The sequence below is a fragment of the Demequina aurantiaca genome, assembly GCF_050598105.1.
Lineage (GTDB): Bacteria > Actinomycetota > Actinomycetes > Actinomycetales > Demequinaceae > Demequina > Demequina aurantiaca_A.
Genome location: NZ_CP192436.1, coordinates 686208 through 914443, shown reverse-complemented (window position 1 = coordinate 914443; position 228236 = coordinate 686208). Strand labels below are relative to the sequence as shown.

The window sequence follows — 228236 nt, the reverse complement described above, 5'->3', positions numbered from 1 at the left end:
GGGGGCGTCAACGGTTGGACCGTAGCGGTGGGCCTTGGCAGCTCCACCGTCGGCAACGCCTGGAACTCCACCCTGGCGACTGGCGCGACGGGCGTGGCCAACGCCTCGGACGTGGGATGGAACGGCACGCTGGCAAGCGGCCAATTCGCGGATTGGGGCTTCCAGGGCTCCGGCGCCACACCTACCGCAGGCCCAATCGCCTGCAACGGTGCCCTCACCACGGACCCCACCCCGGACCCGAGCGTGACTCCCGACCCGACTCCCACTCCCGACCCGACCGTGACACCGGACCCGACCCCGACGCCGACGCCAGACCCGACCGAGACCCCGGATCCGGTGGAGCCCAGCGAGAGCAATGACGACTGGCTGCACATTGACGGCAACACGATCGTCGATGCGGACGAAAACCCCGTCTGGCTCACCGGAGCGAACTGGTTCGGGTTCAACACCACCGAGCGGGTTCCTCACGGCCTGTGGTCGGTCAATCTGTACGACACCATCGACCAGATCAGTGCCCACGGGTTCAACGTCCTGCGTGTCCCCATTTCCACCGAACTGCTGATGGAATGGAAGAACGGCCAGGCCGCGGTGCCCTCGGGCGTCAACACCTACGCCAACCCGGAACTGCAGGGCCTCACCACCCTGGGAGTGTTCGACGCGTTCCTCGACGCTTCAAAGGACGCCGGCGTGAAGGTCATCCTCGACGTCCACTCGGCAAAGGCGGACAACTCGGGTCACATCGCACCGATGTGGTACGCGGGCGACATCACCACCGAGGACTTCTACGAGGCGTGGGAGTGGACGGCCGAGCGCTACAAGAATGACGACACCATCATCGGCTACGACCTCGAGAACGAGCCGCACGGCTCGTTCAAGGACACTCCCCGCGCCAAGTGGGACGACTCCACGGACTCCGACAACTGGAAGCACGTAGCGGAGACGGCCGGGAACAAGATTCTCGCCATCAACCCGAATGCCTTGATCCTCGTCGAGGGGATCGAGACCTACCCCAAGGACGGCGAGTCCTGGGATTCGACCAACAAGGACGACTATTACACCAACTGGTGGGGCGGAAACCTGCGCGGCGTGGCCGACCACGACCTGGAACTGGGATCCAACCAGGATCAGCTTGTCTACTCGCCGCACGACTATGGACCGCTGGTCTTCGAGCAGGAATGGTTCGCGGGCGAGTTCTCGCAGGCTAGCCTCACGCAGGACGTGTGGGGACCCAACTGGCTCTACCTCCACGACAACGACCAGTACCCGCTGCTCATTGGCGAGTGGGGCGGCCGCGTGGGCCAGGATCAGCGCCAGGACGACTGGCTGGTCTACCTCCGCAACCTCATCGCGGAGAAGAAGATCAGCCACACCTTCTGGACCATCAACCCGAACTCGGGTGACACCGGCGGCCTGTTGCTCGACGACTGGACCACCTGGGACCAGGAGAAGCTCACGCTCCTCGACCCGGCCCTGTGGCAGGACAACGCGGGCGAGTTCGTCGGACTCGACCACGTGGTTCCGCTCATCGGCGGCACCAACGTGACCGAATACTACGAGAACGGCAACGCCGCTCCCGTGAGTTAATCCCGAACACCAAGGCCCGCGTCTCGCACTGAGGCGCGGGCCTTGGTGCGTTCGCGAGTCGTCGTCGGTCGCTAGGGACCGACCGTCGGCGCGGTCACGAAGATGTCGAAGAGTTCCGGGTGATGCGCGTGGACCAGCACCCCGAACACCACGGCGTCGAATAGCAGGTGAACCGTCACTACGTACGGCAGCGACTTGGTCCACGAGAAGATCCAGCCCTGCACCAAAGCAAACGGAATGGTGAGAAGCGGACCCCACTCGCGGTAGCCCAGTTCCCAAAGGAACGAGACGAACACGATCGACTGCAGCACGTTCGCCACCCACATCGGGAAATGGGCGCGCAGGAGCGCGAACACCACGCAGATGAAGAACAGCTCGTCCCACAGTCCCACCGCGTTAACGCCCACGAACAGCCGAGCGATGTCGGTGGAGCCCTCCAGGTCGGGCCAGTTTTGATATGCCCCGGAACCGATGAAGTAGATGGGCAACACCAGGTACCCGAAGGCCACCACTATCCCTAGGTAGAGCCACTGCGCACGGGACCACCGCTTCCCCGTACCGACCGGGAAGACGATGGTGCGGTTGCCAAAGACGAAGCGCGACAGCGCCCAGGGCACCAGCACTGCCAGGGAGAGCACCAGCGTGAATCGGAACATGCCCGCATCCGACAGGTCCGCGCGCAGCGAGATCGTCGAGATGATCACCTGGGCCAGCGCGATGATCCCCAGGTCGCGACCCAGGCGCCTGTCCACCGCGAGGGCGAGCGCGACGCCCAGCACCAGCGGGATGTACCCCAAGGGCCGCGCGTGTATGGCGAACAGCAGCACGGCCGATCCACACACGAGGGCGGCGGCGAGCAGACGAGCCGCGGTCAGCGCATCGGCCCCCAGCGGGGGCACAGGCGGCGTGGGAGGCGGCGGCGACGAGACCTGGGCAGCAGGGACTGCGGCGGCCACATCATCGGCGGGCGGGGACTGGGGTGCGTCGACCATGCCCCGAGCATGCCAGGAGCCGCCGCTCCTTGGGGGGACGGCGGCTCCTGGAGCACTCAGATTCGAGCGAAAATGCTAGCTGACTGGGCGTGCCGCGACGATCTCCTGCTTGGGTTCGGTCTTCGCGGGGAGCGTCTTGGGGCGCCACGCGGCACGGGTCTTCTCGAACTCCGTGATATCCGCCTCGTGCTGAAGCGTCAGGCCGATGTCGTCGAGGCCCTCCATGAGGCGCCAGCGGACGTAGCCGTCGATCTCGAAGGGCACCGTGATGTCGCCACAGGCGACGGTCTGGTCCTCGAGCGAGACGGTGAGCTCCTTGCCCGGCTCGGCGTCAAGCGCCTTCCAGAGCAGCTCGATGTCGCTCTGCTCGACGATGGCCGCGAGCAGGCCCTGCTTGCCCGAGTTGCCGCGGAAGATGTCCGCGAAGCGGCTCGCGATGACGACCTTGAAGCCGTAGTCCTTGAGCGCCCAGACGGCGTGCTCACGCGAGGAGCCCGTACCGAAGTCGGGGCCCGCCACGAGGACGGAGCCGGCCTTGTATGCGGGCTGGTTCAGGACGAAGGTGTCGTCCCCGCGCCAGGCGGCGAAGAGCGCGTCCTCGAAACCCGTGCGCGTGACGCGCTTGAGGTAGACGGCCGGGATGATCTGGTCCGTGTCGACGTTGGAACGACGCAGCGGGACGCCGATGCCGGTGTGAGTGGTGAACTTTTCCATGAGTATCTCCCTTACGCCAGCGCTGCGGCGGGCTCGAGGTCGGCGGGGCTGGATAGCGTTCCGCGCACCGCGGTGGCGGCGGCGACGAGCGGCGACACGAGGTGCGTGCGTCCGCCCTTACCCTGGCGACCCTCAAAGTTACGGTTCGAGGTGGATGCGCTGCGCTCCTGCGGGGCGAGCTGGTCGGGGTTCATTCCCAGGCACATGGAGCAACCTGCGTTGCGCCACTCGGCACCGAAGTCAAGAAACACCTTGTCGAGACCCTCGGCCTCCGCCTGCAGGCGGACGCGGGCGGAACCGGGAACCACCAGGAAGCGCGTGTTCGGCGCCTTCTCGCGGCCCGCGATGATGTCCGCCGCGGCGCGGAGGTCCTCGATGCGACCGTTGGTGCACGAACCCAAGAAGACCGTGTCGATGGCGACCTCGCGGAACGGGGTGCCCGGCGTCAGGCCCATGTACTTCAGGGCGTTGGCCGCGGCCTCGCGCTGATCGGCATCGGCGAAGTCCTCAGGGTCGGGCACTGACGCGCTGAGCGGCGCACCCTGGCCGGGGTTGGTGCCCCAGGTGATGAACGGCTCCAGGTCAGCGGCGTTGAGGTTGACCACCGCGTCGAAGGTGGCGTCGTCGTCCGTGACGAGCTGCTTCCAGTCCGCGACGGCGGCGTCCCAGTCGGCACCCTCGGGTGCGTGGGGGCGTCCCTTGACGTACTCGAAGGTGGTCTCGTCCGGGGCGATGAGTCCTGCGCGAGCGCCGGCCTCGATCGACATGTTGCACACCGTCATGCGCGCCTCCTGCGAGAGCGCACGGATCGCGTCGCCGCGGTACTCGAGCACGTAGCCCTGTCCCCCGCCGGTGCCGATCTTGGTGATGACAGCCAGGATGATGTCCTTGGCGGTGGTGCCCTCGGGCAGTACGCCGTCGACGTTGATCGCCATCGTCTTGAACGGTGCGAGCGGAAGCGTCTGGGTCGCGAGCACGTGCTCGACCTCGGAGGTGCCAATGCCGAACGCGAGCGCGCCGAACGCGCCGTGCGTCGACGTGTGCGAGTCGCCGCACACCACGGTCATGCCGGGCATCGTGAGTCCGAGCTGCGGGCCCACGACGTGGACGACACCCTGGTCGGCGTCACCGAGCGAGTGGATGCGGACGCCGAACTCCTCGGCGTTGTCGCGCAGCGTCTGGATCTGGATGCGGCTGGTCTCGTCCGCGATCGGCAGGTCGATGTCCAGCGTGGGCGTGTTGTGGTCCTCGGTCGCGATCGTGAGATCGGGACGGCGAACGGTGCGGCCAGCGATACGCAGGCCCTCGAACGCCTGGGCGCTCGTGACCTCGTGGCACATGTGCAGGTCGATGTAGATGATGTCCGGGGCGCCGTCGGTGCCCTTGCGCACCAGGTGGCTCTCCCACAGCTTTTCAGCCAGAGTGGTTCCCATTGTTCCTCCAATGTCGGCACCCAGCGGGGGTGTCAGATCCGTGTAGCGATGTTCATCCTTGACCTAGACATCTCACGATGCGAGACGCTAGTATCGCTGTATGGACAATCATAGCGGAGTTGGCGTCATTGACAAGGCGTCCGCGATACTCGGCGCGCTCGAGCAGGGCCCGTCGACCCTTGCAGAACTCGTCACCACCACGCACCTCGCGCGGCCCACGGTTCACCGGCTCGCGCTCGCCCTAGAGCACCACCACCTGGTAGGGCGCGACTCCAACGGGGCCTTCGTGCTGGGACGCCGCTTCGCTCAACTCGCGGCCTCCGTTGGCGAAGACCGACTGGTCAGCGCCGCGCAACCAGTGTTGACGGTGCTGCGGGATCGCACCGGCGAGTCCGCTCAGCTCTATCGCCCGCACGGCGACCAGCGCATCTGCATCGCGGCGGCGGACCGCCCCGTGGGACTGCGCGACTCGATCCCGGTGGGCACCACCATGACCATGACGGCCGGATCCGCGGCGCAGGTGCTACTGGCGTGGGAGGAACCCACGCGCATGCACCGCGGCCTTGCTGGCGCCCGCTTCACCGCCGCCGAGCTCGAACACGTGCGTGCGTACGGGTACGCCGAGTCCGCCGGGGAGCGCGAGAGCGGTGTCAGCTCGGTCTCCGCCCCTGTCTGGGGCACCGCCGGCACCGTCATCGCGGCAGTCTCCATCTCCGGGCCCATCGAGCGCCTCACCGCTCACCCCGCCGGCGAGCACGCGGAGTCCGTCATGGACGCCGCGCGCCAGCTCAGCGACGTCCTGCGCCGCACGGAGTCCTAGCCTCGGCCTTACCCCGCCACGCCCCACCTCACCCCACCTCACCCCGCCTCGCCTCGACCCGAGCGCCCTATGGGTCCGATTCCGCACGTATCCGCGCCTCGCTGAGCCCTATGGGTCCGATCTGCACCTCCCGCGCAAGGCGCTAAGGCGACTGCATCGCGCCCCGCAACCGAGCACGCGCCCTCGACAGCCGCTTGCGCGCCGCGCGGGAGCCACTCCCACCGGAGCACACTCGCGCCCACATTACCTACAAGTCCGGACCACCGACGATCGTGACACGACCTGCGGGTGACCAGCTCGCGACCGCCACGGCGCGGAAACCGAGTCGCAACATTGACAGTGTCAAATAGGCACATGAACACCAACGACTACCTGCGCCTGCTGCCCAAGACGGAATTGCACTGCCACTTCGCGTCGACAATGTCGGCCGCGCAGCTCATCGCGTTCGCGGACCGCGAGGGAGTCGTACTTCCGACCACCGACCCCGCGCTCCTGTTCAACTTCACGGACCTCGCCGACTTCCTCGAGGCCTTCCGCGCCGCCCACCAGGTCTTGACCACGGCCGATGACTTTGCCCAGGTGGCATACGACGGGGTGCGCGCGGCAGTTGCCGCCGGATCGGTGCGCTACCGCGAGTACGCGATCAACCCGCAGTACTTTGCTCCCCGCGGCATCGGCTATCGCGAAATCCTCGACCCCATCATCGACGGCCTGCGCGCCGCCCAGACCGACCTGGGCGTCGGCTTCAGGATCGTCGTCGCCATCAACCGCCACGACTCCCCCGCCGATGCCGTCCAACTTGTGGAGACCATGGTCGCCAACCCTCTGCCCGAGGTGGTCGCGCTGGGCCAGGATGACCTCACGCCCGAACTCACCGAGGACCCCGCCCGCTTCGCCGACGCCTACGCGCTCGCGCGGCGCCACGGGCTGCGCACCACCGCCCACGCGGGTGAGCGTCACCTGGACTCGGCCGAGAACGTGCGTGTCGCGCTCGACGTGCTGAAGGTGGACCGCGTGGACCACGGCTACATGATCGTCGAGGACCCGGAACTCACGGAGCGTGCCCGCGAGAGCCAGATCCCCTTCGCCGCAACCCCGCTGTCGACCACCATCTGCTCCGGGTGGACACTCGACCACAACCACCGCATCGCGCAGATGGTGCGCGCGGGCCTCAACGTCTCCTTCTCCACCGACGACGCTCTCTTCTTCCGCACCGACATGGCGCGCGAGTTCCAGGAGGCGATCCCCGCCTTCGGGTTGGACCTCGACGACGCGAAGAACATCGCGCTGGCCGGAATCGACGGCGCGTTCTGCGACGACGACGAGAAGCGGTCGATGCGCGCGCAGTTCACGGCGCAGATCGCCGCCTTGGACGCCGCGCTGGCGGACACCCCCACCAGCCGGTAGTCGCTACTGAGCCCCGCCTCGCAGCGGTCCACCTGTGCGATATTCGCGCATCCCCAGGTTCTTGGCGACCCGCGAATGCCACGTGAACGTTGCCATAGCGCATCGAATCGTTTCGTGCTATTTTTCGATTCGTGGGCAATGATGCCCATGTGCTGAGGGGCTCTACTCCATCAGAAGAGGAATCCTAGTGTTCACAAAGAAGTCAACACGCATCGCAGTAGCCGCGCTTGGCGCGGCTGCCATTCTGGTCACTACCGGCGCAACCGCCGCCACCGCGGACGTCATCAACGGCGACTTTGAGGGCGCAAACACCGACGCCTGGTTCAGCTACGGCTTCGCCCCCGGCTCGACGTCATTTGAGAACGGCCAGTTCTGCGGGACCGTTCCCGCCGGCACCACCAACCCTTGGGACGTCGGCTTCGGCCAGAACGACCTTGACCTGCCTGCGGGCGACTACGTCTTCAGCTTCGACGTGTCCGGCGAGGGCCCCGTTCGCGCGATCGTCGCCCAGAACGGCGGCTCCTACGCCACCTACTCGGAGTCCAGCCCAGCCCCGTCTCCCGACCTGACTCACTACGACAACGGCTTCACGCTGGACGCCGACGCCGTGGACCCGCAGGTCGCCTTCCAACTCGGCGGCAGCGCCACCGCCTGGACGTTCTGCGTGGACAACGTCTCGGTAAACGCGCCAGGCACCGAATTTCTCACCAACGGAGACTTTGCCGACGGCAAGGACCCTTGGGTGTCCTACGGCTTCGGCACCGAGTCAACCGCCGACGCCCAGTACTGCGCGGAGGTTCCCGCAGGCACGTCGAACCCCTGGGACGTGGGTCTCGCCTACAACGACCTCACCCTGCCCGCAGGCGACTACGTGCTGAGCTTCGAGGCGTCGGGAGCAGGCCCGGTGCGCGCCATCGTCGGCCTCAACGGCGCCCCGTACACAGTCCTCGCAGAGGTCAACGCCCTGCCCGGCGACGGGGACGGCTACGAGGTCGGCTTCACCCTCGACGAGGAAATGAGCAATCTGCAGGTCGCCTTCCAGGTGGGCGGCAGCGCCAACGCCTGGACCTTCTGCGTCGACAACGTCTCACTCCTCGGGGGCGCTGAACTACCGGTCTACGAGCCCGAGACCGGACCCCGTGTCCGCGTCAACCAGGTGGGATACCTCACCAACGCGCCTCAGCGAGCCACGCTCGTGACCGATTCCACCGAACCTGTCTCCTGGCAACTACAGGGCACGGCCGATGCCGTGGTGAAGTCCGGGGACACCTCGCCTGAGGGCGTGGACGCCTCCTCGGGGCTCAACGTCCATACGATCGATTTCTCTGGAGTCACGACGCCGGGCACGTACACGCTCGTGGCCGATGGCGAAACGAGCTATCCGTTCGAGATTGGCACCGAAGCGTACGACCAGCTCCGCGTGGACTCGCTCGACTACTTCTACATCGCACGCTCCGGAATCGCGATCGACGGCGACATCGCTGGAGCAGAGTACGCCCGGGCCGCCGGACACGTGAGCGAGGCCGGTGGAAGCGACACCAACCAGGGCGACAACAACGTGGCCTGCCAGCCAGCAGCCGACTCCGAGGCCATCTACGGAGAGCCGTGGACCTGCGACTACACCCTCGATGTGGTGGGCGGCTGGTACGACGCCGGCGACCACGGCAAGTATGTAGTCAACGGTGGAATCGCCACCGCGCAACTGCTGTCCACTTTCGAGCGCACCAAAAACGCGCCCTCCGCCGATGCCGCGGCACTCGGGGACAGCACCCTCGCCATTCCCGAGACGGACAACGGCATCCCCGACGTCCTCGACGAGGCCAAATGGGAACTCGACTTCATGATGTCCATGATGGTCCCCTCGGGCGAGGAGTACGCAGGCATGGTGCACCACAAGGTCCATGACTACGGGTGGACGGGACTTCCGCTTCTGCCCGTCAACGATGCGAAGACGCGCTACCTGCACCGACCGTCGACGGCCGCGACACTGAACCTGGCTGCGACAGCAGCGCAGGGTGCACGCCTGTTCGCTCCGTATGACGCCGCGTACTCGCAGGAGCTCCTCGCGTCGGCACGAACCGCGTGGGCGGCAGCACTCGCCAACCCCGCGATTTACGCCCCGGCGGCCGACGGCAATAACGGCGGCGGCCCCTACAACGACGACGATGTGTCGGACGAGTTCTACTGGGCGGCGGCTGAGCTCTACCTCACCACCGCAGAGGCGACATTCAAGAACTACGTGCTCGCCTCGCCCGTTCACACCGAGGACGTCTTCGACGTGGCAGGGTTCAACTGGGGCTCCGTGGGAGCGCTGGGACGAATGGACTTGGCGACCGTGCCGAACACGCTTCCTGGGCATGCGTCAGTCGTCGCCTCGGTTCTCGAGGGGGCCGACGCGATTCGCGCGGTCCAGCAGTCGCAGTCGTTCGGCCAGGCACTCGCCGCGGACGACTTCGACTGGGGTTCTAATAGCCAGGTACTCAACAACATCGTGGTGCTCGGCACCGCGTTCGACCTGAGCGGGGACGCCAAGTATCGCGACGCCGCGCTCGAGAGCACCGACTACTTGCTGGGGCGCAACGCCCTCAACCTGTCCTACGTGACGGACTACGGAGACATCACCGCCAAGAACCAGCACTCGCGCTGGTTCGCGGCGCAACTCAACCCGGACCTCCCTCACCCACCGTCGGGTTCCGTCGCGGGTGGGCCCAACCCGGTCACGGGCACCTGGGATCCCACCGCACAGGGGCTGTTCACGAACGGCTGCGCACCCCAGTTCTGCTACGTGGACGACATCCAGTCGTGGTCGACCAACGAGATCACCATCAACTGGAACTCCGCGCTGAGCTGGGTCGCGTCCTTCCTGGACGATCAATCAGGGGCAAACGCGATTCTTGTACCCAGCTGCGAGATCCAGTTCATCACTCACGGCTCATGGCCGGGGGCGAACAACAACCAGGTATGGATCAAGAACACGGGGTCGTCGAAGATTGACGGCTGGGACCTCACCTGGGCGTACCCGGGCGACAACACCGTCACGACACAGGCCTGGAGCGCGAACTACTCGCAAGAGGGGGCCACGGTCACCGCGTCGAACCTGTCGTGGAACGCGAAGATCAAGCCGGGAGCACGAACCACGATCGGGTTCCTCGCCGCGACGCACGTGATCGCGGATGCTAGCCCGTCCCAGTTCTGGCTCAACGGCAAGCCCTGTTCCACCAAGTAGGTCAACACAGGTAGGCGTGGCCGCGGGGGCGGTGCGATGCTGAGTCGCATCGCCCTCGCTGTCACGTTTGGGCATCAGATTCGCGCATCGGGAGCGACTCGCCCCGGTCACGCGAAACGTTTCGTGTAGTGTTCCAACACGCGCGATGATGCGCGCCCGGGGCAACCCGGTGACACCGCTCCTGGAGACGATGATGCCGACGATGACGTTGCGACACCACCTTGTAGGCCCGCGGGCCCCGCGCTTGAGAGCCCCCGCCCTAGCCCTCGCGGCCTCCCTCGCCATTGCCGCGGCGCTTGTCGCCACTCCTGCAGCATCGGCCGCCGATGCGCCCGAGGTCACCAACGGCGCGTTCGACGACGGCGATGACTCGTGGTGGGCCACCGAAGACCTCGTCGACTCGGTAGACACCTCCTCCGGCGCCATGTGCGTCGACGTCCCCGGCGGCACGGTCAATCCCTGGGACGCGATCGTCGGGCAGGACTCGTTCAACCTGCCGCTCGACGACTACGTGTTGTCCTTCGACGTCAGCGCAGCCACCGCGGACGGCGAACCCGTTGCCGTGCGCGCGCTCATGCAGGATCCGATTAACTACGCGACGGTCCTGGACAAGACCGTCCAGGTGGGGCCCGACTCCTCGCATTTCGATCTGGGATTCGCGCTGAGCCAGGACTACGAAGACCGCCAGATGGCCTTCCAGATTGGCGGGGCCACCGCGCCGTGGACGTTCTGCATCGACAACGTCGTACTCGAGGCCGGCAAGGTGCTCCCGGCGTACGGCGCAGAGACCGGCCCACGAGTGCGCGTCAACCAGGTGGGCTACCTCCCGGACGCCCCCAAGCGTGCCACCCTGGTCACCGACCAGAGCGCACCCGTCGAGTGGACGCTCTTAGACGGCAGCGCCACTGTCGCGTCAGGAGAGAGTGTCCCCGCGCCCTCGGACCCGTCTTCACTGCTTACCGTCCACACCATCGACTTCTCGGACGTCACCGCCCCCGGCACCTACACGCTGACTGCCGACGGCGAAACGTCCTACGAGTTCGTCATCGGCACGGAAGCCTACGAACAGCTCCGCACGGACTCGCTCGCCTACTTCTACCTGGCGCGCTCCGGCACCGACATCGACGCCGCGTTGGTGGGCGAGGATTACGCGCGGGACGCGGGGCACGTCAGCACCGCCGGCGGCACCGACACCAACCAGGGCGACCTCGCGGTGGCCTGCCAGCCCGCGGGCGACACCACCGGCGGGGATAACCCTCAGCCCATCTACGACGAGCCGTGGACCTGCGACTACACGCTCGACGTGGTGGGCGGCTGGTACGACGCCGGCGACCACGGCAAGTACGTGGTCAACGGCGGGATCGCCACCGCCCAGCTGCTGTCGACCTACGAGCGCTCGCTCACCGCCGCATCGGCCGTGCAGGGAGCGCTGGACGACGGCACCCTCGCGATTCCCGAGTCCTCCAACGGCATCCCCGACGTGCTCGACGAGGCCAAGTGGGAGCTCGACTTCATGAGCTCGATGATGGTGCCTCAGGGCGAGGGATACGCCGGGATGGTCCACCACAAGGTGCACGACTACGGGTGGACGGGGCTGCCGCTGCTGCCCGCCCAGGACCCCGAGGTGCGCTACCTCCACCGGCCCTCCACGGCGGCGACGCTCAACCTCGCGGCCACGGCCGCCCAGGGCGCGCGCCTGTTCGAGAAGTACGACCCCGCGTATGCGGAGCAACTCCTCGAATCCTCCCGCACGGCCTGGGCCGCTGCGCTGGCGAATCCCGAGGTCTACGCGCCGGCCGCCGACGGGTCCAACGGCGGTGGACCCTACGACGATCAGAACGTCTCGGACGAATTCTATTGGGCGGCGGCCGAGCTCTTCCTCACGACCGGCGAGGAGGAGTTCCTGAACTATGTCCTCGAGTCGCCGCTGCACGAGCGCAACGTCTTCCCCACGGGTGGCTTCAGCTGGGACTCCATGGCGGCCATCGCCCGCATGGACCTTGCCACCGTGCCGAGCGATTTGCCAGGGCACGATGCCGTGGTCGCCTCGGTACTTGCCGGAGCCGACGGCATCCTGGCCGAGCAGTCGCGGCAGCCCTTTGGTCAGCCGCTCGCGGCCAACCAGTTCGTGTGGGGCTCCAACAGCCAGATCCTCAACAACATCGTGGTTCTGGGCACGGCCTACGACCTCAGCGGGGACGAGAAGTACCGCGATGGCGCCCTGGAAAGCCTCGACTACGTGTTGGGGCGCAACGCGCTGAACATGTCCTACGTCACCGGCTACGGCACGCAGTACGCCCAGAATCAGCACTCGCGATGGTTCGCCAACCAGCTCAACCGAGAGCTGCCTCACCCGCCTGCGGGATCGGTGGCGGGCGGCCCGAATGCCAAGACCGAAACGTGGGATCCGGTAGCCAACGAGCTCTTCGCCGCCGGTTGCGCGCCCCAGTTTTGCTACGTCGACGACATCCAGTCGTGGGCCACCAACGAGATCACGGTGAACTGGAACTCGGCGCTCAGCTGGGTCGCCTCGTTCGCCGCGGATCAGGGCAGCGCTGAAGGCGGCGCACAGGCCGCGGGCTCCTCGGACACGTCGGACAATTCGTGGTTCGTGCTGCTGTTGGCGCTTGCCGTGAACGGAGCCGGCGTGGCCTACGTGCTCTACCTCAGCCGCGACGACAAGGATCCCGAGCACTAGCGCGACGTTTTTGAGGCGATCGCCGACCTTCATGGCTCGAACTTGCTCGGCTGACGCGCATTGAGCGTCCCGTCGGCACTGATGGATCTTCATCGACCCTAGCGAAATAGCAGGATCGAGCACACCCGCTTCCTTGCCTAGACTGTGGAAATGTCTAGCATCGTGGTCTTCGACGGCGAGTGTGCGCTGTGCAATGGGTTCGTATCGTGGCTGATCCGCCACGACCGCGAGGGCCGCTATCTTCTCGCCGGTTCCGCAGGCGAGGTAGGTCGCGAGGTCATCCGGCGCGCGGGCCTGCCCTCAGACGTGGGCGCCTCCACGATTGTGCTGTGGGAGCACGCGACCCCGGCAGGCGAGGCGACTGGCAGCCACGGCGATTACGCAGCGCGGACGCGCTCTGACGCGGTGCTGACTATCCTGGGCGGGCTCGGACTGCCGTGGAAGGCGGCCCGCGCGGCCCGCATCGTCCCGCGATCCTGGCGGGACCGCGTCTACGGCGCGATCGCAGCCCGCCGGGCACGCGTCGAGGCGGAGGATCCCTCCTGCGGGGTGCCGCCGGCGGAACTGGTCGAGCTCTGGCGGTCACGGCTAGCCACCCTCGAGGACATCGGAAAATAAAAAACTCCCCACCGCTATTGCGATGAGGAGAATTTTGGTAGCCCCGACGGGATTCGAACCCGCGCTACCGCCGTGAGAGGGCGGCGTGCTAGGCCGCTACACAACGGGGCCCTAGCGACATTCTCCGCCAAACTGGCGGGGAACGCGATTACAAAGATTACAGCATGTACATCCCCCTGCGCCAATCCGACTCACTTGCGTGACATTCGGCTGACATAGGCACAAAAAAGGTCTGCTTTCGCAGACCTACCTTGTTGGCTGGGGTACCAGGACTCGAACCTAGACTAAATGAACCAGAATCACTCGTGCTGCCAATTACACCATACCCCAAAGGCCTTACCCGAAGGCCGGGCCGAGGCACTACTTTAGCCTGTTCCTGGCCCCATCCAAAACCGAGGCCGCTGGGCGTGTCGCGGCCGGTCCCATTTTGGCCGGAATCTCGCTTAAAGACGCGATCCTCACGACGCTCACATCGTCGTGTGTCGCCACGGACTCCCCTGCCTCAAAACGATCAAGCCAGTAGCCACGCAGGCCCGCGCGGGTCGCGGCAACCGCGTCGATGTCGAGCTCGTCCCCGATGTACGCCGTCGCCTCCGGGGCAAACCCCAAGCGCTCCGCGGCGAGCAAGAACACGCGAGCATCCGGCTTGCCGAACCCCAAGGTGTCCACACCAACGAGCATCGGCACGCGCGCCAGTCCCACCGCCGCCAGCTTTTCCTCCTGATACTCGGTTCGCGCGTTGCTGAGAGCGCCGTAGGCGACGCCTGCGGCCTCCAGCGCGTCAAGGCACGCGTGCGCGTCGTCGTGGGCCCGCCAGCCGTCGCGGAAGGCCTGCTCAAAGACCAGGTCCCACGCCTCGTAGTCGTCCTGACCCATCTCGGGCCCGCCGAACGCCGCATGGAGGTCATTCGCGCGCCGCATGCGCTGCTCGCGGTGATCCATCTCGCCGCGCGTGTGAGCGCGGTAGGAGCCTTGCCTATCCGACCGCCAGAAGGACAGCACCTCGTCCACATCCGCACCAGTGCGCAGGTACTCGCTCGCCACGGCAGACAGTGCGTGGCGGAAGGCTCCCTTGGTGTCGACCAGCGTGTCGTCGACGTCGAAGAGCACGCCGCTCACTGCCTGCGGGTTGCTGGACGGACTCATACTGCCTCGACTCTGCTCGTGTGAACGGCGGCGGAAGCGCGCCGGACACCAAGTCTGTCATCACCCAAAGTCATGCAGGTAAATCGCCTAGTCACCGAGGGTGTGCCCAGCGCGAGCCACCAGGTCGGCGGGCAGCACGGCGATTGACACCGACCGAAAACATCACTACCGTCTCCGTTTATGAGAATGATAATCATTAGCAATACGGCCATAGCCGCGTCCATCCTCTTCCTCAGCGCCTGCGGGTCGACGGAAGCAGAAACCAACACCGTGTCCGCAACCGCGTCCGCATCGGCATCGGAGACCCCCGCAGTCTCTACCGCCCAGGCCGAGGCGCAGACCCGCGTCTCGGTGACCTACGAGTCCGGAGTCGAGGTCTTCTCTCTCCTGGATAACCAATTCACGTCGCTCGCAGAATTCCCCACCGAGGCAGAGGTGCGGGCGGTGGCTGGCCCCGACGCTCGCCACCTCTACCTGGTGGATGGCGCGAACTCGCTGACTACAGTGCTCGACACCGGAAGCTACGCCCAGGGTCACGGCGACCACTCCCATTTCTACACGCGCGAGCCCGAAATGCGCCCTGACGTCATCGAAGGCGACGTGCCCGTTCACGTGATCGGCCATGACGGACGAGTGGCGATCTTCAACGACGGGGACGGCACCGTGGACGTCTTCGACGAGATCGGCCTGACCTCAGGCGGCCTGCGCGTCGCCGAGGCAGCCGCTGAGTTGCCGCACCACGGGGTCGCCGTGCCGATCGAATCGGGGCTGCTGCTGACCGAATCCAGTGACGGGGAACTCCCCAGCAGCATCCGCCAGACAGACCTCGACGGCGAAACGGTGAAGACCTACCAGGACGCGTGCGTCGGGCTGCACGGCGAGGCCAGTGTGGACTCGCTCGTGGTCTTCGGCTGCCAGGACTCCATCACCGTCATCGATCCGCAGCAGCAGACCGCGACGTCAATCCCCAACCCGACGGACGCCGGCGAGGGACGCATCGGCGCCTTCTACGCGGGCGGCCACACCCTGGTGGGCGGCTGGAACGCGTCGGCCTTCACCGTGATCCACCTGGACGAGCAGGAGATCTCCGTGGTCGACACCGACGCACCCGTGGCGGCCATCACGCGCGGCGACGAGGGCGAGATCATCGTCCTGTCCACCGATGGCGTGGTCACCGTCCACGACGACCACGGCAACGTAGTGGGGTCGACTGCCGCCATCGACGCGTTCACGCTGCCGGAGGGACACGGCACCCAAAGGCCCGCGCTCGCCGTGGCTGGCGAGACGCTGATCGTCTCAGATCACGCAGGAATGCAGCTCGTCACCATCGACCTCCACGACTACGCGGTCACCTCGCAGCACCCGCTGGAGGAGGCGCCTGTCGGCATCGTCGTGACGGGGCTTGCCCCCGTAGCCGAGACTCACGACGATCACGCGGACGAAGAGGGAGAACACCAAGACGACGAGGATGAAGACTCAGACTCCCACGAGGGGCACGACCACTAACAACCACCTGTCCAACCGTCGCGCCCCGGGGAAACTTTGCCGGGCGTGACCCCTAACAAACGAAAGTGGCCCCCCGAGTCTGAAACTCGGGGGGCCGCTTTCTTGCGTGGAGCTAGGACTAGAGCGACGCGCGCAGGGCACGCAGCCGGGTCAGCGACTGGTCCTTGCCCAGAATCTCCATGGACTCGAACAGCGGCGGCGACACCAGGCGTCCGGTGATCGCGACGCGCAGAGGCCCGTAGGCCAGGCGCGGCTTCACACCCATGTCGTCCACCAGCGCCGCGGTCAGCACAGTCTGCTGCGACTCGGGGCTGAAATCCTCAAGCGCGTCGAGCTCAGCGATCGCACGGTCGAGCACCTCGGCGGCATTCTCCGGAAGCTTGGCGCGGGCCGCGTCCTCGACCACCACGGCATCGTCCGCGATGAAGAAGAAGCCGAGCATGCCCGGACCCTCGCCCAGCAGCCTCATCCTGGTCTGGACCAGCGGGGCGGCGACGGCGAGGGTGGCCTCCTCGTGAGGAGAGAGCGCGTGCGCGTCGGGCGACGACACCATACCGGCGGCGTGCAGGTACGGCACCAACCTCTCGACAAAGTCCCCTAGAGGGAGCAGGCGCATGTGCTCGGCGTTGATCGCCTCGGCCTTCTTCAGGTCAAAGCGCGACGGGTTGGGGTTCACGTCCGCGATGTCGAACGCCTCGATCAGCTCGGTGACCGTAAAGACGTCGCGGTCCGCGCTAATGCCCCAGCCCAGCAGGGACAGGTAGTTCAGCAGGCCCTCGGGCAGGAAGCCTCGCTCGCGGTGCAGGAACAGATTGGACTCGGGAGCGCGCTTGGACAGCTTCTTGTTGCCCTCTCCCGTGACCATGGGCATGTGGGCGAAGTCGGGGACCAGGTCCGCGATTCCCAGCTCCACCATGGCGCGGTACAGCACAATCTGGCGCGGGGTGGAGCTCAGCAGGTCCTCTCCGCGCAGCACGTGGGTGATCTTCATGAGCGCGTCGTCCACCGGGTTGACCAGCGTGTACAGCGGGTCGCCGCTGCCGCGCACAATCACATAGTCGGGGATCGAGCCGGCGGGGAACGTCACCTCGCCGCGGATCAGGTCCGTGAACGTGATGTCCTCGTCGGGCATACGCATGCGGATGACCGGCAGGCGCCCCTCGGCGCGGTAGGCGGCCTTCTGCTCCTCGGTGAGGTCGCGGTCAAAGCCGTCGTAGCCCAGCGCCTTGTGGGTTCCGGCCGCCTCGTGACGGGCGTCAACCTCCTCGGCGGTCGAGAACGCCTCGTAGGCGTAGCCACCCTCGAGCAGGCGGCGCGCCACGTCCATGTGGAGGTCGCTGCGCTCGCTCTGGCGGTAGGGGCCGTACTCGCCGCCCACCTCGGGGCCCTCGTCCCAGTTCAGACCCAACCAGCGCATCGCGTCGAGCAACTGCTCGTAGCTCTCCTGCGAGTCGCGCGAGGCGTCCGTGTCCTCGATGCGGAACACAAAGTCGCCGCCCGTGTGACGCGCATACGCCCAGTTAAACAGCGCTGTGCGGATCAGGCCGACGTGCGGGACGCCGGTAGGAGACGGGCAGAATCGGACTCGAACGTTGCTCATGGGGCCTTCCTAGGGAACTTCAACTCAACGGGGGTTGGCCGCGCATCGGCGGCCGGCGGTGCTAGCCGCGACGAATGACCGGGTTGCGAAGCACACCCAGGTCCTGAATCTCGATCTCGACCACGTCGCCGTGGTTCATGGTGGTGACGCCGGAAGGCGTGCCAGTCAGGATGACGTCGCCCGGCAGCAGGGTCACGACCTGGCTGATCATCGCGACCGCGCCGGCGACGTCGAGGATCATGTCGCTGGAGTTGCCGCTCTGGCACACCTTGCCGTTCAGGCGAGAGGAGATTTCCACGTCGTCGTGAGCCAGGTCGGTCTCGATCCACGGGCCCAGGGGCAGCGACGTGTCGAAGGCCTTGGCGCGGAACCACTGGTCCTCCATGCGCTGCATGTCGCGCGCGGTAACGTCGTTCGCGCACGTGTAGCCGTAGATGTACTGCTCCGCGTTCTCCGCGGAGACCTCTTTGGCCACGCGCCCAATGACGATCGCGAGTTCGGCCTCCATCTGCACGTCCTCGCTGTACGACGGCAGCACGATGGGGTCGTCCGGCCCAATCACGGCGGTGTTGGGCTTCAGGAACAGGATCGGCACGTCGGACGCGGGTCCGCGCGCAGGAATCTCCTTGGCGTGCGCCATGTAGTTCTTGCCCAGGCACACCACCTTGGAGCGGGGAATGACGGGCGCCAGCAGGCGGATGTCGTCGGTGAGCGGGATCCGCTCCCCCGTCACGGTTCCTGGCGTGTACATGGGATCGCCGGTGAGGACCACCAATTCTTCGGAGCCCGGATCACCGTCCACCATGGCGTAGCGGGGTTCGTTTCCAGTCGTAAATCTCGCGATGCGCATGCCCAACAGCCTAACCGGTCGTGCGTAGAGCGGCGTGGCGCGACCGGCGCGCCTACGATGTCGTCATGCCGCTCACCTCGCGCCCGGCCAGAATCGATGGCCTCGACGTCGCGCGAGCCCTCGCGATCTTTGGAATGTTCGCCGCGCACATCGGCAACGACTCCGCCGAGGACGGCTGGCCGTGGCTTTCGGTCGCGCACGGCCGACCGTCTGCGCTTTTCGCGGTCCTGGCCGGCATCTCGATCACGCTGATGCTCACGCGCCGAGCCGGCGTCACCGGGGACCTGGCCCCGGCATCGGCCGTCGCCCACACCCGGGTGCGCGTCGCCGTGCGCGCCCTGATCCTGATTCCGATGGGCTACGTGCTCTCGTGGCTCGAGACGCCAGTCGTCGTGATTCTCGCGAACCTGGGCGTGATGTTCCTGCTGTCCCTCGTGGCGTTCCGCTGGCGCGCCCGGTGGCTGTGGGTGGGGGCGGCGGCGTGCGTGGCGTTGGGCCAGTTCGCGGTCCGCTCAATCACGCCCGCGGTCCAGGAGTGGGGGGTGTACGGCACGCCGCCGCTCGAGAAACTGTGGAGCGAGCACTACCCCGCGATCACCTGGATGGGCTACCTCCTTGCCGGCATGGCGATCGGCCGACTCGCGCTGACGCTGCGGCGCACCCAAGCCCTGCTCGGAGCGGCCGGCCTGGTGGGGCTCGCGCTCGTGGCCGGGGTCGAGGCGCTCGCTGGCGGGGCCGACGCGACGTCGCAATCCGCCTGGCTGGCGACTGTCGCGCACACGTACTCCCCGCTGGAGATGGCGGGCAATCTCGCCTCCGCGAGCCTCGTGATCGGCTTGTGCCTGTGGCTGGGGCAGGTAGCCAGGCCAGTGATGTGGCCGCTCATGGCCGCCGGCTCGATGGCCCTCACGCTGTACGTCGCGCACATCATCCTGATCGCTGTAGTCGGCGACGAGATCGTGTGGGAGTCCACGAACGTCGCCTACCTCGCAGTTTGCCTGAGCGCGATCGCCTTCGCGAGCCTGTGGCGTTGGCTCGTCGACCAGGGGCCGCTCGAAAAGGTGCTGTCCGTGGCATCCATGGCGGCGGCCGATGCCGTGGTTGGCGAAGACTCGCGCCCTTCAGTTTCGCGCGGCGCCGGCTCGTGATGCTCGGGCTTCCGTAGCCTGTCCCCATGCCCTTCCTCGCAGGCCTTGGCCTCGGACTCTCACTTATCGTCGCCATCGGCGCGCAGAACGTCTTCGTGCTGCGACAGGGACTGCGCAAGGAGCACGTCGGCTGGGTAGTGGCGATCTGCGCGATCTCCGACGCGCTGCTCATAGTGCTCGGCGTCTCCGGCATGGGCGCGGCTGTCGTGGGCCTGCCGTGGCTCGCGACGGGCGCTCGCTGGGCCGGAGCAGCATTCCTGCTCGGCTACGCGATCCTGGCGGCGCGGCGCGCGTGGCAGAAGGTCCCCGAGACCTTTGACGTCGCCGATGCGCAGCCGGGCGGGCACACGCGCGGGTCGTCGGCCGCCAGCACCACCTTGCGCACCGCGGTCCTCACCTGCCTCGCGCTGACGTGGCTCAACCCCCACGTCTACCTGGACACGGTGTTCCTGCTCGGCACCGTGGCCGCCTCTTACGGAGACACCAAGTGGGTCTTCGCGGCGGGCGCGGTCGTGGGCTCCTTGGTTTGGTTCGTCTCGCTCGGGTACGGCGCCAGGCTCCTCAACCGCTGGCTCAACCGCCCGCAGGCGTGGCGCGTGCTGGACGGCGTGATCGCGGTCATCATGGCCGCCCTGGCCATCATGCTCGCCGCGAGCGCCTAGCGCGCGGCACCCGGCACGATGGTCGCAACCGCGCGCCGTTCCGGGCAGCGAAGCTGGGCGACAATAGATCCATGCCCTCCCCCGCTCAGTCCGCGACCCCCGGGATGCCCGCCGCGCCAGTGGCGCCACGTGTCCTGACGCGAGCGCAGTGGGAGCAGATGCAGGCCGAGTTTCACACCAGGGTCGACGCGGCCACCGCGGGTCACCGTGAGCGCCGCCGCGCGGGTCAGACCCACGCGGTCGAGGACTTCCTCTACGAATACAACTCAGCCACCCCCGGCCAGCTGCGCCGGTGGCACCCCGGCCCCGGCATCGTCCTCCAGGACGCCGATGCCCACGCCGGGTGGAAGTGGTACCGCTCGGCGGACGCCGATCCGGCCGCATCGGCCACCGTTTTCGACGCGACGTCGTTCATGGCCAAGCGCGGGCGCACCGTCGACTTCGTAGAGACGCTCATGCAGCGCACCGCCGAGCGGCCGCTGCACGTGGGGTGCTTTGGGCTGCACGAGTGGGCGATGGTCTACAAGTCGGGCGACCCCGATCGGCGTCACACGCTGCCCCTGCGGCTGGGCGCCGAGGCCACCGACGCAGTGGTCGAGGCGCACCCCATCGCGTGCACTCACTTCGACGCCTTTCGGTTCTTCACCCCGGAGGCCAGGCCGCTGAACGCAACGGAGCTAACGCGCGAGACCCAGGTCGCCTCGGAGCAACCCGGCTGCCTGCACGCGACCATGGACCTGTTCAAGTGGTGCCTCAAGCTCTCCCCCGCGATTGCGAGCGGGCTGCAGCAGGATTGCTTTGACCTGGCGATAGAGGTGCGCCGCGTGGACATGCGGGCTTCGCCTTATGACGTGAGTTCGTACGGGCTCGACGCGATTGCCGTTGAGACGCCGGAGGGCAAGCGCCTCTACGCCGCGATGCAGCGCGACTTCGCGGCGCGCGGAGCGGAGCTACGACTGCGGATCGTCGACGCCTGCCGGGCCGTTCGCGCGGCGGCCTAGGCGGACTTAGCCGCTCGCTGAGCGAGGCGGCGGACCTTGTGTGAAACTTACCTCTATGCAGGCCAGAAAAGCACTAGTTGCCACAACCACCGTGATCGCGATGTTCACCCTGGCGTCGTGCGCCTCGCTCGGGGCGACTGCGTCCAGCGGAACGTCGTCCACCGTCGCTCAGAGCGCCATGGAAGTAGCCGGGGCCCCCACGCAAGCGGCCGACGCAACGAGTGAGAACGCCGCCACCTGTCAGCCGGCGAGCGTCATCCCCGGCCAGCCGATCTCCGCCACCGTGGGCGGGATGGAGGGGCCGTTTAACGGCACGCCGACCAACGAGGATGGGTCCTCGCTGCCCTGCGATGAGTGGGATCAGCAGATCCTCGACCACCCGGACAGCGCACTCATCAACACGACCGACAACACGTTCGTGGAGGGCTACGACCGCACGCACACCGGCGCGCTCGACCAGTACCGCGATCTGGGCGACGGTTTTGTTGTTCCCAATCCCGACCCGCACTGGCCAGCGGGCGTGCTCGTCTTGATTGACGCCCGCACTGGCGAACTCTTGGAGACCATGGACCTACCGCAAGACCTCGGCCCCGCCGAGGACACGTTCGTTGAGGACGAGGGCTAGCCCGACTGGCTAAAGACCCGCGCGGGTGATGTCGACGCCCTTGTTCGCGAGCGCGTCAGCCCGTTCGTTGCCGGGATCCCCGGCGTGACCCTTGACCCAGACCCACGTGATCTCGTGGCGGGCCACCTCGGCGTCTAGCTCCTGCCACAGCTCCTTGTTCTTCACTGGCTGCTTGGCGCCGGTCTTCCACCCGTTGCGCTTCCAGCCCTTCATCCACTTGGTGACGCCGTTCATGACGTACTGCGAGTCGATGTGCAAAGTGATGTCGCACGGCTTCTTCAGCAGGCGCAGACCCTCGATCACTGCCTGGAGCTCCATCTTGTTGTTGGTGGTGTGAGCCTCGCCACCGCAGATTTCCTTCTCCTTGCCACCGGAGCGCATCCACGTTCCCCAGCCGCCGATTCCGGGGTTGCCCTTGCAGGCACCGTCTGTCCACATGTCCACCTGGGGGCGCGTCTCGTTGCTCACGCCGTTTACCCTATGGCACCCGGATCGATCAGCCGGCAAATGAACGGTCCGGCCAATATCGCTCCAACATCAACCGCCACGTGAACGCAGGGAGAAATCGGGCTGCCCGAGGAGGTTCGCTCGCCAGCAACCGTCCTCATAGCAACCGTCCTGCCTCCTCCAACCTGCCCAGCACCAGTCCAGCCCAGCACCTGTGCGTTCACGTGGTGGTTACAAAATGGCCGAATCCCCGGGAACCGTTCATGTCAGGGTTGATCCGCGGCGATGACAGCAACCAGGTCACCGTGCCGATCGAGTGTCCCCGGGTTGGGGGTCCCGCGCTCTCAGTGCCAGACTTCACAGGTGAGCAAACAAGGAAAGTCCCCGCACGCCGAACACGCGAGCACCCCCGCGGTGGCCGCGCTACTCAAGGCGAACATCGAGCACACGTTGCATGCGTACGCGCACGACCTAGACTCGGAGCTCAGCTATGGACTCGAGGCCGCGCAGGCCATCGGAATCGAACCGGCCAAGGTGTTCAAGACACTGTGCGTCGTCGCGGACGGAGCCCTCGCCATGGGCGTCGTCCCAGTGGACGCGATGCTCGACCTGAAGTCGATCGCACACGCTCTAGGCGCCAAGAAGGCGCAAATGGCGGATCCCGCTGACGCCGAACGCGCCACAGGTTATGTGGTGGGCGGGATCTCCCCGATCGGCGGCCGGAAGCGCTTGCCGCTCGTGCTGGACTCGTCGGCAATCGCTTTCGAGGCAATCTACGTCTCGGGCGGGCGCCGCGGCTTCGACATCGGCATGGCACCGGCCGACTTGGTTGCGATCACGAGCGGGAGCGTCGCCTCAATCGCGAAGCGCGGCTAACGTTCCCCCATCGACCCGTCGTCCCGCCACAGCGGCGCGGCCACTATCACCAAGCGCAACTAGAGCCAACGACGCGGCTCGAGCAGCGCCAACGGAACCAGCCCCGGTAGTCCGCAGGCACGCCTTCCCAATACCCTGTTGGGGACATCTCACGTTCTCACCAATCACGAGGAGCACTACCTTGGCACGCGAACTCGCACAGTCCCCCGCCGATTGGGACTATGTCGCCGCCATCGCGGATGCGAAGGCACGGATCCACATCGCGGAGGCGCAGGCCGGGCGAGCAGGCTCAGGAGTGAAACTCCTGGTAGCCACCAAGTCGTGGGACGCGGATGCCGCATCGGCCGCCGCGGCAGCAGGCGCCGTGCTCGTGGGCGAGAGCCGCATGCAGGAACTGGCGCTCAAGGGTGAGGCGCTTCGCGCAGCGGGTGCCCACGTCCACGTCATCGGCGAACTGCAGCGCAACAAGGCCGCAATCGCTGTCGAGTTTGCCGAGTGCGTGCAGACCGTCGACTCGCTGAAGTTGGCGGAGCGCCTGTCTCGACTCTGCGTAGAGGCCGGGCGCGAGCTCGATGTGATGATTCAGGTCAACGTCTCGGGCGAGGAGTCCAAGTCCGGAGTCGCCCCCGAGGAGGCGCTGGACCTCGCGAGCGCCGTCCAGTCGCTGGACGCGCTCACCGTGATCGGCTTCATGACAATCGGCCTGAACTCCCCAGACGAGCAGTCCGTCCGCGCGGGCTACCGCCAACTACGGGAACTGCGCGACGAAGCGCTCATCCTGTCCGAGCGAGGCCAGCGAAACCTGCGCGAGGCCTGGAACCTGTCCATGGGGATGTCCGGCGACCTGGAGTGGGCCATCGACGAAGGCGCGACGATGGTGCGCATCGGCACCGCGGTGATGGGCGAGCGCTAGCCCGACCAGGCGCCGCCACCCGCGGACACTTTCACCGCTCAACCCACGTGGAGCCGCGCGAGAGCGGAGGGCTCCGACGCTGCGGTTGACAGACGTCCACCTGTCAAGCAGACTTGTCATGTAAAGGTCGCTTGTCACTCCGGATTACTCGGAAGCCGCGGGCACCACGGGCCACCAGCGTCCGTGCGCACCGCCAGGCGACCCGTACCTAGGAGGACATCATGTTCGCTCGACTCAGTAGGGACCCCGTCAGCCTCGCGATACTCCGCGTGGTGATCCTGATGCTCGTCGTCATCGTGGCCGGCTTCGTCGCGGCCGCACTCGGCGTGGACGGCATCGACATGTCAACGACCGCGGGCGCGCTCGTGGGCGGCATCGCGGCGGTATCTATCACCCTCGCCGCCCGCAACGCGCAGCTCAAGCGTCACGAGGACACCGCCAACGGCGACGACCACCGGGACGCACACCCCGGCGACGCGCGCTAGCTCTGGTCGCCAGCATGAACAACGACATCCCCGCCCGCCGGGCCCTCCGCACCCTCTCGCAAGGAGCGCTCGCGGAGGCGCTCGGCGTCTCACGCCAGACGGTCAACTCAATCGAGAAGGGCCGCTACGACCCCTCCTTGCCGCTCGCGTTCGCCATCGCCGCCTACTTTGACTCGACCATCGAGGAGATCTTCCATGTCGACTAACAATTCGCGCAAAACGACCAAGGGCCAGTCGATCCTGGTCCGAGTATTCGCATTAATTTGCGGCGCGGCCGCAGCGACCGCGCTGGCACTCATCGCACACTCGGCGGGATATAACTCGATCGCCAAGGGAGCACTCCAAGGAGCCTCCGTGACGCTGCTGGTGATAGCTGTCCTCTGGTTCGGCGGCTCCCGTTTTGGGCTCGCCGCACGCATCGCCTCCGGGGAGTCCGACGAGCGCGAACGTCTCAACACGACCAGGGCGGTCGCCGATGCCGGGTACGGCATGGGAGTCGCGTGCATCAGCGGTTTGATTGCCGGGATGTACGGCATGCCCGCGCCCCTGGTTGCCGGCTCAATACTGTGGGTGGGGCTCCTTACCGGCGCGACGAGCCTGGTGATCCGCACCCGGCGCACATAGTCGAACCGGCATTGCAGGACCCAAAGAGGCTTGTTACCTGGAAGTTCGGCATGCCGAAGACAGGTGAGCCTTGCTAGCGGTCGCGCACATCTCGCGGCTAATCTTGCAGCATGAGCACGAGCATTAGCGACGAAAGTCACCTTCCAGGTCCCAACGAGGCTGCGATCTCCGCGCGGATGAACGCGCTCCGCGCGGGTGTCCTCGGTGCGAATGACGGAATCGTCTCGATGGCCGCACTGCTGGTAGGAGTCGCCGCGGCGTCGCCAACCAACGGCGCGCTCCTTGTCGCGGGAGTCGCGGGTCTCAGCGCCGGAGCCCTCTCGATGGGCATCGGAGAATATGTCTCAGTCTCGAGCCAGCGCGACGCTGAGCAGGCGCAGATTGCCCGTGAGAGGAAGTGGCAGGACACGCGCCCCGAGTGGGAACTGGAACAGCTTGTCGAGCTCAACATGAAGACGGGCATGTCCAGAGCCGTGGCGCAGGAGGCCGCGTCGGAGCAGATGAAGCACGACGCCCTCGCGATACATGCGCTCATGCACTTAGGGATCAACCCGAACGAGTACACCAATCCGTGGGCCGCGGGAATCGCGTCCTTCCTCGCCTTCACGGTGGGCGGGCTCATCCCCACCCTGACAATCCTGCTCGTACCGGAGTCCTTGGCCATCCCGGCGACCTTCCTCGCCGTCATCGCCGCGCTAGCGATCACCGGACTCGTTTCCGCCCGCGTCGCTCACTCATCGAAGGTCCGGGCGCTGGTGCGCAACGTCATCGGCGGCTCGCTGGCGATGGCAGTGACCTACGGAATCGGCGCGCTGCTCGGCACGCACGTGCTCTAACGAGGCTCGTCGCCCTCGACCGCCATCTCGATGGCGGCCTCCTCCACGGCGGGCACCGCCTTGCGACCGGCCGATGCCACGGCCCCCACTCCCGCGACCGTCACCAGCGCGATTCCGACGGAGATGGCCCAGGTCAGTCGTTGGTCTAGGAGGACCAGGCCCGCGAGCGCGGCGATGGCCGGAGCGAGGGCAAGCAAAATAGCGAAGGTCTCCGCTTTCATCCGGCGCAGGGCGGACAGTTCAATCCCATAGGGGATCGCGGAGGAGAGCACTGCCACCGCGAAGCCAAGGGCCAGCACTTCCGGCTTGAGCAGCGCCGACCCGGCCAACGCCCCGGCCACCGGGAGCGTCACCACGGATCCCACCACCATGGCCAACGCGAGCCCGACCACTCCGGGCATTGACGCGCCGGCTGCCCGCGCCGTGACGATGTACGCGGCCCACATCACGGCGGCTCCCACCGCGAAGGCCAGACCCACCGGATCCAGGCTGCTCGACCCTCCGTGCAACAGCCCCGACCCGCCCAGCACTGCGACGCCCGTGGCCGCGAGCGCCGCCCACAGGGCTCCGCGCCAGCTGCGGCTTGCCACCACGCTGAGCACCAGGGGCCCGGTGACCTCGATCGTGACCGCCACTCCCAGCGGGATGCGCTCGAGCGCGAGGTAGAAGAAGACGTTCATCGCCGCGAGGGAAAGCCCAAACGCAAACACATGGCGCCACGAGATGGCGGCGCCTCGGCGCAGGCTCACAAAGGCCAAGGGCATCAGCACCACTGCCGAGAACACGAGCCGAAGGGCCACCACGCCCCACGGACCGACGTCGGGAATGAGGCCCACCGCAACCGCGGCCCCCGCCTCTTGGCAGATCAGCCCGATGATCACGAAGAGCGGCATCGCGGCCACGCGAGAGTCGTTGCCCATCACCGTCGCCTGTCCACGATGAGCGTGTCGCCAACGTGGGCCTCTACCGCTCCGGCCGTCAGCGCGGCCACCTCTGCCCGGGCGGCCTCGACCGAGTCGGGCGCCACCCGCAGCCCCAGTGTCACGACTGCGCCGTAGGTGGGCTCGTCGAGCACCGCGTCGTGGCGGGCACACCAGGCGTGCAGGGACGACAGCACCCGCCCGGCATCCGCCTGATCCACGTCCATGCTCAAGGAGGTGAGGGGCACGCGGTCCACCCACGCCGCTTCGTCGAGGGCCGCCGACACCGCGGAGCCGTACGCCCGCACCAGCCCGCCCGCGCCCAGCTTCACGCCGCCGAACCATCTGCTGACGACCGCCACCACGTCGGTGACGTGGCGCTGGCGGAGCACACCCAGCATCGGCACTCCTGCCGTTCCCGCGGGCTCCCCGTCGTCGCTCGAACGCTGGCGGTCGGCCTCGACTCCCACCACCAGCGCGGTGCAATGGTGACGCGCGTCCCAATGCCGCTTCCGGATCGCGGCGACCACGTCATCGGCCGCCTCGACGGAGGTCACGGGTATCACGTTGGTAAGAAAAACCGACTTCTTGATCACCAGGCGATGCTCCACCGACGCCGCGATGGTGGCGGGAAGCGCGCGGGTGATCATTGGCCAAGGCTAGCCGTGGCGCGGCACGTAGTTACACGCCGCCAGCGCCTGTTAGACAATAGGACCGATGACTGACGCCGACACGCCCCTCCTGGACCGCCTGCCCGACCCCGTACCGGGCGTGGCGCCCGACCCCGACGCCCTCTACGAGGCGTTCTCGGGCTGGGCCGACGACCAGCACCTTCCCCTGTATGCACACCAGGACGAGGCGCTCATGGAGATCGTGTCCGGCTCGCACGTGATTCTCGCCACCCCCACCGGCTCCGGCAAGTCCCTGGTCGCGGCGGGCGCGCACTTCGCGGCCCTGGCGGCGCATCGGGCTGGCACCGGCGGACGCACGTTCTACACCGCGCCGCTCAAGGCGCTCGTGAGTGAGAAGTTCTTCGACCTCATCAAGCTGTTCGGCACGCAGAACGTCGGCCTGATGACGGGTGACTCTGCGGTCAATCCCGACGCACCCATCATCTGCTGCACCGCGGAGATCCTCGCGAACCTGACGCTGCGCGACGGCTCCGCGACCGACGCCGCGGTGGTCGTCATGGACGAGTTCCACTTCTACGCAGACCCGCAGCGCGGGTGGGCGTGGCAGGTGCCGCTGCTCGAGCTGCCGGACACGCAGTTCATCCTCATGTCCGCCACCCTGGGCGACACCGACTGGCTGGTCGAGGAGCTCGAGCGCGACAGCGAGCGCGCCGTCGCCACGGTGACCACGCTGGTGCGCCCCGTGCCGCTGAGCTTCGACTACTGCGTGGAGCCGCTGCCCGAGGTGGTCGAGCGCCTGGTGGAGACCGGCCACGCGCCCGTGTACATCGTGCACTTCACCCAGAAGGACGCCGTCGACCGGGCTCAGGCCCTCCTGAGTCAGCAGGTCACGAGCAAGGAGGAGCGCAAAGTAATCGCCGATGCGCTGGACGGCGTGCGCTTCAGCACCGGCTTTGGCAAGACGCTGAGTAAGTTCCTGCGCGCGGGAATCGGCGTCCACCACGCGGGCATGCTGCCCAAGTACCGCCGCATCGTCGAGCGACTGACCCAGCAGGGCGTGCTCAAGGTGGTGTGCGGCACCGACACCCTGGGTGTGGGCATCAACGTCCCCATCCGCACCGTGCTGCTGACCTCGCTGGTGAAGTACGACGGCGAGCGCATGCGCCACCTCAGCGCGCGGGAGTTCCACCAGATCGCGGGCCGCGCGGGCCGCGCCGGGTTCGACACCGAGGGCGACGTCCTGGTGATGGCGCCCGAGCACGTGATCGAGAACCGCAAGATGCTCGCGAAGGCCGGGGACGACCCCAAGAAGATCAAGAAGATCGTGCGCAAGGGCGCGCCGGCGGGCTCCGTCAACTGGACCGATGCGACGTTCGAGCGGCTGCGCGACGCACCCCCCGAGGCCCTCACCAGTCACTTCTCGGTGAACCACGCCATGGTGCTCAACGTGCTGGCCCGCGGCACCGCCAACCCCGACGTGGGACGCGCGGCGCAGGACCCGGTGCTCGCCATGCGCAACCTGCTCGAGGCCGTTCACGAGACCCCCGCCCAGCGGTCGGCGCACATCCGCCAGGCGCTGAGGATCTACCGGTCGCTGCGGATCGCCGGAGTGGTCGAGCACATCAGGGTTCCGGACCCCTCCCACCCCCGGGGTGAACGGCCGTCCGTGCGCCTCACGGTGGACGTCCCGCGCAACTTTGCCCTCAACCAGCCGCTGTCGCCCTTCGCGCTGGCCGCGATGGACCTGGTCAACGTCGAGTCGCCGGACCACGCGATCGACGTGGTGTCCGTCATCGAGGCCACGCTGTCCGACCCCCGCCAGATCCTGATGGCGCAGCAGCACCAGGCCCGCGGCGAGGCCATCGGCGCGATGAAGTCCGACGGCATCGAGTACGAGGAGCGCATGGAGCTGCTCGAGGAGGTCACGTGGCCCAAGCCGCTCGCGGACCTACTCGAACCCGCCTTCATCGCGTACCGCCGCACCAATCCCTGGATCTTGGGCGCCGAGCTGTCGCCCAAGTCAGTGGTCCGCGACATGCTCGAGAAGGCCATGTCCTTCTCCGACCTGATCTCCGTCTACGGCCTGGAACGCACCGAGGGCATCGCGCTGCGGTATCTGGCGGAGGCCTACCGGGCCATGCGGCAGACCGTCCCCGAGGATCACCGCACGGAGGACGTGACGGGAATCACCGAGTGGCTCGGGACCATCGTCCGCTCCACCGACTCGTCGCTGCTGGACGAGTGGGAGCACCTCAACAACCCCGACGCGGTCATTTCCGACGATGCCGACCCCGCGTCTGCCGCGTTGTCCCCAGGCATGACCGGTCCCGCCCGCCCGATGTCGGGCAACCCGACCATGCTGCGGCGCCTCGTGCGCAATGCGCTGTTCCGTCGCATCGAGCTCGCCTCGCGCGAGCAGTACGCCGCGTTGGGCGCCCTCGACGGGGCGGCCGGATGGAACGGAAACGTTTGGCGCGAAGCGCTCGATCCGCTGTTCGAGGCGCAGGGCAACGAGGCCATCGGCATCGGTCCCAACGCCAGGTCCGCCTCGCTGGTGACGTTCGTCGAGCCCGGCGGGGATCACGAACACCCCCACGCGCGGGCGGCGCTCGTCGCGACGCCCGATGGCAATTTGCCTGAGGGAAGCTGGCTGGTGCGTCAGGTGCTCGACGACCTCGACGGCGACCACGACTGGGCGATCGTCGCCATCGTGAACCTCGACGCCTCGGACGAGGCTGGCTCCCCCGTCATCGAACTGCTGAGCGTGGGCGCGCAGTAGTAGGGACGGCTAGGGAACCAGCGCGAGCCACTCCGGGGTGCCGAACTTCTCCTCGGTAAGCCGCTCGGCCTCCACCAACTCGGCATCGGTGACGGCGCTCTGCACGGTCGCATACCGGGACGCGAAGTGCGCGAGGAACGCATCGATGATCGCCTCGCGCGTCATGCCGGTCTGGCTGCGCAGCGGGTCCACGCGCTTGTTCGCGGACTTGGTGCCCTTGTCCGACATCTTCTCGCGGCCGATGCGCAGCACCTCGAGCATCGCGTTCGCGTCGATGTCGTAGGCCATCGTGACGTGGTGCAACACCGCCCCGGCGGCGTAGCGCTTCTGCGCGGCGCCGGCGATCTTGCCCGAGGGCGACGCGATGTCGTTCAGCGGCACGTAGGTGGCCTCGATGCCCACCTCGCGCAGGGCGCCCAGCACCCAGTCGTCCAGGAACGCGTAAGACTGCTCGAAGGTGAGGCCCTCGACCAGCGAGGACGGGACCGAGATCGAATAGGTGATGGTGTTGCCGGGCTGGATGAACATGGCCCCGCCACCGGAGACGCGGCGGACGACGGTGACGTCGTGCTTCGCGGCGCCCTCGAGGTCAATCTCGTTGCGCACGGACTGGAAGGATCCGATGACGACCGCGTTACGCTCCCACTCCCAGATGCGCAGCGTGGGCGGGCGCGTACCCGCGGCGACGCCCTGCGACAGCACCTCGTCGAGCGCCATCTGCAGGTTGGGCTCCCGCGGCTCGTCGTGAATGACGTCGAACTTGTGGTCGCCCCAACTGGTGGCGTGGCCGAGCGCGCGCCGTACTGCGATCGCGACGGACTCCGCGCTGAAGCCGACCATGACGGCATCGGCGCCCATCGCGTTAGTCACCGCCATGGTGAGCGCGCCCACCGAGGTGGCCGCCGGCAGCCCATCGAGCGCCCCGCGAATCTCGAGGATCGCCTCCGCAGGCTCGAGGAAGAAGTCCCCGGACACCACGACGTTCGCCAGCGCGGCGTCTTCGCCCTCGCCTTCGACGTCGACATCTACGACGACAAGCTTGCCGCCCGGGACCTTGTATTCACCATGCATGCCTCCATTTTGCCCTGCTGAGCGCGGGGCAACTTCCACTCGCACGGCCGATGCGGTGGATGCGGTGGCGAAGCTGGCAGCGACGCCCGCGACGCGGGCGCCCCGCCGACTACTTGGGCTCGACTCCCGATTTCACGAGCCCGTAGAACATCGCGTCGGTGAGCGCCTCCCAGGAGGCTTCGATGATGTTGGGTCCCACGCCCACGGTGCGCCACGTGGTGCCCGTCTCCGTGTGAACCGTCGTGATGAGGACGCGGGTGACAGCGTCGGTGCCGTGAGACGCGTCCATGATCCGCACCTTGAAGTCGCTGAGTTCGAAGTTCTCGATCTGCGGGTAGACGCTCATCAGGGCCTGGCGTAGCGCGTGGTCGAGTGCGTTGACGGGACCGTTGCCCTCGCCGGTGAACACCAGGCGCTCTCCGCCGGCGACGAGCTTGACGATCGCCTCCGCGTCGGCCTGGTTGACGTCGTCGGGCGAGGTCTCGACCATGACACGCCAGGACTCCGTCGCCCAGTAGGCGGGGGTCTGTCCCAACTCGTCGCGCAGGAGCAACTCGAACGACGCATCGGCCGCGTCAAAGGTGTAACCCGCGGCCTCGGCGTGCTTGACGCGATCCGTGACTCGGGTGAGGAGCTCCTTCTGACCCGACAGGTCGAAGCCCAGTTCCTTGCCCTTGAGCTCGATCGACGCGCGGCCGGCCATCTCCGACACCAGCATGCGCATGTCGTTTCCGACGAGCGCGGGATCCATGTGCTGGTAAAGATCGGGGTCCACCTTGATGGCGGACGCGTGCAGTCCCGCCTTGTGGGCAAAGGCCGATGCGCCGACGTAGGGCTGACGCGCGAAGGGCGCGATGTTGGTGATCTCCGAGATCGCGTGGGACAGGCGGCTGGACTCGCGCAGGCCGTCGCCCTTGAGCGCGGCGATGCCCTTCTTGAGTTCCAGGTTGGCGGTCACGGCGACGATGTCGGCGTTGCCGGTGCGCTCGCCGTAGCCGTTGATGCAGCCCTGGACGTGGGTGGCACCGGCGGCCACAGCGGCCATCGAGTTCGCCACCGCGCAGCCGGAGTCGTTGTGGGCGTGCATGCCCAACTGGACGTCGGTGTGCGTGCCCACCTCGCGGACGATGCGCTGAACATCCTCGGGCAGCATGCCGCCGTTTGTGTCGCACAGCACCAGGGTCGAGGCGCCGGCGTTGGCCGCCACGAGCAGCGCCTTGAGCGAGTAGTCGGCGTCAAAGTTGTAGCCGTCAAAGAAGTGTTCGGCGTCGAGGATCACGCGACGGCCCTCGGCCACCAGGAACGCCACTGTCTCCTCGATCATCGCGAGGTTCTCGTCGCCGCTGACTCGCAGCGCGCGCTCCGCGTGGCGAAGGTCCGACTTGGCGACCAGGGTGATGATGGGCGCCTCGGAGTCGAGCAGCGCACGCACCTGCGGGTCCGCCGCGGCGCTCGTCCCCGCGCGGCGGGTCATGCCGAACGCTGCGAACTGCGCGTTGGTGAAGCGCAGCTCCTTGTGGACCAGCTGGAAGAATTCGGTGTCCTTGGGGACCGCGCCTGGCCAGCCGCCCTCGATGATGCCTACGCCGAGTTCGTCGAGCAGCGGCGCGATGGCCAGCTTGTCCGCGACAGAGAGGTTCATGCCCTCCTGCTGGGCGCCGTCACGCAACGTGGTGTCGTAGACCTCGACGGCCTTCGGCGCGGCTACGGCCGGCGCGACGTTGGTACCTGCGTTGGTGTCCGTCATGGGACTCTCCTCGGTTCGTGCCATCCCGGCGGGGCGACCTCCATCATCCAACAAAAAAGCCCCCCAGGGTACGGGAGGCTGCGCGTCGGCGATGGTGGCTGACGCGCTACAGAATGATGATGAAGGTGCTCATTGGTTTCATTGTGGCACATCAGGGCCGATGCGAAGGGTCGCCGCGTCGGATCGCGGGGCGCGAGCGAGCCCCAGCGGTCGCTGGTTGCGCGCGCGAGACCACGTCGACCAGGGACGGCACAAGAAATACCCCCGCACTTCTTGCCGCACATGCGTATGACCTAGTGACACCATGAATGGACGCTGACGAAGGGACGGGCGCGTGAGCATTTGGGCCGACACGTTGGACACGCTGGTACGCGAACGCGGCTCAGCACTGTTCGGCTACGCCTACGTCCTCACAGGCAACCGCCACGCGGCCGATGACCTAGTTCAAGATGCGCTCATACGCACCTTCCGTAAGGGTCGCGGCGACATGCCGCTCAATGCGGCCCACGCGTATGTGAAGCGCGCCATGCTGACCGCGTTCATCGACGGCGGCCGGCGCGCGAAAGCACGTCCCTCGACCGTGCCTCACGAGGTAGCGGCGGCCGATGCGGGTGCAGGGACACGACGATCCCGCGCAGCTGGCCTCGCGCAGATCGAGCCAGACCAATTCGCCGCGACCGATGCCCGGTTGGACCTCTACAGAGCGATCATCACGCTGCCCCCACGCCAACGCGCCTGCCTCGTCATGCGTTATGTCGATGGACTCAACGCCGCGTCTATCGCGAGGGAACTCGGCCTGGCGCCAGGCACCGTCCGCAAGTACCTCAGCGAGGCCGTCGTGACTCTCAGGGCACGCGCACCCGAATGGGCACATGACCACGATGACGTGGTCGACGGCGGTGCGGATATGACCGAGGTTGAGCAGACGGGAGCACAGCGATGACCTACATCAATGAACCGGCGAGCATCGGATCAGCGCTCGACGGGGCCCTCGAGCAGGGCGCCGCGCAGTACCAAGCTTCCGACCTGAACCAGCTCGGCGCCCAACAGTCCGAGCCCGGCGGGGCGCCAGCAACCATCAAGCGACGTGTTCGCCATGCGCGAGCCCGGCGCGCCATCGGTCAGGGGGTGGCAGGCGTCGTCGCTATCGGAGTGATCGGTTGGGGCATCACCACATTGGATTCCTCAGACTTCTCCCCCACTCCAGCCGCGCCGAGTGAAAGCGCAGGCGAATCGGCGTCCGACCCCAGTGCCGAGGCGTCCTCCACAGTGGAGTCAGAGCTGCCGCCACTAACCGCGGCGGACCTGATCGCGACGGCCCGTCCCCGCAGCATCGATGAGCCGAACCGTAATCTCGCGGAACCGGCACTGATCTGCGAGTGGCCGGACGGAGACAACCCACGAACGTTGCCCGAGCCGGAGCTCCCCGGCGACAGGATTGTGGCGTCGGAGTGCGAAACCGTGTGGGTTGGCGACTCTCGATTCGTTAACGAGGCTTCATACTTCTCCGCCGCCCTGGAAGACGACGGAACAACAGTGACGGTCTACTGGGAGCTGATGAACTCGGCGGACCAACCGTTGACCGTGGACCGCGCCTCGATAGCGGTGCTGCTGGAGGAGGGGCCTAGCGATGCCGCTCCAACACCAGGTAAGTCGGTTCCGGAGGTATCGGGGCTCACCGCCACCTCCGATACCTTCTGGGTCGACGACAGCCATCGGCTGACGGTGTCGGGAAGCGAGGTCGATCTCGTCACCATCGCGCCTCATCGCTCGATCGAAGGCAGCACCGCCTTCACCGCCACGCTTGACGACGGCGAGGACTCGCTCGTCGATCGCATTGTTCGCGACAACATCTTTTTCACGCCCACCGCGACAGTTCGAGTAGCGCCGTTCGTATCGGACACCCGTGACCTATTGCTGCAATTTGGGCTCAGCAACTCCTCCATGACCGTCGGTAGAAGCGCCATGGAACCGTAGTCACCGACCGTTGAGCTCGGCCCGTTTTTCGCGCCACTCGGGGAGGTAGCGATCCATCACGGCGTAGAAACGCTTGGAGTGATTCGCCTCGTAAAGATGAGCGAGCTCGTGGACGATCACGTACTCGAGGAGCTCGGGGTCGCGTCTGCCAAGTTCCAAACTGAGGGTGATGTGGCGCTTCACCGAGTTGCAGGTTCCCCAGCGTGAGGTCATGCGCCGCAGAGTGAACGTGGGCACCTCGAGTTCCATACGGTCCGCCCAGTAGGCCAAAAGCGGTGGCACCGACCCACGCATTTCCGCACGCAAGCGCTCAGCCTTCGGACCAGCGGAGAGCGGTGCGGGCAAGTCCTGCGCCAGTTTCTGCTGCTGCCGGATCCAATCCACCCTGCTCACCACGAAGGCGTGAATATCTCGTTGCTTCGCGTACGTGGGCGCGCTGACATGCACGGTGCCGAGCGGCGCCTTGACCCTCATGCGAAGGTGCTTCATGCGCTTGCGCGTGACTGTGTACTCGGGGAACGGAAGTTGCTGCAACAGGGGCGTGCCAGAGCCGTCAGGATCAAAACGCGGGGTGTCTACCGCGTTGGCGTCTGACGGTTCAGGACTCATAGTGCGTCCAGGATAAGTCCCTTAGTCGCGAGGCTCCGCGTTTTCCACAGGCGTCTCGTCGACACCCTCAACATCCGCCACAACCGCGCCTGTCTCCTCTGCGTCCAAAACGACGTCGCCGTCGGCCTTCTCCTCATCGCCTCCATCTACCACAGGGTCAACATCCGCTCCCGGGTCCGAGTCGAGAGCCAGCTCCGGCTCTTCGGGTTCGGGGAGTTCTTCGGTGTCGTAGAGGTAGATTTCGTCGGCCCAGGTGGGGTCGTCGTTGTTGGTGGTGGGGGTGGTGGTGTTTTGGAGGGTGTTGGCTTCTTTGTCGCGTCCGAGTTTGTGCAGGATGGTGATTTTGGCTTCGTTGATGCGGTTTTGGGATTCGGGGTTTTTGGTGGTGAGGCGGTTCAGGGTCAGGAGGGCTGCTTCGAGGTTTCCCATGTCGGTGCGGGCGCCCGCGATGACGATCTGTAGTTCGATGGTGGTGTCGGGGTCGAGTGTTTTCGCTTCTGGCTCTTGGGCTAGTGCGATGGCGCGTTCTGGGCGTCCGAGTCCGCGTTCGCAGTCGGCCATGAGGGGGAGGTGTTCGGAGGAGCCGTTCAGGCGTCGGACGGTGCGGAACTCGCGCAAAGCGTCGGCGTAGTGGCCGGAGGCGTAGGCGGTCAGTGCTGCGGCTTCGCGCACGATGTCGACGCGTCCTCCGCGGGCGACGGCTACTTGGGCGTGTTGGTAGGCGCGTTCGGGGTCGATGTCGATGAGGCGGCCGGCCATGATGAGGTGGCGGGCGACGTCTTCGGCGTTGTCTTTAGACAAGGTGCGCAGGCGTGCGCGGGCGGGCTTGTCCAACAGGTCGAACGTGACCTCGTCGGGGATCTCGGGGGCAACAATGGGGGTTTTGCGCACCAGGCCTTCATTGCGTGCCGGGCGGTCCTCCTCCACGTTGGAAGCTCCACCCTTACCCAAATAGCCGCTGCGGGGTGCTGCGCCACGAGCGTTCGCAGGGTTGCCCTGATAACCCGACTTCGCGGGACCGCCGGCTGCACCGCGAGCGTTCGCGGGGTTGCCTTGGTAACCCGACTTTGCCGGGCGATCAGCTGAACTGCCACGAGCGTTTTCGGGACGTCCTTGATAACCACCGGTGCTACCGGCGCCGCCACGAGAGTTCTCCGGTCGACCCTGGTATCCACCCGCGCTGCCGGAGCCGCCCCGGGCGTTCGCGGGGTTGCCCTGGTAACCGGACTTCGCGGGGCGATCGGTTGCGCCCCGGGCGTTTTCGGGTCGGCCTTGGTAGCCGCCTTGTGTGCCACGAGAGTCGTTGCGAGAATCGTTGGTGCGCTCGTTCGAGGGCCGGCCCTGGTAGCCGCTGCCGCCGGTGTTGCCGGCGCCGCCGCGAGAGTTCTCGGGCTTGCCCTGGTAACCGCCGGTCGCCCCACGAGAGGTGTTTCCTCGATCGTTAGCGCCGGTGTTGCGTGACATGTCACGTCTGTTATTGGGGTGGCCTTTGTAGCCCCCTGCGCTAGAGGTGCGGGGGGCAGAGTTATCCGAAGTGGGAGAACTGTTCAGTGGACGCGTTGTCGAGCTGTCATTGCTGCTGGATCGCTTGTCGCGACCACCGCTGTCACCACCAGTGGTGCCACCACGAGTGGTGTTGCTCTGGTTGCCACCGTCGCCTCCGCTGTTGTTGCGGGTGGGTCGGGTGTAGCTGGTGGTTTTGGGGGTGCGATCCGGCGCGGCGGTATCGGAGCGTGGCGTGGTGCCAGCGTTGTCGGAGTCCTTGTGGGGCTTTCCGTTGGCTGGGGGTCGAGTTTCCTCGGGTGCCATGATGCTCCGTCCGTGAAGTTTTCTCAATATGAGGCCTAGGGCGACACTGTCTTTTAGCGTAGCCGTGCCTCATGGACAGCCTCGCTCCCCCCGTTTTTGGTGGGGGAATGACGAAAGGCCGCCCAGCGTTGGGCGGCCTTTCGTGTAAAGGATGTCCCGCAACGACCTACTCTCCCACACCGTCACCAGTGCAGTACCATCGGCGCAGGGAGGCTTAGCTTCCGGGTTCGGAATGGAGCCGGGCGTTTCCCTCCCGCTATGGTTGCGGAAACTCTATGGAGATATCAATCTAGTTTCCTAGATTTTCGGTTTCCCGACCGTATCTCGGGAACCGCACAGTGGACGCGTAGCATAATTAAATGAAGTTAAGTTATTGGCCTATTAGTACCGGTCAGCTTCAAGGGTCTTTAGTCCCCTCTTCCACATCCGGCCTATCAACCCAGTGGTCTGCTGGGGGCCTTCAGGACCGAAGTCCATGGAAATCTCATCTTGAGACCGGCTTCCCGCTTAGATGCTTTCAGCGGTTATCCGTTCCAAACGTAGCCAACCAGCCGTGCTCCTGGCGGAACAACTGGCACACCAGAGGTTTGTCCATCCCGGTCCTCTCGTACTAGGGACAGATTCTCTCAAATTTCCTGCGCGCGCAGCGGATAGGGACCGAACTGTCTCACGACGTTCTAAACCCAGCTCGCGTACCGCTTTAATGGGCGAACAGCCCAACCCTTGGGACCAACTCCAGCCCCAGGATGCGACGAGCCGACATCGAGGTGCCAAACCATGCCGTCGATATGGACTCTTGGGCAGGATCAGCCTGTTATCCCCGGGGTACCTTTTATCCGTTGAGCGCTGGCGCTTCCACATGCCACCAGCGGGTCACTAGTTCCGACTTTCGTCCCTGCTCGACCTGTCAGTCTCACAGTCAAGCTCCCTTGTACACTTGCACTCGCCACCTGATTGCCAACCAGGCTGAGGGAACCTTTGAGCGCCTCCGTTACTTTTTGGGAGGCAACCGCCCCAGTTAAACTACCCACCAGGCACTGTCCCTGATCCGGATTACGGACCGAGGTTAGATATCTAGAATGATCAGAGTGGTATTTCAACAATGACTCCACTAATACTGGCGTATCAGCTTCAAAGTCTCCCACCTATCCTACACAAACCACACCAAATACCAATACCAAGCTATAGTAAAGGTCCCGGGGTCTTTCCGTCCTGCTGCGCGTAACGAGCATCTTTACTCGTAATGCAATTTCGCCGAGTTCGCGGTTGAGACAGCAGAGAAGTCGTTACGCCATTCGTGCAGGTCGGAACTTACCCGACAAGGAATTTCGCTACCTTAGGATGGTTATAGTTACCACCGCCGTTTACTGGGGCTTAAATTCTGAGCTTCGCCTTGCGGCTAACCCTTCCTCTTAACCTTCCAGCACCGGGCAGGCGTCAGTCCGTATACATCGTCTTGCGACTTCGCACGGACCTGTGTTTTTAGTAAACAGTCGCTTCTCTCTGGTCTCTGCGGCCTTCGAACGCTCAGGAAGCAAGTTCCTTCACGCCTCAGGCCCCCCTTCTCCCGAAGTTACGGGGGCATTTTGCCGAGTTCCTTAACCACGATTATCTCGATCGCCTTAGTATTCTCTACCTGATCACCTGAGTCGGTTTGGGGTACGGGCGGCTAGAACCTCGCGCCGAGGTTTTTCTTGGCAGCATAGGATCACCGATTTCCAGCTATTGCTGTCATCATCAGGTCTCAGGCTATGTGAGTCGCGGATTTGCCTACGACTCGCCCTACACCCTTAAACGTGGTCTACCATCGCCACGCTCGGCTACCTTCCTGCGTCACCTCTGTTAATACGCTTGCTTACTACAGACTCGGGTTACGCGTTCCACAGACATTCCCCCGAAGGGTTCAGCTGCTTCAGGCGCTTAGCATTATCTGATTCTGCATGGGCGGTTCTTCGCCGGTACGGGAATATCAACCCGTTGTCCATCGACTACGCCTGTCGGCCTCGCCTTAGGTCCCGACTTACCCAGGGCGGATTAACCTGGCCCTGGAACCCTTGATCATTCGGCGGACGGGTTTCTCACCCGTCTTTCGCTACTCATGCCTGCATTCTCACTCGTGTAGCGTCCACCGCTGGGTCACCCCGCGACTTCACTCGCTACACGACGCTCCCCTACCCATCCATACGCTTGGACCCCTAAGGGCCATGCTGATGTATAAATGACACAACTTCGGTGGTGTACTTGAGCCCCGCTACATTGTCGGCGCGGAATCACTTGACCAGTGAGCTATTACGCACTCTTTCAAGGGTGGCTGCTTCTAAGCCAACCTCCTGGTTGTCTGGGCAACTCCACATCCTTTCCCACTTAGTACACGCTTTGGGACCTTAGTTGGTGCTCTGGGCTGTTTCCCTCTCGACTATGAAGCTTATCCCCCACAGTCTCACTGCTGCGCTCTCACTTACCGGCATTCGGAGTTTGGCTGACGTCAGTAACCTGGTGAGGCCCATTAGCCATCCAGTAGCTCTACCTCCGGTAAGAAACACGCAACGCTGCACCTAAATGCATTTCGGGGAGAACCAGCTATAACGAAGTTTGATTGGCCTTTCACCCCTATCCACAGCTCATCCCCTCCATTTTCAACTGAAGTGGGTTCGGTCCTCCACGCGGTCTTACCCGCGCTTCAACCTGGCCATGGATAGATCACTTCGCTTCGGGTCTAGAGCATGCGACTCAAACGCCCTATTCGGACTCGCTTTCGCTACGGCTTCCCCACACGGGTTAACCTTGCCACATACCACTAACTCGCAGGCTCATTCTTCAAAAGGCACGCTGTCACCCCTGCTAGGGAGGCTCCAACGGATTGTAAGCACACGGTTTCAGGTACTATTTCACTCCCCTCTCGGGGTACTTTTCACCTTTCCCTCACGGTACTGATTCACTATCGGTCTGTAGGTAGTATTTAGGCTTACGAAGTGGTCTTCGCGGATTCACACGGGATTTCTCGGGCCCCGTGCTACTTGGGATGACTCTCAGGAGTCTACGAAATTTCGTCTACGGGGGTTACACCCTCTATGCCGGGCCTTTCAATGCCCTTCGACTATCACGCAGATTTTTGACTCCTTGGTAGATCGGCAGATCCACCTGAAAGGTCCCACAACACCGCTAACGCAACGCCTGCCGGCTATCACACGCTAACGGTTTGGCCTTTTCCGCTTTCGCTCGCCACTACTCACGGAATATCTCTTCCTGTCGGTACTGAGATGTTTCACTTCCCGACGTTCCCTCTACTCGCCCTATGTGTTCAGGCGAGAGTCACTGGACATGACTCCAGCGGGGTTTCCCCATTCGGACATCCTCGGATCAAAGCTTGTTTGCCAGCTCCCCGAGGCTTTTCGCAGGCTACAACGTCCTTCTTCGGCTCCTACAGCCAAGGCATTCACCATGTGCTCTTAAAAACTTAACTTACATTCGAATTTGCATTCAAATTTAAAGATGCTCGCGTCCACTGTGCAGTTCTCAAGGTACGGGCGGTCCTACCTTCATTCGACGCCTACCTCACGCAGCAATAATGCAGCTTCGAGGTGGTTCATCCGAATCCGATAGTCCGTCCAGCCTGTCTTTCGACTGGCCTGAGTTTCGTAGCTTTCGCCCGATCCCTCAGGACCCAACAGTGTGCCATGCAGTCACTACCCAGAGCCTCAACCGTTCCAACCCGAAGGTGTACTAAGCGAAACTCTCTCGAGCAGCTGCCATAGTCGATGTTCCATCCATGAGCACTCGCCGCTCTACATTGAGAACGAAACGAGTTCCTGGACACCCGAGGGTGCCAAGTGCTCCTTAGAAAGGAGGTGATCCAGCCGCACCTTCCGGTACGGCTACCTTGTTACGACTTAGTCCCAATCGCCAATCCCACCTTAGACAACTCCCTCCCTTACGGGTTAGGCCGTTGGCTTCGGGTGTTACCGACTTTCGTGACTTGACGGGCGGTGTGTACAAGGCCCGGGAACGTATTCACCGCAGCGTTGCTGATCTGCGATTACTAGCGACTCCAACTTCATGAGGTCGAGTTGCAGACCTCAATCCGAACTGAGACCGGCTTTTTGGGATTCGCTCCACCTTACGGTATCGCAGCCCTTTGTACCGGCCATTGTAGCATGCGTGAAGCCCAAGACATAAGGGGCATGATGATTTGACGTCATCCCCACCTTCCTCCGAGTTGACCCCGGCAGTCTCCTATGAGTCCCCACCATAACGTGCTGGCAACATAGAACGAGGGTTGCGCTCGTTGCGGGACTTAACCCAACATCTCACGACACGAGCTGACGACAACCATGCACCACCTGTATACAGCCCCGAAGGACTCCCTATCTCTAGGGATAAACCGTATATGTCAAGCCTTGGTAAGGTTCTTCGCGTTGCATCGAATTAATCCGCATGCTCCGCCGCTTGTGCGGGCCCCCGTCAATTCCTTTGAGTTTTAGCCTTGCGGCCGTACTCCCCAGGCGGGGCACTTAATGCGTTAGCTGCGACGCGGAACTCATGGAAAGAGCCCCACATCTAGTGCCCACCGTTTACGGCATGGACTACCAGGGTATCTAATCCTGTTCGCTCCCCATGCTTTCGCTCCTCAGCGTCAGTTATGGCCCAGAGACCTGCCTTCGCCATTGGTGTTCCTCCTGATATCTGCGCATTCCACCGCTACACCAGGAATTCCAGTCTCCCCTACCATACTCTAGTCTGCCCGTACCCACTGCAGATCCGAGGTTGAGCCTCGGACTTTCACAGCAGACGCGACAAACCGCCTACGAGCTCTTTACGCCCAATAATTCCGGACAACGCTTGCGCCCTACGTATTACCGCGGCTGCTGGCACGTAGTTAGCCGGCGCTTCTTCTGTAGGTACCGTCACTTTCGCTTCTTCCCTACTGAAAGGGGTTTACAACCCGAAGGCCTTCATCCCCCACGCGGCGTCGCTGCATCAGGCTTTCGCCCATTGTGCAATATTCCCCACTGCTGCCTCCCGTAGGAGTCTGGACCGTGTCTCAGTTCCAGTGTGGCCGGTCGCCCTCTCAGGCCGGCTACCCGTCGTCGCCTTGGTGAGCCATTACCTCACCAACAAGCTGATAGGCCGCGAGTCCATCCCAGACCGAAAAACTTTCCAGACAATGACCATGCGGTCTCGTCTCGTATCCGGTATTAGACCTCGTTTCCAAGGCTTATCCCAGAGTCTGGGGCAGGTTACTCACGTGTTACTCACCCGTTCGCCACTGATCAAGAGGAGCAAGCTCCTCTGTCACCGTTCGACTTGCATGTGTTAAGCACGCCGCCAGCGTTCGTCCTGAGCCAGGATCAAACTCTCCGTTAATGTTTAATAGCAACCCGCCGAAGCGGTTCACAGACAAACGAAGTGGTTCCGAAGAACCGTTTAATCTCTAGCAAATTACAAATGTCACTGACATTCATTTCTTTACCAAAGGTATTCAGCATCACACCCACCAGAACCGAAGGTCCTAATCAATGCAACACCAAACAATTTGGCATCGACTTATGTGGCACACTGTTGAGTTCTCAAGTTTCGGACGCGCACCTCCACACACTCTTCCGAGTCTGTTTTGGGGCAACCCTTCTATCTTACACCCTTTATTCCTCGCTGTCAACTTACCGATTCGGCATGTTCACAACTTGGGGGCTTCACTACCTTACATCACTCCGGGCACGTTAGCGACCGGCGTTTTGTTTCGGAGGAGTCTCTACCTTACATCAGATTGGGCACCTAAAGTGACCAATTTTCTGTTCTGGAGGGAGTCTCTGCCTCGCTTCGCTTTGACCACTTTCGTGACCAACGCTTGCTTGGCAAGAGCCATAACAATACATGAATCCGGAGCGGCTGTTGACCACCTTCGGCGCCCCCTTTGAGAACCTCCTGGGCGCCGCGTTCCCACTAGGTTAACGGCACTTCGCCACCCCACTCCGGCACTACCCGGGAACAAGGTCGCGCGCCCACCACGACCCGGGAGGGAGCCGTCGTGGGCGCGCGAAGTTAGTTGCTTCTCGGGCTAGCGAACGGCCTCGGCTACTCGCATGACCAGCTCGTCGGCGTTGGACCGCACCACATACGCGGGACGGTCACGCTCGACACGCCAGCTGTCGGCCAAGGAACCGACGTCGACGCCATCGAACCCGAACTCGTCCAGCAGCGCGATGACGCGCGCCTTACCCTCGGCATCGTCCCCTGCGACGGGCAGGGCGCGGCGGTCCTCGGAACCTGCGGGAGTGCCATCGGACGGGATGTCCTTGGCTGGGATGTTGTTGAACGCCTTCACCACGGTGGACTCGGGGAGGTGCTCCTGGAGCATCAGCGCCGTCGTGGTCTCGCCGTTGTCGAGAGCGGGAATCTGTCCGTCACGCTCGAAGTAGTAGTTGTTCGCGTCGATGACCAGCTTGCCCTTGAGTGGCTCCACCGGTACCTCGCGGTAGTTCTTAAGCGGGACGGCGACCAATACAAAGTCGCCGGCCTCCGCAGCACCCTCCGCCGTAGCCGGGGTGGCCTTCGCGCCCAACTCGTCGATCAGGTCTCCGAGCGTCTCCGGCCCGCGTGAGTTGCTGATCACCACGTCGTAGCCCTTAGCGATCGCCGCCTTCGCGACGTTCGAGCCAATGTTGCCTGCACCAATAATTCCTATAGTTGTCATGCCACCGTCAACCATCGGGGCGGCCCGCCCATTCCGGCGCCGGAGCTCATTCCGCCGCAAGCACAACACGTCACTTCCAGCGGCCGATGCTGCCGTTGGCTACGGAGCCCGGCTAAGGCGTCCGACTACTTCTGCCCCGCCGCCATGGACTGAGCTACCCAAGCCAGGGCGTCCTCAGCTGCCTCCAACACGGTGATGTGGCCCGCATCTTCGCGCAGCCACAACTGCGACCCCGGTACGTGCGCCCCCAGCCACCGCGCATTTGCGACGGGAACCAGCCGATCGTCGACGCCGTGCACGATCAGCGTCGGCACGCGGATGTCCGCGACGTCGAATCCCCAGTCGCTCGCCGCCGCGAGCTCGTCATCCACGAAGGGGCCATCGCCGTTCGCGTTGCCGAGTGTCACCACGTGGTTGAACCAATTCCACTTGCCGCCCAGCGCAGCCTGGTCCGAGGCAGTGAAGAACGCGTCCATGTCGAACTCGGCCAACTCGTCGCCGGTGACGAGCGCCGCCCGCCCGGCCGTCGCCTCCTGCCTGACCACAGCATCGTCCGACCGTAAACCCTCAACAATCCTCAGCTTCTCCGCGCGCTTTGGGCCCTCGTCCGTCGACGGAGCGAGGCCGGCGATCGACACCACGGCGCCCACGCGATCGGGCAGCAGCGCGGCGCAAGCCAATGCGTGCGCTCCCCCACCCGAATGCCCCATGACGGCGAAGCGTCCGAAGCCAAGCGCATCGGCCACCGCCTCTACGTCCCGCGCGGCGGACGCAATGTCGCGCCCCAAAAACTCTGCTGACCCGCCGTACCCTGGCCGGTCATACCCCAACCAGCCGATGCCGTGGCCGGCCGCGGCGTCATACAGCGGCACGGGTGGCTCGCCCACATTTGGCGACCCGTGCAGCCAAATCAGGGGGATGGGAGAGGCGACCCCGGCATCGTCCGCCGCCTGTGCGTCCGCAACGTAATACTGGAGCGCGCGACCACTGGGGCCCTCGGTGGAGTGCGTCGTGAACATGCCTCGAGCGTATCCACGTGGCCCGACGTTCGCGCGGTTGCCAGAGGTCGCGCCTCCGACATCGCCCGGCAGCTCTTTCGCCAGGCGGGCTTAGCCGACGCGCCGCATCCATCCGTGCGTGTCCTCGGCGCGGCCGTAGTAGATGTCCGTGAGTGTCTGGCGGATGCCCATGGTGACTGGCCCTGCTGAGCCGTCGCCCACGACCACGTCGAAGTCTGGGGACTTGAGGCTGCCCAACGGCGTGACGACCGCGGCCGTGCCGCACGCGAACACCTCGGCGACCTCGCCCGTCTCGATTCCCGCTCGCAGCTCCTCGAGCGTCACGTCGCGCTCCACAACCTCGCGGCCGGACTCCTGAAGCAGCGTGATGACCGATGACCGGGTCACGCCCTCGAGGATGGTGCCGGTCAGGCGCGGGGTGAGCACGGATCCGTCGCGGCGCACGGCGAACACGTTCATGCCGCCGAGCTCCTCTATGTATTTGTCCTCGCGCGCGTCCAGGAACAGCACCTGCTGGCAGCCGTTGTCCTGCGCCTGCTGCTGCGGCAGGAGGCTCGCGGCGTAGTTGCCGGCGCTCTTGGCGGTGCCGGTGCCGCCGGGGCCCGCGCGGTGATATCCCTGCGCCACCCAGATGGAGACGGGCTTCACGCCGTCGGGGAAGTACGCGCCCACGGGGCAGGCCATCACCAGGAACTCGACCTCGTGCGAGGCACGCACGTTCAGCGTCGGCTCGGTGCCTATAAGAAGGGGGCGCAGGTACAGGCTCGACTCCGGCGCGGTGGGCACCCACGCGCGGTCCGCGTTCACAAGGGCGTCGATCGCGGCGAGGAAGTCCTCTTCAGGGACCGCCGGCAAGGCCATACGGGCGGCCGATGCTGCCAAACGGGCGGCGTTCGCCTGCGGGCGGAACAGCCACAGCGAGCCGTCGGCGTGGGTGTAGACCTTGAGCCCCTCGAACGCCTGCTGCCCGTAATGCAGAATGGTGGCGCCCGGGTGGAGAGCCAGGTCCCGCATGGGCTCGATGCGCCGGTCGTGCCAGCCGTCCGCCTGCGTCCATGTGATGCGCGCGAGGTGGTCGGTGAAGACCTGGCCGAACGCGGGCGCTGCCATGGCGGCGGCGCGCTCCTCGTCCGTGGCTGCGGCGGGGTTGAGGCTGACCTCGAAGGAGCGGGGGGATGTGGCGCTGTCCATTGCTTCAGCCTAGTGGCACGTGTTCGCGAACTTTCAGCGCCCCTTGCTTTTAAACAGCAACAGAGACGACAGGGTGGAAGTAGTCATAGACGCCCTGCTCAATCGGCTCGGTGAAGTGCAAGTCCATCCGAACAACACTCACGAGCTTGCCGCTATCGTCAAGCATCTGAGTCTGTTCAGCATCGCGCGAAACTGCTTCGCCCAAATAGAAGTGGCCGCTGCCTTCAGCGTCGTCCTTCTTAGCAAAGACGTGGATTGCCACCTTGTTTTCCGCAATCATTGCTTCCTGGGCGCCCCGCAGCGTTCGTTTCGACTTGGTGAACCATCGCATCGTCGACCGGTCCAGCAACGCATCCTCGTAGGCGGTGCTCGCGGACACGTCCTCTGACTTATCGTGGGTCACGAAGATTGGACAGGTCATCGTCGCCGCATCCACCTTGTATCCGTAGACGATCGACGCCATATTGCTTTCCCACCCCAGCAACCGGCAGGCATCCTTCCTCGAGTACTGTCTGCCTGGCGTGAACGGGCGGTGGGAGTCGTACCGTTGATCCACCAACGTCAACCCGGTATCAAGCAAATCCTCCACGGCGGTTGCAAACGCCCTGTTCTCGCGCATCCATCGGGCGAACTCTGGCGCAAGCGCGAATCCTTCGCCCGAGGCAACGATCACCCCGTCTCCGTACCGCTTCTGCTCCTGCTTGGTATAGAAGTCCATCTGGAAAGATCGCGCCGCGCTCATCACCGCCGCCGCCGGAGCATTGGCCCCGCCCAAACCCAGTTTCGCCTCTAGTTGCTGGCTTGAGGACTCACCCACGTTGATGAGCTCGCGAAGTAGCTTCAGCTCCAGCGGCCGCTTTGCCGACAGCACCTCGTTTGAGAGCAGACTCAACGCCCTCAATTGGGCTTCGCTTAGCCCGTGATCGACCTTAAACAGCTTTGAGATGAGCGCGGGATAACTACCGACCTTGGTTGCAAGGATCAGCGGATCGACCGACTCGAACCGAAGGAAATCGCTTAACGAAGGTAGCGTGCCGAGTCGATTCCTCAGCATCTCAATCGCAGATTTGAGGTGCGCGAGGCTATCAAGCTTGTTCACCGCAATCGAGCTCAGAACTCTTGCCTGCGCAACGCGATCGAATCGCACGCTCGATAGTCCTGGAAGTACGCCGACCTCCTCGGCATCGATGAGGCTCTTCCGCAGCGATTCCTTGTTCAGCGACTCGTCACCGAAAAGCGCCACAGGAATCAAGTAGTTGTTCGCGTAGTTGCCGATGAAATCGATGACGACCAAATACTCCTTGCCGTCATGCTTACGGAGCCCGCGGCCCAACTGCTGCACGAAGACGATGCTCGACTGGGTTTGACGGAGCATCACCACTTGATTGATGGACGGAATATCGACGCCCTCGTTGAATACGTCCACCGTCAGTACGTAGTCGAGCTCGCCGGCTTCAAGTCGGGACACGACACGTTCGCGCTCGTCAATCGAGTCGTCCCCGGTAAGCGCGACAGTCCGTAGCAACCGACCCCGGAGGGTCGAGCCATTGAGCGCCCTCGAGAGAGCATGCGCCTCTAGTTTGCGGCTACAGAAGATCAGTCCCCGCGGTTCGACCCCGGCCTGCGTGTAGGTGTCGAGCGCTGACAATATGTGGTTGACGCGCACCCGCGAAGCAAGTTCCCCGAGGTCCGTTTCAACGTTCGTGGTCGTGCCATCGTCGAATTCGACATCCGCGACGCCGTAGTAGTGGAAGGGCGCGAGCATGCCGCTTTCAAGGGCTTTGCTCAACCTGATTTCGTACGGAACGTTGAAGTCGAAGAGTTCAAAGACATTGAATCCGTCCGGTCGCTCAGGCGTAGCGGTCATTCCAAGAAGGAACGCGGGCTCGAAATGCCCGAGCACACGTTCGTATGACGGGGCTCCAGCTCGGTGAACCTCGTCGATAAGCACGTAGTCGAAAGCGTCCGGCTCGAGCCTCGCCAGTACATCGGGGCGCGACAGAGTTTGTACCGTCGCGAACACGTAGCGCGTGTGGCGAGACTTTGAGCCACCGGTGAGTTTTCCGAACTCAGAAGCAGGAGCACCTAGAACTCGCTTGAACTCAGCAATGGCCTTATCGAGGATCTGCTCGCGATGGACGATGAAGAGCATCCGTTTGGGGTTTACTGCACGCACATCCAGCGCAGACAGGATGGTCTTCCCCGTGCCCGTAGCGGAGATAACGATGGCCTTGCGATCGCCATCGTTTCGCATAGTCGCGATAGCGTGCAACGCCTCCTGCTGCATGAGATTTGGCGTGATCCTCGTCGGTCGGTCGTTTTCCGGCGAGTCACCATCGAATCGGCCTGGAATTGCGTCGTGTTGCTCAGGCGCAGGCCAGTTGGATCCACTCGCGCGGACGGTTCCAGGCTCAACTCGATCTTGCTCTAGTTCGTGAGTGGATGGTTCTTGCCCGTTCCTGTTCAAAGGCACATGCGCTTCTAGGGGAACCGAATCGCGCCCCAACAGAATCGGGTCCACCAGTCGGGATGGCATCGAAGGTCGGTGCATGCGGGCTACATAATTGAGCGCATAGGCATCAATCCACTGCTGACTAAGTGGCGCCGAGTTTCGGCGTTGGTCCGCGGCCAACTCCAGTAGCTGGTCGGCGAGGTCACTTCCTCTCGCAGCCGAAACTTTGAGATTCCATTCGTGATTCTTGACCAGGGCGCTCTCGGTCAGGTTCGAGCTACCTAGGATCGCGGTGACTGTGTCCTCGTACTCGAAAATGTATCCCTTGGGATGGAACGCAGTCTGAGAATGTAAACGCGAGTCGATGCCGAGATTCGTAAGCGCATGAATCTCAGAAAATGCTTCAGGTGAATTGAATCCCAAATAGTCCGACGTGACGATGGTGCCCTTGCCGGCAAAATCCACGAACTCCTGCTTGAGCAACGCAATCGCCCGCGGCGAGACGAATGCAACCGAAAACGAGAATGAGTCACATCGCTTGAGCTCTTCACGAAGAGTCCTAAGCATTGAGCCCGAGCCGGTGTTGAGTACAACCTCGGGGTTGAATTTGCGCTTAGATTTCGCCCTGCTATCGAGAAATCCGAAACGCACGTCGCCCTCGATGAGCCCAGAGAAGTAGTCCTCAACTGACAACAGGAACTCCCTCAGTCACGATACGCGCGACGGCGGGGAGATCCGCCGGCGCCCAGTCGAGAGCAGGGAGATCAGCGGGCGGTAGCCAACGCACGTCTGCATGCTCGGTGAACCGCGGCGCACCAGATACTAGTTCGCAGAAAAAAGTGGTCAGGATGACGGTGCCGAAGTCGTAATCGTAGGAAGTTGTCTCAAGCTCGGAGCCTACGGAGACAACGCACTGGAGCTCCTCGGTGATCTCGCGGACGAGTGCGTCGCGAGCAGTTTCACCAGGCTCGACCTTTCCGCCGGGAAACTCCCACAAGCCCGCCAAGGAGCTCTCTGCACCTCGCTGCGCGCACAGAACCTTGCCGTCTCGCACGATTACTGCTCCAACGACCTCAATAAGCTTCGCCACGTGCCCTCCTCAGCATCACCCGCAGCTTATCGAGAGACTCTGACGTATCGCGGCGGCGCGCGTAGTCCCTACTATTCGGCTTCCCACAGTTCGATCGGGTTTCCCTCGGGGTCGTGCACCCGGGCAAACTTCCCGATGCCGTCCATGGCCCTCTGGTGAGTTGCTTCGTGCCCGGCCGCGGCCAGCTGCGCGATCATCGCGTCTAGGTCACGGACGCGGAAGTTCACCATGTACTGGCGGTCCGCCGGGAAGTAGTCGCTGTCCTGAGGGAACGGGCTAAAGATCGTTGGCCCCTCCTGGCTGATCCAGGGTGCGTCCGACGGCCCGTTGGGCACCAGTGATACCCCGAGTTGCTCGAGGTACCACTTCGCCAACGCCTCGGGGTCGTTCGCTCGAAAGAAGAATCCGCCGATGCCGAGTACTTTTTCCATGGTCCGTCGCCTCTCGCTATGGGGCAATTGGGTTAGCGGTGTGCACCCGTTCGCTCCCAACCGTTGAATAGCCGTCCTCAACATCGTAAGCGCGCCTGCGGTTGGCTGCTCGGGCCCGATACGTGTGTCAGACCCCGGTGCGAGAGTCAGATCACGTTGCTCATGGCGAGCACTTGAGACTGAGGAGTCCTGATGACTGACCCGAACTACACCGCGCTGCTGCTGATTGTGGATCGCTCCGGTTCCATGATGCAGATCCGCGACGACATGGTTGGCGGGCTACAGAAGCTCGTCGACGACCAGGCGTCTACCCCCGGCAAGCTCACCGTGGACATCGTGACGTTCGACGACAAGATCGAGCACACTCACTCGTTCGCGGACCCAACGGAAGTCATCGTCGAGCTCGAGCCACGCGGGATGACCGCACTCTGGGACGCGATCGGCATCGCAGTGAACAACTTCGGCGCGGCACTCGCTTCGCTCGACGAACTGCACCGGCCGGACATGGTCCAGGTGGTCATCGTCACTGACGGCATGGAGAACTCCAGCCAGGAGTACACCGGCGCACAGGTCAACAAGGCCATCACGCACCAGCGGGACACCTACAAGTGGGACTTCGTCTTCCTCGGCGCGAACCAGGACGCCGTCGCGACGGCGCAAGAGTTGGGCATCGACGGCGACGCCGCTATGACCTACAGCGTCGACATCGAGGCCGTCGGAGCGATGCACGACGCTACGAGCCGCTATATTCACTCGGTGCGTGCTGGCGCCCGCGAGGGCTTCTCCCCCGACGAGCGTGCGGCGTCGATGAACTAGCCCGCGGTCGGTCGCTAAGCCGGAGGGGTCGACTGCGGTTTCGCCTTCGTGTAAATCGCTTCCACCACGTCGGCGAAGTGCGCGAGCACCACGTCGCGACGCACCTTCAGCGATGCGGTCACTTCTTCTTTTGCCTCGGAGAAGCTGCGGGAAACGATGCGGTATTCCTTGATGCCCTCGGCCTTGGACACCTGCTCGTTAGCGGCGGCGATGACCTTGCCCACCAGTTCGCGCACGCGCTCGTTGACCGAGGCTTCGGCCACGTTCATCTGCGGCAGGTTCTCCGCGGTCAGCCATGCGGACAGCAGCGTCTCATCGAGCGCGACTAGGGCTGACACAAAGTTGCGTCCCTCGCCCACCACGATCGCGTCCTGGATAGCCGGGTGCGCGCGCATGAAGTCCTCGAGCACCGCCGGCTGGATGTTCTTGCCGGACGACAACACCAGGATTTCCTTCTTGCGGCCCACAATGCGCAGGCAGCCGTCTTCGACAACGCCCAGGTCGCCCGTCGCGAACCAGCCGTCGACGATCGCCTCGGCCGTGGCATCGGGCGCATTCCAGTAGCCGGTGAAGAGGTTGGTGCCCCGGGCGTAGATCTCGCCGTCGTCGCTGAGCCTCACGGCGCAGCCGGCGATGGGCTTGCCAACGGTTCCCATGGTGCTTCCCAGCACCGGGGTGCCCGTCGCTGCGGCCGTCGTTTCCGTCAGCCCATAGCCCTGCATCACCGTGACGCCGAGGCCTCGGAAGAAGTGCCCCACCTCGGGCAGCATGCGCGCTCCCCCGGAGAGCACAAAGCCCAGCTGGCCGCCCAGCAAGTGACGGATCTTGGCCAGGACGAGCTTGTCGGCGATCGCGTAGCGAAGCTTGAGCGCGGCACCGGGTCCGCCAGTCTCCTGCGCCCTGGAGGCGTCGCGCGCCACACCCGCAGACCAGCGGAAGATCTTCTTCTTCATGCCGGTCATCGAGGTGTCGGCGCGGTTCAGGATGGTCTCCAGCACGCGCGGGACCAGCGGCATCCAGGTGGGCTTGAAGGAGGCCATGTCTGCAGCCAACGTCTTGTGCGACGGCGCGTAGCCGATGACGGCCCCGGAGCTCAGGGCCAGGATCATGGCGAATCGCGCGAACACGTGCGCGAGGGGCAGGAACAGCAGCACGCGGGTGTCGCCCTGCACGAACGGACCGAAGTCGGGGTCCAGCTCGACATTCGCGGAGTGCTCCACGATGTTGCGGTGCGTGAGCATCGCACCCTTGGGGCGGCCGGTGGTTCCGGACGTGTAGATGATGGTCGCGAGGTCGTCGAGGACTGCGTTCTCGGTGCGCGCGTCGAGGTCAGCGTCCGAGACGCTACTTCCGAGCGCGGCCAGCCGATCCATGCCGGTCTCATCAAGTGAGAAGGTGCTGGGTGCGGCGTCGAGCGCGGAAAACATCGCCCGCTGCTCTGGGGACTCCGCCGCTACAATCTTGACCCCGGCGTCCTGGACGATCCAAGCCACCTGCGACGCTGACGACGACGGATAGATCGGCACGCTCACGCCACCTGCGGCGAAGATGGCAAAGTCCATAACCGACCACTCGAGGCGGGTGTCGCCGACGATCCCGACGCGGTCTCCCACCTTGAGACCCGAGGCGACGAGCCCCTTGGCCACCGCACGCACGCGGTCGCGGAAATCGGTGAGCAACACCGGAATCCAGGCATCGTTCTCGCCCTTTACCTCGGCGAAAACGCGCTCAGGGAAACTGGCTGCGCGTGCGTCGAGCATCGCGGTCAGGTGCATGCGGTTGTCGACTACTGCTAGGCCGGGCGACGACATCTCAAATTGGGTCATGCCAGATTCTAACCTACGGAACCGTAAGTTAATAGGTGACGTTGGTCCGTGTTTTCCTAGATTTTGCTGTGAATCCGGATCGACACGGGTGTGACGTTCTGCAGATTGTCGGAGACGGGGCATCGGGATTCGGCGATCTTCGCGATCTCCTCGAGCTCGGCAGCGTCCGCGTCGCCCTCGACCACGATGTCCACCTCGATCGACTCGTAGCCCGCACGCTCGTCCATGTTGGTACCCGCGAACTTGGCGGGATCCAGCTCGCCCTTCGCTGTGGCCGTGAAGGAGGTGAGGGTGACCCCACGTTCCTTGGCTACCAGGTGCACCATCACGTTGAGGCAGCCGAGCAGCGCGCCCAGCACGTACTCCACTGGGTTGGGGCCGGAGTTGCCGCCGCCCAGGCTTTGGGGCTCATCCACGAGCCATTCGAACTCGCGCGCCTTGACCGTCAGGCCGGTGTCCGTTGTAGAAACTGCTGTCGCTTGGAAGGTTGCCATGATCTCGCTCCATCACTATCCACGCGGGATGGAGGCGACTCCGCCGGAACCGCTCCCGCGTGACCGACTAAGCAGAGGAGGACTACCTTCAGCCTACGAAGCCGTCCGCGACAGGACGGGGACCTAGGTCCCTCGCCGATGACCCAAAACGAGCGGCGGTGTGAGGGCTAGCCGCCGACTGCGTCACCGATCACTTCGCCGACCATCAGCCAGGCGCCGCCTGCAGCACAAGCGAGGGTCACGAGCCAGAACACGCCCACCCAGATCGCACCGGGAAACGGGGTCACCCGGGCCAGCGCATCGGCATCCGAACCCCGGCCGGCGGCCGACCGGCGCGAACCCTGCAACTCGAAGACGGCGCGCACCGCGCCAAGCAGCAACAGCCACGCCACCGCGTAGGCGACGCCGATGCGCCAGGGATCGGGGGCGGCCCACGCCAGCCATCCCATCCCGCCGGCGGCCAGCACCATCACCAGGAATCCGTACACGTTGCGGATCTGGAACAGCACCACCAGCAGCACGATTACCACAATCCACAGCAGCGCGAACGCGTACCCTGCGCTGAGCAACGCCGCCGCACCTAAGCCCAGTACGGCGGGAGCTGGATATCCCGCGAACGCGGTGAGCGCCAGCGGGAAACGCTTGGTCGACCCCGAATGAGTGGTCAGCCCGGAGGTGTCCGAGTGGAGGCGGATTCCGCGCACCTCGCGCCCCAGCAGCGCCGCGACCCCGGCGTGCCCCGCCTCGTGCGCGATAGTGACCACGTGGCGCACCACGTGCCACAACTGCGGGATCAGCAGGCAGACCATGACGGCAGCAAGCGACCACAGCGCGGTGGAGGCCGAGGCGTCGACCTGGGTCGTTACGTCGCCCCACCAAGAATCAATCACACGGTACTGTCCCACAAAAGTCGACCCAGGTAGATCCAGAACTTGGATCGAGGAGGTGCGCCCCCGGGGCTCGCGGTCCGCCTAGAGGGGGTGCGTGAGCCGGCGGACGAACTGCCTGGTGCGCTCCTCGCGGGGCTCGCGCAGCACCTGGGCCGGCGGTCCCACCTCGAGCACCCGGCCCGCGTCGACGAACGCCACCTTCTGGGCGACCTCGCGCGCGAACTGCAGCTCGTGGGTGACCACCACCATGGTCCAGCCCTCAGCGGCCAGGTCCCGCATCAGCACCAGCACCTCGCCCACTAGTTCCGGGTCCAATGAGGAGGTGGGCTCGTCGAACAGCAGCAACGTGGGCTTAAGCGCCAGGGCGCGGATAATCCCTACGCGTTGCTGCTGACCACCTGACAGCTCGTGCGGGTAGGCATCGCGCTTGTCGGACAAGCCCACGCGCTCCAGCAGGGCGATCGCCTCCGCCTCTGCCTCGGCTCGCGGGCGCTTCTGAACCACCACGGGGCCCTCGATCACATTCTGCAGGACGGTCCGATGCGGAAACAGGTTGTAATGCTGGAAGACCATCGCGGAGCGGTCGCGCAGCGCGTTCGCGGCCTTCGCGCTTGGCCGCGGCACGGCACCGAAATCCACGGTGGCGTCGCCAAGGGTGACCACCCCAGCATCGGGCCTCTCTAAACCGTTGAGGCACCTCAGCAGGGTGGTCTTGCCGGACCCGGAGGCGCCGATGACGGCCACCACCTCGCCGCGTTCCACGGTCAGGTCAACGGAGCGGAGCACCTCGTTGGTACCAAAGGACTTCGTCACCCCGCTCACGGACAGCAGCGGTGCGAGGGCCCCTGCGGACTCGTGCGAATTAGGCAACGGCGACATGGCGGTCCAACTTCCTCTCGATAGTGTTCTGCGCGCTGGACAGCGCGAGGCAGATCACCCAGTACACGATGCCAGCCTCGACGTACATCAGCATGAACTCCTGCGTGAAGGCCGCAATCTCTTGCGCCTTGCGGAACATCTCCGAGACCAGGATCAGCGACGTCAGCGACGTGTCCTTAACTAGCGAGATGAAGGTGTTGGACAGCGGCGGCACCGCCACCCGCGCGGCCTGGGGCAGGATGACTCGGCGCAGCGCAGTGCGCCGCGACATCCCCACCATGTACGCGGCTTCCCACTGACCCTTGTGCACCGACAGGATCGCCGCGCGCACCACCTCAGCACCGTAACCGCCCACATTGAGCGACAGCGCAATGATGGCGCTGGGCCACGGGTTGATGGTGACGCCCAGCGACGGCAGCCCGTAGAAGATCACGAACAGCTGCACCAGCAGCGGGGTGCCGCGGATCACTGAGATATAGAATCTCGCGATGCCTGACACCAGTCGGTTGCCCGACAGCCGCATGAGTGCGGCACCGATCGCCAGCACCATGCCCACCGCGAAGGAGACCAACGCGAGTGGAATGGTGGCGAGGACCGCTGCGGCCGTGAGCGGCCCCAGCGAGTCCCAAAATAACGACCAGTCGATGTTCATTAGACGGCGGGTTCCTTGGTGACGTCATCCCCAAAGAACTCGGCGGAGATGTCTGCAAGCGAGCCGTCGGCGGCGAGCGTGGCGAGTGCGTCGGAGACAGCCTCAGCCAGCGCTTCGTCCCCACCAGCGAACGCGAACGCACTCACGGAGCCGTCCTCGGTGGTAGCCACCACCTTGAGGTCGTCGGCGCCAAACGTCTGCTGATAGTCAAGCCACGTGAGGCTGTCGTTGATGGTCGCTTCCACGCGTCCCTGCCGGAGCAGCTCCACGGACTGCGCCCACCCCTCGACGGCCTCAATATTGGCGCCAGCGTCGCGAGCCTGCTGGCCGAATGCCGAGGTCAGGGACTGCGCTAGAGTCCGACCCTCAATGTCATCGAAGGAAGTGATGTCGGTGTTGTCCTGAGTCACCACCAACACGCCGTTGGAGTAGGTGTACGGCGTAGAGAAGGTATAGACATCTTCGCGCTCGGGCGTGATGCCTACCTGGTTCGCCACGGCGTCGATGCGATCCGACTCGAGGCCGGTGAGCAGCGCGTCCCACTGCGTTTCCTCGAACTCCACCTCGACGCCCAGTTCCTGTGCGACGGCCCGCGCCACCTCGACATCGAACCCAGTGAGTTCACCGGTGCCGTCCTCGTGGAACGTGAAGGGGCGGTAGGTCCCTTCGGTGCCCACCACCCACACGCCAGCGTTCTCGACGTCCGACCAGGAGGTGTCCGCCGCAGCGTCCGCTCCCCCTGTCGCGTCGACATCCTGGGCCGTGGAGGAGCACGCCGTCAGCGCGAGGGCGGAGGCGGCGAAAACGGCGGGAAGTGCAGAGCGGAACTTCATCAGAAAGACCTTTCATAAACAACGTGGAGTCATAAGAACAGTAGATGGGTTTACGCCGCGGAGTCGTAAACACCGCGGAGCCGCAGCGCAACCCAGGAATAGAGCGCGGCGGTAGGAGTTGGTCATGCGGTTACGGCTCAAGGGCGCGGGCCGGACGCGGGCGCGGGCATGACAAGCAGCGCCGATCCTAGGAGGGTGCGGGGCTAGGTCGTAGTTGACTCGTGCGTCAGCAGTAAGACCCAGCTCCGCACAGACAGCACATGCCAGCCGCGCGGGGCGCGAGCACGAACAATGCGGTGTTGGCGGATGAGCTCATGATTCCCTCAACCGCTCCCGAGCGGAAGTTATTCCCTCGCGCGGGCAAGCGTGCACGAGAGAGCCAACGGCCGAGCGGAGACGGCTAGGCGACGCGGCGCATCCAGCCGTACGGGTCAGCCGCGCGGCCGTATTGAATGTCGGTGAGCGACTTGCGGATGGCGAGCGTGACCTCTCCGGCCACTCCCCCGTTGATGGTGAGATCGAAGTCGGGCGAGGCCAGGCGCCCCACCGGGGTCACAGCGGCGGCGGTGCCACACGCGAACACCTCCAGGATGTCGCCGGACTCGACTCCGGAGCGGACCTCGTCCAGCGTGATGTCCTTCTCCAGCACCTTGCGGCCGGTGTCCTCAAGCTGACGGATCACCGAGGAGCGCGTGATGCCCTCGAGGATGTTGCCCGTCAGGCGCGGCGTCTCCACCGAGCCGTCCGCGCGCACCACGAATACGTTCATGCCGCCGAGTTCGTCGAGGTACTTGTCCTCCTTGGCGTCCAGGAACAGCACCTGCTGGCAGCCGTTGTCCGCCGCCTGCATCTGCGGCAACAGCGACGATGCGTAGTTACCTCCGCACTTGGCGTCACCCGTGCCGCCGGGTCCGGCGCGGTGATATCCCTGCGCCACCCAGATGGACACCGGGATGATGCCGCCCGGGAAGTATGCGCCTACGGGAGAGGCGATGAGGAGGTAGTCGACGATCTGCGCGGGTCGCACGCCGAGGAACGCCTCGGAGGCAAACATGAAGGGGCGCAGGTACAGCGAGGACTCGTCGCCGCTGGGCACCCATTCAACGTCGGTGCGCACCAGCGCCTCGATCGAGCCGATGAAGTCGTCAATCTGCAGCTGAGGCAGCGCGAGGCGCTGCGCGGACTTGTTGAAGCGCGCGGCGTTGGCCTCCGGGCGGAACAGCCACACCGAGCCGTCGGCCCAGCGGTAGGCCTTCAGCCCCTCGAAGATCTCCTGGCCGTAGTGCAGCACAGCGGCGGCAGGGTCCAGCGACAGCGGGCCGTAGGCCTCCACGCGGCGGTCCAGCCAGCCGGTTCCCGAGCGCCACTGCGCGCGCGCCATGTGATCGGTGAACTGCGTGCCAAAGTTCAGGTTGGCGAGCGCGGCTTCCCGCTCCGCTACGGGTAGCGGAGCGGGATTCGCGCGTACCTCGAAGGCCTCGACTGCGGAGGGAGCGGATGCCGAGGGCACCTGATCACCAAATCCAAGAGCTGGGACGCCAGTGCTCATGTCGGGCCTTTCGATTGAAGTGGCGGGGCCGCAGTCGCGACCCCGCCGTACATCAGTACTGCTGTAAAGCGACTACCCGCGGATGCGGGCGGCGAGGGCGTCTCCGACCTCGCTGGTGGAACGTACCGAGCCATCCTTGGCCGCAGCATCGGCCGCCACTGCTCCCTCGACGCGCGCAGCGAGCTCCGCGTAGCCAAGGAAGTCCAGCAGCATCGCCACGGACAGGACCGTCGCGGACGGATCCGCGATGCCCTTTCCAGCGATGTCCGGCGCCGAGCCGTGAACGGGCTCGAACATCGACGGCGCCGTCTTGTCGGCGTTGATGTTTCCCGATGCCGCGAGGCCGATGCCACCGGAGATGGCAGCCGCCTGGTCGGTCAGGATGTCGCCGAACAGGTTGTCCGTGACAATCACGTCGAACTTGGCCGGGTTGGTGGTCATCACGATGGTCGCGGCGTCAATGTGCAGGTAGTCCCAGGTAACGTCCGGGAACTCCACTGCCACAGCCTCGACGGTGCGACGCCACAGGTGACCGGCGTGAACCAGCACGTTGTGCTTGTGCACCAGGGTTAGCTGCTTGCGGTCGCGGCCCTGAGCCACGCCGAACGCGTAGCGCACCACGCGCTCCACGCCGTGACGGGTGTTGATGGAGACCTCGGTCGCGATCTCGTGAGGCGTGTCGACGCGCAGCGCGCCGCCGTTGCCCACGTACGGTCCCTCAGTGCCCTCGCGCACCACCACAAAGTCGACCTCGGTCACGTCGCGCAGCGGCGACACCTCGCCCGGGTACAGGCGCGAGGGACGCAGGTTCACGTACTGGTCAAGCGCGAAGCGCAGCGGCAGCAAGACGCCGCGCTCGAGCGTGCCGGACGGAACCGACGGGTCGCCGATCGCACCCAGCAGAATGACGTCGTGGCCACGTATGGCCTCGAGGTCAGTCTCCGTGAGCGTGTCGCCCGTCGCGTGCCAACGCTTGGCACCCAGGTCGAACTCGGTCGTCTCGAACGAGATGTCGGTTCCCTCGGTCGCGGCGGTGAGGCACTTGAGCCCCTCCGCTACGACCTCGGGGCCGATGCCGTCGCCGGCAACTACTGCGAGGCGGTACGTGGAGGTCGCGGTCTCACTCATTAACGTGCCGTCTGGCCGTCGACGTAGTCGGCGTCAGCAGCGTCAACGCCGGACCATGCGAACAGCTTGCGCAGCTCGCGGCCGGTGTCCTCGATCGAGTGGGTCTCGCCCTTCTTGCGAAGCTCCTGGAACTCGGGGCCACCCTTGTCCTGGTCGTCGATGAAGCGCTTAGCGAAGGCACCGTTCTGAATGTCAGCGAGCACGGCCTGCATGTTCTCCTTGACCTCGGGGGTGATGACGCGGGGACCGGACACGTAGTCGCCGTACTCGGCGGTGTCGGACACGGACCAGCGCTGCTTGGTGATGCCACCCTCGTGCATGAGGTCGACGATGAGCTTGAGCTCGTGAAGCACCTCGAAGTAGGCGATCTCCGGCTGGTAGCCAGCCTCGGTCAGGACCTCGAAGCCGTACTGCACCAGCTGCGAGGTTCCGCCACAAAGCACGGCCTGCTCGCCGAACAGGTCGGTCTCGGTCTCTTCGGTGAACGTGGTCTTGATGACTCCGGCGCGCGTGCCACCGATGGCCTTCGCGTACGACTTGGCGATGTCCCAGGCCTGGCCCGAAGCATCGGCCTCAACGGCGATGATGTCCGGGATGCCGCGGCCCGCGACGAACTCGCGACGAACGGTGTGTCCGGGAGCCTTGGGGGCGATCAGGATGACGTCGATGCCCGCGGGAGCCTCGATGTAGCCGAAGCGGATGTTGAAGCCGTGCGCGAACGCGATGGTCTTGCCCTCGGCGAGGTTGGGCTTGATCTCGTCGTTGTAGATGGTGCGCTGGAACTGGTCCGGCGCGAGGATCATGATGAGGTCTGCCCAAGCGGTCGCATCGGCGACCGAGGACACGGTGAAGCCGTCGTTCTCGGCCTTGATGGTCGAGCGCGAGCCGTCGCGCAGCGCAACGCGCACCTCGACGCCAGAGTCGCGGAGGTTCTGCGCGTGAGCGTGACCCTGCGAGCCGTAACCCACGATGGCAACCTTCTTGCCCTGGACGATTGAGAGGTCTGCGTCCTCTTCGTAGAACAATTCAGCCATGGTTTTCTCCTTCTCGTGTTAAACGAATTCCGTTGAATAGAACTTGCGTAAAAATTTCAGGCGGCCGATGCGGCGATCGGCTTGAGGCGTGACCGCGTCAGGACGCCCGCGGGGCGCCACCGACGGTCAGGAGACCGTGTTGTACAGGCCGTGATTGCGGTCGAGAGCACGCTCCGTGATGGAGCGCGAGCCGCGACCGATCGCGACCGTGCCCGACTGCACGATCTCGCGAATGTCGTGAGGTGAGAGCGCCGCGAGCAGCGCCTCCAGCTTCTCGGGCGTGCCGACGGCCTCCACCACCAGTGCGTCCGTGGAGACATCCACCACCTTGGCGCGGAACAACTCGACCACCTGCAGGATCTCGGTGCGCTGACGCGAGTCTGCGCGCACCTTCACCAACAGCAGCTCGCGCAGCACCGAGCGGTCGCGCTCGAGCTCCACGATCTTGAGCACGTGGATCAGCTTGTTGAGCTGCTTGGTGACCTGCTCGAGCGGGTGCTCGTCCACGTCAACCACCACAGTGATGCGGGAGATCTCGGGGTGCTCGGTGGGGCCCACAGCCAACGAGTGGATGTTGAAGGCGCGGCGCGAGAACAGCCCAGCGACGCGCGCGAGCACGCCTGGCTTGTTCTCAACGAGTACGGAGAGAGTGTGCTTGTCCGTCATGCTCTAGTCCTCACGGTCCCACTTGGGGGCGATGCCCTTGGCGTACTGAATCTCGTCATTGCTGGTTCCCACTGCGACCATCGGCCACACCATCGCGTCGCGCGACACGGTGAAGTCCACGACCACTGGCTGGTCGTTGATCTCCATCGCGCGCTTGATGGTCGCGTCCACGTCCGCGTCGGACTCGCAGCGCAAGCCAACGCAACCCATCGCATCGGCCAGCTTCACAAAGTCGGGGATGCGCTTGGTGCCGTGACCGGTGTTGAGGTCGGTGTTGGAGTAGCGCTGGTTGTAGAACAGGGTCTGCCACTGGCGCACCATGCCCAGCGAAGAGTTGTTGATGATCGCGACCTTGATCGGGATCTCGTTGAGCGCGCACGTGACGAGCTCCTGGTTGGTCATCTGGAAGCAGCCGTCGCCGTCGATGGACCACACCGTGCGGTCCGGAGCCCCCACCTTGGCGCCCATCGCCGCGGGAACCGAGAAGCCCATCGTGCCGAGGCCACCGGAGTTGATCCACGAGTTGGGGCGCTCGTACTTGATGAACTGGCTGGCCCACATCTGGTGCTGGCCGACGCCCGCCACGAAGATTGACTCGGGACCGGAGATCTCGCCCAGGCGCTGAATGACGTGCTGGGGTGAACCCAGGCCGTCGTCGGGTGTCGCGTAGCCCAGCGGGAAGGTGGTGCGCCACTCATCGAGCTGCTTCCACCACCCCTCGAGGTCGGGAAGGCCGTGCTTGATGTGCTCCTCGGCCAGGGCCGGGATCAGGTCCGCGAAGACTTCCTTGAGGTCGCCCACGATCGGCACATCCGCGTGGCGGTTCTTGCCGATCTCCGCGGGGTCGATGTCCGCGTGGACGATGGTCGCCAGCGGGGCAAACGAGTCGAGGTTGCCGGTCACCCGGTCGTCGAACCGCGTGCCGAGCGCGACCACCAGGTCGGCGTGCTGAAGCGCCGCCACGGCGGGCACGGTGCCGTGCATGCCGGGCATCCCGAGGTTCTGCGGGTGGCTGTCGGGCAGCGCGCCGCGGGCCATCAGGGTGGTCACCACGGCCGCGCCGGACAGATCCGCAAGTTTGCGCAGACCCTCGGCCGCTCCCGAGCGGATCACACCGCCGCCCACGTACAGCACTGGCTTACGGGCAGTCGCGAGCAGGCGCGCGGCCTCCTGCACGGTCTTGGAGTGCGGCTTGGCACCGGAGTTGAAACCGGGCAGTTCGATCTTTCCCGGCCAGTTGAACTCCGTCATGGCCTGCATCGCGGACTTGGTGACGTCCACGAGCACGGGGCCCGGGCGTCCGTGGGTCGCGATGTAGAACGCCTCGGCAATGGCACGGGGAATCTCGGCAGGGTCCGTCACCAGCATGTTGTGCTTGGTGATGGGCTGCGTGATGCCCACAATGTCCGCCTCCTGGAAGGCGTCAGTGCCGATGTTCGCGGCGGCGACCTGGCCGGTGATGGCGACCATGGGGATCGAGTCCATGTTCGCATCGGCGATCGGGGTCACGAGGTTGGTCGCTCCGGGGCCCGACGTCGCGATGCAGACGCCGGGGCGGCCGGTCGCGTGGGCGTAGCCCTGCGCGGCGTGGCCGGCACCCTGCTCGTGGCGCACCAGGATGTGGCGGAGCTGGGTGGAGTCCATCAGCGGGTCATACGCGGGGAGGATCGCGCCGCCCGGCAGACCGAAGATGTCGGTGACGCCTGCGTACTCGAGCGAACGAATGAGCGACTGCGCGCCATTCATTGCCTCGCCGCCCTGCGCCGAGGCGCTGGTGGCTGGTCGTGCCGAAGTCGCAGTCGCGCTCGGCGCGGACGGCTTGGGGGCCGGGGCCTGTGCCATCTTCTCTCCCATTGAGTCTGATGTGGTGAGGCGGTTCTCTCAATCCGCCTCGCATGGAAAAACCCCTGGGCCTGGAGTGGCTGTCGGGGTATGCGCGCGGACGATGCCGGGTCGAGGACTAGATGTCCGCGCGCCCAATAACTAGTACGAGAGTCGTCTGCATAGAGAAGACTGTACGCCTGCCCACGGCGAATGTCACGCCATAACTCACTAATCTCACATCGTGGCTCACCATCTTAAATAGTGAGACATGACGGGCACTAGGCGTAGTCGTTCGCGAGAAGGTAGTCGAACTGATTGATCTCGAAGGTCTGGGTGGCGGACATCCGCGAGGCGAGCGACTGCACGTCCTCGATCGAGGCCTGCCGCTGCGCCTCATCCGCCATCTCGACACCGCCCACGTGGTGCGCGCGCATCAGGGTCAGGAACTGGCGCCCCTTCTCTAGGCCCGTCGCCGCAGCCAGCTCGGCCATCTGTTCATCGGTCGCCAGCCCCGGCATCTGCTCGGCGGGGACCGCGTGACCCATCCAGGCCATGACCGTCTCCGGCGGCGCGGTCGAGTGCCCCCAAGAGGCCAGCCACGCGTGCATCATGCCGCGTTCGTAGGACTGGGTCTGGAGGATCTCGGCCGCTGACGCCTGGACAGCCCCACCCGTGTCCGCCCCGAGCACGCGCTGGCACATCGCCAGCGCCTGCTCGTGATGAAAGGCCATGTCACGGCTGAAGCCGATGTCGACGGCGTTGGGAAGCGGGGCGGCCTCGCTGTCACCGGCGCAGGCCGCCAGGCTCGCGGCCGCGACAACCGACCCCGCGCCAAACAGCAGCGCGCGGCGGCCGTATTGGCGCGAGGAGTGGTCAGTCACGGTCACGGCCCACCCGGGCCGCCAGCGTCGCCACCCGCCGCGATGGCATCGTCCGACACCTCTCCGTAGTAGCAGCCGATGAAGTATGGGAAGGTCTCGGTGGTGTAGTACCGGTACTGGCCGTCCTCGTCCACGCGACCGTTGCACTGGTCGAGGTCGCCCAAGCCCTCGACGTAGGTGTGCGCCGCCCAGGTGTCCGTGGCGAAGGCGGTCTCGTCGGTGAGCTCCCAGCTGCTCTCGAGCTGGGTCATCGACGAGCAGTCGTCGTCCTCGCACACCAGGCCCGACATGATCGGGTACCCGTCCGCGGCCCATCCCACCAGGATCGGCTCCCCCGAGTTCACCTCGTCGGCGCTATACAGGCAGTCCACGTCCTCGGCCCAGCCAAACAGGTGCGCGTGGAAGTCCACGGGGCCGTTGTGGCTTCCGCACTCGGAGATCGCGCCCTCCAGTGACAGCACGTCGCCGCCGGTGCCCTCCGTGGGGCCGTACATGGCGACACCGTCGATCGCGACAGCCACGGCACCCAGCAACGGGACGTCGTCGGGGCTGGGGTCCGCCGCCGGCACGGGGGTCGCGGGGAGCACGTAGGTCGCCTCGACGGCGTTCGGGGAACCCGGGGTGGTCGCGACGTATACGTAGTCGGGAATCGAGTTGCTCGTCACGACGATGCTGTCGCCGTCGCAGACCGCGCTCAGCTCCGGGTCGTCGAGGTCTGCGTTCGCGGACTCCACGTCGCGGAACGTCGCGGCCGTGGCCTCGCAGTCGCCCGTGGTCGGGCCGTACGAGGCGCTCGACGCGACGGCCGAGGCGCTGGGGCTCAACTCATCGGCCGTGGCGGCGGGGGTCGAGGATTCCACGACGGCCGTCGCGGTCGAGCTCGCCTCGTCGTCGCCGGCGGCGCTACAGGCGCTCAGCATGAGGGCCAACGCGGCGACGGCGGCGAGGCCGACGGGCGTCGCCCGTCGCGTCAGGGGGACTTGGTTCTTGCGCATTGTTTGCCTGCCTTAGAGCGGTTCTGAGTCGGCGGGTGTCGCCGGCCTCTTACGCACAAGGCTAGATAGCGTGGCGGCCGGATGCGGCAAAATCGGCTTGATTCCCAGAAAACTCCCAGGCGCACGGCGCCCCAGCGAATCCGGCATCTCACACCCCGAATTCGCGGGGTGACCGGCCCGAACGGTGGCGCTACTGCGCCGGAGCGCGCGGGCTGGGCGTCGCGAAACCGGGCCCGCCGTCCACGCTCGTCACGACACCCGCAAGGAAACCCGCCGCCACGATCAGGACGATCAGCCCAAAGGGAACCGCCCAGAACAACCAGCGCGGAATCCCGGTGATTGGCGTGTACCGGCCACTCTCCTTCTCCGCGTGGTCGTCCCAGGACTCGTAGGGACTAGGCGTCGAAGCGTCAGTACCCAACCACTGCCCCGGTGGACGCCGAGCCCACGAGCTTCGCGTACTTCGCGAGCACGCCGCGGGTGTACTTGGGAGCGGGGGGCTCGAAGCCAACGGCGCGCGCCGCGAGTTCCGCCTCATCCACGTGCAGGTCGAGCGACTTGTTCGCGACGTCGAGCGTGATCTTGTCGCCGTCCTTGACGAACGCGATGGGGCCGGCGTCGACCGCCTCGGGGGCCACGTGACCGACGCACAGGCCGGTCGTGCCGCCGGAGAAGCGGCCGTCGGTGAGCAGCAGTACGTCCTTGCCCAGGCCAGCGCCCTTGATGGCGGCGGTGATGGCGAGCATCTCGCGCATACCCGGGCCGCCCTTGGGGCCCTCGTAGCGAATGACGACCACGTCGCCGGCGACAATCTCGCCGGCCGTCAGTGCGTCCAGCGCCTTGCGCTCGCCCTCGAAGACCCGCGCGGTTCCCTCGAACACGTCGGTGTCGAAACCGGCCGACTTCACGACGGCTCCGTCGGGAGCCAACGAGCCGTGCAGGATGGTGATGCCGCCCGACTTGTGGATGGGGTTGTTCAGCGCGCGGACCACACGGCCGTCGATCTTGTTGGGCTTGAGGTCTTCCATGTTCTCGGCCAAGGTCTTGCCGGTCACGGTCATCACGTCGCCGTTCATCATGCCGGCCTCGAGCAGCGTGTTCATGACGGCGGGCACGCCGCCCACGCGGTCAACGTCGTTCATGACGAACTGGCCGAAGGGCTTGAGGTCGCCCAGGTGCGGGACCTGGTCCGCGATGCGCGAGAAGTCGGCCAGCGTGAGGTCGACGTCGGCCTCCTTGGCGATCGCGAGCAGGTGCAGCACGGCGTTGGTGGATCCGCCGAACGCCATCACTACGGCGATCGCGTTCTCAAAGGCAGGCTTGGTCATGATGTCGCGCGCGGTGATGCCCTGGCGCAGCATGTTGACCACGGCCTCGCCGGACTTGTGCGCGTACATGTCGCGGCGACGGTCGGGGCTGGGCGGCGAGGCGGAGCCGGGAATCGACATTCCGAGCGCCTCTCCAACGGACGCCATGGTGTTGGCGGTAAACATTCCGCCACACGCGCCCTCGCCGGGGCAGATCGCCTTCTCAATCGCCAGGCGGTCAGCCTCAGACATGAGTCCCGCGGCGCACGCGCCCACGGCCTCGAACGCGTCGATGATGGTGACGTCCTTGGAGGTACCATCCTCCAGCGTGACGTGGCCTGGCATGATCGAGCCCGCGTAGAGGAACACCGAGGCCAGGTCCAGGCGCGCGGCGGCCATCAGCATGCCGGGAAGCGACTTGTCGCAGCCGGCGAGCAGCACGGAGCCGTCCAGTCGCTCGGCCTGCATGACCACCTCAACGGAGTCGGCGATGATGTCGCGCGACACCAGCGAGTAGTGCATTCCCTCGTGGCCCATGGAGATGCCGTCTGACACGGAGATGGTGCCGAACTCGAGCGGGTAGCCGCCCCCGGCGTGCACGCCCTCCTTGGACGCCTGCGCGAGGCGCTGCAGCGAGAGGTTGCAGGGGGTGATCTCGTTCCACGAGCTCGCGATGCCGATCTGCGGCTTGGCGAAGTCGTCGTCGCCCATTCCTACTGCGCGGAGCATGCCGCGCGATGCGGTGGCCTCGATGCCATCGGTGACCGTGCGTGAGCGGGGCTTAATGTCGAATTCAGTCATGCAAGCGAGTTTAGGACTTCCGCGCGGGGCGCGGGCGCGGAACTCGCAGGCGGGCGGCCGATGCCGTGGCCCGCCACGCGGGAAACTCGCGGAGGGCGCGGGGTTGACATTGACGCGGCGTCAACTTCTAGGCTGTCCTCATGAGCACCACACACGACATCTCCGCCCTGTCGCGGATGAGCGGGGTCACGAGCCGGACCCTGCGCCACTACGACGCGATCGGCCTGCTCCGGCCCGCCCGCACCGGGCAGGACGGGCGCCGCCACTACGGCCAGCCGGAGATCCTGCGCCTGCAACACATTCTGGTGTTGCGCGAACTGGGAACCCCGTTGCCCACCATCCAGAGCATCGTCGACACGGACGACGACGCGACCACGATCTCCCTGCTGCGCGAGCATCGGCGCGCGCTCGAGAGCGAGCGAGACCGGTTCGCGACCCTGGCCGCCACCGTCGAGCGCACCATCACCTCACTAGAGCAGGGAGCAGCCATGACCTCCGACCAGATCCTCGAGGGTTTCAACCACCATAAGTACGCCCCCGAGGCCCGCGAGCGCTGGGGTGCCCCCGTGGTGGACCGCGCGTACACGCAGTGGCGCGACCTGGGCGCGGACGCGCAGAGCGATCACCTCGCCGAGCACGAATCCATCTCGATGGAGATCGCGCGGTTGGCGGCGTCCGGCGCCGACCCCACCGACGCATCGGCCCAAGACACAGTCGCGCGGCACTTCGCGTGGGTCAGCCGGCTGTGGACCCCCAACGCCGAGTCCTACGCTGGCCTGGCGCAGATGTACGTGGACGACGAGCGCTTCCGCGCCAGCTACGACAAGTACGGCGCGGGCACGGCGCAGTTCCTGCGCGACGCGATGGAGCACTACGCCCACGGTTTGTGAGGGGCCGCCGGCGAGTTGAGAAAAGCTTGGGCGATTCGGGAATAGTTGATACGTCACCCAGCGTTACACGTGGCAGCGGCTGAGAAAGTCGCCGCTCCCCCCTAAACGTTAGGAAGACACATCATGACCCGCATCGGATACATCATCGGCTCGCTAGCCGCAGGCTCCATCAACCGCCAGGTCGGCCAGGCCATCGCGTCCCTCGCCCCCGAGGGTGTCGAGTTCGTGGAACTGAACTACTCGGAGCTCCCGCAGTACTCCTACGACCTCGACGCGGACTACCCCGTCGCGGCCCGCGAGTGGAAGCAGGCCATCGAGGACGTCGACGGCGTCGTCATCCTCACCCCCGAGTACCTGCGCTCGATCCCCGGCGCACTTAAGAACGCGATCGACTTCGCGTCACGCCCGTGGGGCACCAACTCGTTCAACGGCAAGCCCGTCGCCATTGCCGGCGCATCCGTAGGCGCCATCGGCACCGCGGCCGCGCAGCAGCACCTGCGCGCGATCCTCGGACACCTCAACGCACCCACGCTGGGTCAGCCCGAGGTCTTCCTCAAGTTCAGCCCGGACGACTTTGGCGCCAACGGCGAGGTCAACAACCCCGCGACCCTCGCTCTGCTCGAGGGCTTCGTGGCCGCCACGGTCGCCCACGTCGAGCTGCACACGCACGAGAGCGTCAACGCCTAACTCAACGTCCCCAGCAGGCGCATTCAGACGGTTCACCGCCGCACTTGTCCGTCTGAGTGTGATTGACGGCCGTTCGGGCGGGCAAGTGATCCACTTGCCCGCCTGAACTCACCCGGCTTTACGTCGAGCGAGGGAACAGACGCGCCCGCTCCGCGGTTGAACTACGCATGACAGCCGATGCCGACTCCCCCACCCCGCGGGCAACACCCCACTCCCAGGTAGCCGGGAGAATGGCCCCATGACAGAGGTCTGGTGGGTGCGCCGCGACGCGCGGCTAAGCGACAACCCCGCGCTGCTGCGAGCGCAGGCGAGTGGGCCGGCCGCCGCGGTCTTCGCGTGGGTGCCCGCGCTGCACTTCTGGTCGGGACGCCGCGTCGCGCACCTGGCCCGCGTGCTGTGGAGCCTCGACCAGGACACCGGCGGGCGCCTGGGAATCAAGAGGGCACCCGCGGCCGATGCGGTCCTCGCCGCCGCGCGCGAGCACGACGCCCCCGTGGTCTGGGCCGCGCGGGAGTTCTCGCCCGCCGGCATCGTCGAGCAGGAGTCGGTCCGCGAGGCCCTCGAGTCCGACGGGCGCGCGCTGCGACTCGAAGGCTCGCCCTACGCGGTTGAGCCGGGGACGATCACCAAGGCGGACGGCACCGAATACAAGGTCTTTACCCCGTTTCGCAACGCCTGGCGCCAGCACGGCTGGGACGCTGCAGCCGAGACGGCCGACGCCACTGCATTCGTGCCGACCGCATCGGACGTTGGCCTCGACCTGTACGCGGCGCACGGGGATACGACCGACCCCGTCACCCCGCGGCGCGAGTTCCGCGAGGACCGCGTGCTCGCTGACGCCGGTGCCTTCATCGACTCCGCGCTGGGGGACTACGACGCCACCCGCGACCTCCCCGCCGCGGACGGCACCTCCAACCTTTCCGTGCCGCTCGCCTTTGGGCAGATCCACCCGCGCACGGTGCTGGGCTGGGCCGCGCATGACCCCAGCGCATCGGCGCGCGTCTTTGAGTCGGAGATAGCCTGGCGCGATTTTCACGCGGACGTGCTGTGGAACTACCCGTCCGCGCGGCGCGAGTCCATCAAGCCGGTGCTCTCCCAGGACGCGTGGAATACCGGCAAGGAGGCCGATGCGGCCTTCGTCGCCTGGCGGGAGGGGCTGACCGGATACCCGCTGGTCGACGCCGGGATGCGCGAACTCGCCGCGACGGGAACCATGCACAACCGGGTGCGGATGGTGGTCGCCAGCTTCCTGATCAAAGACCTCCACCTGCCGTGGCAGCGTGGCGCGGACTACTTCCGGCGCACGCTGCTGGACTACGACCACGCCCAGAACCAACTCAACTGGCAATGGGTGGCCGGCACGGGGCGCGATGCCTCGCCGTTCTTTCGGGTCTTCAACCCCACCACACAGCTTCAGAAGTTCGACGCGGAGCGCGAATACGTGCGCCGATGGCTGCCGGACCTCGACACGCCCGCCTATCCCGCCCCCATCGTCGACCACGCCGTCGAGCGGGCGGTCACCCTCGACACGCTGAGGCTGTCGCGCCCCTAAGTCGGGAAATTCCACAGCCGTGAGCGTATGGTGTGACGTATGTCACACAACCCGGTCGACGTTTGGATGGCTGGCTACGACAATCCCTTGAAGGAAGTCGTCCAGCGGATCCGTCACATCATCCTCGCTACCGACGACCGCATCAGCGAGTGCGTGAAGTGGCAGGCCCCCACCTTTGTGTACGAGGGCAACCTCGCGAGCTTCTACCCAAAATCCATGAATCACGCGACGCTGATGTTCCACCAGGGCGCCCTGATTCCGGGCGACTATCCGCATCTGCAGGGACAGGGAACTGAGGCACGCGCCATGAAATTCGTATCAATCGCAGAGGCCGAGGAGCGTCGGGACGAGCTCGAGTCGATCATCCATGCGTGGATCGAGCTGCGCGAGGAGTCTCTCGCCAGCCACTAGGACGACCTTGATAACCGGTGATTCGCTTGCGCCGCGTCAAAACCATAGACTCTCGTGCCGGCAATAGTCCAGCGTGTCCAAAAAGGCACTCTTGCCGGTAGGTGGGTGCCCCCAGTACGCTCGGCCCATGACGAAAATAGGGCCTTAGGAGGCACGATGACACGCGCCGCTCACAACCGTGGGGCAATTCTCGATGCTGCTGCGCTCGAGATCCTTGACCACGGCTATGCCGAGGCCTCGCTATCCGCGATCGCGCTCCGACTGGGGCTCTCAAAGGGTGCGCTGAGCTACCACTTCCCGACCAAACATCTACTCGCGACCCACCTCATCCAAAGCCTAAAGGACGCGATTGACCAGGCCTACTCCCGTGCACGCACCCAATACCCAGAGTCGGCGGCGGTTGGCCTTGTCGCGTTCTTCGTCCACCTTGGCGCAACGGTAAGCGAGCACGATGTAGTGCGCGCGGGATCAGCGCTATACCTCGACCGAGCAATCCCGCCCCAAGAAGTCATTCAACTAGCGCATACGTGGAATTCCCACGTCACCGCACTATTGACCGGCGCTCACGATCAAGGCGACTTGGAACCGTACACAGATCCACTTACTGCTTCCGAGTACTTACTTGCCGCGACTGTCGGGGGGATCATCACAAGCGAACGATCCCCCCGCGGGGGAGACCGCTCCCCCTTGCACCTCACGAGACTTTCACTCGCCGCGATCGGAATGAAGCGGGCGGATGATATTGCTGAGCGAGTACTAGCGGACCTCGGCCCGCAGTCGCCGGTGCGTCTCGGCTCCCGCGCCTAGAGTGCTGCTCGGCTTTGGCCGCTCCTGCGGCGGATAGCGCTCGCCCCCACGGTCACAACTGCTCCCGCGACGAGCATTCCCGCTGCGAGCGCGGCGAGGGTCAGCCCTCCGCCGAGACCCGTCTGAGACAGCTCGGCGCCGCTCTCATCGTAGGACTCACCTGTGGTACTCGTCACTGCAGCCGCGCTGTCGCTGTCGCTAAGTGCATCCGAGTCGGCACTACTGGTGTCGCTGTCGTCAACTGCGTCGGCATCATCAGTACCCGCGGTGCCCTCGTCATCGCTACCGGAGTCGCTACCGCTACCGGAGTCGCTACCGCTACCGGAGTCGCTACCGCTACCGGAGTCGCTACCGCTACCGGAGTCGCTACCGCTACCGGAGTCGTCGCCGCTGCCAGTGTCGCTACCGCCACCGTCGCCCTCTTCCGAGTCTTCTTCCGCCGCGAATGCGAGCGAGCCAGCGAAACCATACGCGTGAATCTCACCGCCTGCAGTGATCAAGTTCCCGGCGACGATCTGACCCTCAACCGGGCTGCCCGCGTTAAGAGTCAGCGTGTTGTCCTGGGGGGCAAGAATGCTTCCGGAGACCTTGGTGCCAGTCAGCGTGTAAGAGATCCCGTCCCCTTCGGAGTGAATGTTGTACAACACGTACGGTGCCACAGGGTTAGGCGCGTCTGCACTAGTGTTGCTCGCGATTTCAAACGAGGGCAACGATACCGACACGCCGTCAGAGACCAGCACGTTTACGATGAGTGTGGTGTCGGACCCAAGCGGAGCCGAATCATCGCTGAAGACTATTTTGAAGTTGTTATCGGCCGTCGGATCAAGCGTGAGCACATTGGCTTTGCCGGCGACCAGAGTGATCTCGCGCTTGTCGACGGACGCCCCGCCTACCAAGCTGACGGGGTTCGCGTTAAGGAAGTCCTTGTCCCTCAACGCTGTATTAAGTTCAATGGCATCGGCTTCAACCGCCTCGAAATAGGTCGCAATGTCGCTGACCGATGCAACCTCGTCCGCAGGCTGTGCGACGTCGTCCGTGACGAAGATTGCGGGCGTAATGTCCGGGCCCTTGCCAGCCTCAGTGATCTGAATGGCGCTAGTTCCGCGCGGATAGATTTGAATATTGGAAACGTCAGACAGCTTAACGAAGCCCTTCTGCGCCTCCTCCACCCAATTTCTCGACGAGACGTCGATCAGGCCGCCACTGGCTGCGGTCTCAAGAGAGCCCGCCAATAGCCGAGTGGGAACTCCATCGATTACCGGAATCGAGTACCCGCTTGGCGTCAAACCGGTGGTGTGGACAATGGGGTACGAGCCCACGGACCGCACCGAACCGAAGACCGCCAGGCTGCCCTCAAGTTCCGCGTTCCCAAGAACCGTGTCGCCGTAGCTCAACACCGTGAATCCGCCAGTGAGAGCCGCCAAGGGGTTTACCCATTCCTCGTCCGCCGCGGAAGACGTGGAAGCTACACCTGCTGTCATCACCAAGGCGAGCACGGAAGCGCCTACTGCACCTCGTAGACCCCCTCGGAAGCCGGCGCGCGGAAACAGATTTGAATCAAGCATTTTAATGGTGGCCCTTCTGAGCAAGTGAGTTACGCACAAAAACGACCCAGCGGATTGCCTTATCCGGGTCGTTCGTGTGGATTACCTCACACCCTAGACGACCGTCGAGGATCTGGCTAGCCCCCTTACCCGAGGCTCAACGAAAGTCGGAAGGGTCGCGGCACAAGGCCGCAATGCGCTCCCGCCTGTTAGGGCTGACCGCCGACCATCACGACGTTGACGGATTCCTCGCCCGCGACGAGTGCCTTCACTTGCGCACGCACCAGGTTCGCGTAGCGACGGTCGGTGAGCTGGTTGAAGCCCGCAATGTGGGGCGCGATGATCACTCCCGGCGCGGTCCACAGCGGGTGCCCCTCCGGAAGCGGCTCGGGATCGGTGACGTCGAGTCCCGCCCGTAGGCGCCCGGACTCGAGCTCCGCCACCAACGCGTCGGTGTCGACGCACGCGCCGCGACCCACGTTGATCAGCAGCGCGTCGTCGGGCATCGCTGCCAGGAACTTCGCATCGACAAGCTTGTCCGTGGCCGCGTTGTGCGGAGTCACCACGAAGACGACCTCCGCGCCGGGCAGCACGGAATGGATGTCCGCGATCGCGTGCACCACGGTGCCGTCGTCCGCCGTGCGCGCCGTAGTCGCCACTCCCTCGACCTCCGCCTCCATGGCGCGCAGGCGCGAACCGATCGCCGCGCCGATGCTGCCATAGCCCACGACGAGCGTCTTGCGGTCGGCGAGCGACGGGCTGAGGACGTACGGCTCCCACTTTCCGCGGCGCTGCGCGTCGAATACGTGCGGCAGGCCCCGCTGGCTCGCGAGCGCCAGCGTGATGGCGAACTCGGCGGTGCGGGTGTCGTGCACTCCCCTGGCGTTCGCGAGGGCGATGCCCTCCGGCACGAAGGGCGCCGCGTGCTCGTACCCCGCGGAGGGGATCTGAATCACGGCGAGATTGGGGCAAGCGCCGATCCGTTCGTAGACGGCGCGACCGCCCGACAGGTGTGGGATGCACACGATGTTGATGCGCTCCCGCTCGTCCTCGGGCGCGTCGCCCTGTTGCGGGTCCCACACGACGAGGCGGGCGTCGTCGCCCAGGTCGCCAATCGCATCGGCTACGGCGGAATCGGGAACGGAGACGGTGATCATCTAGCAAGTTTTGCATACCCGGCGCCCCGCCGAACCCCCGCTGCCCGGGTGACCTAAGCATCGGCCGATGCGTGGGACCGGCTCGTTCTGGCGTCACCTATGCGCGTGTCAGCATAGAGACGTACAGTGTGAGCCATGCACGCAAATACGAACCCCTTCAATCCGGGCGCCGGAAATCCGCCATTCGCGCTGGTGGGCCGCGACGAGGAACTCGCGGCGTGCACGGCGGCCGTCGAGCGCCTCTCCCTGGGCAGGGGCGCGCGGGGAATCGTCGCGTACGGGCTACGGGGCACCGGCAAGACCGTCTTGCTGGGCCAGTTCACGTCCATTGCAGCGCAGCACGGGTGGATGGCGCTGCGCGTCGAGTCCGACCCCAGCGCGTCCAGCTCGTTCATCGAGCGCCTCGCGGACCGGCTGTCCATCCAGCTGCGGATCCTGGTCAAGCCCAGCATGTCCGAGCGGGCCCGCGCCGCGCTGGGCGCGTTCACGTCGTTTCGCCTAGCGGTGGGCCTCGAGGAGGTGTCGTTCGGGCTGGAAATCGACCCCCAGTACCGGCGCCCCTACACGGGCAAGGTGACGCTCGACCTGCCAGACCTGCTGGTGACTATCGCGCAGGCGCAGGCGGAACACAAGGCCGGCATCATGGTCGCCGTCGACGAGATGCAGGACCTCACCGGCGAGGAGCTGAACGCGCTGCTGCGCGCGGTCCAGGACGCGAATCTCGAGAACCTGCCGCTGCTGGTGTGCGGCGCCGGCCTGCCGTCGCTGCCGCGGATCCTCGGCACCGCGCGGTCCTACGCGGAGCGCATGTTCGACTACCGCAGCCTGGGCCCGCTGGACGCCGCCGCCACGCGACGCGCGCTCGTCGAACCCGTTGAGAGCCTCGGGGAGGCCTGGACCGCCGAGGCACTCGACGTGCTGGAGCCCATCGCCGCCGGCTACCCGTACTTCATCCAGGTCTTCGGCAAGGCCGCGTGGGACGTGGCCGCCTTCTCCCCCATCGATGAGGCCGACGCGAAGGTGGCCAAGTCAATAGGCTTCGAGGAGCTGGACCAGGGCTTCTTCCTGGCCCGATGGGACCGCGCCACCTCGGCGGAGCAGCGCTACCTGACCGCGATGGCAACCGACGGCGATGGCCCGTCGGCCGCGCGCGAGGTGGCCGAGCGGCTGGGCCGGACGCAAGAGGCGCTCAGCGCGATTCGCGGCCGGCTGGTGGCTAAGGGAATCGTGTTCTCCCCCAAGCGCGGGCAGATCGCGTTCACTGTGCCCGGCATGGCGACGTTCATTCGCCGCGCGGAGGAGCTGGGCCGGTAGGGCCTCACTCTCAATCCGCGCGGCGAACGTGCGTTGCTCAGGCCTTGGCGTCGGCCTGCGGGTCAATCTTGACCCGCGTGATGCGCTCGTCCTTCAGGCTCACCGCGTGGACGCCGCCCACGATGTCTACGGAGGCCTGCGTGTCTCGCGTCTCACAGTCGCCAACCCACAGGTCGACGGCCCCGGGCTCCACGATGCGCACCAACTCGCGGTCGGAGAACGCCAGCCGTGTGGTGGGCACGGTGAAGGTCACGTCCACGCTGGCACCGGCGGCCACGTCGACCCTCGCGTATCCGAGCAGCTGAGCCACGGGGCGCGTCACCGACCCGACCACGTCGTGGCCGTACAGCTGAACAACGTCGGTGCCATCACGGTCTCCGGTGTTGGAGACCCGCACCGTGGCGACGATCGACTCCGAGGACTGGACTTCTGCATCGGCGACGCGCAGGTCGCTGTGGGCGAACTCCGAATAGGACAGTCCGAACCCGAAAGGACGCGCCGGGGCGGTGTCCAGGTTGCTGGTGCTGTTCTGGCCTCCCAGCGGTGGGTGCAAGTACGAGTAAGGCTGCGCCCCCACCGAGCGGGGCAGGCTGACGGGCAGCCGTCCCGATGGATTGACTCGTCCGGAGAGTACTCCCGCGATCGCGGCCGCCCCCTCCTCGCCCGGGAAGAATGCCTGTACTGCGGCCGCGCATCGGTCAAGCGCCCAGTCCACCGCATAGGGCCTACCCGTGACCAGCACGAGCACCACGGGGGTCCCGGTCTCGAGGATCGCCTCGACCAGTTGACGTTGCACCCCGGGCAACTCGAGCGAGTCGCGATCGCACCCCTCGCCCACGGTTCCCCGGCCGAACAATCCGGCCTGGTCGCCCACCACCACAACGGCGACATCGGCCGCCTCTGCGGCTTCAACCGCGGCGGCAAACCCCGAGGTATCGGCGTCATCCACGGCGCACCCGGCGGCGTAGGTAACCGTGGCGTCCGTCAAGAATTCGCCGCGTACCGCGTCCAAGACCGTGGGGACATCGATCCCCTGGTCGGTGTCTGGGTGCTGCGACAGCACGTGGTTGATGAACGAGTAGCAGCCGAACAGTGCCGGCGCGCGGTCGGCGTTGGGGCCCACTACCGCAATGGATCTGCCGGCCGGGAGCGGCAAGCTACCGTCGTTCGCCAGCAACACCACCGACTCCTCCGCGAGCCGCGCGGCGATGGCACGGTGCTCCGGTGGGTCCAGGTCGATTTCCACGGGCGCGTCATCCTGGAACATGGCATCCAGCAGGCCGATGCTCGCCTTCTGGAGCAAGACCCGCTCGACCGCGCGGTCGATGATCGACATGTCCATCTTCCCGCCGTTGATCTCGTCGAGCATCGGTTGGCGCAGCGCGCGGCCGGTGGGAAGTTCGACATCGATTCCTGCGGTGAGGGCCTGGCGCCCCGCGTCCGCAAGGTCGCTCGCGACCCCGTGCAGATCGCGCAGGAACTGGAACGCGAAGTAGTCGGCTACTACGGTGCCCTCGAACCCCCACTTATCGCGTAAGAGGTCGGTCAGGAGCTTGGGGTCGGTCGCCACCGGCACTCCGTCGATTTCCGCGTAGGAATTCATGACTGAGCGAGCGCCCGCGTCGAGGAGCGCCATCTCGAACGGGATCAGCAGCACATCGGCAATCTCGCGCGGACCGGCGTGCACGGGGGCGAGGTTGCGCCCGGCGCGCGAGTTGGAGTAGCCCACAAAGTGCTTGAGGGTAGCGATGATTCCGGCGTCCTCCAGCCCCTTCACATACGCGGAGCCTATGCTGCCCACCAAGTAGGGATCCTCGCCGATGCACTCCTCGACTCGGCCCCAGCGTGCATCGCGAATGACGTCCAGCACTGGGGCGAGGCCCTGGTGGACACCCAGCTTGGCCATCGATTCACCGATGGCCGTAGACATCTGGCCCACCAGTTCGGGGTCGAAGGAAGATCCCCAGGCGAGCGGCGTGGGGAACGTGGTGGCCTTCCAAGCAGCGAGGCCGGTGAGGCACTCCTCATGCGACAGCGCGGGGATGCCGAGCCGGGTGTTGTTTTTCAGCCAACGCTGGCTCTCGAGGAGAGCCTTTGCGCCCGCGGCCGGCTCCACCGGGTGGGTGCCGAACACGCGGGTGAGTTGACCCAGCCCGTCCTTGGCGAACTCGTCAAATGGCGGCACATGCCCAAGCATCTCGTCCATCATGGGCGCCACCATCTCGCCGCTCTCGCCCGAAGCCCCCAGCCACATGCCGTACAGCTGGGCGAGCTTCTCTTCGACCGTCATCTGGGCGATCAGCGCCGCGACGCGGTCCCTGTCGGCTGGGGAGTAGAGGCCGCCTAGGCGGTTGGCCGCGACGCTGGGTAGGGCATCGACGTCAGTCATGAGAAATCCTTTGTGTCGTATCTCGAAATTTTAGAAGGCAAGGTTGGCTACTTGCTGAAACCGGCGGTGAGGCCGGACAGCAGCTGTTTGCGGCCAAAGAGGTAGAGCACCACTAGGGGTATCAGCGACAACGTGACTGCGGCCGTGAGCCCGGGAATGTTCACTCCGAATTGGGTCTGGAAGTCCCACAGGCCGAGGGTCAGCACGCGTACGTCCTCGCTCTGAGTAAGCACCAGCGGGAACAGGAACCCGTTCCAGGCTCCGAGCGCGAGGTAGATCGTCACGGTGCTGATGGCGGGGCGCGAGAGCGGGATGACAAGCTGCCGGAAGGCGACCCATGGCGTAGCACCGTCGAGTTCCATGGACTCGTAGAGCTCCCCTGGGATGTCGCGCAGACTGCCCACCAGAACCAAAATCGCGAGGGGCAACCCGAATGCCGCGGCGGGCAGAATGATGGCCCACAACGTGTCATAAAGGTGCAGTTCGTTGATGATCAGGTAAAGCGGAATAATCACGGCCTGCGCCGGGATGGCGAGCCCCAGCAGCATGAAGTAGAAGAACCTGCGAAGCAGCTTGCTCCTAGAGCGCACGATCGCGTAGCTCGCGAACAGCGCGAACACCACCGAAAGGCTGACGGCGCCCACCGTCACGATGATGTTGTTGACGAAGTAGCGCATGAACTGCGAATTGAGCACGTCGAAATAGTTCTGAAAGGTGATGGGCCAAGGCAACGCGAGCGGCCCATCGACGATGTACCCGCCCTGCTGCCTTAACGACGTGGTGACGAGGAAGTACAGCGGGAAGGCGACGACGATCGTCCACACTGCGACGAGCGATCCCGTCAGCCACGCGGGCCGGTTGCGCTTCTTGTTCGCTCGCGCCTTGGCGGGATGCGGAGCGTCCGGGCCCTGCCCGTGCGAACCATGCCCAACTGGGTGACTCGTTGACGTTTCGGTGGTCATTATGCCCCGTCCCTCTGGCTTTCCATTTTTGCAAAACCGGTAAATCGTGTCAGCACTACCGACACGGTGGTACCGAGGACCAGCAGGATCACTGCAAGCACCGACGCGTACCCAAAGTCGAAGGCGCGGAAGCCCTGTTTATACATGTGCAGCGGGAGCGTCGTGGTCGAAGTACCCGGCCCGCCATCGGTGAGGATCAGCACGAGGTCGAAGAACGTGAGCGACCCTACGATCATCAGCACGGAGGACGTGACGATGGTGTGCTTGAGCTGCGGGATGGTGATCGCCCTGAACTGTTGGAAGTAGTTGGCGCCGTCCAGTTGCGCGGCCTCGTAGAGCGAAGCCGGTATCTGCCTGGTCGCACCTTGGTAGAGCAACGCGTGGAAGGGCACAAACTGCCACGAGGCGACAAAGACGACCACCCAGAAGGCCAGGGTGGGATCCCCGATGAAGTTTCCATCCGGGACGCCAATCCACGGTCCGACGATTGCTGCCATTCCAAAGTTGGGGTCAAGGAGCATGCCCCAGAGAACGCCGATGCCTGCCGATGAGATCAGGAGTGGGATGAAGAGCACCGCTCCCACAGTGGCGCGCGAGCGGCCGGGCCGTGCGAGCCACACTCCGAGTGGAAGCGCGATGAGCGTCTGAATCAGCCAGCCAAAGACCGTCAGGGCGAGCGTTATCTTGATCGACTCCATCAGAATCGGATCGCTACCAAGCTTTACCCAGTTATCTAGTCCGATCCAGGTGGGGGCGGAGAGCGCATCCCACGAGGTGAACGACAGCCACACCACCACGATCATCGGGAGGATCGCGAAGAACGCGAAAAAGAGGAACGCCGGGGCGGCCCAGACAAAGCTGGGCCGTCCCTGTCCCGTTGCCGGGCTGGTCATTAGATCGCGTCCATAGCCTGACCGAACTCCTCAGGAGTCATCTGCCCCAAGAAGACCTTCGAAAGGTTCTGAAGCAGCGCCTCGGAGGTGGCCGGGTCGAGCGCCTGGTCCCAGGACTGCGTGAACGTCGGTGCGTCGCCCACAAGCTCGTACGTGAACTTGTTGAACGGGTCGGTGAGCTTTGACTCGATTCCGGCTACCGCGGGAACCTGGCCAATCTCGAGGAGCGCGTCGACGTACGCGTCACTGGTGAGCGTGTCGAGCATGAACTCCTTGACCACGGCCTGGTTGGGAGAGCTCTCCGTCACGGAGTAGTAGTTCGACGGGTTGCCCACAATGTTGTTGGGATCGCCGGCGCCGCCTTCTACTGCCACGAAGGGACCCCACTCGAGGTTGCCCGAGTCAGCGAAGTCCTCGAAACCGTTGCCCTTGAGCGCTCCAATGTGCCAAGTGCCCATGAGGTCGTAGCCGACCTTGCCTGCCGCCATCAACGCGATGGTTCCCTGGTCGTCGTAACCAACGGACGCGAAGTTGGTGCCGAACGCGCCTGCGTCGACCAGGTCCTGGATCATGCTGAGCGCCTCGATCACTGCAGGATCGGTCCATGCGCCAGGGTCGCCGTCGACGATTGCCTGGAACTTTTCCGGTCCCCCAACGCGGTCGAGCAGGTACTCGAGCCACATCAGCTCGGTCCAGGACTGGTTGCCGGCGAGCGCGATCGGCTGCACTCCGGAGTCCTTGAGCTGGGTGATCTGAGTGAGGAGTTCGTCCCACGTGGTCGCCATCGAGTCGATGCCGGCGTCGGACAGTACTTCCTTGTTGGCATACATGACTACGGGCAGCACGCCCTGCATCGGCAGCGCATAAACCTTGCCGTCAATGGTGCCTACGTCGAGCACGGACGGGAGGAACTTGTTCTTGAAATCGGGGTTCTCGTCGAGCCACGAGGTCAGGTCCGCGACGTGCCCGGCATCCGAGTACTGGCTAATGTTGCCGCCGGCCCAGTTATAAAAGAGATCGGGCTGGTTCTTGGAGCCGATGCCGGTGCGCAGCTTCTCCTTGTACGGGTCATTGGCGAACGTCTCGAAACTCACGGTCGAACCCGTGGCATCGTTGAACGACGTGATCGCCTCCTCGGTGATTCCGTTGACGGAGGCATCCTCGATCGCCCAGACCAGCGCGGGCCCTGATACGGCACCGCCAGTAGCGGCGTTAGAGGACGATGCGTCCGGAGCTCCCGTTGCGGCGGGGTCAGTCGAATCGCTCGAGCTGCAGGCAGTCAGCGTGAGTGCGAGAGCGGTGAAGGCGGCGGCGCCACCGAGCACTGTTCTGCGGGTGCGGATGTGCATTATTTTTCTCCTCATTGAGAGTTAACTTTCCGACAGTTGCGTTCACCACCGGTCCGACTTTCCCAACCGGTGGTGTGAGGCTCAACCTAGATAGCGGGCTAGACAGTGGTCAACATCTCGGGCACTATTAGCTCAATACGCTAAGAAAGTTGCCATAACAGAAAGGTAACTTTCCAACTACAAGAGTCCCCAGTGACGAGTGAGAAATGGCCATCGACCGACGCACCACCATTGCCGAAATTGCCGAAATTGCAGGCGTTTCCGTGCCGACCGTCTCGAAGGTGCTCAACGGTCGCGCCGGAATTTCACCCGAGACTCGGGAGCACATCCAGCAACTCCTGACGGAGCACGGCTACCGCCGCCGCGGCACCACCAAGCGCCAGCAGGTGGGCCTCATTGACTTCGTAATCCGGGACCTGGACAGCATTTGGGCGATGCCCTTGCTGCAGGGCGCGGAGGACGAGGCCGCCAAGGCAGGCATCAATTTGGTCGTCACGTCGACTCATGGTCGCCGTGTTGGAAACCGACACTGGATGCGCCAGCTCGCGAGTCGGCGTAGCGACGGCGTCGTGCTGGTCGTGTCGGAGTTGCAGCCCGGGGCGGAGGATGAGCTTCGCAAGCTCAACACCCCGGTGGTGCTGGTAGACCCGGTAGGCACCGCGTCGGACATTCCCAGTATCGCCACCACCAACTGGGCGGGTGGGCTGGCCGCCACCGAGCATCTATTGAGCCTGGGGCACACCCGGATCGGCGTTGTCACGGGACCCCAGAAGGTGGCGTGCGCGCGCGACCGCCTCGACGGCTATCGAGCGGCCCTCACGCGCGCCGGGATCGCCGTCGACCACTCACTCGAGCGCTACGGCACCTTTCTTGCGGCGTCCGGCGAGGCTGCCGCCGCGGAACTACTCGCGTTGCCCGACCGCCCCACGGCGATCTTCGCAGGCTCTGACCAGCAGGCGGCCGGCGTCTACGCCGAGGCGCGCAGGCGCCACCTTTCCATCCCGCGCGACCTATCCGTCGTCGGGTTCGACGACGTGATCATCTGTGAGTGGCTCCAACCAACCTTGACCACGATCCGCCAGCCGATGGAACTCATGGCCCGCGAGGCGATCCGGACGGTCCTCGCCCTAGCGCGCGAGGGCACTGCCCCGCAGCCGCGAGTCGAGCTCGCGACGTCGCTCGTGATGCGCGAGTCGACGGCGCCACCCGCGTTCCGCTAGCTGCAACCACGGACCGCTACGGGAAGACCGCGCGTCAGCGAAGCGCCGTCAGATCCCGTGTGACCGCCCGCAATGCAGTGACTATTCGGAGACGCCCGCGCGCTGCAGGATGATCTCGCGGACTCGGCCTGCGTCGGCCTGCCCACGGGTGATCTTCATGACCGCTCCCACGATCGCGCCAGCGGCCTGAATCTTGCCGTCCTGGAGCTTCGCCAGCACGTCGGGCTGAGCCGCCAGCGCCTCGTCCACGGCGGCCTCGAGAGCGGAGTCATCCGACACCACCGCGAGTCCGCGTGACGCGACGACCTCCTTGGGCGAACCCTCGCCCGCAAGCACTCCCTCGAGCGCCTGACGCGCGAGCTTGTCATTCAGGGTGCCGGCATCAACCAGACCCTGCAGCTCAGCGATGTTCTCGGGCGTCACTGGCAGCGACGCCACGGGCACCTCGCGCTCGTTGGCGACCCGGGCGAGCTCGCCCATCCACCACTTGCGCGCGGCCTGCGGCTTCGCTCCTGCGGCGACGGTGGCCGCGATCAGGTCGAGCGCGTCCGCGTTGATCGCGTCGCGCATCTCCATGTCCGCGAAGCCCCAGTCGGCCTGCAGACGCTTGCGCATCTTGGCCGGGTGCTCGGTGATGGTGGCACGCAGTTCCTCGACCCACTCGCGCGACGGCTGCACCGGAAGCATGTCCGGCTCGGGGAAGTAGCGGTAGTCCTCTGCCTCCTCCTTGGAGCGTCCCGGCGTGGTGGACTTGGTGTCCTCGTGCCAGTGGCGAGTCTCCTGCACCACGGGCTTGCCCGCGCTGAGCAGGTCAGCTTGGCGGCCGGCCTCGTGGTGAATTGACGCCTCGATGGCGCGCAGCGAGTTGACGTTCTTGGTCTCCGAGCGCTTGCCGAGCGGCACCGCGGACTGATCCTCGCCCTCGGCCACCTTGGCCCGCAGCGACAGGTTGACGTCGGCGCGAACCGACCCCTGCTCCATGCGGCCGTCGGAGATCCCTAGCGCCTTGACGATGTCGCGGATGGTCGCGACGTAGGCGCGCGCCACCTCTGCGGTGCGATCGCCCATGCCCTCGATGGGGTGGGTCACGATCTCGACCAGCGGCACGCCGCCACGGTTGTAGTCGACCAGCGAATAGTCAGCGCCCTGAATACCTCCGCCGCCACCCTTGTGAGTGTTCTTGCCGGCGTCCTCTTCGATGTGAGCACGCTCGATGCCGATCATCACCGCGGTGCCGTCGTCCAGCACCACTTCGAGTTCACCCTCGTAGCACGTGGGCTCGTCGTACTGGGAGATCTGGTAGTCCTTGGACAGGTCGGGGTAGAAGTAGTTCTTGCGCGCAAAGCGGCTCGACTCGCGGATCGAGCAACCCAGGGAGAGCCCCAGACGGATCGCGCTTTCGATCGCCTTCTGGTTGGGCACCGGCATGGCGCCGGGCAGTCCCAGGCACACCGGGCAGACCTGCGTGTTGGGCTCGGCGCCAAACTCGTTGGCGCAGCCACAGAACATCTTGGTCTTGGTGTTCAGCTCGACGTGCACTTCGATTCCGAAGACGGGATCGAAGTCGCGGGTCGCGGTCTCGTAGTTGTAGCTCATGCGCGGACCTCCAACTCGGGGGCCTGGTCCATCAAGGAACCACCCCATTCGGATGCGAGGGCGGCCTCGAGGGCTGCGCCAACGCGGTACAGGCGTGCGTCCTCGTGGGCGGGGGCCAGGATCTGGAAGCCCGTGGGCAGTCCGTCCTCCGGCGCGACGCCGGACGGCAGCGACATGCCCGGAATCCCTGCGAGGTTCGCGGGGATGGTCGCGACGTCGTTGAGGTACATCGCGAGCGGGTCGTCGATGCGCTCCCCCAACTTGAAGGGAGTCGTGGGGGTGGTGGGCGACACGAGTACATCCGCGTGTTCGAACGCCGCGGCGAAGTCCTGCTGGATGAGCGTGCGCACCTTCTGCGCCGCGCCGTAGTACTCCTCGTAGTGGCCGGCCGACAGCGCGTACGTGCCCAGGATGATGCGGCGCTTGACCTCGTCACCGAAGCCCTCCGCACGCGTCGCGCCCATCGTGCGCTCGACGGTCCCGGTCTCTACCCGGAGCCCAAAGCGAACCGAGTCGAACTTGGCCAGGTTGCTCGAGGCCTCGGAAGGAAGAATCAGGTAGTACGCGGCGAGCGCGTACTGGAAGTTGGGGCAGGAGACCTCGACGATCTCTGCGCCGGCGGCCTGCAGCTTGTCCAGGCTCTCCTGGAAGCGCTGCTTCACGCCCGGCTGGTATCCGCCACCCTCGCCGGTGTCGTCGCCTCGCAATTCCTTCACGACGCCGACGCGCACGCCGGTCAGGTCACCGAGCGCGCCCTCGCGGGCGGCTGCGACCACGGCAGGAACGGGGGCGTTGAGCGAGGTGGCGTCCATCTCGTCGTGGCCGCCAATGACCTCGTGCAAGAGAGCGGCGTCGAGCACAGTGCGGGCGCACGGGCCGAGCTGGTCAAGAGACGAGGCCAGCGCGATAGCGCCGTAGCGAGACACGCCGCCGTACGTGGGCTTCACGCCCACTGTTCCGGTGACAGAGGCGGGCTGGCGAATCGAGCCACCCGTGTCCGAGCCGATCGAAAGCGGGGACTCCCACGCGGCGAGCGCGGCGGCGCTGCCGCCACCCGAGCCTCCGGGGATGCGCTCGAGGTCCCACGGGTTGTGCGTGGGGCCGTAGCCGGAGTGCTCGGTTGACGAGCCCATCGCGAACTCGTCGAGGTTGGTCTTGCCCAGGATCGGCATGCGCGCCTCGCGGATCTTGCGCGTGACGGTCGCGTCGTAAGGCGGAATCCAGCCCTCGAGAATCTTAGAGCCGGCCGTAGTGGGCAGCCCCTTGGTCACGAGCAGGTCCTTGAGCGCGATCGGCACACCGGCGAGCGGCGGCAGAGCCGCGCCCGCGGCGCGATCGGCGTCGACGGAGGCCGCGGTCGCGAGCGCGCCCGCGGCGTCGATGTGCAGGAACGCGTGCACGTCACCGTCCACGGCGCCGATGCGGTCGAGGTGGGCCTGGGTGAGCTGAACGGAGGTGACGTCGCCGGCGACCAGCGCATCGGCCATCTGCGCGGCGGTGGCGCGGACGATCTCGGTGGGGTTGTTCCAGTCGGTCATGCTTCTTCCCCCAGAATCTGCGGCACACGGAAGCGTCCGTCCTCGGCGGCGGGCGCCCCTGAGAGCGCCTGCTCCTGCGTGAGCGACGGGCGCACCACGTCCTCGCGGTGCACGTTCGCCATCGGGATGGGGTGCGAAGTCGCGACCACGTCCGAGTCGGCGACCTCAGCCACCTTGGCGACGGCGTCCACAATCGCGGAGAGTTGACCGGACATGACGTCCAGGTCCTGGTCGGTCATGTCGATGCGGGCAAGCGCCGCGAGGCGCGCCACATCGGAGCGTTCGAGGGAAGACATGAGGCGAGTCTAATGCGTCGGGCGCCCCACCTCAGTCGTCTAGTCGCAGTCCGCAGGGCGCTGCGTTCGACGCCGCCACCCGCCAGCTCCGTCTAGCGCGGTTCCCACGAATAGCCGATGAGCTGAATACCTCTGGCCGCGACCTCGCTGTCGCCTTCGACCTCCGCTGCGGGAACCCGCGTGACCGTCCCGTCGGGGTTGTCAATCACGACCCAGTCCAGGTCCGTGCGACGCTCAAAGCCAAGCCGCTCGTAGAGCCGGTGCGCGGCGTGCATGTGCGACATGGTCGACAGCGCCACGCGTTTCGCGCCTCGCTCGGCGGCGAAGTCCATGCCGGCGCGGGTGAGCTTGGCTCCCAGCCCCCGGCCACGCTCGATGGGCGACACTGCAAGCATCCGGAACTCGAATTCGTCGGGACCCGCCACCTCGATGAACGGGCTGCCCGGCTCGACCACGGTCAGCGTTCCGACGATGGGGCCGGCACCCGCTTCTCCGTCGCACATCATGAGGAGGTGCGCGTCCTCGGCTCGAGCCTGCGCGTCGCGCAAAGCCACCAGGTACGGGTGCGTGGAGTTGACCAGGCCATCGGCCAAGTACGCCAAGGCTGACAGCTCACCGATCTCCACGATCCGGCTGGTCTCGGTAGGTGCAACTTCGCGAATCGACTCGGTCATCGGATACTCCTCATCGGTTTATCTCGGGAAGACTCTGCTCGTCGCGTTCCCTCAATATTCGCGATCATTGCCAGTCATTGGGAAAATCTTTGCCACCAATCTAGCCCCGCGAGTCGCAACTTCGCCACAATTGGCCGCGGCGAGTTCCCTCACGACGGAACACTCTCAGGTCAGAATACGCCGAGTGTGACCGGAGATAGCGGAGGAGAGCAGCGCATTGATCGCCCACGCCGAGGAGTCCGCGAGCTTCACCACGTCGGGGGCGAGTAGCCACTGGATCTGAAGCCCGTCCATGACCGCGATGACCCCGCACGTAGCGAACTCAATCGCGTCGTCCGTAGGCGGGTCGTCCTTGTCGCACACGGCATTTAGCGCAACCCTGATTTCGTCACGTAGGTTCGCGTAGCGATTGGCGAAGAATGCCTTGGCGGGGTGGTTATCAGTTACCGACTCGGCAGACAGCACCGCGAACGCCTGCACGATTCCCGGCCGACCCTCATTCTTCCTGGCGGTGGCGATCAGGTGGTTGAAGAGCTCCAGATTGTCGGGGATGTGCTGGCCCTCGATGTGCTCGACGTCAGTGCGGTCGCGATAAAGCAGCACCTCAAGGAGTAGCTGGTCCTTAGACCCAAAGTGGTGCAGGACGCCCGCGTGAGTCATACCGACTTGCTCGGCAATCTCCGCGAGGGAGCCGTTCTTGTAGCCCCGATTCCCGAAGACCTCTAAACCCGCGCTGAGAATCTCTTCGCGCTTGCGAAGCGTCTCTTCACGAGGCTTCGTCACCCGGGACGCTGCACTTTGAGTCATGCCGCCACAGTAACGGAAACGTAACAGTTCAGCGCCTATCGTCCCACGGGTTGCCAAACTTACTGACCAGTAAGTAAGGTTTCATTAGTTCCCGCCCAACGAAGTGAATGTGGAGTAGCACACATGACAATGAATTCTTCTGCAGCACCGGCCCCCGGCGGCGCGAACCTCGACTCCCTCGGCTCGCTCGTGGCCAAACTGAGCCTAGACGAGAAGGTCCGCCTCCTCACAGGCGAGACCATCTGGCGGATGCACGCGATGCCCCACATCGGTCTTCGCTCAGTAGCAATGTCGGACGGACCTGTCGGAGTGCGCGGCACCGGCGAGATCGAGGGCGCGACCAGCCTGATGATGCCGTCACCCAGCGGGCTCGCAGCCACCTGGAACATCGAATCAGCGCGCCGCGCCGGCGTCATGTTTGCGACAGAGGCCCGCCGCCTCGGCGTCGACGTGGTCCTCGCACCGCAGGTCAACATTCAGCGAACCCCCATCGGCGGGCGCCACTTCGAGTGCTATTCCGAGGACCCGTACCTCACCACCCAGATCGGCTCGGCCGTCGTGAGTGCGATGCAGGAAGGCGGCGTCGCCGCGTGCGCCAAGCACTACGTCGCCAACGACTCCGAGAACTACCGCACGGAGTACGTCTCCTACGCCTCCGAGCAGGCCCTTCGCGAGGTGTTGATGGCGCCCTTCGAGCACCTCGTCACCGAGGTAGGCGTCTGGAGCGTGATGGCCGCGTACAACGGGGCCGACGCTCAAGGCGAAGCCGCACCCATGACCGAGCACGATTACCTTGTCAACGAAGTCCTCAAGGGCGAGTGGGGCTTCGACGGCGTGGTGATGAGCGACTGGATGGCCACCAAGTCCACCGTCGCGTCGGCGCTCGGCGGACTCGATCTTGTCATGCCGGGCCCCGGAGGGCCGTGGGAGGACAACCTGGTCCAGGCAGTGCGCCGGGGCGAGGTCCCCGAGTCCGTGATCGATGACAAGGTGGCCCGGCTGCTTCTCCTGGCCCAGCGCACCGGAGCCCTCGCCGGCCACGGCGACAGCCTCCCGGCGCCGTCCCGCCCGGACGATGCGGATTTCCTGCGCACGCTGGCGGCCGAGGCGACCGTGGTGTTGCGTCGCGAGGACGACCTCGTCGTCGACCAGCCGCAGGTCAGGAGCATCGCGCTGATCGGCGCCAATGCGGTCAACGCTTACGTCTTGGGCGGCGGCAGCTCGACGGTCTACCCGCACTACGTGATCAGCCACCGCGAGGGACTGCAGTCCGCGTTCCCGGACGCGGACATCACGCTGCTGCGCGGCGGCTCGACGCTCATTCACACCCCACGGGTCGACGTCGAGACCGACCTGACCGACCCCGCCACCGGCGCTCCGGGCGTGTCCGTGACCGAGCTCGACTCTGCGGGCGGGAGCATTACGAGCCACGTCGACGCGACCTGGAACGGCTGGCACCGTCACCCCTCCGCGGCCTGCACCGACGTGGTGCTCGAGGCCGACCTCCAGTTGCTCGAGGCCGGCGACCACCGCGTCGACGTCGGCGTAGTCGGAGCGCACCGGATTGTCATCGACGGCATCGAGGCTTCGCGGTCCGAGACCACGGTGGGGCAAGAGGCCATCCTCAACTCCAGCACGGACGCGCCTCCCGGCTTTGGCCTGACTGTTTCCGCCACCGAGCCGCGCAAGGTCCGAATCCGAGTGGAACTCAAGACCATCGACGCGGCCGGCTTCGGGCGCTTCGCTCGCGCGGACTTCCGTCACGCCAAGCCGGGTCCCACCATCGAGGACGAGATTCGCGAGGCCGTCGACGCGGCGCGCGAGGCCGACCTCGTGGTGCTCGTGGTGGGCACCAACTCCGAGGTCGAGTCCGAGGGGTTCGACCGCCTCGGGCTGTCCCTGCCAGGCCGTCAGGACGAGCTCGTACGCCGCGTGCTCGAGGTCGCGCCCGACGCGATCATCTCCATCAACGCCGGGGCGCCGGTGCTGCTCCCCTGGCTCAATGACGCCAAGACCGTCCTGTGGTCGTGGTTCCCCGGTCAGGAATGCGGCAACGCGCTGGCCGACGTGATCACGGGCAAGACCGAGCCCGCGGGTCGCCTCCCCTGGACGCTGCCGTCATCCGAGTCCGACGTCCAAGTCATGGACACGGCGCCCGACGCCGACATGAAGCTGCTTTACCCCGAGGGCGTTCACGTTGGCTACCGCGAATGGGAACGTAACCAGAAGACCCCGGCCGCACCCTTCGGCCACGGGCTCGGCTGGACCGACTTCGAGTACTCGACGGCGGCATCGGCTGTCGTCGGTGATGCGGGCATCGTGACGGTGAGCGTGGAGGTCACGAACTCCGGTAGCCGCGCGGGCACCGAGGTGGTGCAGGCGTACCTCGAAGCGCCGACGCCGTTCCCCGCTGGCATCGATCGCCCCGCCCGCTGGCTCGGCGGATTTGAGCGGGTGCGCGTCGAGGCGGGCCAAACCGTCTCCGTGACCGTCCGCGTCCCCCGGCGCGCGTTCGAGGTGTGGAATAGCGCCACACACGCCTGGAACCTGCCCGGCGGCGACTACGCCATCGCCGTCGGACGTTCGGTACGTGACCTGCGCGCGCGCTCTACCGTTTCCGTCTCCGACGCCAACGACTGATCACGACGAGTCCGACGCTCACCCCGCGGCTCTTCTCGCCCCAAGCGCAGAGCGCGCCCGGCAGTCGCGCGAAGGATGGCTGGCGGCGCGCCTAGAGCGCGTCGGGGCCGCTCTCCAGCAGAAGTTGGAACGCGGCCTCGTCCAGGATCGTGACGCCCAGCGCCTCCGCCTTGGTCGCCTTGGATCCCGCCCCGGCGCCGGCCACCACGTAGTCGGTGTTCTTGGAGACGGTCGATGCCGCCTTGCCGCCGCGGGAGATGATCGCCTCCTTGACGGAGTCGCGGGTGAAGTTCTCGAGCGAGCCCGTCGCGACCACGGTGAGGCCCGCGAGGGTGTCGGGCAGGGACTCGTCGCGCTCGTCCTCCATGCGCACGCCCGCCGCCGCCCATCGCTCGACGATCTCGACGTGCCACGGCACCTCGAACCACTGCTGCACCGCCTCCGCGATCACCGGGCCCACGCCATCCACCGCGGCAAGAGTCTCGGCGTCCGCGGCGCGGATGGCGTCCATCGAGCCGAAGGCCGTCGCGAGCGCACGCGAGGCCGTCGGGCCCACGTGGCGGATGCTCAGCGACACCACGACGCGCCACAGCGGCTGGGACTTCGCTTCCTCGAGGTTGTCCAGGAGCTTGATCCCGTTCGCGGAGACGTCGCCCGCCTTGCGGCCACCCTCCCCCGCGGCAACCTGCTTCTTGGTCAGCTTCTCGTCGGACTCGTACGTGAGTAGCGGCACTCGGCGCAGGTCCTCCATCGACAGCGAGAACAGTCCCGCCTCGTTCTGAAGCACCCCGGACTCGACGAGCGCGTGCGCGCCCTTCTCCCCCAGGACCTCGACGTCGAAGGCCCCCCGCGAGCCGATGAATGCGATGCGGTCAACGATCTGCGCAGGGCAGGACTGGGAGTTGGGACAGCGCAGGTCCTTGTCTCCTTGCTTCTGCTCGGCGAGCGGCGTCCCGCATGACGGGCAGTTGGCCGGCATCGTCCACTCGCGCTCCGCCCCTGTGCGCGCCGCGACGACGGGCCCCACTATCTCGGGGATCACGTCGCCGGCCTTTCGCAGCACCACGGTGTCGCCGATGCGCACGCCCTTGCGGGCCACCTCGTGAGCGTTGTGCAGCGTCGCGTACGTGACCGTCGAGCCCGCCACGAGGGTCGGGGTCATCACGCCGTAAGGAGTGACCCGACCGGTGCGTCCCACGTCCACCCGGATGTCCTCGAGGATGGTGTGGACCTCCTCGGGCGCGAACTTGTACGCGATGGCCCAGCGCGGCGCGCGGCTCGTGAAGCCCAGCTCAGCCTGCACCGCGCGGTCGTTGACCTTGAGCACGGCGCCGTCTATCTCGTGCACCAGGTCGTGCCTCTTGGACTCGAGGTCGGTCAGGTACGCGTCGATCGCCTCGCGCCCGCGCAACACCGCGGTGAACTCGCTCACCGGCAGGCCCCAGTCCGCGAGCGCCCGGTAGATCCCCGCCTGGGTGGACACGCGGGCGTCGACTTGGGTCGCGCCCCACTCCAGGGCGCCGAGCGCGTAGGTCGTCACGTCGAGCGGACGGCTCGCAGTCACCTCGGAGTTCTTTTGGCGCAGCGACCCTGCGGCGGTGTTGCGGGGGTTGGCGTAGGGCGCCTTGCCCTCCGCGACCAGCCCGGCGTTCAACTCCTCGAAGGCGGCGACCGGCAGGAACACTTCGCCCCGTATCTCCACAAGGGCGGGCGCGGCTCCCGTGAGCCGCTGGGGAATCGTGGCGATGGTGCGCACGTTGGCCGTCACGTCCTCGCCAGTGGTGCCGTCACCGCGCGTGACCCCCCGCGTCAGCTCGCCATCAACGTAGGTCAGCGAAATAGACAGCCCGTCAATCTTGGGCTCGCACACAATCTCCTGGTCGCCGGCCTCCTTGCCCACGCGGGCGAGCCACGACTCCACCTCGTCGATGCCGAAGGCGTTGTCGAGGCTCATCATGCGCTCGCGGTGCTTGACCGACTCGAATCCCGTCGGCGCACTGGCCGCCCCCACCGTCCGGGTGGGGCTCTCCGGCGTCGCGAGTTCCGGGTGCAGCGCCTCCAAGTCCTGGAGCTCACGCTCGAGCACGTCGTACTGCGCGTCGGACACGGTGGGCGCATCGTCGCCGTAGTAGGCGGCGCGATGCGCCTCTACCTCCTGGACCAATTCCTGGTGGCGGGCCCGGGCATCGGCTACTGGGGGTCGCGCAGTGTTGTCAGTCACGGGACTATCTCACCACGAAGGGCTGACGTCGGGCTGGCTCACCCGCTAGCGTGTACCAATGCGCAACACAATTCGCCGCTCACGTCCCGCCTCGCACGGGGCCGTCTCGCGCACCGCAGTTTTCGCCTCTGCGGCCGTGCTCAGCGTCGTGGTGCTCGCCGGCTGCTCCGGGTCCGCTGAGCCAATACCGACCGCCACGGCGACGGCGACGGTCACCCACACCCCCGCGCCGGTCACCATCACGGCATCGCCGTCGCCCGTCGCGGCCGCGGCGGACGACCAGTACGCGCGCCCCCTGTGGCTGGGGGCCAACCCCCTCGCCATCGACTCCGCCACGGAGCTGGGCAAGCGCGCTGACACCCCCGAGGCCCTGCGCGACCGCCAGCTCGAGCCGCGCCCCTTCCTCCCCGACCCCACCTCCGAGGAGTGGACGGCGACTGTCTCCGACGTACCGGAGGACGTGCTGGAACGGTCCACGTGGGCCTCCAACTGCCCGGTCGCGCTCGACGACCTCAGCTACGTCACCATGCCGTATTGGGGCTTTGACCAGCAGGTTCACCAGGGCGAGATGCTGATCCACCGCACCGTCGCGGCGGACGTGGTGACCGCCTTCGAGAAGATCTACGCCGCCAAGTTCCCTATCGAGGAAATGCGGGTCATCACCAGATTTGAGAACGAGGCGCCGCCGACTGGGGATCAGAACATCACGAGCGGATTCACGTGTCGCAAAATCGTGGGAACGTCCGATGTGTGGTCAGAGCACTCCAAGGGCTACGCGATCGACATCAACCCGTTCCACAACCCCTACATCCGTGACGAGGCGCTCTTCCCCGAGTTGTCAGAGGCCTACCTCGACCGCGACGACGAGCGCCCTGGCATGATCGCGGATCCGGGTCTGGTCTACGACGCCTTCACAGAAATCGGTTGGGATTGGGGCGGCCACTGGGACGCTCTTGACGACTGGATGCACTTCTCCAAGAACGGCGGCTAATCCCCCGCCGGCTCTCGTGGGGGTGACAATGGTCTAGTGACCGACATCCCAGTAGTGACCCCAGACGACATCGACCGAGCGGCCGCTGCCATCGCGCCGCACGTGCGCCACACCCCCGTGATCGAGGTGCCCGGCTCCACCATCGGCATCGACGCCACGCTCGTCTTCAAACTCGAGTTCCTCCAGGTCACCGGCGCCTTCAAGGCCCGCGGCGCGTGCCACTACGTCGCCACCCAGCCCATCTCCGATGCCGGGGTGGTCGCCGCGTCGGGCGGCAACCACGGCGCCGCGGTCGCCTACGCCGCCCGCGAATTCGGCCACGAGGCGCACATCTTTGTGCCGACGACGGCCAACCCCTCCAAGGTCGAGCGGCTGGTGGGCCTCAACGCCCACATCCACAGCATCGGCGAGACGTACGGCGACGCCAAGGACGCTGCGGCCGACTACCTGGTTGAGAACAAGGCCACGTCCATCGAGGCCTTCGACGACCCCGTCGTAATGGCCGGCGCGGGCACCGCCGCGCGCGAATTCGACCTCGACAGCGTCACGGCGGACGGGCGCCCCCTGGACGCGATGCTGCTGGCCGTCGGCGGCGGCGGACTCGCGGGCGGGGCCGCCGCGTGGTGCGGCGACCGCATCCGGATCGTGGGCTGCGAGACCGTCGGGACCGCCTCCTTCGCGGCCGCCAAGGAGGCCGGCCACCCCGTAGACGTGCCGATCTCCGGCGTCGCTGCGGACCACCTCGGCGCCCGGCGCATCGGCGACGTGCCCTGGCGCGCCCTCAACGAGGCGAACGTGGAATCCGTGGTGGTGACCGATGCGGACGTCACCGCGGCGCAAGCACGACTGTGGCGCCTGCTCAGGGTGATCGTGGAGCCCGGCGTTGCGGCCCCCTTCGCCGCCCTCATGACGGGCCGCTGGGTGCCGGAGCCAGGCTCGCGCATCGGCGTCATGCTGTGCGGCGCGAACGTGGTCGCGCCCGTCGCCTAGTCGCCGCCCGCGCCGCAATACTGCCGACACATCGGTTCCGTACCATTGCGCTACGCGCCCGCCACAAGCCGCACGATGGCTCGACCGCGGGCTGGGCGCAACGACACCAAGGGGCTCCTCTCATGCCGGCACTCATTATCGACAACGCGTACATCGCGACCGTGAACTCCCGCGGCGTCGAGCACCCCATCGGTCACGTGGTGATCGAGGGCACCCGCATCGTCGCAGTCGGAGCCGGCCGCGCGCCGCAGGCCGACTACCCCGGCGCGGCGGTCATTAATGCGACCGGCAAGCTGGTCACGCCGGGCCTGATCAACACGCATCACCACCTGTACCAGTGGCTCACGCGCGGCTTCGCGCAGGACTCGATCCTGTTCGACTGGCTGGTCGCGCTGTACCCCGCGTGGTCGCGCATCGACGCGGACCTCACCGGCGCGGGCGCTGCGGGGGCGATGGCGGTGCTCGCGAGGTCGGGCTGCTCGACCGTCGCCGATCATCACTACATCTTCCCTCAGGGCAGCGGCGACATCGTCGGCTCGATCGTCCACGAGGCTGCGTCGCTCGGCGTGCGCCTGCATGCCACGCGCGGGTCGATGGACCTGGGGCGCAGCCAGGGCGGGTTGCCGCCCGACTTCGCCGTGGAGACCACCGGCGCGGCCCTGCAGGCGAGCGCCGATGCCGTAGCGGCCCACCACGACCCCTCGTTCGATTCCATGGCCCAAGTGGCGATCGCGCCGTGCTCGCCGTTCTCCGTCACCTCCGAACTCCTGCGCGAGGCCGCAATCCTGGGCCGCGACCTGGGCGTGCGCCTGCACACCCACGGGTCGGAGACGGTGGAGGAGGATGCGTTCTGCCGCGAGCGGTTCGGCATGTCCCCCACCGACTACCTGCAGGACGTGGGCTGGCTGGGAGACGACGTGTGGATGGCGCACTGCGTCCACCTCGACCCCGATGCCATCGCCAAGTTCGCCGCCACCGGCACCGGCGTCGCACACTGCCCGTCGTCCAACGGTCGCCTGGGCGCGGGCATAGCGCCCGTGCGCGACATGCTGCGCGCGAACGTCGCGGTGGGACTCGGCGTCGACGGCGCCGCGTCTAACGAGTCCGGGCAGCTGGGTACCGAGATACGCCAGGCCGTGCTGATGAACCGCCTGCGCGACGGCGCTGACGCGATGAGCGCCCGAGACGGCCTCTACGTGGCGACCATGGGTGGCGCCCGCGTGCTGGGCCGCCAGGACCAGATCGGCTCACTCGAGGTGGGCAAGCTCGCCGACATCGCCGTCTGGGACGTGAGCGGCGTCGAGCACGCCGGCATCGCTGACCCGGTGGCCTCACTGGGGCTGGCGGGGATGCCGCCGCTGACCGCCCTCATCGTGAACGGCCAGATGACAGTCTCCGACGGCCACCTCACCCGCGCGGACGAGCATCAGATCGCCCGCCGCGTCGAGGCCGCGAGCGCGGAACTGGCAGCACGCCTCTAGCGGTCGGGCAGACCCGACCCGGTGCGCGCACAACCCGCCGCGCACCGGCGTCTGGGCCTAGGCCCGCCGGTCCGGGTGCATGCTCATGCGGGCCAGCACCACGTTCTCCACGATCTGTACCAGGTTGTAGAGCACCAGCGAGACGCCGGTGACCACCACGACCGCGGCCCACACGGCGGAGAACTGCGCCGCGGCCAGGTAGCCGCCGATCGCGCCGCCCACGCCGCGCCCGGTAGCCAGCCACTCCGCGAGCAGGGCGCCGGTGATGGCGCCCGGCACCGAGATGCGTACCGCTGCGAAGAAGGACGGCAGCGATGACGGCAGCCCCACCTTGCGCAGGGACGTCCAGGCATTGCCGCCGTACACGGTAACCAGGTCGGACATCTGAGGCGAGAAGGACTTGAGCCCAAACGCGATACTCACCAGCGCCGGGAACAGCACCACGATCCCGCCCATGACGGCGGTGGTCCAGAAGTCCCGACCGAAGATCATGATGATGACGGGGGCGAAGGCGATGAGCGGGACGGACCGCAGCAGCAACGCCATCGGCATCAGCGCGTGCTCGACGCCCTTGGAGAGTTGGAAGACAATCGCGGTCACCAGCGCGAGCAGCAGCCCGGCGGAGAACCCGACCGCCGCATCGACCAGCGTCTCGCCTAGCTTCGACATGAGTTCGGCGCGATCGGCCGCAGAATCGGGCTCCGTGAACAGGTACTGCCACACGTCCGCCGGCGTCTTGGCGATGAACGGCGACAGGTCGAAGAGCTGGATGGTGCCCACCCAAAGCACCAGCACGGTGAACATGGTGGCCGCGAAGGTGATCAGGCTGGTGCGCAGCGCCTTGAGGGCCGCCGTCGTCGCCTGCGAATTCATCGCCGTGCTCACGGAATTCTTGGTCGGGTCCGGGGTAGTGGTGTCGATGCTCATGCGGACACCTCCGCGCCCTTGGCCCACGGGGCCGCCATGCGCGTGAGTTGCCCCACGACCAGGTAACCGATGAGGGCGACGGCGCCCGACACGAGGGCGAGGCCCCACACGCGCGGCGAGTTGAGCGACTGTTGGGCGAACAACATCGCCGGCCCCACTCCCACCTCCACCTTGCCGAAGAACTCGCCGAGCACCGCTCCGAGGAAGGCCGCGGGGACGGCGATCTGGAGGGCGGTCAGGATGGCGGGCAGCGCCGCAACCAGACGCACCTTGCGCAGTTGCGTGAATTTGCTGCCGCCGTAGACGGTCACTACGTCAAGCGAGGAACGGTCCGCGGACTTCAGGCCCAGCAGGGACCCCACCACGGTGGTGAAGAACACGCTCAGCGCGGCCAGGAACACCGCGGTGCCGGAGGGCTCGCCGCTGGGCGGGGGCCCCAGGACGATAAGGACCAGCGGGCCGATGGCCACGATGGGAATGCAGTAGGTGATCACGGCGAGCTGCATCACGAGCGCCTCGAGCTTGGGCACCAGCAGCACCAGGCCGGCAAAGAGGAGTGCCAGGCCACAGCCCCACAGGTAGCCCTGCGCGGCCTCGTTAATGGTCACGGAGAAGTTGCGCCAGTAGAACTGGAACCCGCTCTCCGCGTAGCCGGAGGCCACCTGGATGGGAGACGGGATGGCCTTGGTGTCTCCCACGCCGACGTTGGCGAACACGGTGAGGGAAAGCACCCACCACGCCGCGAACATCGCCACGACGCCGATGGCGCCGATCGCCTTGGGAGGCAGCTTCTTAGTAGTCATGTCGCGGGCCTAGTGGTCGTCGTCCATGGCAGCGCCGCCTTCGCCGAACAGAAGCTCGGAGGCCTGATCCACGTACGCGTGGAACTCGGGGCTGCGCTGAATGTCGGGGGTACGGGGGCGCGGCAGATCGATGTCGATGATCTCCTTGATCCGACCCGGACGTGGGCTCATGACCGCCACCTGGTCGGCGAGGAAGATCGCCTCGTTGATGCCGTGCGTGACCAGCAGGGTGGTGGCCGGCTTCTCCGCGAGGATGCGTAGCAGCTCCAGGTTGAGCTTCTGGCGCGTCATGTCGTCGAGCGCGCCGAAGGGCTCGTCGAGCAGCAGGACCGAGGGCTTCAGCACCAGCGAGCGGGCGATGGAAACACGCTGGCGCATGCCCCCGGAGAGCTGAGCCGGCTTGGCCTTCTCGAAGCCCGTGAGACCCACGAGCTTGATCAGCTCGTCGATGTACCCAGTGTCGACGGGCACACCGGCAACCTCGAACGGGAGTTTGATGTTGGCGTAGACGCTGCGCCAGGGCAGCAGCGCCGCGTCCTGGAACGCGATGCCAAGTTCGTTGTAGGCGCGCAGGTCCTTGGGCGTGCGACCGTCGACGCGGGTGGTGCCGGTGGTGGGCTCCTCGAGCCCAGCCAGGATGCGCAGGATCGTGGACTTGCCGCAGCCGGACGGGCCCAGCAAGGCCAGGAAGCTACCGCGGTCCGTGTGGAGGTTGGTGTCGTCCAGGGCCGTCACGCTGTTCTTGCCCATGGTGAACGTTTTGCTGAGTCCGCTTATCTGCAGGCCGGTGCCCAGGGTTACACCCTGGGCACCGGTCGTTGCGGTGTCGTTTGTCACGATGCCGAGTTCCTCTACTTACTTCATGTATTCGATGAGCTCGGGGTAAGCCTCGTAGACCTCTGCGAGCAAGGACATGTCGAACAGGTCGGCAGGCTCGAGCACGATGCCGGCCCCTGCGAGCGAAGCGACGGTCTCGGTCTGAAGCTGGTCGGAGATGGTGAACAGACCGTTTGCGACGGTCTCGTCGGAGACGACGAGCGCCTCGGCCTGCATGATCGAGCCCGCGAGCGAGTTCGCTGCGTCGAGTCCCAGGTCCACGCCGTACTCCTCGACTGCAAGGCGCGAGCCCTCAGCCGGGTCGTTGACCTCGTCGGTCCAGCCCAGGATCTCTGCGTACAGGAACGCCTTGAGCTTTTCGCGGTCGTTCGCGATCGCGTCGTCGGTCACCGAGAACGTCTCGGCGACGAAGGGCAGACCGTTGTCAGCGAACGGAAGGTCCGCCACCTCGTAGCCGGCTGCGGCGACGATGATCGACTCGTTGGTGAGGTAGGAGATGAAGCCATCGACCTCACCGTTGGTGAGCGGTGCCGGGTCGTACTGGACGGGCACAATCTCGAGCTCGTCGGGGCTGATGCCGTTCGCGGAGAGAAGTGCGAGGAAGAGGCTGGTGTTGGAGTCCTGCACACCGATCTTCTTGCCGATCAGGTCCTCAGCGGTCAGGATGTTTCCGCCATCGGCCAACGACAGCACTGTGAAGGGGTTCTTCTGGTAGGTCGCGCCGATGATCTTGAGCGGGGCGCCTTCGTTGGCCACTGCGGCACCGATCGACACCGCGTCGCTCAGAGCCACGTCGGTCGAGCCGGAGACGAGCTCGGCAACGCCGGTCGACGGTCCGGGGGTCAGGTTCACGCTGGAGAAGCCAGCGTCGGTGTAGTAGCCCAACGAGTCTGCGAAGAACTCGCCCGCGAACTCCTCGTTCTTGATCCAAGACAGCTGAACGTTGAAGTCGCCGTAGTCGGCGGCGGGGGCCATCGATGCCTCGGCGGAGGTGGAAGCCGTCGCGCTGGTCGACGCGTCGTCAGACGAATCGGACGAGCAAGCAGCGAGCGTAAGCGCGGCGACTGCGGTGACGGAAGCGAGCATTGCGGCCTTGCGCTTGCTCGCAGTCAGGGATGAAAGTACGGACATCAGCATTCTCCTTGTATAGGTGTTGAGAGCGCGTCCCCCTCCAGGGACTCGCTATGTCGCACTCGCCGCCATTGCCGAGCTGCTCCCCTGAAAATCCGAGGGCGTCACAATCTGGAACACTACGGACGGTTTATTTCGGCCACCTCGCCCTCCATGTTGCCGGGACGTTAATTTATGGCTCTTTGGTCTAAACCACCGTTTCCGGCATGGCAGATTGCTTGTGAAGGCCCGACTCGCGGGCCTGCGAGCATCGCCTAGGCGACGGTAAGGAGAACGGGCGTCATGGACCTCGGCACGGTGACAAAGTTTCGCGAGGCGACCACCCGGACGGACCTTCACCTCCACCCCGGCGAGCGGTTCATCGCCGGCGGCACGTGGATGTACTCCGAGCCGCAGCCAGGGACCTCCGGGCTTGTCGACCTCACCGGCATGGGTTGGGCGGACGTTGAGATCAGCGCCCGCGGAGACCTCTCAGTGGCCGCGACGTGCACCATCGCGGCGCTCGCTAGCGCCGCGCGCGACAGCGACTGGGCGGCGGCGCCGCTCTTCGAGGACTGCGCGAACGCGCTGCTCGCCTCCTTCAAGATCTGGAACGCTGCCACCGTGGGCGGGAACATCTGCCGCGCTTATGCGGCGGCGTCGATGGTCGCGCTGTCCGTGACGCTCGACGCCCAGGCGGAGATCTGGCACGCGGACGGCAGCGATTCGAGCGTCCCGGTGACGTCACTTATCGCCGGCAACGGCGTGAGCACGCTGCGCGACGGCGACGTCCTGCGCGCGATCAACTTCCCCGCGCATGCGCTCGCGGCCCGCACCGCCTCGCGCAAGATCGCGCTGGCCGAGCACGGGCGCTCGGGGGCGCTGCTCGCCGGGCGCCTCGACGCGGACAGCTCGGCGACGTTCGTGATCACCGCCGCCACCTCGACCCCCACGGTGCTGAGGTTCTCATCCGTCCCCTCCCCCGATGCTCTCGACGCCGCCGTGCGCGCGGTCACCACTTACTACACAGACGCGCTCGGCTCCGCGGACTGGCGCCGTCAGGTCAGCGCGGTCCTGCTAGCCGAGGTGCTGGAGGAACTCACAGCATGAAGATTTCCGTCAACGGCCACTCCAACGACGTCGCAGCGGCGCCAGGTCAGTGCCTGCGCACGCTGCTGCGAGAGACCGGTCACACCGAGGTCAAGAAAGGGTGCGACTCTGGCGACTGCGGCGCATGCACGGTCCTGGTAGACGGCACCCCCGTCCACAGCTGCATCACGCCCGCCCGGCGCGCGGCCGGCTCCGAGGTCACCACGGCTTCCGGGTTGGCCGATGGCGACGACCTGCACCCCATGCAGCAGTCGTTCGTCGACCACTTTGGCTTCCAGTGCGGGTTCTGCACCCCCGGCATGACCGTGACAGCCTCGACGCTCTCGCCCGCGGACCTGGAAGACCTGCCGCGCCGGATGAAGGGAAACCTGTGCCGATGCACCGGCTACCGTTCCATCCGCGAGGCCATCACCCACGCCGCTCCCACCCCCACCGAGCCGAATTCTCCCGCCGCCGAACCGGCCACCTCGGAATGCGAGGGTGCCTGTGGGGGCTGTTCTCGCTCCGCAGGGGCCGGGGTCGCCACCTCAGCCACCCCCGCCGCGGCACGCCGGATTGTGCAGGGCCGCGAGCCGTTCACGTTCGACACCGCGGTCGACGGCCTGCTCCACATCAAGGTGCTGGGATCCCCTCACGCCCACGCCCGCATCCTGTCCATAGACACCTCTGCCGCCCAGGCACTGGAGGGGGTCGAGGCCGTCCTCACCCACGCCGATGCCCCTGCCGGGCGGTTCTCCACGGCCCGCCACGAGCACCGCACGGACGACCCGGACGACACCCGAGTCCTCGACGACGTGGCGCGCTTTGTGGGTCAGCGAGTCGCCGCCGTCGTGGCCGCCACCCCCTCGATCGCGGAGGCAGCATGCCGGCTGATCGAGGTCGAGTACGAGGTGCTCGACGCCGTCTTCGACCCCGAGGCGGCGCGCGCGCCCGGGGCACCCGTGCTGCACCCCGACCGCACCCCCGCCGAGCGCGTGGCGGATGCGCCCCGAAACACGGTGGTGAGCTTCAGCGGCGGGACTACCAGCGGCGACGACCTCACCCCCGATGCCACGGCCCAGGCCCTCGCGAGCGCGGAGTCCGCCCTGGCCGAGTCGTTCGTCAGCACGTCGGGAACCTGGCGCACCGCCCGGGTGAGCCACGCTCAACTCGAGACGCACGGGTCAATCGCCTGGCCTGACGCGGACGGTCGCCTGACCGTGCGCACCAGCACCCAGGTGCCGTTCCTGGTGCGTGACGAGCTCGCTCGCATCTTTGGCCTCGACCAGTCGGCGATGCGGGTATTCACGGCACGGGTCGGCGGCGGCTTTGGCGGCAAGCAGGAGATCTTCACCGAGGACCTGGCCGTGCTGGGCGCTCTCAAGACGGGCCGGCCCGTCGCGTACGAGATGACCCGAGAGGAAGAGTTCGTGCGCACCTCGGTACGCCACCCCTTCCGCGTCAAGGTCGACATGGGCGCCGACCAGACCGGGCGCCTCACCGCGCTCAAGGTCGACGCTCTCTCCGACACGGGCGCGTACGGCAACCACTCCATCGGCGTCCTGTTCCACGGGTGCGCCGAGTCGATGGCGGTCTACAACGCCCCCGTGAAGTGGCTGGACGCCGCGGCCGTCTACACCAACAACATGCCCTCCGGCGCGTTCCGCGGGTATGGGCTGGGTCAGGTGATCTTCGCCATCGAGTCGGCGATGGACGAGCTCGCGATCAAGTTGGGCATCGACCCGTTCGAGTTTCGTCGCATCAACGCCGTGCAGCCAGGCGATCCCTTTGTGGTCGCTGGTGCGCCTGAGGAGGACCTCACCTTTGGCTCCTACGGCCTGGACCAGTGCCTGGACCTGGCTCAGGAGGCACTCGCGCGCGGCAACGGCGTCGAGGCCCCGTCGGGCGAGCAGTGGTCCGTCGGCGAGGGAATGGCCACCTCGATGATCGCGACCGTCCCTCCCAACGGCCACGTCTCCAAGTGCACCGTCGAGGTGGACGCCGCCGGGACCTACACGGTCGGCATCGGCACCTCCGAGTTCGGCAACGGCACTTCCACCATCCACACTCAGATCGTCGCGACCGACCTGGCCACCTCGCCCGCGCGAGTGCGCCTGTTGCACTCGGACACCGACGCCGCCGAGTACGACACCGGCGCGTTCGGATCCACCGGGATCACCGTGGCGGGCAAGGCCCTGCACGCGGCGTGCCTCACCCTGCGCACCACGCTGCTCCAGACCGCGGCGGGCATCGCCTCCGTACCGGTCGCGGACTGCGAGATGTCCGCCGATGGCGTGCGCACCGGGGAGAGGGTCGTCACCTTCGCTGAGCTCGCCGCCGCGGCCGCTCCCGGCTCGGTCCGCGACGGTAGCGTGTGGGCGAGCGGCGAGGAGAACGGCGCCGCCCGGTCCGTCGCGTTCAACGTGCAGGCGTTCCGCGTCGCCGTCAACCGCCTCACCGGGTCAGTCCGGATCCTGCAGTCGATCCAAACGGCCGACGCGGGGACCGTGCTGAACCCCGAGCAGTGCCGCGGGCAGATCGAGGGTGGCGTGGCCCAGGGAATCGGCTCCGCCTTGTACGAGGAGGTACTGATCGACGCCGAGGGGGCCGTTTCCAACCCCGCCTTCCGCGTGTACCGCGTGCCCCAGATCGGCGACATCCCGGACACCGAGGTGTACTTCGCCCAAACCTCGGACGCCTACGGGCCGTACGGTGCGAAGTCGATGAGCGAGTCGCCGTACAACCCGGTGGCTCCCGCGATGGCGAACGCGATCCGCAGGGCGATAGGCGCGCGTCCGTTCCAGATCCCGATGACGCGCGAGCGCGTGTGGCGAGTGGCCGAGTCGGCCTAGCGTCAGTCGCTAAGGGCCACAATTCGGCCCACACCAGCACTCAGCGACTGGTGAGCAGAAGCGACTGGCTTCGCGACGGGTCGGGCACCAGCGGAGCCGTGGATGCGGCCAGTGGTTCCCGACAGGCGCGCGGCCGATGCGCCGGTGCGGTCGGCGATGACCTCCGCGACGATCGCGATGGCCGTCTCGTGCGCGGTCGAGCCGCCCAGGTCGAGGCCGATGGGCGAACGCAGGCGCGCGAGGGCATCCTCGCCGATGCCGAGCTCTTGCAGGAGCGCCATGCGGCGGTCGTGGGTGCGTCGCGAGCCCATGGCGCCCACGTAGGCAGCCGGAGACGCCAGCGCCTGGGCCAGCACGGGCACGTCGAAACGCTCCTCGTGGGTCAGCACGCAGATCACGGTGCGGGAGTCGATCTCGGTTTCTGCCAGGTAGGCGTCGGGCCACGCGCAGACCACGTCGTGCGCGGACGCGAAGCGCTCGGCGGTCGCGAACACCGGGCGGGCGTCGACCACCGTGACGTGAAAGCCGAGCATCCGGGAGGCATCGGCAAGGGCCGCGGAGAAGTCCACCGCGCCCACGATGACCATGCGCGGAGGCGCCTGGAACACGACGGTCAGTGACTGGTCGTCAGCGCGAGTGAGGTCGGCCGAAGTTCCGCCGCCCACCGCAGTGGCGATACGACCCGGCGTCGCGCCCAGACTCACCGACATTGCCGCCCTGTCGCCGCGCGCGGCCGCGCGCAACTGCTCGCGTACCCACGCATCGGCCGGGGTCAGGCGCACCGCGACGGCGGTGATGTGCCCGCCGCAGCTGAGCCCCGCGAGCAACGCGTCCTCGTCGGAGAAGCCGAACTCGCTCATGCGGGCGACGCCGTCGGAAATGACCTCCTGCGCGAGCGCGTAGCTCTCGCCCTCGACGCAGCCGCCGGAAATCGAACCGATCGCGCGGCCGTCGTCCGTGACCGCCATCGCGGACCCCAACGCGCGCGGCGCGGAGCCGTCGACCCTCGCCACCATGACGACCGCGAGGGAGCGTCCCGCCGCGAGCTCGCGCTCGAGCGCCGGGGCAATGTCAAACATCGCTGACCTGCATGGTGTGCCGCCCTACTCTCCGCGTGGTTTGCGGCCAGTGTAAGAGCGTTGGATTTCCGCAATGTTGCCGTCTTGAGGCCAGGAGTCGCGGGACGATACGCCGGTGCAACACTGGCCGTCTAGGCTGACCACCATGAGCAGAGACTTCGACCTTGTCATTCGCGCGGAGCGCATCCTGATCGACGGAACTTGGCAACGGGCGGCCGTCGCCGTGCGCGACGGCATGATCGTGCGCATCGGCCCGCGTCACGCCGACTGGAGCGGGACCCAGACCGTGTCGCTGACCGTCGACGAGGTACTGATCCCCGGAGTGGTGGACACGCACGTCCACGTCAACGAGCCCGGTCGCACCGACTGGGAGGGCTTCGCGAGCGCCACCAAGGCGGCGGCCGCCGGCGGCGTCACCACCATCATCGACATGCCGCTGAATTCCCTGCCGCCCACGACCACGGTGGAGGCGCTCGGCCTCAAGCGCGAGGCCGCCATTCCTCAGGTCACGGTCGACGTGGGCTTCTGGGGCGGCGCCATCCCGTCCAGCCTGGGCCACCTGGAGCCGCTGCACGATGCCGGGGTGTTTGGCTTCAAGGCGTTCCTGTCCCCTTCCGGCGTCGACGAGTTCCCGCACCTGTCGCGGGAACAACTCACGTCTGCCCTGGCCGAGACCAAGAAGTTCGGCAGCATGGTGATTGTCCACGCCGAGGACCCCGACGAGCTGGACGCCCACGCGAACGCCGGGGGCGTGGCCTACGCGGACTTCGTGGCGTCCCGGCCGGACAGCGCGGAGACCGGCGCGATCGACACGATCATTGACGCCGTCCGCGAGACCGGCGGCCGCGCCCACATCCTGCACCTGTCCTCCGCGAGCGCCCTGCCCGCGATCCGGGCGGCCAAGGCGGAGGGCCTCGCCATCACCGTAGAGACCTGCCCGCACTACCTGACCTTTGACGCCGAGCACATCCCCGATGGCGCGACGGCATTCAAGTGCTGCCCTCCCGTGCGGGGCGAGACCAACCGGGAGCTCCTGTGGGAGGCCCTGGTGGACGGCACCATCGACATCGTCGCCTCAGACCACTCCCCCGCGACCCACGAACTCAAGCTGGGAGCCGACGGCGACTTTGGCCGTGCGTGGGGAGGAATCTCCGGCCTGCAGGTCAGCCTCGCGGCCATCGCGTCGGGCGCTAAACAGCGCGGAATCGCGCTCGAGACCGCGGTGGAATGGATGACCGCCAAGACGGCGGCGCTCGTCGGATTGACTGACCGCGGCGCCATCACGGTGGGCATGCGGGCCGACCTGGTCGCGTTCTGCCCGGACCGCGAATGGCAGGTGGACGTGGGCGACCTGCTCCACCGCAACCGCGTCAGCGCGTTCGACGGTGCGAGCCTCACCGGTATCACCTCGCGCACCTGGCTGGCCGGCGCGCAGGTCTTCCCCGCGCAGCCGGACGCCCCGAACCAGGGACAGCTGCTCAGCCGACCCTGATTCGCGGCCCGAATGTGGCTTGGATGTTCCGCGCATGTTAAGGATGCGTTAATTTCTTGAGCATCGCCCCTGGTAGCGCCGCAAAATGGTCGTGGACCTAGCCTGCGCGGGGTGAGAATTATCTCCGCAGCGGGACACGGAAATACCACCCTCGCTCAAGGAGAGTGACGCACGCATGGGCATCAGCCTGGGAGGCCACCAGTACGGCAAGGCCGAGAACCACATCGTCCGGATCTACCGTGACCAGCCGCGTCACGACATCAAGGACATCAACGTGTCGACGTGCCTGCGCGGCGACTTCGAGGCCGCGTACCTGACGGGCGACCAGTCGGCTGTGCTTCCTACCGACACCCAGAAGCAGACCGCCTACGCGTACGCCAAGGAGGTGGGCGTCGACTCCATCGAGGATTACTCGCTCGCTCTCGCGCGTCACTTTGTGGACGACGTCGACCCCGTGCACTCCTCGCGCGTCGAGGTCGAGGAGTTTGGCTGGGAGCGCGTGCTGGTCGACGGCTCCGAGCACGACCACACCTGGGTCCGCACCGGCCAGGAGGTCCGCACCGCCGCGATCACCGTCGAGGGCTCGGGCGAGGACCGCCGCGAATGGGTCACCGGGGGTCTCAAGGACCTGGTGATTCTCAAGTCCACCGGGTCGGAGTTCACCGGGTTCCTCGAGGACAAGTACACGCGCCTGCAGCCCACCACCGACCGCGTGATGGCCACCTCGCTGGTCGCCACCTGGCGCTACGCCGGCACCGAGGGCGACTGGAACGCGATGTACGCGACCATCAAGTCCATCCTCACCTCCGCGTTCGCCACCGTGCACTCGCTCGCGCTCCAGCAGACCCTGTTCCAGATGGGCAAGGCCGTCCTCGAGGCGGTCGACGGCGTGGTCGAGGTCAACCTGTCCGCGCCCAACAAGCACCACTTCCTGTTCGACCTCGAGACGTTCGGGGTAGAGAACAACGGCGAGGTCTTCCACGCGGACGACCGTCCGTACGGCCTCATCCAGGCCAACGTGGTCCGCGACGACGCCCCCGATGCCGGCTCGGCATGGGAGAAGTACTCGGGCCTCGTATGAGCAGGGTGTACCGGGCGCACATCTTCCACATTGCGGGTGCGCCCGCGCAGAACGACGTCACCAGCCACCTGGTCTCCATCCCCAAAGGGGCGATGGCGGTCAGCGACGACGGGCGCATCGAGTGGGTAGGCGAGTTCGCCGACCTTCCCGACGAGTACGCGTTCAACCCCGTCGTGGAGGCCGACTACCTGATCCCCGGGTTCGTGGACGCCCACGTGCACTTCCCGCAGGTCTACGCGACGGCGGCGCACGGCGGCGGCCAGCTGCTCGAGTGGCTGGACCACTGCATCTTCCCCACCGAGGCGCAGTACGTGGACGAGGAGTTCGCCACGCAGGCGGCGCGGTTCTTCACTCGTCGCCGCATTGCCGCCGGCACCACGGCCGCGATGGTGTTCGGGTCCGCCTTCCCGGTGGCCCAGGACGCGCTGTACCGCGAGACCTTGGCGGCTGGACTGCGCATCGTCTCCGGGCGTGGCGTGCAGACGGTGGGCTCGCCCGCCGCCGCCGCGCTGATGACCTCCGAGGCGCGCGCCATCGAGCTGGTCGCCGACGAGATTGACCGCTGGCACGCGGTGGACACCGGCGACCCCCGTACCGCCCGCGTCCAGGTCGCGATCGTCCCCCGCTTCTCGCTGTCGGTGACCCGACAGACGCTGGGCGCGATGGGCGAGCTCTACGACGAGCAGCGCGCCAGGGGCGTCTACTTCCACTCCCACCTCAACGAGAACAACCGCGCTGGCGACGGCGAGATCGCGGCCGTGCTGGGGTCCTATGGGGTCGAGACTTACCTCGACACCTACGACGGACGCTTCCTGGAGGGGTCCAAGGTGGGCGGCAGCTCCCTGCTGGGACGCCGATCCTCCCTGGCCCACGCCGTCCACTCGCAGCCGCGCGAGCTGTCGCGCATGGCGGAGACGGAGACGTCGATCGCGCACTGCCCCACGTCGCAGCTCTTCCTGGGTTCCGGGACGATGCCGTGGCGCGCGACCGTCGCCGCCGGGGTCAACATCGCCCTTGGCACGGACATCGGCGCAGGCGACGAATGGCTCATCTCACGAGTGGCAGGAGACTGCTACAAGGTCCACATTTCAGAGTCCGGCGAGGCCGGCTCCGCGCTGCACCCCGCCGAGCTGCTCTTCGCCGCCACCCTCGCGGGCGCGCGCGCCCTAGATATGGAGCACGCGTTCGGCAACCTGGACGTGGGCAAGGACGCGGACTTCCTGCTGATCGAGAAGTCCCGCTGGGAGCCGCTGGACGGAATGCTGTCCATGGGGATCCGCGCGGACGACGAGGAGCAGGCCACCCTGGAGGAACTGTTCACGCTGCTCGTAGGGCTACGCCAGCCCGCCATCGCGGGCGTCTACGTGCAGGGCCGCAACGCGGCGGTGGCCGACCGCCTCTAGCGACGGGCGCGAGCGCCCAACCAAATGGCGACCGCGAACATGGGCGCCGAGCCGATCGCGACGAGCGCTAGGGCTTGGCCAATCCCTAGCGGGGTCTTGTCGAGCCACTGCGGCAGCAAGGCCGCGGCGGCCATCCATATCAGCGCGATCTGGTGGAATGCCGAGTAGAACCGAGGCTTCTGAGCCAGACGCGAATTGGCGGTTGCCCCCAGAATCGCCAACACCGGCACCGTGACGATGAGGATGATCTCGGACTCCGTCGTCGCGTTGAGGAAGATGGCGACGGCCCCCACCGCGGCGACCACAAAGGTGAAGAAGCGCCACGCATCGGGCCTCGCTGCGCCGGGGGCTTGCTCGACGGTCTCCGATGAAGACAACTCAAACCTCCTGGCGCTGCATTGCTAGCTGGGAACCACCACGGACAGCGCGCCCGGGTCGACCTCTGCCTCGAAGGTCTGCGTCTCGCCCTCGACGTCGCCGTCGAGCTGGTACGGCACGGCGCGGTCGAGCACCACTGATACCTTGCGGCCGTCGAAGTGCTGGATCACCGAGTCGTCCTTGCCGCTGCTCAGTGCCTTGAGGAGGCGCCCCATGCCGAGCACTCCCTCGCCGTGTGCGACCACGACGTGGAGCAGGCCGTCGGAGGCGTCGGCGCCAGGGATGAGGTCGATCCCGCCCTGGAGCTTGCCAACGTTACCCACCAGCACCATCGCGGCATCACCCTCGTGGACCACCTTGCCGTCCAGGGTGACGGTGGCCTTAAAGGACGTGTTGCTCAGCTGCTGGGCACCGGCGAGGACGTACGCGCCGCCCTTGACCAACTTCTTCACCTTGGGGTTGGTGTCGCGCATGATCTGCGCGTCGAGTCCCACGCCGGCCATCACCACGAAGGTCTGCTCGTTTTCCTCGGCCTTGAACCGCACCACGTCGATGCGGCGCGGGGAACCGTGCAGGGCGAGCGCGGTGGCCTCTCCCTCGTCGAGCGGGATGCCCAGGTTGCGTCCCAGCAGGTTTCCGGTGCCTGCCGGAACAATGGCCACAGGAATCTTGCCGCCGGCCATCGCCGCGCAGACGGTGCGCACGGTGCCGTCGCCGCCCGCCACGAGCACGCGGTCCATGCCCTTTTCGGAGGCCTCAATCGCCATGCCCGTGCCGGGGTCCTCGGCGGTGGTCTCCCACCACTTGGGCGCTTCCCAGCCCTTGGTCTCCGCGACGGTCGACATGCGACGGCGGAAGTCTCCCAGGTCGAGCACCTTGGTGGGGTTGTAGATCACTCCGGCGACGCGCCCGGACTTAGGCAACCGCTTAGCGGTCTTGGCGCCAGGCACGACTCCCTCGAACCGGCTCACCAGCAGCGAGATCGTGGCCATCGTCAGCCCCAGGAACACCCCGCCGATCAGGTCGGACAGGTACTGGATCCCCATGAGGAACTGGTCCACGGCCACGAGCAGGACCGCCAGCGCACCCAGCACCTGCCAACGCCTCAGGTTGCCCACGGAGCGCAGTTGCGCGCTGGACAATGCCACGAAGACCCAGGCGAGGAGCGTCATCGACAGCGTGTGGCCCGCGGGATACGAGTAGCCCATCGCGGAGATGGATTCGCTGAACTCGGATTCCGGGCGCGGGCGCGCCACCAGGTTGCGGACAATCTCCCAGACCGGCAGGCCGAGCAGCGCGACGACCAGCGCGAGCGCGAGCCTGCGCTGGCGCTGTTGGACGGCGCGCACGGCGAGAATCGCGGTGACGATCAGCATGACGACCGGCTGGGTCATGACAGAGAAGGTCTGGAGCAACTGCCCAACGGTGGAACGGGGGTCGATGGTGGGTACGGCGATCCACGTATCCATGTGGGTGTCGGTCCACCCTTCACGGACCAGTGCCGACAGCCCCACGTAGCACGCGAGGGAAACCACGAGCAGGACTATTTCCTTACGACTCGCCTTTACCTTGGCCACCATCGTGCTGCCCATATGTCCCCCGCCACCGTTCGTCTAAGTTCGCCGAGAATCGTTTTGGAGCGCCGTCGCACCTGGATTCATACGTGTCTTGACCAATTCAACACTATTTGGCCGCCGTACCAGGCGTGGAGACGGTAACGCATGGCTAGCATAGGGAATATGAATTCACCTATCGATCCCACGTCCACGTCCGCCTGGGCGGAACTGACCGCACACCACTCCTCTTTCTCCCCGGACCTGCGTGGCTGGTTTGCCGCCGACGCCGACCGTGTGGAGCGCATGACCATGTCGGTCGGTGACCTGCACGTCGACCTGTCGAAGAACCTCGTCACCGACGACATCCTCGCCTCGCTCGTGAAGCTCGCCGAGCAGACCGGCGTGGCCGATCGGTTCGCGGCGATGCTCGCAGGCGAGCACATCAACACCTCCGAGGACCGCGCCGTGCTGCACACCGCGCTACGCCGCCCGGCCGACTCCGAGCCTCACCTAGTGGTCGACGGCCAGGACATCGACGCCGACGTCCAGGAGGTCCTCGGCCAGCTCTCCGCCTTCGCCGAGCGCGTGCGTTCAGGCGACTGGAAGGGCGTCACAGGCAAGAAGGTGACGGACGTCGTAAACATCGGCATCGGCGGCTCCGACCTAGGCCCCGTCATGGTCTACGAGGCGCTCAAGCCGTACGCGACCGCCGGCATCACCGCCCACTTCGTGTCCAACATCGACCCCACCGACGTGGCGCAGAAGCTCGAGGGCCTGGACCCCGAGACCACGCTGTTCGTTGTCGCGTCCAAGACCTTCACCACGCTCGAGACGCTGACCAACGCGCGCCTCGCGCGCCAGTGGCTCTGGGACTCGCTGGGCAAGGCCGGCGCCATTACCGGCGACGACGCCTCGCAGGCCGATGCGGTCGCGCACCACTTTGTGGCCGTCTCCACGGCGCTGGACAAGGTCGAGGCGTTCGGCATTGACCCCACCAACGCTTTCGGCTTCTGGGACTGGGTGGGCGGACGCTACAGCGTCGACTCGGCCATCGGCCTATCGCTCGCGGTCGCGCTCGGCCCGGACGTGTTCGGCGACCTGCTCGCCGGCTTCCACACCGTGGACGAGCACGTGCGCACCACGCCGCTTGAGAAGAACGTCCCCGTCCTGATGGGGCTGCTCAACGTCTGGTACGGCAACTTCCTGGGTTCGCAGTCGCACGCCGTCCTGCCCTACGCGCAGCAGCTCAACCGCTTCCCCGCGTACCTGCAGCAGCTCACCATGGAGTCCAACGGCAAGTCCGTGCGCTGGGACGGCTCCCCCGTCACCACCGACACCGGCGAGATCTTCTGGGGCGAGCCGGGCACCAACGGCCAGCACGCCTTCTACCAGCTGATCCACCAGGGCACGCGCCTGATCCCCGCGGACTTCATCGCGATGGTCAACCCGGCCTACCCGCTCAAGGACGGCGAGCAGGACGTGCACTCGCTGTACCTGGCCAACTTCCTCGCGCAGACCAAGGCGCTGGCGTTCGGTAAGACGGCCGCCGAGGTCGAGGCTGAGGGCACCGAGGGCGCGCTCGTCGCGGCCCGCACCTTCGCAGGCAACAAGCCCACCACGTCCATCTTCGCGCCCGCGCTCACCCCGCAGGTGCTCGGCCAGCTCATCGCGCTGTACGAACACATCACGTTCGCGCAGGGCGCGATCTGGGGCATCAACAGCTTCGACCAGTGGGGCGTTGAGCTCGGCAAGCAGCTCGCCGTACAGATCGCTCCCGCGATCATGGGCGATGTCGAGGCGCTAGGAGTGCAGGACGCCTCCACCCAGGCGCTCATCGCGTACTACGAGGCCAACCGCGCCTAGAGATATCGCAGGAGCCTGGGGGATCACTTCATGACTGAGCAGACTGCCCCAGGGGTTGGCTCCGCTGAGCAGATCGTGACGCCCTCTGGCGCCGCCGACCGCCGGCAAGCACGCACCCGCGCCGTGGTGCTCTGGGGAGTCGCCATCCTCGTCTTCGCGGTGGCCGGCGCCTGGATTCTGGGTGGCCTTAATCCCTCGCTGGCCTCCAGCGGGATCTCATGGCAGGACCCCGCGTTCGTCGAGGAACCTGCGGATAGCGCGTTCGACGATGAAGAATCTACGTTCACGGTCTGGGACCTGGACACTGGAGCGAAGACCAGCGTGGTCGTGCAAAACGACCGCCCTTACCCGATCACCGTCTCGCCAGGGCCCGCGAGTCCCGCAACCCAGGTAGAGATCGCCGCCATGGACTCCCCGCCGTCGGGACTGATTTCACCCGATCTCCTGACAACTTCGGCTCAACTCGATGTGCCCGCTGGCGGCTACATCGTGGTGATCATGCAGGTTACCGATCGATGCATGCAGATGATGGCAGGGAGTGCAGCGGGCAATGACGTCGCCATCGTGGAAGTGACCACCTTCGGGATCACCCGCAGCCTTGAAGTTCAATTCCCCGCCACCTACATGGCGGGCACCACCTCGGGACACGGAGCGGACCCTGCCTGCTCCCCAGCATTTAGCGACTAACGATGCAGCCCGCGGCCGCGTGAGCGCGCCCAAGGGTACGGAGACCATGGTCTGTTCGTCGAACATGATGTCAACTTGCGCCGACCTGAGCCACGGTCGAAAGCGACGGCCATCCACGCGCATGCTGCTCAATCTTCCGTGTCGACCACCATTGACGGCCTCGCACAGCACTGTCATGATCGATATGGGCGTAGGCGCCTGGCCACACCCGGGAAGTTGGGACTCATGGAACTCTCGGAGCGTGCGCGCCAAGCGCAGATCGAGATCGATAAGGTCACTGACTTTTTTGCGGTGATGGGGGCGCTAGCGGATCAACCAGACTCCCTCGACTTCACCTTTGGGAACCCACACGAGATGCCATTGCCTGAGCTCGTCGAGGCGATGCGCGCGCAGGTGGAGCCTCAGACGGTCGATTGGTTCGCCTACAAGTCCAGCGTCCGGACAGCACAGCAAGCCGTCGCCGATGGCCTTACCGCCGAGTTGTCCTTGTCGTTCGAGCCTGACGACATCACCATGACGCAGGGCGCGTTCGGTGCGATTGAGCTCGCTTTTCACCTGCTTGCGGATGCAGGCGACGAGGTCATCATCCCGGTGCCGGGCTGGTTTTGCTACGCCCCGATGTTGCGGGCCGCCAACCTCGTACCCGTGGAGGCACCGCTCGATCCGGTGTCGTTCGACCTCGACGTAGACGCCATCGCGGGTGCGATCACACCCCACACGCGCATCGTCGTGGTGAATTCGCCTGCCAACCCGACGGGACGCGTCTACTCCCGTGCCCGCCTGGAAGCCCTAGCCGATATCCTCGACGAGGCTTCAGAGCGCATCGGCCGCCGTATCTGGCTACTGTCCGACGAGCCGTACCGTCGCATCCGTTTTGACGACATCCCGTTCACGAGCCCAGCGGCCGCGTACCCATGGACAATGATCGATTACAGCTACGGCAAGGTGCTGCTCGCTCCCGGTCAGCGCCTCGGATATCTGGCCCTGTCACCGTCCATACCGGAGGCCGACAAGCAAGCGTTTCGCAGTGCATTCACGCCTGTCCAGTTAGCGACAGGTTGGAACTACCCGAATGCGATCATGCAGTACGCGGCACCCGCCTTGGAGTCGGTGTCGATCGACATGGTCGAGTACACCGCCAAGCGAAACCGAATGTATGGCGCTCTGAGCGACGCGGGATACGAGATTACCCGCCCGGAGGGCACGTTCTATCTATGGGGCAGGGCGCCCGGTGGCGACGGTGACGCATTCTGCACGCATATGGCCCTGCGAGGCGTCCACCTCATGCCCGGAAGCCTGTTTGACCGACCGGAACACTTCCGCATCAGCCTCACAGCGACGATGGAAACCATTGAAAAGGCGTTGCCTACACTCGTCGACGCCGCGACCTTCGGCTCTTAGCAAGGAGGGGTCGACGGCCGATGCGGAGTTATCCAGGCGGCCCCGCTCGCCTTACGATTCCCGCGCTGCGACCGGCCGGTCTTCGATGGGCGACGACGGCTGGTCTGCATTGCGGTGAGTCTGGCTTGACCTGGAGCGCACTCCAAGGTGTTCCCTGAACAAATGGACATCACACACAAGGGTCAGATCGCGCTGGGCGCGATGTACTTCGGCACTCGGCAGGGCCGCGATCAGTCGTTCGCGATCCTCGACCGCTTCGCGGAACTCGGCGGACGCTGGCTCGACACCGCGAACAACTACAGCTTCTGGGAGGACCAGACCGGCTTTGGCGGCGCGAGCGAGCGCATGCTGGGCCAGTGGTTCGGCGCTAACCCCGGCATCCGCGAGCAGATGTGGGTCTCCACCAAGTTGGGCGCCGCACCACTGGTCGCCGGCACGTGGCCCGAGTCGATGGAGGGACTGTCCCCCGCCGCGATCGAGGCCGCGCTCGCCGGCTCCCTGGAACGCCTCGGCACCGATCACATGGAATTGCTGTGGGCCCACGTCGAGGACCGCACCGTTCCGCTCAATGATCAGGTGGCCGCTCTGGGTGCCACGGTCGCCGATGGTCGGGTCAAGCAGCTGGGCGCCTCTAACCACGCCGTGTGGCGCCTGGAACGGGCGCGAGCCACGGCATCGGCGCAGGGAGCGGAACCGTACTCGGCGATGCAACTGCGGCACACCTACCTGCAGCCCATCCCGTTCGCCGATCTGCCCGACGGCGGGCATGTAGTCGCCACGCCCGATGCGCTGGACTACGCGCGCACCGAGGACCTGGGGTTCTGGGCGTACAACACCCTGCTCGCCGGGGCTTACGCGCGGCCCGACCGTCCGCTCCCGGCGCCCTACGTGCATTCCGACACCGAACTTCGGCTGGCCGCGCTCGACCGGGTCGCCACGTCCCTGGGCGCCACGCGCAACCAGGTGGTGCTCGCGTGGCTGATGGGCGGCACTCCCGCGGTCACGCCCATCGTGGGGGTCTCGTCGGTCGCGCAGCTCGACGAGGTCATGGCCTCCCGCGACTTGCACCTGGACCCCGAGGCTCTATCTGTGTTGGACTCGGTGTCATGAGGGTCACACAGGGAATTAGCATCGGCAAGGCGGCTACTGTCACCGGACTGACCGAGGACACGTTGCGGTACTACGAGCGTGAGGGCCTGGTGGGGCCCATCGCGCGCGATGCGTCCGGCCATCGGAGGTTCACCGACAACGACGTGACGTGGATCGGTGTGGTGACGTGCCTACGCGACGCAGGGCTGGGCATTGCGGACCTGCGCCGGTTTACGAGCCTGCTCCGCACCGATGGTGAGGCTGGTGAGCGGGTGGAGTTCCTGACAGGTCGGCGGGACGAGTTGGTCAGACAGGCCGGAGCGCTGGCTGCGGCGATCACTGTGCTCGACGAGAAGATCGAACACTACGCTGCGGCCACCGCTCCGCCTGCCCACGCCGTCACTCACGACGTCGGGCAGGCATTCAGGCTCTAGGACTCGTCCGATTCGCCGTGGTTCTGGCGAAGCTCGCGGCCCTTGGCGACGTCCGTCGCATCCTTCTCCTGGTCCTTGAGGATCTTGGTGTCGTCGCGCACCGGTAGCTGAATCTCCTCCTCCGCCGGTGTGCCCGCAAGCAACTCGCGAGTGCGCTCGAGCTCCGCATCGACCTCGGCGCCAAAGAGCAGCGCGAGGTTGGTGATCCACAGCCACAGCAAGAAGATAATGACGCCGGCGAAGGCTCCGTAGGTCTTGCCGTAGTTGGAGAAATTCGCGATGTAGAAACCAAAGGCAGCCGAGGCCGCCGCCCATGCCACAATCGCGACGACCGCGCCGACGCTGATCCAGCGGAATTTGGGCTGCTTCACATTTGGAGTCGTGTAATAGAGGATCGCCACGATGAGCATCACCAACACCAGGACAACGGGCCACTTGACGACCTGCCACACGGCGACGACAGCGGTGGACAGCCCCAGCGCCTCTCCGATCGCCGTCGCAACGGGTCCGGAAAGCACCAGCATGAGCGCAACCAGGACTACTAACACGAGCACGATCAGGGTGATGAGGAGCATGATCGGTCGCAGCTTGTAGACCGGGCGCCCCTCGTCCACCTCATAGACGCGGTTCATTGCCCGGCCAAAGGCCGTGACGTAGCCGGAGGCGGACCACAACGAGACCAACAGGCCCAAAATGACCGCCAGCCCCGCGCCGGGTGCGGTGGCGAGCGTCTCGATGACTGGAGTGAGCGTGTCCGCGCCTGACTGACCCAATACGTCATTCAGGATCGGGACGACGGTGTCAACGGTCTGCTGGCCCTGGCCGAAGACCCCCAGCAGGGCGAAGATGGCAATCAAGGCGGGGAAGATCGCGAGGACGGCGTAGTAGGTCAGCGCCGCGGCCAGGTCGGTGCACTGGTCGGTCAGGAATTCGCGGAACGCCTTGCGGGCGGTGTAGGCCCAGCCGGGACCGGGCACGTCGGTGGGCGCGTCCGGCCCACCCTCGTCGCTCGGATCGGAATCGGTGCCTGTTTCTTTGCTGCGCGAGTCCGCGCCGGCCCGTGAACTCAACGCCATGGCCGCCTCACCAGGGTGATCACCACGGCGACGCCGGCTACCGCAATCGCGGCTGGAGCGAGCATCGCGGCGAGCTCGCGAGGGCTTGCCTGCTTGGCGCGTGCCTGAAACCCCTTCGCCTGGTCCTCTACAGAGTGCACCACGGACTTGGCCTGGTCGGCCGCTGAGGTGGAGGCGTCCTGCACCGCCTGGCGGGCATTTTCGACTTGGGCCTTGGCTTGTTTCTTGACGTCGAATCTGGCGCTTAGCTCATCGACAGTCTGTCCCAGTTCGGCGCGGTGGCGAGCGATGTCGGCTTCAATCTCGGCAACGCCCCTGCTGTCGTTCTTGGAGGTGTCAGCTTTCTCGTTGTTGCTCATGACGTGGCTTGCTCCTTGACCTCGGTGACGTCTTGCTTCAAGTTGTCTATCGCCTTCTCTGGCTTCAGCGACTTGGCCTGCGCGACCTGCTTCTTGCCTACCAACGCCATCACTCCGGCGATGACGAGGAGCAGCACGGTGACGATGAGGCAGGACAACCATGCCGGCAGCACGATGGCCAACGCCACGATGGCGGTGGCGATGGCAGCGGCCAAGGCGAAGAACGCGAATAGTCCGCCCCCGCCGAACAGTCCCAGGCCGATCCCCGCGTGCTTTGCCTTGGACTCCAACTCGGCCTGCGCCAACCGGATTTCATCGCGCACCAGGGTGCTGGTCTGCTCGCTCAGTCGAGCGATGAGTTCCCCGGTGGACAACTCTTCCTTGGGAGGGGGTACTTGTTCAGCCACGATTCTGACCTCCTGTAAGCCCGCTTGCTGGCATCGGGCGAAGTTCGGTTGGATAGGTTGAAGCGCGGGGCGTGTCCGCCGACCCGAAGAGCCGATGCACTGCCTGCTCGGTGACCTTGGTGGCTTGCTCAGATAATCTCTGGACCTGTTCTTGCACCAGGGGGGCGGCCCACAGCCCTTGTGCGCGGCCCTTGATTTGTTCGTAGCGCCCGCGCCCTGCGCGTGCGCCCACAACGTAGCCTGCGGCGAACACCAGGACGATTGTCGCTTTGCTCATGTCAGCCTCGTCTTCCAAATAGATACCGGCTGATGTCACATACGGCCGCCCCTACTGCGAGATCAGGGGTGGTGCAATTGACAACCCGGGCTTACGATCTAAAACCTAAACTGGACAAACCGGTCAACGCAAATACGCGCAGAATCGTTCCCACTAGGCCCAAAGCCAAGGGCGACCTGCCGAGCGGATGGCAAAAATCACGAACCGAGGAGTTGAACTATGAGTGACACGATGTGGAACCTAGGCACTACCGCTGCAGCTCTCGTGGGCGCGTCGGCCGCCAAAAAAATCAGCGAGGTGGCGTGGAAGAAGGCCACCGGCAACAACACCCCCGACGACCCGGACCACCCGAACGTGCACTGGGGTCAGGCCATCGCCTTTGCGGCGCTGTCCGGGGCGCTCGCGCAGGTCATCCGGATGGCCATCACCCGCCAGTCCACCCGCACCTACATCAACGCGACCGGCCATCACCCGGAGGCCGACAAGGCCTGACCATCGGGCGATTGCGACGGGCGCGCGGGAATCACGTCAGCGCGCGAGCGCTCCGAGCGCCACCGAGACCATGCCCGCGAACGTCTTTTCTCGGTCGTCTGCGGGCAGTGATTCGCCGCGCACCACGTGATCCGACACCGTTCCAATCATGAGCGCCTCGACGCCCTCCGCCGCGGCCACCGCATACAGTCCAGCCGCCTCCATCTCCACGGCCAGGGTGCCGTAGGCAGCCAGGCGCGGCACCAGCGTGGGGTCCGGGTGATAGAACGCGTCGGACGTCAGTACGGGACCCACGCGCAGCGTGACCCCGGCATCGTCCGCGTGGTCGGCTGCTGCGCGCAGCAGAGAGAAGGACGGCGCGTGCGAGTAATGGACGCCGGGCAGTCGGTTCGCGGTCATGGCCGAGTCGGTGTGCGCGGACGATGCCGCCACCACGTCTCCCAGCGCGAGGTCGGGGTGGATACCGCCCACGGTTCCTACGCGTACCAGGCGCTTTACGCCGTAGTGGCGAATGAGTTCGGTCATGTAGATGGTGGCCGACGGCATTCCCATCCCGGTAGCCATCACGGATACTGGGCGCCCCTGGTGGGTGCCCGTGTACCCGACGATGCCGCGCACCTCGGTCACGAGCCTGGCATCGTCCAGAAAGGTCTCTGCGATGCGGGTGGCACGGCGAGGATCGCCGGGAAGCAGGATGTCGGGCGCGAAGTCGCCGTCGGCGGCAGAGATATGAGGAGTAGGCATACTCCCGAGCCTATCTGTCGTTCCGGGCCAGGCAACGGCTGGCGCGTGGTGGTCGATACGAGATTCTGCGAAACCCGTCCTCCTTAAACCCTCCCTTCAAGGACGCCCGGACATAGGATCGAGACATCCGCGCTGAAAGGGGGTAGGCCCGATGCCAGAATTCATGCCAACCCACCGCCCCCCGCTCCCGGCCGCGCATCACGGATCAACGCCGACATCGGATCCACGCATTCCCGGGGTGACCCCGCCTGGCGACGACTCGCAACCCGCGACCACGCGGCCGCAGCTCGTGATGCTCATCGGCGCTATGGTCGCCATTTTGGCTCTCGCAGTGTTCGTCGCCTGGTTGGTCTTCCGGCCGCCCGGAAGCGATGCTGCCGCGCGTGAAGCGGCGGCCGCGTTGGGGATCGCAGTGTCCGACGAGTGGCGGGTCGACGCCGTCGACGGCGGATTCAACATCCGGCTGGCATCGACCCCCGAAGGCGACCCGACTGACCCCGGGTACGCCTTCCACATCACTGAGACCAACTCCGTGGCTGCTCCTGTCGATGCCTCGACCTGGACTCCTAAGATCGCGGGAGCGACCGCGTATGCAGAGGGAGAGCCTCCCACCAGCGTCCACATCGACGCGGATGAACATAACTGGGTTGTCACGCCCCTTACCTTGACGATCTATCAGGACGATGACCAGGCACGCATGGCCTGGTACAACGTCGCGAACGCCATCAGTTTTACGTCTTAGACGTAGAGTTTGCGCGGCCTTTTGGCCGCTTTGAGCCTTGAAGCATCTTTACGCGCGCACCGGGCATAGATCCGCCAGCGAATGTGTTAAAAATAGCGCTGGATCAGATGGCGCTGTGGCAACGAACGTTGGCCGCCGGATAAGGGAGAAGCCATGAAGGTAGTCGTCATTGGTGCGAGCGGGAATGTGGGCACGGCCGTACTGCGCGCCTTGCGCGAGGCGGATGACGTCTCCGACGTGGTGGCGGTGGCCCGACGCGTGCCGCGACGCGTCCCGCCGGCTCCCTACGACTTCGCCACGTGGACCAGCGTCGACATGGGCGCCCGCGACGGCAAGGCGGTGATCCGTAGCCTCGCGCAGGTAATGAAGGGTGCCGACGCCGTGATTCACCTCGCGTGGGCGATTCAGCCCAACCATGACAGGGACCGCCTGCGCCGCACGAATATTCTTGGCACCACTCGGGTGCTGGCAGCGGCACGAGCCGCGGGCGTCGATCACGTGGTGGTGGCCTCGTCAGTGGGCGCGTACTCGCCCAGCCACGACGACGATTTGCACGACGAGAGCTGGCCCACCAAGGGCGTCCCCTCGTGTGAGTACAGCGTGGACAAGGCCGACCTTGAGCAGCTGCTCGACGAGCATCAGCAGGACCACCCCGGGGTCCTCATCACCCGCCTGAGGCCTGCGTTGATTTTCCAGCGCGACGCGGGTTCCGAGATCATGCGTTACTTCGTAGGTCGCTTTGTGCCCGCCAGCGTCTTCCGCGGCCACCTGCCCACGATCACGTGGCCGGACAGCATGCGAGTTCAGGCCCTCCACGCGGACGATGTCGCCCAGGCCTACCTGGGCGCGGTCCGGGTGCGGCCGGGCGGCGCGCTCAACGTTGCGGCCGATGACGTGCTTGGCGGTCCGCAGATCGCTAGCTTGCTCTCCGGCGGGAGGTTCCAGGAAGTGCCCACGCTTGCGGTTCGCGCCGCGGTGTCCGCAGGATGGAACGCGCGCGCGCTGCCGGTCAGTCCTGGCTGGATCGACATGGCCGCCACCATCCCCCTGATGTCCACGGACAGGGCTCGCTCCGAACTCGGGTGGGCGCCACGGCACACGGCTCTGAACACGGTTGCCGAGGTGCTCGACGGGATGGTGGAGGGCGCCGGGACGGCGAGTCCGCCACTGCGACCGCGCAGGGGCCTGTACATCCCCTAGTCGGGGTCGGCACCTCAACTGAGCCGCGGGCCGGTGCGTGATGCGCGACGCCGCGCGCGTGTCAGACTTCCTCTCATGACCGTGCCCAGCCCCCGCATTTCCGAGCGTCTCTCAGCCGACTTTGGTCCGTCCGCGCCCTCGATGCTCACCACGCTCGAGCGGCTGGAGATCTCGCAGCAGGTCGACCCCGAGCGCATCCACGCGGCTATCCTGCTGGCCTCGCGCGGCAGCCAGACGTTGTTCGAGGACGCCCTCGAGCACGCCCAGGAGGACTGGCGTGACTTGTTGGACCGCACGGGCCTGGCGGCCGAGGACTGGCGCGACGTTGTCGACGAGGGGTTTGGCGACAACCCTCCCGCCTAGACGCACCACGGGCACTGCGAAGAGTTCGAAGGTGACTCTTCACAGCGCCCGTGACGTCTGAGCTAAGAGACGCGTCGTCTCGCAATGACCAGCGCGGATCCCACGACGAGCAGCAGAACTGCCGTTGCCACCCAGGGGCCAAACTCGGCGCCGGTGGAGGCGAGGTCGCCCGAGTCAGAGCCGAACTCACCCTCGAGCGTCTCGACGGGTGCCACCAGCGTCACTGGTGCCCACCCGATGACCTCTCCTGACTCGCCATATATCGCGAGTCGATGCGCACCCGTTGGAGCATCGATGGGCACGGTCACCACGATCGATCCGTCACCGGCGGCCGAGTGAGTACCCAGCATCAGCGGCTCCGAGAACAGCACCGGAGTAACGTCCTGACCCGCAAAGCCGCTACCGAGGCCGATGCTGGTGGGGACGCCGAGCGTGATCACACCCGGGATGGTCAGGTTGCCCATATTGGATGCGTTCAAATCGCTTTCATCCGGAGCCTGAGAGCCGTCACTGTCGCCGCCGTCACCACCGCCGCCGTCACCACCGTCACCGCCGTCACCCGAATCGTCGAGTGCGACCATCAGACTCGCCTCGGAACTGACCGCAGTGAACTTCTCCTCGCCCATCGTTGAGGTGAAGACCGCGCGGTAGGCCGCGCCGGCATCGTGCTCGGTGGCGTTGAAGGTGAGGTCAGCACTGTCGGCGCTGCTGACGGAAGCCCACGTGCCGCCGGCCACCTTGCGCTCCCACTGCACCGTCGGGACCGGCACCCCCGTCGCTAAAGCGGTGAGCACAACCTCGTCGCCCTCGTCTACTGAGACGCCCATGGGCTGGCGTGTTACCACCGGCGCCTCCCAACGCTCCGCGACCACGACCTGCGCGGGGTCGCCCGCTGCCGTAGCGATGTAGACGCGCTCTTCATTCGTGTCCAGCGCTACGCCTTGCACCGCGGAACCATACTTCGGCCCCTCGAGCCGCGACACCTGCCCATTTGCGCGGTCGACAACACTCAAACCGCCAGCCTCGCCGTCACCCCCATGAGCAAAGTAAACAAGCCCAGCCGCACGGTCGATAGAGACTGCTGAGACGTCACCATCGAGTGCGTATTCGTCGACAACCGCCATGTCCTCGAGCGTCGAGAACACTCGCGCCCCGATGTCGCTGCCATACGTCGCGTACAGCAAACCGGAAGCTGGATCCACGTCCATTGCCCCGATGCCGCCGGCAGTGACAGTCTGGCTTAACAGATCGCCGCTTTCGAGGTCGAGAGCAAGGATTGCCCCGTACGCTCCGGCATCGACCGCGACGTAGCCCACAGCTCGCCACGCATCAAAGGTGACGCCGGTAATCCCGGCGCTCACTGGCGTCTCATCGATCACGGGCTCACCGAATGACCAGGGGTCCGCGGAGTAAGCCCCCACGTAACCCTCAGCAAAACCGAGTAGTAGCGCGCGTTCGTTGGCGCCAAAAGCCATATCTACCGGCATGTGATTCAACGGAAACTCCCGGAGCTCGGCACCCGTAACCGCATCCACCTCGACGATGCGCGCTCCTACTTCCTGGGCATCGGCGATGAAGAGGGTTCCGTGGTCTTCATCGAAGGCCAACGGTCCTGCGGCAGTGAGGTCAAGATCCAGCTGATCGACAACCTCATGCCCCAGGGGCACCTCTACGGGAGCGGGACCGCCCTCACCCCCGTCAGACTCGTAGCTGTGCTCGCACACTCCCGGGCCGGGCGCCGTGACGCCCTCCTCCACCACACACTTGGTTCCGTCGTCATATTTCGTGATGGAGAAGGAATCGAGAGTCTCGCCGATCTCGAGGTTAGTGCTCGACGCGGCACCCTTTCTCGCAACTATCGATTCGTAGCTCAAGGTGTCACCGTCAACCGTAATGCCCTGGTAGGTCGAGGTCTGGGCTGCCCGCGTCACCTGAACCGCACCATTGGCGGTCCAGACGTTTTCGCCCTCGGGCTGCAGGTCGTAGTACTTGGGACCTGCCACCGCGACCGCGTAAACCGGACCCGCGGTCACACCATCGATGCTCGTGGCGTCGTCAGCGACGTAACCACGCGCGTAGGTGTGGTCATGACCTTGGAGCACCAGGTCAATGTTGTTCTCCTGAAAAACTGGCAATAGCGCGCGCCGCAGGTCCACTTCGTTGCGGCCCTCGGAAGTGGAGAATACCGGCTGGTGGAATACTGCGACTGCCCACTGGTGCGGGTTGTCCGCGAGCATCTGATCTACCCAGTTCGCCTGCATATCGAGCCACAGCTCGATGGGATTGGGGCAGTCCGCTACGCAGTTCGGCAGCTCGTCGGGAGTGAAGATATTGACGGCCTGCGAACGCGAAGCATTGATGGAGATGAAACGTACTCCCTGGTAATCGGTGTAGTACGCAGTCTCCTCGAGTGCCTTCACCATCTGCTCTTCATACGCCTGTCGCTGCGCCTCACCTGCCGAGTCGCCGTAGCCGCCGATCACCTGCGGACCATTCAGGGGGTATTCGAAGTTCGCCTTCCAGTTGCGAAGGAAAGCGTCGCCGGTGTACTCGTGGTTTCCCGGTGCAGCGATGACGTTGCTCGTCTGGCTGTAGCCATCCATTGCGCCAAACCAGTCGTCCCACTCGGAGTCATTGTTGGAGCTGTTGATGAGGTCCCCCGCGTTGACTGTGCCAACGGCGCCGGGGTAGCGATCAAACGCCTGTTCCACCACGGGCGCCCACTGAGCAGCAAGGTCGTTCTGCGCGTCGCCAAAGTAAATGAACGTGAAGGGGTCGCCCGCAGCAGTAGAGGTCGTGAACTCGTAATAGTCGCTCGCGGCCTCATCCGTGCCAACCCAATACTCGTATGTGGTGCCAGGCTCAAGCGCATCGACCGTCACGCTGTGATGCACGAAGGCGGGGTCGAGCGGCGCGAGTAGATGCGCATCCATCACCCTCCACTCGGTAGTGCCTGCCACGCGCAGATGCACCGCTCCGGCATCCTCAGCAACCGGGGTTCTCCAGGTGAAGGACTGCGATGTAGCCGGATCCTCCGTAGGGGTCAGCACCAAGCGTGTCGGGTCCGCGTCGGCTGCGTCCGCAATTACGGGCGAACCTGCGAAGAGGACTAAAGCCGCCGTGGCTACCGCTCCCGCGGCGAGCCAGCGAGAACTGTGTGGGGTGGGCATGGGAGTCCTTTCGTGGGAAGAAGTTTTCTGCCACGCCCACGCTATTGACCTCGCATGAACTCCCGGTGTACGAGGGCTTTCGGCGCGGTAGACGTCGTGGAAACTGCCGGAGTCGAATTCGATCTTGAGGCATGCAAATATCTGCGGGAACCAGGACCTTTCAGATCGCCCGCGGGCGTAGCATTGCGGTAATCCCTACCGACCTTGGCGAGCGCATCGCCCTGGGCAATCCGTGAGGTAATCCGCACCACATGAATCTGTACTTCCGCCTGATGTTCCTGCGCCTTCGCTCGCGTCGCCGCAGTCGCCTCGACACGTGGGACACGTCCCTCACCCCGTTCCGTGTGGTGGTGAGCGACCTGGACATCCTTGGCCACGTCAACAACTCCAAGTACCTGGCGATCATGGACCTGGCTCGCATCGACCTCATGATGCGATCCGGGCTGTGGGACAAGTTGCGTCGGCGAGGCTGGTACCCGGTCGTGGCCGGTCAGACCATCACCTACCGCAAGTCCCTCAAGCTGGGCCAGCGGTTCGACGTGGAAAGCCGCGTGCTCGGCATGGACGACCGCTGGCTCTACGTCCAGCAGATCTTCCGGCTCGGGGACACGGTGTCCGCACACGCGGTCATCAGAGTGCGCTTCCTCAAGCGCAGCGGCGGTGCCGTCGAGCGCGAGGAGATCGAGGAGTTCGTCGGAGGATTCCCAGAGCGTCACCACATTCCCGACTGGGTGGGCACCTGGGCCGTCGACACCAAGGACGCGTTCTAGCGCTCGTAGCGCGAGAAACCTCACATTGAAAGTCCTCCGCCCCCAGACGGCCAACGCCCCCGCTGGGCGGCGCCCCACCTTCGGCGCTACTGTTCACACATGACCGTGTCACCAGCACTTTTCCCCCCAGCGCCGATGCGGGGCGTACCTGCGCAACGGGGCCTCGGCATCGCTGTTTTGGTGGCGACTGGGCTCTTCACGTTGCTAAGCATTGCCACCGCAATATCGCCCACACTCGGCTACAGCTCATCCCCACCTGCGGGAAGCGACGTCACCTTTCACCCCAGTCAAGCCTTCGGGCTCATAGGAGTCATCGCCTGGCTACTGTTGGCCCAGTGGATGGCGACCGCCGCGCGCGGGGCAGCCGGGAACGGCTACCCGGTCAAGCACAAACCGTGGGTGGCATGGTGGGGCTGGGCCATTCCGGTCTGGAGCCTCTGGGCGCCCTATCGGTACATGAAGGACGCGACCCAGGGTTTCCCCGTTCGCAACCTAGGTCTCTGGTGGATTGCCTGGCTCGTGGGCACCGTCATGTATTGGTCGTCCGATGAGTCCACCACCATCGACGGGGTCACCACCCAGACTCAGGTGTTAGTGTCGGCTCCGCTCAACGCCATCGCGCTGACCTTGTCGTGGGTCTTGCTCGCGCGCATCGTCTGGACGGTGAGCCAGGGCTCGGGCATCGATTCCTACGTGAGGCGAACCAGGGACACTGATGGTGCGTACTAGCGTCTTCCCCCGCGAAACGCCTTCACGGAACACCCCACCGTCACTGCGAGACCGACGAGAACGACCCCGAGGACCGGGGTGCTGGTCGCGTCGATGCTGCTACAGGTGTTGACCAGGTCGCCGTCAGCGCAACTGCCGGATCGGTAGCCCAGCGCAACGACAGTCAATGCCAGCGCAACGACGGCTGCGCCGAACCATCCCCATCGGATTCTGTCGCGCTTGGCCATCTCAATATCCTAGGACGACGGGCACTTGTCGCGCCGGAGCCACAGGCTGTAGTCGCTCGGCGCTCAGGGGGGCGCGCTTTACGCGAACCAAACGGTCCACACTTAGAGTGGCGTGACGCCCCCACCCCTCAAGGAGAAGCATGCTCAACGACTGGCTAGAGTTCGGCATCGCCATCGCAATCGGTATCGGCGCGGCTGCGCTCGTAGCGCTGATTGTGCACCTCGCGATGAGGGTGGCGGGCCGACGGCACCAGTGGGCGCGGGCCCTGACCTCGGCGGCAAGGCGCGCCTTCTGGACGCTACTGCTGATCTGCGGCGCGTGGGCGGGAGCGGCAGCCTCTCTCGACGCGAAGGACTGGTGGCCCACGCTCTCTCAGGTGTTCACCATCGCGGTCATCGGCGCGCTGGCGTGGCTGCTCGTGGCGCTCGTGGGCTTCGTCGCGAACATCGCGCTCGGCTATAACCCGATCGACGTCCCCAACAACACGGTGGCGCGTCGCCTCCGCACGCAGACGCTCATCATGCGCCGCCTGGCCACGGCGCTCATCATCGTGATCGCCATCGGCACCGCACTGTTCACGTTCGACTCCGTGCGCGCGATCGGCGCGAGCATCCTCGCCTCGGCGGGAATCATCTCCATCGTGGCCGGCCTCGCAGCACAGTCCGCGCTCGCCAACATGTTCGCGGGCATTCAGCTGGTTTTCAGCAACGCGCTACGCGTGGACGACGTGATCGTGGCCGAGGGCGAGTGGGGCCGGGTGGGCGAGATCACCCTGAGCTACGTGGTGCTCGAGCTGTGGGACGACCGCCGCCTGGTGCTGCCCTGCACCTACTTCACCACCACGCCTTATCAACACTGGACGCGCGAGGGCACCGAATTGCTCGGCTCGGTGGAGTTTGACCTCGACTGGCGGGTGTCCCCGGAGCGCATGCGCGTGCACCTCGACGAGATCCTCACCCAGACCCCGCTGTATGACGGCCGCGCCTCCGTTCTCCAGGTCACCGAAGCGACCGGAGGCTACGTGCGGGTGCGCATCCTAGTGACGGCGATGGACGCCCCCACCCTGTTCGACCTCCGATGCTTCGTGCGGGAGTCGATGGTGCTGTGGGTTCAGGGCGAGATGCCCGATGCGGCACCCGCCCAGCGCATCCTAGTGGCGGAGTCGGCTCATGAGCCTCCCAAGCGCCGTGGCAAGAGGGCCGAGCCCTCCGAGCAAGCCGGAGACTCGGGGCTTTTCACCGGCAGCGCCGAGGCGGAGGAGCGCGCCAGCCAGTTCACCCACTCGTCGCCGCCCGACTCCGCTGAGTACGGCGTGCCCGTGGTGGTTCAAGAGCCCGACACTTCCGAGTCGAACGCCAAGAGCTAGTCCTCCGCGTCACTGCGGAGGCGCTGGGGGGAAGACAAACCCGCCTCCGGTTGTTGCATCGAGAGACAAGTTCAATGATGAACACCAGGGAGAACACGATGGACACTGCACTCGCCAAACTACGGCCATTCAACCTTGCGGCCGGAATACTGCACCTCGCATCGTTCGTCGCGATCCTGTTCCTCGCGAACAACGCGTCACTGCCGGTGACCGCGACCTACCTCAACGGCCCGCCCGGTTCAGGTGAGTACGGGGACCCGGTCACGCTGTTCTCCATCAACATCGCGTACGCGGTGGCGGGCTTCCTGCTGCTGTCCGCGTTCTTCCACTTCCTGGTGATCACGCCCAAGATGTTCCCCCGCTACACCGGGGGCCTGCGTGAGAAGCGCAACACGTTCCGCTGGGTCGAGTACTCGCTGTCGTCGTCGATCATGATCGTGCTGATCCTGCAGCTCAACGGCCTCGCCAACTTTGCGGCGCTGGCCGGGCTGTTCGCCGTGAACGCGAGCATGATCCTGTTCGGGTGGCTTCAGGAGCGCTACGCGACCCCCGGCGACGGCGACCTGCTGCCCTTCGTCTTTGGCAGCATGGTCGGCATCGTGCCCTGGATCATCATCGCGATCTCACTCGCCGGCCCCGGAAACACCAGCGACGTCGCGGTCCCCGGCTTCGTGTGGGGAATCATCATCTCGCTGTTCGTGCTGTTCAACTCGTTCGCGCTGGTGCAGTGGAAGCAGTACAAGGCCAAGGGCAAGTGGGCGGACTACCTGCGCGGCGAGCGCGTCTACATCGTGCTTAGCCTGGTCGCCAAGACGGCGCTGGCGTGGCAGGTATTCGCCGGGGCGCTCGCCTCGTAGGGCGGCTCAGCTGCCGCGATACGTCGAGTACGCGAACGGGCTCAGCAGCAACGGCACGTGATAGTGCGCGCCATCGGTGACCTCGAACACGATAGTCACCTCGGGGTAGAACGTGGGCTGGTCGCGCTTGGAGAAGTACATTCCCGTGTCAAAGTGGACCTGGTAGATGCCGGGTTCCAACTTGTCGGGGCCAAAGTCGCCAACGCGCCCATCGGCGTTGGTTACCGCCGAGGCGAGCGGCTCCCAGCCGTCGCTACCGCGCTGCGAGAGTGCCACGGCGACTCCTTGGGCGGGCGTTCCAGCGACGGCGTCCAGGACGTGGGTGGTGACGTGACTCATGCGTGCTCCTCATCTAGGTAACTAAAGACCGACCGCAACCGCAGCTCGGCAATCTGTCGCAACTGCTCGGCGACCTCGGCTGACTCGGTCGCGTCGTCGTTGGCGAGGCGGCGCTCGAGCTCGTCGACGATCTGCTGACGGTCGCGTCCCGCCGCGCGGATCAGGAACACGCGCTCGAATCGGGCGTCGTACGCGGCGTTGCCCGCGGCTAGGCGTTCGGCGAGCGTCGCATCGTCGCTCTGGCTGGAGGCCTGCTCGCTCGCCGACAGCTTCGCCTCGGCGCCTGTGCCCGCGTGCCGCTCGCCGATGCGGGGGTGGGCGGTCAGCGCCTCGGCCACGTCCGCGTCGGTCAGCGGGGTCGCCGCGACCATGGCGGCGGCGACCAATTCGTCGACGGAGGCGGGTTCAAGGGGGGTCAGGGAATCGGCCCATCGCTCGATTCGTAGGCATTCGAGCAGTCGGTCCCGGTCCAGAGTCATGTGCCCATTCTAGGATGGTGGGATGGACGTCACTGGAGTAGTACTTGCCGCCGGGGCTGGCACGCGTGCCGGCGGACCAAAGGCCCTTCGACGCACGGCCGATGGCGTGGCCTGGCTGGAGATCGCGTGCTCCGCGCTGCGTGACGCCGGCTGCCGCGAGGTCATCGTGGTGCTCGGCGCCCAGGCCGACGAGGCTGCGGCGCTGGTTCCCCCGCGGGCCCTCGCCGTAGTGGCGACCGACTGGCACGACGGCCAGGCCGCATCACTTCGCGCCGGGCTTGCTGCCGCCGCGACCTCCGCGTCCGATGCGGTGCTGCTCACCCTCGTCGACCTGCCCGAACAGAACGCGGCGGCAGGGACCCGCGTCATCGCAGCTGGCGCCAAGGACGGTCGCGAGGCCCTCGCCCGTGCCAACTTTGACGGCAATCCCGGTCACCCCGTACTCGTGGGGCGCGAGCACTGGCGCGACATCGCGGCCGCGGCGCACGGCGACGCCGGCGCGCGCGACTACCTCCGCATGCACTTGACCGTCGAGGTCGACTGCAGCGACCTGGGCGGCGGTCACGACTCGGACGGTCCGCAACACTAACGCCGTTCCAGGAGCCCGAATGGCTTGGGCACGAGGAGTAACGTGAACGGTAGGCGCCGGGCCACTGGAGGTTCCCATGATTCCAACAATGATCATCTTTGGCCTGCTCGCTGGACGCTGGTGGAAGTCTGCCCTCGTTGTAGGAACCGTCGGCTGGGTCGCGGTCCTGCTGACTACGGGGGTCATTGAACCTTCTGAGACCGCACTGATATTCGGAGCCGCGTTTTTTGGGCTAGCCAACACCTGTGTCGGAGTTGCACTCCATCAGGGAACACTGCGCCTTGTGAAGTCGGTACGCAGCAGTCGACTTACCGCCGAACTCTCAGTCCCGGCTGCTGGATCAGCCTGAGTCCTGAGTCAGCAACTAAGCGCGGGTACGACGGTCGCCCCGAATGGGGTCCCCGTGTGCACTCGCCTCTTTCCGGAAACCTAGTTCACCTCACGTCACCCAGCACGGCACGCGGCGAGTGTGGTCGACAGCACCGGACGCTTCACGACGCCGTAGACAGCCACGAGAAGTCATACGCCACTCTCCCAAAATTATGACTTTTGGCGTAACTCATAATTTTCGGTTTGGGGATTATGACTTTCTCAGCGCCATGGGGCTAGTTCAACGCGCCATCGGACCATCCCTAATCCTCCACGGGAAAGCATCTGTCCTGCGCGGTCGCACCCCTCTTCTGCCATGATCGTCTCGGCGAACCGCTGAGCAAACGAGCAGGTGGGGCAGGGACATGACGCTAAGCACAAGGACGGCAACCACGTGATGCAGAACATTTTCCACGTTGATCGCGAGAAACTCGCTCTCAAACGAGGGCTCATCGTGGTCGCAGTGGTCGCGGCCGCAGCCCTGCTGGAGATGGTCTTCGGGGACGCCGCCCTGTTCGGCATCGGCGCGCTCATCGCCGCGTACTTTGTGTCCCGCGTGGGCTTTCACAAACGCGGACGCCAGCGCTGGTCGTACATGGGGATCGCGATCGCTGCTGGAGTCACGTTGTCGCTGCTGTCGCTGGTGGTGGGCGATGACACGCTGCGCGCCATCATCTTGTGGCCGGTCACCATCTACCTGGCGGGCCTGGCTGTCGCGTACGGAAAGTCCGTGTTCTACGCCGGCTACTTCCTGGTGTTCTGGGTGCTCTTCGCCATGCTCGCGGCCTCCCGCTCCCCGGGCGAGCCGATCTACTACGCGGCAAGCTTCCTCGTCGGCGGAATCATCGCGCTGATCGTCATGGCCGTGCGGCTGCGATTCGGCTGGATTGACGACTCCGCAATGGAACCGACGAGCACTCCCAGACTTCGCGACGTCGCGAAGTCGGACATCGGCGTCTTCGCCGCCATGTGGGCCCTGACCATGGCCGTCGCCGTGGGGCTCGGATACACGTTCTGGTCGGTCGAGCCCTTCTGGGTAGCGTCCACGCTGCTGGTGGTCATGCAACCCGACGTCGCCAAGGGCCGGCGCACGGGCATTCAGCGAGCCATCGGCTCCGCGGTGGGCGGGTTGTTGGCGCTGACCATCATCACCGCCTTCCCGGACTTCGTCACGTCCGGCTTCTTCGTGTTGTATTTCCTCGTGGCTACGGCCCTGTGCGTGATGTTCTACTGGGCGAACTACATGATCTACGCCTTCTTCATGACCCAGGCAGTGGTCATCTACTACGGCCACGAGGTGGGCAACTTCACCCTCGCGGGTGGTCAGCGAATGATTGGGGTCCTGCTCGGCGTGGTGATCGGGATCGTCGGCCTGGCCCTGCAGTCCGCGATCATCAAGTCCAGGAAGCAGCGCAACAAAACAGCCTAGTTACCTAGAGGTCGAAGCCCGATCGTCCGTCACGAGATCCAGGATCGCGGCCTCGAACGCGTCCAGCGCCAGCGCCACGTCGTCCTCCCGCACATTCTCGTCCTTGTGATGGCTGATGCCGTCGTGGCACCGCACAAAGAGCATCGCGTAGTCGGTGAGCGAGGCCACGGCCATCGCGTCGTGACCCGCCTTGGACAGCAGGCGCATCGGCTGGGTGTCCCCCGTCGCGACGATGCCGGCCTCGACGGCACTCGCGAGGCGGCTGCCCACGTGGGTGGCCGGGGCCTCATGCAGCTCGTGGATGTCGAAGTCGAGGTTGCGGGCGGCCGCGGCCTTGCGTGCGGTCTCCTCGATCTCCAGCCACACCCGGTCGCGCAACTCATCCGTGTCGGCCCGCAGGTCCAGCGAAAACTCCACCCGCCCGGGGATCACGTTCATCGCGCCGGGGAAAGCGCGCAGCTTGCCGACGGTGCCGATAGCCCCGGCGTCCCTGGCCAGCGTCTCGACCGCGGTCACGACCTCGCTCGCGCCAAGCAGCGCGTCGCGGCGTCGCCCGTACGGCATGCCGCCGGCGTGGCCTGCCTCACCCGTCATGGTGAGCTCGAACCGGCGCGCCCCCATGATTCCGGTGACCACTCCGAGCGCGCGGTCCGCGTCCTGCAACAGCGGCCCCTGCTCGATGTGCGCCTCCAGATAGCCGATGACGCGGTCGCGTTCCAGCGCGGCGTCTCCCACTCGCTCGGGGTCGAGCCCGAAGGCCAAAAAGGCGGAGCGAAGGCTGGTGCCGCTCGCATCAGTCAGGTCCCACCACGCGTCGTCCCAGGTGCCCGCGAGCGCGCACGAGCCCAGCAGGGTCCGGCCGAACCGGGTGCCCTCCTCGTCCGCGAAGCCGACCAGTTCGAGCCCGAAGGGCAGCTCAATGCCGCGGTCGCGCAGGCGCCCGACGACGGCGATCGCCATCATCACGCCCAGGATGCCGTCATAGCGGCCGGCGCCGGGGACAGTGTCCAGGTGCGAGCCGATGACAAGCACGGGAGCATCGGGCGTCGGGCCGGGCAGCGTGCCGCGCTGGTTGCCGGCGGCGTCCTGCCAGGCCTTCATCCCGACCTCGGTGATCCACTCGCCCACCTTCCAGTTGGCGTCGGCGTGCTCGGTGGTCAGGTACGAACGTTCGATGCCGTCCACGGCCGCGGAGAACGTCGCGAGCGTGTCGCAGCGAGCCAGCACCTGGGCCGCGTCGTGGCCGGTGGAAGTCGTGGGGCTCACGCGGACACCTCGTCGTAGACGCCGTACGCGGCGTCGATGGCCGCCCCGGAGGTCACGGAGTGCCCGGCGCGGCGCAGGACCTGCTCGAGCGAGGCGAGCGTGGTCAGCACCGCATCGGTGCGGGCGTTGTAGCCCATGGTGCCGATGCGCCAGATCTTGCCGTGCAACGGCCCAAAGCTGGTGCCGATCTCGATGCCGAAGTCGTTCAGCATCTCGCCGCGCACCTTGTCACCCTGGACGCCGGCGGGGATGTGCACGCCGAGCACGTTGGTCATCTTGTGTTCGAGGTCGCCGAACGGCTTCAGGCCCATGGCGGTGGTGCCCGCCAGCATCGCGCGGCCGTGGAGGTCGTGACGCGCAATGGCGCCGTCGAGGCCCTCCTCGAGCAGGATGCGCGCGCATTCGCGAGCGCCGTACAGCGCGGTGGTGGCCTCGGTGTGGTGGTTGAGGCGGCGCTCGGACCAGTAGTCCATGACCATGCCGAGGTCGAAGTAGTTGGAGGCGACGGGGTGCTCGGAGACGGGATCCCCCACGTCGCGGATGCCCTCCTCGATGGACTTGCGGGACTCGATGAGCGCGGCGGCGCGTGCGGACAGCGTGATGGGCGCGGAGCCGGAGGGCCCGCCCAGGCACTTCTGCAGGCCCGCGGTGGCGATGTCGATCCCCCACTCGTCGGCGAGAAATTCGTTCCCGCCCAGTGTTGCCGTGCAGTCGGTGTAGAGCAGCGTGCCGTGCTTGTCGCAGAGCTCGCGGAGCCCCGCGAGCGGCTGCGCCACCGTGGTGGAGGTGTCGCCGTGCACCACCGCAAGGAGCTTGGGGCGCACCCTCTCGAGAGCCTCGTCGATCTGAGCCTCGGTGAAGACCTGTCCCCACTCGGTCTCGATGGTGTGGACCTCCGCGCCGCAGCGCTGGGCGATCTCCTTGAGGAGGTGGCCGAAGCGCCCGAACACGGGAACCAGCACCCTGTCCCCCGGCTGGATGAGCGACACGATGGCGGCCTCGATGCCGGCGCGCGACGTGCCGTCTACCAGCATCGTCTGCTGGTTCTCCGTCACGAAGACCTGGCGATACAGCGCCATGGTCTCGTTCATGTACTGCGTCATCGCGGGGTCGTACTGACCCACCAGCTGAGCGGACATCGCGCGCAGCACGCGCGGGTCCGCGTTGATGGGGCCCGGGCCCATGAGGAGTCGGGCAGGGGGGTTGATTGGTCCAGGAAGGTTCACCCTGACATTGTCACCCTTGCGCGTTTCCGATGCGTTTCGCGGCCAATGCCTCAGCGTGTCCTGACGGCATTGCTGGGGTCTCTTTACCACGGCTCGGGGATGTGCCATGATGCAAGGGCAAACGCGGGGAGCTCGGGGCAGCCGAGCTGAGAGGATGGCCAACAGCGCCATCGACCCGAGAACTTGACCTGGGTAATGCCAGCGTAAGGACGTGTCTTCGGCACGGGCGTTCGCACGGTAGGTCGTTTCTCGTACCCGCCTGGCGCACTCCCCGTTGCTTGTTGGCGACTGTGCTTTTTTGACAGCGAGCCGTGCGCTGCGCGTACCCCGGGTCTGACCCTAGGAGTCACCCGTGATCGCTGAAATCCAAGTCCTGCCCCGCCCCCTGGGCACCGCCGAGAGCCGCTACGCCCACGTGGATGCCGCGATCGCGGCCATCACCGCGTCCGGCCTGTCCTACGAGGTGGGAGCGATGGGCACCACGTTCGAGGGCACGCCCGACCAGGTCTGGGCCCTGCTGCGTACCGTCCACGAGGCGACGCTCGCTGCCGGCGCCGACGGCTGCCTGTCCGTGATCAAGGTGTCTGCGGGCGCCGAGGACGACGGGCCGAGCGTCCAGGACCTCGTCGGCAAGCACCGCTGATGTCCCGCGGCGTGCGGAGCCACCGCATGCGCGCGGCACTCATCGGGACCGCGACCGTCGCCTTCCTGATCGGCGGCTGGGAGGCTGCGGTGCGCCTGGGAGACCTCCCGGCGTTCGTGCTGCCCAGCCCGTCGCAGGTGGTGGCGGCCGGTGTCGCCCAGGCCCCCGTGCTCGGGCAACACGTCGCGACGACGGCGACCGAGGCCGTGCTGGGGCTCGCGCTGGGCGCGACGCTCGGGTGGCTGCTTGCCGTCCTCACGTCGGCCATCCCGACCACCGGGCACGTCGCCCAGCCCGTGGTGTTGCTCAGCCAAACCATCCCCACGGTGGTGCTCGCCCCGCTCATGATTCTGTGGGCGGGGTTTGGGCTCACCTCCAAGGTGGTGCTGGTCGCGCTGACGGTGTTCTTCCCGGTGCTCGTGGCCGCGACCGCCGCGATCCGCGAGGTAGACGCCGAGCACTCCGACACCGTGGCGGGCCTGGGAGGCGGGCGCGCGCATCAGCTGTGGCTGGTGCGCCTGCCGGCCTCCGTCCCCGGGGCGCTGTCCGGGCTGCGCATCGCCGCCACCTACGCCGTGGGCGCGGCGGTGGTGTCCGAGTACCTGGCCGGCGAGTCCGGCATCGGCGTGTTCATCCAACGCTCCCGAAAGGCCTACGCCGTGGACCAGATCTTCGTGGGCATCGCGCTCATCGCCCTGCTGTCGGCCCTCATGGTCGCGGCGATCGTGGCGCTGCGCCGCGTCGCCACCCCCTGGCAAGTCGACTCGACGGCGCACTAACGCCGCCACCACCACCCCAAACCATCACGCCCGCACATCCTCAACAACTCAGGAGAAACCGATGACCTTCACCCCCCGCCTCGCCGCAGGCACCGCCCTCGCTGCCGGAACCGCGCTGCTGCTGTCCGCGTGCTCCGCCGCCACCAATTCGACCGACCCTGACGACTCCCAGAACGCGGCCGACCCAGCCACGCCCGTCACCGTGGTGCTGGACTGGACGCCCAACACCAACCACACCGGGCTCTACCTGGCGCTGGCGAACGGCTGGTACGAGGATGCCGGCCTCGACGTCACCGTGATCGAGCCCGGCGAGACCTCCGGGTTGCAGCTGCTGGCCGCCGGCCAGGCGGACTTCGCCTACTCCGTCGCCGAGGGGCTGCTGCCCGCGCGCGCCGCCGGGGCGGACGTGGTCTCCGTTGCGACGGTCATCGAGCACAACACGTCGTCCCTGCTGTCGCTGGCGGACGAGGGCATCACCCGCCCGCGCGACCTGGAGGGCAAGAACTACGGCTCGTACGGATCTGACCTGGAGACGGCGATCATCTCGAGCCTGGTCGAGTGCGACGGCGGCGACCCCGCCCTGGTCAATCACGTGCCGCTGGTCAGCGACGACTTCCGCATCGGCCTCACTCAGGATCAGTTCGACGTCGCGTGGGTCTTTGACGCGTGGGACACCGTGCGCCTGGGCGAGGTGGACGGCATGGACGTGGACACCATCGCGTTCCGCGACTGGTTCGACTGCATCCCCGACTGGTACACGCCGCTGCTGGCCACCACCGGCGCGACCATCGAGTCCTCGCCGGAGACCGTGGACGCGTTCGTCGACGTCACCGCCCGCGGGTACGCGGCGGCGATGGATGACCCCCAGGCGGCGGCCGATGCGCTGATGGTCGCGGCCCCCGAACTGGACGAACAACTCGTGACCGCGAGCGCGGCGTGGCTCGCCGACAAGTACGCGGACTCCCCCGAGTCCTGGGGCGTTCAGGACGCGGCCACGTGGGACACGTTCTCGCAGTGGCTGTCCGACGGCGGCATGCTCGCTGGCGACCCGGGCGTGGACGCGGCCTGGACCAACGAGTTCCTGCCGTCGCAGTCGTGACCCAAGCGATCGACGCGAGTGCGGCGAGGACCGGCGCCGAGCCGGTCCTCGCCGTCGCCGACCTGACCATCACTTTCCCCCCGGCCAGGCGCGGCGACCCAGGGCTCAAGGTGCTCGACGCGCTCAGCCTGGAGGTCCGCGACGGCGAGTTTGTTGCCGTGCTCGGACCGTCGGGGTGCGGCAAGTCCACGCTGCTACGCGCGCTCGGCGGCCTGCTCGACGCGCGCGCCGAGGTGAACGGCGACATTCGAGTGCCGCGCGACGCGAGGGGCCGCCGGGCCACCGCGTGGATGCCTCAACGCGACGGCCTGCTGCCCTGGAGACGCGCGCTGCCCAACGCGATGGTCGGCGCGATCGCTGCCGGCGTGCCGCGGGAGCGGGCGTATCCGCGCGCGCAACGCTTGTTCGACGAATTCGGCCTCACCGGGTTCGAGCGGGCCTGGCCCCACGAGCTCTCCGGCGGCATGCGGCAGCGCCTCGCGCTCCTGCGCACGTGCCTGGCGGAGCGGCCCGTGCTGCTGCTCGACGAGCCGTTTGGCGGTCTCGATCCGGTGACGCGCCGCCGCATGAACGCCTGGCTTGCGACGATGCGCCTCACCGAGCGCGCAGCCGACGCGGAGTCGGGCGAGCAACGGTCTGGTTCGGCCGTCGTCCTGGTGACCCACGACATCGACGAGGCGATCATGCTGGCCGACCGGATCGTAGTGCTCTCCGACAGGCCTGGTCGGGTAGTCCACGAGTCGCGGGCGCGGCTTGAGGACGCTGCGCCTCACGACCGGGACTCGTTGCTGCGCGCGCTTCGTTGCTGATGCAGCGCCGCTCGTGAGAGTGCGCCCGAGGTCGACTGACGCGAGCGACTCTAGTCCTGCGGGACCCGCACGCGGATGGCCTCCGGCTGGATGGTCACCTCGATGCGGGAACACCTTCCCACGTCGTCGCCGTCGAGTTCCAGGGTGCGCGCCTCGCCTAGGGTGGCGGTGACCGACGTGACGCGTTGGTGGTCGACCGACTCGCTGCTCTGCGCCGAGTCCGTTCCCCCGACCATGCGCATGATCCCGTTGTCCCACACCATGGTGCGCAGCGTGTCCAACCAACTGGTGACGCCTTCGGCGCTCAGCACCAGCATGTCGAGCTCGCCATCCGCGGGGTCGGCGTCGGGAAGGAGCGTGACGCCTCCGGTCAGAACGCCGCAGTTGCCGACGATGAGCGTGTGGGCCTCCGTGCTGGACGGGTCGTTGCCGTCGATCGACAGGTCCATCGAGACCATGTCGCTCGCCTTGAACGCGCGGCCCAAGGACTCGACGTAGGCGAGCCAGCCCACCTTGTCCTTGAGGTCCTCGTCGGTCTCCGTGATCATGTGTGCGTCCACGCCCACGCCCGCCATCACGGTGAAGGCGAAGCGCTGGTCGCCGTCGCCACCGTCGAACTGGGCCCAACCGAGGTCGATGGTCCGGGTCCGGCCGCTCAGCGCCACCTCGAGTGCCTGCGCGATGTCGTTCAGGGGTATCCCGAGATTACGTGTGAGTAGGTTGCCGGTGCCCAGGGGAACGATGCCGAGCTGGGCCGAGGTGTCGCCGTCAGCAAGGCATTGCGCGACGGCGCGGACGGTGCCGTCGCCCCCGGCGGCAATGACCAGGTCAGCCCCCGCGTCCAGGGCATCCTGGGTCATTCCGTATCCGGGATCCTCGACGGAGGTCTCGAACCAGGAGACCTGCGGTGATGGGGCATCGTTCCCGAGGGAACTCAGTGCCTCCTCAAGATCTTTCCTGCTGGTCTTCGAGGGATTGACGACGATGGCGACGTGCGCGGTGGTGTTCACAGCCTCAGAATAAACTCAAAACCCCCATCAGGGGAGGCAGCGCGGAGATGACTCTCTAAGCGCTCATCCAGGCGAGGGCGGTCTCGATCAGCGCGAGCTCACTCCCGCGCGGTCCCACGAGGCACAGTCCCACCGGACCGTCATCGGTCTGAAGCACGGGCACGGACAGCGCGGGGCGGCCCGTGATACCGGCCACCGCCGTGATCCCTAGCGTCGCCTCGCGAACCGAGTTGAGACGTTCCGGGCTGGCGTCCAAGGCAGGAGCGGCGGACGATGCGCTGGGCAGCACCAGAATCGAGTCGCCGAGCGCGGCGTCCAGTGCCTCGCGGGCCGCCGCCTTCGCCTCAAGAGCCTCGGCCTCCTGCTCGCTGGTGACCGTGGCCGCCCACGCGAACCGGGCCGCGACATCGTCGGCGAGCGCGCCGGGGTGCGCGTCGATCCAAGCGGACCACGAGCGTGCGGCCGCGGGCGACTGCGTGTAGCGGAAGATGCGGAACAGCTCCGCGGTCGTCGGAACCGAGACCCTGCGGGGAACATCGAAGACGTCGCCGCCCATCATCGCGTCGATCACGGACAAGAGATGGAGGTGGACGTCCTGGTCCGCCGCCTCGAAGAGTGCAGACGACACGGCGATGTCGCGCAAGCCCACCGCGCGTTGGGTACCCGCAGGCAGCATTGCGCGGGCCGCCGCGAGCAGCGTCTCTCCGTCGCGCGTCAACAGCCCCGGGGTGTCATACGCGGGCGCCAACGGCAGTGCGCCGCGCAGAGAAACCGCGCCGTGGGTAGGACGTAATCCCCATAGACCCTGGTAAGAAGCCGGAACGCGGATCGACCCGGCGGTGTCGGTCCCGAGGCCGATGCTCGCGTGACCGGAGGCGACGGCCGCAGCCGGACCGCTCGACGATCCGCCCGGAATCGAGCCCGGCGCCGCCACGTTGGGCGGGGTGCCGTAAGCACCGTTCACGCCGGCGATCGAGTACGCAAACTGATCCGTCTGCGCGATGCCAGCGACCGAGGCGCCCGCGTCGAGCAGCGCGGCCAGCGCATCGGCCGGAGCGTCCTCGACCCTCGACTGCGCAAGGTAGGCAGGCACTCCCCCTCCGATCGCGAACCCGGGTACGGCGAACACGTCCTTGACCGCGACCGTGTGACCGGACAGCGGGCCGTGCTCGACGGACGGCGCCACCAGCGGGTTGCCCACCACGCGCCAGATGCGGGCGTCCAGAGCGGCGGGCGGCGCGCTGACGTGAGCGGCGACGATCACCCAGCCTCCTGGGGTCGCGCCGGAGATGGTCTGGCGCCACAGCTGGGTGACCAAGCCGCGCCCACCCTTGGCGGGTGCGGTGACCGACGTGACGTAGGCGTGGTCGGCTCCCACCGGGCGCACCTGGATGTCGCCGAGGACGCGAGCCGGGGCGCCGCCACGGCCGCCGCGGAAGCGGTCGATCTGGTCGCGCCCCACCAGCAGGCCCGCCGCGTCCGCGCGCATCGCCTCGTCGCCGTCCACAAAGTACGCGCCGAGCAACTCGACGTCGTCCGACGCGAGCGCCGCCTCGTAACCCATGAGGGCGTCGATCAGCTGCGCGGGCATCAACTCGCCGTCGGGCACGGACGCCTGATACTCACGCATCACGCACCTCCGTCGCGGGCTGCGCATGGAAGTCGGACACCCGGATCATTGCGTGCACTCCTTGGACCAGGTCCACGACCTGCGAGATGCGGAAGTCGGTCGCGGCGCTGAGGTACGCGTAGGCCAGGTGGGCGTCCATGCCGTAACGGGCGCACAGGATCGCGACGGCCTGACGCACGCACGCACGCATCGCCTCGTCGAGGTCCGCATCCATTCCCGTGGGGATCAGGTATTCGGACGTCTCGCCCAGCGGCCCGGCCAGTTCCCCGAAGGCCCGCAGCGCGTCGGCCTGCGGAATCACCGTGAGAGTCACCGTGACGCGCAGCGAGGCCTCGAGCGCGGTCAGCGCCACCTCGCCGTCGCCCTGCGCGAAGTGCGGGTCTCCCGCGTAGAACAGCGCGCCCGGGACCTGCACCGGCAGATACAGCGTGGTGCCGACGACGAGTTCCTTGACGTCGATGTTGCCACCGTGCGGGCCGGGCGGCACCGAATGCGCGCGCTCGTCGGTGTCCGTGGCGACTCCCATGATCCCTAAGAACGGTGCGAGCGGGAAGCCTACCGTGGGGGCGCCGCCCTCGCGAGCGGGGAGCCAGCCGCGCCACTGACCCTCCGCATCGGGCGCGATGGGGGTGAACACGGAGACGTTGCCCGGGGACGACGGCATCTCTCCCGGAAGCGCGCCGCGGCCGTGGCGGTTGGAGATCACCCCGTAGGGGACGCGAGGGGTGAGCTCGTCGATGCGGACGGCCAGCAGGTCGCCTCGCTTCGCGCCGGTGACCGCGATGGGACCCGTCACCACGTGCGGGCCGTCGGTGGCGACGTCGCGCGCTCCGCGCAGCGAATCGATCTCAACCGCGTCGTTCAGGACCTCGCCGCGAGGCACTCCGTGCGACGCGAAGAACGCCGCCGCATCGGCGCCCTGATCCTCAAGAATGCCCTCGTGACTCAGGGTATCGATCACCAACGTGGTGCCCGATGCGACCTCCAGGACCGGCTGGTCACCGCGCCTGGGCAGGCGTCCCCATCGCAGGGATTCGGGGGTGGAGGGCACGTAGTCGAGGCCCTCGGGTACGTCCACGCCAGAGTGGAGAATTGCGTTAAACGTAGCCATGCGGGTGCCACCAATCGGAAGGTATTGAGTAAATCTTGCCCTATTGTTTACCGAGAGTACCGTTGCTCGCCCTAGCGCTCGGCACTCTCGGTGCCAGCGTATTCACCGCTGGAGGCCCCATGATTCACCTACTTCGCCGCGACGAAGAGTCCACCCACCTTGGACTGATGCTCGCGCTCACACTGTCGACAGGCGTGATCGACGCCGTGGGTTACCTAGGCCTGGACAAGGTCTTCACGGGCAACATGACGGGTAACGTCGTGATCCTCGGAATGGCGCTCGTATCAGGCACGGGACTGCCGATCCTGGGCCCCGTGCTGGCCCTCGTCGGCTTCATGGCGGGCGCCGCCATCGCCGGGCGCGTGCTGCGCGACACCAAGGCCGCGTGGGCGAACCGCACCACCGTCATGTTCGGCTCCGTGGCCGCCACCCTGTTCGCCGCGATCATCGTGATCCTGGCGTGGAACGACCCGCCGCACTGGGTACTGCTGAGCGTCACCACCGCGTTGGGTCTGGCCATGGGGCTCCAGGCCGCGACCGCGCGCAACATCGCCGTGAAGGACGTCACCACGGTGGTGGTCACCTCGACCATCACGGGTCTCGCCGCCGACGCCCTGCTGGGCGACCGCGGAGTTCAGCCCTGGAAGCGCCGCGTCGCGGCCATCGTGCTGATTGGATCCGGCGCCGCGATCGGAGCCGCTCTGCTGCAGATCGACATCACCGTCGGCATGGCGCTGTCAGCCGTCATCACGCTGGCGGTCGCGATCCTGGGCCACCTGAGCCGCACCCCCGCGGACAAGGCAGCCGACGCCGACGGCTCCTAGCCGTAGGGCCGCGTAGACCGGCCGATCTGCGCGCGCTTAAGCGCCGTAAACGTCAATGGCGGTTCCCCATCCCGCGAGGGTGGGGAACCGCCATTTGCGTATATGCAGCGACTAGTGCGCAGGGACCTCCGCACTAGGACTACTGCCGTGCTACTGGTGCGAAAAAACTAGCGCGCTGCGACCTCTGCCTCCGCCTCGTCGCGAGACGTGGTGAGCGCCTGCATGAAGAGTTCCTGCGGCTGGGCACCGGAGACCGCGTACTTGCGGTCGAACACGAAGAACGGGACGCCCTGGACTCCCACGTCACGCGCATCGGCGATGTCGCGATCCACGTCGTCGCCGTACTCGTCCGAGGCGAGCATGGCCCGGGTGTCCTCGGCGGGAATGCCGACGTCCTCACCCAGCGACACCAGCACATCGGCGTCGTCCAGGATCTTGCCTTCCATCATCTGCGCCTGGAAGAGGCGCTCGTGCATCTGGTCGCCTACTCCGCGCGAGGTGGCGAAGTGGGACAGCCGGTGCGCGTCCTTGGTGTTGGCGACCATGTAGCTGTCGAGGTCGTAGTCGAGCCCAAGCTCAGCCGCGACGGAGGACATGCGCTCGTTAACCTCGACGACCTTCTCCGCGGTGAAGCCGCGCTTCTCCATGAACATCTGCGCCTGCGGCATCGCCTCGCCCTTGGGCAGGGTCTCGTCGAGCTGGAAGCTCCGCCACTGCACCTCGACGTCGCCGTCGAATTCGGAGATCGCGTTCTGCAACCTGCGCTTGCCGATGTAGCACCATGGGCACGCGACGTCGGACCAAACTTCAACCTTGACCACTGAAAACTCCTTAAGACTCTTGGACTGAACTCGTAGTCGCCAACGCGCCTACGGCGCAGTTCATTCCGCGAGCGCTCCGACTTCCTCCAAACGGGAGTGGGTAAAGGCGCCGCCCACCAGCGTCGCGGCCACGGGCATACGGCGCAGAACTTCCGGGTCGGCGGTCAGGGGATTCTCCTCGGTGACGACGAGGTCCGCGACGCAGCCCTCCTCGACGCGCTTGCCGTAGGTCGACGCGAAGAGGGCGGCCTGGCGCGTGAGTGCCTGCTCGGGGTGCCAGGGCTCGCGGCCGTCCCTGCTCCTGGAAACTGCCGCCGCGAACGTGATCCATGGGTCGAGCGTGGCGACGGGGGCGTCGGAGCCGAGCGCAATACGCGCCCCAGCCCTATGAAGGTCCGCGAAGGGGAACGACCTGCCGGTCCGCCCCGCCCACAGCACGTCGGCCGTGTCGCGGTCATCCATCGCGTGCTCGGGCTGCACGCTCGCGGTCACCCCGAGCTGCGCGAAGCGCTCCAGGTCCTTGGGTTGCACCAACTGCGCGTGCTCGATAGTGCCGCGCGCCCCGCTGGTCGCGAAGGCGTCGAGCGCGAAGGTATTGGCCAGGTCGCCGATCGCGTGTACCGCTACCTCGAACCCGTGCTGAGTCGCGCGGTCCAGCAAATCCTCGAGGTCGTTGGGTGGCACCGTGATGACACCGTGGTCGGCGGTGCCGGGGTAGGCGTCGTGGCAGTAGGCGGTCTTGGTGTTGAGCGAGCCGTCCGTGATGATCTTGAGCGGTCCCACCGTCACCAGGCCGCTGGTGCCCTCCACGACGTCGCCGGTGCGCACGCCGCGCTCGACCATGGTGTCGAACATCTCCTCGTAGAAACCCGCGTGCACTCGGAGTAGCCCCAGGCCCTGCGCCGTGTTACGCACCCATAGCCGCATGTTGTCGGCCATCTCGAGGTCCACGATGCCCACGGTGCCGCGCGCCGCCGCGGCCGCGCCCGCCTCCACGGCGTAGGCGCGTTCCTCGTCGTCTGGCTCCACCTCGAGCTTGCGCTGCAGGTCGAAGGCCTCGGTCTCGCGGAGCAGGCCGGAGTGCGCCAGGCCGTAGTGCCGCTCGGCGGCGGTGTTGACCCAGCAACAGTGCACGTCGCCACTGATCAGGACCACCGGACGATGCGGGGAGGCAGCGTCGAGCGCCTGCGTGGTCGGCACGTCGGGCCAGAGGGCGTCGCGGAATCCGACTCCCACCAAGGTGTCCGGGTTCGCCGGCTCCGACTCCACGCGGCGACCGACCATCGCGCACACTTCAGCGGCCGAGCCGGCGCCACCCACGTGAAAGCGCCTGCGCGTGCGCGCCCACAGCGCGAAGTGAACGTGCGCGTCCCACATGCCGGGCCCTAGGAACCGTCCGTCGAGGTCGATCTGCTCCGCGTCGCCAGCGTCGGCGTCGGCGATGCTAGGCGCGATCTTCGCGATCCGACCCGCGCGCAGCAAAACGTCCATGGGAAGGTCTGCACCGCCGGTGATGCGCGCGTTGCGCAGCAGGCTGTCGAAGCGTTCAGGTCTCATGACGTCAGGCTAGCGTCAGCGCAACAGGCCTTGGGACCGGGCCGAAGCCACCGCCGCGGTACGCGACGTCACTCCAAGCTTGGTGAACACGTGCGCAAGGTGGGACTTCACCGTCGCCTCCGTCAGGAACAATTCCGCCGCCACCTGCGTGTTGGCCTGGCCTCGCGCGACGTGTTCGAGCACCTCAAGTTCACGCGCACTCAGCCGCACGCGGGGCTCACGCATCCGCCTCATCAGTCGCGACGCGATGGCCGGCGCGAGGGCGCTCTGCCCCGCCGCCGCCGCGCGAATAGCCGCGAGCAATTCAGCCGGCGGCGCGTCCTTCAGCAGGTACCCGCTCGCGCCCGCCTCGACCGCGCCCAGGATGTCCAGGTCCGTGTCGTAGTTGGTCAGCACCAGGACGTGGGGCGTGGGGTCCGGCAACGCCCTTATCTGCGCCGTCGCCTCCACCCCCGTCATGACCGCCCGAGCGCCGAACTGCAGATCCATGAGGACTAGGTCGGGAGCGAGCTCGCGGGCGATCGCCACCGCATCGTCGGCGGTCGGCGCCTCGCCCACAATGTGGATGTCGTTCTCGGGTTCGAGCATCGCCCGTAGCCCCGCCCGCACTATCGGGTGGTCGTCGGCAATCGCGAGGCGAATCACGATGCGTCCCGGAGGTCGAGCGTGACGGTGACGGAGGTACCACGGCCGATGCCGGATTCAACCGCGAAGGTGCCGCCCAGTTGTTCGACGCGTTCCTGCGTCGCGCGCAGGCCGAACGCCGCACCCTGTCCCGATCCGGGCGAGGTGGGCACGGCGGCGGCGACGTCGAAACCGATGCCGTCGTCGATAACCGTGAGGGTGAGGGTATCCGCGTCCTCCACGAGCTCGATCCTGGCCTCCTTGGCCCGCGCGTGTTGCATCACGTTGGCCATCGCCCCCTGGACTATTCGCAACAGCGCCGTCTGGACAGGCATCGGCAGCCCGGAGGTGTCCGCCGAGCTCACCGTCACCTCGAGCCCGCCTCGCATCCACTGGTCGCGGGCGAACCGCCTGAGGACATCATCAAGCCCGTGTGCGTCCAGGTCCGGCGGCGTCAGTTCGCGGATGAAGCTGCGCGCGTCCGCGAGGCTCGCAGCCGCCGTCTCACGGGCCAGGCGAATGTGTTCGACACCCGGTCCGTCTGGGTCGGCCCGCTCCGCAGCGTGAAGCAGCATCTGGATGCTCGAGAGACCCTGCGCGAGGGTGTCGTGTATCTCACGGGCAAGCCGCGAGCGCTCCGAGAGCACCCCTGCCTCTCGCTCCGTGGCGGCGAGCTGCCCCTGGGCCGCAGTGAGCTGGGCGAGCAACCGTTCGCGCTCGGTCGCCTCACGCGACAGCGACTCGTACCCGTAGCCGATCAGCAACGCGACGCCGGCGCCCACCAAAGGGCCCACTACACCGCCCACACTCCACGTGCCGTGCACGCCCAATGCGACGATCGCCACGACGGTCGTCAGCACCACGACCACAGTCCCGATGCGGCGCCCCAGCAGGTGCAGGTAGAGGAAGAAGAGCGGGAAGACCAGGTAGGCCGCATCGGGGGTGAACCACAGCAGCGCGGCCCACTCGCAGGTCAGCACGGCCAGCCACACGCTGGCACTCGCGCGAGGCGCGTGGCCGCCCAGTTTCCGGATGCCCAACGCGTAGGTGGCGATCAGTAAGAGGGACAACACGATGGCCGCCGTCGAGCCCGGGTACGGCGCGAGGAGCGCGCGGCCAATGACCAGACCCGTGAGGACCGCGAAGAGGGCGTGTAAACCCACCTGCAGCCCAACAAAAACAGGTCGGAGCGCATCGTGGGCCATACGGCACAGCGTACGCGCAGCGCAGCGGCTCGCCATCGGCTAAAAGGTGTAGCGAGGCTCACCCATTTGCCCCACGCCGACCCCCTTCGCGCGGCCGATGCGCAGGCGGCTCCACCCCGTGAGACTTGGAGCATCGCCCTCGCCAGGGCCCCAACGTCGCGCCGAGAGGACCCACATGTTCGTCGCCCTTCGCGACCTCAAGTTTGCCCGCGGGCGATTCGCGCTCATCTGCTCGGTGATTACGCTGGTCACCATCCTGGTGGGCTTCCTCAGCGGACTCGCCGGCGGACTGGCGTCTCAGAACGTCTCCGGAGTCCTGGCGTTACCCTTCGACAAGCTGGTGATTGCGACCTCCGGCACCGGCGACACCGCCGACTTCTCCTCCTCCAATGTGACCGCGGATCAGCTCGACGCGTGGGCCGCGGCTGCCGGCGTCACCTCCGCCGTGCCCCTCGGCATCACGCAGGCTCGCGCGGAATCGACTTGGGGCGACGCCGCGGTGACGATCTTCGGGTACGACGGGATCCCAGAAGGAGATTCCGGCGAACTCGCGTCCGTCGCGTCCGGGAACATCGTGCTGTCGAGCGGCGCAGCGGGCGACTTGGGTGCTGCTGTGGGTGACTCCGTCTCCGTGGCAGGCACGGAGTTTGTCGTATCGGCTATCGGCGGCGACTGGTGGTACAGCCACACTGCGGTGGTGCAAACCTCGCTCTCAGACTGGCAGGGACTCGCCGGCGCCCAACGGCAGAGTTCCCTGTACGCGACGGCCATCGCCGTGACGGGAGCCCCCGCGTGGGACGACGTTGCAGCGACGACGGACACCACTGCAAGCGGCAGGCTGGCGTCGCTCACCGCGATTCCGGCGTTCGCCTCGGAAGTGGGCTCGCTCGGGATGATGATCGGGATGCTTTTCGGCATCTCCGCGCTGGTGATTGGCGCATTCTTCACCGTCTGGACCATTCAGCGAGCGGGCGACATCGCCGTGCTCAAGGCCCTGGGCGCGTCCTCGCGCACGCTGACCCTGGACGCCCTGGGCCAGGCGGCCATCGTGCTCGCCGTGGGCATCGGCATCGGCATCACCGTGGTGATAGCCCTCGGCTCACTCTCCCCCTCCGCGTTGCCGTTCCTAATCAGCCCGATCACCACCGCGCTGCCCGCCGCACTCATGGTCGTGTTGGGCCTCGGCGGCGCCGCCGTCGGAGTACGCACCGTCACCTCGGTGGATCCGCTTTCAGCGCTAGGGAGTGCCCGATGATCGAGTTCGACGACGTCACGCTCACGTATCCCGACGGCGCGAGCAGGGTGACCGCGGTCGATTCTGTTTCGCTCACGGTAGAGCCGGGTACCGTCACGTGCCTCACCGGGCCGTCCGGGTCGGGCAAGTCCAGCTTGCTGGCGCTCGCGGCAACTCTCATCAGGCCTGACTCGGGCAGGGTCGCTATCGCAGGATCCGACGCCACCCGGATGAGCGGCGCTCAGGCGAGCGAGTTGCGCCGACGCAGCATCGGCATCGTCTTCCAGCAGGCAAACCTCATTGCCTCGCTGACCGCACTCGAGCAGTTGCAGGTGATGAACGAGTTGGGCGCCCCCGGGAGCCGCGATAGCCGCGGGGCCGCGACGGCTCGGGCCACACACCTGCTGGAGGCGGTCGGCCTCGCAGATCAGGCGGGCCGGCGCCCTCATCAATTGTCCGGCGGGCAGCGCCAGCGCGTGAACGTCGCGCGCGCCCTCATGAACCGCCCCCGCGTCCTACTGGTGGACGAGCCCACCAGCGCACTCGACCAGGACCGGGGCGCCCAGATCATCGAGATTGTCCTCGAACTGACCGCGTCGGAGGGGACCTCCACGCTGCTCGTCACCCACGACGCCCACCACTTTGCTCGCATGGATCGCGTGCTGCGCATGGTTGACGGAGTTCTGCTTGCGGCGGATGCGAACTCGGACAGGAATGTGTAGGTCGGTGGCGCTGTTGAGCCAGACATGAAGGCAATCACATATGAGAAGTACGGCTCCGGCGACGTTTTTGAAGTGACCGAAATCGCTGAGCCCCACATCGGTCCGGACACGATGGTGGTCGAGGTCAAGGCTGCGGGCATCAATCCCGTCGACTACAAGATCCGCGAGGGCTACCTCGCCCAGCTGATCGACACCACTTTTCCCGTTGTCCCGGGCTGGGACGTCGCGGGCGTGGTGGTCCAGGTGGGGCTAGACACCCCTGAATTCAAGGTGGGCGACGAGGTGTACGCGTACGCACGCAAGGACATCCTCGGGGTTGGCGGCACTATCGCCGAGCGCGTAGCGGTCCCCGCGCGTACCGCCGCCCTCAAGCCCTCCAGCCTCAGCTTTGAGGAGGCGGGCGCGGTCCCCCTCGCTGGTTTGACGGCGATCCAGACGGTGCGACGCGCCGGCGTGAAACAGGGCCAGAAGGTCCTCGTTCACGGCGCCGCGGGCGGAGTCGGGAGCTTTGCGGTGCAGCTAGCGGTCCACGCCGGCGCAACCGTGGTGGGCACCGCATCGGCTCGCAACCACGACTACCTCGCGGAGCTCGGCGCCACCGGAGTTGAATACGGCGACGGGCTCAAGGATCGCGCGCTTGAGGCTCAGCCCGGCGGCTACGACGTCATCCTCGACTACGCGGGAGGCAGCTCCCTCGACGACACTGCGGCACTACTGGCTGATGGCGGCGTGGTGACCTCTGTCGCCGACCCGCGCGCCCAGAGCGAATTCGGCGGACACTACGCGTGGGTGCGACCCGACACTTCGGACTTGACCGAGCTCGCGCGACTCATCGACGCTGGCACGCTCAAGGTTGAACTCGCGCAGGCCTTCCCACTTGCCCAAACCAAGGACGCGTACGCCGCGCTCGAGGACGGGCACGTGCGCGGGAAGATCGTGGTCGTACCCTAAGGCACTATCTCCGCCCGCTCTCCCCGGGGTCAGCCCCGGGGAGGGCTGTGCTACGCCGACTCGCGCAGCACGAGCTCCGTCGGCAAGATCGTGGTGCGCGGCTTGTCCACGTTTCCGGCGAGCACATCAATCAGAATGTTCGCCATCTCTCGCCCCATCTCCATGGACGGCTGACGCACGGTCGTCAGCGGGACGCTGCACGCCTGCGCCGCGGCGCTGTCGTCGTAGCCAACCAAGGCGATGTCATTGGGGACGGCGTACCCGCGTTCGAAGAGCACAGGCATGGCGCCCGAGGCCATCAGGTCCGAGGCCACAAACACCCCGTCGATGCTCGGGTCGCTATCAAGAATCTCTCGCATGGCGCGTTGCCCGCCAAGCACGGTGTAGTCGCCATCGACGCAGGGGCCGGGTTCGAGTCCGTTCGCGGCCAGCACCTGCCGCCAGCCGCTGATGCGGTCGAGCGCGCTCTGCATGGAGCGTGGTCCTGAAACTGTGGCGATCCGTTGGCAGCCGCGTTCGACCAGCCTGCGGGTGGCCGTCGCGCCGCCCTCCACGTTGTCGACGTCCACAACGTAGGCGTCGAGACCCTCGACGCTGGGACGCCCGCCAAAGACGATGGGCAGGATGCCGCTGATGCGCTCGAGGGATCGGTCGCTGGCGTGGTGAGAGACCACCGCGACGCCGTCTACCGCGCCACCGGCGAGGTAGCGCATCATCTTCGCGCTCGGGTCGGGGCTTGCCACCATCAGGTTCAGCACGTAGTCACTCTGATCGAGCCGACTGTGAATGCCCGCCACAATCGACGCGAAATAGACGTCGCCAAAGAAGCGCGTGACGTCCTCCGGAGCTACTAGCGCGATCGCGAGGGACTGCTGGCTAGCGAGCGAGCGAGCCGCCCTGTTGGGCACGTAGCCCAAGTCCGCGATCGCGGCGCGAACCGCTGCCGCGCTCGACGGATGAACCTTGGGCGAGCCGTTGACCACGCGCGAAACCGTGGCCCGCGAGACACCTGCCCGCTCAGCCACCAGTTCTAGAGTGGGGGCTGCGGTACGGAGGCCGCTCACGGTCGGGCCCGGGGCGTCGACCGGCGCGTCACCACAGCCAGGCTGTGGTGACGGCACCGATCGACGGTGAAACTGTTCGACAACACTGTCGACTCCAATCAGGACTATGAAGAGTCCTTAGCCCTTGACGGCGCCCGCCATGATGCCGGAGACCAGTTGGCGGCCAGCGAAGACGAACAGGAGCAGCAGTGGGATCGTCGCGAGCATCACACCGGCAAGTACCAGTGAGTAGTCCACGAAGAAGTTTGCCTGAAGCAGAGACAGCGCCAAAGGCAGTGTGGGGTTGGACTGATCAAGGATGATCAGCGGCCACATGAAGTTGTTCCACGCCGCGACAAACGTGAACAGGAACAGCATGGCTGCAGCTGGTCGAGCGGCGGGAACGGCGATGTGCCAGAACGTACGGATCTGGTTGCAACCATCGACCCGAGCTGCCTCGAGCAGTTCGCCCGGAAGCGACTGGCTCAAGTACTGCGTCATCCAGAACACACCGAAGGCCGAAACCATCGCGGGAACGATGACCGCCCCGAGCTCGCCCGTCCATCCAAACTTGTTCATCAGGATGTACAGCGGGACAACGCCCAGCTGAATCGGAACCACCATGGTCGCGATGACCGCGGCCAGGAGCACGCTGTTGCCCTTGAACTTAAGCTTCGCGAAGGCGTAGCCGGCGATCGTGGAGAAGATGACGGTCGAAAGGGCGACGGTTGTCGACACGATGATCGAGTTTCCGAGCGCCTTCCAGAAGTTCACCGCGGGGTTGGAAAGGACCGCGGACGCGTTCGAGAAGAAGTTTCCGCCGGGAATCCACGACAGGTTCTGGTCGGTAACCGATGACGCGTCGCCCGAACCGATGAGGAAGGAGTAATACAGCGGGAACAGTGAACCAATGAGGACTGCGGCCAGGGCGCCGTAAACAAACCACGTTGGTCGGCTGAGGGAAACAGCACTGCTTTTGCGGAATGCCATTATTTGCCTCCTGGGGAGTCGCTCTTGATGAACTTACGGGTGATGAGCAGGTTGATGAGGCTGAAGACCACAATGATGAGGAACAGGAGCCACGCCACTGCGGATGCCTTACCGAAGTTCAGGTCGCCCCAACCGATGTTGTACATGTACATCGTGATGGTCAGCCACTGCTGGTCCGCGCCTCCGTTACCGGCGGAGTCGAACATGCGGGGCTCATCGAAGATCTGTAGGCCACCGATGGTCGACGTGAGAATCACGAAGATCATGGTGGGGCGGATCTGCGGGAGCGTGACCGAAACGAATCGCCTGACGGCGCCGGCGCCATCGATAGCCGCTGCCTCGTAGAGGTCTCGCGGAATCGCCTGCATGGCAGCAAGCAAGATCAGCGCGTTGTAGCCGGTCCAGCGGAAGTTCACCATGGTCGCGATCGCGAAGTGGCTGGCGAGCACGTTGACGTGCCACCTGATTGGTTCGATGCCGACCATCCCGAGCCACTGGTTGAAGAGACCGCTCTCGTCGGCGAAGAGCTTGGAGAAGATGATGCCTACTGCGACCGGCATCACTACGAAGGGCACAAGTACGCCCATGCGCCAGAACGTCTTCGCGCGTAGCTGATGGTCGAGCATCGCGGCGATGAACGTCGCGAGAAGAATTTGGGGTACGGCTGATAGCAAGAAGATCGAGAAGGTGTTTCTCAGTGCAACCCAGAACTTGCGGTCGTTGAGCACATCAGCGAAGTTCTCGAATCCGATAAAGGAGCCGGTGTTGCGGATCGTGTCCCAGTCCATCATCGAGATGACGGCGGTGTAGACGATCGGGAAGATGCCGAAGATGGCGAAGAGAATAAAGAACGGCGCTATGTACACGTAGGGGGACGCTTTCACGTCCCACCGGCCCAGGCGCTGGCGTCGTAGATCGCGCTTGGTCTCGGTGACTGTATGCAAGTCGGTGGTTGCCATGGGTTTCCTTGAGGTCAGGATGCAGAATGCAAGGGTGGATCCGGGTCGTCGCCCCTAAGGACGACGACCCGGACCGCGGTTGAAATTAAAACCTAGAGGTTGTTAATTTCCGTTACTGCCTTGTCCCACGATGCCGCAGGAGAGTCAACACCGGTGTCGACACGCGTAAGCGCGTCAGAGAAAGCGGTGTTAATCGGGAAGTAGAACGCGCCCTTGTACGGCGACGGAAGAACTGCCGTGGCGCGGTCCGCGAAGATCGTGCCCGTAGGTGCGTCGTTGAAGAACTCGTTGGATGCTTCAGCAACCAGCGGGTTCGTGTATGCCTCAGGCTGGCTGGGGTAGGTGCCTGCGTTGTCGAAGGCCTTGGCCTGGCTGTCAGCCGAGGTCAACCAGAGAGCAAGCTTCTTTGCCTCTTCGACGTTTGCGCCGTTCTCAGGAACCGTGAGCCATGAACCGCCCCAGTTGCCGCCACCGTTGGGGTACACGTTGGCGATGTTCCAGTCGGTGGTGTCACCAGCGGAACCGGAGATCACACCGAGCATCCACGGCGGGCACAGCATGGTCGCGAATGCGCCATTCTGCATACCGGCGAACCAGTCTTCGCTCCACTGTCCGAGGTGCGTGGACTGGTCGATCGAGGCTTCGGTCAGCTGGTCGTACGCTGCCTTAACTTCGGGGTTCTCGGTCGCGATGATCGTGTCCGTGCCGGCCTCTTCGAAAGCGGGGTCGATCTGGTTGATCATGCCCTGCCAGATGCCACCGGTGGAGTCGAAGAACGCCTCGCCGGTTGCGTCGTAGTAGTCCTGACCAACCGAGAAGAAGTTTGCCCAGTCACCCTCGAGGAGTGCCTCGACGCCTGCGGGGTCCGAAGCCAGTCCGGCTTCCTCGAACAGCGAGGAGCGGTAGCAAACGGCCTGCGGTCCAACGTCGGTGCCGGCGCCGATGAGGCGGCCTTCAGCGTCGGTGGCGTCAGCCGTCTTGGACTCGAGCCAGCGGCCGTCAAGCGACGGGTCCGACAGGTCTGCGAGAAGGTCGGAGTAGCCCATGACCTCAGGCATCCAGTCAACCTCGACCATTTCGACGTCAGCGAGGCCACCCGGGCCGAGCTTTGCGAAGAAGTTGGTGCGAGCGTCGCCGGACTCGGCCTTGCGGTCGTAGACAACCGTCACGTTCGGGTTCTCGTCCATGTACTCCTGGATGAGGTCGAACTGGTAGTCGGCGTCAGGCTGCTCGATCGAGTTGTAGCCAGGCGTGTTGAAGGTAGCGAGCGTGAGCGTTACGGGCTCGGCGTTCGCATCAGGCGACGCCGACATAGCGCCGGTCGCCGACGAGGTGGGCTCTGCAGCGTCATCGCTGCTGGAGCAGCCTGCCACCGTCAGAGCGAGGATTGCGGCACCGGCGGTGAGGCCGAGTGCAGTCTTACGACGTGAATAGGTCACGTTCACTCCTTTGTGAGTAAGGGTTGATGTCCAGACTCAGGAGAGCGCTCTCTTTGTGCGTGAGAGCGCTCCCACGAATCGAGTTCACCGTAGGCCTGAGCCACAAGTGGTGTCAATCCAGAACGGGCCTTTAGGGGCGTTTCGTCACCGAATCGTTACGAACCCATGTCGAAACGTTACGAATGCTCCCCGTTTGTTACATTTCGAGGTTTTTGCGGGTAGCTGTCGGCGGCCGCTACAGCTCTCCCTTTCGGGCACCAGCCCAGATGTCGATGCCGGCATCCGTGGCGAATCCGTCGATCTGCGAGAGCTCCTCCGAGGTGAACTCGAGGTTCTCTAGCGCACCCACGTTCTGCTCCAGCTGCTTGACCGAACTCGACCCAATGACCAGTGACGTCACCCGGTCGTCTCGCAGCGCCCACGCCAGCGCAAGCTGCGCGAGGGTCTGCCCGCGACGCTCTGCGATGGCGTTGAGCGAGCGCAGTCGCTCGATCATGTCGCCATCCAGCCATTCCTTGTTGAGCGAGGAGCCTTCCGTCGCGCGAGAGCCCTCGGGGATCCCGTCCAGGTAGCGGGGAGTCAACAGCCCCTGAGCCAGGGGTGAGAAGCCGATGACACCGGCGCCTACCTCGTCCGTCGCGTCCAACAGTCCCTCGTTCTCGATCCAGCGGTTGAGCATCGAATAGGAGGGCTGGTGGATGAGTAGCGGAGTCCCGAGCTCGCGCAGCAGGCGCGCCATTTCGCGGGTGTTCTCCGCGTCGTAGGACGAGATCCCGACGTAGAGGGCCTTGCCCGCTCGTACCGCGGCGTCGAGCGCGCCTGCGGTCTCCTCCAGCGGCGTCGTGGGGTCGTAACGGTGGCTGTAGAAGATGTCAACGTAGTCGAGACCCATGCGGCTCAGCGACTGGTCTAGGCTCGCGGAAAGGTACTTGCGAGAGCCACCACCGCTGCCGTACGGGCCGGGCCACATGTTCCAGCCGGCCTTGGTCGAGATGATCAGTTCGTCGCGGTAGGGCTTGAGGTCGGTCGCCATCACGCGTCCGAAGTTCTCCTCCGCGGAGCCAGCGGGCGGGCCGTAGTTGTTGGCCAGGTCGAAGTGGGTGATTCCCAGGTCGAACGCGCGCGTCAGAATCTCGCGCTGCGTCTCCAACGGACGGTCTCCGCCAAAGTTGTGCCACAAACCCAGTGACAGCAGGGGCAGGTCGAGCCCCGAGCGTCCGGTGCGGCGGTACTTCATAGTGCCGTCGTAACGGTCTTCATTGGCAAGGTAGGTCATCGTCGCGCCTTTCGTCGAGGGGGATGCGTCTACGTACTCCAACGCACGACGCGCGCTTTGTATGCCCGCAAGCGACGCGAGCGACATTTCCCGCAGCCGGCGCGATGCGAAGCCGCGTACCGGCACGGTTCCCCTAGACGACGCGCTTAGCCACCGTCGCCTGCGCGATGACGCGAGTCCCCTGGTAAACCACCAGAGACTGCCCCGCCGCCACGCCGCGCATCGGCTCGAGCAGGCTGACCATCATGCGGTCACCCCCCTCTTCATCGATCACGCGCTGAACCGTCGCAGGCACCGCGTCGCCGTGCGCGCGCACCTGCGCGGTGCACTCAGTTGACTCTGTGGCGGGGACATCGGGCGCGAGCCACACCACGTCCTCGCCGGTGAGCTCGTAGACGCTGAGCAGGGTCTCGGGTCCCACCACGATCACGTTCGAGGTGGTGTTGACCTCGGTGACGTAGCGGGGCTTGCCGTCCGGCGCGGGACGACCAATGCCGAGTCCCTTACGCTGGCCGACGGTGTACGCGTACGCGCCGGTGTGCTCCCCCACCTTGGCGCCCGTCTCGTCCACGATCTCGCCTTCCTCCTGGCCGAGCGCGCGCTCGAGGAAGCCCTTGGTGTCGCCGTCCGCTACAAAGCAGATGTCGTACGAGTCGGGCTTGTTTGAGACTCCCAGCCCGCGCGCCTCGGCCTCTGCGCGCACCTTGGCCTTGGTCTCAATCTCCCCCAGCGGGAACATCGCCTTGGCGAGCTTGTCTGGGCCCATGACGGCCAGCACGTAGGACTGGTCCTTGGCCATATCCGCCGCGCGGTGCAGCTCGCGTAACCCGTCCTCACGGATGTCGATGCGGGCATAATGCCCGGTAGCGACCGCGTCGAAGCCGAGGGCGTCCGCCCGTTCAAGGAGCGTGTCGAACTTGATGTGCTCGTTGCAGCGCACGCACGGGTTGGGCGTGCGCCCCCGCGAATACTCACTCAGGAAGTCCTTGACCACCAGGTCGTGGAACTCGCCGCTCAGGTCCCACACGTAGTACGGGATGCCCAAAATATCGGCGGCGCGGCGCGCGTCGTTGCTGTCCTCGATCGAGCAGCACCCACGCGATCCGGAGCGGTACTCGTCGCGGTTGCGCGACAGTGCCATGTGGACGCCGACGACGTCGTGGCCGGCGTCGACTGCGCGCGCTGCGGCAACCGCGGAATCGACTCCGCCGGAAAGTGCGGCTAGGACGCGCATGGGTACCTCCAGATTGGTGAACCCGTCAAGTGTAAACGAGGGGCGCAAACCGGCGGCCGATGCCGGGACCGCCTCCAGCCGCCCGCCTACCGTCTCGCGGCCGGCGCAGTCGCCGGTTACGCGACTAGGCGCTCCCGCAGCGCTTCGAGGGTCGCCTCGTCCCCGCCATTCGCCAAATACCATCCCCGGGTGCCGCCGTCGTGCGCGTCCCACGCGTCGAGCACCGACTCGATGGCCGAGGCGGGCGCATCGAGAATCTCGCGGGGCACCGCCGAGAGCGGGGAGTTGCCACCCTGGATCAGTTCCTGAGGGAGGCCTCGCATGATGCGCGCGATGACGCCCATCATGTTGGGCGCGGTGGCGGTGTAGTCGGCCACGACCACGTCGCGGTCGTAGCCGAGCAGCCGCAGGATCAGCGCGGAGGAGACCCCCGTCCGATCCTTGCCTGCCGAGCAGTGATACAGCACCGGCGCCTCGTCGCGCGCGACCTCCGCGATGACCTGAGTGAGTCCCCGCGCCGGCACGCCGACGATCATGGTCCCGTACAACGCATCGAGTGAGCTGAGCGAATGCTGCGCGGCGTCGCCGGCGAGGTTCGCGTCGGCCAGGACGTCCAGCTCCACCACGCGTGACGTCGCGGCCAACGAGTTCGGCTTCCCCTTCTCGTCCGCCCCACGTAGGTCAAGGACCGTCGCCGGGGGCCACGGGGTTAGTCCGGCGGGTACCTCGTCACCCTCCTGCGGCGCGTCAGAACGGAACGCCACTCCGTGGCGCAGGCCGGGCGCGGCATCGGCGAGGTCGCGGGCGTTCGCGAGATGGGACTGGGCCGGGGGAAGTTGGAACGTCATCGTCTGCGCTTTCGCTGGGGTGTGGGCGGAGTATCAGGTGGTCGCGCGCGCCAGTCACGGTTGACCCTGTGAGCGGCACGCACGGGTAGCTAGCCGAAGGCCTCGCCGTGGAACGTACCGGCGACCTTGCGAGCCCTCACCACCGCATCGGGCAGCACCTCCATCAGCGCCTCGACGTCGGCCTCAGTGGAGGTGTGGCCGAGCGAGAAACGCATCGTCGACGCCGCCTCGCTCTCCGTACGCCCCATGGCCATCAGCACGTGCGACGGCTGGGCGATTCCCGCGGTACAGGCCGAGCCGTTGGACGCCTCGACCCCGTGCGAGTCGAGCACGAACATCATCGCCTCCGCCGCGCAACCGGGGAAGACGAAATGCACGTTGCCCGGCAGCCGGCGAGGACCTGGCTCCGGTCCGGACAGCACCGCGTCGGGGATCGCCTCGCGGATGCGCGCGATCATGTCGCGCTGCAGCTCGCCGAGGCGGGCCGCCTCCGAGTCGAGTTCCGCGACGGCGGTCTCGGCGGCGATCGCCGCGGAGTGGAACCCCGCCGCGTTGAGGGTGCCGGAACGCACCTTGCGCTCCTGACCGCCTCCGTGCGTCAAGGGAGTGATGGTGAGTTCCCGCTTGGCCACCAGGGCGCCCACGCCCACGGGGCCGCCGAGCTTATGCGCGCTCACCGCCATGGTCGCGAGGCCCGAGCCGCGGAAGTCCACCGGCACGTGGCCTACCGCCTGCACCGCATCGGCGTGGACGGGGATGCCGTGCTCCGTCGCGATGTTCACGATGTCCTGGATGGGCTGGATGGCGCCCATCTCGTTGTTGGCCCACATTACGGAGATCAGTGCGATCTCGTCGAAGTGCGCGGCGACCTCGGCTCGCAGGGCCGCCAGGTCGACGATCCCGTCGTGCCCCACCGGCAACACCACAGCGGTCGCGCCGTGCTCATTCTCGAGCCACTGCGCGGGGTCGATTCCCGCGTGGTGCTCGATGGCCGTGGTGACGATTCGGGTGCGGCGAGGATCGGCGGTGTGGCGCGCCCAGTACAGGCCCTTGAGAGCGATGTTGTCCGCCTCGGTGCCGCCCGACGTCCAGATGACCTCGGTCGGGTGGGCGCCCAGCGCCTTGGCCATCCGCTCGCGCGCGTCCTCGACCACCGAGCGCGCGAGTCGCCCCGACTTGTGCAGCGCGGACGGGTTTCCGACTCGGGCCAGCTCCTCGAAGTACGCCATTCGCGCCGACTCCACCATGGGAGTCGTCGCGGCGTGATCGAGGTAGTGAGTGGCCATCTTGCCGATTTTAGGGCAGGTTGCCGCGCGGCACTACTCGGTGCCCGCAGAGCCGCCCGAAGGCTGACACCGCGGGCACCAACTAGTGGCTAGCGAGCCTCGCAGCGTGCGCCGTTGAGCGTCACATTCTCAATAGGCGCGGTGCCCGCGGCCTGCGATCCCACGAATCCGAGCGTGGTCGACTTGCCAGGCTTGATGGTGGAGTTCCACTTCAAGCTACGCACCGACACGTGTGCGCCCGACTGGGTGGAGTTGCCACTCCAGAGGTTCGACACCCGCTCGCCGCTAGTGAAGTCCCATTCGAGGTCCCATCCCCTTACAGGCTCATCAGCGAGGTTGGTGACCCAGATCTGGCTGATGAACCCTCCTGGCCACGTGCCGTGCACCGTGTATTGCACGGCGCAGGTCGCGACCTCGGGCTCCGAGGCCAACGCGAGGCCCACCACCACAGGGTCGTGGTCGGATGTTCGGAACTCGTTGGGAGCGTAGAGGTCCGCTATCTGAGCCGGCGTCTTGAAGTCGGTGTTGTAGTCCAGCACCGATGCCTCGTCGGAATTGAGGTGATACTCGGCCGCTTCGGTGATCTGGTCGACGATGCTGGCGGAGGCGAACGTGTAGTCGAGGGTGCCCCACTGGCCGTCGAAGACGTACGAGTAGTCGCCAGCCCCCAGGTCCGTCAGACCCGCGTCACGCAGGACATCGATCGGGTCCTCCATGGCGTAGGAGTTCAAGTCGCCCACCAGCATGACGTCGGTGTCGTCGACGCCGGTGGGGTCCGAGTCAATCCAGTCGACCACCGCCTCGGCGGCAGCCGTGCGCGTCGCATTCCAGCAGCCAGCCCCGTCACCCTGATCGGCGTCCGCGCCCGATGACGGGCAACTGCCCTTGGACTTCCAGTGGTTCGCAACCACCGTGAAGGTCTCCTCATTACTCAACTGCTCAAAGGACTGGGCGAGCGAAGGCCTGTTACGGCTGTCGTCGAAACGCGGATCGACCGATGAGTCGAGGACAGCAAAGTCGCCCACCGGGGCAACCGTCCGGGTGTCGTAGATCATGCCCACGCGGATGGTGTCCGTGCCCACCACGCCAGTGTCGACGTAGCTGTACGCGTCCTCGCCAAGGGCAGCGTTCAGGGCCTCGGTAAGGTCCGCGAGCGGCTCGACTCCCGTGGAGTTCTCCAGCTCCATCAGTCCCAGGACATCGGCGTCGATCTTGCCGAGCGCGGAGACCAGCTTGGCCCGCTGGCGGTCCAACTCCTCTGCGGTGTTCGCCCCTCGGCAACCCTGCTTGTTTCCCTCCGGTCCGCATTGGCTTCCGCTGGCGTCGAGGGTCAGGAAGTAGTTGAGCACGTTGAAGCTGGAGAACTTCAGCGTGCCGCCAACCTCGGGTGCGGCAGTGGGCCGGGGGTTTGCCGACTCGAAAGCGGGGACCACCCCGCCGGGCACTAAGCCGGCGTCGCTGAGGTCACCGACGGGGCGGATCCGGTACGCGTTTCCCGATGCGGAGTTGCCAGCCCAGGTATAGGTCATGACGCCCGTGAGTCCGTCCACTGTGTCTCCGCCGCGCAGCGGGTTAGTCGCGCTCAGCGGGTTGCCCCCGCCACCGAACACAATGGGGTCAGGGTTCTGCGCCTGCGTTGCGTCGTCGACCTTGATCCTGTTGAGGTCGTTCGTCGCCTGGAGCGCATTGGCTGCGGCGCCCGGATCTGCAATGGCCGTCGGCTGGTCCAACTTGCCGTCGCCGGACAGCGTGAGTTCCCCGAACCTGCCGAGGAGGTACATCTCGGTCACGTACAGCGTCTGGGGAACCGTCACGAGCATGCCCTCGTAGGCTTCGGCCGAGTCGGCGGCCGCGAATGGCAACGCCACCGTCGCGGGCGTGACTGCCTGGCCGGACGCCGTCACGGTGACGTCGGTCACCGACGAGAGCTGGGTCTGTCCCTGGTACTCGCCGACAGTTCCGGTGACGCTCACCTGGTCTCCGAGGCTCACTTGGTCCGCGCCGCCGTTGAAGACGAAGATGCCTTCCGATGTGGCTGGGTCGCCATCGGCATCGGCGTCCTGTTCCTGCACGTAAAAGCCTCGCAGTGCGGGCTGCGCACCCTCGTAGTCACCGACCACGATGCCGTCGATTACTACGACCTGGTCGAGCATCCCAGACGTCTCGCCGGCGCCCTGGATGGCGCTGATCAACGCGGGCGTCGCGACGTCACCGTCCCCGTCCCCGTCGCCATCACCATCACCATCACCATCACCGTCGCCGTCGCCGTCGCCGTCGCCATCACCATCACCATCACCATCACCATCACCGTCGCCGTCACCCACGCAGGTCGCGGTGTGGGACCCGAGCCCGTCGAAGGTGTTCGCGGCGAACCCCGCCCACTCGACGGTGGGGTCAAAGTCGTCAGACCCATCGGTGTCCCCCACGCAGACGTCGTCATTGCGCCGCAGCGTGTTGTCCGCGGTACTGATGAGCCCCTCGCCCCACTGCGAGCCGGGGTCGAGGCCAATCTGACCGATGACGTCCAACGTGTCCGCGCCATTGACCAGAGCGAGCGCGTCATCGCCGTTGAAGAGTCCCGAGCCGGTGGTCTGGTCCGCTTGCGCGAGGATCACCGGGTCGGCAGAGCTGTGAGCGAAGACAAAGACGTCCCCCGCCGCGACGACCCCACTCAGCGTGAACGTAGCGCTCACCGAGGCCGAGCCGTTCGAGTATTGCTGGATCGCGTAGTCCGACAGATCGACATCGGCGCCCGTGCCGTTGTAGACCTCCAGCGCCTTGTTATTCGAGCTGCCCTCGACGTATTCGGAGAAGAACAGGTCCGTGGCCGTGGCCCCTGTTTCAGGTTCGGCACCCGACGGGACCGCCGATGCGACGGTCACCCCCAGAGCGATGATTACGGCTGTGGCGATGGCGCGTCTTTGCATTCCAGGTTCTCCCTTTTGTCCGGTATGTCCCACGTTAACCGGCATCGCCGACATTCGCTCGGCGGGACGTTGAACGGCACACGAACAACTAGTTACCAGGAGGTTAATCCCAGAATTGGCGTCTTAGAGCCTGCGCCCAGGCCACAACACGGCCTCGCGTTCGCCGGGGGGCGGTCCAGGTGTCGCTCGGCGAATACCTGGGGAACTACCGCTACACGCGGCTGCAAACTGGGCTACTTTTGTTTGCATGACCGATCTGCCCGCCAGCGACGCGCTGCAAGACCTCATGTTCACCGCACTGGACCATGGTGTTAAGTCCGCGAGTGACGGTGGGGCCGTCATCCCCTTCCTCGTAGAGGAGGACGTCGACGGCACCCGCAAAATCGTCAGATTTGACGCGGGCGAATTGCAAGAGTCCGTAGCTCGCGCGCGTGAAGCCGCGGCGGTTTCCGCAGCGGAGCGCGTTGCCCTTTGCTTCGACGGATACCTGACCGATGACACCGGCCGCTTTGACGCCGTGTACATCGTGGCCCAGGAGCGCGGCGGGCCCAGCGCCCTCACCTTCATCCAACGCTACCGGCCCGCCGACGCCCCGGGTGGCTTTGGGGAACTTGGCAACCCCGCATACGCAGGGACGGACGACCGCCTGTTCTAGGCGTCAATACGCACGGCCGATGCGCTGCCAGTGCGGCTACTCGCCGCGGTGCGCCTTGACAGCCGCGATGGCCTGCGGCAACACGTCGAAGAGCGAGCCCACCACTCCAAAGTCGCAGATCTCGAAGATAGGCGCGTCCGGATCCATGTTGATGGCGACTACGGTGCCGGAAGCCTGCATGCCGCCACGGTGGTGGACGGCGCCGGAGATCCCGCACGCCACGTACAGCGCGGGGGTCACCGTGGTGCCGGTCTGCCCCACCATGTGCTCGTGGCCAATCCAGCCCTCGTCAGTGGCGTCGCGGCTCGCGCCCACAGCACCACCGAGTAGCTCCGCGAACTCGGTCACGAGCGCGTAGTCGCCGCCGGTTCCGCGTCCTCCGGACACCACCACAGGAGCCTCGGCCAGGGGCACGCCCTCGGCCTGCACGACGGGCTCGACCGCGGTGATGGTCTCGCGCGTCGCTGGAAGTTCGACGACCAGGTGGACGAGGATTGCCTCGCCCGGGGCCTCTGCGGCCGATGCCGCGGTGGTGTTGGGACGCAGGCCCACGATGGCGCCGGGTCCATTAACGACACCGGTCCCCGGGATGCGGGTGCGTACGTTCCACGTTGCTGCGAACACGGTCTGGAAGGCCTCGACGGCGCTGTCTTCACCCGTGCCGTCGACGAACTCGACTCCGGCGGCGTCAACCACGACGCCCGCGCCGCTTTTCGCTGCCAGTCGGGTCACGATCTCCTTGTTGACGAAGGTCGACACAAACAGCAGCAGCTTCGCGTCCGTGGTCGCGGCCGCGATGCCAGCGGCCGCCTTCGCGGGGTAGCGAGACTCCGCACCGATGCCCGCGACGCGAACCTCGGCGGCGCCAAACTCGGCCAGCTGGGCCACGGCATCGGCGCTGGGGTCCTCGCCCAGCCACACCGCCACCGGGGTGCCCAGGGTGCGCGCGAGCGTCAGCGCCTCCAGTGAGGGGCGGGCCACGGCCCCGTCGCGCTGCTCGATCAGTACTGCGATGGTCGCGTCGCTCATACCAGGCCCTTCTCGATGAGGAAGTCGGCCAAGAGCTTGCCGCCCTCCCCCGTGTCGGTCACGATCTTTTGGTCGGCGCGAGGAGGACGCTCGGAGGCGTCCACCACGGTAGTGCGCGACGCGCCGGCGCCCACGGAAGATGGGTCGACCCCCAGGTCCGCGAGCGTCCAGGTGGCGACCTCGGCTTTGCGTGCCGCCATGATCAGCTTGAAGTTGGGGTAGCGGGGCTTGTTCAGCTCGTCGGTCACGGACACCACTGCGGGCAGCGGCGCGGTAACGGTCTCGTGGGCGTCGCTCAGGTGACGCACGATGGTCGCCTGGCCGTCCGCGACCTCGAGCGACGACGCGAGGGTCAGCTGCGACCAGTCGAGCTGGGCCGCGAGCGCCGTGGGCAGCATCGAGGTCAGCCCATCCAGCGCGGCCATGCCGGTGATTACCAGGTCGAGCGGCTCCTCGTCGTGCACCTTCCGGATCGCGGCTGCGAGCACCGCGGCGGTGCCGAAAACGTCCGAGCCCGCCACGGCATCGTCGTCCACGTGAATCGCGTGGTTCACGCCCAACTGGAGCGCCTTGCGCACGGCCGCCACGGCATCGGGTCCGCCAACGGTGAGCGCGTAGACCTCGCCCTCGCCCGCGGCCTCGACCAGCTGCAGCGCCGCCTCGACCGCGTTCTCGTCGAGCTCGTTCATGGAGCCGTCGTCGGCTGTCCGAGTCACGGCGCCGTCGCTGAAGGAGCGGTTCGACTGGAGGTCGGGCGTGAACTTAACTGTCACCAAAATACGCATGAGTACAGACTAGTGGGGCACGCGCCCATCGATCCAGGACCTTCCGCGCGGGTCGGGCGCAGGAACACGCCGGGGGCCGCGAACGTTCACAGCTCACCCCATCATCTCCCGCAAGGAGCGCCATGCCAGACGTCGTTTCCGCCCCCGCCGCCCCAGCTTCCTTTGCGGTGAATCCAGTCTCGGAATTGGCTCGCCAAGTCGACGCGTACGTCGCGATGGGCTACCCCGGCCTTGCCGGTCTGGATGAGGCGGCGTTCCGAACGCTCATGGCGCCGTTGGCCCAGTGCCTCGCCGATGCCCTCGCCGCCGGGCTTGATCTCACGGTCACCGAGAACCGCGTTCCGTTCGTGGCCGTCATCGCCGATGCGGTCATCTCTCCGGAACTCCGTGTGCCGACGATGCGGGCCGGCCGGGGTAAGAAGGAGGGAATTCTGGACCGCAACTACGGCGAGAACGGGATTGCGCCGTACCGCGCAGTCGACGGCCTAGGCGTGCCGGACGCCCCCGTGTACCTGCTGCTCGACGTCCAGCGCGGCGACGAGTTCAAGAACGTCAAGCCGATGAACGCGACCCCCGTCATCGCCGAGCGCGGGCGCACGGTGCTGACCATCGTGGAGGGCCTGTCCTTCAACGCAGCGTTCCCGGACCTGCTCATCAAGAACCACTGCTTCATGCTGGCGGGCTCACACGAGGGCAACCGCCGCGTCCCCGCAATCTGGATCTCCAAAGGAGCACCAAAACTCGGCTGGTGCTTCCAGGGCGTGGAACACACGTGGCTGGGCATCGCATCGGCCGCCCGTCGTGTCGCCTCGTAACTAGCCGGAGGCCTGCCCTACGCGACTGCGGGTACTGGTGCGCGGAGGGAGTCGACGCGCTAGGTTTAGACAACACGCCGAGCACCGCGGTTCGACGTGTCCAAGAGAGGGAATTCGAGCATGAGTAGCGCACCAGTACCGCAGGGCCGCGAGCCCCATCACGTCGATATCAACGCGCTCTTCGCGTCGGCGGGCGAGACGCAGGACATCCCCCTGTTCGAGATGCCCCAAGGGCAACTCGACGAGAAGGTCGCCTATCAGCTGGTTCACGACGAGGCGATGCTTGACGGCAACGCCCGCCTGAACCTCGCGACCTTCGTCACGACCTGGATGGACAGCTCCGCGCAGAAGCTGTACGCCGAGACCGTCGACAAGAACATGATCGACAAGGACGAGTACCCCAAGACGGCCGAGATCGAGACGCGCTGCTGGCGCATCCTCGCGGACCTGTGGAACGCCCCGGACCCCGAGAAGGCCATCGGCACCTCGACCGTCGGCTCCTCCGAGGCCGCGATGCTCGCGGGACTCGCGATGACTCGCCGCTGGCGCGCCAAGCGTCGCGAGGAGGGCAAGTCGATCGACCGCCCCAACCTGGTCATGAGCGCCGGCGTGCAGGTGTGCTGGGAGAAGTTCTGCAACTACTGGGACATCGAGATGCGCCTGGTACCGGTCTCCACCGCGCACCCCGCGATGGACGGCGAGGCCATGCTGCCGTTCGTCGACGAGAACACCATCGGCGTCGTCGCGATCATGGGCGTCACCTACACGGGCGTGTACGAGCCCGTCGAGGAGATCTGCGCGGCGCTCGACGGCCTGCAGGAGCGCACCGGCCTCAACGTCCCCGTCCACGTCGACGGCGCATCGGGCGGCATGATTGCCCCGTTCATCCAGCCCGACCTGGTCTGGGACTTCCGCCTTCCGCGCGTGGTGTCGATCAACACGTCGGGCCACAAGTACGGACTGGTCTACCCCGGCCTTGGCTGGGCGATCTGGCGCAGCGAGGAGTACCTGCCGGAGGACATGATCTTCCGCGTCAGCTACCTGGGCGGCAACATGCCCACCCTCGCGCTTAACTTCTCGCGCCCCGGTGCACAGGTACTGCTCCAGTACTACTTGTTCATGCGCCTGGGCCGCGAGGGTTACACCGCCGTGCAGAACGCCACCCGCAACGTGGCGTTGCACCTGTCCGAGCACATCGGCAAGATGGCGCCGTTCGAGCTGGTCAGCGACGGCTCCGACATCCCCGTCTTCGCGTGGAAGCTCAAGGCCGGCTACACCGACAAGTGGAACCTGTACAACCTGTCCGACCGCCTGCGCGGGAAGGGCTGGCTCATTCCCGCCTACCCGCTGCCGGAGGACCTCGAGGACGTGATCGTCCAGCGGATTGTTGTTCGCAACGGGCTTGGCTTCAACTTGGCCCGCGACCTGCTCGCGGACATCGAGGAGTGCGTGAACTGGCTGGACGGCCTGGACGGCCCCATCCCGTCCGAGCACGTGGAGCCCGGCTTCACCCACTAGGCCTCACGCCTCACTAGACACAGAAAAGCCGCCACGGACCAACTGGTCCGTGGCGGCTTTTCTCGATTTTTGGGGGCGCTGCGCCTACTCGGTCGGGGCAGACGCCTCCTCCTGCATCACTCCGGGCCGCGTGACGACGGCGGCCGTGAAGAAGCACAACGCGCCGAACGAGGTGCCGACGTTGACCCACGTCAGGTTCGCGAGCGCGTTGGTACTGGGAAGGACGTACGCGCCGACGGCGGAGAATCCGAAGGCGACGGAGCCCGCCATGCCCGCCCACACCGCGGCGGGCGTGCGGGCGTTGATGTCCCACAGCTCGTGGGCTCGGCGCAGCGCGCCCAGTGCGAAGCCGCTCGAGACCAGGAAGGCCACCGAGCCCCACGCATCGGCGCTCCATCCGACTCCCATGGCGTCGGGAGTGTCGATGGAGGCCTGCCACGCGCGGAAGGTGCTGATGTTGAAGAGCAGGGTTCCGACGAACTGGACGGCCGCGGCCCACCAGTCGAGCGCGTCGCCGGAGGTGGTCGACTTCCACGGCGGGCGCCGCCCCGCGAGCAGTAGCTGCAGTGTCGCGGCAGTGGTGAAGAAGATGGAGCCGATGAAGAAGGTGAGGTTGGCGTTGGCCGCCCCCACCGCGTCGGCGTACCAGGGCAATGGCCCGATGAAGAAGAACGTGGAGCCGATCGCGAAGCCGATGGCCTCTCGGCGCATCCGCAGGAAGCGTGCACTTTTCATGACGCCAGCGTAGGGCAACACGCAACCTGGCGTTCCTCGTACGACACGCGGAGTACACCGTCGCATCACTGGCATCCTGCACAATAGTGCAATGACAAACGAGCGTGTCTCCGCGCACACCACCCAACCGTCCCCCACCCCGCACCGTCTTGGCGTGCACCTAGTGGAAGGTGGCGTGACCGTCGGCGTCTACGCCGCACACGCCGACCGCGTCGAATTATGCCTGTTTGACGACGACGGCGGCGAGACGCGGATCGACCTGGTGGGACCGACCACCGGCAACTGGCACGCCTTCATTCCCGGCATCGACGCGGGCCAGCGCTACGGCCTGCGCGCCCACGGGCCTTGGCAACCCAAGCGCGGCCACCGCTACAACCCCGCGAAGCTGCTACTTGACCCCTACGGCCGCGGCATCGACGGCACCATCGCCAACATGAGCGAGCCTGCGTCCAAGGTTCTGCTGAGTAACCGTGGCGAGGAGGACTCCGCCCCCGCGATGCCCCGCTCGGTGGTCACCACCAGGACCGGGCACGACTGGAAGCACCCCAGCCCGCACGTGCCGTGGGTCGACTCGATCGTCTACGAGATTCACGTCAAGGGCTTCACCCACCTCATGCCCGGCGTGCCCGAGCACCTGCGCGGCACGTACGCCGGCCTCGCACACCCAGCCTCCGTGGAATACCTCACCAATCTGGGCGTCACCACGGTGGAGTTGCTGCCCATCCAGGCCTTCGCCAACGAACCCCACCTGGAAAACGCGGGCCTCACCAACTACTGGGGCTACTCAACTCTGGGATTCTTCGCGCCACACGCCGCCTATGCCACCGCCGAGGCTCGCGCGGCCGGCGCGCAGGCCGTCCAGGAGGAATTCGCCGGCATGGTGGACCTACTCCACAAGGCCGGCCTCGAGGTCATCCTCGACGTGGTCTACAACCACACGTCCGAGGGCTCCTCAAGTGACCGGGTGCTCAGCTGGAAGGGCCTGGACAACCTCAGCTATTACCGCAACCAGTCCCACGCCCCCGCGCACTACGACGACACCACCGGTACCGGCAATACGCTCGACTTTGGCCACCCGCGCGTGACTCAGATGGCCCTGGATTCGCTGCGCCACTGGGTGACCGAAATGGGCGTGGACGGATTCCGCTTTGACCTGGCCGCGACCCTGGGCCGTACTGGGCAGGGCTTCTCCACCAACCACCCCTTCCTCGTCGCGTTGATCACCGACCCCGTGCTCAGCGGCGTCAAGCTCATCGCAGAGCCGTGGGACGTGGGACTCGGCGGCTGGCAGGTGGGCAACTTCCCGCAGCCCATGTCGGAGTGGAACGACAGGTTCCGCGACTACGCCCGCACCTGGTGGCTCCAGACCGGAGTCGGAAAGAACGGCGGCCGCCACCACCCCACGGCGCCCGAACTCGCGACCCGGCTCGCGGGCTCCTCCGACCTCTTCGGCCACTCCGAGCCGTGGGGCATGCGCGGCCCCGTCGCGTCAGTCAACTTCGTGACGGCTCACGACGGCTTCACCGGCTACGACCTCACCGCTTATAACGGCAAGCACAACGAGGCGAACGAGGAGGAGAACCGCGACGGCACCGACAACAACCGGTCCTACAACCACGGCGCCGAGGGCCCGACGGACGATCCGGAGATCCTCGCCGCGCGGCGCAAGTCGCTACGTAACCTGCTCGGCACCACGCTGGTGGCCGCCGGCACGCCAATGCTGCTGGGGGGCGACGAGATTGGCCGCACCCAGGGCGGTAACAACAACGCATACTGCCAGGACAGCGAGATCTCGTGGGTCAACTGGGACCTGGCGGACTGGCAGAACGACCTGCGCGACACCATCGCCAGTCTCATCCACCTGCGCCGCGACAACGCGGTGCTGCGCCCGTCCAGGTTCTACGACGGTGTCGACCAGGACCCCACCGACCAGAAGTTCCGTGCGGACTCCGCCTGGTTCAAGGCCGACGGCTCGCACGAGGACGAGGGCTGGTGGGATGACCCGTCGACCCGCGCACTCCAGTTCATGCGGTCAATTCCCACCGAGGGCGAGGCGGATGCGCTGGTCGTGATCAACGGTTCGCGGGAGGGTGCGGCCATCACTCTCCCGGCGGACAACGGCCCGCTGTGGAAACTGGTGTGGGACAGTGCGTGGGAGTCGCCCTCCGAGGCCACCGAGGAACTCATCGAACCAGGGCAGCAGCAGGAGATGACCGCCGCGAGCTTGCGGCTGTATCTGAGTTGGTAGCGGCGAGGGCCGCCGCGAGCGCCCATATGTGGAACCTTTGTGCTCGTACCCGCGATGTGGCTACACACTGGCACCAATGACCGGTAAGTTCGGTGCATGGAGCACGCACGCGACATGTCCGTAGGCCGCATTCCGATTGTCGGCGTCCAGCCATCGCTCGAGGAGGGCCGCTGGCCCGCCAAGGCGGTGGTCGGCGAGGCCGTCCCCATTACGGCGACCATCTTCCGCGAGGGCCACGATGCCGAGGGCGCGACGGTGGTCGTCACCCTCCCTGACGGCACCGACACCACTCTCCCGATGCCGCTCGACGACTTTGGCAATGCGCGCTACGAGGCGTCATTTGTTCCCTCGCGTGAGGGTCTGCACCACTTCCGCGTCGAGGCGTGGTCAAACCCGTACGCGACGTGGGCACACGCCGCGGAGCTCAAGATTCCGGCCGGGGTGGACGTCCACCTGATGCTTGACGAGGGCGTCGCGGTACTCACTCGTGCCGTCGCGGAGGTCAAGCGCCCCGCCGCCAGGCAGAAGGTGCTGAGGGAGGCCATCACAGCGCTCGCGAACAAGGCGTTGACGCCCGATGCGCGCCTCGCTCCTGCTGTCTCCGATGCCGTCAAGGCCGTGCTCACCGCGGCCCCGCTGCGCGATTGGGTGACCATCTCTCGCGACTATCCGCTGAACGTCGAGCGCGAGATGGCCCTGGCCTCGTCCTGGTACGAGATCTTCCCCCGCTCCGAGGGCGCGCGGCTGAACAAGCGCACGGGCGCGTGGACGTCGGGCACCTTTACCACCGCTGCCAAGCGACTTCCTGGCATCGCGGCGATGGGCTTCGACGTCGTGTACCTGACCCCCATTCATCCCATCGGCATCACGCATCGCAAGGGCCGCAATAACTCGCTGACCTGCGAACCGGGAGACCCCGGAAGCCCCTACGCGATCGGCGCGGAGCAGGGCGGGCACGACGCGATTCATCCTGCCTTGGGCACGATGCGCACGTTCAAGACCTTCGTGAAGAAGGCTCGGGAACTCGACCTCGAGGTGGCCCTCGACCTCGCGCTGCAGTGTTCCCCGGATCACCCCTGGGTCACCGAGCACCCCGAGTGGTTCACCACCCAGCTCGACGGGACCATCGCCTACGCGGAGAACCCTCCCAAGAAGTACCAGGACATTTACCCCCTGAACTTTGACAACGACCCGGACGGCGTCGCGCAGGCCGTGCGCGACGTGCTGCAGGTATGGATCGACGCGGGCGTCACGCTGTTCCGCGTGGACAACCCGCACACCAAGCCGCTGACGTTCTGGGAGTGGCTGCTCGCGGACATCGCGAAGGACCACCCGGACGTGATCTTCCTGTCCGAGGCGTTCACCCGCCCCGCGATGATGCACACGCTCGCCAAGATTGGCTTCCACCAGAGCTACACCTACTTCACGTGGCGCCAGAGTGCCGCGGAGATGGGCGAGTACCTCGAGGAACTTGCGGGCAAGAGCTCGTTCTACATGCGCCCCAACTTCTGGCCCACCACGCATGACATCCTCACGCCCGACATGCAACGAGGCGGCGCGCCGATGTTCAAGATGCGCGCGGTCCTCGCGGCAACGGCGTCCCCCTCCTACGGCATCTATACCGGCTACGAGTTCGTCGAGGACGTCCCCCGGCCTGGCGCCGAGGAGCAGATCGACAACGAGAAGTACGAGTACAAGCCGCGCGACTGGTCCCGCGCCGACGACTACGGAATCGAGTCCCTGCTCACCACGCTCAACTCGCTGCGCGCCAAGCACCCGGCTCTGCGCAGGCAACGTGGGATGCACGTCCACACGACCAATAATCCGAACATCCTGTGCTTCAGCCGCTTCGTGAGCGCCGCCGACTCACCTACCGGGAAGGCCGACGCGGTCATCACCGTCGTGAGTTTCGACGCGGACGTCGTGCACGATGCGGTGGTGACCTTCGACATGGCGGCCATCGGACTAACCGAGGAGGACCACATCACCGTTGATGACGCTCTCTCGGGGGCAACTTACACCTGGGGTCGCGAGTTTTACGTGCGGCTAGACCCCATGGTGACAACGGCGCACGTTGTTGAGGTGAGATAAGTCATGAAGGATATGTTGAATTCCCTTCCCAAGCGCGAACGTGATCTCACCAATGACCCCCTCTGGTACCGCAACGCGGTGTTCTACGAGGTCATGGTCCGGGCTTTCCACGACAGTGATGGCGACGGCATCGGCGATCTCCGCGGGCTGATCAACAAGCTGGACTACCTCGCGTGGCTGGGCGTGGACGCCCTGTGGCTGCCTCCCTTCTTCCCTTCGCCGATGCGCGACGGCGGCTACGACGTGGCGGACTACCGCGGCATCGACCCCCGCTACGGGACCATGCGTGACTTCGAGGAACTCATCGAGGAGGTGCACCAGCGCGGCATGCGCATCACGATTGACCTGGTGATGAACCACACCTCTGACCAGCACCCCTGGTTCCAGGCGTCTCGCACCGACCCGGACGGCCCGTACGGCGACTACTACGTGTGGTCGGACACGGACCAGGTCTGGACCGACGCGCGCATCATCTTCACGGACGTTGAGACCTCCAACTGGGAGTGGGACGCGCACCGCGAGCAGTACTACTGGCACCGCTTCTACGCGCACCAGCCCGACCTCAACTTTGAGAACCCCGCCGTTCAGCGCGAGATGTTCGACATCGCCCGTTTCTGGCTGGAGAAGGGCATCGACGGCTTCCGCCTGGACGCCGTCCCCTACCTGTTCGAGGACGAGGACAACGCGGGCGAGAACGACCCTCGCACGCACCAGTTCCTGCGCGAATTGCGCAAGATGGTGGACACCGAGTTCCCCGGCGCGATCCTGCTCGCTGAGGCAAACCAGCCCCCGCACGAGGCCGCCGAATACTTCGGCACCGAGGAAGAGCCGGAATGCCACATGTGCTTCCACTTCCCGGTCATGCCGCGCATCTTCCACTCCATCAAAGCCGAGGACGCCACCCGCCTGCGCGAGGTGCTCCACAACACCCCAGTGCCGCCGGCCCACGGCCAGTGGTCGACGTTCCTGCGCAACCACGACGAGCTCACGCTCGAGATGGTGGAGGAGGACGAGCGGCACCAGATGCTCGACTGGTACGCGCCTCACCCGCAGATGAAGGCGCACACCGGAATCCGCCGACGGCTCGCTCCCCTGCTGGACAACTCGGAGCAGGCGCTCGAACTAGCGCACGCGCTGATCCTGTCCTTGCCCGGCACGCCCTGCCTCTACTACGGCGACGAGATCGCGATGGGCGACAACGTCTGGCTGCCCGACCGCGACTCGGTACGCACCCCGATGCAGTGGACCCCCGACCGCAACGCCGGCTTCTCCGGCGCGGACCCGGGCGCGCTTTACCTGCCTACCGTCCAGTCGCTGCTGCACCACTACAACGGCGTCAACGTGGAACGCTCCCTCATGCAACCCACGTCGCTGCTGTTCTGGCTGCGCCGGGTGCTGAAGGCTCGCAATGAGCACCCCGCGTTCTCCGACGGCGGCTACAAGGACGTCCCGTCAGACAACCCTGCGGTGTTCTCCTTCCTGCGCACTCACGAGGACGAGTCCGTACTGGTGGCGATGAATTTCTCGACGCACCAGTCGACTGCGCTGTTGACTCTCGAGGACTACGCCGGCGGCAAGGTCAAGACAATCGTTTCCAAGACACCGTTCCAGGACGTAGGCGACGACGGCACGCTACGTTTGACGTTCGGTCCACAGTCCTTCTACTGGTTGGTGGTTAAACATGCCTAATGGCGTCGACAAGGCGATCCTGCACGACATCGCGCTCGGTACGCACCACGAGCCTCACGCGGTCCTCGGGCCGCACGTGGGGCCCGACAGCGTTTCCGTGCGCGTGCTACGGCCGATGGCAGCGTCGGTTCAGATCGAGACGCTCGATGGCACGTTCCCCGCAACCCACGAGTACGAGGGCGTGTGGGTGGCGTATGTGCCAGGCACGGAGTCTCCGGACTATCGCGTTCACGTCACGTACGACGGCGCGCCCGTCGTTACTGACGACCCGTATCGATTCTTGCCCGCGATCGGGGAGCTCGACCTGCACCTGATCCGCGAGGGACGCCACGAGCGCCTCTGGGACGTTCTTGGCGCGAACGTCAAGACGTACGAGTCCGTGCTCGGCGAGGTGCACGGAACCGCGTTCGCGGTGTGGGCGCCTAACGCCAGGGCCGTTCGCCTGGTCGGCGGCTTCAACATGTGGCAGGGCGCGACTCACGCCATGCGTTCCCTCGGCTCCTCCGGAGTATGGGAACTGTTCGTCCCCGGCATCGGCGACGGCACGTCGTACAAGTACGAGGTACTAGGCAAGGACGGCCGCTGGCAGCAGAAGGCGGACCCGATGGCGCGACGCACCGAGGTGCCGCCGCAGACCGCCTCGATCGTGACCGAGACCACGTACGCGTGGAACGACGACGCGTGGATGGAAGCCCGCGCGGACAGCCAGCCACACCGTGAGGCCATGAGCGTGTACGAGGTTCACCTCGGCTCGTGGCGCCAGGGGCTGGGCTACCGCGAGCTCGCCACCGAACTCGTGGACTACGTCAAGGAACTCGGATTCACCCACGTCGAGTTCATGCCCGTGATGGAGCACCCGTTTGGCGGCTCCTGGGGCTACCAGGTGACGTCCTACTACGCGCCCACCTCACGGTTCGGATCCCCCGACGACTTCCGCTTCCTGGTGGACGCCCTTCACCAAGAGGGAATCGGCGTCCTGCTCGACTGGGTCCCCGGGCACTTCCCCAAGGACGAGTGGGCGCTGGGACGCTTCGACGGCACCCCGCTGTACGAACACCCCGACCCGCTACGCGGCGAGCAGCCCGACTGGGGCACCTACATCTTCGACTTCGGGCGCCCGGAGGTGCGCAACTTCCTGGTGGCCAACGCCGTCTACTGGCTCAAGGAGTTCCACGCCGACGGACTGCGCGTGGACGCCGTCGCGTCGATCCTGTACCTGGACTACTCGCGCCAGCCCGGACAGTGGCGACCCAACATTCACGGCGGTCGCGAGAACCTGGACGCGATTGCGTTCCTGCAGGAGGCGAACGCGACCGCGTATCGCAACTGCCCCGGCATCGTCATGGTTGCCGAGGAGTCGACCGCGTGGCCGGGAGTCACCCAGGCCACCAATGTCGGCGGACTGGGCTTTGGCCTGAAGTGGAACATGGGGTGGATGAACGACACCCTCAAGTACGTCGGCGAAGACCCCGTGAACCGGTCGTACCACCACCACTCGGTCACGTTCTCGCTGATGTACGCGTTCTCCGAGCAGTTCATGCTGCCCATCAGCCACGACGAGGTCGTGCACGGCAAGGGCTCCGTGTGGGAACGCATGCCCGGCGACGACTGGCAGAAGGCCGCCGGCGCCCGCGCGCTGTACGCATACCAGTGGACCCACCCCGGCAAGCAGCTCCTCTTCATGGGCTGCGAGATGGGCCAGGAGGCGGAATGGTCCGAGGGCCGCTCGCTGGACTGGTGGCAGCTCGAAGACCACCTTCACAGCGGCCTCAAGGACCTGGTGCGCGACCTTAACAAGGTCTACAAGGATCACCCGTCGCTATGGCAGGACGACTCGAGTTCGGCCGGCTTCCAGTGGATCGACGCCGACGACTCTCAGCACTGCGTGCTGTCGTTCATCCGGTACGACGACAACCGGTCCCCGGTGGTGGTCGTGATCAACTTTGCGGGCGTTCCGCACGAGAACTACAAGCTGGCGCTGCCGATGGCCGGCGACTGGGACGAGATTCTCAACACGGATGCCGAGATCTACGGCGGCTCCGGCGTCGGAAACCTCGGCAGCGTGAAGGCCAAGGCCAAGTCGACCCACGGCTTCCCCGCCAACGCCACCGTGCGCCTACCCCCGCTGGGCGCGGTGATCTTCACCCCGAGGAAGGCCTAACGCGCTAGTACAGTGCCGACGCGAGCGACTGACGTGCCTTGAGCACGCGCGCGTCGGCACTGCCGACTACATCGAACAGCTCGAGTAGCCGCTGACGCAGCTCCTCGCGCTCGTCGCCCTGAGTCACGCGCACGGTGTCGAGCAGACGCACAAAGGCGTCTTCGACCTGGCCGCCCACGATGTCCATGTCCGCCACCGCCATCTGCGCTGCGGGGTCGTCCGGGTTCTCCGCGCCGGCCTTGCGCACCGCGGCGAGGTCCGCCGTAAGAGTGCGGCCCATGAGTCGCACCTGTGCGCGACCGGCTCGAGCGTCAGCATCCTTGGGGTTCTCGACCAGGGCGCGGTCGTACGCGGCCTCAGCGGCCTCGAACTCCCCGCGCTCGATGGCGTCGAACGCCTCCTGGTGCAGCGGCGGCAACGGCTCGGGCTCCGGCTCCGCCGCAGGCTCCGCGGGGGCCTCGGTGGCGGCGTGTGCGCCGTTGATGCCCGCCTGCGCGGCCACCTCGAGCACTTGGTCCAGCACCTCTCGGAACTGCTCCTCTGGCGCGCTGCCCTGGAACAGCGGCGCGGGGCGGGCGCCGATCAGGGCCACCACGGAGGGCACCGCCTGAATCTGGAAGGCCTGCGCGATTCCTGGCTGGGCGTCGACGTCGCACTGCGCCGGCAAGAACTTGCCGCCGTATTCCGCCGCCAAGGCGTCGAGGAGCGCGGCGACTTCGGTGCTCGCGGCCGACGTGGCGGACACGAAGGCGACGATGACCGGGACCTGCGCCGACTGCTGGGCGACGTCCTGGAGGTTCTCCTCCGTCAACTCGATCGAGGGCGAGTCTGCGGGCTTGGTCGCGGCACGTTGCTGCTGCGCTGCGAGCGCGGCAAGATCAACCGCACCTCGCATGATTGCGGGTTCGGGACTAACTGACATTACTTTGCTCCGTCTGGGCTCACTCGAATGGGGCGGTGTTGTGCCGCCACGACTGCGGGAAGGTCCTCGCTGTCTGCGGGCGGGACGTACATGATCACCATGTCGATGTACTCGTACGTCGCCTTGTCGACTATCTTGCCATCCACCAGCGGCTCGTCCGCGTCGGGGATGGTCACCTTGGCGTCCTCTACGGAAACCGACGACGTCATACTCACGGGCGCAAAGATCAGCGCACCGCCGTCCGCCGTGGCCATGGCGTACGTTCCGTCCTGCACGGGACCGATCTCATCGGCGTATTTGCCGTCTGCGGTCTTGGCTACCTTGGTCAGCGCGGCGCGATTCGCGAACAACTGATTGCGGTAGCTGTCTTCCGCGAAGGTCTCGTTGAGGTCACTGTCCTCGCCCTCGTCGAGCAGCGTGAGGTAGTTCTCCAAGACGGCCTGGAGGGAGGAGTCCCCAATGTCGGTATCCATCGCGAGCTGGTCCGCCCCCACCGAGGGGCCGGGCATCGCGGGCAGGGTGGCGCCGGGCACCATGTGGGCGAAGTTGCGCAGCTGATAGGGCGTGTCGACGTCGTCCTGAACCCAGACCGACACCACCGGCGTCGTGTCCTCGCTCGGCTGTTCAGACACTGTCACCATGAGGCGCGGCCAGGTCTCCGCGCTCGAGACGTAGACGGCCTGCATCTCGGACGGCAGCACCTCGGGGGTGACCTTTTCGTCTTCCTTGGCCTGCTTGTATTCGGCTCGACGCATGAGCAACGCGTCGCCACCCACGCGTACGCCCATCTCCGCCGTGGAATACTCCTCGTCCGCCGCGGCGAGCTCCGCGAAGGTCTCCTCCTGGACGCGGGCGCCTTGCTCCTCGGTCGTCGCCGCCGTCACCTCTACTGGTGCGGCGACGCCTGCGACGGGCACGGCGGGCGTGCAGCCCACCAGCACTACGCCTCCGATTGCGGCCACGGTCAATACAGTGATGCGCCTCATGAGCGGTCCTCCGTTCCTTCGGAATCCGAATGGTCAGCGGGTTCGTCCTCAGTGGGCTCGTAGGCGTCGGGGCTGCCCGCATCGTCTGCGCTGTCTGCGTCTTCTGCGTCGTCCGCGGGAGTCTCCTCATCCACAGTGGACACGTAGGCGGCCTCGTCGGCTGGCACCGAGCCAGTTGAGTCATCCGCTTCACTCGCGCCGTCGGTGATGGCGGGCGCGTCGTCCAGGCTCGCCGTCGGGATGACGGCACCTGCGGCGCGACGCGAACGCCGCGAACCTGACTCGGCATCGTCCTTGTTCCCGGACTTGCGCGAAGCCATCCAGGACTCGCCGCGAGACTGCGCGGGGCGCAGATCGATGAACAGCACGACCAGCGCTACCAGGCCGGCGAGGACCAGGATCGCGCCCCACCAGAGCAGCGGGGTGATCCAGTCGTCGTTTACGACGCGGGTCAGGGATACGTCGGTGCCCGTGAGTGCGGCGCCATCGGTACTCATGACGACCAGCGTCTGCCCGGCGGGCACGCTGGCGATGGCGATGCTGAGAGTGTCGGTGCCGGTGAAGCCCTCACGCCAGATGTCGGTGGTGCGACCCTCTGCGGACACGAACGGGTCAGTCTCCGTAGGGACCGCGACCGGCGAGGGGCTAACGGAGGGGCTAGGTGACGCGCTCGGCTCCGCAGTCTCGGAAGGAGACGGCGAGGCCGATGCGCTCGCGGAGCCGGAGGGCGCAGGAGACGGCGTGGGGGCCGGAACGGTTACGTCACGCGTGCCCAGTACCTGCCAGTCGGGAAGGCTGGTCACTTCCGTGTAGTCGACGGTGGCGAGCCACGCTTCGGCGTCCACCGGCCGCGCGGTGTAGGCGACGATCCCGCCCTCGCCCTGCACCGAGAGGTCACCCTCGGGAGAGATGGTCAGGAAGTCCGGCTGGTAAACAACCACAGCAGTATCGACGTCGGCGTGAGCGACGACGTCTTCCGGCGGGCGTACCGAGTCCGCCACGAATCCCACTATGAGAAGGATCACGCCGATGACTCCGGCAATCAGCCCAGTTGTGCGCAGTGACACGTAAATCTCCATTCCGTCTAGAACACTCTACGAGTAAACGCGCGACGACGGCGAAATGTCGCTTTGTCACGCTCCCGCGCGCAGACTACCCTGGGTACGATTGCGCGTTGAGCGCCGAAGGAGAAAAAATGTCGGAAGAGAACCTCCCGTTTCCAGTGACAATGCGCGGATTCGATCGCGAAGCGGTCGCCGCCCACATTGCGCGGCTCGAGGATTCGGTTCGCGGTGCGCAGCAGGCTGAGCAGCAGGCGCGCAGCGAGGCGCAGCAAGCACGAACATCGCTAGACGAGGCTCAGAAGACGCTGCGCGAGAACGACCAGCCCACCTACAAGGGCCTCGGCTCGCGCGTCGAGCAGCTGTTGCGCTCCGCAGAGGAGCAGTCCTCTGACGTCGTAGCGCGCGCGAACACTCACGCGCAGGACACTGTGGCCCGCGCCACCGTGGCCGCCCAGCAGCTACGCGCACGCGCCGACAACGAGGTGGCTGAGATTCTCGCGCAGAGCCGTCGCAGCGCTGAGACGGTGAAGACAGAGGCAGAGGGATCCGCCGCATCCGTCCGCGAATCAGCCGAGAGGCAGAGTGCGGAACTCGTCGACAAGGCGCGCCGTGAGTCAGAGCGCGTACGCGGCTCCATCGAGGCGGACGTCGCAGAGATCCGCGCCGGCGCCGAGCGCGACGTGCACACGATGCGCGCGAGTGCCGAACGCGAAACTACGGAACTGCGAGTAAAGAGCCAGCGCGAGGCCTCGGAACTCGTGGAAGCGGCACGCGCCGAGGCGGAGAAGATCGCCGAGACCGCTGCCGCCGACGACGCTCGGATCCGCGAGGAGGCGGACGCGCTGCTGATCGCCGCCAAGGAAGACGTCGTCCGCATCAAGGAAGTGGCCCGCACGGAGTCCGCGGACAAGAAGGCCAAGGCCGCTAGCCGTCTCGAGGCCGCGACCGTTGAGGCCGCGCGACTGCGCAAGGAAGCCGACTCCGACATCGTGCGCCTGCGCAGCATTGCAGAGGCAGAGGCCTCCGACCTCCGTATGACCGCTGAGAACGATGCTGCCTCGCTGCGCGAGGAGGCCGGCGCCGCCCTGCAGAACGCGGGCATCGAAGTCGAACGCATGCGTGAGGAAGCGGCCAGCGAGGTTGCCCGTTGGCGCACCGAGGCGGGCGACGAGGTCGCCAAGCTTCGCGCCACCGCGAAGGCGGAGACGGACTCGTTGCGAAGCGTCACGAAGCGCGAAACCGACGAGCTCCGCAACATCACTGAGCACGAGACCAGCGAACTTCGCGCCGTCACCGAGCACAACGCGGAGGAGCTTCGCGATCGGACGCAGCGCGAGCTCGGGGAACTCCGCTTGGTCGCCGAGCAGGAGACCAACGAGCTCCGCGAGAACACGCAGCGCGAAGCAGACGAACTCCGCGCACTCGCCGAGCAGGAAACCAGCGCACTGCGCGAAAGCACACAGCGCGAAGCGGACGAACTCCGCGCACTCGCCGAGCAGGAAACCAGCGCACTGCGCGAAAGCACACAGCGCGAAGCAGACGAACTCCGCGAGAACACGCAGCGCGAGGTCGACGAACTCCGCGCACTCGCCGAGCAGGAAACCAGCGCGCTCCGCGAGACCACACAGCGCGAAGCGGACGAACTCCGCGTTCTCACCGAGCAGGAGACCAACGAACTGCGCGCTGGGGCCGAGCAAGCCGCCAAGTCCATGCGCGCCCTCGCTACCCGCGACACGCAAGAGCTACGGGCCCTCGCTAACCGAGAGACCGATGAGTTGCGCAGCAGCACCGAGCAGGACGTCAAGTCCATGCGCGCCGTGGCCGACCGCGAGGTGGCCGAGTTGCGTGCCATCGCCAAGCGCGAGACCGACGACCTCCGTTCGGTCACCGAGGAGGAGACCCAGTCGCTACGTGCGCGGGTCGAGGCCGAGGTCACGGACCTGCGCACCCTGGCCCGCGACGACGTCGCGGAACTGCGCAGCACCGCGAAGCGGGAGACGGACCAGCTGCGGGCCAAGGCCGACAGCGACACCACCACCCTGCGACGCACCGTGGATGCCGAAGTGTCTCAGCTGCGTGCCACCGCGGAGGCCGACACCAACGACCTGCGTGCCAACACCGACGCCGAGGTCACCGCGCTGCGCGAGCAGTCGGAGGAGCAGTCGCAGCAGCTCGTCACCGAGGCGCAGACCACTCTTGCCACCGCTCGCCAACAGGCCGCCGAACTGCGCGCCGCCGCCGAGCGCGACGCCAAGGCGACTACGGCGCGTGCCGTGGCAAGCGCGAAGGAGTCGACGGATACCGCATCGGCCGCCGCCGCTCAGGAGCGCGCGGACGCACACCGGGAGGCCGAGTCCACCCGGGACGACGCCCGACGCACTCGCGAGGACCTGCAGGTCGAGGTCGCTCAGCGCCGCGAGGCCGCGGAGCAGGAATTGTCGCAACGCTACGCGGACGCCAAGAGCGAGTCCGCCGCTCTGGTCGCGGACGCGGAGGAGCGTGCGACCGAGGCCGAGGACCGACTCGCCGCCGCTCTCGAGCGTTCGGAGACAGTCCGTTCCGAGGCGGAGGTCCACTCTCAGACGCTGCTCACCAATGCGCGCAACAACGCCGACGAGATCGTGTCCGATGCCCGCGAGCACGCGGAGACCATCATCTCCGAGGCCGTCAGCGATGCCGAGCGCGAGCGCACTATGGCGTCACGCGAGGTGGACGAGCTCAACCGTCAACGCGAGTCGATCACCGGCTACCTCGACGACCTGCGCTCGCTCCTGGGCACGGATCCCGTGTCCAACCTCGCCGCCGCGGTGAAGTTGCAGAATGAGCACGAGGCTGCCTCCGATCCGGACGCAGAGGACTCCAAGTAGCGACGGTGACCGACTCGCAGTGGTCTGAGACGAGGGGCGACGCCGCGCTGCGGAAGGCAGACGCGCTCGCTCGCCGCGAGGCCAGCGAGTCGCGCCAGGCGGCGGTGCTGATCGCGCAGTTCGCGGCAGATGCGACAGCCGCGGGCATCACTGCCGAGGTGTTGACCGCCCGCTCGTACGACGGCGGATCTCGCTACCGCACCAACGTCACTGGCTGGTACCTCAAGCACGACCGTTCGGTAGGGGTGGACGCCGCGGGCGAATTTTACGTGCTGACCGCTCCCCCGCGATTCATGTCGCGGTTCACGGGCACCACGGTCGAGCCGTCTCCCCCGCCGCTCGAACTGGGCAAGGGCGGGCGCGACGGCGAGTCCATGCCAATCGCGACGGCGCTCGCTAAGCGGCTGGCCGGCGGCAACGCGTGGTAGTGCGGGTCGCACTGGCCCAGCGCTTAGTCGTTTAGCCGCTTAGGCGCTGAGCAGCGGCGCGATCGCGTCGTACACGGCCTGCGGCGCCTCTAGCGCACTCAGGTGCCCCACGCCGGCAATGACGGTCACGTCGACGCCAAGCGCCTCGGCCATGACAGCCGCATGCTCTGTACCGGTGATCGCGTCGAATTCCCCCACGATCACGACTGCGGGCGCGCTCACGGTGCGCAGCGCCTCCGTGCGCGTGGGACGCGCCGCCATGGCCCGCTGACCCCACGCGATTCCGTCGCCCGAGTGGCGCGCGATGTTCTCCGCTACCTGCGTGACGAGCCGCTCGCGCTCGTCTCCAGTGGTGCCCACGAGCCCCTCGGCCATGCCGACAGGGTCCGCCGCGCTCGAGTGCCCGTCCAGGCTCTCCGCGAGGGCGAGCCTTTTGGCCACCCCCGCCTCGTCATCGGCGGTACTGCGGGTATCCAGCAACGCCAGTCCCGCGATCGCGCCAGGGTGGCGCTCCGCGACCGACATCGCGACGTAGCCGCCCATCGAACAACCCACCCAGATGGCGCGGTCGTGGCCGGTCGCCTCGCGCATGGCCACCACGGCGGCGTCAGCGATCAGGTCGAGGGACGGTTCCTCGTCGGGCAGCGGCATCTCGCCGATGCCCGGCATATCGAAGGCGATAATGTCGCCGTCGTAGTCGGCCAGCAGGTCGATGAGGGGGTCCCATTGCGAGCGATCGACGGGAAACGCGTTGAGCAAGACGATGGGTGAGCCGGTGGGTAGCAGTGCGGTCATGCGACGTCCTCCGTAGGTACGCGGTCGGGAAGAGGCGAGCGGCCCGGTGCCACTCGTGCGGTGATGGCGTCCAGGACTATCCTGACGTACTTTTCGCCCACCCACAGGTGCTTGGCTCCCTCGACGGGAACTAGTTCCAGTTGAGTCAGCGGGGTGAAGCGCTCGCGCGCCTCGTCGGGCTGCAAGAAGTCGTCCAACTCCGGGACCAGAGCCGTCACCGGCTTGCCCGTCGCTGCCCAGCGCTCCAGATCGCTCGGTTGTGCCCGATGCAGCGGCGGGGAGAGCAGGATCGCGCCCTTGACGTCCAGGTCGGCTCCGTGCATCAGCGCGAGTTCAGTTCCAAAACTCCAGCCCACCAGCCAGCGGTTGGTCAGTCCGCGGGCGACCGCGAAGTCCACTGCGGCGCGAACATCGGCCGCCTCCCCCACTCCCTCGCCGAACGCGCCCTCGGAGGTGCCGCGCGGAGACGACGTGCCGCGGGTGTTGAACCGGAGTACGGCGATGTCCGCCAGATACGGGAGCCGCCACGCCGCCTTGCGGAATACGTGAGAGTCCATGAAGCCGCCGTGCGTGGGCAGCGGGTGGAGCGTGATCAGGGTCGCGGAGATCTTGCCGGAGCTCGGCAGGGACAACTCGCCCACCAGCGTGAGCCCGTCCTCGGTCATTAGCGTGATGTCCTCGCGCTGCGCGGGCAGCACCGACATCGACCGCAATTCCTCAAAATCGAGCTGCTCAGCCACCGAATCCCCGATTCCTAGCCACGACTGCGGCCAAACGTTTCCCAACAGCGGGTGTGCCAGTGCCTGCGATCGGCCGCCGCGGCCTCTGGCCCGAACAGCCCGTCCGCCGCCCACGCGACCAGGTGCGCAGTCTGGGGAGGGATATCCCGTCCGCAGCTAGGGCACACGTAGGTCTTGTCCGTGGGGTGCGGCACGGCCACCAGATACTCTTCGCCGCCGGGACCAGTCTCGCTACGGGCGCCACCGCCTCGACCGCGGTTCGCGTCGAACTCGGGGTGCGGCTGCCCGTAGGGACGCTTAGTGGAACGGCGCTTGGACGGCATGCTGCGAGTCTACGCGGTGGGTCCGGGTGCCGATAGTGGACGGTCCCGGCGCGGGCCCATTCCCGCGCCGGCTCCGTACTGCGGGCTAGATTGTGCGGGGAGGGGTGGACACCAGCGACTCGGTCTGCTCGATGGGGACCACGGCGCGGCGGCGGATGGTCTCCGCGTACCAGTACGCAGAATCCTTCCAGCGGCGCTCGAGGGTCTGGTAGTCGACCCACACGATGCCAAAGCGCTTGGCGTAGCCCTGCGCCCACTCGAAATTGTCCATGAGCGACCACGCCATGTAACCGCGCACGTCGGCGCCTTCGGCGATCGCCTTGCGAACGGCGTCGATGTGCCCGTTGAAGTACTCGACGCGGTCCGAGTCGCGCACGCGGCCGTCGGAGTCAACCTGGTCATCCCAGGCCGAACCGTTCTCCGTGACGTACAGGGGCTTGCCCGTCTCGCGGTGGATCTTGAGTAGGTGGGCGTGCATCCCGGAGGGGTCGACGTTCCAACCCATCGTCGTGATCTTGCCGGCGGGCGGCATGAACTCAATCTGCTCGTCGCCGGGCCACGGGGAGTTCGCGCCAGCCTTGTGTCCGTCGGCCAGGGTCGCGAGCTTGGACTGCTCCTTGCCCTTGTGGTCGTTGTGACGCACCAGGTGCGAAGCGTAGTAATTGACTCCGAACCAGTCGACGGCGCCGTTCATCTCCGCGAGGTCGCCAGCGTGTACAAACGACCAGTCGGTCAGGTGGGCCGTGTTGGTCTTCAGAATCGCCGGGTAGGTGCCGTGCGTGAAGGGCTCTTGAAACGTCTTGTTCGCTAGGGCGTCGATGTGCGCCGATGCGGCACGGTCCAGCTCGCTCGACGGGTCCCACGGGCGCGGCAGGTGGCAGTTGTTGACGATGCCTACCTGGGCGCCCGGAGACACTGCCTTGATGGCCTTGTAGGCGCGGGCGTGAGCCAGGTTGAGGTGATGCGCGACCTCGAGTGCCTCAGCGTCATCCGCGTGTCCGGGGGCGTGTGCGCCCGCGCCATAGCCGACGAACGCGGAGACCCAGGGCTCGTTGAATGTGGCCCACATCTCGGCGTCGGCGCCGAACTCCTGCGCCATCCGCTCGGCGTAGACCACGAAGGCGTCGACCGTGTCACGGCTGAGCCATCCGCCGTCGTCGTCGAGCGCCTGGGGCAGGTCCCAGTGGTACAGCGTGATGAAGGGCTTGATGCCCTTTTCCTTGAGACGGTCGACGATGCCCCGGTAGAACGCGATGCCCTCGTCGTTAAACTCGCCGGTGCCGAGCGGCTGCACGCGCGGCCACGCGATGGAGAACCGGTAGGCCTGCAGGCCCAGCTCTTCCATCATGTCGATGTCCGCTTCCCACTTGTGGAAGTGGTCGCACGCCACGTCGCCGTTGTCGCCGCCGACCACGGCCCCAGGCTGCGCAGAGAAGGTGTCCCAGATGGAGGTGCCGCGGCCGCCCTCGTGGACACCGCCCTCAATCTGGTAGGAGGCGGTGGCCGCGCCAAAGAGGAAGTCGGCCGGGAAGTCGGATGGCGTCGTTGTCATGCGCACCATGATACCGAATCGATTCGAGATTTTCCTACCAAGCGGTCAGTAAAATTGAAAAGTTTCTGGCTCAAGGCGTGGTGAAGTAACCTCGTGTCATGCCTGACGGTCATAGTTTCACGCGCCCGCCCACCGCCCACGAACCACGCAACGCGCCGCGCATCGGGGGAAATTCATGACCCAGGCCTGGCTCCTGCTCTTCCTTGCCTTCGTCCTCATCGCCGCCAACGCGCTCTTCGTGGCCGCCGAGTTCGCCTTCGTCACCGTGGACCGGCCGAGCGTCGACAAGGCCGCCAAGGGCGGGGACAAGCGTGCCGCATCGCTTCAGGCCGGGATCAAGAAGCTCTCCACCGAGCTGTCGGGCGCCCAACTGGGCATCACGGTCACCTCGCTGATGGTGGGATTCATCGCCGAGCCGTCCATCGCAACCCTGATTCGCGGCCCGCTGGAGAGCGTGGGGTTGCCGGAGAGTTCCGCACTCGCCGTGTCACTCGCGGCGGCGTTCATCCTCGCCACGGTGACGCAGATGGTCTTTGGCGAGCTAGTACCCAAGAACTGGGCGATCGCGGAGCCCATGCGCGTGGGCCGAGCCGTCGCCGGAGCCAACCGGGGCTTCACCTGGTTCGCCGGCCCGCTCATCCGGGTACTCAACGGTTCCGCCAATCGCATTGTCAGGGCATTCGGTATGGAGCCCCGCGAGGAACTCGCGTCCGCCCGCTCGGCGCAGGAATTGGACTCCCTCGCCCAGCGCTCGGCCGCCCAAGGGACTCTAGAACCGCGCGTGGCACGTCGACTCGCGCACGCCGCGGACATGAAGGACAGGACAGCCTCCGACGCGATGACTCCGCGGACCCGCGTGCACTTCATGGAGGCCGACGACTCCGTCGCCGACATGCTCCTGACCGCGTCTCGCACCGGCCACGCGCGCTTCCCCGTCATCGGCGAGAACGTCGATCAAATTGTGGGGGTGGCGCACTTCAAGGCGGCACTCGCGGTACCCGTGCGGCAGCGCAAGTCCACCACCGTGAAGGATATTTGCCTTCCCGTCGCGCACGTGCCCTCCACCATGCCCCTGTCCGCAGTGCTCGATGCGCTGAGGACGGGAGTGCAGGTGGCCGTCGTCGTCGACGAATACGGCGGCACGGACGGCATCGTCACGCTCGAGGATCTGGTCGAGGAACTGGTCGGCGAGATCGAGGACGAGCAGGACCAGCCGGTGGCGCGCTTCCGCCGCATCGGCGAGCGACGCTGGTCGCTGTCAGGACTGCTGCGCCCCGACGAGGCGGGCGACATCGCCCACGTCGAGATGGAGGAGGCCCGCGAGTCTGACACGCTGGGCGGCTTGCTGACGGAGAGGCTCGAACGCTTCCCCAAGGTCGGCGATTCCGTGGAGGTGGACGCCCGTGACCTCGAGAACCGTGACGAGGACGACCTCACCACCCCCGTGGTCGTGCGCCTCACAGTGACGCGCGTCGACGGGCATCGAGTTGATCGACTGGTGTTTGCCGTCGTTCCCGTCGAGTCGGAAACGAGCGATCAGGCCGCCACCGCGTCCAACAAGCGAAAGGGGGCGTCGGATGCCTGACTACGTCGCGATACTCCTCGCGCTACTACTCCTGGCCGGCAACGCGTTCTTCGTGGGCGCCGAATTCGCGTTGATCTCCGCGCGGCGCACGCAGATCGAGCCGCGCGCGGCCGAGGGTTCCTGGGCGGCCCGCATCGCGGTCCGCGCCATGGACAACGTCTCGCTGATGATGGCGGGCGCTCAACTCGGAATCACGATGTGCTCCCTGGGCCTCGGTGCGCTGGGCGAGCCCGCCGTAGCCCACCTGCTCGAGAAGCCGCTGGCTGCCATCGGTATCACCGGAGCGTGGCTACACGGGGTCTCTTTTGTGCTGGCGCTGGCGATCGTCGTCGCACTTCACATGGTCCTGGGCGAGATGGTGCCCAAGAACATGGCCATTGCGAGCCCCGAGCGGTCCGCGATCGTCCTGGGACCGCCCATGTACGGCATCGTGATGGCGCTCAAGCCGCTGATCTACATGCTCAACTGGTTCTCCAACGGCGTGCTGAAGCTGATAGGCGTCAAGCCCATTAGCGAGGTGGAGAGCGCCTTCAACGTGGACCAGGTGTCCGCCTTCGTCGCCGAGTCACGAGAGGAAGGTCTCCTGGACGAGCACGAGCACCGCGTCATGGCGGGCTCGATTTCCCTGAGCTTCGAGACCGTCGGGGACGTGCTTACGCCCGCGTCCGAACTGGTGACGCTGCCCGCCGACGCGACGCCAAAGCTTGCGCATCAGGAGTGCGTGCGGACCGGCTTCTCGCGCTTTCCTATGGTCGATGCCGACGGCGACTACGTTGGCTACCTGCATCTCAAGGACTTCGTGGTGGTGCCCCGCGGGAGCGCAACCAAGCCGGTCCCAGTCGACAACATTCGCCAGCTGACCTTCATCTCAGTCGATGACTCCTTGGAGGAGGCGCTCACCGCGATGCAGGCACGTGGCACGCACATCGCGATGGTTCGCGACTCCGAGGGCACCGTAGTAGGCGCTGCGATGCTCGAGGATGTCATCGAGCGTCTCGTCGGCGAGGTTGTCGACGCGGGTCAGTTCAACGCCGCTCAGGACTAGCAAGGCACTAGCGGCGGCCGATGCTGTGGCCCGGTAAGTCGGGTCGGTTCGCTTTGATGGGGCTTCTAGAAAAACTCTCTCGTCAAAGCGTTGTTGTCCGGACATGTACCCGATGACGACCAACTGAGATGAGGCAGCCATGACCGACGACCTACGCGGGGACTCTCCGCTTGATCACCAGCTCGACGCGAGCGAGCCACCCACGAGCCCCAGCACAGTCCAAAGCGCGGCAGCGCTGCAGGCGTTGGCGCGCGAGACCGCTCCCCCGCCAACAACCCGGCATCGCAGGTCGGTGGTGATCGGCAGTATCGCAGGGGTGCTGGCACTCGGAATCGGCGGTGCGGCCGCAGCCAGCGCGTTCGACTGGCATTCGCCGTGGGCGGACGATGCCGCGGCCGAGATTACCTACACGCTGCCGAGCGGCGCCGTGTGCACGGGAATCATCGGAAACTTCAAGGGGGACGCGGACGCCGTCAGAGCAGCCGAGGCCTTCATGGCACAGCCGAATCTCGTAGAAACGCTCGACATTCAATCAGCGCTGAGCGAATACGAGTCGGATACCTTCACTCAACATCTGGAGAACGGCACCGTCGTCGACGGCGGCCCAGGAACGCCGTACTGGAGCGACGACAGCGCTTACGAGATCGCAGTAGGAACCGCGGCGGCCGACGCGATGCTGGCTGACCTAGAAACTCAAAACATAGATCGCGACGGAATCAACTGGGAAGGCGAATACAACTGCCCGGGCAGAGCGCTGTCTGAGTATGACGCCAACCGGCTCGCCTCGAACGATGAGTGACCTCGTCACCGAGCTAGACGCCAACGCGGGCGACCTGCTGCGCTACCTCGAGCGCCGCATCGGCCTGGACGATGCCCCCGACCTGCTCACCGAGACCCTGACGGTCGCATGGCGCAGGGAGAAGGACCTGCCCCGGGACCCCGAGCAGGCGCGCATGTGGCTGTTCGGCATCGCCAAGGGGGTGTTGGCGAACGCCGTCCGTGGTCAGGTGCGCAGGCAGCGCCTCGCGGATCGCCTGCGGGCAATCTCGGGTAGGACGGCGACGAACTCGCCCGCAGCGGACGCTGGACTCGCTGTCCGGGACGCCATTGCGCGGCTACCCGCAGAGCTTGCCGAGGTGGTCAGGCTGGTCCACTGGGAGGGCTTCACTCTGGCGGAGATCGCGATCCTCGAGGACGTGGCGCCATCCACCGTGCGCAGTCGCTACGCCCGCGCCAAGTCGCTGATCGAGCAGGCCCTCGCGGATCGAAGCGCGGTTGTCAGTCCCCCGCCCTAGAGTTTGAGGTGGATTATGAAGCTCGGCCACAAGCCCTCCGGCAGGTCGACTGGCAACCGCGTTCCGGCGCGGTGCCCCCGGAGGAAGATCCGCCCCGCGTGAACTCATCGCGGGGAACACCGGACAGAAGAGAGACAGCCATGACTGACGGCGACGTCATCACTTGCAGGCGCTCGGCCTCGGGCCACGCCCTGCACCCCATCCAGTTCCGCTTGGCCCGCGAGGCCGGCGCACCCGAGCCCGTCGTATTCCTCGGCGAACACGCAACCGGAATCCTGGTAGCGCCCGCGGACGCCCTCAGCCACGTCGAAACCTGGTGCATGCACGAGCAGTGGCGAGTGCGCGTCCGGGAAGGAGTGGCTGCCGGCCACACCACGCTGTTGTCCTACCGCCGCGGGTTGGCGCAGATTGGCGACAAGTACGTCTCGCACGTTTCGCCATTGGGCTGGAAGGAGTGCCCCGCGCCGGGAGACCTGCAGCCCTGGCAGGCCGGCTTCTTCCGCCTCAAGCCCCAGGACTAGTGGCGCTGCGGTAGGTCACCTTTTGGGCTCACTGATCTGCGTGCCGCCTAGCAGCCGGGTCACGTTCCACTGCAGTCGCTCGACCATGCCCGGTGAGGCGTCTTTGTCGGGCTCAACCACGCTCAGCGCTTCGTCCAACGAAGTGAGCGTTTCTGCGACGAGCGCCTCCGCGCGCGTCGCCGCGATTACGCCCCAGGTGGCCACCTCGGCAAGAATTCCCTCGGTCGACATCCGGCGTTGGTCAAACTCCCCATCCACGGCAAGCGCCAGGTCCCAATTCACGATGCCCTCCTGAAACAGGTTGGGAACGGCGTCGTAGACCTGGGTCAGCTCTGTGCCCGTCGCGAGGTGCATCAGGGCGAGATTCTTTGCATGAGCATCGTTGTTGCCTATGGCCACGTGATAGGTGAGTTGGCGCACCCACGCCTCGACTGCAGCTTGACCCCCTGGGATCGACCCGAGCAACTCCCCCACGCGCTGGGCCGACGCTCGCTTGGGATCCGCAGGCCAATTGCGCTCCTGGAACTTCACCTCCGTGTTGCGCCAGTCCAAGCCGAGCGCTTGAGCCAGATCCTCTTGGTGATGCAGCAATACCCGATCCCCTCGAATGGTCCGGTCGAACCTCTCGATCTCGAGGTACGTCATGCGGCCGGCGGTCCGTACTTCGCTACCGAACCGGGATAGACCCATGTGCCGAGTGAGCTGGTGGCTGTAGGCCTCGTCGTATATCCGATGCGGCCGGGACGGCACCTGCGGCTTCAGTATGTGAGTCGAGTGAGCGCCACCGTGCGGCTGAAACCACTGACCATCGAACCGCGCGACAAGAACCTTGGGTTGATACCCCGGCAACGTAGAGCGACTGTCGTCCGCGATGCCCTGATCACTTTCGTCGAGTGCCTGTTTGAGCAACGTCGCGAGCTCCCTGTCGCTCACTGGCTCGAACGCGGGTTCAGTAGTGCCTGGCTCACCTTGCTTGCTCAGCGTGACCGCACCGGCGACGGATCCCCCGAACTCGCTCAACAGCGCGAATAGATCCTCCTTGTCCACCCGGCGCTTGGCGGCCATGCGCTCACGATGATTCCCCTCGGGCACGTAGCCACCGAGAAAGTTAGAGACGCCCGCCGAGGCTGGGCTGCGGCCGGGCATTGTGGCGAACGACTCACTCAACAGGACGCCCTGACGGTAGCCAGCATCGACGCTGAGCGTGACACGAGTCTGATCGCGGGACGCGGCCTCCACCGTTCCGACATAGGCGTCGTGGAGAAACAATTCAAGCGCGGACATCATCATCCCCGTACTCGAGGGTCAGGGTAACGCCCAACTCATGGAGGGTACGAAAGAGCCGCGTCACGTAGAGGTTCGACTTCGCAGACTCTAGATCGATCATGTAGTCGCGGGAAAACGCCAGGCGGTCAGCCAATTCGACCTGGCTCAGGCCTGCGTCCTCGCGCGCGGCACGAATCACGGCGGCGAGGTCGGCGGGCTTGCGGACGGGCAATGACGGCATCGACGCCTCCAGGTGTGGGTATAAACCCACTTTTATCAATGTGGGAATAAGTCCACTATAGGCAGTGTGGGGATATTCCCACAATCCTAGGAAATACTGAGGCTAGAACAGGCGAGTCGACGAGGTGTCGACGCCGCGCATCGCCTCGTAGTCGAGGACTAGGCAGCGAATGCCGCGATCCTCTGCGAGGACACGAGCCTGCGGCTTGATCTCCTGTGCCGCGAACACGCCCTCGACGGGGCTGAGCAGCGGGTCGCGGTTGAGGAGCTCGAGGTAGCGCGTGAGCTGCTCGACGCCGTCGATGTCGCCGCGGCGCTTGATCTCGATGGCCACGGTGGAACCGGTCTTAGTGCGCGCGAGGATATCCACGGGCCCGATGGCCGTGGGGAACTCGCGGCGCACCAGCGTGTGGCCGATTCCGAGCAGTCCTACCTGCTCGGCAAGCAACTCCTGCAGGTGCGCCTCGACGCCGTCCTTGATCAGGCCGGGGTCAGTGCCGAGCTCATGCTGGGCATCGGCGAGGATCTCGTAGATCTCGATCTCGAGCCGGTCGTCGGACTTGTCGTGCTGGACAGCCCAGACCTCGGCGACGCCGGCATCGGACTGCTCAGGGTCGGGCGCGCCGACGCGCAGCGAGCACGGCGGGCTCATCCAGTTCAGCGGCTTGTACGAGCCGCCGTCCGAGTGCAGCAACACCGAGCCATCGGCCTTGACCATGATGACCCGGGTTGCCAGCGGCAGGTGGGCGTTGAGCCGCCCGCTGTACCTCGCGGCACAGCGAGCGATCACAACTCGCATCGGCTACTTCTCGTCGGACTCGTCAGCCAGGTCCGCGACAATGGTCACGACGTCGTGGTCGAAGGAGACGAACCCACCGATGATGTCGAGCGAGCGCGGGTCACCCTGCGAAGCGTGAACGCGCACGCTGCCGTGCCGCAGCACGGACAGCACCGGCACGTGGCCCGACAGCAGGCCAATTTCGCCTTCGACAGTGGGAACGGTGACGCTCTTCGCCGTCCCGGACCACAAGACGCTGTCCGGGCCGACGATGTCGACTGTGAGTGCATCGGCCATGACTTAGCCGATCTCCTTCTGGATACGCGCCCAGTTCTTCTCGAGGTCTTCGAGACCACCGATGTTGAAGAACGCCTGCTCCGAGATGTTGTCGTACTTACCGTTGACGATGCCGCTGAAGGCCTCGACGGTCTCGGTCAGCGGAACGGTCGAGCCGGCGACGCCGGTGAACTGCTCAGCCATGTAGGTGTTCTGCGACAGGAACTGCTGGATCTTGCGAGCACGGGCGACGATGATCTTGTCGTCCTCGGAGAGCTCGTCGACACCGAGGATGGCGATGATGTCCTGAAGCTCCTTGTTGCGCTGCAGGATCGTCTTGACGTCCGTGGCGGTGTCGTAGTGCTCGCGGCCCACGTAGCGCGGGTCGAGAATACGCGATGACGAGGTCAACGGGTCCACTGCGGGATACAGACCGCGCGAGGCGATCTCACGGCTGAGCTCGGTCGTAGCGTCGAGGTGAGCGAACGTCGTGGCCGGAGCCGGGTCGGTGTAGTCATCCGCGGGCACGTAGATGGCCTGCAGCGACGTGATCGAGTGACCACGCGTCGACGTGATGCGCTCCTGGAGCTGACCCATCTCGTCAGCAAGGTTGGGCTGGTAGCCCACGGCGGAGGGCATGCGGCCCAGCAGGGTCGACACCTCGGAACCGGCCTGCGTGAAGCGGAAGATGTTGTCGATGAAGAGCAACACGTCCTGCTTCTGAACATCGCGGAAGTACTCCGCCATGGTCAGCGCGGACAGAGCGACACGAAGACGCACTCCCGGCGGCTCATCCATCTGGCCGAACACAAGCGCGGTCTGCTTGATGACGCCCGACTCGGTCATTTCCGCGATCAGGTCGTTACCCTCACGGGTGCGCTCACCGACACCGGCGAACACTGACACACCGTTGTGGTTATTGGCCACGCGGTAGATCATTTCCTGGATCAGGACGGTCTTACCAACACCGGCACCACCGAAGAGGCCGATCTTTCCACCCTCGACGTACGGCGTCAGCAGGTCGATGACCTTGATGCCGGTCTCGAACATGGAGGTCTTGGACTCGAGCTGGTCGAATGCCGGGGGCTTACGGTGAATCGGCCAAGTTTCGCCGATCTCCAGCGTCTCGCCCTCTTCGAGGTTCAGGACCTCACCGGTGACGTTGAACACGTGACCCTTGGTGATGTCGCCAACTGGCACGGAGATGGGGGCACCCGTGTCCTTCACGATGGCGCCGCGCACGAGGCCGTCGGTGGGCTTGAGCGCAACGGCACGCACCATGTTGTCGCCGAGGTGCAAGGCAACCTCGAGCGTCATGTGGAGGATACCGCCACCCTCGCCCTCGCCCTGAGCCGACAGGTCGACCTCAGTGGTGAGCGCGTTGTAGATGTCGGGAATCGCGTCCGAGGGGAACTCGATGTCGACGACCGGGCCAATAACGCGAGCCACGCGACCGACAACGGCCTCCGTGGGTGCGCTCGTGGCAGCCGCGGGCTTCTTAGCCACGGGCTTCTTGGCCGCAGGCGTCTTCGCCGCGGGTGCCTTCTTGGCCGGCGCTTTGTTAGCGGCGGGCTTCGCAGTGGGAGTCATGTGTCTCTCGCTTCCGGTCACGAGGCCGCGAGCGCGTCGGCGCCCGAGACAATCTCGCTGATTTCCTGGGTAATCTCAGACTGACGCGCCGAGTTGGCGAGCCTGGTGTACTGACGAATGATGTCTTCGGCGTTAGTGGTGGCCGTGTTCATTGCACGCTGACGCGAAGCAAGTTCAGACGCAGCCGCCTGGAGAAGGCAGCTGTAAATACGGGACTCGATGTAGCGGGGTAGCAACGCGTCCAGCACGTCTTCAGACGACGGCTCGAACTCGTAAAGCGGCTCCACCTCGGCATCGGACTCTGCCACGCCCTCGACGATCTCGAGAGGTAGCAACCGAATGACGCGCGGTTCCTGGGTAACCATGGACGTGAAGTGAGTAAAGACGACGTGGATCTCGCTCACTCCGCCGTCCTCAACATCGGCCTCGAAGGCGTGGAACAGTGCCTGTGCGATTTCCTTCGCCACTCTGATCTCGGGGGCGTCGGACGCGCCGGTCCACTCACCCGCGATCTCGCGGTTGCGGAAGTTGTAGTACGACAGTGCGCGGCGGCCGGCAACGAACTGCACGACCTCCTTGCCGTCCTTCATCAAGCGCGTACGCAACCGCTCGGCCTCGCGAATGACGTTCGCCGAGTAGGCGCCCGCCATACCGCGGTCCGAGCTAATGGCGAGAACCGCAACCCTGTTGGTGTCCGTGCGCTTGCTCGTCAGCGGGTGCTTAACGGTCGAGTGCAATGCCACAGCGCTGATCGCACGCGTGATCGCCTGCGAGTATGGCGCGGCCGAAATTACACGGGCGCGCGCCTTACCGATGCGTGAAGCCGCAATGAGCTCCATCGCACGGAAGATCTTCTTCAGCGACTGTGTCGACCGAATCCGCTGTCGGTAGACGCGCTGCTGCCCACCCATCGGCTACTTCTTCTTCAAGACGATAGTCTCCTGCTCGACAGCCACGCCCTCGCCATCGGCGACAGAGGAGTCGGTCGAGAGCTCAGTGCCCTCGGTCTGCAGGAAGGTCGACACGTAGTCGTCGACCGCGGTCTCGAGGGCCGCCTGAGTGTCGTCTTCGAGCTTTCCGCTCGAGGCGATGTCGGTCAACACCGAGGTGTTGCGACGCAGGTGGTCGATGAGCTCGCGCTCGAAGCGCAGTACGTCGGCGACAGGGATCTCGTCGAGCTTGCCCTTGGTCCCGGCCCAGATCGAGACGACCTGCTCCTCCGCGGGGTACGGCGTGTACTGGGGCTGCTTGAGCAGCTCCATGAGACGCGCACCACGGGTGAGCTGCTGGCGAGAGGCCGCGTCGAGGTCGGATGCGAACATCGCGAAGGCCTCGAGGGAGCGGTACTGCGCCAGGTCGATCTTCAGCGTTCCGGAGACCTTCTTCATGGCCTTGATCTGTGCCGAACCACCGACGCGTGACACCGAGATACCGACGTCGACTGCGGGGCGCTGGTTGGCGTTGAACAGGTCCGACTGAAGGAAGATCTGACCGTCGGTGATCGAGATCACGTTGGTCGGGATGTAGGCGGAAACGTCGTTCGCCTTGGTCTCAATAACCGGGAGACCGGTCATCGAGCCAGCGCCCATCTCGTCGGAGAGCTTCGCACAACGCTCGAGGAGGCGAGAGTGCAAGTAGAAGACGTCGCCCGGGTAAGCCTCGCGGCCCGGCGGGCGGCGCAGCAGCAGCGATACGGCGCGGTATGCCTCGGCCTGCTTGGACAGGTCGTCGAAGACGATGAGGACGTGCTTGCCGGAGTACATCCAGTGCTGGCCGATAGCCGAACCGGTGTAGGGGGCGAGGTACTTGAAGCCTGCGGGGTCCGATGCGGGAGACGCGACGATGGTCGTGTACTCGAGCGCGCCAGCCTCTTCGAGGGCGCCACGCACCGAAGCGATGGTGGAACCCTTCTGACCGATGGCGACGTAGATGCAGCGAACCTGCTTGGTCGGGTCGCCGGTTTCCCAGTTCGCCTTCTGGTTGATGATCGTGTCGATCGCGATGGCGGTCTTACCCGTCTGGCGGTCACCGATGATCAGCTGGCGCTGGCCGCGACCGATCGGCACCATGGCGTCAATAGCCTTGAGGCCGGTCTGCATCGGCTCGTGCACAGACTTGCGGTCCATGACGCCGGGAGCCTGAAGCTCGAGTGCGCGGCGGCCATCGGTCTCGATCTCGCCGAGGCCGTCGATGGGCTCACCGAGCGGGTCGACAACGCGACCGAGGTAACCCTCGCCAACCGGGACGGAGAGAACCTCGCCGGTGCGCTGGACAACCTGGCCCTCTTCGACGCCAGTGAACTCACCGAGCACCACCACTCCGATGGTGCGGACGTCGAGGTTGAGCGCTAGGCCAAGCGTGCCGTCTTCAAAGCGAAGCAGCTCGTTGGCCATGCAGCCGGGAAGTCCCTCGACCTGCGCGATGCCGTCGCCCGCTTGGGTTACCTGACCGACTTCTTCGGTCACGATTCCCTTGGGCTCGTACGACTTCACGTAGCTGTCGAGCGCCGCCCGAATCTCGTCGGGACTGATCGTCAACTCAGCCATTACATCTCTCCTGTCAGTTCCGCGTTAGCGGAGATTGGTCGGTGTTAGCCGACAAGTCGTCGTCGTGCCTGGTCGAGTCGGGCGAGGATAGTACCGTCCACGACCTCCGACCCCACTTGAACTCGCATACCGCCGATGACCTCGGGGTCAACGGCAACGTTAATTTGTACGTCGCGGCCGTAGGCATCCGACAGGATGCCCGCCAGTCGCTGGCGCTGCGCCGCGCTGAGCTCGACAGCGGCGGTGACGTTCGCAACCGAACGGTTGCGGCGCTCCGCAGCTGCATCGATGAACGCCTCGAGCGCAGGTACCAGGCGACGCTCTCGCGGCATCCCGACTGCCCGCGTGAGAAGTGCCTGACTTACCGGGGTGAGCTTTCCACCCAGGACGCCGTCGAGCAGCGCAAGGCGCGCCTCCTTGGTAGCCGAGCGATTGCTCATTGCCACCAAGAGTTCGCGCTCGCCGCTCAGGAGTCGCTCGACGCGGAACAGCTGCTCCTCGACTTCGACCAGGCTCCCCGCTGACTCGGCGTACGCAAGCACTGCAGCGACGCCAGCATCCTCGATCGACTGGGCCAGGTCCTGCTCCTCAGACCAGCGCGCCGTAACGAGCGAGACCAGGATGTCCTGGACCCGCACGTCGAGCTTGCCGAACAGTGAAGTGACCAGATCGCCCTTGTCAGTGCCAGGGCGCGCCGGGTCCGTCAGGGCACGGCGCAACGAGCCAGAGGAGTCGAGAGCGTCGACAACCGAGAAGAGCTGATCGCCAATGCTCAGGCCATCCTTGCCTCCTGCGGACAGGACAAGCTCGAATTCCCGCAGTACGGCGTCGTGAGACGCCTGACTCGTTCCTCGCATCAGACTTACGCCTCCGCCTTTACCGTGGATTCAAGGTCGTCGAGGAAGCCGTTGACGATGCGCTGCTGACGAGCGTCGTCAGCCAGTGCCTCGCCCACGATCTTCGAAGCGAGCTCCGTGGCGAGCGAGCCCACCTCGGCACGCAACGACACGACTGCCTGCTGACGCTCCGCCTCGATCTGCTTCTGCGCAGACGTGGCGATGCGTTCAGCCTCGTGCGAAGCCTTGTCACGCGACTCACTCAGGATCTGAGTGGCCTCGGCGCGTGCGTCCTCGCGGATGCGCGCTGCCTCGGCGCGTGCCTCGGTCAGCTGTGCGGTGTACTCCTCAAGAGCAGCCGCCGCCTCAGCCTGTGCCTTCTCAGCCTTCGAGATACCGCCCTCGATCAGCGCAGCGCGCTCATCGAACACGACCTGCAACTTAGGAAGGATGACTTTCACGAACACGATCACCAGGACGACGAAGATAACCGTCGACCACAGGATGTCGTAGTTCGCGGGCAGAATCGGGTTGTAAGTCGCCTCAGGTTCCGCCAACACGATGTTGCTTAGGGTGAGCATTACGTGAAGAGGAAGCCGGTGATGAGGCCGAGGAGCGCGAGCACCTCAACGAAGGCCACACCGATGAACATCGTGGTACGGAGCTGGCCCGCAACCTCGGGCTGGCGAGCCATGCCCTCGATGGTCTTACCAATCAGGATGCCCAGGCCGATGCCGGGGCCGATTGCGGCGAGGCCGTATCCGATGGTCGCGACGTTACCCGAGACCTCGGCGAGAGTGGTGGTGTCCACTGTGTTTCCTTCCTTTGGTGCGAAGCCACTCGGCTCCACAAGCTTGTGTTTAGTGCTCTTCTTCCAGCGCCATGTTGAGATACACAGACGACAACATGACAAATACGTACGCCTGCAATAGCGCGACGAAGATTTCAAAGAGGGTGAATCCAAAGCCCGCCGCGAGCGAGATTACTCCCGCAGCCTTCAGCGCGCCAGTGGCCTCGAAGAAGAAGTATTGGGTTGCCGCGAAGCACAGCACCAGCAGCAGGTGCCCGGCCATCATGTTGGCAGCTAGTCGTAGCGCGAGCGTCGCGGGCCGCAGGATGAAGACCTGCAGGAACTCGATCGGCGTCAGCAGCAGGTAGATCGGCTTTGGCACTCCCGGGGGGAACAGGCTGGCCTTCAAGTAGCCGCCCAGTCCGTGCTTCTTGATACCCACGGTGATGTACATGACGTACACCCACAGCGCCATGATGATCGGCAGACCAATCAGTGACGTACCGGCGATGTTCAGGAACGGGATCACGCCGGTGATATTGAACAGCACCACCGCTATGAATAGCGTGGTCAGGATCGGCACAAAGCGCTTGGCGCGCTCCTTGCCCATCACCTCTTCAACGATCTGGATGCGGATGAAGTCGAGCACGATCTCGATCGCGGCCTGGCCACGGCCCGGGACGATCTTGGCGTTACGTGCGACGAGGCCGAAGATCAGAATCGCAACGAGGGCCGCGATGATGCGGACCAACGCGATGCGGTTGAACTCGAAGACGGTACCGGCGAATGCCAGGGCTTCCGGGTAGAACTCGGTGATAGCGGGCGCATGGAATCCATCTGAGGTGAAAAGCCACTCCATGAAACTCGGCGTTCCGCTCGAGCTCTGCGCGGCGTCGCTAGTTTCCGCTACAGCCGCGTGTAGGGCTCCATCAAGAGCGAGAAATCGCACGAATACTCCAACGGTTTTTGTCCCGATCACGCGCCGTAGCGGGTCGGGAGAGGTCCCTGAACTGGGGCAAGCCTAGCCTATGCGCCGGAGGATTTCGAACCCGGGGTGACATAGGGAACCCTGGATGCGCGAAGGACCCAAACGTCCACCGCGAGCGTGAGCAAGACGCCCGTCACGGCAAAGGCCGCGAACAGTTCCTTATGGAAACCGTCGATGCCCTGCAGGATCAGGAGCGCGGCGACGATGATGATCATCTTCAGGAGCCAAGACCCCGCGATGGCCATCGTCATCTGGTCGGTCGAGCGCTTGTGTCCCCACGCCATCGCCGCCTGGGTCGTGAGACCCGCCAGCGCCGCGACCGCTACTCCCACGAGCGCGGCAACCACGCCCCTGCCGCCAGCGACTACCGCGCCCACGGCAATGGCGAGCACGGCTAGTATCCCGAGCCCAATACCGGTGCGCACCAGCGCCAACCGGTACACACGGGCCTCGGCCGTCTCGGGGCCGGTCGCCGGAGCCTCGGTAGCCCCTGTGCTCTCTAGTCCGCTGCCATCGGCTGCTGGTGGCTGGGGGGTCATGACTTCTCCTCGGGGGCTACGTCTGGGGTGGATGTTTCGACGGTTTCTTGGTCCGGCGCGTCTTCGCGGGCACCGGCGTGCACGCGGGCGTGACCCTCCGGGGTGAGGGTCCGCAGGGGTGCCGCGGAGTCGCCCGCGCGGCGCCACGTGCGCGAGAACAGCCTCCGCAGGCCCGGAGAAAACGTGATCAGCACGGCGCCTAGGACGCCGATGCCGATGCACAGCGCGGCCCAAACCGGGGGCAGGAACACTAGCGACACGGTGCCGAAGGAGAGCACCGCGGTCCACACGTAGAGGACGCCCACCGCCCAGCGGTGCGAGTGGCCCGCGCGCAGCAGCACGTGGTGCAGGTGGTGCGCGTCCGGGGCGAACGGCGACTCGCCGCGAAGCGTCCGCCGGATGATTGCTAGCCCCATGTCGATGAGCGGGACCGCCAGCACCATCAGCGGCAGCACGATCGGGATGAACGCCGGTATCCGTTCTCGCTCGGACACGACCTCGGGGTCGATCTGACCGGTCACGATGATCGCGGCGCCCGCGATCACCAAGCCCAGCACCATCGAGCCCGAGTCGCCCATGAAGATGCGCGCGGGGAACATGTTGTGGGGCAGGAAGCCCAGGCAGGCCCCCACGAGCACGGCCAATATCAGCGTGGCAAGCGACGAGTAGTCGCCAGGCGTCGCCGAGCGCGCCAACAGGTACGTGTAGGTGAGGAACGCGAGACCGCCGATGGCGATCATTCCGGCCGCGAGACCGTCGAGTCCGTCCACAAAGTTGACGGCGTTCATCGCGATCACGATCACGAGGACGGTGGCGATCAGCGAGAGGTAGCTCGAGCCGATGGTGAGACCCGCGATGGGCACGGTGACCAGCTGCACGCCGCCCCACGCCATGACGAGCGCCGCTAGCACTTGGCCGGCGAGCTTCGCCATCCAGTCGAGGTCCCAGATGTCGTCGGCCGCGCCCAGCGCGCACACGATTCCCGCGCCGGCGACGACCGCCCATGGTGCATGCGAGGCGTCGAAGACGCCGTTCAGGAACGGGATGGTGCTGGCGATGACCACGCCTGCCAGCACGCCCAGGAAGATCGCGATCCCCCCGAGACGCGCGGTGGGGGTCGAGTGCACGTCGCGATCCCGGACCGCGGTGACTGCGCCCACCCGCATGGCGAGGTGGCGCATCGAGGGGGTCGCGAGGTAGGAGACGAGGGCCGCTACCGCGAGCAGGATTAGGTAGACCTTCACGGGCGGGGCTCTTCCCCGCGGTCGGCCGCGGGCGCGTCGGGGCCGTCTGGGCCGTAGGGCGCGTCGGAGCCGTCGGAGGCTGGAGTCGAGTCGGCACCGGAGTCGGCGTGGGTGTCGGCGTCGGCTTCCGCGGAGTCAGGCTTCAGCAGCGCGTCCTCGCCTACAACCTCGACGATGTCGGCCAGGCTCACGCCCCCGTCGCGGACGATGCGCAGTCCGGCTGGGTTTGTGGCATCCACGATGGTCGACGCCTCGCCAAGTGGGCTGGGACCGCCGTCGAGGTAGACGGCGACGGCCGCGCCCAACTGCTCCTGCGCATCGGCCGCCGTCGTGGCAGCCGGATGGCCCGTGCGGTTTGCGCTCGTCACGGCGAGCGGGCCGGTGCGAGAAAGCAGAGCTCGCGCGGCGGGGTGGTCAGGGACCCGCAGCGCGACGGTGCCGTGCGTGTCTCCGAGGTCCCACGCGAGGCTCGGCTGCGCGAGCACGATCACGGTCAAGGGTCCGGGCCAGAAGCGCTCCATCAGGGCGCGGGCGTACGGTGGAACCTCGCGCGCGAGGCCGTCGACCGTGCGAATATCGGGGATTAGCACTGGCGGCGGCATCTGTCGGCCGCGGCCCTTAGCGGCCAGGACTGCCGTCACTCCATCGGGGGCGAACGCGTCTGCCGCGACGCCGTAGACCGTGTCGGTGGGCAGGACCACGACCTCGCCACGCTGAACGGCGTGCACGGCGGCGTCGAGCGAGGGACCCCACGCGCTGGGGTCGGAGCAGGGGTAAATCACGGTCCCAGTCTGTCAGACGCCCACGCGGGTGGCGACGAGGAAACGGTCGCGCCCGTTCAAGTCCTGATGCGTTGCGACCTCATCCCACCACTGAGACGACGCCACGAACTCGCGAAGCGCCGTGCCCTGCGAGTCAGCATGCTCCATCACCAGCACTCCCCCCACGCGAAGCAGGCGCGCGGCCTCGTTGACGATGGCGCGAGGCAGGTCGAGCCCGTCCTCACCCAACCCGTAGAGCGCCTGCGGGGGGTCGTAATCCGCCACCTCGGGGTCGCGGGGGACGGAGCCGGGCGGGATGTACGGCGGGTTCGAAACGACCACGTCGGCGCACTGGTCGAACAGGTGCAGGCAACGGCGGGCATCGCCCATCATGGTGCGGACGCGGGCGCGGACCTCCGCGCTCTGGCGCCGGGAGTTGATGCGCAAGTACACCGCGGCCTCGTCGCTGGCCTCGAGCAGGCTCACCCGCGCGTCTGGAACCTCGGTCGCGACCGAGAGGCCAATCGCGCCGGAGCCCGCACACAGATCCGTGACACGCACGATGCCGTCACGGCCAGGGCCCAGGCGCCGTGCAGCGTCGATAGCCGCCTGCGCGACGGTCTCAGTCTCCGGCCGGGGAATGAATACCCCGGCGCCAACCTCGAGGTCGAGGTCGCGAAAATGCGCGATGCCTGTGATGTGCTGAAGTGGCTCGCGCTCGCTGCGCCGCATCACCCGCGTGGCGAACGTATCGAGGTCCGCGGTGGCCGGTAGCGCGTCGCCGCGGGCGGCCGCGGTCCGTACCTCGCTACCGGTGACGCCCAGCAGGTGCGCGACCAGCGCCACTGAATCGACGTCAGGCGACGGCACTCCGGCCCGGCTCAGAAGCTGTGTGGTGTCGCGCAGCAGCGCGGCGATCTCCACTGGACTAGTCCTCGTGCGCCGCTAGGCGGGTGGCCTCGTCCAGGTCAATAGCGGACTGGATCACCGGCTGCAGCTCGCCGCCCAGCACGGTGTCAAGGTTGTAGGCCTTGTACCCGGTGCGGTGGTCCGCGATGCGGTTCTCGGGATAGTTGTAGGTACGGATGCGCTCGGAGCGGTCCACCGTACGGATCTGCGACTTGCGCATGTCGGAGGCCTCGGCGTCGGCCTCCTCCTTCTGAGCTGCGAGGATCCTGGCGCGCAGGATACGTAGCGCCGACTCCTTATTCTGGAGTTGGCTCTTCTCGTTCTGGCAGCTCACCACGATCCCAGTGGGGATGTGGGTGAGTCGAACCGCGGAGTCGGTGGTGTTGACGGACTGCCCGCCGGGTCCCGAAGAGCGGTAGACGTCGACGCGGACCTCGTTCATGTCGAGGTTGAGTTCCTCGACCTCCTCGGCCTCTGGGTAGACCAGCACGCCAGCTGCGGAGGTGTGAATGCGTCCCTGCGACTCGGTCGCGGGCACGCGCTGCACGCGGTGCACTCCGCCTTCGTACTTAAGCTGCGCCCACACGCCGTCTTCCGGCTGCGGGTTTCCCTTGTACTTCAGGGCGACAGAGATGTCCTTGTAGCCACCCATGTCCGTCTCAGTTGCTTCGAGAACCTGGGCCTTCCAGCCCTTGTTCTCCGCGAACTTGAGGTACATCTTCAGGAGGTCGCCGGCAAACAGCGCGGACTCCTCGCCGCCTTCGCCGGACTTGATCTCAAGGATCACGTCGCGGGAGTCGTCGGGGTCGCGCGGGATCAGGATGCTGCGCAATTTGGACGTCGCGGCCGCGGCCTGTGCCTCGAGGCCCGGAACCTCGGCAGCGAACTCCGGATCGGCCGCAGCCATCTCCCTCGCCGCCTCCAGGTCACCCTGAATCTCTTCCCACTCGTGGTGGGCTGCTACGACGCGGCCGAGCTCCGCAAATCGCCGGCCGAGCGTGCGTGCCCGCCCAGCGTCCGCGTGGACGCTCGGGTCGGACAGTTGCTTCTCGATGTCGGCGTACTCGTCCAGCAAAGGCTGGACGGCAGCGAAGGCTTCGGCCACGTCGTATTACAGGTATCGCTGTTACTTGTTGCCGTAGCGCTTTTCGAAGCGCGCGACGCGACCACCGGTGTCCATGATCTTCTGCTTACCCGTGTAGAACGGGTGGCATTCGGAGCATACGTCGGCGCTCATCGTGCCGGACTTGACGGTGCTGCGGGTCTCGAAAGTGTTTCCGCAGGTGCACGTGACCGTGGTAGTCACATACTCGGGGTGAATATCGTTCTTCATGAATCTCCCTTTAAGGTGCCTCCGGGTCCATACGCGTACTTCGCGTGCGGTGAACCGGACGGCCAACGTTCTATTGTGCCAGAGCAAACGCTCTGGCGCGAGCAATTGTTCCCGCGCTACTTTTCCTCGTGCGTCGGGGTGGTCTTGGCTACCTGCATCAGGAACTCGGCGTTGGTCTGGTTCTCCTTGAGCTTGCCAAGGAGCAACTCGATGGCCTGCTGCTGCTCGAGTGCGGTGAGCACGCGACGCAGCTTCCACATGACCTTCAGTTCCTCGGGGCTCATGAGGATCTCTTCGCGACGCGTGCCGGACGCGTTGACGTCAACGGCCGGGAACACCCGGCGGTCGGCCAGCGACCGCGAGAGCTTGAGCTCCATGTTGCCGGTGCCCTTGAACTCCTCGAAAATGACCTCGTCGGCCTTCGAGCCGGTTTCGACCAGCGCGGTCGCGAGGATCGTGAGCGATCCACCGTGTTCGATGTTGCGCGCAGCACCAAAGAAGCGCTTGGGCGGGTAGAGCGCGGAGCTATCGACGCCGCCGGAGAGGATCCGGCCCGATGCCGGGGCGGAGATGTTGTAGGCACGGCCGAGGCGGGTGATCGAGTCGAGCAATACGACCACGTCCTGACCCATCTCGACGAGGCGCTTCGCGCGCTCGATGGCGAGCTCGGCGACCGTGGTGTGGTCCTCGGCGGGACGGTCGAAGGTCGAGGCGATGACCTCACCCTTAACCGTGCGCTGCATGTCGGTGACTTCCTCGGGGCGCTCGTCGACCAGCACCACCATGAGGTGAACCTCGGGGTTGTTGGTGGTGATCGCGTTCGCGATCGACTGCAGCACCAGCGTCTTACCCGCCTTGGGCGGCGAGACGATCAGGCCGCGCTGGCCCTTACCGATCGGGGCGACTAGGTCGATCACCCGGTTGGTCATGTTGCGTGGGTCGGTCTCCAGGTGGAGGCGTGACTGCGGGTACAGCGGAGTCAGGTCGCCGAACACTGGACGGTCCTGAGCCGCGACCGGGTCCAGGCCGTTGACCTTGTCGATGTGCGCGAGGGCGTTGAACTTCTGACGCTGACCGCGCTCGCCCGGGCGGGGCGGGCGCACGGTTCCGGAGATTGCGTCACCCTTACGCAGTCCGTACTTGCGTACCTGGTTCATCGAGACGTAGACGTCCGACTTACCAGGTAGGTAGCCGGTGGTGCGGATGAACGCGTAACTGTCGAGCACGTCGACGATGCCGCCCACGGGGGAGAGTTCCTCGTCGTCGCGCACGTCGTCGTCGTCATAGGCGTCGCGAGGCGCGTTGGCGATTCCTTCGCCCTCGGTGCGGTTGCGGCCACGGCCACGGCCGCGGCGTCGGCGTCCGCGCTCGTCGTCCATGCTGTCGTTGTTGCCGCGATTGTTGTTGCGGTCGTTGTTGTTGCCACGGGTGTTGTCGCCCTGGCTACGGTCGTTGTTGCCGCCGTCATTGTTGTGGCGGTCGCTGTTGTTGCGGTCGCTGTTGTTGCGGTCGCTGTTGTTGCGGTCGCTGTTGTTGCGCTCACTGTTGTGGCGGTCGCTGTTGTTGCGGTCACTGTTGTTGCGGTCGCCGTTCTTGCTACGGCCACGGCCGCGCTGGCCCTCGCCCTCGGACTCGCTCTTGCCGGCATCGCTCTTGCCGCCGATGGCAGCGGTGGCGACCGCTTCTGCGGCACGCCGTGCGCGCTCGTCGGCATCGTCGCCCTTGTCGGAGCGCTCAGGCGCCTTTGGCGCGTCGCCGTTGTCAGCGGCCGCAGCTGGAACTGAATCGACGGGGGCCTTCTTGGGCGTACGGCCCCGTCCGCGAGCGGGCTTGGTTGCTTCGTCGCCCTTCGCATCGGTCTCGCTAGCGGAGGCGTCCGCCTTTGGCGCGGCCTGCTTGGGCGCCTGAGTCTTAGAAGACTGAGTCTTGGGCGCCTCAGCCTTAGGTGTCACGACGCCGCCATTCTTAATGGCGTCGACGAGGTCACTCTTTCGCAACTTGGTGATGCCTGAGACACCCAATTCGGAGGCGAGAGCCTGCAACTGGGGTAGCTTCATGGCGCTGAGAGTCGCAGTCTGATCTGCGGCTACGGATGTGTTCGTCACGCTTGTCCTTCCATCGCACGAGCCCGGGTGGCTCTAAAGAAGTGCGGGTACTCCCAATACGAATCGCGTATGCGCGTACGACGTCGTTCACTGACGCTTCGCTACTGGGATCACTATCCGCCGGGGCATGGTGCCTTCCGGGGGAAGCCCTCCCAGGATAGCACCGGTGGTGCGGCTCCCAACACACCACGAAAGCGGAGTTTGTCGCAGCACTACAGCCTGGTCGCGTGGCGCCGCGCGAGTGTCGCATTGGCGGTGCGGCATCCGGGGCGCTAATCTGCATCGTAGACGCGCACGTCGCGCGCGAAACGCCCACGAGGAGGCTGGCTCTATGACGCTCGGACCCATTGAAATTATGACGATCGGATTTGAGTCCGGCAACTTCACCGGCGAGATCCTCGCGGAGCTCGAAACGCTGGTGAACGCTGAGACCATCAGCATCATCGATGGCTTGTTCGTCAGCAAGGATTCTGAGGACGAGACCACGTTCATCGAGCTCGACCAGGTCGAGCCCGGCACCGACGTCGCACGCCTCGCCGCCCTCATGAGCCGCGTCGACGGTCTCATCTCCGACGAGGACATTGACATCCTGACCGAGTCGCTCCCCGTGGGCTCCGCGGCTGCCGTCCTGGTCTTCGAACACACCTGGTTCAAGCCACTGCGCTCGGCAATGGCCAACGCCGGCGGCGAACTGATTGACACCATCCGGGTTCCCGGAGTGGTCGTGCAGGAAGTGCTCGACATCGTCGAAGCACTCGAAGAAGAGGAGAACTAGAGATGCGCCGCAGGATGGGACGTCCCGGACTCGTAGGGACCATGGCTCGTACGGCAGTTGTTGCTGGTACGGCAACCGCTGTTTCAGGTAACGTAGCTCGCCGCCAGCAGGGCAAGGCTCAGGCAGCCCAGGCATCGCAGGAGGCTCAGTACGGCCAGATCCAGCAGGATCAGGCCGTCCAGGACTCGCAGGCGCAGATCGCCTCGATGCAGGCTCAGCTCAATGCTCAGCAGGCGGCTGTTGCGCCCGCAGGCGGAAGCGACCTGCTGTCACAGATTGAAGAGCTGGCCAAGCTGAAGAACGCCGGCGTCCTCAATGACGCCGAGTTCACCGCTGCAAAAGCAAAGCTTCTTTCGGCATGACCGAGTGGGGCTCCCTGGCGCGTAGCACGCGCTGGGGGGCCAAACTCAACACCGTCGACTACATGCGCGACGCGGTGTTCTTTCAGGGACCCACCGTGCGCTCGCAGCAGACACGGTTCTGGCTGCTACTGATCCTCGCGTCGAGCATCGCTACCGCGGGAATCGTCTCAAACTCCACCGCGACGGTGATCGGCGCGATGATCGTCGCGCCGCTGATGCGGCCCATCCAGGGCACCATGCTCGCGACGGTCCTTGGCGACCGGCGCAACCTCATCAATTCAGTCTTGATGATGGTCGCCGGGGCGACCGCCGCGGTGCTCGTAGGCTTTGTACTCGGGCTCATCGTCCTCCAGGACGTCACCGCCGCCACCAATCCCCAGGTTGCGGCGCGCGTCTCCCCCGGACTCATCGACCTCTTCGCCGCGTTGGCGACCGGAATTGTCGGATCCATCGCGCTGATCCGTTCCGACATCTCCGACACCCTCCCGGGTGTAGCGATAGCCATCTCGCTGGTGCCGCCGTTGTGCGTCGTCGGACTCACCATGGAATCTGGCGCCTGGGGCGAGGCCTTCGGCGCACTCCTCCTGTTTGTGACCAACGTCGCCGCGATCCTCGCAACGGGCTCGATCATCATGGCGATCTACGGGTTCTCGAAGCTCAGGTTGCTCGAGGCCCCGGACCTGGAGGCTGAGCGCCGACGCCGAGCCAAGTCGTACATCACCACGGCAGTGATGGTGCTGATCGTCGCCGGTCCCCTCACTTACTCGACAACACAGGTCGTCATCAACAGGGACCGCGTCACAAAAGTGGAGGACTTTGTCGCCGATGCCACGGCGGGGACAAAGTGGTCGATCGTGTCGGTAACCCAACTGCAAGATCGCAAGATCCACGTGATTGTGAAGGGCGAGCCACCGTTGCCCGACGTCGAGAACGTGTACGCGCAGATGCGTGCGGACGGGCTGGACGTCGACGACATCACCATCGAGTTCATCCCGTCGTATTCGTTCGACTCGACAGGCGTCATAGTGAGCGACTCTTAAGTCGCTACGTGCGCGCGTGGCCCAGCCGCGCGCGCACGTAGGCTTGGCGCGTGACAACCGACTACTCGCTGCTCGAGATCCCCCTCGCGATCAACCTCGCCGCCGTCTTTGTGGGCGCGCTCGTGGGAACGCTTCGAGCAGGAGAAGAGGACCACGTCGACCTTGTCGGCATGTTCACGCTGGCCGCCGTGATGGGCTTTGGCGGCGGGTTGGTGCGTGACATCCTGCTGGGGAACCTGCCACCTGCAGCCTTCCGCGACCCGTCCTACTTGCTCGCGGCTGGCATCGCCACCGTCATCGCCGCGGTCTCTCTGGTGTACCTGCGCCGGGTGGAGCGCGCGCTCTGGGTCTTGGACTCCCTTGCGATTGGGCTGTTCGCATGTGTCGGCGCCAACGCGGCGCTACTAGCCGGGCTGCAGTTGCTGCCCTCCGTCCTCATCGGCGCCTGTGCCTCAATCGGCGGACTGATTCTGGCGGACATGCTGCAGGGCCGGCCCTCATCCATCATGTACGTGGGCCCGCCCAATGCCATCGCTGGTTTCGCCGGCGCCCTGGTCTACGCGATCACCTACACGCTCGAGCGCCCGTTTCTGGCGGTCGTGCTCGCAGTGCTGGTCACGGTCGCGATGCGGGTGTCGGGGCGCCTGTTCCACCTCACCATCCCCCAGCCAAGACGACGCGCCTATGAACTACGCCTGCGCCGTCCCCGCCGGTCGGCAGAGCGCCCCCATCTCACCGTGCCCACCGCGAATCGCCGTTGGCGGCGTCTCACCCGCCAGCACGGCCCAACAGAACCCAGTGCGTCGGAATAGCGACCTCGCTCCAGCGCGACACTTTTGACGCTGGTCAAGCATAAGTTGACAACCAGTGTCCCTTTTGCACTCAATCAATGGCCCTGGGCGATAGTATCGAAGCATGATTGATGCCCGCGGCCAAGAAGCCCTCACCGGCGCCGCGCAGGCGGAGATCTTTCAAATTCTGCGTGATGGCAAGCCGCGCACGCGCTCAGAGCTGGCCACCCTGACCGGGCTGGCGAGGTCCACCGTCGCCTCTCGCGTCGACGCGTTGCTCCGTGTTCGCCTCATCGCCCCAGTCGCCGATGCCGCTTCCACCGGCGGTCGCCCCTCGCGCCAGTTCGCCTTCGACGGAACTCAGCATGCCGTTCTTGGCGTAGACATCGGCGCTACCCACGTGCATTTGGCACTCAAGGACCTCCACGGCGCAACCATCGCTGACGTCTACGAGGAGATCGCCGTCGCGAAAGGGCCCGACATCATTCTGGGCTGGGTAATCGAGAATGGAAGGCGTCTGTTCAAGCCGCATCGCGCCCGCATGACATTGCGGGCGGTTGGCGTGGGACTGCCCGGACCCGTCGAGCACAAGACTGGACGTCCCGTGGATCCGCCGATCATGCCGGGTTGGGCTCGCTTCGACGTGCCCGGCGTCCTCAGCGACGCATTCGGCGTGCCCACTTATGTCGACAATGATGTGAATGTCATGGCACTCGGCGAGCACCATGACTATTGGACGGACGTGGCCGACCTGATTTTTGTCAAGGTGGCCACTGGCGTCGGCGCAGGAGTCATCATCGGTGGCAGCATCCACCGAGGCGTACAGGGACTCGCGGGCGACATCGGGCACATTTGGGTGCCGGAGGCTGACGGCTTGGAATGTAGGTGTGGCTCGCGAGGGTGTCTCGAGGCCGTCGCGGCGGGCCCCGCCATCGCGGCCAGGTTGCGGGCCGGCGGAGCCGACATCCACGACACGGCTGACATCGTCGCCGCCGTGCGCCGTGGGGATATTGACGCCGTGCGGGAAGTACGCGAGGCCGGCCGGATCATCGGGCGCGTGCTCACGACATGCGTCAGCCTCATCAACCCTGCTGTCATCGTGCTAGGCGGCCCCATCGCCAGCGTGGGAGATCACCTGCTCGCGGGCACGAGGGAAGTCATCTACACGCGGGCAACGCCAATGGCCGCAGGCAACCTGCAGATTGTTAGCTCCCGCGGCAATCAGGACGCCGCCGTGTCTGGCGCGTCGGCCATGGCGATTCAGCAGGTACTCTCGGTCGATTCGGTCGAGGCACTGGTCCGCGACGACGCCTAGCTCGAAGCCGGCGCGCCTAGCGCGCTGCCCACAGCATTCCGCGTTCGATGAGCGGTCGCACCCTGGGATCCGACAACGTCTCTACCGTGTGTCCCAGCGATGTCGCGAAGATCCGCCCAGCTCCCCACCGACGCGTCCATGCGACGGGCATCGTCACCGGCCTATGCCACTCGTCTCCAGGCCCAGGCACCAGAGAACAGTCGGCAAGCACCTCATTCAAGCCGTCCGTCAGTACCCAATACTGCTCAGTGCAAATGTCAAAATCCTGCATGTCCCGCGTGATGGGATGCTCGGATCCGGCCTGCGTGATGCCCACGGTGTACTCGCGATAAGGCTCCACGTCGAGGCGTCCTCTGTTCACCGCCTCTTGGGGGTGTGCAGCGAACTGAGCACCCATGAGCTGAAGGTAGTCAGAAGACGCTCTGAACGAGTCGACAATGCCCCCGTGCCAGCCCGCAAGCCCAGTACCCGCGGCCACCGCGTTGCGAAGCCCATCTACCTCGTCGACAGTCGCGCTCACCATCGACAGGCACTGGACCACAAGGTCATAGCCGCTCATCGTCGGGGCGTCTGCATAGACCTCGGGGGTGTCCTCGATGTCTAGATCGAAGCCCGCGGATTCAAGGGTGGGGATGAAAAGATTCGTGGCGCCGATTGGGTTGTGCCCTTCCCAGCCACCTCGCACGATCAAGCACTTCTTGCGCATTCCCTGCCCCCTCACGGATACCTCAACTTATGCACCATGTTAACGGCATCGGGCGCGGGTAAGCCCGCCTCGCCCAAGATTGAGGCTAGCGGTCAGATGTGCTCCCCAGCAGGAACGACGACCTGCATCCCGAGTCGACGCATGCCGCTAAAGCTCCCGCCTCCCGGATTGGGAACGAGAAAGCCCGCCCCACCCGAAGGTGAGGCGGGCCGTCAAACAAACTGCGCGGCTACTCCTTGGTCGAGAAGGCTGCGTCGAACGCACCCTCAGGAGCATCAAAGGCGAGCCTGCGCGCGAACGCCAGTCCCTCAGGCGCACCCACAAGGCGGTCCATTCCAGCGTCTTCCCACTCAATTGAAATGGGGCCTTCGTAGCCGATGTGGTTGAGCATCCGGAAGGCGTCCTCCCACGGCACGTCTCCGTGACCGGTGGAGATGAAGTCCCAGCCGCGACGCGCATCGGCCCATGGCAGGTGTGAGCCCAGGCGACCGTTGCGACCGTTGTCCATGCGCTTACGAGTGTCCTTGCAGTCCACGTGGTAAATGCGGTCCTTGAAGTCCAGGAGGAAGCCGACGGAGTCGATGTCCTGCCAGACCATGTGGCTGGGGTCCCAGTTCAGGCCGAAGGCCTCGCGGTGGCCGATCGCCTCGAGCGTGCGAACCGTGGTCCAGTAGTCGTAGGCGATCTCGCTCGGGTGAACCTCGTGAGCGAACTTGACCCCGACCTCATCGAACACGTCGAGGATGGGGTTCCATCGGTCGGCGAAGTCCTGGTAACCCGCGTCGATTGCCTCCTGCGAGACCGGCGGGAACATCGCCACGTACTTCCAGATCGAGGACCCCGTGAAGCCGATAACGACCTTCACTCCGAGTGCTGCGGCGAGGCGTGCGGTGTTCTTCATCTCCTCGGCCGCGCGCTGGCGGACACCCTCGGGCTCGCCGTCTCCCCACACGTGCGGGCCGACGATGTCCTGGTGACGGTGGTCGATGGGGTCGTCGCAGACGGCCTGGCCCTTGAGGTGATTCGAGATCGCCCAGACCTTGAGGTTGTACTTCTCGAGCAGTGCGAGCTTGCCCTCAACGTAGCCGGGCTCATCCCAGCGCCAAGGATCGAGGTGGTCTCCCCAGCATGCGAGCTCGAGGCCGTCGTAGCCCCACTCGGACGCTAGCCGCGCCACTTCTTCCAGGGGCAGGTCGGCCCATTGGCCGGTAAACAACGTGATTGGTCGCGCCATTGCAATTACCTTTCTTGTCTACTTCTGTGGGATCAACGTGCAGCGGCCTAGATGGCCGTCGACGTCCACGAGCTATCGTTGGCGGAGCTTCGCTCAACCGAGTCAAGTACGCGCTGAATTTGATAGCCGTCCGAGAAGGACGGCGTGGGCTGCGTGGCCGTGGAGATGGCCTCGACCAGGTCCTTGACCTGGTGCGAGAAGGCGTGCTCGTAGCCGAGCATGTGACCGGACGGCCACCACGAACCGGCGTAAGGGTGGTCGGCCTCGGTGACGAAGATGCGCTTGAACCCAAGTTCGGTGGCAGGCGCGGTCGCGTCGTAATACTGGATCGCGTTCATGTCCTCCATGTCGAAGAGGATCGATCCCTTGTCTCCCGCGACCTCCACGCGCAACGCGTTCTTGCGTCCGGTTGCGTAGCGAGTTGCCTCGAAAGTTCCGAGCGCTCCACTGTTGAAACGTCCGGAGAACGCCGCGTAGTCGTCAACGGTCACTTCGCCGCGGCCTTCGCCCGCCGTTCCAGACAGTCCGATTCCCTCGCCCATCACGGGGCGCTCCTTGACGAAGGTCTCCATGATGCCGGAGACCGAATCGAGAGTGAGGCCGGTGATGTACTGAGCCATGTCGACAGCGTGGGCTCCGATGTCGCCGAGCGCGCCGGAGCCGGCCTGATCCTTCTTCATGCGCCAGGTCAGCGGTGCCTCGGGGTCGATGAGCCAATCCTGCAGGTATTGCGCGCGGATCTGGCGGATATTACCCACCGCGCCGCGCGCGACCAGGTCACGCGCGAACGTTGCAGCGGGGACGCGACGGTAAGTAAAGCCGACCATCGCGAATACTCCGTTAGCCCTGGCGGCATCGGCGGCGTCGGCCATGCGGCGCGCCTCGTCTACCGTGTTGGCCAGCGGCTTTTCGCACAGCACGTGCTTGCCTGCCTCCAGGGCCGCGATCGCGATTTCCGCGTGCGTGTTGCCCGGGGTGACGATGTCGACGATGTCGATGTCGTCGCGTTCTAGCACCTCGCGGTAGTCCTTCGCCGTCTCGGCCCAGCCCCACTTCTGCGCGAGCTGCTCATTTTTAGCTGCGTCTCGGCCGACCATTACCGTCATCTCCGGGAAAGCCGGCAGATCAAAGAATCGGGGCGCGACGCGCCATCCCTGTGAGTGAGCGGCACCCATGAAACCGTTGCCGATCATTCCTACGCGAAGCGGCCCTGACATACTGTCCTACTTTCAAAGATAGATGGTGCGGTGTCGGCGAAGGGCGCCCACCCCCTAGGGGATGAGCGCCCTTCAACCTGCTAGGACTCGAAACCGATGTCGAGGTAGTTCTCGACGTTCTCCTTGGTTACAACGGGAGCGTCGAGCACGATGCGAACGGGCACACCTGCCGAGGCGAGGCCGGGCATGTTGCCACCCTGAGCCACGAGACGGGCGAGCGCGATGCCGTCAGCTGCCTGCGTCGACGGGTAGATAACCGTCGCCTTGAGCACGCTGTCGTCAGCCTGGATAGCGTTCATCGCGTTAAGCGATCCTGCGCCACCAACCATGAAGAACTCGTCACGGCCAGCCTGATCGATGGCCGCGAGGACGCCGATTCCCTGGTCGTCATCGTGGTTCCAGATCGCGTCGATCTGAGGGTTAGCGGAGAGCAGCTGCTCGGTGACTTCCTGTCCACCTGCGATGGTGAAGTCTGCCGCGACGCGAGCGTCCACGTCGAGACCGCACTCAGCGAGAGCATCTGCGAATCCAGCCGAACGGTCCTGCGTGAGGGGAAGCGAGTCGATACCCGCGATCTCAGCAACTACCGCGTCGGGGTTGTCGGAAAGCTCTGCACAGACATATGAGCCTGCGCTCACTCCCATGCCGTAGTTGTCGCCCAGAATCGTGACGCGCGAGGCGTCGGTGGACGAGAACTCGCGGTCAACGTTGATGACCGGAATACCGGCAGCCATTGCCTTCGTTGCGGCCTCGGTCAGCGCAGCGCCGTCCGTGGGGAGCAACACGATGGCGTCGACGCCGTCGTTGATGAAGGTTTCGATCTGGCTGATCTGCAGGTTGGCGTCGTTCGTGCCCTCTGAAACCCGGAGTTCAACGTCGTCGTACTTTTCACCCTCTGCGATGGCAGCGGAGTTGATAGCACCCAACCAGCCGTGGTCGGCCGCAGGTCCAGAGAAGCCGATAACGACCGTCTCGCCGGTGCCAGCCTCAGCACCCGCTTCTGCCGCCATCGATCCGGTGGCCTCAGGAGCAGTCGACGCGTCGTCTGACGAGTCTGAGCTGCAACCTGCTACTAGTGCGAGAGCGGCGACTGATGCACCGCTTGCTGCCATAATTCGCATGCGCCTCGTACGTGATGTGATCATGTTTCCTCCTTGTTTGGTTCACTGTCGTCTTTGCCAGAAATTAAAGGAGCGAGATGCGCACGTAAACGATGTTCTCGTTTCCATGTGCGTTGTCCACACTGACAACGCCAACGTAGCAGAAGCAAGTCGACCGAACGCAACTTTTGTCGGAGAATAATCATAACTATTTGGCAACGGAAATCTGGATCCGGCGGGGCGTCGGCGGCTCCGATTTGTGCGTAAAAGCAGGTAATCCCCCATAATACGTTGCTGCTGAGCGCAAATTCGGAGACCTGTCCGCAGAGGCGCCAACTGTGTTATGTTTTTGCCGTGATCAAAGACGACCAACAAAAGTCATTACTCGAAGTGACCGCGCTCACCAAGAGCTTCGGCAGCGCTCGAGCCCTGAAGGGTGTCAATTTTGACGTCCTGCCGGGTGAGGTGCACTGCGTGCTTGGTCAGAACGGCGCGGGTAAATCGACGCTCATCAAGACTCTCGCCGGCGCGCACCAGCCGGACAGCGGAGAAATCCGCTGGAACGGCGAAGTAGTCACTCTCCCCAACCCCATTGCGGCCATCGAGCTCGGTATCGCGACGATGTACCAGGAGCTGGACGTTGTTGATGGACTCACCATCGCGGAGAATATTTTCCTCGGCCACGAGCTGGCACGAGGAGGCTTCCTCAGCACTCGCGAGACCGCGAAGGCGACTCGGGATCTCATGGCTCGGCTCGGACACCCCGACCTCTCCCCCAAGAGGGAAGTCGGCACGCTCTCCGCAGCCAATAAACAGATCGTCGCCATGGCTCGCGCCTTGTCACACGACATCAAACTGATGATCATGGACGAGCCGAGCGCGGTGTTGGACTCGGAGGAGGTCAACAACCTCTTCCGCGTTGTCGCGGAGCTCAAGTCCCAAGGCATCGCGATCGTCTACATCTCGCACCGTCTCGAAGAGATCGAGCGCATCGGCGACCGGATCAGCGTTATTAAGGACGGCGCGAGTACCGCGTCAGGGCTCCCCGTAGAGGGAACGTCTACCAAGAAGCTCATCTCGCTGATGACCGGTACCGACGTCGACAACGTCTTCCCCCCGGCAGTGCCGATCCCCGCCGATGCGCCTATCGTCCTCGAGGTGACCGACCTTAGCTGCCCCGGAAAGTTCAGCGGGGTCGAATTCTCGCTGCGCGCGGGTGAGGTCATCGGCCTCGCCGGGCTCGTCGGCTCGGGCCGCTCGGAGATCCTTGAGGCCATCTACGGCGAACGCAAGGTGTCATCGGGAAGCGTCACGGTCGAAGGCAAGGTCCTCAAGCCTGGATCCGTCAGCGCCGCGGTCGCGGCCGACATGGGTCTGTCCCCCGAGGAGCGCAAGAGCCAGGGACTGCTTCTCGAGGAGCCGATCTACCGCAACGCCACCCTGTCGACCTTCGATCGCTTCGCAAAGGGGCCGTTCCTCGACGAGCGCGCCGAGCGCGTGGCTACCAAGGAACAGATGAAGGCTCTCGAGCTGCGCCCAGCGGAGCCAAATCGCATCACGCGCACGCTCTCGGGCGGCAACCAGCAGAAGGTCATGCTTGCCCGCTGGCTTATCCACGGCACGAAGGTGCTGCTGCTGGACGAGCCCACGCGCGGCGTCGACGTTGGCGCACGCATGGAGATTTATGGATTGATTCGCGACCTCGCGGCGGCAGGCACAGCCATCGTCGTGGTGTCCAGCGAAATTGAAGAAGTACTCGGCCTAGCGGATCGCGTGCTCGTCATCGCAGACGGTCGCGTAATTGCCGAGAAACCAGCAACCGAAATCACCGAGCACGGCGTGCTCGACTTGGTCATGAAGGGAAGTGCCGCGTGAGCGAGCCGACCACCACCCCCCCAGCCCCCGGCAGCGACGTCGCGGGAGCCACCTCTACGGTTGTCGGCGACTCGTCCGCGACTCAAAGCCATAGCAAGCGCTTCTTCGCCAGCGCCGCGGGACGCAGCATCGGCCTGGTGATCGCGTTGGTCGTCCTAGTCATCGTGGGCGCCGTGACGGCCGGCGATACGTTCATGAACGTGGACAACTTCCTGGTCATCCTGCGACTCGCCTCCGTCATCGGAGTAGTCGCTATCGGTATGACGTTCGTCATCACGGCCGGCGGCATCGACCTGTCGGTCGGCTCGGTCCTAGGCCTCACCACTGTCGTCGCCAGCCTGGGCGCGGTGCAGACCGCTGCGTCCGGATTCTGGCCGCTGATGGTGTTCGTCGCGATCGCGGTTGGCGTGATCGCCGGGCTCGTCAATGGACTCGTCATCGCGTACGGAAAGGTGGTCGCGTTCATGGCCACGCTGGCCATGCTCGTGGCGGCCCGAGGAGTGGCCGAGCTCATCTCGCAGCGCCAGACCCAGGTCGTTAACAACTCCGGCTTCCTCGACTTTTTCCGCAGCGACTTCCTCGGAATCTCGTGGGTCGTCTGGATCTTCGCGATTGTCGCCATCCTGGCGTGGGTGCTCCTCAACCGGACCACGTTCGGTCGCCGCACGGTGGCAATCGGTGGCAACGAGAACGCCACCCGCCTCGCGGGTGTCAAGGTTCGCCGTCACACCGTTTACCTCTACATGCTTTGTGGCGGAACGGCGGGCATCGCGGGAACCATGCTGCTCTCACGCACCACCGCCGGAACGTCGACTCACGGTGGTCTCTACGAGCTCGACGCGATCGCTGCGGTCGTCGTCGGTGGCACCCTGCTGATTGGCGGCCGCGGCACCATCGGCGGCACCGTGCTGGGCGTCCTCCTCTTCGCAACGCTGACCAACGTGTTCACGCAGAACAACATGTCAACGTCCGTTCAGCTTGTCGCTAAGGGCATCATCATCGTGGTTGCAGTGCTACTCCAGCAGCGCTTCGCAAACCGCGAGTCAAGTAGTAAATAGCTACCCCATCACCGCATCGGCGAACGCCGGTGCACCTCCCTCGGCCAAGGCCGTCACCCCCGCAATGGGGTGGCGGCCTTCGTCGTTTACGCGCCGTCCACTACCGGGCGTCGAACTATTGGCCCTGACTCGAGAAGCGGGATCGATACGCGCCAGGAGGCATGTGCTTGACGCGGCGGAACTCATTCGACATGTGACTCTGGTCGTAGTATCCGCTGCGACTCGCCGTCACCCTATGGTCTGACCGCGAAGGTGAAGAGCAGCCTCTAGACGTCGGTCCGGCTCTCCCCCGCATGCGGAGGGCCATCAGGGTGCGCCGTATTCGAGCTCTCGAAGGCCGCAGACTCCGCCGACGGCGGGTTGACATCGTCGATTGGCGCGTCGACATCGTCGATTGGCGCTGCGAACTGCGCCTCATACAGCCGTGCGTAGGCGCCCGGCGTCTTCAGCAGCTCGGCGTGCGTTCCCTGCTCCATGATGCGACCGTTTTCCATCACCAGGATCAGGTCGGCGTCGCGAATCGTGGACAACCTGTGCGCGATCACAAAGCTGGTGCGGTCGCGGCGCAGCTCGCTCATGGCGTGCTGCACCAGCAACTCGGTGCGGGTGTCCACCGAGCTCGTGGCCTCGTCGAGGATCAGCACCGACGGGCGCGCCAAGAAGGCGCGCGCGATCGTCAACAGCTGCTTCTGGCCGGCGCTAACGTTTCCGGCGCCATCGTCCAGAATGGTGTCGTAGCCATCCGGGAGCGAGTGCACGAACCGATCGACATAGCTCGCCTCCGCGGCAGCCAGGATCTCCGCCTCAGTCGCACTCGGCCGCCCGTACGCGATGTTGTCGCGAATGGTCCCCTCGAAGGTCCAGGCGTCCTGCAACACCATTCCGGTGCGCGATCGCAGGTCGTCGCGGGTCATGGTCGCGATGTCCACGCCGTCCAGCGTGATGCGGCCCTTGTCGAGCTCGTAGAAGCGCATGATCAGGTTCACCAGGGTCGTCTTTCCCGCCCCCGTCGGCCCCACGATCGCGATGGTCTTGCCCGGCTCCGCCACCAGCGAGAGGTCCTCGATGAGAGGGGTCTCCTTGGAGTAGCTAAACGCGACGTCCTCAAAGACCAGCCGACCGTTGAGGGCGCCGGGGGTCTGTGCAGGCTCGACGTCCTTGCTCTGCTCCTGCGCGTCGAGCAATTCAAAGACACGCTCGGCGCTGGCGATTCCAGACTGCAGGAGGTTCGCCATCGAACCCAGCTGGGACAGTGGCTGCGAGAACTGCCGCGAGTACTGGATGAAAGCCTGGATGTCTCCGATGGGCAGCGCGCCGTTCGCGACCATGATGCCGCCGACCACCGCGATCGCCACGTAGACCAGGTTTCCCACGAACTGCGTCGCGGGCATGATGATGCCGCTCACGAACTGCGCGCCAAAGCTCGCCTTGTAAAGTTCCTCGTTCTTCTCCGCGAAGGTGCGTTCGACCTCTGGACGACGCCCGAACACCTTGACCAGCGAGTGCCCCGTGTACGTCTCCTCGACCTGCGCGTTCAGTTCGCCAGTGTGCTTCCACTGGTCCACGAACATCTGCTGAGACCGCTTGGCAACCAGGGCCACAATCACCAGCGTCAACGGAATTGAGACGAGCGCGATGAGGGCCAGTTGCGGGGAGATCACGAACATCATGATCACCACACCGATGATGGTCAGCACCGAGGTGAACAGCTGGCTCAGGGTCTGCTGCAGCGTCTGCGACACGTTGTCGATGTCGTTCGTGACACGGCTCAGCAGGTCGCCCCGCTGGTGCCGGTCAAAGTAGCTCAGCGGCAGGTCGTGTAGTTTCGCCTCGACCTCCTCGCGGAGCTTCAGCACGGTCCGCTGCGTCACGCCGTTGAGAATGTAGCCCTGCGCCAGTGCGAGCAAGGACGAGCCGACGTAGATCAGCGCCACCCATAGCAGGATGGTGTGCAGGCGAGCGAAGTCGATCGGGGTCTGGGTGATGAATCCCTCGTAGATGACGGTGGTCGCCTCGCCCAGGATCTTTGGGCCCACGACGGCGAGGGTGACCGATACCGCGCCCAGGGCAATCACGGCCAGAACCAGCGCCCGTTCAGGACGGAGCAGGCCAGCGAGGCGCTTGGCTGACTGTCGGAAGTTCATCGCCTTCTCGGCCGGCATCTGCGGACCGCCGAAGGGCCCGTGCCCACCGCCGCGGGGCGGCGGCTTGGGAGTGTCGTCGTGCGCCGGATCCTGTTCCGGGGCCTCGGTGTGCTTCGCCGCGCTCATGCCGCGTCCTCCGCCCGGAGCTGGGTACTGACGATCTCCTGGTAGGTCTGGGACGACTCGAGAAGCTCAGCGTGGGTGCCGCGGTCGACGATCACACCGTCATCGAGCACCAGGATCTGGTCCGCGTCCACAATCGAGGAGACCCGCTGCGCCACCACTATCACCGTGGCGTCGGCGACCGAGGTGCTGAGCGCCCGGCGCAGCCTCGCGTCCGTGGCCGTGTCGAGGGCGGAGAACGAGTCGTCGAAGAGGAAGATGTCCGGCTTGCGGACCAGCGCACGCGCGATCGACAGCCGTTGACGCTGGCCGCCCGAGACAGTGGTGCCGCCCTGCGCGATGGGGGCGTCCAACTGCCCCGGCATCGCTTCGACAAATTCCCTGGCCTGCGCGATGCGCAGTGCCTCCCAGAGTTCATCGTCAGTGGCGTCCGGGTTTCCGTAGCGGAGATTGGTGGCCACGGTTCCGCTGAAGAGGTAGGGCCGCTGAGGGACTAGGCCGATGCGCTTCCAGAGCTCGTCGAGGTCGAGGTCAGCGACGTTCACGCCCCCGACGGCTACAGTTCCGGTGCTCGCGTCGTAGAGACGCGGGAGCAGGTTAAGCAGGGTGGTCTTGCCCGCGCCGGTCGAGCCAACGATCGCGGTGGTGGTGCCACGCTTGACCGAGAACGACACGTGCGACAGGACGGGCTGCTCCGCTCCCGGGTACTGGAAGGTGACATCGCTGAGCTCGACCACTCCCCGCTCGCGGAGTTCACGGATGGGATTTAGCGGCACGGCTACCGAGGTGTCCGTCTCCAGCACCTCTCCGATCCGGTCCGCGGACACCGTCGCGCGCGGCACCATGACAAACAGGAACGTCGCCATCATGACGGCCATCAGGATCTGGATGAGATAGGTCAAGAAAGCGGTGAGCGCACCGACCTGCATCTGACCCCTATCCACGAGGTTCGCGCCAAACCACAGCACGGCCACCGAGGACAGGTTAAGGACCACCGTGACGATCGGGAACATCGCGGCCATGAGCCGTCCCGCGCGCAGGGCGGAGTCGGTGACCTCCGCGTTGGCTGCGCCGAAGCGAGCCTTCTCCTGAGGCTCCCGCACGAATGCGCGGATCACGCGCATGCCGGTGAGCTGCTCCCGCATGATGCGGTTGATGGCGTCGATGCGCTTTTGCATCCGCCGGAAGTGGGGCACCATCCGCACAATGATCAGCGACACCGCGATCAGCAGCACCGGTATAGCGATCACGAAGATCCACGACAGGGTGACGTTTTGTTGCATCGCCATGATCACGCCGCCGATCGCCATGAAGGGCGCCGTCACGAGCAGCGTCGAGCTCATGAGTACGAGCATCTGCACTTGCTGCACGTCGTTGGTGGACCGCGTGATGAGCGACGGTGCACCAAAGTGCTGCACCTCGTTCTCGGAGAAGCTTCCAACGCGGCCGAAGATCTGCCCGCGCAGGTCTCGCCCCACCCTCATCGCCAGCTTTGCGCCAAAGAAGACCGCCACGATCGCGCAGATTACCTGCACGAACGACAGCCCGAGCATGATGCCGCCGACCTGCCAGATGTAGTCGATGTTGCCGACCGCGACGCCGTTGTCGATGATGTCCGCGTTGAGGGCCGGCAGGAAGAGGTTCGCGATGGACTGCGCAAGTTGGAAGAACACCACACCCGCCAGCAGCGGCCAGTACGGCCGAACGGAGGTGACCAGTAACTTCCAGAGCATGCATCTCCCCTTGTCCGCGAACCTTGGCCGCATCGGCCGCGCGGTAGCTACGGGCTCACCGGCAAATATACTCCGCCTTTACGCAATGATTGTGGGGTTCAGCCCGCAGGGAAATCTGCCGCGATGCGGCGCCCAAACAGAACCCCGCCCGCGTCCCGCGAGAGGATCTCAAACCCCACGCGGGGGTAGAACGCGAGCGCGCCGGCATTTGCGGCATCGGCGCCCAGGTGAACTCCGCCCACGCCTCGCTTCGCCAACAACGCGACGGCCGCCTCGATCAGCGCACGCCCAGCGCCCTTACCCTGGGCCTCCGGCAGGAGGTCGATGTGCAGGTGAGCCGGGTACTGCGCAACATGGGGCTCGAGCATCCGCTCTGGGTCAGCGGCGGCGGCGAGGAGCCACTCGTCCTTGGCAGTGACCTGAGTCCGATGCGCGCCCACCCGCGGCCACCACTCGCGTGTGAACCATTCCTGGAAGGCGACTGTGTCATCGGTCCCGAGCACGTAGCCTCGGGGCTCGCCGTCTACGTCCCACACCACGGCGAATCCGCCGGGGCCGTAGAGATACGGGGTCGCGTAGACGTCAGAGATGGCGGCGTCGTCGCAAAACACACCGGTCGCGTCGCGGGCCACATCACCCGTGAGGAGGCAGATGCGCGCTATTGCGTCTCGGTCGGCGGGTTCGGCGGGGCGGATGATCATGCCCCCACGCTAGCGCGGCTCTCCGGCTTGCCTCCCCTGCTGCCCTGCGCCGCTCGGGCGCTCAGCCCCTCCGGCCCTCTGTCCCCTAGTCCCCTAGCCCCCTCACCCCTCCGGCCCCTCGCCCACCGTGGATTCATTTGGTGGCTGATTATGGGGTAGGACAGCACCATGCGTTCACGCGGTGGTTGATCAGCGGTGGGCTAGGAGGGGAAGTGCCGGCCCTCCTGTCCACAGATCGCGCCGGGACGCGGTGTGAAGCACCGCGGTCAGTTATCAAAGGCGTATGGCCAACACGACCGCGCGCGACCGACTTCGCGACCTTCTCGCGATGGACGCCCGCTCCTACTCAGGCCGGGAACTCACCCGGGAGGCAAGCCGCCAGGCGATGCGCACCGCGCTTCGCAAAGGCGAGCTAGTACGCCTCCTACCTAATGTTTTCGTCTCAGCGGTGCATTCCGACTCGTTCGCCGCGCGCGCACATGCCGCCCGTCGATGGGCTGGCAGTCGGGCATCCGTCGCGGGCGCTGCTGCACTTTTCGCGTGGGGAGGGCTCGCGGAACCTCCGCACGAGGTCCACATTGTGGTGCCTCACGGAACTGGATTGCGTCCACCCCCTTGGGTGCGGCTCTCGCGGGCCTCATACCCGTACCTCACTGCGCAGTGGAGGGACGGCACGCTCATGACCCCCGAGTTCGCGCTCCTCCAGGCCTTCGGGCTGCTCCCCCACCACCAACGCGATGCGGTGCTCTACTCGTGCATCAACAAGCGCATCGTCGACCCTGCCGCGTTGGTGGATGCGCTTCGTACGACGCCCCGCGTCCGAGATCGCCGGCGCCTCGAGGCCACCACCAACGCGGCGTTACTCGGCGCGGAGAGCTTCCTTGAACAGAACGCCGCAGATGTCGCCTTCGCCTGCCCACCGCTCAAGGACCTCCTACGCCAACATCGACTGCGCGTGGGCACCGATCGGTTCAGATGCGATTTCTATCACGCGCAAACGCGGACCGCGATCGAGTTAGACGGCGCCGCGTATCACAGTGAATTGGGCGCTCGCGAGGCCGACATCCGCCGCGACGCCAAACTGGCGTCGATTGGCGTTCTTACCGTGCGGTTCGGGTACAAGGACATCGTGAGTCGGCCGCTGTGGTGCCGCGAGATCCTCGTCGGGATACTCGAGAATCGGGGCGGAGCGACCCCTGCGTGAACGCAACAACGTGCGCGAACGCACAATCAACCGTGACGTGAACCTAGCGGGCATGGGAGGAGGGCCGGCGCCCGCGCTCGGACTGGTGCTCTACACGCGCCGCGTGGTCGCGCCCGGCACGCTTTCGGTCGTGTGCACCACGCGCCAGTTCTCGCCGCCCATGCCTACCGCCCATTTGGCGTCGCCCGTGGTCAGGAACGAGTCCGACAGCGACTCCCCCATCACCAATACGGATGGGCCGGCCCCGGAGATCACAGCGGCGAGCCCCTGATCGCGCAGGTACCGCATCATCGTCATCGCGGACGCCATGATGTCCGCGCGGTAGTGCTGGTGGAGCTTGTCTTCGGTCGCGGCGAAGAGATCCTCAGGCCTGCGGGCCAGCGCGTTCACGAGCAGCGCGGCGCGCCCCACGTTGAACGCTGCGTGCGTGTGCGGAATCTGTGCGGGAAGAACCGATCGCGCCTGCTTGGTGGGCAGCACGGACTCAGGGATGAGCACGGCAGTTTCTATCCCGGGAGCAATCGCTAGTTGCGAAGCGTGGGCGCCGTTCTCGTCCTGCCACGCGACGGTCGCGCCGCCGTAGATCGCGGGAGCGGCGTTGTCTGGGTGGCCCTCAAACCGCGTGGCGAGGTCTAGCGCGATCTCGCCCGACAGCGCTTCGGGTTCCGCGATGAGCCCTCGCGCGGCGGAGATGCCTGCCACCACAGCGGCTGCTGACGACCCGAGTCCACGCCCGTGGGGAATCCGGTTGGTCGCCTTGATGTGCAGGCCCATCTGCGGGGCGTTGACGTGGTCGATCGCCGCGCGCAGCGCCTGCACCAGGAGGTGCGACTCGTCCCGCGGAAGGGTGTCAGCACCCTCGCCGTCGATCTCGATGATCACCTTATTGCTTCCCAGGGCGCGCACCTCGACCTCGTCGACAACGCCCAGCGCCAGTCCGAGCGCGTCGAAGCCTGGCCCCAGGTTGCCCGCGGTGGCCGGAACGGTGACCACGACGTGGTCGGAACCCAACCGCATGGCTAAAGTCCCAGCGCCTGCGCGGCGGCCGCGACGTCGACCGGAATCACCTCGGGGTCTACCTCTCTGCCGCCCAGTGCCGTGGCGGTGTCCTTCAATCCATTGCCCGTCACGGTGCAGGTGATGGTCGCGCCCTTGGGCACTTCCCCTGCGGCCGATGCGGCGAGAAGGCCCGCGATGGGCGCCGCCGAGGCGGGTTCCACGAACACGCCAACGTCCGCAGCAAGCATCGCCTGCGCACGCAAGATGGCGTCGTCCGATACGGCGCGAATCCATCCACCCGACTCGTCACGAGCCGCGATTGCGAGGTCCCACGAGGCTGGCTTGCCGATCCGGATCGCGGTCGCGATGGTCTCGGGGTCCTTGATGGGGTGGCCCTGCACGAACGGCGCGGAGCCCTCCGCCTGGAGGCCCCAAATCTTGGGTCGCTTGGTCGCGAGACCCGCGTCGGCATACTCGTTGAAGCCCATCCAGTAGGCAGAGATGTTTCCGGCATTACCCACCGGAAGCATGTGAATGTCCGGGGCGTCTCCCAGCTGATCCACAATCTCGAACGCCGCGGTCTTCTGTCCCTGCAGCCGGTACGGGTTCACCGAGTTGACCAGCGCCACCGGGTAGTCCTCGCTGAGCGCGCGCACGATGTCAAGGCACTCGTCAAAGTTGCCGTCGACCTGCACGAGTTTCGCGCCGTGGACAATCGCCTGCGCCATCTTGCCCGCCGCGATCTTGCCCTGGGGAATCATGACGACGCACTTCAGGCCCGCGTGGGCCGCGTACGCAGCGGCCGATGCACTGGTGTTCCCCGTCGACGCGCAGACCACCGTGTGGTCGCCGTCCTTGACCACCTGGGTGATGGCGGACGTCATGCCGCGGTCCTTGAAGGAGCCCGTGGGGTTCATGCCCTCGTACTTCACGAAGACCTCGGCGCCCACCATGCTCGAGATGGTCGCAGCGTGAATCAGCGGCGTGCCTCCCTCGCCAAGCGAGACGATCCGATCATCGGCGTCGAAGGGCATTCGGTCCATGTACTCACGGATGATTCCGGTCCAGACGTGCGCCATTACTCTCCCTCAATTCGAAGCACCGAGAGCACGGCGTTAACCGCATCCGCCCGGCGCAAGTCCGACACTGTCTGCTCGAGGTCCCGTTCGGGCGCCCGATGCGTCGAGATCACTAGTTCCGCCGTGCCGCCGCTACCGGGGCTCTGGCGCACGGTCTCGATGGAGATCTCCTTGCCAGCGAGAATGGCCGATACCGCCGACAGCACGCCCGGCCGGTCGGCGACATTGAGCCGAATCTGGAAGCGGGTGCTCGCCGCTGAGATGGGTAGCACGGGCAGATCCGCGTAGTTCGACTCGCGCGGTCCCTTGCCGCCGCCGGCAATGTGCCTTGCGACGGAGACGACGTCGCCCATGACGGCCGATGCCGTGGGGCCCCCGCCCGCTCCCTGGCCATAGAACATGAGCTCGCCTGCGGACTCCGCTTCTATGAACACAGCGTTGAAGGCACCGCGCACCCCCGCGAGCGGGTGGCTCAGCGGAACGAGTGCGGGGTGGACGCGGACGGCGACACCCTCGTCGGTACGCTCCGCGATCGCGAGCAGCTTGATCACGTGGCCGGACTCCGTCGCGGCGGCGACGTCATCTGCCGTCACCGAGCTGATTCCCTCGCAGAACACGTCGTCGAGCGATACCCGCTGGTGAAACGCGAGAGACGCGAGAATCGCAGCTTTGGCCGCGGCATCGTGTCCCTCTACGTCGGCCGTCGGGTCTGCCTCGGCGTAGCCCAAGCGCTGGGCCTCCGCCACGACCTCGTCGTACGGCAGTCCCTTGGTCGTCATCTCGTCGAGCACGTAGTTGGTCGTGCCATTGACGATGCCGAGGATGCGCTGGATACGGTCGCCCGCGAGCGACTCGCGCACCGGTCGCACCAACGGGATGGCCCCCGCGACGGCGGCCTCAAAGTAGAGGTCCGCGTTGGCCGCGTCGGCAGCCTCGTACAACTCAGCGCCCTTGAGCGCCAGCAACGCCTTATTTGCCGTCACGACGGATTTGCCCGCGTTCAGCGCGTCGACGATGGCCGTGCGCGCCGGCTCGATCCCGCCCATGAGCTCGACCACTACATGGGAGTCAGCGATGAGCGCATCCAGATCAGATGTCAGCAACTCGCGAGGCACCACGGCGTCGCGGGGAACCGCGGTGTCGCGCACGTAGATGCCGCTGATGTGGACCGGCGCCCCGACGCGGGCCGCCATGTCGTCGGCTTGCTCATTGAGCAAACGCACCACTTGGGTGCCCACGGTTCCGCATCCGAGGATGGCGATTTTTACTGGGTCTGGAGTCAGTTGAGGCACTGCTACACCCTAGCGGTTATAGGGAGAAAGGGGTGTGTCGCTCCATTGCATAGAAAAGCCCACGACCCCGGCGTGCTGAGGGATACACCGGGGCCGTGGGGGTCTTGCGTGAGGACGGGGCGTCATCGCCCGGCCGTCACAAATCTAATTAGTTGCCGGAGGGCATCGCGGGCGGGATGCTCTGGACTTCGCTCGCCAGAGTCGAGTCCTCGTGGCCCTCGGAGGCACCCTCGCGGTTGCCAATGACGTTCTCGCCATCTAGCAACGAGTGACCCTTGACTTCGCGATCATGTTCGACTTCCTCGGCAATCTCGTGAAGCGCCGCAGTCTTCTCGTGCTCGCTTGCGTTGCTCTGCTCCGAAGTGCTCATGAAAACCAATCCTCTCAATGAGTAAAGTTTGCCGTCTACTGAGTAGAACGAACCAGTTAGAAAAAGATTCCCGACAATCTTTAGTCGAGTATTGCTAGATGCCGGGGGGCCGGATAGGGGTGGTGCTACGGATCTGCCTAGCAAGCGCCCGATCATGCTCGAGTTCGATGGGATTCTCCGTGCCTTCAAACGACTCCTCTGCCGAGGCGTCGTCGTCGGAACTTCTAGGAGACTCCGTTGCCTCGCTAGTGTCGGATTCCTTCTTGTCGTGGTGCTTGAAAATCGACATGGAGAACCGCCTTTCAGGTGCGTTCGGTCGAGCCTCGACCGCGTACTTTTAATATAGGTGATGCGGCGTCAAATCGGGATGGGGTAGCGAAAAATGGGGAGAACTCCCCTACCCAACGGGAGTCGCCGTGGCACCAGGCCCCGGCTGGTCGCGTCACATACGCTGGAGCAATGAATCACCCGACCCGCATCCTGATGGTCTGCACCGGCAACATCTGCCGGTCCCCCACCATGCACTACCTCGCCGCGCAGGAGTGGGGTTCAGCCGCGCTCGTGACGTCAGCGGGAACACATGCTGAGACCGGAATGGACGTTCCGACGCCAATGCGGCGCTCTGCGTCCGCCGCGGGCCTGACCATTCCGTCGCATCGGCCCACGCAGCTCAACGCCGAATTGATCGACCAGTCGGACCTGGTCTTGGTGGCGACTCAGTCGCACCTGACCTGGATTGCGGACGAGCTCGGGCGCGTCCCCAGTCACGTGTTCGGGTTCAAGCAGGCGACAGACCTGGCCCTGCGAGCGGCTCGGCCGCCGGGTGATTCCCCGGCCGAGCGACTCGCGAGCGCCGCGGCGACCTTGCGCACGCAGAACGACATCGCGCCGGCCCCGCTGCGCAGTCTCGACGACCCGTGGTCCCGGGACCAGGCCACCTACGACCGGGTCTACGGGGAAATCTCCGACGGGATCAGCATCCTCACGTCGTGGGCGGGATTGCGCGACTAAAAACGCACGCCAACCCCCTTGGCCGACGCGGTCAACTCCGCCGTTTGGGCCAGCCTCACCCGAACGCAAAAAGCCCGCCATCCCCTCTCCGGGTTGGCGGGCTCGGTGCATTCGGAGTCAGTCAGGCGCGACGTCCAGGGCGAGTAGATCGGCAATAGTGTCGCGACGTACGAGGACACGGGAGACCCCGTCCTTCACGGACACGACCGCGGGCCGCAGCGCAGCGTTGTAGTTGTTAGCCATCGAGCGTCCGTACGCGCCGGTCGCCGGGACCGCGAGCAGGTCGCCACGAGCGATGTCGTGGGGCAGGCCGACGTCCCTGACGACGATGTCTCCCGACTCGCAGTGCTTGCCCACGACGCGGCTCTGCGCGGGTTCGGCGTCGGATAGCCGCGAGGCGATGGTGGCGGTGTAGTCCGCCTGGTAGGTAATGGTGCGCATGTTGTCGCTCATGCCGCCGTCGACCGCCACGTACTGACGCCCGCCGCCGTCCTCGAGTTGAACCTGCTTCACCACGCCTACCGTGTAAAGGGTCATGCCCGCGGGCCCGGCTATGGCACGACCCGGCTCGATGCTGAAGCGTGGCCACGAGCCACCCACCTTGGCGACGGCCGCCTCCACCGCATCGGCAATCCCGTAGGCGGCCTCCCGAGTCGGCAACGCCTCCGCGTTCTCCGTGTACGCGATCGCGTAGCCGCCGCCCAGGTCAACCTCCGGAAACTCCGTCCCGGTGTCCGCGGCGAACGCGCCGCGAAGCCCCAGCATGCGCTCGGCGCTCTCCTGGAAAGCGGCGAGCGACAGGATCTGACTCCCGATGTGGGTGTGGATTCCCAGCAGGTTCAGGTTGGCCGCGTCGTGGCAAGCG

204 protein-coding genes, 2 tRNA genes, 3 rRNA genes and 2 riboswitches (2 of these 211 cut by a window edge) are annotated in these 228236 nt (G+C 65.9%); of the genes, 84 read left to right on the top strand and 125 right to left on the bottom strand.

Annotated elements, in window-relative coordinates:
• Positions 1-1584: the 3' portion of a cellulase family glycosylhydrolase gene (locus ACQU6B_RS04085; RefSeq protein ID WP_430868771.1), read on the top strand. 216 nt of this gene lie to the left of the window's left edge; the window shows 1584 of its 1800 coding nt (coding positions 217-1800); its start codon lies beyond the left edge, outside the window; it ends in the stop codon at positions 1582-1584.
• Between the two features lie 71 nt (positions 1585-1655).
• On the opposite strand, the gene ACQU6B_RS04080 is transcribed toward ACQU6B_RS04085, so the two are convergent.
• The 3 genes from ACQU6B_RS04080 to leuC all read right to left on the bottom strand — a co-directional run bounded on the left by ACQU6B_RS04080 (position 1656) and on the right by leuC (position 4723).
• The gene (locus tag ACQU6B_RS04080; protein WP_430868770.1) at positions 1656-2576 is read right to left on the bottom strand and encodes a CPBP family intramembrane glutamic endopeptidase; all 921 of its coding nucleotides are present in this window, start codon (positions 2574-2576) and stop codon (positions 1656-1658) included.
• 75 nt (positions 2577-2651) lie between these two features.
• On the bottom strand, positions 2652-3290 hold the full coding sequence (gene leuD, locus ACQU6B_RS04075; RefSeq protein ID WP_430868769.1) for a 3-isopropylmalate dehydratase small subunit: 639 nt from the start codon (positions 3288-3290) through the stop codon (positions 2652-2654).
• An 11-nt stretch (positions 3291-3301) separates the two neighbouring features.
• Positions 3302-4723, bottom strand: a complete 1422-nt coding sequence (gene leuC / locus ACQU6B_RS04070; protein ID WP_430868768.1) for a 3-isopropylmalate dehydratase large subunit — start codon at positions 4721-4723, stop codon at positions 3302-3304.
• A gap of 100 nt (positions 4724-4823) precedes the next feature.
• On the opposite strand from leuC, the gene ACQU6B_RS04065 reads away from it, so the two are divergent.
• The 5 genes from ACQU6B_RS04065 (at position 4824) to ACQU6B_RS04045 (ending at position 13492) form a co-directional block, all read left to right on the top strand.
• The gene (locus ACQU6B_RS04065) at positions 4824-5543 is read left to right on the top strand and encodes an IclR family transcriptional regulator (RefSeq protein ID WP_430868767.1); all 720 of its coding nucleotides are present in this window, start codon (positions 4824-4826) and stop codon (positions 5541-5543) included.
• Between the two features lie 354 nt (positions 5544-5897).
• Positions 5898-6950, top strand: coding sequence for an adenosine deaminase (gene add / locus ACQU6B_RS04060; protein ID WP_430868766.1), 1053 nt, complete (start codon positions 5898-5900; stop codon positions 6948-6950).
• Positions 6951-7137: 187 nt separating this feature from the next.
• The gene (locus tag ACQU6B_RS04055; RefSeq protein WP_430868765.1) at positions 7138-10176 is read left to right on the top strand and encodes a glycoside hydrolase family 9 protein; all 3039 of its coding nucleotides are present in this window, start codon (positions 7138-7140) and stop codon (positions 10174-10176) included.
• A 244-nt stretch (positions 10177-10420) separates the two neighbouring features.
• A complete protein-coding gene (locus ACQU6B_RS04050) occupies positions 10421-12874 on the top strand; it encodes a glycoside hydrolase family 9 protein (protein WP_430868764.1) in 2454 nt (817 codons plus the stop codon).
• A gap of 150 nt (positions 12875-13024) precedes the next feature.
• The gene (locus ACQU6B_RS04045) at positions 13025-13492 is read left to right on the top strand and encodes a thiol-disulfide oxidoreductase DCC family protein (protein WP_430868763.1); all 468 of its coding nucleotides are present in this window, start codon (positions 13025-13027) and stop codon (positions 13490-13492) included.
• A gap of 35 nt (positions 13493-13527) precedes the next feature.
• Here the strand turns inward: ACQU6B_RS04045 and ACQU6B_RS04040 are convergent.
• The 3 genes from ACQU6B_RS04040 to ACQU6B_RS04030 form a co-directional block, all read right to left on the bottom strand.
• Positions 13528-13603 (bottom strand) — tRNA-Glu (locus ACQU6B_RS04040).
• 144 nt (positions 13604-13747) lie between these two features.
• Positions 13748-13822, bottom strand: a tRNA-Gln gene (locus tag ACQU6B_RS04035).
• A 30-nt stretch (positions 13823-13852) separates the two neighbouring features.
• On the bottom strand, positions 13853-14638 hold the full coding sequence (locus tag ACQU6B_RS04030) for an HAD family hydrolase (RefSeq protein WP_430868762.1): 786 nt from the start codon (positions 14636-14638) through the stop codon (positions 13853-13855).
• Between the two features lie 180 nt (positions 14639-14818).
• Between ACQU6B_RS04030 and ACQU6B_RS04025 the strand changes: the two genes are divergently transcribed.
• A complete protein-coding gene (locus ACQU6B_RS04025) occupies positions 14819-16144 on the top strand; it encodes a hypothetical protein (protein WP_430868761.1) in 1326 nt (441 codons plus the stop codon).
• A gap of 118 nt (positions 16145-16262) precedes the next feature.
• On the opposite strand, the gene gltX is transcribed toward ACQU6B_RS04025, so the two are convergent.
• Entirely contained in the window at positions 16263-17744 is a 1482-nt protein-coding gene (gene gltX, locus ACQU6B_RS04020; RefSeq protein ID WP_430868760.1) for a glutamate--tRNA ligase, read from the bottom strand.
• A gap of 61 nt (positions 17745-17805) precedes the next feature.
• Positions 17806-18594 carry a fumarylacetoacetate hydrolase family protein gene (locus tag ACQU6B_RS04015; RefSeq protein WP_430868759.1) on the bottom strand — a complete coding sequence of 263 codons (789 nt, stop codon included), beginning with the start codon at positions 18592-18594 and terminating at the stop codon, positions 17806-17808.
• 65 nt (positions 18595-18659) lie between these two features.
• On the opposite strand from ACQU6B_RS04015, the gene ACQU6B_RS04010 reads away from it, so the two are divergent.
• From ACQU6B_RS04010 to ACQU6B_RS03995, 4 genes are all read left to right on the top strand, one after another.
• Positions 18660-19742, top strand: a complete 1083-nt coding sequence (locus ACQU6B_RS04010) for a heparan-alpha-glucosaminide N-acetyltransferase domain-containing protein (protein ID WP_430868758.1) — start codon at positions 18660-18662, stop codon at positions 19740-19742.
• 26 nt (positions 19743-19768) lie between these two features.
• Positions 19769-20404 (top strand): LysE/ArgO family amino acid transporter, encoded by a 636-nt coding sequence (locus tag ACQU6B_RS04005; RefSeq protein ID WP_430868757.1) that lies wholly within the window; start codon positions 19769-19771, stop codon positions 20402-20404.
• A gap of 71 nt (positions 20405-20475) precedes the next feature.
• Positions 20476-21405: a 3-methyladenine DNA glycosylase gene (locus tag ACQU6B_RS04000; RefSeq protein ID WP_430868756.1), complete on the top strand. Its 930-nt coding sequence runs from the start codon at positions 20476-20478 to the stop codon at positions 21403-21405.
• Between the two features lie 40 nt (positions 21406-21445).
• A complete protein-coding gene (locus ACQU6B_RS03995; RefSeq protein WP_430868755.1) occupies positions 21446-22030 on the top strand; it encodes a hypothetical protein in 585 nt (194 codons plus the stop codon).
• 9 nt (positions 22031-22039) lie between these two features.
• Here ACQU6B_RS03995 and rnhA read toward each other — a convergent pair whose 3' ends face one another.
• Positions 22040-22498 (bottom strand): ribonuclease HI, encoded by a 459-nt coding sequence (gene rnhA / locus ACQU6B_RS03990; protein WP_430868754.1) that lies wholly within the window; start codon positions 22496-22498, stop codon positions 22040-22042.
• A gap of 342 nt (positions 22499-22840) precedes the next feature.
• On the opposite strand from rnhA, the gene ybaK reads away from it, so the two are divergent.
• From ybaK to ACQU6B_RS03960, 6 genes are all read left to right on the top strand, one after another.
• On the top strand, positions 22841-23353 hold the full coding sequence (gene ybaK / locus ACQU6B_RS03985) for a Cys-tRNA(Pro) deacylase (RefSeq protein WP_430868753.1): 513 nt from the start codon (positions 22841-22843) through the stop codon (positions 23351-23353).
• Positions 23354-23534: 181 nt separating this feature from the next.
• The gene (locus ACQU6B_RS03980; protein WP_430868752.1) at positions 23535-24266 is read left to right on the top strand and encodes a YggS family pyridoxal phosphate-dependent enzyme; all 732 of its coding nucleotides are present in this window, start codon (positions 23535-23537) and stop codon (positions 24264-24266) included.
• Between the two features lie 221 nt (positions 24267-24487).
• A complete protein-coding gene (locus ACQU6B_RS03975) occupies positions 24488-24751 on the top strand; it encodes a hypothetical protein (protein WP_430868751.1) in 264 nt (87 codons plus the stop codon).
• Positions 24752-24765: 14 nt separating this feature from the next.
• Positions 24766-24957 carry a helix-turn-helix transcriptional regulator gene (locus tag ACQU6B_RS03970; RefSeq protein ID WP_430868750.1) on the top strand — a complete coding sequence of 64 codons (192 nt, stop codon included), beginning with the start codon at positions 24766-24768 and terminating at the stop codon, positions 24955-24957.
• Positions 24947-25375 (top strand): hypothetical protein, encoded by a 429-nt coding sequence (locus ACQU6B_RS03965; protein WP_430868749.1) that lies wholly within the window; start codon positions 24947-24949, stop codon positions 25373-25375. Before ACQU6B_RS03970 ends, ACQU6B_RS03965 begins: the two co-directional genes overlap by 11 nt.
• 110 nt (positions 25376-25485) lie before the next feature.
• Positions 25486-26211 carry a VIT1/CCC1 transporter family protein gene (locus ACQU6B_RS03960; protein WP_430868748.1) on the top strand — a complete coding sequence of 242 codons (726 nt, stop codon included), beginning with the start codon at positions 25486-25488 and terminating at the stop codon, positions 26209-26211.
• On the opposite strand, the gene ACQU6B_RS03955 is transcribed toward ACQU6B_RS03960, so the two are convergent.
• Positions 26208-27131, bottom strand: coding sequence for an EamA family transporter (locus tag ACQU6B_RS03955; protein ID WP_430868747.1), 924 nt, complete (start codon positions 27129-27131; stop codon positions 26208-26210). The genes ACQU6B_RS03960 and ACQU6B_RS03955 overlap by 4 nt on opposite strands.
• Positions 27131-27781, bottom strand: coding sequence for an IMPACT family protein (locus ACQU6B_RS03950; RefSeq protein ID WP_430868746.1), 651 nt, complete (start codon positions 27779-27781; stop codon positions 27131-27133). The genes ACQU6B_RS03955 and ACQU6B_RS03950 overlap by 1 nt, the downstream gene beginning before the upstream one ends.
• Before the next feature lie 67 nt (positions 27782-27848).
• Here ACQU6B_RS03950 and ACQU6B_RS03945 point away from each other — a divergent pair, with 67 nt between their 5' ends.
• Positions 27849-30542: a DEAD/DEAH box helicase gene (locus ACQU6B_RS03945; protein ID WP_430868745.1), complete on the top strand. Its 2694-nt coding sequence runs from the start codon at positions 27849-27851 to the stop codon at positions 30540-30542.
• Between the two features lie 9 nt (positions 30543-30551).
• On the opposite strand, the gene ACQU6B_RS03940 is transcribed toward ACQU6B_RS03945, so the two are convergent.
• Positions 30552-31613, bottom strand: a complete 1062-nt coding sequence (locus ACQU6B_RS03940; RefSeq protein ID WP_430868744.1) for a lipoate--protein ligase family protein — start codon at positions 31611-31613, stop codon at positions 30552-30554.
• Between the two features lie 109 nt (positions 31614-31722).
• A complete protein-coding gene (gene cimA / locus ACQU6B_RS03935) occupies positions 31723-33360 on the bottom strand; it encodes a citramalate synthase (protein ID WP_430868743.1) in 1638 nt (545 codons plus the stop codon).
• A 334-nt stretch (positions 33361-33694) separates the two neighbouring features.
• Here cimA and ACQU6B_RS03930 point away from each other — a divergent pair, with 334 nt between their 5' ends.
• The gene (locus ACQU6B_RS03930; RefSeq protein WP_430868742.1) at positions 33695-34303 is read left to right on the top strand and encodes an RNA polymerase sigma factor; all 609 of its coding nucleotides are present in this window, start codon (positions 33695-33697) and stop codon (positions 34301-34303) included.
• The gene (locus ACQU6B_RS03925) at positions 34300-35337 is read left to right on the top strand and encodes a hypothetical protein (protein ID WP_430868741.1); all 1038 of its coding nucleotides are present in this window, start codon (positions 34300-34302) and stop codon (positions 35335-35337) included. The genes ACQU6B_RS03930 and ACQU6B_RS03925 overlap by 4 nt, the downstream gene beginning before the upstream one ends.
• On the opposite strand, the gene ACQU6B_RS03920 is transcribed toward ACQU6B_RS03925, so the two are convergent.
• The 11 genes from ACQU6B_RS03920 to ACQU6B_RS03870 all read right to left on the bottom strand — a co-directional run bounded on the left by ACQU6B_RS03920 (position 35338) and on the right by ACQU6B_RS03870 (position 50629).
• Positions 35338-35946 carry a M48 family metallopeptidase gene (locus ACQU6B_RS03920; RefSeq protein WP_430868740.1) on the bottom strand — a complete coding sequence of 203 codons (609 nt, stop codon included), beginning with the start codon at positions 35944-35946 and terminating at the stop codon, positions 35338-35340.
• A 21-nt stretch (positions 35947-35967) separates the two neighbouring features.
• Positions 35968-37410 carry a tetratricopeptide repeat protein gene (locus ACQU6B_RS03915; RefSeq protein ID WP_430868739.1) on the bottom strand — a complete coding sequence of 481 codons (1443 nt, stop codon included), beginning with the start codon at positions 37408-37410 and terminating at the stop codon, positions 35968-35970.
• Positions 37411-37908: 498 nt separating this feature from the next.
• Positions 37909-38025 (bottom strand): 5S ribosomal RNA (rrf, locus tag ACQU6B_RS03910).
• 91 nt (positions 38026-38116) lie between these two features.
• Positions 38117-41218 (bottom strand): 23S ribosomal RNA (locus tag ACQU6B_RS03905).
• 378 nt (positions 41219-41596) lie between these two features.
• A 16S ribosomal RNA gene (locus tag ACQU6B_RS03900) occupies positions 41597-43119 on the bottom strand.
• The 16S, 23S and 5S rRNA genes sit together here, the layout of an rRNA operon.
• A 691-nt stretch (positions 43120-43810) precedes the next feature.
• Positions 43811-44446 (bottom strand): NADPH-dependent F420 reductase, encoded by a 636-nt coding sequence (locus tag ACQU6B_RS03895; RefSeq protein ID WP_430868738.1) that lies wholly within the window; start codon positions 44444-44446, stop codon positions 43811-43813.
• A 125-nt stretch (positions 44447-44571) separates the two neighbouring features.
• Positions 44572-45465, bottom strand: coding sequence for an alpha/beta fold hydrolase (locus ACQU6B_RS03890; RefSeq protein WP_430868737.1), 894 nt, complete (start codon positions 45463-45465; stop codon positions 44572-44574).
• 90 nt (positions 45466-45555) lie between these two features.
• The gene (locus ACQU6B_RS03885) at positions 45556-46656 is read right to left on the bottom strand and encodes a branched-chain amino acid aminotransferase (protein ID WP_430868736.1); all 1101 of its coding nucleotides are present in this window, start codon (positions 46654-46656) and stop codon (positions 45556-45558) included.
• 49 nt (positions 46657-46705) lie between these two features.
• On the bottom strand, positions 46706-49801 hold the full coding sequence (locus tag ACQU6B_RS03880) for a DEAD/DEAH box helicase (RefSeq protein WP_430868735.1): 3096 nt from the start codon (positions 49799-49801) through the stop codon (positions 46706-46708).
• Positions 49791-50198, bottom strand: coding sequence for a (deoxy)nucleoside triphosphate pyrophosphohydrolase (locus tag ACQU6B_RS03875; protein ID WP_430868734.1), 408 nt, complete (start codon positions 50196-50198; stop codon positions 49791-49793). Before ACQU6B_RS03875 ends, ACQU6B_RS03880 begins: the two co-directional genes overlap by 11 nt.
• Before the next feature lie 71 nt (positions 50199-50269).
• The gene (locus ACQU6B_RS03870; RefSeq protein ID WP_430868733.1) at positions 50270-50629 is read right to left on the bottom strand and encodes a VOC family protein; all 360 of its coding nucleotides are present in this window, start codon (positions 50627-50629) and stop codon (positions 50270-50272) included.
• Between the two features lie 192 nt (positions 50630-50821).
• On the opposite strand from ACQU6B_RS03870, the gene ACQU6B_RS03865 reads away from it, so the two are divergent.
• A complete protein-coding gene (locus tag ACQU6B_RS03865) occupies positions 50822-51445 on the top strand; it encodes a VWA domain-containing protein (protein WP_430868732.1) in 624 nt (207 codons plus the stop codon).
• Between the two features lie 14 nt (positions 51446-51459).
• Here ACQU6B_RS03865 and ACQU6B_RS03860 read toward each other — a convergent pair whose 3' ends face one another.
• From ACQU6B_RS03860 to ilvD, 15 genes are all read right to left on the bottom strand, one after another.
• Positions 51460-53271 carry an AMP-dependent synthetase/ligase gene (locus tag ACQU6B_RS03860; RefSeq protein WP_430868731.1) on the bottom strand — a complete coding sequence of 604 codons (1812 nt, stop codon included), beginning with the start codon at positions 53269-53271 and terminating at the stop codon, positions 51460-51462.
• A gap of 56 nt (positions 53272-53327) precedes the next feature.
• Positions 53328-53765, bottom strand: coding sequence for an OsmC family protein (locus tag ACQU6B_RS03855; protein WP_430868730.1), 438 nt, complete (start codon positions 53763-53765; stop codon positions 53328-53330).
• Between the two features lie 167 nt (positions 53766-53932).
• Entirely contained in the window at positions 53933-54655 is a 723-nt protein-coding gene (locus tag ACQU6B_RS03850; protein WP_430868729.1) for a M50 family metallopeptidase, read from the bottom strand.
• An 81-nt stretch (positions 54656-54736) separates the two neighbouring features.
• Positions 54737-55534 (bottom strand): amino acid ABC transporter ATP-binding protein, encoded by a 798-nt coding sequence (locus ACQU6B_RS03845; protein WP_430868728.1) that lies wholly within the window; start codon positions 55532-55534, stop codon positions 54737-54739.
• Positions 55518-56186 (bottom strand): amino acid ABC transporter permease, encoded by a 669-nt coding sequence (locus ACQU6B_RS03840; protein WP_430868727.1) that lies wholly within the window; start codon positions 56184-56186, stop codon positions 55518-55520. The genes ACQU6B_RS03845 and ACQU6B_RS03840 overlap by 17 nt, the downstream gene beginning before the upstream one ends.
• Positions 56186-57019, bottom strand: coding sequence for a transporter substrate-binding domain-containing protein (locus ACQU6B_RS03835; RefSeq protein WP_430868726.1), 834 nt, complete (start codon positions 57017-57019; stop codon positions 56186-56188). The genes ACQU6B_RS03840 and ACQU6B_RS03835 overlap by 1 nt, the downstream gene beginning before the upstream one ends.
• A gap of 400 nt (positions 57020-57419) precedes the next feature.
• Positions 57420-58568, bottom strand: a complete 1149-nt coding sequence (locus tag ACQU6B_RS03830; protein ID WP_430868725.1) for a branched-chain amino acid aminotransferase — start codon at positions 58566-58568, stop codon at positions 57420-57422.
• A 72-nt stretch (positions 58569-58640) separates the two neighbouring features.
• On the bottom strand, positions 58641-59696 hold the full coding sequence (locus ACQU6B_RS03825; RefSeq protein WP_430868724.1) for a 3-isopropylmalate dehydrogenase: 1056 nt from the start codon (positions 59694-59696) through the stop codon (positions 58641-58643).
• Complete coding sequence (ilvC, locus tag ACQU6B_RS03820) at positions 59696-60730, bottom strand: ketol-acid reductoisomerase (RefSeq protein WP_430868723.1); 1035 nt, start codon at positions 60728-60730, stop codon at positions 59696-59698. The genes ACQU6B_RS03825 and ilvC overlap by 1 nt, the downstream gene beginning before the upstream one ends.
• 126 nt (positions 60731-60856) lie before the next feature.
• Positions 60857-61396: an acetolactate synthase small subunit gene (gene ilvN / locus ACQU6B_RS03815; protein ID WP_430868722.1), complete on the bottom strand. Its 540-nt coding sequence runs from the start codon at positions 61394-61396 to the stop codon at positions 60857-60859.
• Positions 61397-61399: 3 nt separating this feature from the next.
• Entirely contained in the window at positions 61400-63238 is a 1839-nt protein-coding gene (locus tag ACQU6B_RS03810) for an acetolactate synthase large subunit (RefSeq protein WP_430868721.1), read from the bottom strand.
• A 260-nt stretch (positions 63239-63498) separates the two neighbouring features.
• Positions 63499-64101, bottom strand: a complete 603-nt coding sequence (locus tag ACQU6B_RS03805) for a DUF305 domain-containing protein (RefSeq protein ID WP_430868720.1) — start codon at positions 64099-64101, stop codon at positions 63499-63501.
• Positions 64102-64103: 2 nt separating this feature from the next.
• Positions 64104-65096, bottom strand: coding sequence for a YHYH protein (locus ACQU6B_RS03800; RefSeq protein WP_430868719.1), 993 nt, complete (start codon positions 65094-65096; stop codon positions 64104-64106).
• Positions 65097-65286: 190 nt separating this feature from the next.
• On the bottom strand, positions 65287-65517 hold the full coding sequence (locus ACQU6B_RS03795; protein WP_430868718.1) for a hypothetical protein: 231 nt from the start codon (positions 65515-65517) through the stop codon (positions 65287-65289).
• Positions 65507-67204: a dihydroxy-acid dehydratase gene (ilvD, locus tag ACQU6B_RS03790; RefSeq protein WP_430868717.1), complete on the bottom strand. Its 1698-nt coding sequence runs from the start codon at positions 67202-67204 to the stop codon at positions 65507-65509. The genes ACQU6B_RS03795 and ilvD overlap by 11 nt, the downstream gene beginning before the upstream one ends.
• Positions 67205-67344: 140 nt before the next feature.
• On the opposite strand from ilvD, the gene ACQU6B_RS03785 reads away from it, so the two are divergent.
• From ACQU6B_RS03785 to ACQU6B_RS03765, 5 genes are all read left to right on the top strand, one after another.
• Positions 67345-68094 carry a MerR family transcriptional regulator gene (locus ACQU6B_RS03785; RefSeq protein WP_430868716.1) on the top strand — a complete coding sequence of 250 codons (750 nt, stop codon included), beginning with the start codon at positions 67345-67347 and terminating at the stop codon, positions 68092-68094.
• A 123-nt stretch (positions 68095-68217) separates the two neighbouring features.
• Complete coding sequence (locus tag ACQU6B_RS03780; protein WP_430868715.1) at positions 68218-68781, top strand: NADPH-dependent FMN reductase; 564 nt, start codon at positions 68218-68220, stop codon at positions 68779-68781.
• Between the two features lie 238 nt (positions 68782-69019).
• A complete protein-coding gene (locus ACQU6B_RS03775) occupies positions 69020-70333 on the top strand; it encodes a cryptochrome/photolyase family protein (protein ID WP_430868714.1) in 1314 nt (437 codons plus the stop codon).
• A gap of 39 nt (positions 70334-70372) precedes the next feature.
• Entirely contained in the window at positions 70373-70744 is a 372-nt protein-coding gene (locus ACQU6B_RS03770; RefSeq protein WP_430868713.1) for a DUF1801 domain-containing protein, read from the top strand.
• 156 nt (positions 70745-70900) lie between these two features.
• Positions 70901-71551: a TetR family transcriptional regulator gene (locus tag ACQU6B_RS03765; protein WP_430868712.1), complete on the top strand. Its 651-nt coding sequence runs from the start codon at positions 70901-70903 to the stop codon at positions 71549-71551.
• On the opposite strand, the gene ACQU6B_RS03760 is transcribed toward ACQU6B_RS03765, so the two are convergent.
• Entirely contained in the window at positions 71548-73032 is a 1485-nt protein-coding gene (locus ACQU6B_RS03760; RefSeq protein WP_430868711.1) for a collagen-binding domain-containing protein, read from the bottom strand. The two genes, ACQU6B_RS03765 and ACQU6B_RS03760, sit on opposite strands and share 4 nt — an antisense overlap.
• A gap of 272 nt (positions 73033-73304) precedes the next feature.
• A complete protein-coding gene (locus ACQU6B_RS03755) occupies positions 73305-74252 on the bottom strand; it encodes a 2-hydroxyacid dehydrogenase (protein WP_430868710.1) in 948 nt (315 codons plus the stop codon).
• Positions 74253-74387: 135 nt separating this feature from the next.
• Here ACQU6B_RS03755 and ACQU6B_RS03750 point away from each other — a divergent pair, with 135 nt between their 5' ends.
• Positions 74388-75566, top strand: coding sequence for an ATP-binding protein (locus tag ACQU6B_RS03750; RefSeq protein WP_430868709.1), 1179 nt, complete (start codon positions 74388-74390; stop codon positions 75564-75566).
• Between the two features lie 37 nt (positions 75567-75603).
• Here ACQU6B_RS03750 and ACQU6B_RS03745 read toward each other — a convergent pair whose 3' ends face one another.
• The 4 genes from ACQU6B_RS03745 to ACQU6B_RS03730 are packed head-to-tail and all read right to left on the bottom strand — an operon-like array spanning position 75604 to position 81159.
• Positions 75604-77955: a glycoside hydrolase family 3 N-terminal domain-containing protein gene (locus tag ACQU6B_RS03745; RefSeq protein ID WP_430868708.1), complete on the bottom strand. Its 2352-nt coding sequence runs from the start codon at positions 77953-77955 to the stop codon at positions 75604-75606.
• A 47-nt stretch (positions 77956-78002) separates the two neighbouring features.
• A complete protein-coding gene (locus tag ACQU6B_RS03740) occupies positions 78003-78917 on the bottom strand; it encodes a carbohydrate ABC transporter permease (protein WP_430868707.1) in 915 nt (304 codons plus the stop codon).
• Complete coding sequence (locus ACQU6B_RS03735) at positions 78917-79810, bottom strand: carbohydrate ABC transporter permease (RefSeq protein ID WP_430868706.1); 894 nt, start codon at positions 79808-79810, stop codon at positions 78917-78919. The genes ACQU6B_RS03740 and ACQU6B_RS03735 overlap by 1 nt, the downstream gene beginning before the upstream one ends.
• On the bottom strand, positions 79810-81159 hold the full coding sequence (locus tag ACQU6B_RS03730) for an extracellular solute-binding protein (RefSeq protein ID WP_430868705.1): 1350 nt from the start codon (positions 81157-81159) through the stop codon (positions 79810-79812). Before ACQU6B_RS03730 ends, ACQU6B_RS03735 begins: the two co-directional genes overlap by 1 nt.
• A 206-nt stretch (positions 81160-81365) precedes the next feature.
• Here ACQU6B_RS03730 and ACQU6B_RS03725 point away from each other — a divergent pair, with 206 nt between their 5' ends.
• A complete protein-coding gene (locus ACQU6B_RS03725) occupies positions 81366-82379 on the top strand; it encodes a LacI family DNA-binding transcriptional regulator (RefSeq protein ID WP_430868704.1) in 1014 nt (337 codons plus the stop codon).
• A gap of 81 nt (positions 82380-82460) precedes the next feature.
• Here ACQU6B_RS03725 and gatB read toward each other — a convergent pair whose 3' ends face one another.
• The 5 genes from gatB to ACQU6B_RS03700 form a co-directional block, all read right to left on the bottom strand.
• Positions 82461-83975: an Asp-tRNA(Asn)/Glu-tRNA(Gln) amidotransferase subunit GatB gene (gene gatB, locus ACQU6B_RS03720; RefSeq protein WP_430868703.1), complete on the bottom strand. Its 1515-nt coding sequence runs from the start codon at positions 83973-83975 to the stop codon at positions 82461-82463.
• On the bottom strand, positions 83972-85513 hold the full coding sequence (gatA, locus tag ACQU6B_RS03715) for an Asp-tRNA(Asn)/Glu-tRNA(Gln) amidotransferase subunit GatA (protein WP_430868702.1): 1542 nt from the start codon (positions 85511-85513) through the stop codon (positions 83972-83974). The genes gatB and gatA overlap by 4 nt, the downstream gene beginning before the upstream one ends.
• Positions 85510-85809, bottom strand: coding sequence for an Asp-tRNA(Asn)/Glu-tRNA(Gln) amidotransferase subunit GatC (gene gatC, locus ACQU6B_RS03710; RefSeq protein WP_430868701.1), 300 nt, complete (start codon positions 85807-85809; stop codon positions 85510-85512). Before gatC ends, gatA begins: the two co-directional genes overlap by 4 nt.
• 92 nt (positions 85810-85901) lie before the next feature.
• Positions 85902-86483, bottom strand: a complete 582-nt coding sequence (locus ACQU6B_RS03705; protein WP_430868700.1) for a GNAT family N-acetyltransferase — start codon at positions 86481-86483, stop codon at positions 85902-85904.
• A gap of 165 nt (positions 86484-86648) precedes the next feature.
• Complete coding sequence (locus ACQU6B_RS03700) at positions 86649-87290, bottom strand: TetR/AcrR family transcriptional regulator (RefSeq protein WP_430868699.1); 642 nt, start codon at positions 87288-87290, stop codon at positions 86649-86651.
• Between the two features lie 123 nt (positions 87291-87413).
• Here ACQU6B_RS03700 and ACQU6B_RS03695 point away from each other — a divergent pair, with 123 nt between their 5' ends.
• Complete coding sequence (locus ACQU6B_RS03695; RefSeq protein ID WP_430868698.1) at positions 87414-89930, top strand: beta-glucosidase family protein; 2517 nt, start codon at positions 87414-87416, stop codon at positions 89928-89930.
• Positions 89931-90021: 91 nt separating this feature from the next.
• Here ACQU6B_RS03695 and ligA read toward each other — a convergent pair whose 3' ends face one another.
• Positions 90022-92151 (bottom strand): NAD-dependent DNA ligase LigA, encoded by a 2130-nt coding sequence (gene ligA, locus ACQU6B_RS03690; protein ID WP_430868697.1) that lies wholly within the window; start codon positions 92149-92151, stop codon positions 90022-90024.
• A 58-nt stretch (positions 92152-92209) separates the two neighbouring features.
• On the opposite strand from ligA, the gene ACQU6B_RS03685 reads away from it, so the two are divergent.
• The 3 genes from ACQU6B_RS03685 (at position 92210) to ACQU6B_RS03675 (ending at position 95613) form a co-directional block, all read left to right on the top strand.
• Entirely contained in the window at positions 92210-93142 is a 933-nt protein-coding gene (locus tag ACQU6B_RS03685; protein ID WP_430868696.1) for a M15 family metallopeptidase, read from the top strand.
• Positions 93143-93178: 36 nt separating this feature from the next.
• Positions 93179-94132 (top strand): serine/threonine dehydratase, encoded by a 954-nt coding sequence (locus ACQU6B_RS03680; protein WP_430868695.1) that lies wholly within the window; start codon positions 93179-93181, stop codon positions 94130-94132.
• 122 nt (positions 94133-94254) lie between these two features.
• Entirely contained in the window at positions 94255-95613 is a 1359-nt protein-coding gene (locus ACQU6B_RS03675; RefSeq protein WP_430868694.1) for an 8-oxoguanine deaminase, read from the top strand.
• Positions 95614-95670: 57 nt separating this feature from the next.
• Here ACQU6B_RS03675 and ACQU6B_RS03670 read toward each other — a convergent pair whose 3' ends face one another.
• The 4 genes from ACQU6B_RS03670 to ACQU6B_RS03655 all read right to left on the bottom strand — a co-directional run bounded on the left by ACQU6B_RS03670 (position 95671) and on the right by ACQU6B_RS03655 (position 99311).
• Positions 95671-96540, bottom strand: a complete 870-nt coding sequence (locus ACQU6B_RS03670; protein WP_430868693.1) for an ABC transporter permease — start codon at positions 96538-96540, stop codon at positions 95671-95673.
• Complete coding sequence (locus tag ACQU6B_RS03665) at positions 96537-97343, bottom strand: ABC transporter permease (RefSeq protein ID WP_430868692.1); 807 nt, start codon at positions 97341-97343, stop codon at positions 96537-96539. Before ACQU6B_RS03665 ends, ACQU6B_RS03670 begins: the two co-directional genes overlap by 4 nt.
• A 9-nt stretch (positions 97344-97352) precedes the next feature.
• Complete coding sequence (locus ACQU6B_RS03660; protein WP_430869208.1) at positions 97353-98093, bottom strand: ABC transporter ATP-binding protein; 741 nt, start codon at positions 98091-98093, stop codon at positions 97353-97355.
• A 105-nt stretch (positions 98094-98198) separates the two neighbouring features.
• The gene (locus ACQU6B_RS03655) at positions 98199-99311 is read right to left on the bottom strand and encodes an ABC transporter substrate-binding protein (RefSeq protein WP_430868691.1); all 1113 of its coding nucleotides are present in this window, start codon (positions 99309-99311) and stop codon (positions 98199-98201) included.
• A 282-nt stretch (positions 99312-99593) separates the two neighbouring features.
• Between ACQU6B_RS03655 and ACQU6B_RS03650 the strand changes: the two genes are divergently transcribed.
• Together ACQU6B_RS03650 and ACQU6B_RS03645 are read left to right on the top strand one after the other, a co-directional pair.
• The gene (locus ACQU6B_RS03650) at positions 99594-100400 is read left to right on the top strand and encodes an FAD binding domain-containing protein (RefSeq protein ID WP_430868690.1); all 807 of its coding nucleotides are present in this window, start codon (positions 99594-99596) and stop codon (positions 100398-100400) included.
• Positions 100397-103231 (top strand): molybdopterin-dependent oxidoreductase, encoded by a 2835-nt coding sequence (locus ACQU6B_RS03645; protein WP_430868689.1) that lies wholly within the window; start codon positions 100397-100399, stop codon positions 103229-103231. Before ACQU6B_RS03650 ends, ACQU6B_RS03645 begins: the two co-directional genes overlap by 4 nt.
• 2 nt (positions 103232-103233) lie before the next feature.
• Here the strand turns inward: ACQU6B_RS03645 and ACQU6B_RS03640 are convergent, their stop codons facing one another.
• Positions 103234-104310: an XdhC family protein gene (locus ACQU6B_RS03640; RefSeq protein WP_430868688.1), complete on the bottom strand. Its 1077-nt coding sequence runs from the start codon at positions 104308-104310 to the stop codon at positions 103234-103236.
• A gap of 145 nt (positions 104311-104455) precedes the next feature.
• Here ACQU6B_RS03640 and allB point away from each other — a divergent pair, with 145 nt between their 5' ends.
• The 3 genes from allB to ACQU6B_RS03625 all read left to right on the top strand — a co-directional run bounded on the left by allB (position 104456) and on the right by ACQU6B_RS03625 (position 108286).
• Positions 104456-105802, top strand: coding sequence for an allantoinase AllB (gene allB, locus ACQU6B_RS03635; RefSeq protein ID WP_430868687.1), 1347 nt, complete (start codon positions 104456-104458; stop codon positions 105800-105802).
• 175 nt (positions 105803-105977) lie between these two features.
• Positions 105978-106883 carry a factor-independent urate hydroxylase gene (pucL, locus tag ACQU6B_RS03630; RefSeq protein WP_430868686.1) on the top strand — a complete coding sequence of 302 codons (906 nt, stop codon included), beginning with the start codon at positions 105978-105980 and terminating at the stop codon, positions 106881-106883.
• Positions 106880-108286 carry an amidohydrolase family protein gene (locus ACQU6B_RS03625; protein ID WP_430868685.1) on the top strand — a complete coding sequence of 469 codons (1407 nt, stop codon included), beginning with the start codon at positions 106880-106882 and terminating at the stop codon, positions 108284-108286. The genes pucL and ACQU6B_RS03625 overlap by 4 nt, the downstream gene beginning before the upstream one ends.
• Here the strand turns inward: ACQU6B_RS03625 and ACQU6B_RS03620 are convergent.
• Positions 108283-108663 carry a hypothetical protein gene (locus ACQU6B_RS03620; RefSeq protein ID WP_430868684.1) on the bottom strand — a complete coding sequence of 127 codons (381 nt, stop codon included), beginning with the start codon at positions 108661-108663 and terminating at the stop codon, positions 108283-108285. The two genes, ACQU6B_RS03625 and ACQU6B_RS03620, sit on opposite strands and share 4 nt — an antisense overlap.
• A gap of 24 nt (positions 108664-108687) precedes the next feature.
• A complete protein-coding gene (locus ACQU6B_RS03615; RefSeq protein WP_430868683.1) occupies positions 108688-110256 on the bottom strand; it encodes a diacylglycerol kinase family protein in 1569 nt (522 codons plus the stop codon).
• A gap of 147 nt (positions 110257-110403) precedes the next feature.
• On the opposite strand from ACQU6B_RS03615, the gene pgi reads away from it, so the two are divergent.
• The 5 genes from pgi to ACQU6B_RS03590 all read left to right on the top strand — a co-directional run bounded on the left by pgi (position 110404) and on the right by ACQU6B_RS03590 (position 115694).
• On the top strand, positions 110404-112083 hold the full coding sequence (pgi, locus tag ACQU6B_RS03610; protein ID WP_430868682.1) for a glucose-6-phosphate isomerase: 1680 nt from the start codon (positions 110404-110406) through the stop codon (positions 112081-112083).
• A 30-nt stretch (positions 112084-112113) separates the two neighbouring features.
• The gene (locus tag ACQU6B_RS03605; protein WP_430868681.1) at positions 112114-112770 is read left to right on the top strand and encodes a hypothetical protein; all 657 of its coding nucleotides are present in this window, start codon (positions 112114-112116) and stop codon (positions 112768-112770) included.
• A gap of 225 nt (positions 112771-112995) precedes the next feature.
• Positions 112996-114171: an aminotransferase class I/II-fold pyridoxal phosphate-dependent enzyme gene (locus ACQU6B_RS03600; RefSeq protein ID WP_430868680.1), complete on the top strand. Its 1176-nt coding sequence runs from the start codon at positions 112996-112998 to the stop codon at positions 114169-114171.
• Positions 114172-114333: 162 nt separating this feature from the next.
• Positions 114334-115281, top strand: a complete 948-nt coding sequence (locus tag ACQU6B_RS03595; RefSeq protein ID WP_430868679.1) for an aldo/keto reductase — start codon at positions 114334-114336, stop codon at positions 115279-115281.
• Positions 115278-115694: a MerR family transcriptional regulator gene (locus ACQU6B_RS03590; protein WP_430868678.1), complete on the top strand. Its 417-nt coding sequence runs from the start codon at positions 115278-115280 to the stop codon at positions 115692-115694. Before ACQU6B_RS03595 ends, ACQU6B_RS03590 begins: the two co-directional genes overlap by 4 nt.
• Here ACQU6B_RS03590 and ACQU6B_RS03585 read toward each other — a convergent pair.
• The 3 genes from ACQU6B_RS03585 to ACQU6B_RS03575 are packed head-to-tail and all read right to left on the bottom strand — an operon-like array spanning position 115691 to position 117536.
• Positions 115691-116770: a YihY/virulence factor BrkB family protein gene (locus tag ACQU6B_RS03585; RefSeq protein ID WP_430868677.1), complete on the bottom strand. Its 1080-nt coding sequence runs from the start codon at positions 116768-116770 to the stop codon at positions 115691-115693. The two genes, ACQU6B_RS03590 and ACQU6B_RS03585, sit on opposite strands and share 4 nt — an antisense overlap.
• Positions 116761-117129: a DUF3618 domain-containing protein gene (locus tag ACQU6B_RS03580; protein WP_430868676.1), complete on the bottom strand. Its 369-nt coding sequence runs from the start codon at positions 117127-117129 to the stop codon at positions 116761-116763. Before ACQU6B_RS03580 ends, ACQU6B_RS03585 begins: the two co-directional genes overlap by 10 nt.
• On the bottom strand, positions 117126-117536 hold the full coding sequence (locus ACQU6B_RS03575; RefSeq protein ID WP_430868675.1) for a phage holin family protein: 411 nt from the start codon (positions 117534-117536) through the stop codon (positions 117126-117128). The genes ACQU6B_RS03580 and ACQU6B_RS03575 overlap by 4 nt, the downstream gene beginning before the upstream one ends.
• Positions 117537-118032: 496 nt before the next feature.
• Here ACQU6B_RS03575 and ACQU6B_RS03570 point away from each other — a divergent pair, with 496 nt between their 5' ends.
• Positions 118033-118305: a DUF4235 domain-containing protein gene (locus tag ACQU6B_RS03570; protein WP_430868674.1), complete on the top strand. Its 273-nt coding sequence runs from the start codon at positions 118033-118035 to the stop codon at positions 118303-118305.
• A 36-nt stretch (positions 118306-118341) separates the two neighbouring features.
• Here ACQU6B_RS03570 and deoD read toward each other — a convergent pair whose 3' ends face one another.
• Positions 118342-119049 (bottom strand): purine-nucleoside phosphorylase, encoded by a 708-nt coding sequence (deoD, locus tag ACQU6B_RS03565; RefSeq protein ID WP_430868673.1) that lies wholly within the window; start codon positions 119047-119049, stop codon positions 118342-118344.
• Positions 119050-119287: 238 nt separating this feature from the next.
• On the opposite strand from deoD, the gene ACQU6B_RS03560 reads away from it, so the two are divergent.
• From ACQU6B_RS03560 to ACQU6B_RS03550, 3 genes are all read left to right on the top strand, one after another.
• Positions 119288-119791 (top strand): hypothetical protein, encoded by a 504-nt coding sequence (locus tag ACQU6B_RS03560; protein ID WP_430868672.1) that lies wholly within the window; start codon positions 119288-119290, stop codon positions 119789-119791.
• A 153-nt stretch (positions 119792-119944) separates the two neighbouring features.
• Positions 119945-120991, top strand: a complete 1047-nt coding sequence (locus ACQU6B_RS03555; RefSeq protein ID WP_430868671.1) for an NAD-dependent epimerase/dehydratase family protein — start codon at positions 119945-119947, stop codon at positions 120989-120991.
• Positions 120992-121066: 75 nt separating this feature from the next.
• Positions 121067-121354, top strand: a complete 288-nt coding sequence (locus ACQU6B_RS03550) for a hypothetical protein (protein WP_430868670.1) — start codon at positions 121067-121069, stop codon at positions 121352-121354.
• 62 nt (positions 121355-121416) lie between these two features.
• Here the strand turns inward: ACQU6B_RS03550 and ACQU6B_RS03545 are convergent, their stop codons facing one another.
• Entirely contained in the window at positions 121417-124524 is a 3108-nt protein-coding gene (locus tag ACQU6B_RS03545) for a fibronectin type III domain-containing protein (protein WP_430868669.1), read from the bottom strand.
• A gap of 251 nt (positions 124525-124775) precedes the next feature.
• Here ACQU6B_RS03545 and ACQU6B_RS03540 point away from each other — a divergent pair, with 251 nt between their 5' ends.
• Positions 124776-125294 carry an acyl-CoA thioesterase gene (locus ACQU6B_RS03540; RefSeq protein WP_430868668.1) on the top strand — a complete coding sequence of 173 codons (519 nt, stop codon included), beginning with the start codon at positions 124776-124778 and terminating at the stop codon, positions 125292-125294.
• Positions 125295-125393: 99 nt separating this feature from the next.
• The gene (locus ACQU6B_RS03535; protein WP_430868667.1) at positions 125394-126023 is read left to right on the top strand and encodes a DUF4328 domain-containing protein; all 630 of its coding nucleotides are present in this window, start codon (positions 125394-125396) and stop codon (positions 126021-126023) included.
• On the opposite strand, the gene ACQU6B_RS03530 is transcribed toward ACQU6B_RS03535, so the two are convergent.
• Entirely contained in the window at positions 126020-126250 is a 231-nt protein-coding gene (locus ACQU6B_RS03530) for a hypothetical protein (protein ID WP_430868666.1), read from the bottom strand. The genes ACQU6B_RS03535 and ACQU6B_RS03530 overlap by 4 nt on opposite strands.
• Positions 126251-126390: 140 nt before the next feature.
• Between ACQU6B_RS03530 and ACQU6B_RS03525 the strand changes: the two genes are divergently transcribed.
• Together ACQU6B_RS03525 and heR are read left to right on the top strand one after the other, a co-directional pair.
• Positions 126391-127617: a mechanosensitive ion channel family protein gene (locus ACQU6B_RS03525; RefSeq protein WP_430868665.1), complete on the top strand. Its 1227-nt coding sequence runs from the start codon at positions 126391-126393 to the stop codon at positions 127615-127617.
• Between the two features lie 98 nt (positions 127618-127715).
• Positions 127716-128474, top strand: coding sequence for a heliorhodopsin HeR (gene heR, locus ACQU6B_RS03520; protein ID WP_430868664.1), 759 nt, complete (start codon positions 127716-127718; stop codon positions 128472-128474).
• Positions 128475-128480: 6 nt separating this feature from the next.
• On the opposite strand, the gene uraH is transcribed toward heR, so the two are convergent.
• Positions 128481-128813: a hydroxyisourate hydrolase gene (gene uraH / locus ACQU6B_RS03515; RefSeq protein WP_430868663.1), complete on the bottom strand. Its 333-nt coding sequence runs from the start codon at positions 128811-128813 to the stop codon at positions 128481-128483.
• Entirely contained in the window at positions 128810-129292 is a 483-nt protein-coding gene (gene uraD, locus ACQU6B_RS03510; RefSeq protein ID WP_430868662.1) for a 2-oxo-4-hydroxy-4-carboxy-5-ureidoimidazoline decarboxylase, read from the bottom strand. Before uraD ends, uraH begins: the two co-directional genes overlap by 4 nt.
• 22 nt (positions 129293-129314) lie before the next feature.
• On the opposite strand from uraD, the gene ACQU6B_RS03505 reads away from it, so the two are divergent.
• From ACQU6B_RS03505 to ACQU6B_RS03495, 3 genes are all read left to right on the top strand, one after another.
• The gene (locus tag ACQU6B_RS03505) at positions 129315-129881 is read left to right on the top strand and encodes a nucleotidyltransferase family protein (RefSeq protein WP_430868661.1); all 567 of its coding nucleotides are present in this window, start codon (positions 129315-129317) and stop codon (positions 129879-129881) included.
• 76 nt (positions 129882-129957) lie between these two features.
• Positions 129958-130230, top strand: a complete 273-nt coding sequence (locus tag ACQU6B_RS03500; RefSeq protein WP_430868660.1) for a hypothetical protein — start codon at positions 129958-129960, stop codon at positions 130228-130230.
• A gap of 417 nt (positions 130231-130647) precedes the next feature.
• Positions 130648-131679, top strand: coding sequence for an FUSC family protein (locus tag ACQU6B_RS03495; RefSeq protein ID WP_430869207.1), 1032 nt, complete (start codon positions 130648-130650; stop codon positions 131677-131679).
• Here the strand turns inward: ACQU6B_RS03495 and ACQU6B_RS03490 are convergent, their stop codons facing one another.
• Together ACQU6B_RS03490 and ACQU6B_RS03485 are read right to left on the bottom strand one after the other, a co-directional pair.
• On the bottom strand, positions 131680-132945 hold the full coding sequence (locus tag ACQU6B_RS03490) for an allantoate amidohydrolase (RefSeq protein WP_430868659.1): 1266 nt from the start codon (positions 132943-132945) through the stop codon (positions 131680-131682).
• Positions 132942-134171, bottom strand: a complete 1230-nt coding sequence (locus ACQU6B_RS03485; protein WP_430868658.1) for a pyridoxal-phosphate-dependent aminotransferase family protein — start codon at positions 134169-134171, stop codon at positions 132942-132944. The genes ACQU6B_RS03490 and ACQU6B_RS03485 overlap by 4 nt, the downstream gene beginning before the upstream one ends.
• Before the next feature lie 114 nt (positions 134172-134285).
• Positions 134286-134398: riboswitch (TPP riboswitch) on the top strand.
• A gap of 125 nt (positions 134399-134523) precedes the next feature.
• Here ACQU6B_RS03485 and ACQU6B_RS03480 point away from each other — a divergent pair.
• From ACQU6B_RS03480 to ACQU6B_RS03465, 4 genes are all read left to right on the top strand, one after another.
• On the top strand, positions 134524-134814 hold the full coding sequence (locus ACQU6B_RS03480) for a thiamine-binding protein (RefSeq protein WP_430868657.1): 291 nt from the start codon (positions 134524-134526) through the stop codon (positions 134812-134814).
• A gap of 26 nt (positions 134815-134840) precedes the next feature.
• A complete protein-coding gene (locus ACQU6B_RS03475; RefSeq protein ID WP_430868656.1) occupies positions 134841-135593 on the top strand; it encodes an ABC transporter permease in 753 nt (250 codons plus the stop codon).
• A gap of 61 nt (positions 135594-135654) precedes the next feature.
• Positions 135655-136692 (top strand): ABC transporter substrate-binding protein, encoded by a 1038-nt coding sequence (locus ACQU6B_RS03470; RefSeq protein ID WP_430868655.1) that lies wholly within the window; start codon positions 135655-135657, stop codon positions 136690-136692.
• Positions 136689-137501 (top strand): ABC transporter ATP-binding protein, encoded by an 813-nt coding sequence (locus ACQU6B_RS03465; protein ID WP_430868654.1) that lies wholly within the window; start codon positions 136689-136691, stop codon positions 137499-137501. Before ACQU6B_RS03470 ends, ACQU6B_RS03465 begins: the two co-directional genes overlap by 4 nt.
• A 50-nt stretch (positions 137502-137551) precedes the next feature.
• Here ACQU6B_RS03465 and ACQU6B_RS03460 read toward each other — a convergent pair whose 3' ends face one another.
• From ACQU6B_RS03460 to ACQU6B_RS03450, 3 genes are read right to left on the bottom strand one after another with little or no spacing between them, the layout of a single operon-like run.
• A complete protein-coding gene (locus tag ACQU6B_RS03460) occupies positions 137552-138511 on the bottom strand; it encodes a diacylglycerol/lipid kinase family protein (RefSeq protein ID WP_430868653.1) in 960 nt (319 codons plus the stop codon).
• Positions 138512-138566: 55 nt separating this feature from the next.
• A complete protein-coding gene (locus ACQU6B_RS03455; protein ID WP_430868652.1) occupies positions 138567-140141 on the bottom strand; it encodes an AtzH-like domain-containing protein in 1575 nt (524 codons plus the stop codon).
• The gene (locus ACQU6B_RS03450; protein WP_430868651.1) at positions 140134-141252 is read right to left on the bottom strand and encodes an acetamidase/formamidase family protein; all 1119 of its coding nucleotides are present in this window, start codon (positions 141250-141252) and stop codon (positions 140134-140136) included. The genes ACQU6B_RS03455 and ACQU6B_RS03450 overlap by 8 nt, the downstream gene beginning before the upstream one ends.
• 119 nt (positions 141253-141371) lie before the next feature.
• Here ACQU6B_RS03450 and ACQU6B_RS03445 point away from each other — a divergent pair, with 119 nt between their 5' ends.
• Complete coding sequence (locus ACQU6B_RS03445; RefSeq protein ID WP_430868650.1) at positions 141372-142076, top strand: YoaK family protein; 705 nt, start codon at positions 141372-141374, stop codon at positions 142074-142076.
• A 167-nt stretch (positions 142077-142243) separates the two neighbouring features.
• On the opposite strand, the gene ACQU6B_RS03440 is transcribed toward ACQU6B_RS03445, so the two are convergent.
• From ACQU6B_RS03440 to ACQU6B_RS03425, 4 genes are read right to left on the bottom strand one after another with little or no spacing between them, the layout of a single operon-like run.
• Complete coding sequence (locus ACQU6B_RS03440; protein WP_430868649.1) at positions 142244-142897, bottom strand: DsbA family oxidoreductase; 654 nt, start codon at positions 142895-142897, stop codon at positions 142244-142246.
• 60 nt (positions 142898-142957) lie between these two features.
• Positions 142958-144454: an amidohydrolase gene (locus tag ACQU6B_RS03435; protein ID WP_430868648.1), complete on the bottom strand. Its 1497-nt coding sequence runs from the start codon at positions 144452-144454 to the stop codon at positions 142958-142960.
• A gap of 15 nt (positions 144455-144469) precedes the next feature.
• Positions 144470-145099: a response regulator transcription factor gene (locus ACQU6B_RS03430; RefSeq protein ID WP_430868647.1), complete on the bottom strand. Its 630-nt coding sequence runs from the start codon at positions 145097-145099 to the stop codon at positions 144470-144472.
• Entirely contained in the window at positions 145096-146283 is a 1188-nt protein-coding gene (locus tag ACQU6B_RS03425) for a sensor histidine kinase (protein WP_430868646.1), read from the bottom strand. The genes ACQU6B_RS03430 and ACQU6B_RS03425 overlap by 4 nt, the downstream gene beginning before the upstream one ends.
• 175 nt (positions 146284-146458) lie before the next feature.
• On the opposite strand from ACQU6B_RS03425, the gene ACQU6B_RS03420 reads away from it, so the two are divergent.
• From ACQU6B_RS03420 to ACQU6B_RS03410, 3 genes are read left to right on the top strand one after another with little or no spacing between them, the layout of a single operon-like run.
• Positions 146459-147538 (top strand): ABC transporter permease, encoded by a 1080-nt coding sequence (locus ACQU6B_RS03420; protein ID WP_430868645.1) that lies wholly within the window; start codon positions 146459-146461, stop codon positions 147536-147538.
• Entirely contained in the window at positions 147535-148239 is a 705-nt protein-coding gene (locus ACQU6B_RS03415; protein ID WP_430868644.1) for an ABC transporter ATP-binding protein, read from the top strand. Before ACQU6B_RS03420 ends, ACQU6B_RS03415 begins: the two co-directional genes overlap by 4 nt.
• A gap of 24 nt (positions 148240-148263) precedes the next feature.
• Positions 148264-149190 (top strand): NADP-dependent oxidoreductase, encoded by a 927-nt coding sequence (locus ACQU6B_RS03410; protein ID WP_430868643.1) that lies wholly within the window; start codon positions 148264-148266, stop codon positions 149188-149190.
• A gap of 50 nt (positions 149191-149240) precedes the next feature.
• Here the strand turns inward: ACQU6B_RS03410 and ACQU6B_RS03405 are convergent, their stop codons facing one another.
• From ACQU6B_RS03405 to ACQU6B_RS03365, 9 genes are all read right to left on the bottom strand, one after another.
• Positions 149241-150215: a LacI family DNA-binding transcriptional regulator gene (locus ACQU6B_RS03405; RefSeq protein WP_430868642.1), complete on the bottom strand. Its 975-nt coding sequence runs from the start codon at positions 150213-150215 to the stop codon at positions 149241-149243.
• Between the two features lie 156 nt (positions 150216-150371).
• Complete coding sequence (locus tag ACQU6B_RS03400) at positions 150372-151223, bottom strand: carbohydrate ABC transporter permease (protein WP_430868641.1); 852 nt, start codon at positions 151221-151223, stop codon at positions 150372-150374.
• Positions 151223-152182, bottom strand: coding sequence for a carbohydrate ABC transporter permease (locus ACQU6B_RS03395; protein WP_430868640.1), 960 nt, complete (start codon positions 152180-152182; stop codon positions 151223-151225). The genes ACQU6B_RS03400 and ACQU6B_RS03395 overlap by 1 nt, the downstream gene beginning before the upstream one ends.
• Before the next feature lie 92 nt (positions 152183-152274).
• Positions 152275-153621 carry an extracellular solute-binding protein gene (locus tag ACQU6B_RS03390; protein WP_430868639.1) on the bottom strand — a complete coding sequence of 449 codons (1347 nt, stop codon included), beginning with the start codon at positions 153619-153621 and terminating at the stop codon, positions 152275-152277.
• A 235-nt stretch (positions 153622-153856) separates the two neighbouring features.
• Complete coding sequence (gene mgrA / locus ACQU6B_RS03385) at positions 153857-154897, bottom strand: L-glyceraldehyde 3-phosphate reductase (RefSeq protein WP_430868638.1); 1041 nt, start codon at positions 154895-154897, stop codon at positions 153857-153859.
• Positions 154898-155030: 133 nt separating this feature from the next.
• Complete coding sequence (gene mnmA, locus ACQU6B_RS03380; RefSeq protein ID WP_430868637.1) at positions 155031-156131, bottom strand: tRNA 2-thiouridine(34) synthase MnmA; 1101 nt, start codon at positions 156129-156131, stop codon at positions 155031-155033.
• Positions 156132-156247: 116 nt separating this feature from the next.
• Positions 156248-156979 carry a tyrosine-protein phosphatase gene (locus tag ACQU6B_RS03375; RefSeq protein ID WP_430868636.1) on the bottom strand — a complete coding sequence of 244 codons (732 nt, stop codon included), beginning with the start codon at positions 156977-156979 and terminating at the stop codon, positions 156248-156250.
• Positions 156980-157068: 89 nt separating this feature from the next.
• Positions 157069-158265, bottom strand: a complete 1197-nt coding sequence (locus ACQU6B_RS03370) for a cysteine desulfurase family protein (protein WP_430868635.1) — start codon at positions 158263-158265, stop codon at positions 157069-157071.
• Between the two features lie 89 nt (positions 158266-158354).
• Positions 158355-161192: an ExeM/NucH family extracellular endonuclease gene (locus tag ACQU6B_RS03365; RefSeq protein ID WP_430868634.1), complete on the bottom strand. Its 2838-nt coding sequence runs from the start codon at positions 161190-161192 to the stop codon at positions 158355-158357.
• A gap of 247 nt (positions 161193-161439) precedes the next feature.
• On the opposite strand from ACQU6B_RS03365, the gene ACQU6B_RS03360 reads away from it, so the two are divergent.
• Complete coding sequence (locus ACQU6B_RS03360; RefSeq protein WP_430868633.1) at positions 161440-161847, top strand: hypothetical protein; 408 nt, start codon at positions 161440-161442, stop codon at positions 161845-161847.
• 36 nt (positions 161848-161883) lie between these two features.
• Here ACQU6B_RS03360 and ACQU6B_RS03355 read toward each other — a convergent pair whose 3' ends face one another.
• Complete coding sequence (locus ACQU6B_RS03355; RefSeq protein WP_430868632.1) at positions 161884-162876, bottom strand: electron transfer flavoprotein subunit alpha/FixB family protein; 993 nt, start codon at positions 162874-162876, stop codon at positions 161884-161886.
• Positions 162873-163661, bottom strand: coding sequence for an electron transfer flavoprotein subunit beta/FixA family protein (locus tag ACQU6B_RS03350; protein WP_430868631.1), 789 nt, complete (start codon positions 163659-163661; stop codon positions 162873-162875). The genes ACQU6B_RS03355 and ACQU6B_RS03350 overlap by 4 nt, the downstream gene beginning before the upstream one ends.
• Before the next feature lie 122 nt (positions 163662-163783).
• Here ACQU6B_RS03350 and ACQU6B_RS03345 point away from each other — a divergent pair, with 122 nt between their 5' ends.
• Together ACQU6B_RS03345 and ACQU6B_RS03340 are read left to right on the top strand one after the other, a co-directional pair.
• Entirely contained in the window at positions 163784-164476 is a 693-nt protein-coding gene (locus ACQU6B_RS03345; RefSeq protein ID WP_430868630.1) for a DUF5701 family protein, read from the top strand.
• A gap of 120 nt (positions 164477-164596) precedes the next feature.
• Positions 164597-165994, top strand: a complete 1398-nt coding sequence (locus ACQU6B_RS03340; protein ID WP_430868629.1) for a glutamate decarboxylase — start codon at positions 164597-164599, stop codon at positions 165992-165994.
• An 84-nt stretch (positions 165995-166078) separates the two neighbouring features.
• Here ACQU6B_RS03340 and ACQU6B_RS03335 read toward each other — a convergent pair whose 3' ends face one another.
• Positions 166079-166729, bottom strand: coding sequence for a hypothetical protein (locus ACQU6B_RS03335; protein WP_430868628.1), 651 nt, complete (start codon positions 166727-166729; stop codon positions 166079-166081).
• Between the two features lie 91 nt (positions 166730-166820).
• Here ACQU6B_RS03335 and glgX point away from each other — a divergent pair, with 91 nt between their 5' ends.
• The 4 genes from glgX to glgB all read left to right on the top strand — a co-directional run bounded on the left by glgX (position 166821) and on the right by glgB (position 174918).
• Positions 166821-168977: a glycogen debranching protein GlgX gene (glgX, locus tag ACQU6B_RS03330; RefSeq protein WP_430868627.1), complete on the top strand. Its 2157-nt coding sequence runs from the start codon at positions 166821-166823 to the stop codon at positions 168975-168977.
• Positions 168978-169073: 96 nt separating this feature from the next.
• Positions 169074-171068, top strand: coding sequence for an alpha-1,4-glucan--maltose-1-phosphate maltosyltransferase (locus ACQU6B_RS03325; protein WP_430868626.1), 1995 nt, complete (start codon positions 169074-169076; stop codon positions 171066-171068).
• A 3-nt stretch (positions 171069-171071) separates the two neighbouring features.
• Positions 171072-172757, top strand: coding sequence for a maltose alpha-D-glucosyltransferase (gene treS / locus ACQU6B_RS03320; RefSeq protein ID WP_430868625.1), 1686 nt, complete (start codon positions 171072-171074; stop codon positions 172755-172757).
• Positions 172750-174918 carry a 1,4-alpha-glucan branching protein GlgB gene (glgB, locus tag ACQU6B_RS03315; protein ID WP_430868624.1) on the top strand — a complete coding sequence of 723 codons (2169 nt, stop codon included), beginning with the start codon at positions 172750-172752 and terminating at the stop codon, positions 174916-174918. Before treS ends, glgB begins: the two co-directional genes overlap by 8 nt.
• A gap of 4 nt (positions 174919-174922) precedes the next feature.
• On the opposite strand, the gene ACQU6B_RS03310 is transcribed toward glgB, so the two are convergent.
• Genes ACQU6B_RS03310 through ACQU6B_RS03300 form a run of 3 tightly spaced genes read right to left on the bottom strand, consistent with a single transcriptional unit; the run spans position 174923 to position 177893 of the window.
• Positions 174923-175840 (bottom strand): tetratricopeptide repeat protein, encoded by a 918-nt coding sequence (locus tag ACQU6B_RS03310; RefSeq protein WP_430868623.1) that lies wholly within the window; start codon positions 175838-175840, stop codon positions 174923-174925.
• Positions 175840-176826 carry a hypothetical protein gene (locus ACQU6B_RS03305; protein WP_430868622.1) on the bottom strand — a complete coding sequence of 329 codons (987 nt, stop codon included), beginning with the start codon at positions 176824-176826 and terminating at the stop codon, positions 175840-175842. The genes ACQU6B_RS03310 and ACQU6B_RS03305 overlap by 1 nt, the downstream gene beginning before the upstream one ends.
• On the bottom strand, positions 176823-177893 hold the full coding sequence (locus tag ACQU6B_RS03300) for a hypothetical protein (protein WP_430868621.1): 1071 nt from the start codon (positions 177891-177893) through the stop codon (positions 176823-176825). The genes ACQU6B_RS03305 and ACQU6B_RS03300 overlap by 4 nt, the downstream gene beginning before the upstream one ends.
• A gap of 128 nt (positions 177894-178021) precedes the next feature.
• Here ACQU6B_RS03300 and ACQU6B_RS03295 point away from each other — a divergent pair, with 128 nt between their 5' ends.
• Entirely contained in the window at positions 178022-180757 is a 2736-nt protein-coding gene (locus tag ACQU6B_RS03295) for a hypothetical protein (RefSeq protein ID WP_430868620.1), read from the top strand.
• Positions 180758-180762: 5 nt separating this feature from the next.
• A complete protein-coding gene (locus tag ACQU6B_RS03290; RefSeq protein ID WP_430868619.1) occupies positions 180763-181185 on the top strand; it encodes a hypothetical protein in 423 nt (140 codons plus the stop codon).
• Between the two features lie 39 nt (positions 181186-181224).
• On the opposite strand, the gene ACQU6B_RS03285 is transcribed toward ACQU6B_RS03290, so the two are convergent.
• The 4 genes from ACQU6B_RS03285 to ACQU6B_RS03270 form a co-directional block, all read right to left on the bottom strand.
• Entirely contained in the window at positions 181225-181980 is a 756-nt protein-coding gene (locus ACQU6B_RS03285) for an alpha/beta fold hydrolase (protein WP_430868618.1), read from the bottom strand.
• Complete coding sequence (locus ACQU6B_RS03280) at positions 181977-182684, bottom strand: alpha/beta hydrolase (RefSeq protein WP_430869206.1); 708 nt, start codon at positions 182682-182684, stop codon at positions 181977-181979. The genes ACQU6B_RS03285 and ACQU6B_RS03280 overlap by 4 nt, the downstream gene beginning before the upstream one ends.
• Before the next feature lie 50 nt (positions 182685-182734).
• On the bottom strand, positions 182735-183043 hold the full coding sequence (locus ACQU6B_RS03275; RefSeq protein WP_430868617.1) for a hypothetical protein: 309 nt from the start codon (positions 183041-183043) through the stop codon (positions 182735-182737).
• 85 nt (positions 183044-183128) lie between these two features.
• Positions 183129-184595: a glycoside hydrolase family 1 protein gene (locus ACQU6B_RS03270; RefSeq protein WP_430868616.1), complete on the bottom strand. Its 1467-nt coding sequence runs from the start codon at positions 184593-184595 to the stop codon at positions 183129-183131.
• 175 nt (positions 184596-184770) lie between these two features.
• On the opposite strand from ACQU6B_RS03270, the gene ACQU6B_RS03265 reads away from it, so the two are divergent.
• From ACQU6B_RS03265 to ACQU6B_RS03245, 5 genes are all read left to right on the top strand, one after another.
• A complete protein-coding gene (locus ACQU6B_RS03265; RefSeq protein WP_430868615.1) occupies positions 184771-186180 on the top strand; it encodes a hemolysin family protein in 1410 nt (469 codons plus the stop codon).
• Positions 186173-187225 (top strand): hemolysin family protein, encoded by a 1053-nt coding sequence (locus tag ACQU6B_RS03260; protein ID WP_430868614.1) that lies wholly within the window; start codon positions 186173-186175, stop codon positions 187223-187225. Before ACQU6B_RS03265 ends, ACQU6B_RS03260 begins: the two co-directional genes overlap by 8 nt.
• A 139-nt stretch (positions 187226-187364) precedes the next feature.
• Positions 187365-188024, top strand: coding sequence for a hypothetical protein (locus ACQU6B_RS03255; protein WP_430868613.1), 660 nt, complete (start codon positions 187365-187367; stop codon positions 188022-188024).
• Positions 188017-188520, top strand: coding sequence for an RNA polymerase sigma factor (locus ACQU6B_RS03250; protein ID WP_430868612.1), 504 nt, complete (start codon positions 188017-188019; stop codon positions 188518-188520). Before ACQU6B_RS03255 ends, ACQU6B_RS03250 begins: the two co-directional genes overlap by 8 nt.
• A gap of 11 nt (positions 188521-188531) precedes the next feature.
• Positions 188532-188646, top strand: a riboswitch (SAM riboswitch).
• Between the two features lie 14 nt (positions 188647-188660).
• The gene (locus ACQU6B_RS03245; RefSeq protein WP_430868611.1) at positions 188661-189041 is read left to right on the top strand and encodes a hypothetical protein; all 381 of its coding nucleotides are present in this window, start codon (positions 188661-188663) and stop codon (positions 189039-189041) included.
• Between the two features lie 15 nt (positions 189042-189056).
• On the opposite strand, the gene ACQU6B_RS03240 is transcribed toward ACQU6B_RS03245, so the two are convergent.
• From ACQU6B_RS03240 to rho, 18 genes are all read right to left on the bottom strand, one after another.
• Entirely contained in the window at positions 189057-190331 is a 1275-nt protein-coding gene (locus ACQU6B_RS03240) for a type II toxin-antitoxin system HipA family toxin (protein ID WP_430868610.1), read from the bottom strand.
• Positions 190312-190578, bottom strand: a complete 267-nt coding sequence (locus ACQU6B_RS03235; protein ID WP_430868609.1) for a helix-turn-helix domain-containing protein — start codon at positions 190576-190578, stop codon at positions 190312-190314. The genes ACQU6B_RS03240 and ACQU6B_RS03235 overlap by 20 nt, the downstream gene beginning before the upstream one ends.
• Before the next feature lie 72 nt (positions 190579-190650).
• Positions 190651-191346: an endonuclease NucS gene (gene nucS, locus ACQU6B_RS03230; RefSeq protein ID WP_430868608.1), complete on the bottom strand. Its 696-nt coding sequence runs from the start codon at positions 191344-191346 to the stop codon at positions 190651-190653.
• 3 nt (positions 191347-191349) lie between these two features.
• Positions 191350-191622 (bottom strand): F0F1 ATP synthase subunit epsilon, encoded by a 273-nt coding sequence (locus ACQU6B_RS03225; protein WP_430868607.1) that lies wholly within the window; start codon positions 191620-191622, stop codon positions 191350-191352.
• A gap of 3 nt (positions 191623-191625) precedes the next feature.
• The gene (gene atpD, locus ACQU6B_RS03220; protein WP_430868606.1) at positions 191626-193191 is read right to left on the bottom strand and encodes a F0F1 ATP synthase subunit beta; all 1566 of its coding nucleotides are present in this window, start codon (positions 193189-193191) and stop codon (positions 191626-191628) included.
• 17 nt (positions 193192-193208) lie between these two features.
• Positions 193209-194102, bottom strand: coding sequence for a F0F1 ATP synthase subunit gamma (locus tag ACQU6B_RS03215; protein ID WP_430868605.1), 894 nt, complete (start codon positions 194100-194102; stop codon positions 193209-193211).
• 3 nt (positions 194103-194105) lie between these two features.
• Complete coding sequence (atpA, locus tag ACQU6B_RS03210; protein ID WP_430868604.1) at positions 194106-195737, bottom strand: F0F1 ATP synthase subunit alpha; 1632 nt, start codon at positions 195735-195737, stop codon at positions 194106-194108.
• A gap of 44 nt (positions 195738-195781) precedes the next feature.
• Positions 195782-196594 (bottom strand): F0F1 ATP synthase subunit delta, encoded by an 813-nt coding sequence (locus ACQU6B_RS03205; RefSeq protein ID WP_430868603.1) that lies wholly within the window; start codon positions 196592-196594, stop codon positions 195782-195784.
• Positions 196595-196599: 5 nt separating this feature from the next.
• On the bottom strand, positions 196600-197154 hold the full coding sequence (locus ACQU6B_RS03200; protein ID WP_430868602.1) for a F0F1 ATP synthase subunit B: 555 nt from the start codon (positions 197152-197154) through the stop codon (positions 196600-196602).
• Positions 197154-197384 (bottom strand): ATP synthase F0 subunit C, encoded by a 231-nt coding sequence (locus tag ACQU6B_RS03195; protein ID WP_061962703.1) that lies wholly within the window; start codon positions 197382-197384, stop codon positions 197154-197156. The genes ACQU6B_RS03200 and ACQU6B_RS03195 overlap by 1 nt, the downstream gene beginning before the upstream one ends.
• Positions 197385-197433: 49 nt before the next feature.
• Positions 197434-198312 carry a F0F1 ATP synthase subunit A gene (gene atpB / locus ACQU6B_RS03190; protein ID WP_430868601.1) on the bottom strand — a complete coding sequence of 293 codons (879 nt, stop codon included), beginning with the start codon at positions 198310-198312 and terminating at the stop codon, positions 197434-197436.
• A 77-nt stretch (positions 198313-198389) separates the two neighbouring features.
• On the bottom strand, positions 198390-198890 hold the full coding sequence (locus ACQU6B_RS03185; protein WP_430868600.1) for a hypothetical protein: 501 nt from the start codon (positions 198888-198890) through the stop codon (positions 198390-198392).
• Positions 198887-200134 (bottom strand): MraY family glycosyltransferase, encoded by a 1248-nt coding sequence (locus ACQU6B_RS03180; protein WP_430868599.1) that lies wholly within the window; start codon positions 200132-200134, stop codon positions 198887-198889. Before ACQU6B_RS03180 ends, ACQU6B_RS03185 begins: the two co-directional genes overlap by 4 nt.
• Positions 200131-200916, bottom strand: coding sequence for an L-threonylcarbamoyladenylate synthase (locus ACQU6B_RS03175; RefSeq protein WP_430868598.1), 786 nt, complete (start codon positions 200914-200916; stop codon positions 200131-200133). The genes ACQU6B_RS03180 and ACQU6B_RS03175 overlap by 4 nt, the downstream gene beginning before the upstream one ends.
• A gap of 12 nt (positions 200917-200928) precedes the next feature.
• Positions 200929-201819, bottom strand: coding sequence for a peptide chain release factor N(5)-glutamine methyltransferase (gene prmC, locus ACQU6B_RS03170; protein WP_430868597.1), 891 nt, complete (start codon positions 201817-201819; stop codon positions 200929-200931).
• 4 nt (positions 201820-201823) lie between these two features.
• Entirely contained in the window at positions 201824-202909 is a 1086-nt protein-coding gene (gene prfA / locus ACQU6B_RS03165; RefSeq protein ID WP_430868596.1) for a peptide chain release factor 1, read from the bottom strand.
• A gap of 21 nt (positions 202910-202930) precedes the next feature.
• Complete coding sequence (gene rpmE, locus ACQU6B_RS03160; protein WP_430868595.1) at positions 202931-203137, bottom strand: 50S ribosomal protein L31; 207 nt, start codon at positions 203135-203137, stop codon at positions 202931-202933.
• A 116-nt stretch (positions 203138-203253) separates the two neighbouring features.
• Positions 203254-205194: a transcription termination factor Rho gene (gene rho, locus ACQU6B_RS03155; protein ID WP_430869270.1), complete on the bottom strand. Its 1941-nt coding sequence runs from the start codon at positions 205192-205194 to the stop codon at positions 203254-203256.
• Between the two features lie 379 nt (positions 205195-205573).
• Between rho and ACQU6B_RS03150 the strand changes: the two genes are divergently transcribed.
• The 5 genes from ACQU6B_RS03150 to ACQU6B_RS03130 all read left to right on the top strand — a co-directional run bounded on the left by ACQU6B_RS03150 (position 205574) and on the right by ACQU6B_RS03130 (position 209525).
• Positions 205574-206017 carry a DUF6325 family protein gene (locus ACQU6B_RS03150; RefSeq protein ID WP_430868594.1) on the top strand — a complete coding sequence of 148 codons (444 nt, stop codon included), beginning with the start codon at positions 205574-205576 and terminating at the stop codon, positions 206015-206017.
• Positions 206018-206058: 41 nt separating this feature from the next.
• Entirely contained in the window at positions 206059-206379 is a 321-nt protein-coding gene (locus ACQU6B_RS03145; protein ID WP_430868593.1) for an SHOCT domain-containing protein, read from the top strand.
• Positions 206376-207419, top strand: a complete 1044-nt coding sequence (locus tag ACQU6B_RS03140; protein ID WP_430868592.1) for a TIGR00341 family protein — start codon at positions 206376-206378, stop codon at positions 207417-207419. Before ACQU6B_RS03145 ends, ACQU6B_RS03140 begins: the two co-directional genes overlap by 4 nt.
• Before the next feature lie 50 nt (positions 207420-207469).
• A complete protein-coding gene (locus ACQU6B_RS03135; protein WP_430868591.1) occupies positions 207470-208231 on the top strand; it encodes a trimeric intracellular cation channel family protein in 762 nt (253 codons plus the stop codon).
• 103 nt (positions 208232-208334) lie between these two features.
• On the top strand, positions 208335-209525 hold the full coding sequence (locus tag ACQU6B_RS03130) for an ROK family protein (protein WP_430868590.1): 1191 nt from the start codon (positions 208335-208337) through the stop codon (positions 209523-209525).
• A 16-nt stretch (positions 209526-209541) separates the two neighbouring features.
• On the opposite strand, the gene ACQU6B_RS03125 is transcribed toward ACQU6B_RS03130, so the two are convergent.
• The 4 genes from ACQU6B_RS03125 to ACQU6B_RS03110 form a co-directional block, all read right to left on the bottom strand.
• Positions 209542-210231, bottom strand: a complete 690-nt coding sequence (locus tag ACQU6B_RS03125; RefSeq protein ID WP_430868589.1) for a ThuA domain-containing protein — start codon at positions 210229-210231, stop codon at positions 209542-209544.
• A 229-nt stretch (positions 210232-210460) separates the two neighbouring features.
• Complete coding sequence (locus ACQU6B_RS03120; protein ID WP_430868588.1) at positions 210461-211465, bottom strand: sugar phosphate isomerase/epimerase family protein; 1005 nt, start codon at positions 211463-211465, stop codon at positions 210461-210463.
• Between the two features lie 47 nt (positions 211466-211512).
• A complete protein-coding gene (locus ACQU6B_RS03115) occupies positions 211513-212682 on the bottom strand; it encodes a Gfo/Idh/MocA family protein (protein WP_430868587.1) in 1170 nt (389 codons plus the stop codon).
• Between the two features lie 80 nt (positions 212683-212762).
• Positions 212763-213827 (bottom strand): substrate-binding domain-containing protein, encoded by a 1065-nt coding sequence (locus ACQU6B_RS03110; protein WP_430868586.1) that lies wholly within the window; start codon positions 213825-213827, stop codon positions 212763-212765.
• Positions 213828-214136: 309 nt separating this feature from the next.
• On the opposite strand from ACQU6B_RS03110, the gene ACQU6B_RS03105 reads away from it, so the two are divergent.
• Together ACQU6B_RS03105 and ACQU6B_RS03100 are read left to right on the top strand one after the other, a co-directional pair.
• Positions 214137-215657, top strand: a complete 1521-nt coding sequence (locus ACQU6B_RS03105) for a sugar ABC transporter ATP-binding protein (protein ID WP_430868585.1) — start codon at positions 214137-214139, stop codon at positions 215655-215657.
• Positions 215654-216715, top strand: a complete 1062-nt coding sequence (locus ACQU6B_RS03100; RefSeq protein ID WP_430868584.1) for an ABC transporter permease — start codon at positions 215654-215656, stop codon at positions 216713-216715. The genes ACQU6B_RS03105 and ACQU6B_RS03100 overlap by 4 nt, the downstream gene beginning before the upstream one ends.
• Before the next feature lie 266 nt (positions 216716-216981).
• Here ACQU6B_RS03100 and ACQU6B_RS03095 read toward each other — a convergent pair whose 3' ends face one another.
• The 3 genes from ACQU6B_RS03095 to ACQU6B_RS03085 form a co-directional block, all read right to left on the bottom strand.
• Positions 216982-218985 carry an ABC transporter ATP-binding protein gene (locus ACQU6B_RS03095; protein WP_430868583.1) on the bottom strand — a complete coding sequence of 668 codons (2004 nt, stop codon included), beginning with the start codon at positions 218983-218985 and terminating at the stop codon, positions 216982-216984.
• Entirely contained in the window at positions 218982-220715 is a 1734-nt protein-coding gene (locus ACQU6B_RS03090) for an ABC transporter ATP-binding protein (protein ID WP_430868582.1), read from the bottom strand. The genes ACQU6B_RS03095 and ACQU6B_RS03090 overlap by 4 nt, the downstream gene beginning before the upstream one ends.
• 98 nt (positions 220716-220813) lie before the next feature.
• On the bottom strand, positions 220814-221416 hold the full coding sequence (locus ACQU6B_RS03085; protein WP_430868581.1) for a GNAT family N-acetyltransferase: 603 nt from the start codon (positions 221414-221416) through the stop codon (positions 220814-220816).
• A 283-nt stretch (positions 221417-221699) separates the two neighbouring features.
• Between ACQU6B_RS03085 and ACQU6B_RS03080 the strand changes: the two genes are divergently transcribed.
• A complete protein-coding gene (locus ACQU6B_RS03080) occupies positions 221700-222620 on the top strand; it encodes a DUF559 domain-containing protein (RefSeq protein ID WP_430868580.1) in 921 nt (306 codons plus the stop codon).
• 90 nt (positions 222621-222710) lie between these two features.
• On the opposite strand, the gene thrB is transcribed toward ACQU6B_RS03080, so the two are convergent.
• The 5 genes from thrB to ACQU6B_RS03055 form a co-directional block, all read right to left on the bottom strand.
• Entirely contained in the window at positions 222711-223637 is a 927-nt protein-coding gene (thrB, locus tag ACQU6B_RS03075) for a homoserine kinase (RefSeq protein ID WP_430868579.1), read from the bottom strand.
• 2 nt (positions 223638-223639) lie between these two features.
• Entirely contained in the window at positions 223640-224698 is a 1059-nt protein-coding gene (thrC, locus tag ACQU6B_RS03070) for a threonine synthase (protein WP_430868578.1), read from the bottom strand.
• Positions 224698-225990: a homoserine dehydrogenase gene (locus ACQU6B_RS03065; protein WP_430868577.1), complete on the bottom strand. Its 1293-nt coding sequence runs from the start codon at positions 225988-225990 to the stop codon at positions 224698-224700. Before ACQU6B_RS03065 ends, thrC begins: the two co-directional genes overlap by 1 nt.
• Positions 225991-226138: 148 nt before the next feature.
• The gene (locus tag ACQU6B_RS03060) at positions 226139-226360 is read right to left on the bottom strand and encodes a hypothetical protein (protein ID WP_430868576.1); all 222 of its coding nucleotides are present in this window, start codon (positions 226358-226360) and stop codon (positions 226139-226141) included.
• Between the two features lie 94 nt (positions 226361-226454).
• Positions 226455-226649, bottom strand: a complete 195-nt coding sequence (locus ACQU6B_RS03055; RefSeq protein ID WP_430868575.1) for a hypothetical protein — start codon at positions 226647-226649, stop codon at positions 226455-226457.
• A 170-nt stretch (positions 226650-226819) separates the two neighbouring features.
• Here ACQU6B_RS03055 and ACQU6B_RS03050 point away from each other — a divergent pair, with 170 nt between their 5' ends.
• A complete protein-coding gene (locus ACQU6B_RS03050; protein ID WP_430868574.1) occupies positions 226820-227371 on the top strand; it encodes a hypothetical protein in 552 nt (183 codons plus the stop codon).
• Between the two features lie 117 nt (positions 227372-227488).
• Here the strand turns inward: ACQU6B_RS03050 and lysA are convergent, their stop codons facing one another.
• A protein-coding gene (lysA, locus tag ACQU6B_RS03045) for a diaminopimelate decarboxylase (RefSeq protein WP_430868573.1) crosses the window boundary here: on the bottom strand, positions 227489-228236 show its 3' portion. Its footprint extends 590 nt past the window's final position; the window shows 748 of its 1338 coding nt (coding positions 591-1338); the start codon falls outside the window, past its right edge — the gene reads right to left on this strand; its stop codon occupies positions 227489-227491.

Bases quoted from the DNA above. Each gene is read 5' to 3' on its own strand.
- ACQU6B_RS03670 (WP_430868693.1), bottom strand. From the start codon at position 96,540: ATGAGCATCGACACCACTACCCCGGACCCGACCAAGAATTCCGTGAGC.
- ACQU6B_RS03550 (WP_430868670.1), top strand. From the start codon at position 121,067: ATGACCGTGCCCAGCCCCCGCATTTCCGAGCGTCTCTCAGCCGACTTT.
- ACQU6B_RS03500 (WP_430868660.1), top strand. From the start codon at position 129,958: ATGATTCCAACAATGATCATCTTTGGCCTGCTCGCTGGACGCTGGTGG.
- treS (WP_430868625.1), top strand. From the start codon at position 171,072: ATGAAGGATATGTTGAATTCCCTTCCCAAGCGCGAACGTGATCTCACC.
- ACQU6B_RS03205 (WP_430868603.1), bottom strand. From the start codon at position 196,594: ATGCGAGGAACGAGTCAGGCGTCTCACGACGCCGTACTGCGGGAATTC.
- atpA (WP_430868604.1), bottom strand. From the start codon at position 195,737: ATGGCTGAGTTGACGATCAGTCCCGACGAGATTCGGGCGGCGCTCGAC.
- ACQU6B_RS03665 (WP_430868692.1), bottom strand. From the start codon at position 97,343: ATGACTACTAAGAAGCTGCCTCCCAAGGCGATCGGCGCCATCGGCGTC.
- ACQU6B_RS03860 (WP_430868731.1), bottom strand. From the start codon at position 53,271: ATGACCCAATTTGAGATGTCGTCGCCCGGCCTAGCAGTAGTCGACAAC.
- ACQU6B_RS03250 (WP_430868612.1), top strand. From the start codon at position 188,017: ATGAGTGACCTCGTCACCGAGCTAGACGCCAACGCGGGCGACCTGCTG.
- ACQU6B_RS03060 (WP_430868576.1), bottom strand. From the start codon at position 226,360: ATGAGCACTTCGGAGCAGAGCAACGCAAGCGAGCACGAGAAGACTGCG.
- ACQU6B_RS03215 (WP_430868605.1), bottom strand. From the start codon at position 194,102: ATGGGTGGGCAGCAGCGCGTCTACCGACAGCGGATTCGGTCGACACAG.
- ACQU6B_RS03960 (WP_430868748.1), top strand. From the start codon at position 25,486: ATGAGCACGAGCATTAGCGACGAAAGTCACCTTCCAGGTCCCAACGAG.
- ACQU6B_RS03760 (WP_430868711.1), bottom strand. From the start codon at position 73,032: ATGACAGCAGGTGTAGCTTCCACGTCTTCCGCGGCGGACGAGGAATGG.
- ACQU6B_RS03245 (WP_430868611.1), top strand. From the start codon at position 188,661: ATGACTGACGGCGACGTCATCACTTGCAGGCGCTCGGCCTCGGGCCAC.
- ACQU6B_RS03410 (WP_430868643.1), top strand. From the start codon at position 148,264: ATGAAGGCAATCACATATGAGAAGTACGGCTCCGGCGACGTTTTTGAA.
- ACQU6B_RS03780 (WP_430868715.1), top strand. From the start codon at position 68,218: ATGACCCGCATCGGATACATCATCGGCTCGCTAGCCGCAGGCTCCATC.
- ACQU6B_RS03535 (WP_430868667.1), top strand. From the start codon at position 125,394: ATGACCGTGTCACCAGCACTTTTCCCCCCAGCGCCGATGCGGGGCGTA.
- leuC (WP_430868768.1), bottom strand. From the start codon at position 4,723: ATGGGAACCACTCTGGCTGAAAAGCTGTGGGAGAGCCACCTGGTGCGC.
- ACQU6B_RS03775 (WP_430868714.1), top strand. From the start codon at position 69,020: ATGACAGAGGTCTGGTGGGTGCGCCGCGACGCGCGGCTAAGCGACAAC.
- ACQU6B_RS03475 (WP_430868656.1), top strand. From the start codon at position 134,841: ATGCGCGCGGCACTCATCGGGACCGCGACCGTCGCCTTCCTGATCGGC.
- ACQU6B_RS03885 (WP_430868736.1), bottom strand. From the start codon at position 46,656: ATGGACAGCGCCACATCCCCCCGCTCCTTCGAGGTCAGCCTCAACCCC.
- ACQU6B_RS03395 (WP_430868640.1), bottom strand. From the start codon at position 152,182: ATGGCAACCACCGACTTGCATACAGTCACCGAGACCAAGCGCGATCTA.
- ACQU6B_RS03415 (WP_430868644.1), top strand. From the start codon at position 147,535: ATGATCGAGTTCGACGACGTCACGCTCACGTATCCCGACGGCGCGAGC.
- ACQU6B_RS03915 (WP_430868739.1), bottom strand. From the start codon at position 37,410: ATGTCACGCAACACCGGCGCTAACGATCGAGGAAACACCTCTCGTGGG.
- ACQU6B_RS03545 (WP_430868669.1), bottom strand. From the start codon at position 124,524: ATGCCCACCCCACACAGTTCTCGCTGGCTCGCCGCGGGAGCGGTAGCC.
- gatA (WP_430868702.1), bottom strand. From the start codon at position 85,513: ATGACCGACTGGAACAACCCCACCGAGATCGTCCGCGCCACCGCCGCG.
- ACQU6B_RS03570 (WP_430868674.1), top strand. From the start codon at position 118,033: ATGAGTGACACGATGTGGAACCTAGGCACTACCGCTGCAGCTCTCGTG.
- ACQU6B_RS03920 (WP_430868740.1), bottom strand. From the start codon at position 35,946: ATGAGTCCTGAACCGTCAGACGCCAACGCGGTAGACACCCCGCGTTTT.
- pucL (WP_430868686.1), top strand. From the start codon at position 105,978: ATGGGCATCAGCCTGGGAGGCCACCAGTACGGCAAGGCCGAGAACCAC.
- mnmA (WP_430868637.1), bottom strand. From the start codon at position 156,131: ATGCGCGTCCTAGCCGCACTTTCCGGCGGAGTCGATTCCGCGGTTGCC.
- rho (WP_430869270.1), bottom strand. From the start codon at position 205,194: ATGAAGCTACCCCAGTTGCAGGCTCTCGCCTCCGAATTGGGTGTCTCA.
- ACQU6B_RS03225 (WP_430868607.1), bottom strand. From the start codon at position 191,622: ATGGCCGATGCACTCACAGTCGACATCGTCGGCCCGGACAGCGTCTTG.
- ACQU6B_RS03310 (WP_430868623.1), bottom strand. From the start codon at position 175,840: ATGTCAGTTAGTCCCGAACCCGCAATCATGCGAGGTGCGGTTGATCTT.
- thrB (WP_430868579.1), bottom strand. From the start codon at position 223,637: ATGCGGTTGGGTTCCGACCACGTCGTGGTCACCGTTCCGGCCACCGCG.
- ACQU6B_RS03350 (WP_430868631.1), bottom strand. From the start codon at position 163,661: ATGCGTATTTTGGTGACAGTTAAGTTCACGCCCGACCTCCAGTCGAAC.
- ACQU6B_RS04000 (WP_430868756.1), top strand. From the start codon at position 20,476: ATGCCCTCCCCCGCTCAGTCCGCGACCCCCGGGATGCCCGCCGCGCCA.
- cimA (WP_430868743.1), bottom strand. From the start codon at position 33,360: ATGACGGACACCAACGCAGGTACCAACGTCGCGCCGGCCGTAGCCGCG.
- ACQU6B_RS03345 (WP_430868630.1), top strand. From the start codon at position 163,784: ATGCCAGACGTCGTTTCCGCCCCCGCCGCCCCAGCTTCCTTTGCGGTG.
- ACQU6B_RS03705 (WP_430868700.1), bottom strand. From the start codon at position 86,483: ATGACCGAGTCGATTCGCGAAGTTGCACCTACCGAGACCAGCCGGATC.
- ACQU6B_RS03750 (WP_430868709.1), top strand. From the start codon at position 74,388: ATGCACGCAAATACGAACCCCTTCAATCCGGGCGCCGGAAATCCGCCA.
- ACQU6B_RS03740 (WP_430868707.1), bottom strand. From the start codon at position 78,917: ATGACCACCGAAACGTCAACGAGTCACCCAGTTGGGCATGGTTCGCAC.
- ACQU6B_RS03840 (WP_430868727.1), bottom strand. From the start codon at position 56,186: ATGAACATCGACTGGTCGTTATTTTGGGACTCGCTGGGGCCGCTCACG.
- ACQU6B_RS03110 (WP_430868586.1), bottom strand. From the start codon at position 213,827: ATGATCACATCACGTACGAGGCGCATGCGAATTATGGCAGCAAGCGGT.
- ACQU6B_RS03120 (WP_430868588.1), bottom strand. From the start codon at position 211,465: ATGGCGCGACCAATCACGTTGTTTACCGGCCAATGGGCCGACCTGCCC.
- ACQU6B_RS03280 (WP_430869206.1), bottom strand. From the start codon at position 182,684: ATGTCGGTGCTGCCCGCGCAGCGCGAGGACATCACGCTAATGACCGAG.
- ACQU6B_RS03360 (WP_430868633.1), top strand. From the start codon at position 161,440: ATGACCGATCTGCCCGCCAGCGACGCGCTGCAAGACCTCATGTTCACC.
- ACQU6B_RS03685 (WP_430868696.1), top strand. From the start codon at position 92,210: ATGCGCAACACAATTCGCCGCTCACGTCCCGCCTCGCACGGGGCCGTC.
- ACQU6B_RS03085 (WP_430868581.1), bottom strand. From the start codon at position 221,416: ATGATCATCCGCCCCGCCGAACCCGCCGACCGAGACGCAATAGCGCGC.
- ilvN (WP_430868722.1), bottom strand. From the start codon at position 61,396: ATGACGGACAAGCACACTCTCTCCGTACTCGTTGAGAACAAGCCAGGC.
- ACQU6B_RS03285 (WP_430868618.1), bottom strand. From the start codon at position 181,980: ATGACCGCACTGCTACCCACCGGCTCACCCATCGTCTTGCTCAACGCG.
- ACQU6B_RS03605 (WP_430868681.1), top strand. From the start codon at position 112,114: ATGACTGAGCAGACTGCCCCAGGGGTTGGCTCCGCTGAGCAGATCGTG.
- ACQU6B_RS03730 (WP_430868705.1), bottom strand. From the start codon at position 81,159: ATGCACATCCGCACCCGCAGAACAGTGCTCGGTGGCGCCGCCGCCTTC.
- ACQU6B_RS03645 (WP_430868689.1), top strand. From the start codon at position 100,397: ATGAAGATTTCCGTCAACGGCCACTCCAACGACGTCGCAGCGGCGCCA.
- ilvC (WP_430868723.1), bottom strand. From the start codon at position 60,730: ATGGCTGAATTGTTCTACGAAGAGGACGCAGACCTCTCAATCGTCCAG.
- ACQU6B_RS03325 (WP_430868626.1), top strand. From the start codon at position 169,074: ATGGAGCACGCACGCGACATGTCCGTAGGCCGCATTCCGATTGTCGGC.
- ACQU6B_RS03640 (WP_430868688.1), bottom strand. From the start codon at position 104,310: ATGTTTGACATTGCCCCGGCGCTCGAGCGCGAGCTCGCGGCGGGACGC.
- ACQU6B_RS03260 (WP_430868614.1), top strand. From the start codon at position 186,173: ATGCCTGACTACGTCGCGATACTCCTCGCGCTACTACTCCTGGCCGGC.
- ilvD (WP_430868717.1), bottom strand. From the start codon at position 67,204: ATGACTGAATTCGACATTAAGCCCCGCTCACGCACGGTCACCGATGGC.
- ACQU6B_RS03505 (WP_430868661.1), top strand. From the start codon at position 129,315: ATGGACGTCACTGGAGTAGTACTTGCCGCCGGGGCTGGCACGCGTGCC.
- ACQU6B_RS03755 (WP_430868710.1), bottom strand. From the start codon at position 74,252: ATGATCACCGTCTCCGTTCCCGATTCCGCCGTAGCCGATGCGATTGGC.
- ACQU6B_RS03660 (WP_430869208.1), bottom strand. From the start codon at position 98,093: ATGGGCAAGAACAGCGTGACGGCCCTGGACGACACCAACCTCCACACG.
- ACQU6B_RS03595 (WP_430868679.1), top strand. From the start codon at position 114,334: ATGGACATCACACACAAGGGTCAGATCGCGCTGGGCGCGATGTACTTC.
- ACQU6B_RS03725 (WP_430868704.1), top strand. From the start codon at position 81,366: ATGGCCATCGACCGACGCACCACCATTGCCGAAATTGCCGAAATTGCA.
- ACQU6B_RS03295 (WP_430868620.1), top strand. From the start codon at position 178,022: ATGTCGGAAGAGAACCTCCCGTTTCCAGTGACAATGCGCGGATTCGAT.
- ACQU6B_RS03895 (WP_430868738.1), bottom strand. From the start codon at position 44,446: ATGACAACTATAGGAATTATTGGTGCAGGCAACATTGGCTCGAACGTC.
- ACQU6B_RS03420 (WP_430868645.1), top strand. From the start codon at position 146,459: ATGTTCGTCGCCCTTCGCGACCTCAAGTTTGCCCGCGGGCGATTCGCG.
- ACQU6B_RS03585 (WP_430868677.1), bottom strand. From the start codon at position 116,770: ATGGCGTTGAGTTCACGGGCCGGCGCGGACTCGCGCAGCAAAGAAACA.
- ACQU6B_RS03950 (WP_430868746.1), bottom strand. From the start codon at position 27,781: ATGATCACCCGCGCGCTTCCCGCCACCATCGCGGCGTCGGTGGAGCAT.
- ACQU6B_RS03435 (WP_430868648.1), bottom strand. From the start codon at position 144,454: ATGAGACCTGAACGCTTCGACAGCCTGCTGCGCAACGCGCGCATCACC.
- ACQU6B_RS03625 (WP_430868685.1), top strand. From the start codon at position 106,880: ATGAGCAGGGTGTACCGGGCGCACATCTTCCACATTGCGGGTGCGCCC.
- ACQU6B_RS03080 (WP_430868580.1), top strand. From the start codon at position 221,700: ATGGCCAACACGACCGCGCGCGACCGACTTCGCGACCTTCTCGCGATG.
- ACQU6B_RS03145 (WP_430868593.1), top strand. From the start codon at position 206,059: ATGGCTCGTACGGCAGTTGTTGCTGGTACGGCAACCGCTGTTTCAGGT.
- ACQU6B_RS03925 (WP_430868741.1), top strand. From the start codon at position 34,300: ATGACCTACATCAATGAACCGGCGAGCATCGGATCAGCGCTCGACGGG.
- ACQU6B_RS03835 (WP_430868726.1), bottom strand. From the start codon at position 57,019: ATGAAGTTCCGCTCTGCACTTCCCGCCGTTTTCGCCGCCTCCGCCCTC.
- ACQU6B_RS03810 (WP_430868721.1), bottom strand. From the start codon at position 63,238: ATGGCACAGGCCCCGGCCCCCAAGCCGTCCGCGCCGAGCGCGACTGCG.
- ACQU6B_RS03200 (WP_430868602.1), bottom strand. From the start codon at position 197,154: ATGCTCACCCTAAGCAACATCGTGTTGGCGGAACCTGAGGCGACTTAC.
- ACQU6B_RS03365 (WP_430868634.1), bottom strand. From the start codon at position 161,192: ATGCAAAGACGCGCCATCGCCACAGCCGTAATCATCGCTCTGGGGGTG.
- ACQU6B_RS03870 (WP_430868733.1), bottom strand. From the start codon at position 50,629: ATGGAAAAAGTACTCGGCATCGGCGGATTCTTCTTTCGAGCGAACGAC.
- ACQU6B_RS03975 (WP_430868751.1), top strand. From the start codon at position 24,488: ATGTTCGCTCGACTCAGTAGGGACCCCGTCAGCCTCGCGATACTCCGC.
- ACQU6B_RS03115 (WP_430868587.1), bottom strand. From the start codon at position 212,682: ATGTCAGGGCCGCTTCGCGTAGGAATGATCGGCAACGGTTTCATGGGT.
- ACQU6B_RS03745 (WP_430868708.1), bottom strand. From the start codon at position 77,955: ATGACTGACGTCGATGCCCTACCCAGCGTCGCGGCCAACCGCCTAGGC.
- atpD (WP_430868606.1), bottom strand. From the start codon at position 193,191: ATGACTCCCACTGCGAAGCCCGCCGCTAACAAAGCGCCGGCCAAGAAG.
- ACQU6B_RS03270 (WP_430868616.1), bottom strand. From the start codon at position 184,595: ATGACAACGACGCCATCCGACTTCCCGGCCGACTTCCTCTTTGGCGCG.
- ACQU6B_RS03455 (WP_430868652.1), bottom strand. From the start codon at position 140,141: ATGCGTGAGTATCAGGCGTCCGTGCCCGACGGCGAGTTGATGCCCGCG.
- ACQU6B_RS03275 (WP_430868617.1), bottom strand. From the start codon at position 183,043: ATGCCGTCCAAGCGCCGTTCCACTAAGCGTCCCTACGGGCAGCCGCAC.
- ACQU6B_RS03890 (WP_430868737.1), bottom strand. From the start codon at position 45,465: ATGTTCACGACGCACTCCACCGAGGGCCCCAGTGGTCGCGCGCTCCAG.
- ACQU6B_RS03785 (WP_430868716.1), top strand. From the start codon at position 67,345: ATGAGCACCACACACGACATCTCCGCCCTGTCGCGGATGAGCGGGGTC.
- ACQU6B_RS03540 (WP_430868668.1), top strand. From the start codon at position 124,776: ATGAATCTGTACTTCCGCCTGATGTTCCTGCGCCTTCGCTCGCGTCGC.
- ACQU6B_RS03425 (WP_430868646.1), bottom strand. From the start codon at position 146,283: ATGGCCCACGATGCGCTCCGACCTGTTTTTGTTGGGCTGCAGGTGGGT.
- ACQU6B_RS03650 (WP_430868690.1), top strand. From the start codon at position 99,594: ATGGACCTCGGCACGGTGACAAAGTTTCGCGAGGCGACCACCCGGACG.
- ACQU6B_RS03800 (WP_430868719.1), bottom strand. From the start codon at position 65,096: ATGCGCAAGAACCAAGTCCCCCTGACGCGACGGGCGACGCCCGTCGGC.
- ACQU6B_RS03150 (WP_430868594.1), top strand. From the start codon at position 205,574: ATGACGCTCGGACCCATTGAAATTATGACGATCGGATTTGAGTCCGGC.
- ACQU6B_RS03855 (WP_430868730.1), bottom strand. From the start codon at position 53,765: ATGGCAACCTTCCAAGCGACAGCAGTTTCTACAACGGACACCGGCCTG.
- ACQU6B_RS03940 (WP_430868744.1), bottom strand. From the start codon at position 31,613: ATGCATGGTGAATACAAGGTCCCGGGCGGCAAGCTTGTCGTCGTAGAT.
- nucS (WP_430868608.1), bottom strand. From the start codon at position 191,346: ATGCGAGTTGTGATCGCTCGCTGTGCCGCGAGGTACAGCGGGCGGCTC.
- ACQU6B_RS04045 (WP_430868763.1), top strand. From the start codon at position 13,025: ATGTCTAGCATCGTGGTCTTCGACGGCGAGTGTGCGCTGTGCAATGGG.
- ACQU6B_RS03375 (WP_430868636.1), bottom strand. From the start codon at position 156,979: ATGACGTTCCAACTTCCCCCGGCCCAGTCCCATCTCGCGAACGCCCGC.
- ACQU6B_RS03050 (WP_430868574.1), top strand. From the start codon at position 226,820: ATGAATCACCCGACCCGCATCCTGATGGTCTGCACCGGCAACATCTGC.
- ACQU6B_RS03555 (WP_430868671.1), top strand. From the start codon at position 119,945: ATGAAGGTAGTCGTCATTGGTGCGAGCGGGAATGTGGGCACGGCCGTA.
- ACQU6B_RS03590 (WP_430868678.1), top strand. From the start codon at position 115,278: ATGAGGGTCACACAGGGAATTAGCATCGGCAAGGCGGCTACTGTCACC.
- ACQU6B_RS03095 (WP_430868583.1), bottom strand. From the start codon at position 218,985: ATGAGCGCGGCGAAGCACACCGAGGCCCCGGAACAGGATCCGGCGCAC.
- gatB (WP_430868703.1), bottom strand. From the start codon at position 83,975: ATGAGCTACAACTACGAGACCGCGACCCGCGACTTCGATCCCGTCTTC.
- ACQU6B_RS03130 (WP_430868590.1), top strand. From the start codon at position 208,335: ATGATTGATGCCCGCGGCCAAGAAGCCCTCACCGGCGCCGCGCAGGCG.
- ACQU6B_RS03055 (WP_430868575.1), bottom strand. From the start codon at position 226,649: ATGTCGATTTTCAAGCACCACGACAAGAAGGAATCCGACACTAGCGAG.
- ACQU6B_RS03865 (WP_430868732.1), top strand. From the start codon at position 50,822: ATGACTGACCCGAACTACACCGCGCTGCTGCTGATTGTGGATCGCTCC.
- ACQU6B_RS03955 (WP_430868747.1), bottom strand. From the start codon at position 27,131: ATGGGCAACGACTCTCGCGTGGCCGCGATGCCGCTCTTCGTGATCATC.
- glgB (WP_430868624.1), top strand. From the start codon at position 172,750: ATGCCTAATGGCGTCGACAAGGCGATCCTGCACGACATCGCGCTCGGT.
- ACQU6B_RS03090 (WP_430868582.1), bottom strand. From the start codon at position 220,715: ATGCTCTGGAAGTTACTGGTCACCTCCGTTCGGCCGTACTGGCCGCTG.
- gatC (WP_430868701.1), bottom strand. From the start codon at position 85,809: ATGTCTTCCCTCGAACGCTCCGATGTGGCGCGCCTCGCGGCGCTTGCC.
- ACQU6B_RS03400 (WP_430868641.1), bottom strand. From the start codon at position 151,223: ATGGCATTCCGCAAAAGCAGTGCTGTTTCCCTCAGCCGACCAACGTGG.
- leuD (WP_430868769.1), bottom strand. From the start codon at position 3,290: ATGGAAAAGTTCACCACTCACACCGGCATCGGCGTCCCGCTGCGTCGT.
- ACQU6B_RS04030 (WP_430868762.1), bottom strand. From the start codon at position 14,638: ATGAGTCCGTCCAGCAACCCGCAGGCAGTGAGCGGCGTGCTCTTCGAC.
- ACQU6B_RS03530 (WP_430868666.1), bottom strand. From the start codon at position 126,250: ATGGCCAAGCGCGACAGAATCCGATGGGGATGGTTCGGCGCAGCCGTC.
- ACQU6B_RS03470 (WP_430868655.1), top strand. From the start codon at position 135,655: ATGACCTTCACCCCCCGCCTCGCCGCAGGCACCGCCCTCGCTGCCGGA.
- ACQU6B_RS03335 (WP_430868628.1), bottom strand. From the start codon at position 166,729: ATGAAAAGTGCACGCTTCCTGCGGATGCGCCGAGAGGCCATCGGCTTC.
- ACQU6B_RS03825 (WP_430868724.1), bottom strand. From the start codon at position 59,696: ATGAGTGAGACCGCGACCTCCACGTACCGCCTCGCAGTAGTTGCCGGC.
- ACQU6B_RS03305 (WP_430868622.1), bottom strand. From the start codon at position 176,826: ATGAGGCGCATCACTGTATTGACCGTGGCCGCAATCGGAGGCGTAGTG.
- rpmE (WP_430868595.1), bottom strand. From the start codon at position 203,137: ATGAAGAACGATATTCACCCCGAGTATGTGACTACCACGGTCACGTGC.
- ACQU6B_RS03735 (WP_430868706.1), bottom strand. From the start codon at position 79,810: ATGACCAGCCCGGCAACGGGACAGGGACGGCCCAGCTTTGTCTGGGCC.
- uraD (WP_430868662.1), bottom strand. From the start codon at position 129,292: ATGACTCTGGACCGGGACCGACTGCTCGAATGCCTACGAATCGAGCGA.
- ACQU6B_RS03945 (WP_430868745.1), top strand. From the start codon at position 27,849: ATGACTGACGCCGACACGCCCCTCCTGGACCGCCTGCCCGACCCCGTA.
- add (WP_430868766.1), top strand. From the start codon at position 5,898: ATGAACACCAACGACTACCTGCGCCTGCTGCCCAAGACGGAATTGCAC.
- gltX (WP_430868760.1), bottom strand. From the start codon at position 17,744: ATGAGCAACGTTCGAGTCCGATTCTGCCCGTCTCCTACCGGCGTCCCG.
- ACQU6B_RS04005 (WP_430868757.1), top strand. From the start codon at position 19,769: ATGCCCTTCCTCGCAGGCCTTGGCCTCGGACTCTCACTTATCGTCGCC.
- ACQU6B_RS03845 (WP_430868728.1), bottom strand. From the start codon at position 55,534: ATGTCGCCGTTGCCTAATTCGCACGAGTCCGCAGGGGCCCTCGCACCG.
- ACQU6B_RS03770 (WP_430868713.1), top strand. From the start codon at position 70,373: ATGTCACACAACCCGGTCGACGTTTGGATGGCTGGCTACGACAATCCC.
- thrC (WP_430868578.1), bottom strand. From the start codon at position 224,698: ATGGCGCACGTCTGGACCGGAATCATCCGTGAGTACATGGACCGAATG.
- ACQU6B_RS03830 (WP_430868725.1), bottom strand. From the start codon at position 58,568: ATGAGCACTGGCGTCCCAGCTCTTGGATTTGGTGATCAGGTGCCCTCG.
- ACQU6B_RS03340 (WP_430868629.1), top strand. From the start codon at position 164,597: ATGAGTAGCGCACCAGTACCGCAGGGCCGCGAGCCCCATCACGTCGAT.
- ACQU6B_RS03700 (WP_430868699.1), bottom strand. From the start codon at position 87,290: ATGACTCAAAGTGCAGCGTCCCGGGTGACGAAGCCTCGTGAAGAGACG.
- ACQU6B_RS03695 (WP_430868698.1), top strand. From the start codon at position 87,414: ATGACAATGAATTCTTCTGCAGCACCGGCCCCCGGCGGCGCGAACCTC.
- ACQU6B_RS04015 (WP_430868759.1), bottom strand. From the start codon at position 18,594: ATGCGCATCGCGAGATTTACGACTGGAAACGAACCCCGCTACGCCATG.
- ACQU6B_RS03140 (WP_430868592.1), top strand. From the start codon at position 206,376: ATGACCGAGTGGGGCTCCCTGGCGCGTAGCACGCGCTGGGGGGCCAAA.
- ACQU6B_RS03355 (WP_430868632.1), bottom strand. From the start codon at position 162,876: ATGAGCGACGCGACCATCGCAGTACTGATCGAGCAGCGCGACGGGGCC.
- ACQU6B_RS03675 (WP_430868694.1), top strand. From the start codon at position 94,255: ATGCCGGCACTCATTATCGACAACGCGTACATCGCGACCGTGAACTCC.
- ACQU6B_RS03185 (WP_430868600.1), bottom strand. From the start codon at position 198,890: ATGACCCCCCAGCCACCAGCAGCCGATGGCAGCGGACTAGAGAGCACA.
- ACQU6B_RS03450 (WP_430868651.1), bottom strand. From the start codon at position 141,252: ATGGCTACGTTTAACGCAATTCTCCACTCTGGCGTGGACGTACCCGAG.
- heR (WP_430868664.1), top strand. From the start codon at position 127,716: ATGGACACTGCACTCGCCAAACTACGGCCATTCAACCTTGCGGCCGGA.
- pgi (WP_430868682.1), top strand. From the start codon at position 110,404: ATGAATTCACCTATCGATCCCACGTCCACGTCCGCCTGGGCGGAACTG.
- ACQU6B_RS03970 (WP_430868750.1), top strand. From the start codon at position 24,766: ATGAACAACGACATCCCCGCCCGCCGGGCCCTCCGCACCCTCTCGCAA.
- ACQU6B_RS03125 (WP_430868589.1), bottom strand. From the start codon at position 210,231: ATGCGCAAGAAGTGCTTGATCGTGCGAGGTGGCTGGGAAGGGCACAAC.
- allB (WP_430868687.1), top strand. From the start codon at position 104,456: ATGAGCAGAGACTTCGACCTTGTCATTCGCGCGGAGCGCATCCTGATC.
- ACQU6B_RS03965 (WP_430868749.1), top strand. From the start codon at position 24,947: ATGTCGACTAACAATTCGCGCAAAACGACCAAGGGCCAGTCGATCCTG.
- ACQU6B_RS03580 (WP_430868676.1), bottom strand. From the start codon at position 117,129: ATGAGCAACAACGAGAAAGCTGACACCTCCAAGAACGACAGCAGGGGC.
- ACQU6B_RS03445 (WP_430868650.1), top strand. From the start codon at position 141,372: ATGATTCACCTACTTCGCCGCGACGAAGAGTCCACCCACCTTGGACTG.
- ACQU6B_RS04010 (WP_430868758.1), top strand. From the start codon at position 18,660: ATGCCGCTCACCTCGCGCCCGGCCAGAATCGATGGCCTCGACGTCGCG.
- ACQU6B_RS03655 (WP_430868691.1), bottom strand. From the start codon at position 99,311: ATGTCCGTACTTTCATCCCTGACTGCGAGCAAGCGCAAGGCCGCAATG.
- mgrA (WP_430868638.1), bottom strand. From the start codon at position 154,897: ATGACCTACCTTGCCAATGAAGACCGTTACGACGGCACTATGAAGTAC.
- ACQU6B_RS03265 (WP_430868615.1), top strand. From the start codon at position 184,771: ATGACCCAGGCCTGGCTCCTGCTCTTCCTTGCCTTCGTCCTCATCGCC.
- ACQU6B_RS03370 (WP_430868635.1), bottom strand. From the start codon at position 158,265: ATGGCCACTCACTACCTCGATCACGCCGCGACGACTCCCATGGTGGAG.
- ACQU6B_RS03615 (WP_430868683.1), bottom strand. From the start codon at position 110,256: ATGGGCAGCACGATGGTGGCCAAGGTAAAGGCGAGTCGTAAGGAAATA.
- ACQU6B_RS03765 (WP_430868712.1), top strand. From the start codon at position 70,901: ATGACACGCGCCGCTCACAACCGTGGGGCAATTCTCGATGCTGCTGCG.
- ACQU6B_RS03525 (WP_430868665.1), top strand. From the start codon at position 126,391: ATGCTCAACGACTGGCTAGAGTTCGGCATCGCCATCGCAATCGGTATC.
- deoD (WP_430868673.1), bottom strand. From the start codon at position 119,049: ATGCCTACTCCTCATATCTCTGCCGCCGACGGCGACTTCGCGCCCGAC.
- ACQU6B_RS04065 (WP_430868767.1), top strand. From the start codon at position 4,824: ATGGACAATCATAGCGGAGTTGGCGTCATTGACAAGGCGTCCGCGATA.
- ACQU6B_RS03255 (WP_430868613.1), top strand. From the start codon at position 187,365: ATGACCGACGACCTACGCGGGGACTCTCCGCTTGATCACCAGCTCGAC.
- ACQU6B_RS04025 (WP_430868761.1), top strand. From the start codon at position 14,819: ATGAGAATGATAATCATTAGCAATACGGCCATAGCCGCGTCCATCCTC.
- ACQU6B_RS03240 (WP_430868610.1), bottom strand. From the start codon at position 190,331: ATGATGATGTCCGCGCTTGAATTGTTTCTCCACGACGCCTATGTCGGA.
- glgX (WP_430868627.1), top strand. From the start codon at position 166,821: ATGACAAACGAGCGTGTCTCCGCGCACACCACCCAACCGTCCCCCACC.
- ACQU6B_RS04080 (WP_430868770.1), bottom strand. From the start codon at position 2,576: ATGGTCGACGCACCCCAGTCCCCGCCCGCCGATGATGTGGCCGCCGCA.
- ACQU6B_RS03600 (WP_430868680.1), top strand. From the start codon at position 112,996: ATGGAACTCTCGGAGCGTGCGCGCCAAGCGCAGATCGAGATCGATAAG.
- ACQU6B_RS03495 (WP_430869207.1), top strand. From the start codon at position 130,648: ATGCAGAACATTTTCCACGTTGATCGCGAGAAACTCGCTCTCAAACGA.
- uraH (WP_430868663.1), bottom strand. From the start codon at position 128,813: ATGAGTCACGTCACCACCCACGTCCTGGACGCCGTCGCTGGAACGCCC.